At 63.1% G+C, this 228,733-nt stretch carries 202 protein-coding genes, 1 tRNA gene and 3 riboswitches; of the genes, 87 read left to right on the top strand and 116 right to left on the bottom strand.

Translation table 11 applies throughout. From position 1 onward, the window contains the following. Positions 1-312 precede the first annotated feature (312 nt). Complete coding sequence (locus tag ACNQOP_RS15550) at positions 313-1,242, bottom strand: endonuclease domain-containing protein (protein ID WP_416405017.1); 930 nt, start codon at positions 1,240-1,242, stop codon at positions 313-315. A 236-nt stretch (positions 1,243-1,478) separates the two neighbouring features. Between ACNQOP_RS15550 and ACNQOP_RS15555 the strand changes: the two genes are divergently transcribed. The 3 genes from ACNQOP_RS15555 to ACNQOP_RS15565 all read left to right on the top strand — a co-directional run bounded on the left by ACNQOP_RS15555 (position 1,479) and on the right by ACNQOP_RS15565 (position 4,762). Beyond that, on the top strand, positions 1,479-2,423 hold the full coding sequence (locus ACNQOP_RS15555; protein WP_416405018.1) for an N-acetylglucosamine kinase: 945 nt from the start codon (positions 1,479-1,481) through the stop codon (positions 2,421-2,423). Next, the gene (gene murQ, locus ACNQOP_RS15560; RefSeq protein WP_416405019.1) at positions 2,398-3,348 is read left to right on the top strand and encodes an N-acetylmuramic acid 6-phosphate etherase; all 951 of its coding nucleotides are present in this window, start codon (positions 2,398-2,400) and stop codon (positions 3,346-3,348) included. The genes ACNQOP_RS15555 and murQ overlap by 26 nt, the downstream gene beginning before the upstream one ends. Positions 3,349-3,409: 61 nt before the next feature. Then, positions 3,410-4,762 carry an MFS transporter gene (locus tag ACNQOP_RS15565; protein WP_284986066.1) on the top strand — a complete coding sequence of 451 codons (1,353 nt, stop codon included), beginning with the start codon at positions 3,410-3,412 and terminating at the stop codon, positions 4,760-4,762. Positions 4,763-4,799: 37 nt separating this feature from the next. Here ACNQOP_RS15565 and purN read toward each other — a convergent pair whose 3' ends face one another. Then, on the bottom strand, positions 4,800-5,363 hold the full coding sequence (purN, locus tag ACNQOP_RS15570) for a phosphoribosylglycinamide formyltransferase (protein WP_416405020.1): 564 nt from the start codon (positions 5,361-5,363) through the stop codon (positions 4,800-4,802). Between the two features lie 11 nt (positions 5,364-5,374). Here purN and ACNQOP_RS15575 point away from each other — a divergent pair, with 11 nt between their 5' ends. Then, positions 5,375-5,824 carry a hypothetical protein gene (locus tag ACNQOP_RS15575; protein WP_257368774.1) on the top strand — a complete coding sequence of 150 codons (450 nt, stop codon included), beginning with the start codon at positions 5,375-5,377 and terminating at the stop codon, positions 5,822-5,824. 30 nt (positions 5,825-5,854) lie between these two features. On the opposite strand, the gene ACNQOP_RS15580 is transcribed toward ACNQOP_RS15575, so the two are convergent. Then, on the bottom strand, positions 5,855-7,186 hold the full coding sequence (locus ACNQOP_RS15580; RefSeq protein ID WP_416405021.1) for a DUF6350 family protein: 1,332 nt from the start codon (positions 7,184-7,186) through the stop codon (positions 5,855-5,857). 604 nt (positions 7,187-7,790) lie between these two features. Here ACNQOP_RS15580 and ACNQOP_RS15585 point away from each other — a divergent pair. Both ACNQOP_RS15585 and ACNQOP_RS15590 read left to right on the top strand, forming a co-directional pair. Next, complete coding sequence (locus tag ACNQOP_RS15585) at positions 7,791-9,269, top strand: flotillin family protein (protein WP_416405022.1); 1,479 nt, start codon at positions 7,791-7,793, stop codon at positions 9,267-9,269. Further along, a complete protein-coding gene (locus ACNQOP_RS15590) occupies positions 9,262-9,498 on the top strand; it encodes a hypothetical protein (protein ID WP_416405023.1) in 237 nt (78 codons plus the stop codon). Before ACNQOP_RS15585 ends, ACNQOP_RS15590 begins: the two co-directional genes overlap by 8 nt. Before the next feature lie 21 nt (positions 9,499-9,519). On the opposite strand, the gene ACNQOP_RS15595 is transcribed toward ACNQOP_RS15590, so the two are convergent. From ACNQOP_RS15595 to ACNQOP_RS15605, 3 genes are all read right to left on the bottom strand, one after another. Further along, positions 9,520-9,897: a hypothetical protein gene (locus ACNQOP_RS15595; RefSeq protein ID WP_141283126.1), complete on the bottom strand. Its 378-nt coding sequence runs from the start codon at positions 9,895-9,897 to the stop codon at positions 9,520-9,522. Continuing rightward, complete coding sequence (locus ACNQOP_RS15600; RefSeq protein ID WP_416405024.1) at positions 9,894-10,295, bottom strand: J domain-containing protein; 402 nt, start codon at positions 10,293-10,295, stop codon at positions 9,894-9,896. The genes ACNQOP_RS15595 and ACNQOP_RS15600 overlap by 4 nt, the downstream gene beginning before the upstream one ends. A 226-nt stretch (positions 10,296-10,521) precedes the next feature. Then, positions 10,522-10,944, bottom strand: a complete 423-nt coding sequence (locus tag ACNQOP_RS15605; protein ID WP_235519155.1) for an Hsp20/alpha crystallin family protein — start codon at positions 10,942-10,944, stop codon at positions 10,522-10,524. Between the two features lie 143 nt (positions 10,945-11,087). Here ACNQOP_RS15605 and ACNQOP_RS15610 point away from each other — a divergent pair, with 143 nt between their 5' ends. Further along, positions 11,088-11,531 (top strand): MerR family transcriptional regulator, encoded by a 444-nt coding sequence (locus tag ACNQOP_RS15610; protein ID WP_416405025.1) that lies wholly within the window; start codon positions 11,088-11,090, stop codon positions 11,529-11,531. 151 nt (positions 11,532-11,682) lie between these two features. On the opposite strand, the gene ACNQOP_RS15615 is transcribed toward ACNQOP_RS15610, so the two are convergent. Then, complete coding sequence (locus ACNQOP_RS15615; protein WP_416405026.1) at positions 11,683-13,533, bottom strand: DUF262 domain-containing protein; 1,851 nt, start codon at positions 13,531-13,533, stop codon at positions 11,683-11,685. Between the two features lie 214 nt (positions 13,534-13,747). On the opposite strand from ACNQOP_RS15615, the gene ACNQOP_RS15620 reads away from it, so the two are divergent. Further along, entirely contained in the window at positions 13,748-13,915 is a 168-nt protein-coding gene (locus tag ACNQOP_RS15620; RefSeq protein ID WP_416405027.1) for an HNH endonuclease, read from the top strand. 731 nt (positions 13,916-14,646) lie between these two features. Here ACNQOP_RS15620 and ACNQOP_RS15625 read toward each other — a convergent pair. Then, positions 14,647-16,413 carry an FG-GAP-like repeat-containing protein gene (locus ACNQOP_RS15625; RefSeq protein ID WP_416405028.1) on the bottom strand — a complete coding sequence of 589 codons (1,767 nt, stop codon included), beginning with the start codon at positions 16,411-16,413 and terminating at the stop codon, positions 14,647-14,649. Positions 16,414-16,705: 292 nt separating this feature from the next. On the opposite strand from ACNQOP_RS15625, the gene ACNQOP_RS15630 reads away from it, so the two are divergent. The 3 genes from ACNQOP_RS15630 to ACNQOP_RS15640 all read left to right on the top strand — a co-directional run bounded on the left by ACNQOP_RS15630 (position 16,706) and on the right by ACNQOP_RS15640 (position 20,137). Beyond that, positions 16,706-17,872, top strand: coding sequence for a glycosyltransferase family 4 protein (locus tag ACNQOP_RS15630; RefSeq protein ID WP_416405029.1), 1,167 nt, complete (start codon positions 16,706-16,708; stop codon positions 17,870-17,872). Beyond that, a complete protein-coding gene (locus ACNQOP_RS15635; protein WP_416405030.1) occupies positions 17,869-19,260 on the top strand; it encodes a UDP-glucose dehydrogenase family protein in 1,392 nt (463 codons plus the stop codon). The genes ACNQOP_RS15630 and ACNQOP_RS15635 overlap by 4 nt, the downstream gene beginning before the upstream one ends. 298 nt (positions 19,261-19,558) lie before the next feature. Continuing rightward, positions 19,559-20,137, top strand: a complete 579-nt coding sequence (locus ACNQOP_RS15640) for a hypothetical protein (protein ID WP_416405031.1) — start codon at positions 19,559-19,561, stop codon at positions 20,135-20,137. A gap of 54 nt (positions 20,138-20,191) precedes the next feature. Here ACNQOP_RS15640 and ACNQOP_RS15645 read toward each other — a convergent pair whose 3' ends face one another. After that, positions 20,192-20,707, bottom strand: a complete 516-nt coding sequence (locus tag ACNQOP_RS15645; RefSeq protein ID WP_416405032.1) for a uridine kinase — start codon at positions 20,705-20,707, stop codon at positions 20,192-20,194. 588 nt (positions 20,708-21,295) lie between these two features. On the opposite strand from ACNQOP_RS15645, the gene ACNQOP_RS15650 reads away from it, so the two are divergent. Next, positions 21,296-21,709 carry a hypothetical protein gene (locus ACNQOP_RS15650; protein ID WP_416405033.1) on the top strand — a complete coding sequence of 138 codons (414 nt, stop codon included), beginning with the start codon at positions 21,296-21,298 and terminating at the stop codon, positions 21,707-21,709. A 33-nt stretch (positions 21,710-21,742) separates the two neighbouring features. Here ACNQOP_RS15650 and ACNQOP_RS15655 read toward each other — a convergent pair whose 3' ends face one another. Beyond that, positions 21,743-23,014, bottom strand: a complete 1,272-nt coding sequence (locus ACNQOP_RS15655; protein ID WP_416405034.1) for an APC family permease — start codon at positions 23,012-23,014, stop codon at positions 21,743-21,745. A gap of 78 nt (positions 23,015-23,092) precedes the next feature. Next, on the bottom strand, positions 23,093-25,648 hold the full coding sequence (locus ACNQOP_RS15660; RefSeq protein ID WP_416405035.1) for a LuxR C-terminal-related transcriptional regulator: 2,556 nt from the start codon (positions 25,646-25,648) through the stop codon (positions 23,093-23,095). Between the two features lie 1,358 nt (positions 25,649-27,006). Here ACNQOP_RS15660 and ACNQOP_RS15665 point away from each other — a divergent pair. Beyond that, on the top strand, positions 27,007-27,645 hold the full coding sequence (locus tag ACNQOP_RS15665; RefSeq protein WP_416405036.1) for an ABC transporter ATP-binding protein: 639 nt from the start codon (positions 27,007-27,009) through the stop codon (positions 27,643-27,645). Positions 27,646-27,775: 130 nt separating this feature from the next. Beyond that, positions 27,776-28,579 (top strand): hypothetical protein, encoded by an 804-nt coding sequence (locus tag ACNQOP_RS15670; protein ID WP_416405037.1) that lies wholly within the window; start codon positions 27,776-27,778, stop codon positions 28,577-28,579. 69 nt (positions 28,580-28,648) lie between these two features. Here the strand turns inward: ACNQOP_RS15670 and ACNQOP_RS15675 are convergent, their stop codons facing one another. Both ACNQOP_RS15675 and ACNQOP_RS15680 read right to left on the bottom strand, forming a co-directional pair. Beyond that, positions 28,649-28,852 carry a cold-shock protein gene (locus tag ACNQOP_RS15675; protein ID WP_011773907.1) on the bottom strand — a complete coding sequence of 68 codons (204 nt, stop codon included), beginning with the start codon at positions 28,850-28,852 and terminating at the stop codon, positions 28,649-28,651. Between the two features lie 232 nt (positions 28,853-29,084). Then, a complete protein-coding gene (locus ACNQOP_RS15680; protein ID WP_416405038.1) occupies positions 29,085-29,285 on the bottom strand; it encodes a hypothetical protein in 201 nt (66 codons plus the stop codon). 100 nt (positions 29,286-29,385) lie between these two features. On the opposite strand from ACNQOP_RS15680, the gene ACNQOP_RS15685 reads away from it, so the two are divergent. The 3 genes from ACNQOP_RS15685 to ACNQOP_RS15695 all read left to right on the top strand — a co-directional run bounded on the left by ACNQOP_RS15685 (position 29,386) and on the right by ACNQOP_RS15695 (position 31,979). Beyond that, positions 29,386-30,630, top strand: a complete 1,245-nt coding sequence (locus ACNQOP_RS15685) for a flavin-containing monooxygenase (RefSeq protein ID WP_416405039.1) — start codon at positions 29,386-29,388, stop codon at positions 30,628-30,630. A 44-nt stretch (positions 30,631-30,674) separates the two neighbouring features. Beyond that, positions 30,675-31,046, top strand: a complete 372-nt coding sequence (locus ACNQOP_RS15690) for a TfoX/Sxy family protein (RefSeq protein ID WP_416405040.1) — start codon at positions 30,675-30,677, stop codon at positions 31,044-31,046. A gap of 81 nt (positions 31,047-31,127) precedes the next feature. Further along, entirely contained in the window at positions 31,128-31,979 is an 852-nt protein-coding gene (locus ACNQOP_RS15695; protein WP_416405041.1) for an SDR family NAD(P)-dependent oxidoreductase, read from the top strand. A 17-nt stretch (positions 31,980-31,996) separates the two neighbouring features. Here ACNQOP_RS15695 and ACNQOP_RS15700 read toward each other — a convergent pair whose 3' ends face one another. Then, complete coding sequence (locus ACNQOP_RS15700) at positions 31,997-33,388, bottom strand: APC family permease (protein ID WP_416405042.1); 1,392 nt, start codon at positions 33,386-33,388, stop codon at positions 31,997-31,999. A gap of 365 nt (positions 33,389-33,753) precedes the next feature. On the opposite strand from ACNQOP_RS15700, the gene ACNQOP_RS15705 reads away from it, so the two are divergent. The 11 genes from ACNQOP_RS15705 to ACNQOP_RS15755 all read left to right on the top strand — a co-directional run bounded on the left by ACNQOP_RS15705 (position 33,754) and on the right by ACNQOP_RS15755 (position 51,752). Beyond that, complete coding sequence (locus ACNQOP_RS15705) at positions 33,754-34,947, top strand: DNA cytosine methyltransferase (protein WP_416405043.1); 1,194 nt, start codon at positions 33,754-33,756, stop codon at positions 34,945-34,947. A gap of 622 nt (positions 34,948-35,569) precedes the next feature. Continuing rightward, positions 35,570-40,291, top strand: coding sequence for a sacsin N-terminal ATP-binding-like domain-containing protein (locus tag ACNQOP_RS15710; RefSeq protein ID WP_416405044.1), 4,722 nt, complete (start codon positions 35,570-35,572; stop codon positions 40,289-40,291). Next, positions 40,288-41,898: an NERD domain-containing protein gene (locus ACNQOP_RS15715; protein ID WP_416405045.1), complete on the top strand. Its 1,611-nt coding sequence runs from the start codon at positions 40,288-40,290 to the stop codon at positions 41,896-41,898. The genes ACNQOP_RS15710 and ACNQOP_RS15715 overlap by 4 nt, the downstream gene beginning before the upstream one ends. Further along, a complete protein-coding gene (locus ACNQOP_RS15720) occupies positions 41,891-45,028 on the top strand; it encodes a helicase-related protein (protein WP_416405046.1) in 3,138 nt (1,045 codons plus the stop codon). The genes ACNQOP_RS15715 and ACNQOP_RS15720 overlap by 8 nt, the downstream gene beginning before the upstream one ends. A gap of 38 nt (positions 45,029-45,066) precedes the next feature. After that, positions 45,067-46,857 (top strand): DrmB family protein, encoded by a 1,791-nt coding sequence (gene drmB / locus ACNQOP_RS15725; protein ID WP_416405231.1) that lies wholly within the window; start codon positions 45,067-45,069, stop codon positions 46,855-46,857. Positions 46,858-47,207: 350 nt separating this feature from the next. Further along, positions 47,208-48,095 carry a NaeI family type II restriction endonuclease gene (locus tag ACNQOP_RS15730; RefSeq protein ID WP_416405047.1) on the top strand — a complete coding sequence of 296 codons (888 nt, stop codon included), beginning with the start codon at positions 47,208-47,210 and terminating at the stop codon, positions 48,093-48,095. A gap of 304 nt (positions 48,096-48,399) precedes the next feature. After that, a complete protein-coding gene (locus ACNQOP_RS15735) occupies positions 48,400-48,564 on the top strand; it encodes a MarR family winged helix-turn-helix transcriptional regulator (RefSeq protein WP_416405048.1) in 165 nt (54 codons plus the stop codon). Positions 48,565-48,804: 240 nt separating this feature from the next. Further along, a complete protein-coding gene (locus tag ACNQOP_RS15740) occupies positions 48,805-49,233 on the top strand; it encodes a hypothetical protein (RefSeq protein ID WP_416405049.1) in 429 nt (142 codons plus the stop codon). A gap of 629 nt (positions 49,234-49,862) precedes the next feature. Next, positions 49,863-50,180 (top strand): ArsR/SmtB family transcription factor, encoded by a 318-nt coding sequence (locus ACNQOP_RS15745; protein WP_416405050.1) that lies wholly within the window; start codon positions 49,863-49,865, stop codon positions 50,178-50,180. Beyond that, a complete protein-coding gene (locus ACNQOP_RS15750; protein ID WP_416405051.1) occupies positions 50,173-50,580 on the top strand; it encodes an SRPBCC family protein in 408 nt (135 codons plus the stop codon). The genes ACNQOP_RS15745 and ACNQOP_RS15750 overlap by 8 nt, the downstream gene beginning before the upstream one ends. A 104-nt stretch (positions 50,581-50,684) precedes the next feature. Then, positions 50,685-51,752: a hypothetical protein gene (locus ACNQOP_RS15755; RefSeq protein WP_416405052.1), complete on the top strand. Its 1,068-nt coding sequence runs from the start codon at positions 50,685-50,687 to the stop codon at positions 51,750-51,752. 9 nt (positions 51,753-51,761) lie between these two features. On the opposite strand, the gene ACNQOP_RS15760 is transcribed toward ACNQOP_RS15755, so the two are convergent. Further along, complete coding sequence (locus ACNQOP_RS15760; protein ID WP_416405053.1) at positions 51,762-52,067, bottom strand: winged helix-turn-helix domain-containing protein; 306 nt, start codon at positions 52,065-52,067, stop codon at positions 51,762-51,764. Next, positions 52,064-52,507, bottom strand: coding sequence for a hypothetical protein (locus ACNQOP_RS15765; protein WP_416405054.1), 444 nt, complete (start codon positions 52,505-52,507; stop codon positions 52,064-52,066). The genes ACNQOP_RS15760 and ACNQOP_RS15765 overlap by 4 nt, the downstream gene beginning before the upstream one ends. Positions 52,508-52,684: 177 nt before the next feature. Here ACNQOP_RS15765 and ACNQOP_RS15770 point away from each other — a divergent pair, with 177 nt between their 5' ends. After that, positions 52,685-53,872, top strand: coding sequence for a TerC/Alx family metal homeostasis membrane protein (locus ACNQOP_RS15770; protein WP_416405055.1), 1,188 nt, complete (start codon positions 52,685-52,687; stop codon positions 53,870-53,872). 2 nt (positions 53,873-53,874) lie between these two features. Here the strand turns inward: ACNQOP_RS15770 and ACNQOP_RS15775 are convergent, their stop codons facing one another. The 4 genes from ACNQOP_RS15775 to ACNQOP_RS15790 all read right to left on the bottom strand — a co-directional run bounded on the left by ACNQOP_RS15775 (position 53,875) and on the right by ACNQOP_RS15790 (position 57,963). After that, entirely contained in the window at positions 53,875-54,477 is a 603-nt protein-coding gene (locus tag ACNQOP_RS15775) for a TetR/AcrR family transcriptional regulator (protein WP_416405056.1), read from the bottom strand. A gap of 12 nt (positions 54,478-54,489) precedes the next feature. Further along, positions 54,490-55,335 (bottom strand): alpha/beta fold hydrolase, encoded by an 846-nt coding sequence (locus tag ACNQOP_RS15780; protein ID WP_416405057.1) that lies wholly within the window; start codon positions 55,333-55,335, stop codon positions 54,490-54,492. 45 nt (positions 55,336-55,380) lie between these two features. Further along, a complete protein-coding gene (locus ACNQOP_RS15785) occupies positions 55,381-56,376 on the bottom strand; it encodes an NADP-dependent oxidoreductase (protein ID WP_416405058.1) in 996 nt (331 codons plus the stop codon). A gap of 222 nt (positions 56,377-56,598) precedes the next feature. Further along, on the bottom strand, positions 56,599-57,963 hold the full coding sequence (locus tag ACNQOP_RS15790) for an MFS transporter (RefSeq protein ID WP_416405059.1): 1,365 nt from the start codon (positions 57,961-57,963) through the stop codon (positions 56,599-56,601). Positions 57,964-58,145: 182 nt separating this feature from the next. Between ACNQOP_RS15790 and phnD the strand changes: the two genes are divergently transcribed. Genes phnD through ACNQOP_RS15815 form a run of 5 tightly spaced genes read left to right on the top strand, consistent with a single transcriptional unit; the run spans position 58,146 to position 62,071 of the window. After that, on the top strand, positions 58,146-59,045 hold the full coding sequence (phnD, locus tag ACNQOP_RS15795) for a phosphate/phosphite/phosphonate ABC transporter substrate-binding protein (RefSeq protein WP_416405060.1): 900 nt from the start codon (positions 58,146-58,148) through the stop codon (positions 59,043-59,045). Next, positions 59,042-59,851 carry a phosphonate ABC transporter ATP-binding protein gene (phnC, locus tag ACNQOP_RS15800; RefSeq protein ID WP_416405061.1) on the top strand — a complete coding sequence of 270 codons (810 nt, stop codon included), beginning with the start codon at positions 59,042-59,044 and terminating at the stop codon, positions 59,849-59,851. Before phnD ends, phnC begins: the two co-directional genes overlap by 4 nt. Next, positions 59,820-60,683, top strand: a complete 864-nt coding sequence (gene phnE / locus ACNQOP_RS15805) for a phosphonate ABC transporter, permease protein PhnE (RefSeq protein WP_416405062.1) — start codon at positions 59,820-59,822, stop codon at positions 60,681-60,683. Before phnC ends, phnE begins: the two co-directional genes overlap by 32 nt. 10 nt (positions 60,684-60,693) lie before the next feature. Next, entirely contained in the window at positions 60,694-61,461 is a 768-nt protein-coding gene (locus ACNQOP_RS15810; protein WP_416405063.1) for a tyrosine-protein phosphatase, read from the top strand. Beyond that, complete coding sequence (locus tag ACNQOP_RS15815) at positions 61,454-62,071, top strand: TetR/AcrR family transcriptional regulator (RefSeq protein ID WP_416405064.1); 618 nt, start codon at positions 61,454-61,456, stop codon at positions 62,069-62,071. The genes ACNQOP_RS15810 and ACNQOP_RS15815 overlap by 8 nt, the downstream gene beginning before the upstream one ends. On the opposite strand, the gene ACNQOP_RS15820 is transcribed toward ACNQOP_RS15815, so the two are convergent. Next, complete coding sequence (locus tag ACNQOP_RS15820; protein WP_257368819.1) at positions 62,072-62,809, bottom strand: GAF and ANTAR domain-containing protein; 738 nt, start codon at positions 62,807-62,809, stop codon at positions 62,072-62,074. Between the two features lie 268 nt (positions 62,810-63,077). Between ACNQOP_RS15820 and ACNQOP_RS15825 the strand changes: the two genes are divergently transcribed. Then, positions 63,078-63,491, top strand: coding sequence for a hypothetical protein (locus tag ACNQOP_RS15825; RefSeq protein ID WP_284986026.1), 414 nt, complete (start codon positions 63,078-63,080; stop codon positions 63,489-63,491). A gap of 43 nt (positions 63,492-63,534) precedes the next feature. After that, complete coding sequence (locus ACNQOP_RS15830) at positions 63,535-64,035, top strand: GNAT family N-acetyltransferase (protein WP_416405065.1); 501 nt, start codon at positions 63,535-63,537, stop codon at positions 64,033-64,035. A 22-nt stretch (positions 64,036-64,057) separates the two neighbouring features. Here the strand turns inward: ACNQOP_RS15830 and ACNQOP_RS15835 are convergent, their stop codons facing one another. Further along, a complete protein-coding gene (locus ACNQOP_RS15835; protein ID WP_416405066.1) occupies positions 64,058-64,747 on the bottom strand; it encodes a hypothetical protein in 690 nt (229 codons plus the stop codon). A gap of 74 nt (positions 64,748-64,821) precedes the next feature. Here ACNQOP_RS15835 and ACNQOP_RS15840 point away from each other — a divergent pair, with 74 nt between their 5' ends. The 3 genes from ACNQOP_RS15840 to ACNQOP_RS15850 all read left to right on the top strand — a co-directional run bounded on the left by ACNQOP_RS15840 (position 64,822) and on the right by ACNQOP_RS15850 (position 66,562). Next, the gene (locus ACNQOP_RS15840; RefSeq protein ID WP_416405067.1) at positions 64,822-65,253 is read left to right on the top strand and encodes a VOC family protein; all 432 of its coding nucleotides are present in this window, start codon (positions 64,822-64,824) and stop codon (positions 65,251-65,253) included. Next, positions 65,250-65,747: a DinB family protein gene (locus ACNQOP_RS15845; protein ID WP_416405068.1), complete on the top strand. Its 498-nt coding sequence runs from the start codon at positions 65,250-65,252 to the stop codon at positions 65,745-65,747. Before ACNQOP_RS15840 ends, ACNQOP_RS15845 begins: the two co-directional genes overlap by 4 nt. Before the next feature lie 62 nt (positions 65,748-65,809). Beyond that, positions 65,810-66,562, top strand: a complete 753-nt coding sequence (locus tag ACNQOP_RS15850) for a metalloregulator ArsR/SmtB family transcription factor (protein ID WP_309990505.1) — start codon at positions 65,810-65,812, stop codon at positions 66,560-66,562. A 5-nt stretch (positions 66,563-66,567) separates the two neighbouring features. Here ACNQOP_RS15850 and ACNQOP_RS15855 read toward each other — a convergent pair whose 3' ends face one another. Then, the gene (locus ACNQOP_RS15855) at positions 66,568-67,548 is read right to left on the bottom strand and encodes a nucleoside hydrolase (RefSeq protein ID WP_416405069.1); all 981 of its coding nucleotides are present in this window, start codon (positions 67,546-67,548) and stop codon (positions 66,568-66,570) included. An 80-nt stretch (positions 67,549-67,628) separates the two neighbouring features. Beyond that, positions 67,629-69,089 carry an MFS transporter gene (locus ACNQOP_RS15860; RefSeq protein WP_416405070.1) on the bottom strand — a complete coding sequence of 487 codons (1,461 nt, stop codon included), beginning with the start codon at positions 69,087-69,089 and terminating at the stop codon, positions 67,629-67,631. A 134-nt stretch (positions 69,090-69,223) separates the two neighbouring features. On the opposite strand from ACNQOP_RS15860, the gene ACNQOP_RS15865 reads away from it, so the two are divergent. Then, positions 69,224-69,997: a GntR family transcriptional regulator gene (locus tag ACNQOP_RS15865; protein WP_416405071.1), complete on the top strand. Its 774-nt coding sequence runs from the start codon at positions 69,224-69,226 to the stop codon at positions 69,995-69,997. 23 nt (positions 69,998-70,020) lie between these two features. Next, positions 70,021-70,911, top strand: a complete 891-nt coding sequence (locus tag ACNQOP_RS15870; protein WP_416405072.1) for a ribokinase — start codon at positions 70,021-70,023, stop codon at positions 70,909-70,911. 52 nt (positions 70,912-70,963) lie between these two features. Here the strand turns inward: ACNQOP_RS15870 and ACNQOP_RS15875 are convergent, their stop codons facing one another. From ACNQOP_RS15875 to ACNQOP_RS15885, 3 genes are all read right to left on the bottom strand, one after another. Further along, a complete protein-coding gene (locus ACNQOP_RS15875; RefSeq protein WP_416405073.1) occupies positions 70,964-71,248 on the bottom strand; it encodes an acylphosphatase in 285 nt (94 codons plus the stop codon). A gap of 93 nt (positions 71,249-71,341) precedes the next feature. Continuing rightward, a complete protein-coding gene (locus ACNQOP_RS15880; protein WP_416405074.1) occupies positions 71,342-72,217 on the bottom strand; it encodes a glycosidase in 876 nt (291 codons plus the stop codon). A 145-nt stretch (positions 72,218-72,362) separates the two neighbouring features. Further along, a complete protein-coding gene (locus ACNQOP_RS15885) occupies positions 72,363-73,394 on the bottom strand; it encodes an adenosine deaminase (protein ID WP_416405075.1) in 1,032 nt (343 codons plus the stop codon). 82 nt (positions 73,395-73,476) lie between these two features. Between ACNQOP_RS15885 and ACNQOP_RS15890 the strand changes: the two genes are divergently transcribed. The 3 genes from ACNQOP_RS15890 to ACNQOP_RS15900 all read left to right on the top strand — a co-directional run bounded on the left by ACNQOP_RS15890 (position 73,477) and on the right by ACNQOP_RS15900 (position 75,900). Continuing rightward, positions 73,477-74,385, top strand: coding sequence for an MSMEG_6728 family protein (locus tag ACNQOP_RS15890; protein ID WP_416405076.1), 909 nt, complete (start codon positions 73,477-73,479; stop codon positions 74,383-74,385). A gap of 160 nt (positions 74,386-74,545) precedes the next feature. Next, the gene (locus ACNQOP_RS15895; protein ID WP_235519090.1) at positions 74,546-74,908 is read left to right on the top strand and encodes a DUF1622 domain-containing protein; all 363 of its coding nucleotides are present in this window, start codon (positions 74,546-74,548) and stop codon (positions 74,906-74,908) included. Next, positions 74,905-75,900 (top strand): alpha/beta hydrolase, encoded by a 996-nt coding sequence (locus tag ACNQOP_RS15900; RefSeq protein ID WP_416405077.1) that lies wholly within the window; start codon positions 74,905-74,907, stop codon positions 75,898-75,900. Before ACNQOP_RS15895 ends, ACNQOP_RS15900 begins: the two co-directional genes overlap by 4 nt. 103 nt (positions 75,901-76,003) lie before the next feature. Here the strand turns inward: ACNQOP_RS15900 and ACNQOP_RS15905 are convergent, their stop codons facing one another. The 3 genes from ACNQOP_RS15905 to ACNQOP_RS15915 form a co-directional block, all read right to left on the bottom strand. Further along, complete coding sequence (locus tag ACNQOP_RS15905; protein WP_416405078.1) at positions 76,004-78,439, bottom strand: Tex family protein; 2,436 nt, start codon at positions 78,437-78,439, stop codon at positions 76,004-76,006. A gap of 171 nt (positions 78,440-78,610) precedes the next feature. Continuing rightward, on the bottom strand, positions 78,611-79,045 hold the full coding sequence (locus ACNQOP_RS15910; protein WP_235519087.1) for a CBS domain-containing protein: 435 nt from the start codon (positions 79,043-79,045) through the stop codon (positions 78,611-78,613). Between the two features lie 79 nt (positions 79,046-79,124). Beyond that, positions 79,125-79,592 carry a nucleoside deaminase gene (locus ACNQOP_RS15915; protein ID WP_284986009.1) on the bottom strand — a complete coding sequence of 156 codons (468 nt, stop codon included), beginning with the start codon at positions 79,590-79,592 and terminating at the stop codon, positions 79,125-79,127. Between the two features lie 97 nt (positions 79,593-79,689). Between ACNQOP_RS15915 and ACNQOP_RS15920 the strand changes: the two genes are divergently transcribed. Next, positions 79,690-83,277 (top strand): TM0106 family RecB-like putative nuclease, encoded by a 3,588-nt coding sequence (locus ACNQOP_RS15920; RefSeq protein ID WP_416405079.1) that lies wholly within the window; start codon positions 79,690-79,692, stop codon positions 83,275-83,277. On the opposite strand, the gene ACNQOP_RS15925 is transcribed toward ACNQOP_RS15920, so the two are convergent. From ACNQOP_RS15925 to ACNQOP_RS15980, 12 genes are all read right to left on the bottom strand, one after another. Beyond that, on the bottom strand, positions 83,261-84,064 hold the full coding sequence (locus ACNQOP_RS15925; RefSeq protein WP_416405080.1) for a triose-phosphate isomerase family protein: 804 nt from the start codon (positions 84,062-84,064) through the stop codon (positions 83,261-83,263). The genes ACNQOP_RS15920 and ACNQOP_RS15925 overlap by 17 nt on opposite strands. Positions 84,065-84,067: 3 nt before the next feature. Continuing rightward, complete coding sequence (locus ACNQOP_RS15930; protein ID WP_284986004.1) at positions 84,068-85,417, bottom strand: MFS transporter; 1,350 nt, start codon at positions 85,415-85,417, stop codon at positions 84,068-84,070. A 145-nt stretch (positions 85,418-85,562) separates the two neighbouring features. Beyond that, positions 85,563-86,327, bottom strand: coding sequence for an SDR family NAD(P)-dependent oxidoreductase (locus ACNQOP_RS15935; RefSeq protein WP_416405081.1), 765 nt, complete (start codon positions 86,325-86,327; stop codon positions 85,563-85,565). 20 nt (positions 86,328-86,347) lie between these two features. Further along, complete coding sequence (locus tag ACNQOP_RS15940) at positions 86,348-87,337, bottom strand: 3-hydroxyacyl-CoA dehydrogenase family protein (RefSeq protein ID WP_416405082.1); 990 nt, start codon at positions 87,335-87,337, stop codon at positions 86,348-86,350. Positions 87,338-87,339: 2 nt separating this feature from the next. Continuing rightward, positions 87,340-87,822, bottom strand: a complete 483-nt coding sequence (locus ACNQOP_RS15945; RefSeq protein WP_416405083.1) for a ribose-5-phosphate isomerase — start codon at positions 87,820-87,822, stop codon at positions 87,340-87,342. Positions 87,823-87,824: 2 nt separating this feature from the next. Next, the gene (dhaL, locus tag ACNQOP_RS15950) at positions 87,825-89,573 is read right to left on the bottom strand and encodes a dihydroxyacetone kinase subunit DhaL (RefSeq protein ID WP_416405084.1); all 1,749 of its coding nucleotides are present in this window, start codon (positions 89,571-89,573) and stop codon (positions 87,825-87,827) included. Positions 89,574-89,576: 3 nt separating this feature from the next. Further along, complete coding sequence (locus ACNQOP_RS15955) at positions 89,577-90,578, bottom strand: sugar phosphate isomerase/epimerase family protein (protein ID WP_416405085.1); 1,002 nt, start codon at positions 90,576-90,578, stop codon at positions 89,577-89,579. A gap of 268 nt (positions 90,579-90,846) precedes the next feature. After that, positions 90,847-91,539, bottom strand: coding sequence for a GntR family transcriptional regulator (locus ACNQOP_RS15960; RefSeq protein ID WP_257368842.1), 693 nt, complete (start codon positions 91,537-91,539; stop codon positions 90,847-90,849). A gap of 142 nt (positions 91,540-91,681) precedes the next feature. Further along, the gene (locus ACNQOP_RS15965; protein WP_284985998.1) at positions 91,682-92,752 is read right to left on the bottom strand and encodes an alkene reductase; all 1,071 of its coding nucleotides are present in this window, start codon (positions 92,750-92,752) and stop codon (positions 91,682-91,684) included. A gap of 135 nt (positions 92,753-92,887) precedes the next feature. Next, entirely contained in the window at positions 92,888-93,511 is a 624-nt protein-coding gene (locus tag ACNQOP_RS15970) for a phosphoheptose isomerase (protein ID WP_416405086.1), read from the bottom strand. A gap of 27 nt (positions 93,512-93,538) precedes the next feature. Beyond that, complete coding sequence (locus ACNQOP_RS15975) at positions 93,539-94,021, bottom strand: hypothetical protein (protein WP_416405087.1); 483 nt, start codon at positions 94,019-94,021, stop codon at positions 93,539-93,541. A 109-nt stretch (positions 94,022-94,130) separates the two neighbouring features. Beyond that, positions 94,131-94,568, bottom strand: coding sequence for a hypothetical protein (locus ACNQOP_RS15980; protein ID WP_257368846.1), 438 nt, complete (start codon positions 94,566-94,568; stop codon positions 94,131-94,133). A gap of 194 nt (positions 94,569-94,762) precedes the next feature. Between ACNQOP_RS15980 and ACNQOP_RS15985 the strand changes: the two genes are divergently transcribed. Together ACNQOP_RS15985 and ACNQOP_RS15990 are read left to right on the top strand one after the other, a co-directional pair. Continuing rightward, a complete protein-coding gene (locus ACNQOP_RS15985; RefSeq protein ID WP_416405088.1) occupies positions 94,763-95,938 on the top strand; it encodes a zinc-dependent alcohol dehydrogenase in 1,176 nt (391 codons plus the stop codon). Between the two features lie 91 nt (positions 95,939-96,029). Then, the gene (locus tag ACNQOP_RS15990) at positions 96,030-96,215 is read left to right on the top strand and encodes a CsbD family protein (RefSeq protein WP_211712941.1); all 186 of its coding nucleotides are present in this window, start codon (positions 96,030-96,032) and stop codon (positions 96,213-96,215) included. Positions 96,216-96,293: 78 nt separating this feature from the next. On the opposite strand, the gene ACNQOP_RS15995 is transcribed toward ACNQOP_RS15990, so the two are convergent. Next, on the bottom strand, positions 96,294-98,021 hold the full coding sequence (locus ACNQOP_RS15995) for a purine-cytosine permease family protein (protein ID WP_416405089.1): 1,728 nt from the start codon (positions 98,019-98,021) through the stop codon (positions 96,294-96,296). Between the two features lie 193 nt (positions 98,022-98,214). On the opposite strand from ACNQOP_RS15995, the gene bioB reads away from it, so the two are divergent. Both bioB and ACNQOP_RS16005 read left to right on the top strand, forming a co-directional pair. Next, complete coding sequence (gene bioB / locus ACNQOP_RS16000) at positions 98,215-99,228, top strand: biotin synthase BioB (protein WP_416405090.1); 1,014 nt, start codon at positions 98,215-98,217, stop codon at positions 99,226-99,228. Between the two features lie 281 nt (positions 99,229-99,509). Then, positions 99,510-99,950 (top strand): very short patch repair endonuclease, encoded by a 441-nt coding sequence (locus tag ACNQOP_RS16005; protein ID WP_284985991.1) that lies wholly within the window; start codon positions 99,510-99,512, stop codon positions 99,948-99,950. On the opposite strand, the gene ACNQOP_RS16010 is transcribed toward ACNQOP_RS16005, so the two are convergent. Beyond that, positions 99,947-100,120, bottom strand: a complete 174-nt coding sequence (locus tag ACNQOP_RS16010) for a hypothetical protein (RefSeq protein ID WP_416405091.1) — start codon at positions 100,118-100,120, stop codon at positions 99,947-99,949. The two genes, ACNQOP_RS16005 and ACNQOP_RS16010, sit on opposite strands and share 4 nt — an antisense overlap. 203 nt (positions 100,121-100,323) lie before the next feature. Here ACNQOP_RS16010 and ACNQOP_RS16015 point away from each other — a divergent pair, with 203 nt between their 5' ends. After that, on the top strand, positions 100,324-100,704 hold the full coding sequence (locus ACNQOP_RS16015; RefSeq protein WP_284985990.1) for an Hpt domain-containing protein: 381 nt from the start codon (positions 100,324-100,326) through the stop codon (positions 100,702-100,704). A 27-nt stretch (positions 100,705-100,731) separates the two neighbouring features. On the opposite strand, the gene ACNQOP_RS16020 is transcribed toward ACNQOP_RS16015, so the two are convergent. Further along, complete coding sequence (locus ACNQOP_RS16020) at positions 100,732-101,475, bottom strand: response regulator transcription factor (protein ID WP_284985989.1); 744 nt, start codon at positions 101,473-101,475, stop codon at positions 100,732-100,734. Between the two features lie 99 nt (positions 101,476-101,574). Here ACNQOP_RS16020 and ACNQOP_RS16025 point away from each other — a divergent pair, with 99 nt between their 5' ends. Continuing rightward, positions 101,575-103,245 carry a sensor histidine kinase gene (locus ACNQOP_RS16025; protein WP_416405092.1) on the top strand — a complete coding sequence of 557 codons (1,671 nt, stop codon included), beginning with the start codon at positions 101,575-101,577 and terminating at the stop codon, positions 103,243-103,245. A gap of 3 nt (positions 103,246-103,248) precedes the next feature. On the opposite strand, the gene ACNQOP_RS16030 is transcribed toward ACNQOP_RS16025, so the two are convergent. The 13 genes from ACNQOP_RS16030 to speB form a co-directional block, all read right to left on the bottom strand. Beyond that, entirely contained in the window at positions 103,249-103,503 is a 255-nt protein-coding gene (locus ACNQOP_RS16030) for a hypothetical protein (RefSeq protein ID WP_257368854.1), read from the bottom strand. 36 nt (positions 103,504-103,539) lie between these two features. Continuing rightward, a complete protein-coding gene (locus ACNQOP_RS16035) occupies positions 103,540-104,748 on the bottom strand; it encodes a 5-methylcytosine restriction system specificity protein McrC (RefSeq protein ID WP_416405093.1) in 1,209 nt (402 codons plus the stop codon). Positions 104,749-104,821: 73 nt separating this feature from the next. Further along, positions 104,822-107,056: an McrB family protein gene (locus tag ACNQOP_RS16040; RefSeq protein ID WP_416405094.1), complete on the bottom strand. Its 2,235-nt coding sequence runs from the start codon at positions 107,054-107,056 to the stop codon at positions 104,822-104,824. Between the two features lie 72 nt (positions 107,057-107,128). Beyond that, a complete protein-coding gene (locus ACNQOP_RS16045; protein ID WP_416405095.1) occupies positions 107,129-109,066 on the bottom strand; it encodes a DUF5107 domain-containing protein in 1,938 nt (645 codons plus the stop codon). 1 nt (position 109,067) lies between these two features. Beyond that, positions 109,068-112,139, bottom strand: coding sequence for a glycoside hydrolase domain-containing protein (locus ACNQOP_RS16050; RefSeq protein WP_416405096.1), 3,072 nt, complete (start codon positions 112,137-112,139; stop codon positions 109,068-109,070). A gap of 148 nt (positions 112,140-112,287) precedes the next feature. Next, positions 112,288-113,049, bottom strand: coding sequence for a copper homeostasis protein CutC (locus tag ACNQOP_RS16055; protein WP_416405097.1), 762 nt, complete (start codon positions 113,047-113,049; stop codon positions 112,288-112,290). A gap of 82 nt (positions 113,050-113,131) precedes the next feature. After that, entirely contained in the window at positions 113,132-113,551 is a 420-nt protein-coding gene (locus ACNQOP_RS16060) for an acyl-CoA thioesterase (protein WP_235519731.1), read from the bottom strand. A gap of 62 nt (positions 113,552-113,613) precedes the next feature. Next, complete coding sequence (locus ACNQOP_RS16065) at positions 113,614-115,692, bottom strand: ABC transporter ATP-binding protein (protein WP_284985983.1); 2,079 nt, start codon at positions 115,690-115,692, stop codon at positions 113,614-113,616. Continuing rightward, on the bottom strand, positions 115,689-117,422 hold the full coding sequence (locus ACNQOP_RS16070; RefSeq protein WP_416405098.1) for an ABC transporter ATP-binding protein: 1,734 nt from the start codon (positions 117,420-117,422) through the stop codon (positions 115,689-115,691). The genes ACNQOP_RS16065 and ACNQOP_RS16070 overlap by 4 nt, the downstream gene beginning before the upstream one ends. Positions 117,423-117,734: 312 nt before the next feature. Beyond that, entirely contained in the window at positions 117,735-119,774 is a 2,040-nt protein-coding gene (locus tag ACNQOP_RS16075) for an MFS transporter (protein WP_416405099.1), read from the bottom strand. A gap of 9 nt (positions 119,775-119,783) precedes the next feature. Beyond that, positions 119,784-120,266, bottom strand: a complete 483-nt coding sequence (locus tag ACNQOP_RS16080) for a MarR family winged helix-turn-helix transcriptional regulator (RefSeq protein WP_284985981.1) — start codon at positions 120,264-120,266, stop codon at positions 119,784-119,786. A gap of 196 nt (positions 120,267-120,462) precedes the next feature. Further along, a complete protein-coding gene (locus ACNQOP_RS16085; RefSeq protein ID WP_416405101.1) occupies positions 120,463-122,166 on the bottom strand; it encodes a thiamine pyrophosphate-binding protein in 1,704 nt (567 codons plus the stop codon). Further along, the gene (gene speB / locus ACNQOP_RS16090) at positions 122,163-123,224 is read right to left on the bottom strand and encodes an agmatinase (RefSeq protein ID WP_257368863.1); all 1,062 of its coding nucleotides are present in this window, start codon (positions 123,222-123,224) and stop codon (positions 122,163-122,165) included. The genes ACNQOP_RS16085 and speB overlap by 4 nt, the downstream gene beginning before the upstream one ends. A 216-nt stretch (positions 123,225-123,440) precedes the next feature. On the opposite strand from speB, the gene ACNQOP_RS16095 reads away from it, so the two are divergent. Further along, a complete protein-coding gene (locus ACNQOP_RS16095) occupies positions 123,441-125,414 on the top strand; it encodes an amino acid transporter (RefSeq protein WP_416405102.1) in 1,974 nt (657 codons plus the stop codon). Between the two features lie 272 nt (positions 125,415-125,686). Continuing rightward, on the top strand, positions 125,687-126,529 hold the full coding sequence (locus ACNQOP_RS16100) for a DUF559 domain-containing protein (protein WP_416405104.1): 843 nt from the start codon (positions 125,687-125,689) through the stop codon (positions 126,527-126,529). 102 nt (positions 126,530-126,631) lie between these two features. On the opposite strand, the gene ACNQOP_RS16105 is transcribed toward ACNQOP_RS16100, so the two are convergent. Beyond that, on the bottom strand, positions 126,632-127,207 hold the full coding sequence (locus ACNQOP_RS16105; protein ID WP_235519052.1) for a helix-turn-helix domain-containing protein: 576 nt from the start codon (positions 127,205-127,207) through the stop codon (positions 126,632-126,634). A 268-nt stretch (positions 127,208-127,475) separates the two neighbouring features. On the opposite strand from ACNQOP_RS16105, the gene ACNQOP_RS16110 reads away from it, so the two are divergent. Together ACNQOP_RS16110 and ACNQOP_RS16115 are read left to right on the top strand one after the other, a co-directional pair. Continuing rightward, positions 127,476-129,017: a sodium:solute symporter gene (locus ACNQOP_RS16110; protein WP_416405106.1), complete on the top strand. Its 1,542-nt coding sequence runs from the start codon at positions 127,476-127,478 to the stop codon at positions 129,015-129,017. 224 nt (positions 129,018-129,241) lie between these two features. Then, positions 129,242-129,361, top strand: a riboswitch (SAM riboswitch). A 16-nt stretch (positions 129,362-129,377) separates the two neighbouring features. Next, a complete protein-coding gene (locus tag ACNQOP_RS16115) occupies positions 129,378-129,719 on the top strand; it encodes a hypothetical protein (protein ID WP_416405107.1) in 342 nt (113 codons plus the stop codon). Here ACNQOP_RS16115 and ACNQOP_RS16120 read toward each other — a convergent pair. Then, complete coding sequence (locus ACNQOP_RS16120) at positions 129,716-129,907, bottom strand: hypothetical protein (RefSeq protein ID WP_235519049.1); 192 nt, start codon at positions 129,905-129,907, stop codon at positions 129,716-129,718. The two genes, ACNQOP_RS16115 and ACNQOP_RS16120, sit on opposite strands and share 4 nt — an antisense overlap. A gap of 225 nt (positions 129,908-130,132) precedes the next feature. On the opposite strand from ACNQOP_RS16120, the gene ACNQOP_RS16125 reads away from it, so the two are divergent. The 3 genes from ACNQOP_RS16125 to ACNQOP_RS16135 all read left to right on the top strand — a co-directional run bounded on the left by ACNQOP_RS16125 (position 130,133) and on the right by ACNQOP_RS16135 (position 133,338). After that, the gene (locus tag ACNQOP_RS16125; protein WP_416405108.1) at positions 130,133-131,305 is read left to right on the top strand and encodes a VIT1/CCC1 transporter family protein; all 1,173 of its coding nucleotides are present in this window, start codon (positions 130,133-130,135) and stop codon (positions 131,303-131,305) included. Positions 131,306-131,389: 84 nt separating this feature from the next. Continuing rightward, positions 131,390-132,283 carry a matrixin family metalloprotease gene (locus ACNQOP_RS16130; RefSeq protein WP_416405110.1) on the top strand — a complete coding sequence of 298 codons (894 nt, stop codon included), beginning with the start codon at positions 131,390-131,392 and terminating at the stop codon, positions 132,281-132,283. A gap of 119 nt (positions 132,284-132,402) precedes the next feature. Continuing rightward, the gene (locus ACNQOP_RS16135; RefSeq protein WP_284985974.1) at positions 132,403-133,338 is read left to right on the top strand and encodes a matrixin family metalloprotease; all 936 of its coding nucleotides are present in this window, start codon (positions 132,403-132,405) and stop codon (positions 133,336-133,338) included. A 9-nt stretch (positions 133,339-133,347) separates the two neighbouring features. Here ACNQOP_RS16135 and ACNQOP_RS16140 read toward each other — a convergent pair whose 3' ends face one another. Continuing rightward, entirely contained in the window at positions 133,348-134,484 is a 1,137-nt protein-coding gene (locus tag ACNQOP_RS16140) for an LOG family protein (protein WP_416405112.1), read from the bottom strand. Positions 134,485-134,710: 226 nt separating this feature from the next. On the opposite strand from ACNQOP_RS16140, the gene ACNQOP_RS16145 reads away from it, so the two are divergent. Together ACNQOP_RS16145 and ACNQOP_RS16150 are read left to right on the top strand one after the other, a co-directional pair. Next, positions 134,711-137,596 (top strand): chitobiase/beta-hexosaminidase C-terminal domain-containing protein, encoded by a 2,886-nt coding sequence (locus ACNQOP_RS16145; RefSeq protein ID WP_416405113.1) that lies wholly within the window; start codon positions 134,711-134,713, stop codon positions 137,594-137,596. Positions 137,597-137,808: 212 nt separating this feature from the next. Next, on the top strand, positions 137,809-138,834 hold the full coding sequence (locus ACNQOP_RS16150; RefSeq protein WP_416405114.1) for a Gfo/Idh/MocA family oxidoreductase: 1,026 nt from the start codon (positions 137,809-137,811) through the stop codon (positions 138,832-138,834). A gap of 83 nt (positions 138,835-138,917) precedes the next feature. Here ACNQOP_RS16150 and ACNQOP_RS16155 read toward each other — a convergent pair whose 3' ends face one another. Further along, positions 138,918-139,937 (bottom strand): sugar phosphate isomerase/epimerase family protein, encoded by a 1,020-nt coding sequence (locus ACNQOP_RS16155; protein ID WP_416405115.1) that lies wholly within the window; start codon positions 139,935-139,937, stop codon positions 138,918-138,920. Then, a complete protein-coding gene (locus ACNQOP_RS16160) occupies positions 139,934-141,121 on the bottom strand; it encodes a Gfo/Idh/MocA family protein (protein ID WP_416405117.1) in 1,188 nt (395 codons plus the stop codon). The genes ACNQOP_RS16155 and ACNQOP_RS16160 overlap by 4 nt, the downstream gene beginning before the upstream one ends. A 157-nt stretch (positions 141,122-141,278) precedes the next feature. Here ACNQOP_RS16160 and ACNQOP_RS16165 point away from each other — a divergent pair, with 157 nt between their 5' ends. Next, positions 141,279-142,274, top strand: a complete 996-nt coding sequence (locus ACNQOP_RS16165; protein ID WP_416405118.1) for a LacI family DNA-binding transcriptional regulator — start codon at positions 141,279-141,281, stop codon at positions 142,272-142,274. A gap of 75 nt (positions 142,275-142,349) precedes the next feature. Here ACNQOP_RS16165 and ACNQOP_RS16170 read toward each other — a convergent pair whose 3' ends face one another. The 3 genes from ACNQOP_RS16170 to ACNQOP_RS16180 all read right to left on the bottom strand — a co-directional run bounded on the left by ACNQOP_RS16170 (position 142,350) and on the right by ACNQOP_RS16180 (position 145,408). Then, positions 142,350-143,276, bottom strand: coding sequence for an ATP-binding cassette domain-containing protein (locus ACNQOP_RS16170; RefSeq protein ID WP_211712911.1), 927 nt, complete (start codon positions 143,274-143,276; stop codon positions 142,350-142,352). 12 nt (positions 143,277-143,288) lie between these two features. Next, positions 143,289-144,347, bottom strand: a complete 1,059-nt coding sequence (locus ACNQOP_RS16175) for an ABC transporter permease (RefSeq protein WP_211712910.1) — start codon at positions 144,345-144,347, stop codon at positions 143,289-143,291. A 65-nt stretch (positions 144,348-144,412) separates the two neighbouring features. Further along, entirely contained in the window at positions 144,413-145,408 is a 996-nt protein-coding gene (locus ACNQOP_RS16180) for a substrate-binding domain-containing protein (RefSeq protein WP_416405120.1), read from the bottom strand. 307 nt (positions 145,409-145,715) lie between these two features. Here ACNQOP_RS16180 and ACNQOP_RS16185 point away from each other — a divergent pair, with 307 nt between their 5' ends. Both ACNQOP_RS16185 and iolB read left to right on the top strand, forming a co-directional pair. Beyond that, entirely contained in the window at positions 145,716-146,456 is a 741-nt protein-coding gene (locus ACNQOP_RS16185; RefSeq protein WP_235519041.1) for a GntR family transcriptional regulator, read from the top strand. A 14-nt stretch (positions 146,457-146,470) separates the two neighbouring features. Then, positions 146,471-147,364 (top strand): 5-deoxy-glucuronate isomerase, encoded by an 894-nt coding sequence (gene iolB, locus ACNQOP_RS16190; protein WP_416405122.1) that lies wholly within the window; start codon positions 146,471-146,473, stop codon positions 147,362-147,364. Between the two features lie 65 nt (positions 147,365-147,429). Here the strand turns inward: iolB and ACNQOP_RS16195 are convergent, their stop codons facing one another. The 15 genes from ACNQOP_RS16195 to ACNQOP_RS16265 all read right to left on the bottom strand — a co-directional run bounded on the left by ACNQOP_RS16195 (position 147,430) and on the right by ACNQOP_RS16265 (position 165,892). Beyond that, the gene (locus ACNQOP_RS16195) at positions 147,430-148,845 is read right to left on the bottom strand and encodes a sugar porter family MFS transporter (RefSeq protein WP_416405123.1); all 1,416 of its coding nucleotides are present in this window, start codon (positions 148,843-148,845) and stop codon (positions 147,430-147,432) included. Beyond that, a complete protein-coding gene (locus tag ACNQOP_RS16200; protein ID WP_416405127.1) occupies positions 148,842-149,714 on the bottom strand; it encodes a sugar phosphate isomerase/epimerase family protein in 873 nt (290 codons plus the stop codon). Before ACNQOP_RS16200 ends, ACNQOP_RS16195 begins: the two co-directional genes overlap by 4 nt. 10 nt (positions 149,715-149,724) lie before the next feature. Then, positions 149,725-150,738: a Gfo/Idh/MocA family protein gene (locus tag ACNQOP_RS16205; RefSeq protein ID WP_416405128.1), complete on the bottom strand. Its 1,014-nt coding sequence runs from the start codon at positions 150,736-150,738 to the stop codon at positions 149,725-149,727. 33 nt (positions 150,739-150,771) lie between these two features. Continuing rightward, positions 150,772-151,689: a sugar phosphate isomerase/epimerase family protein gene (locus ACNQOP_RS16210; protein WP_416405130.1), complete on the bottom strand. Its 918-nt coding sequence runs from the start codon at positions 151,687-151,689 to the stop codon at positions 150,772-150,774. 32 nt (positions 151,690-151,721) lie between these two features. Beyond that, positions 151,722-153,233 carry a CoA-acylating methylmalonate-semialdehyde dehydrogenase gene (locus ACNQOP_RS16215; RefSeq protein ID WP_416405131.1) on the bottom strand — a complete coding sequence of 504 codons (1,512 nt, stop codon included), beginning with the start codon at positions 153,231-153,233 and terminating at the stop codon, positions 151,722-151,724. A gap of 43 nt (positions 153,234-153,276) precedes the next feature. Continuing rightward, the gene (gene iolD, locus ACNQOP_RS16220) at positions 153,277-155,202 is read right to left on the bottom strand and encodes a 3D-(3,5/4)-trihydroxycyclohexane-1,2-dione acylhydrolase (decyclizing) (RefSeq protein WP_416405232.1); all 1,926 of its coding nucleotides are present in this window, start codon (positions 155,200-155,202) and stop codon (positions 153,277-153,279) included. Positions 155,203-155,228: 26 nt separating this feature from the next. Then, positions 155,229-156,194, bottom strand: a complete 966-nt coding sequence (locus ACNQOP_RS16225) for a deoxyribose-phosphate aldolase (RefSeq protein ID WP_416405132.1) — start codon at positions 156,192-156,194, stop codon at positions 155,229-155,231. Next, the gene (gene iolC, locus ACNQOP_RS16230) at positions 156,191-157,195 is read right to left on the bottom strand and encodes a 5-dehydro-2-deoxygluconokinase (protein WP_416405134.1); all 1,005 of its coding nucleotides are present in this window, start codon (positions 157,193-157,195) and stop codon (positions 156,191-156,193) included. The genes ACNQOP_RS16225 and iolC overlap by 4 nt, the downstream gene beginning before the upstream one ends. Positions 157,196-157,357: 162 nt before the next feature. Beyond that, a complete protein-coding gene (locus tag ACNQOP_RS16235; RefSeq protein WP_416405135.1) occupies positions 157,358-157,762 on the bottom strand; it encodes a tautomerase family protein in 405 nt (134 codons plus the stop codon). A 242-nt stretch (positions 157,763-158,004) separates the two neighbouring features. Beyond that, a complete protein-coding gene (sucD, locus tag ACNQOP_RS16240; RefSeq protein WP_284985957.1) occupies positions 158,005-158,907 on the bottom strand; it encodes a succinate--CoA ligase subunit alpha in 903 nt (300 codons plus the stop codon). A 12-nt stretch (positions 158,908-158,919) separates the two neighbouring features. Next, a complete protein-coding gene (sucC, locus tag ACNQOP_RS16245; protein WP_416405136.1) occupies positions 158,920-160,089 on the bottom strand; it encodes an ADP-forming succinate--CoA ligase subunit beta in 1,170 nt (389 codons plus the stop codon). Positions 160,090-160,342: 253 nt separating this feature from the next. Further along, positions 160,343-161,032, bottom strand: a complete 690-nt coding sequence (locus tag ACNQOP_RS16250) for a hypothetical protein (protein ID WP_416405137.1) — start codon at positions 161,030-161,032, stop codon at positions 160,343-160,345. Between the two features lie 17 nt (positions 161,033-161,049). Beyond that, positions 161,050-162,453 carry a putative Ig domain-containing protein gene (locus ACNQOP_RS16255; protein WP_416405139.1) on the bottom strand — a complete coding sequence of 468 codons (1,404 nt, stop codon included), beginning with the start codon at positions 162,451-162,453 and terminating at the stop codon, positions 161,050-161,052. Positions 162,454-162,601: 148 nt separating this feature from the next. Continuing rightward, a complete protein-coding gene (gene pcrA / locus ACNQOP_RS16260) occupies positions 162,602-165,145 on the bottom strand; it encodes a DNA helicase PcrA (RefSeq protein ID WP_416405140.1) in 2,544 nt (847 codons plus the stop codon). Positions 165,146-165,223: 78 nt separating this feature from the next. Continuing rightward, complete coding sequence (locus ACNQOP_RS16265) at positions 165,224-165,892, bottom strand: response regulator (protein ID WP_416405141.1); 669 nt, start codon at positions 165,890-165,892, stop codon at positions 165,224-165,226. Positions 165,893-165,964: 72 nt separating this feature from the next. On the opposite strand from ACNQOP_RS16265, the gene ACNQOP_RS16270 reads away from it, so the two are divergent. The 3 genes from ACNQOP_RS16270 to ACNQOP_RS16280 are packed head-to-tail and all read left to right on the top strand — an operon-like array spanning position 165,965 to position 169,022. Then, on the top strand, positions 165,965-167,194 hold the full coding sequence (locus ACNQOP_RS16270; RefSeq protein WP_416405142.1) for a sensor histidine kinase: 1,230 nt from the start codon (positions 165,965-165,967) through the stop codon (positions 167,192-167,194). Next, a complete protein-coding gene (locus ACNQOP_RS16275) occupies positions 167,191-168,387 on the top strand; it encodes a hypothetical protein (RefSeq protein WP_416405236.1) in 1,197 nt (398 codons plus the stop codon). The genes ACNQOP_RS16270 and ACNQOP_RS16275 overlap by 4 nt, the downstream gene beginning before the upstream one ends. Further along, a complete protein-coding gene (locus ACNQOP_RS16280) occupies positions 168,381-169,022 on the top strand; it encodes a hypothetical protein (protein ID WP_416405144.1) in 642 nt (213 codons plus the stop codon). The genes ACNQOP_RS16275 and ACNQOP_RS16280 overlap by 7 nt, the downstream gene beginning before the upstream one ends. Here ACNQOP_RS16280 and ACNQOP_RS16285 read toward each other — a convergent pair. The 7 genes from ACNQOP_RS16285 to ACNQOP_RS16315 form a co-directional block, all read right to left on the bottom strand. Then, positions 168,996-170,651 (bottom strand): hypothetical protein, encoded by a 1,656-nt coding sequence (locus ACNQOP_RS16285; RefSeq protein ID WP_416405145.1) that lies wholly within the window; start codon positions 170,649-170,651, stop codon positions 168,996-168,998. The genes ACNQOP_RS16280 and ACNQOP_RS16285 overlap by 27 nt on opposite strands. Further along, on the bottom strand, positions 170,644-171,525 hold the full coding sequence (locus tag ACNQOP_RS16290; protein ID WP_416405147.1) for a septum formation family protein: 882 nt from the start codon (positions 171,523-171,525) through the stop codon (positions 170,644-170,646). Before ACNQOP_RS16290 ends, ACNQOP_RS16285 begins: the two co-directional genes overlap by 8 nt. Further along, on the bottom strand, positions 171,515-172,111 hold the full coding sequence (gene xrtS / locus ACNQOP_RS16295; RefSeq protein WP_257368891.1) for an exosortase S: 597 nt from the start codon (positions 172,109-172,111) through the stop codon (positions 171,515-171,517). Before xrtS ends, ACNQOP_RS16290 begins: the two co-directional genes overlap by 11 nt. Continuing rightward, complete coding sequence (locus ACNQOP_RS16300) at positions 172,111-173,472, bottom strand: glycosyltransferase family 2 protein (protein ID WP_416405148.1); 1,362 nt, start codon at positions 173,470-173,472, stop codon at positions 172,111-172,113. The genes xrtS and ACNQOP_RS16300 overlap by 1 nt, the downstream gene beginning before the upstream one ends. Positions 173,473-173,562: 90 nt before the next feature. Next, a complete protein-coding gene (locus tag ACNQOP_RS16305; protein ID WP_235518994.1) occupies positions 173,563-173,745 on the bottom strand; it encodes a hypothetical protein in 183 nt (60 codons plus the stop codon). Between the two features lie 42 nt (positions 173,746-173,787). Beyond that, on the bottom strand, positions 173,788-175,104 hold the full coding sequence (locus tag ACNQOP_RS16310; protein ID WP_257368893.1) for a choice-of-anchor G family protein: 1,317 nt from the start codon (positions 175,102-175,104) through the stop codon (positions 173,788-173,790). Between the two features lie 142 nt (positions 175,105-175,246). Beyond that, positions 175,247-176,080 carry an inositol monophosphatase family protein gene (locus ACNQOP_RS16315; protein ID WP_257368894.1) on the bottom strand — a complete coding sequence of 278 codons (834 nt, stop codon included), beginning with the start codon at positions 176,078-176,080 and terminating at the stop codon, positions 175,247-175,249. Between the two features lie 33 nt (positions 176,081-176,113). Here ACNQOP_RS16315 and ACNQOP_RS16320 point away from each other — a divergent pair, with 33 nt between their 5' ends. Further along, complete coding sequence (locus ACNQOP_RS16320) at positions 176,114-176,740, top strand: hypothetical protein (protein ID WP_416405150.1); 627 nt, start codon at positions 176,114-176,116, stop codon at positions 176,738-176,740. An 88-nt stretch (positions 176,741-176,828) separates the two neighbouring features. Here ACNQOP_RS16320 and ACNQOP_RS16325 read toward each other — a convergent pair whose 3' ends face one another. Next, the gene (locus ACNQOP_RS16325; RefSeq protein WP_416405151.1) at positions 176,829-177,650 is read right to left on the bottom strand and encodes a hypothetical protein; all 822 of its coding nucleotides are present in this window, start codon (positions 177,648-177,650) and stop codon (positions 176,829-176,831) included. 104 nt (positions 177,651-177,754) lie between these two features. On the opposite strand from ACNQOP_RS16325, the gene ACNQOP_RS16330 reads away from it, so the two are divergent. From ACNQOP_RS16330 to ACNQOP_RS16340, 3 genes are all read left to right on the top strand, one after another. Continuing rightward, a tRNA-Arg gene (locus ACNQOP_RS16330) sits at positions 177,755-177,827 on the top strand. 1 nt (position 177,828) lies between these two features. After that, entirely contained in the window at positions 177,829-178,272 is a 444-nt protein-coding gene (locus ACNQOP_RS16335; protein ID WP_416405152.1) for a DUF6314 family protein, read from the top strand. Beyond that, positions 178,269-178,679 carry an NUDIX hydrolase gene (locus ACNQOP_RS16340; protein ID WP_416405153.1) on the top strand — a complete coding sequence of 137 codons (411 nt, stop codon included), beginning with the start codon at positions 178,269-178,271 and terminating at the stop codon, positions 178,677-178,679. The genes ACNQOP_RS16335 and ACNQOP_RS16340 overlap by 4 nt, the downstream gene beginning before the upstream one ends. 47 nt (positions 178,680-178,726) lie before the next feature. Here ACNQOP_RS16340 and ACNQOP_RS16345 read toward each other — a convergent pair whose 3' ends face one another. Both ACNQOP_RS16345 and ACNQOP_RS16350 read right to left on the bottom strand, forming a co-directional pair. Next, complete coding sequence (locus ACNQOP_RS16345) at positions 178,727-180,640, bottom strand: ABC transporter ATP-binding protein (protein WP_235518976.1); 1,914 nt, start codon at positions 180,638-180,640, stop codon at positions 178,727-178,729. Between the two features lie 2 nt (positions 180,641-180,642). Next, on the bottom strand, positions 180,643-182,304 hold the full coding sequence (locus ACNQOP_RS16350) for an ABC-F family ATP-binding cassette domain-containing protein (RefSeq protein ID WP_416405154.1): 1,662 nt from the start codon (positions 182,302-182,304) through the stop codon (positions 180,643-180,645). A gap of 221 nt (positions 182,305-182,525) precedes the next feature. Between ACNQOP_RS16350 and ACNQOP_RS16355 the strand changes: the two genes are divergently transcribed. From ACNQOP_RS16355 to ACNQOP_RS16375, 5 genes are all read left to right on the top strand, one after another. Continuing rightward, positions 182,526-183,248: a hypothetical protein gene (locus tag ACNQOP_RS16355; protein WP_235518969.1), complete on the top strand. Its 723-nt coding sequence runs from the start codon at positions 182,526-182,528 to the stop codon at positions 183,246-183,248. Next, positions 183,245-183,952: a hypothetical protein gene (locus ACNQOP_RS16360; RefSeq protein ID WP_416405156.1), complete on the top strand. Its 708-nt coding sequence runs from the start codon at positions 183,245-183,247 to the stop codon at positions 183,950-183,952. The genes ACNQOP_RS16355 and ACNQOP_RS16360 overlap by 4 nt, the downstream gene beginning before the upstream one ends. A 238-nt stretch (positions 183,953-184,190) precedes the next feature. Further along, the gene (locus ACNQOP_RS16365) at positions 184,191-185,006 is read left to right on the top strand and encodes an amino acid ABC transporter substrate-binding protein (protein ID WP_416405157.1); all 816 of its coding nucleotides are present in this window, start codon (positions 184,191-184,193) and stop codon (positions 185,004-185,006) included. Next, positions 185,007-185,666 (top strand): amino acid ABC transporter permease, encoded by a 660-nt coding sequence (locus ACNQOP_RS16370; protein WP_257368903.1) that lies wholly within the window; start codon positions 185,007-185,009, stop codon positions 185,664-185,666. Then, a complete protein-coding gene (locus ACNQOP_RS16375; RefSeq protein WP_257368904.1) occupies positions 185,653-186,453 on the top strand; it encodes an amino acid ABC transporter ATP-binding protein in 801 nt (266 codons plus the stop codon). Before ACNQOP_RS16370 ends, ACNQOP_RS16375 begins: the two co-directional genes overlap by 14 nt. Here ACNQOP_RS16375 and ACNQOP_RS16380 read toward each other — a convergent pair. The 10 genes from ACNQOP_RS16380 to ACNQOP_RS16425 all read right to left on the bottom strand — a co-directional run bounded on the left by ACNQOP_RS16380 (position 186,450) and on the right by ACNQOP_RS16425 (position 199,764). Continuing rightward, the gene (locus ACNQOP_RS16380; RefSeq protein ID WP_416405158.1) at positions 186,450-189,482 is read right to left on the bottom strand and encodes an alpha-mannosidase; all 3,033 of its coding nucleotides are present in this window, start codon (positions 189,480-189,482) and stop codon (positions 186,450-186,452) included. The two genes, ACNQOP_RS16375 and ACNQOP_RS16380, sit on opposite strands and share 4 nt — an antisense overlap. A gap of 161 nt (positions 189,483-189,643) precedes the next feature. Beyond that, positions 189,644-190,510: a formate dehydrogenase accessory sulfurtransferase FdhD gene (fdhD, locus tag ACNQOP_RS16385; protein WP_257368906.1), complete on the bottom strand. Its 867-nt coding sequence runs from the start codon at positions 190,508-190,510 to the stop codon at positions 189,644-189,646. A 1-nt stretch (position 190,511) separates the two neighbouring features. Then, on the bottom strand, positions 190,512-192,818 hold the full coding sequence (locus tag ACNQOP_RS16390; RefSeq protein WP_416405159.1) for an FdhF/YdeP family oxidoreductase: 2,307 nt from the start codon (positions 192,816-192,818) through the stop codon (positions 190,512-190,514). 52 nt (positions 192,819-192,870) lie between these two features. Further along, positions 192,871-194,214 carry a molybdopterin molybdotransferase MoeA gene (locus tag ACNQOP_RS16395; RefSeq protein WP_416405160.1) on the bottom strand — a complete coding sequence of 448 codons (1,344 nt, stop codon included), beginning with the start codon at positions 194,212-194,214 and terminating at the stop codon, positions 192,871-192,873. Then, complete coding sequence (locus tag ACNQOP_RS16400; RefSeq protein WP_416405161.1) at positions 194,211-195,113, bottom strand: NTP transferase domain-containing protein; 903 nt, start codon at positions 195,111-195,113, stop codon at positions 194,211-194,213. Before ACNQOP_RS16400 ends, ACNQOP_RS16395 begins: the two co-directional genes overlap by 4 nt. A gap of 42 nt (positions 195,114-195,155) precedes the next feature. Next, positions 195,156-195,656: an HNH endonuclease gene (locus ACNQOP_RS16405; protein WP_144662688.1), complete on the bottom strand. Its 501-nt coding sequence runs from the start codon at positions 195,654-195,656 to the stop codon at positions 195,156-195,158. 217 nt (positions 195,657-195,873) lie between these two features. After that, entirely contained in the window at positions 195,874-196,653 is a 780-nt protein-coding gene (locus ACNQOP_RS16410; RefSeq protein ID WP_284985932.1) for an NlpC/P60 family protein, read from the bottom strand. Positions 196,654-196,751: 98 nt separating this feature from the next. Then, positions 196,752-197,492 carry a C40 family peptidase gene (locus ACNQOP_RS16415; protein WP_257368910.1) on the bottom strand — a complete coding sequence of 247 codons (741 nt, stop codon included), beginning with the start codon at positions 197,490-197,492 and terminating at the stop codon, positions 196,752-196,754. A gap of 4 nt (positions 197,493-197,496) precedes the next feature. Beyond that, positions 197,497-197,665, bottom strand: a riboswitch (cyclic di-AMP (ydaO/yuaA leader). Between the two features lie 137 nt (positions 197,666-197,802). Next, positions 197,803-198,633 carry a M23 family metallopeptidase gene (locus ACNQOP_RS16420; protein ID WP_235518948.1) on the bottom strand — a complete coding sequence of 277 codons (831 nt, stop codon included), beginning with the start codon at positions 198,631-198,633 and terminating at the stop codon, positions 197,803-197,805. 4 nt (positions 198,634-198,637) lie between these two features. Continuing rightward, positions 198,638-198,879: riboswitch (cyclic di-AMP (ydaO/yuaA leader) on the bottom strand. 189 nt (positions 198,880-199,068) lie between these two features. Next, positions 199,069-199,764, bottom strand: coding sequence for a metal-dependent transcriptional regulator (locus tag ACNQOP_RS16425; RefSeq protein ID WP_235518947.1), 696 nt, complete (start codon positions 199,762-199,764; stop codon positions 199,069-199,071). Between the two features lie 294 nt (positions 199,765-200,058). On the opposite strand from ACNQOP_RS16425, the gene serC reads away from it, so the two are divergent. Continuing rightward, positions 200,059-201,189, top strand: a complete 1,131-nt coding sequence (gene serC, locus ACNQOP_RS16430; protein ID WP_235518946.1) for a phosphoserine transaminase — start codon at positions 200,059-200,061, stop codon at positions 201,187-201,189. Positions 201,190-201,258: 69 nt separating this feature from the next. Here serC and ACNQOP_RS16435 read toward each other — a convergent pair whose 3' ends face one another. The 3 genes from ACNQOP_RS16435 to ACNQOP_RS16445 are packed head-to-tail and all read right to left on the bottom strand — an operon-like array spanning position 201,259 to position 203,615. Continuing rightward, the gene (locus ACNQOP_RS16435; protein ID WP_257368911.1) at positions 201,259-202,563 is read right to left on the bottom strand and encodes an MFS transporter; all 1,305 of its coding nucleotides are present in this window, start codon (positions 202,561-202,563) and stop codon (positions 201,259-201,261) included. 43 nt (positions 202,564-202,606) lie between these two features. Then, positions 202,607-203,227 (bottom strand): DUF3027 domain-containing protein, encoded by a 621-nt coding sequence (locus ACNQOP_RS16440; RefSeq protein WP_416405162.1) that lies wholly within the window; start codon positions 203,225-203,227, stop codon positions 202,607-202,609. Positions 203,228-203,231: 4 nt separating this feature from the next. Continuing rightward, positions 203,232-203,615 carry a cold-shock protein gene (locus ACNQOP_RS16445; RefSeq protein ID WP_090820714.1) on the bottom strand — a complete coding sequence of 128 codons (384 nt, stop codon included), beginning with the start codon at positions 203,613-203,615 and terminating at the stop codon, positions 203,232-203,234. 227 nt (positions 203,616-203,842) lie between these two features. Between ACNQOP_RS16445 and ACNQOP_RS16450 the strand changes: the two genes are divergently transcribed. From ACNQOP_RS16450 to ACNQOP_RS16470, 5 genes are all read left to right on the top strand, one after another. Next, positions 203,843-204,058 (top strand): hypothetical protein, encoded by a 216-nt coding sequence (locus ACNQOP_RS16450; protein ID WP_416405163.1) that lies wholly within the window; start codon positions 203,843-203,845, stop codon positions 204,056-204,058. Between the two features lie 54 nt (positions 204,059-204,112). Then, positions 204,113-206,578: a helicase-associated domain-containing protein gene (locus ACNQOP_RS16455; RefSeq protein ID WP_416405164.1), complete on the top strand. Its 2,466-nt coding sequence runs from the start codon at positions 204,113-204,115 to the stop codon at positions 206,576-206,578. Between the two features lie 54 nt (positions 206,579-206,632). Continuing rightward, a complete protein-coding gene (locus ACNQOP_RS16460) occupies positions 206,633-208,291 on the top strand; it encodes a DNA repair helicase XPB (RefSeq protein ID WP_235518939.1) in 1,659 nt (552 codons plus the stop codon). Positions 208,292-208,501: 210 nt separating this feature from the next. Continuing rightward, positions 208,502-208,975: a hypothetical protein gene (locus ACNQOP_RS16465; RefSeq protein WP_235518938.1), complete on the top strand. Its 474-nt coding sequence runs from the start codon at positions 208,502-208,504 to the stop codon at positions 208,973-208,975. A 12-nt stretch (positions 208,976-208,987) separates the two neighbouring features. After that, on the top strand, positions 208,988-211,063 hold the full coding sequence (locus tag ACNQOP_RS16470; protein ID WP_416405165.1) for a multicopper oxidase family protein: 2,076 nt from the start codon (positions 208,988-208,990) through the stop codon (positions 211,061-211,063). A 6-nt stretch (positions 211,064-211,069) separates the two neighbouring features. On the opposite strand, the gene ACNQOP_RS16475 is transcribed toward ACNQOP_RS16470, so the two are convergent. Both ACNQOP_RS16475 and ACNQOP_RS16480 read right to left on the bottom strand, forming a co-directional pair. Next, complete coding sequence (locus ACNQOP_RS16475) at positions 211,070-211,309, bottom strand: hypothetical protein (RefSeq protein ID WP_235518934.1); 240 nt, start codon at positions 211,307-211,309, stop codon at positions 211,070-211,072. A 69-nt stretch (positions 211,310-211,378) separates the two neighbouring features. Beyond that, positions 211,379-212,296, bottom strand: a complete 918-nt coding sequence (locus tag ACNQOP_RS16480; protein ID WP_416405166.1) for a LysR family transcriptional regulator ArgP — start codon at positions 212,294-212,296, stop codon at positions 211,379-211,381. A gap of 68 nt (positions 212,297-212,364) precedes the next feature. On the opposite strand from ACNQOP_RS16480, the gene ACNQOP_RS16485 reads away from it, so the two are divergent. The 4 genes from ACNQOP_RS16485 (at position 212,365) to ACNQOP_RS16500 (ending at position 215,681) form a co-directional block, all read left to right on the top strand. Beyond that, entirely contained in the window at positions 212,365-212,994 is a 630-nt protein-coding gene (locus tag ACNQOP_RS16485) for a LysE/ArgO family amino acid transporter (protein ID WP_416405167.1), read from the top strand. A gap of 81 nt (positions 212,995-213,075) precedes the next feature. After that, entirely contained in the window at positions 213,076-213,786 is a 711-nt protein-coding gene (locus ACNQOP_RS16490; RefSeq protein ID WP_026543233.1) for a response regulator transcription factor, read from the top strand. Positions 213,787-213,788: 2 nt separating this feature from the next. Then, complete coding sequence (locus ACNQOP_RS16495) at positions 213,789-215,255, top strand: HAMP domain-containing sensor histidine kinase (protein WP_349469885.1); 1,467 nt, start codon at positions 213,789-213,791, stop codon at positions 215,253-215,255. Positions 215,256-215,390: 135 nt separating this feature from the next. Beyond that, the gene (locus ACNQOP_RS16500) at positions 215,391-215,681 is read left to right on the top strand and encodes a WXG100 family type VII secretion target (protein ID WP_349469886.1); all 291 of its coding nucleotides are present in this window, start codon (positions 215,391-215,393) and stop codon (positions 215,679-215,681) included. 119 nt (positions 215,682-215,800) lie between these two features. Here the strand turns inward: ACNQOP_RS16500 and ACNQOP_RS16505 are convergent, their stop codons facing one another. The 5 genes from ACNQOP_RS16505 to ACNQOP_RS16525 all read right to left on the bottom strand — a co-directional run bounded on the left by ACNQOP_RS16505 (position 215,801) and on the right by ACNQOP_RS16525 (position 220,300). Continuing rightward, positions 215,801-216,853: an RNase H family protein gene (locus ACNQOP_RS16505; RefSeq protein ID WP_416405168.1), complete on the bottom strand. Its 1,053-nt coding sequence runs from the start codon at positions 216,851-216,853 to the stop codon at positions 215,801-215,803. A 120-nt stretch (positions 216,854-216,973) separates the two neighbouring features. Beyond that, positions 216,974-218,599 (bottom strand): chaperonin GroEL, encoded by a 1,626-nt coding sequence (gene groL / locus ACNQOP_RS16510; RefSeq protein ID WP_172324129.1) that lies wholly within the window; start codon positions 218,597-218,599, stop codon positions 216,974-216,976. A gap of 324 nt (positions 218,600-218,923) precedes the next feature. Then, a complete protein-coding gene (locus ACNQOP_RS16515) occupies positions 218,924-219,127 on the bottom strand; it encodes a cold-shock protein (protein WP_011773737.1) in 204 nt (67 codons plus the stop codon). Between the two features lie 170 nt (positions 219,128-219,297). Then, positions 219,298-219,915, bottom strand: a complete 618-nt coding sequence (locus ACNQOP_RS16520; RefSeq protein WP_416405169.1) for a LytR C-terminal domain-containing protein — start codon at positions 219,913-219,915, stop codon at positions 219,298-219,300. A 49-nt stretch (positions 219,916-219,964) separates the two neighbouring features. After that, on the bottom strand, positions 219,965-220,300 hold the full coding sequence (locus tag ACNQOP_RS16525) for a DUF3263 domain-containing protein (protein WP_374111512.1): 336 nt from the start codon (positions 220,298-220,300) through the stop codon (positions 219,965-219,967). A gap of 107 nt (positions 220,301-220,407) precedes the next feature. Between ACNQOP_RS16525 and ACNQOP_RS16530 the strand changes: the two genes are divergently transcribed. Next, positions 220,408-221,175 (top strand): uracil-DNA glycosylase, encoded by a 768-nt coding sequence (locus ACNQOP_RS16530; protein ID WP_416405170.1) that lies wholly within the window; start codon positions 220,408-220,410, stop codon positions 221,173-221,175. Positions 221,176-221,407: 232 nt separating this feature from the next. Next, positions 221,408-222,247, top strand: coding sequence for a siderophore-interacting protein (locus tag ACNQOP_RS16535; RefSeq protein ID WP_416405171.1), 840 nt, complete (start codon positions 221,408-221,410; stop codon positions 222,245-222,247). Positions 222,248-222,324: 77 nt separating this feature from the next. On the opposite strand, the gene ACNQOP_RS16540 is transcribed toward ACNQOP_RS16535, so the two are convergent. From ACNQOP_RS16540 to ACNQOP_RS16560, 5 genes are all read right to left on the bottom strand, one after another. Beyond that, positions 222,325-223,812 carry a threonine/serine ThrE exporter family protein gene (locus ACNQOP_RS16540; protein ID WP_235518916.1) on the bottom strand — a complete coding sequence of 496 codons (1,488 nt, stop codon included), beginning with the start codon at positions 223,810-223,812 and terminating at the stop codon, positions 222,325-222,327. Between the two features lie 28 nt (positions 223,813-223,840). Next, positions 223,841-225,157, bottom strand: coding sequence for a peptidoglycan bridge formation glycyltransferase FemA/FemB family protein (locus ACNQOP_RS16545; RefSeq protein ID WP_416405172.1), 1,317 nt, complete (start codon positions 225,155-225,157; stop codon positions 223,841-223,843). 110 nt (positions 225,158-225,267) lie between these two features. Next, positions 225,268-226,356, bottom strand: coding sequence for a lipid II:glycine glycyltransferase FemX (locus ACNQOP_RS16550; protein ID WP_416405173.1), 1,089 nt, complete (start codon positions 226,354-226,356; stop codon positions 225,268-225,270). Positions 226,357-226,450: 94 nt separating this feature from the next. After that, positions 226,451-227,272 (bottom strand): DNA/RNA non-specific endonuclease, encoded by an 822-nt coding sequence (locus ACNQOP_RS16555; protein ID WP_416405174.1) that lies wholly within the window; start codon positions 227,270-227,272, stop codon positions 226,451-226,453. A gap of 38 nt (positions 227,273-227,310) precedes the next feature. Then, positions 227,311-228,711 (bottom strand): L-serine ammonia-lyase, encoded by a 1,401-nt coding sequence (locus ACNQOP_RS16560; RefSeq protein WP_416405175.1) that lies wholly within the window; start codon positions 228,709-228,711, stop codon positions 227,311-227,313. Positions 228,712-228,733: the final 22 nt, after the last annotated feature.

Here is a 228,733-nt window from a genome sequence, read left to right on the forward strand (position 1 = left end):
CCAACACTCGGACCTCACACGCACACCAGGCCCCACAAATCACGCCCCCGCGTTGCGAGGCCCGCTCCGCGCCCCAACACTCGGACCTCACACGCACACCAGGCCCCACAAGTGCGCCCCCGCGTTGCGAGGCCCGCTCCGCGCCCCAACTCCCGGACCTCACACGCACACCGGGCCCCACAAATCACGCCCCCGCGTTGCGAGGCCCGCTCTGCGTGCCACCCCGAGCACGAAATGCGCACACCAGGCCCCACAAATCGCTGCCTCACGTTGCGAGGCCCGTTCCGCGCCAAGTGCGCGCCCAGACGTGACTTACGACGACGGCCCTCGCCAACCGCGCGATGTCAACGCGTCACGTACTTTGCGTTCTGCGTTGGCCCACCCGGCCTTCATTTGGACCTCAGAAAATTTCAGAACAATCCATCCCATGGCCCGAAGCCGATCGTCGCGTTCAATGTCCCTGCCCCACTGCACAGGGTCGGAGCGGTGATGGTCCCCCTCATACTCCATGGCAATTTTGTACTCCTTGTATTGGAGGTCGGGCGTTGAGACATAACGGCCATGATCATCGAAGATTGCTTGGGTTACTGCTGGCTCCGGCAGCCCGGCGTCGACTATCTTCAGGCGCAGCCTTGACTCCTGCGGCGAGTCGACGCCCGACCGCAACAATGGCAAAATTTCCCGCGCCATACGGATCCCCTTGACCTTCGGGCGCCGATCAACAACTTCTTGGAGCGCTTCGATCGAGGACAAAGGATTCTTCCTGGCCAGCAGCGAATCCCCTGCCGCCACCAGAGATGACCTGCCCATATGCCTGGCCAAATCTACCCATGTCCATTCCGGCGACGTCAGTTGTACTCCGTTTAGCACCCGCACGTCCCGAGCGAGCAGAGGTGCCCTATGACCAATCACTCCGCGACGCTTGACCCTCCCAATTTCTTGCCGACGCGTCACGTGGATCAGCCCGCCCCTCCCCTCTTCCTCGAGGTAGATAGGAAGCGGAATAGACCACAAGAGTGCCGCCGTGACATGGCTCACTGCGCAGCGGGGTGTGACTGTGGTGTGCAGCCGTCCGAGCAGTTCGAGGTCGCGTTCGTTTGCCTCTGCAACACGAAGGCCCCGACTCGGCGTTAGGAGCCCTTTCGTCTGGAGCCGCCATCGCGGCACACCGGCGGCATATGCGTCTGCGACGAGAAAACCTCGGGGATCGACCTCCGGCGGCAAAGGGGTGAGATTTCGCATGGGTCCATAGTTGCCGGAAACGATGGCTCACATTCGGTTATCCACAGAAGACGCTGCCAGAGGCATCTCTGTCTACTCCTCCACAGCTGTTGTGAGGCCCACTCTGCGCCCCAAACACCCGAAGTGCCACGCACAGCGGGCCCCACAACGCGTGATCCCAGCACTGGGAGGCCCACTCTGCGCCCCAAACACCCGAAGTGCCACGCACAGCGGGCCCCGCAACATAGGGTTGTGCCATGGAAGACCCCCAGGATGTCGTTCTTGTTGCCGATGTAGGGAAGAGCCGTTGCCGCGTGGAGTTGCGCCGTGGTTCGGAGTTGCTGGGTGCCGCGGACCAGCACGGGTTCCCGGGAGTTCACGTGGACAACGGCCCCACCCTCGCGTTCGACCTCCTGCTTGAGACCGTTGCGCTGCTGCCGCCGGGCCTGCCCTTGACGACGGTAACGGGTATCGGCGCTGCTGTGGCCGGCGTCGAGGCTTCGGCGCAGAAGTCACAGGAGCTTGCCACCATGTTGTCCCTACGCTTCGGAGTTCCCGCGGCGGTTCTCTCCGATGCCACAGCCGCCCAACTCGGCGCACTCCAGGGCGCCCCCGGCACGACGTTGATCGTGGGCACAGGCGCCGTGGCTTTCCGCTTCGACGAGCTCGGGGTCCTGCACCGGGCCGACGGCTGGGGACCTTACCTGGGTGATCGCGGCAGCGGCCGTTGGATAGGCCAGCAGGGTCTGCAGGCAGTTCTTGAAGCGCACGACGGCGGCCCGGCCACATCGTTGTCCGCTGCGGCCGGCGCTTTGGTTGAGTCGCCGGAGATGCTCCCGGGGTGGCTGGCCGACCAGGAAAACCCCTACAGGGCGATGGCCCGTTTCGCACCGCTGGTTCTGCAGGCAGCGGAGGCGGGTGACGCCGTCGCACTTAACATCGTTGGTGAGGCGTGCCGCATCCTGACGGCGACGGTGCAACGAGCCTCCGGCGACGACACCTCGCAGCGCGTGGCATTGCTGGGCGGTGTCGTCGGGTCGGAGTTCTTCGCGTCGCTCTTGCGGAAGTTCCTCGCTTCGGCTGGGATTGAGGTGGTGGCCCCGCTGGGCGATGGCCTGGACGGCGCCGCCCTCGCTGCGACGCGCCGCGGGCTCATCCAGGAAAGGTACATCCACCGTGACGGAACAAACTGGCCCGACTGACGCCGACAAACTTGCGGGCCTGCGCACGGAACTCGCCGGATTGCAGACCGAAGCCACCGCGGAGGGCCTGGAGAACCTGGACATCCTTGGCACCGAAGAACTCGTGGCCGCAATGCTGGCCCACACGGCAGGCGTGCACGCTGCCGTTGAAGCGGCCAGTCCCGCGATTATCCAAGCGGTCGACGCCGTTGCGGCGCGCCTCCAGCGCGGCGGCCGCCTTTTGTACGTGGGCGCCGGGACGGCCGGGCGGCTGGGTGTGCTCGATGCGAGCGAGTGCCCGCCAACGTTCGGCACACCTCCGGGGCTGGTCGTCGGATTGATCGCCGGTGGCGCCAAAGCGATCCAGCACCCGGTGGAGTACGCCGAGGACAACGCAACGGCCGGCGCGCGGGACCTGCACGACATCAACGTGACGGAAGCGGACGCCGTCGTCGGTATCACCGCCTCCGGTAGGACGCCGTACGTGATCGGCGCGCTTGAGGAGGCCCGGAAGCACGGTGCCTTCACGGCGTCGCTGGCCTGCAATAAGGGATCGGCCGTGAGCCATGTGGCCGATGCTGCGATCGAGGTTGTTGTGGGTCCGGAGTTCATCGCCGGCTCAACCCGGCTGAACTCGGGCACCGCCCAGAAACTTGTCCTCAACATGATCAGCACCTTGGTGATGGTCAAGCTCGGCAAAACCTACGGGAACCTCATGGTTGACCTGCGTGCCACCAACGAGAAATTGCTGGCCCGGTCACAGCGGACCGTGCAGCACGCCACCGGTGTTTCCGCGGCGGAAGCGGCAGCGGCGTTGGACTCCGTGGGCGGCTCTGTTAAGGCGGCAATCCTGGTGCTCCTCACGGGAATCGAAGCCTCCGCAGCGAAGGGCGCGCTTGAGGAAGCGGGCGGTTTCCTGCGAAGGGCCATCGAGAACCAGAAGTAACGTCGGCCGCCAGGCCAAACGTGTTGCCCGGCAGGGCCTAAAGTTGCATGCAGGAGGCCCTATGAATACGTACACAACCGTGCCCAGCGGCGAACAAGTGGTGCAGGAACTGCCATGGCGCTGGAAGGTCCAAGGCAAGATCTTCGTCATCGGCGGCCTTGGATTCATGTTCGACGCCTGGGACGTGACGCTCAACGGCATCCTGATCCCCTTGCTGTCCAAGCACTGGTCCCTGCAACCCGCTGACGCGGCGTGGATCGGCACGGCCAACCTGATTGGCATGGCTGTAGGTGCGTTCGCATGGGGCACCATAGCCGACACCATCGGTCGCAAGAAGGCGTTCACTGCCACCCTCCTGATCTTCAGCATCTTTACGGTCCTTGGCGCGTTTTCGCCGGACATTGTGTGGTTCTGCATCTTCCGCTTCATGGCCGGCTTCGGCTTGGGCGGCTGCATCCCCGTGGACTACGCCCTGGTGGGTGAGTTCACGCCGCGCAAGCAAAGAGGCAAAGTCCTTACCGCCATGGATGGTTGGTGGCCGGTGGGGGCAGCACTGTGTGGTTTTCTGTCTGCGTGGCTGGTGGCGGCTTTCGGGGACTGGCGGCTCACCATGCTGATCATGGTGCTGCCCGCGTTGCTCGTGTTCTGGGTGCGCCGATCGGTCCCCGAATCGCCGTTGTTCCTGATCCGGAAGGGCCGTCGCGCTGAAGCTGCGGCTGTGATCGACGGCTTGGTCGACGCCACAGGGGCTGAACCCCGCGCCTACAGCCTGCCCGAGCCGGAGGCCGCACCCCGGCTCTCCGCCGGCAGTGCGTGGTCGCAGCTTCAGAAGATCTGGCAGTTCAACTGGAAGATCACCACCACGGCTTGGGCGTTGTTCTTCTCCGTGCTCCTGGTCTACTACCTGTCGCTGACGTGGATGCCGCGCATTCTCATCGGCGCCGGGTTCGAGGAGTACAAAGCGTTCGTAACGACGGCGGGTATGGCCGCCGTCGGGCTTTTGGGCGTGGTGGTTGCTGCGCTCCTGGTGGAGCGGGTGGGCCGCAAGTGGATCCTGGCCATCACCGGTCCCCTGTCCGCGGTGACGCTGGTGATCGTAGCGCTTGTGGTGGACGTTCCCTCGGCTGCGGTGTTCTGGCTGCTGGTGTTCGGGTTCGTGGTCCAGGTGGCCATCCCGGTGCTGTACGCCTACGTGTCCGAGCTGTATCCCACCGAGCTTCGCGGCTCCGGATTCGGGTGGGCTTCGACGTTCTCCCGCATCGGCGCGGGCTTTGGGCCCTTGGTGTTTGCGTCATTCTTCTGGCCGGAGTTCGGTTTGGCGACGTCCTTTGCCCTCGCCGGTGGCCTGGTGCTCCTGTCGGTGCTGTGGATGGCGTTCTTCGCCCCGGAGACCAAGCAGCGCGAGCTCTCCTGACGCGAGCTCTCCTGACCCGGGCAGGGGCGGGTGCGGGTTAGTGGGCCGCGAGGTCCCGCAGCGTCTGGACCAGCAGGCGGCGCTCCACGATCTTGATGCGCTCGTGGAGGGTTTCTTCGGTGTCATCCGGAAGCACAGAGACGGCCTCTTGGGCGATGATGGGGCCCGTGTCCACGCCGGCGTCGGCCCAGTGCACGGTGCAGCCGGTGACCTTAACGCCGTAGGCCATCGCATCGCGGACGCCGTGGGCGCCGGGGAAGGACGGGAGCAGCGCCGGGTGGGTGTTGACGTACTTGCCGTCGAAAGCGTTGATGAAGTCGGCGCTCACGATCCGCATGAAACCGGAGGAAACCACCACATCCGGGCTGTAGGAAAGCACCTTGTCGCGCAAGGCCGCGTCCCACTCGGCGCGTGTTTCGAAGGAGTTGAAGTTCACCACGAACGTCTCAATGCCCGCTTCGTCCGAACGCTCCACGCCGTAGGTATCGGGCCGGTCAGCGCCCACAGCGGCGATCTCGACATCCAGTTCACCTGACTTCACGGCGTCGATGACTGCCTGAAGATTGGAACCGGTACCGGAGACGAGGACAACAATGCGCATTGCACTAGCTTATGGGCGGCTCGCGTAGGCTGGAAAACATGAATCCCGACGTCGGTCCCAAGCCGAGCCAGCAATCCCGCTCCGAGGCCGAAAAGTCCGCGCTCGGCGTGACCCAGATCCTGTTCCGTGCCTTCCTTTTGTCGGCTTTGGGCGCGTTCTTCGTGTTCTCCCTGAACGTGGATTACGTCTGGCTGAGCGCCATCCTCACGCTCGCCGCCGGGGTGTTGGGCGTTGTGGTGCTGGTGCGGACAGTGAAGTTCAAGCAGCCCCGCCTGATCCTGTTCGGGACCATCTCCGGCTTGATCGTTACCGCCGTGATGTGCCTGCTCATCCTGACGTCCGTGCTTTTCTTCAAGCAGGTCAGCACTTACCAGGATTGCTCCCGCAGTGCGCTCACGGAAACCGCGAAGTCGCAGTGCCTGACCCAGCTGGAAAACTCCATGCCGGGGCCGTTGCGGTAGCCCGGCGTCCGCTTGGCGGCCGCTGACCGCTTAGGCGTGTTCGTCGTCGTACGCTGCTTCGTCGAGGTTCGCCTCGCGCTGCTTCTGGCTGCGTTCCAGCCAGGGCCCCACTGCGTACCCGATCACGACGCCGATCCCCACTTCGGCGGCAAGCCAGACTGCCGTCCACAGCGGGTGAGGTCCGATTTCCGTGAGCCGGCCAATGCCGGCAGAACCGCGGGCGATCCACGCCATCGCGCCGCCGAGCAGCCCTGCCACAGCGCCGATGAACGCGCCGAGGAACAGCGTTGACGCCGCGGCAGTGAACCAGCGGGCTTTGATCTTGATGGAGAGCCATTCGTCGAAGTGGTTTTCGCCTTCGCGCAGGAACCACCACCCTGCCAGTATCCCGGCGACTACCGGCAGTGCCAGGGCGGCGGAGCCGAAGTCGAGCTGCCCGGCCGGGAGACCACCCAGAATGGGGACTGCCGGGAGCGGTCCAACCGTGGTGCCCAGTGGACCTGCCGTGGAGCCGACACCCAGTGAGAACCCCGCGCCGGAGGACCACGAAAGCGCAAAGATCACCAGGTTCGGGAGGAAACCGAGCTGCGCAATGGTGAGCACGGCGCCGCCCAACGCGCCGGCCTGGATGCCCTCGTAGACGGCAATAATGTCAGTCCAGTGCCACACGATGGTGGCAGCCAGCAGTACCGCCGACAAGCTCACCGCGGCCATGATCGCCACAAAACCGGCCTTCAACCCGGAGCCGACATACGAGCCTGCCCACCGTGAATGCTGACTGGTTTTCGAAAGCCAGGCGACGGCGTCCACGCCAATCAGCCGGCTCCACGAACCAGCCTCACGCCGGGCACCGACGATCATGCCCAGGGCGAAGGAAATGAGCGGGATGGTCATGGCGTACCAAAGGTTGATGACCACTTCCGGGGTGCGGCACACGAACCCGGTAGCCATCCCGAACGCCGCGTACACAACGAAAGCGCCCAAGAACGCCTGCCACAGCTGGTCCGTGTACGAGGCACGGGCGAGTCGCCGGCCCGCACGCCAGGCAAGCAGGAACGGGATGAGCGTCAGCCCCAGCGGGTGCAAGGACAACAGGCCAGATCCCGGTTGCGCCGCCGTGCCCATGTCGACGTGTGCCAGTCCAAGCGGAACCCCGTGGATCAGCAGCCAGGCCTGGCCGGCCAGGCGGGCCAGGGTGTCGACGTTGCGGTCGTGAAAACCGTCGGTCGCCCACACCCCCACCAGCGGCAACACCACAACAATGGCCGAAATGAACGCCGACTGAGCCGCTTCCAAACCGCCCTGCAGCCAAAGGGGCATGGGGAGGCCACGGTTTCCGGTCTGATCAGCGCGCAGTTTCATCGTGATCTATCGTGCCACGGTGGGCAGCACCCGCCCGTCAGACTCCCCCGAAATACCGCGAATTCCTGCGCTTTTTCCTATGGGCAGCCGTAAGATGGGAGGTGTTCTCCCGGGGCGGATGACGGCCCCCAACTGATGTTGAAAGACCCGGAAACAAACGAAGCCGGGAACTAGGAGCGGCCAATGGATAGGTGTCACAACTTCTAAACGGAAAGTCGTACTAGCAGCTGGTGCAGCCACCTTCGGATCTTTTCCCAGGCTGCACCAGCCTTCTTTTGTTCCCTCCTTCCTTGCGCCGAGGGGCGACTTCTAACCCCTCCCGCCCCGCCGAGGGGCCGACGTCTCACCCCTATGAAGCCCTTCTAAGTCGCGAAAGCTCACCCCTCGCGAAGAAACGCACGACGGCGGCCGGCCCACCTAAGTGCCACTCCCGCCGAGGGGCGACATCTCGGCACTTTGGACCCGCCGGGTTGCCGCACAAATGACGCACAAATGTGCTGGACTCCCCGCTTCGGCGCAACGAGACTGTGTACACGAGCAACCATTTGGCCTATTGGGGGTCAACCAAAGTGTGTCGCTCACACCGTCTGAAGGGACAAGGTCAATGGACGACCTCGCAGCTTTCTTCCCGCTGATCGCCATCATTCTGGGCGTCGTACTCGTGATCGGCTTCATTTGGCTGGCCACGAAGGCGATGTGGAAGGTGGCGGAACCGAACGAGGCTCTCATCATCTCGGGCCTTACGCGCGGAACACTGGAAAATACAGACGGCATGGACTTCAAGATCGTCACCGGAAAGGGCGCCCTGGTGGTCCCGGGGTTGCAGACGGTCCGCAGCCTTGCCCTGACCCTGAATGAAACTGAACTCAAGGTCTCGTGCGTGACCTCGCAGGGCATCCAAGTGATCGTGGACGGTGTGGTGATCTACAAGATCGGCGACGCTCCCCCGTTCATCGCCAACGCTGCCCGGCGGTTCCTGGGCCAGCAGCCGAAGATGGAGAGCCAGGTCTACAACGTCTTCGAAGGGCACCTGCGTTCGATCATCGGCAGCATGACCGTGGAGGAAATCATCCGCGAGCGCGACAAGCTGGCTTCCTTGGTTCGCAGTGCCAGTGGCGTGGAGATGGAGAAACTGGGCCTGGTGGTGGATTCACTGCAGATCAAGGACCTTCAGGACCCCACCGGCTATATCCAGAATCTGGCGAAGCCGCACATTGCGCAGGTCAAGATGGAGGCCCGCATAGCGGAAGCCACCAGCAACCGGGAAGCTGCAGAGAAGGAAGCGGAAGCCGCGGCCCTGATCGCTGATGCGCAGAGCCTCTCCGCCATCAAGCAATCCGCAGCACAGGCCAACGCGGAGCAGGCACGCGCCCAGGCCGCGCAAGCCGGGCCGCTGGCCGACGCCACCGCCCGTCAGCAGGTGGTGGTTCAGGAGACCGAAGTGGCCAAGCTTGAGGCCGATCGCGAAGAGCAGAAACTTCAGACCACCATCCGTAAGCCCGCAGATGCCCGGGCATACGCCCAACGTACCGACGCCGAAGCCAAGAAGGCGGCTGACATCAGCGCCGCGGAAGCATTGGCCAAGCGCACCGAACTCGAGGCCCAAGCCAACGCCCGGCGGGTCGAACTCGAAGCCCAAGCCAACGCCGGGGCAGCCGCAGCCATGGCAGGCGCAACGCGCGTCACGGGTGAGGCCGAGGCAGCGGCGACGACGGCGCGCGGCAATGCGGCCGCCTCCGCTGTGAAGGCCAAGGCGTTGGCTGAAGCTGAAGGCATCAAGGCACGCGGTGAAGCGCTCGAAACCAACCAGGATGCCGTCATCTCCCAGCAGATCGCGGAGAACATGCCCGCGATCGTGTCGGCAGCCGCTGAGCCCTTCTCACGGATTGGGCAGCTGACAGTACTCAATGGTGGCGAGGGGCTGAACAGTATGGTGGGCGGAATCCTGTCCCAGGTGGGCAACTTCCTGCCGTCGCTGGCTTCGGCATTGCGGGGCAAGGAATCGCCTGCTCCTTCTCCCCGGCCGGCTCCGGTCAAGGCACCACCCGCTCAGTCCCCTTCCGGCAAGGCACCAGATGCCTAGAGCGGTGGATCGAAGTCTGACCGGAAAGATCGGCAGGGTCACAGGCACCGTCGCGCCTGGAACCATTGGCGAAGTCATGCTTCCCTTCCATGGCGGGACCAGCGCGTTCTTCGCCTACCCGTTCGACAAGACGAGTGTCTTTGCCGTGGGCGAGAAAGTTCTGGTGATCTACTTCGAACCGCCGCAATCGGTCTACGTGGACGAACTACCGGACGTCCTGCAGGAATAGCCGCCCTCGCGCGGCACGCCCTTACAACTGTGGCCCGTAGATGAACTCCTTGGCATGGTTGACCGCCTTCTTGAACGCGTCGTTCCGGAGTGTCACCTGCTCTCGACTCGCTCCCCCGCTGGGTTCCAGGAACGTGGTGGGTCCAGGCCGCAGCATCCAAATATCGCCGGCTGGCGGTAGGTAGAAGACGCCGAAGGATCTGTGCTCGGGGTCGTCGGTCCAGATAGGAACGACCGCCACGGCCGCGCCCGTATCGGGGTTGATCCACTGGGCACGGGGCATGGGCTGCTCATGGACCTCGGGATCGAGGAACGGCGCGGTCCCCCTCCCCCAGCGCTTCTCGAACCGTTCGTAGAAGGCCGGGATGATGTGGCCGTCGTAGGGACGCCATGCGCTCATGAATGTCTCCTTGGAAGTCGGGTGCTTCGGGGCAGGGGCTCCCATCGGGCCGGGCCAAACGACAGCGGTCCCTGCCCCGAGGTGGGACCGGGCGTAGCTTCCGGCGATCGATGGACTCGGACCTTCACAGGCGTCCCACGATCACCGGATGGAGCACTGGAGCGCCGCTCAAGGTCGTATGCCGCCCGCTTTCCTGGGTCCGACAAAACGACGTACGCCTGCATGATGGCGTGCAGTTCCTGGACGTCGCTCGCTGAGGGGGTGCCGCCGTCGTCGGCTGCTTGGCGCGTGTCCGGGTGGTGGGTGCGCAGCAGCGCCCGGTAGGCGCGTGCGATCTCGCGCGGGGTGGCGTCGGGTGTCACGTGCAGGGTGGCGTAGTGGTCTGGTTGGGTGTTCACTGCTGGTTCCGGGTGGGATGCGGTGGATGGGAGATGGCCCCCGGCCGAAGCCGAGGGCCATCCGATCGGGAGGCGACGTCAGGGGCCGCGTTTTCCTCTGCGCGTCAAGCGCTGTGGCGTGGCGCGAAGCCTGCGCCCATTTTCCGATGCTGCGGCCGATCCGAAGCTCCCGTCCTGCGCTCCGCTGAGGGCCACCCCCGGGCGAGCCCTCAGCGGAGAGGGTGGATTACGCGTTAATTTCTTGTCGTTGCTCGTTGGACGTGATTTCGATGCGCCGGGGCTTGGCCTTCTCGGCGACGGGGATGCGGAGTGTCAGCACACCTGCGTCGTAGCTGGCCTTGACGCCGTCGGTGTCCAGGGTGTCGCCCAGGATCAGTTGGCGGCTGAAAACGCCTTGGGGGCGTTCGGCGGCGATCAGTTCGGTGTTCTCGCCCGCTGGCGACTTCCGTTCTGCCTTAACGGTCAGGACGTTGCGCTCGACGTCGAGGTCCACCGATTCAGGATTCACACCAGGCAGATCGAAAGCGACCACAAACTCTTCGCCTTCCTGCCAGGCGTCCATCGGCATGCCGGCGGGGCGTGCTGTTGTGCCAAAAACCTGTTGGGCGAGCCTGTCGAATTCGCGGAACGGGTCAGTGCGCATCAGCATTTTGTTCTCACTCCTTAGATCTTGATGCTGACTCTTCTGTTGGTCCAGCCTTCCAGATCTGTGTTGGCTGGTATATATTTTTTATAGCACTGGTGAGAGAGTGGTGCAAGTAGGTTTTCGGAAGAATTTTGGAGAGGTTTCGGATGGGTACTACGGACAGTTCCGTAGAAGAGCACGACGGCGGACTGGGTGCCGCCGCTGCCGGCGGTGGCTCTGGTGGCGCTGATGATCGGGACGCCCGGGGCGTCTACGCGATCTCGGTGGCGGCGGAACTTGTTGGCACGGGCCAGCAAAACATCCGGCTGTACGAACGTAAAGGGCTACTCACCCCCGAGAGGACCGACGGCGGCACCCGCCGCTACAGCGAACGGAACCTGGCGACCCTGCGCCGGATCGGGGTGTTGCTGGATGAGGGGCTGAACCTGGCAGGCGTGAAGCTGGTGTTGGAACTGGAGGCCGAGAACCAAGGGCTGACGGAGGACAACCGGGGGCTGGCCCAGGACAACGAAGGGCTGCGGGAAGACAACCGGGGGCTGCGGAGGGATTTGAAGGCTGCGCGGGCGAGCAACACCGGCACTGGCGCATGAAATTGATTACATGCCGGGCAGGCCGGACTATGGCAAAACGCAATCCAGCAACGGTCACGTCACCTTCCCTGCCCCTGCGAGTTGCTACGAAGATTCAAAGGAGACTGATGGGACGGACACTACCTCCTCACGGCAGCGCCAGCCAGAGGCGTCACTCGGTCGTGGTTAGCATGGTTGGAACGGGCTCATCGCCTTCCATCAGATCTGAAAAGTAGGGCCAACGGTCGAGAGCCCAGACGGCAATGTTCTCGGACCTGGCTTCAATCGTCTCGGCGTTCCACTCGTCGTAATGGGTGTAGACGTGCTTCGTGGAAGAAAAGACTGTTTCCGTGCTCAACAGGCGTCGAGCGTCCTCCCAGTCCATTGCGCCCTTGGTCGAGTTAGCCCCCGGCGAAAGAGGCACAAGATTGCCCCAAGTATTGACTAGACGATCAAAATCTTCTTTGGACACCGTTTCGAGCCAGGCACCCTTTTGCGACTGCGGCATGACATGGTCAACGGTGATTACTGGAAGTTCTTTCATGACGTCCACGGTTGATACTGAGCGCTCATATTCTGCAAGCACGTACCGGCATATCTTCCGCTTGTAGAGGTTATCCGTGAGGATGGCCGTCCTGACTTCGTCGTCCTTGGGATATACAACCGTGGTCGAGACGATAGCCTTGCGCACTGCTTTAGGGTCGGCACCCGCAGTTCCCCACATTTTCTTGAAAATCGCATGCAGGCCCGTCGGCTCGATTCCCCTGAGACCTCGGCGGACCAGAAATGATTCGATAATTCGAAGACACATAGTGACGTCGTCCGTACCAGCGAGACCGCTGGAATGAGCTGTCAAGAGCTGCATGAGGTAAGGATAGGTGACGGTAGGACTGTTCAAATCCACAAGCCTGCCGACGCATTCTTGCAACTCTTCATCTACTTGCGACAGCCTGCCTGACGCGACGGCGTTGTAAGAAGATAGATGCGTTCGGAGATCGGCCATTATCTCCTTCAGCTCTCCCTTGAGCTCTTCTTTGGTCTTCGGCGAGGACATTGGTTCGTCCGACTTCTTGAGCATTGCATTCCAGCGCTTAGTCAGGGTTGAAAACGTCTTCGCCTTGGTAATTCCAGGATCTACCGTCAGGGCAAAGGGATAGAAATAGCCTGCCTTCGCCTCGTCAGTGTGGAACCCTTCTTCAAAAGGTTTCCACTCCTGAGAATAGAGTTGCATAGCAAGTTTCGCATCATCTCCCAAACGCTTCAGTACTTCATTTCGGACGAGGTCGATGATTCCGAGACGGACCCCTTCCTTGTTCAGACGATCGAAAACCTCGTTCGGGTCGTGTTCGTCGCCCAAGCGGATTTCCACAAATTCTAATTGATCCAGTAACACATCGCGCAAGATCGCTACCTGCTCCAGTGCCCACCCGTCATCGGCGGTCAACCCCGGCGTAGGCGAGGTCCGCGAACGCACGTGAGCCCTTAGGGTGCGGTACGCATCGGTCATGACTCCCCTTTCGTCGCCGGTCTCCTTCAACGGATCGAGGACTAACTCGAAAGCATCTTCGAAGGCGCTTCGAAGAATTCCATTGAACTGACGCGTGTCCGAAAGGGTTGGGGACAGCTTAGGCTGATTTTTTGTGTTGGCCTTCCGGCTCACGAGATACTGCTCGTAAAGATCCTTCGCGATCTGGATGCCTGCAGGTCCGAGGCCCATTGCACGCTCTGCAAGCGCGACAATCGTCAGCACCAGAGTGGTCAGTCTTTGCTGCCCGTCAATAACGAGGTACTTACCTGCACTGGACGCGGACGACGCCTGTTCGTCAGCGAATACCAGGGCTCCAAGGAAGCGACGCTCGTAGGACTCGTCCAGGACTGAGTCGATGTCATCCCAAAGTTGATCTATCTGGGCCGCTTTCCACACGTAACGGCGCTGAAAAAGCGGGCAGACCAACTGGAAGTCATCCCCCAAACGCTGACCGAGACTAATCGGGTCGGATGCCAATTCACCTTTTTTTGCCACTGCTTTCCCCTGGACTCCTTAGACTGTGGGTGTTGTCAAGGCCACAGTACCGGAGAAAGACGAGCTGGAGTCCGGGCAGGACTCCAATACAAGACGCGCCCATCGACGCTCTCCCGCTGGAAAGTAAGCACCGCCACAGTTACGCCATGGGTTTCTCCTTCGCGGCTGGCCACGGGCCGAAGAGCCATCCCGGATGATGTGAAAGGTGCACGTGATGAGGCGGGACGGAGGTTCGCGCCGCGCCTGCGGTTCCTGGTCGGAACTTCAGTTTGACCACATCATTCCGCTGGCAATGGGCGGGAGTAACAACGTCGAAATCCTGCAAATACTGTGCGGACCCTGTAAGCGATCCAAGTCGGCAGGGCCAACGGTTCGCCGCTAGTCCTGCCTTCAGTTAAGGCCCAAGGCCTTCCTCAGGGCTGCCGGGCTGGCAGATCCAGTCACCGCGGAACCGTGCACACGGTAGGAGACTTGCAGGCTTCCAGCCCATCCAAGATGGGGCGCAAGCGTCGAGGCTTGCACCTCCGAAAGGTAGCCGACTTTCCTAAAGTCGCCACGGATTACGGCAACCGCATTGCCGTCGGCCATGCGTTTGTCTCGGACCAGAAAGGCGAGATGCATTTCCAGTGCATCCCGCTCACGGTCGCTCAGGTAATAACGCGGGCTGACGCAGCGGCGTGGTGTCGTGCTTAACTCTGGGAAATGGCTGGCTTCCCATAGTTCACCTGTGCCGCTTAGTCGTCTCCATGGCTATTGGGATTCCTTCCGTCGGAGCATTCCCTTAGCGAGCCAACCAACAATCGTACTGGCAAGGAGCACTGCCGCCTGCGCCTCCTCGATTGTCACATCGGCATAGCCGCTACTGCCGTGGCGGTCGTTCTGTCCTTTCCAAAGGAGTTGCAGTATCCCTACAACGGCTAAAGAAGTGTCAGCTCTCTCTCCGTGCATGATCAAGGCCCAAGCCACAACGGCAACCGCTCATGGAGCCACTCCGCCGGGGCTTCGTGGCTCGCCGGTTCCACCTCCCAACCAAACACCCGTCATTGCCCCAAGGCTCGCGAGTCCTGACATGTGCACAACCCAAGGCTCAGACACCTTGTCGAGCAGCACGCGTCAGATTATCGCCGTCATCACATTCCACCCGGCACCAACCTGCTTCGCCGTGGGCCATGCCGATCCTCCTTGACCGGAGTACAACCACAGCCCACCGCTAGAGTCCCGGGCCAGCAGATCAGCCCGCCCGTCGCCGTCGAAATCGCCGGGTCCAACCAGTGAGTTCATCGCGTTCCAACCTTGACCGGTGACCTGGCGGGGCAGCCATCCGCTGGTTCCCTTGGGCGGGTACAACCACAAGGTCCCAGCGCTGTCGCGGGCCACGAGGTCGGTGACGCCGTCGCCGTTGAAGTCGTCGGCGCCAGTGATTTCAGACAGTGCCGACCAGCCCGAATCAACCCACATCCGGGGCAACCAGCCACCCTTTCCGTCGCCCCGGTACAGCCACAAGGCCCCGCCACGGTCGCGGGCCACGACGTCCCCAAAGCCGGCGCCAAAGAAGTTGATGGGCTCGATGGCGCTCATGTTTTCCCAGCCGCTGCCAACCAGCACCCGGGTTCCGAGCCCGCCTGCACCGTTGCCCGGGTAGAGCCACAGGAGACCCCCGCCGTCGCGCGCCAAAACGTCGGCAAAGGAGTCGCCGTTGAAGTCGCCCGGCGCGATCAAGGCCGTCATCACGTTCCAGCCTTGGCCGACTTGAACGCGCTGGAGCCAGCCGCCCGATCCGTTGCCCGGGTACAGCCACAGCGCGCCGGACACGTCGCGCGCCAACACGTCAGGATGCGAATCACCGTTGAAGTCGTTCTTCACGGGCGCTGCAGCAGAGCCGTCAATCACGGACACGGAGGCACTTCCGTTGTTGGAGACGTAGACCTTGCCGGTGTTCGGGTTGACCGCGGCGTCCAGGGGATCCTGTCCGGAGAACACGGCGGAGAAACGGTTGTCGCCATCCACCACGGTGACTCCCCTCCCTTGCAGGAGCGCGTAAGCCTTGTTGCCTCTGGAGTTGACCACGAGGTCGGTGATGCGAGACGGAGTTCGCAGTTTGGCGACCTGTGTCTTTGTGGCTGGGTCAATGACCTGCACGAACCCGTCGAGGCCCTCGCTGTCCCCAGCGACGTATACGGTGTTGGTCACCGGATTCACTGCCAGTTTGCCCACGTTGTTTGTGGTCGGAATCGTGTCAGTGACGGTGTCCGTCATGCCATCAACCACGCGCACCCCGGCTCCATACTTGCCCAGGGTGGTGAAGTAGATCTTGTTCGTGGTTTCGTTGATGGCCAGGTCCAAGATGCCGCCGGCGCCGATGCTGATGGTCGAGGTCACCACACCACCAGCGCCAATCACCTTGATGACTCCGCCACCCAAAATGTAGACCTTGCCGGTGGTCGAGTTCACCGCGATCTCCTGGGCGCCGGCTACCGGCAAAGCAGTGGCGGCGAGGGTGGCACCGTCGATCACCGTGACACCGTTCTGCCACCCGACGTAGGTCTTGTTCGTCACCGGGTTAACGGCAAGAACGCCGGGGTTTGCGCCCACGGGAACGGACGTCACCGCGCGGGTGGCACCGTCGACCACGGCCACGGCCCCACCGATTTCGCTGACGAAAACCTTGTTCGTCACGGGGTTCACCGCGACGTCTACCGGCATGTCCCCTGTATATAGGAGGCCACCGGAGAGCTCGCCGTCGACCACCTCAACCCCGTCGAACGTGGCCACATACGCCTTGTTGGTGGCCGGATTCACGGCGACGCTCGTGGGACGATCGCCTACGGGGACAACGCGGGTGAGGTCGTCAGCCACAGCCGGGGAACCCGAGGTTCCCATTAACAGCCCCAGCGCCAGTCCGACGGCGACAGTTCCCGCCGCTGCCCGGCGCCGCCGTCGTACGCCAATCCGCCGTCGTAAGCCAAGTCGCGAAACCTCAAAAGGCGCGCCCGAAACATCCCCAGCAGCAACCATGGCAGAACCCCCAGATCATCGACGCCCCAGTACGTCGTAGAACGCCAGCCTACAACCGCACACGGACAAAACAGAGAACCACCTGTTAACCCACTCTTCCTCCACAGGCAACCCGATCGAACCCGCACCGCCAACCGCCCCGACCACCGTTGAAGGCGTGAGGATCGCAATCGTCGCCGAATCATTCCTGCCATTGATGAATGGGGTAACCCACTCGATACTGCGGGTGCTGGAGCATCTGCAGGAGCGCGGGGATGAGGTGATGGTGATCGCGCCGTCGACGTCGGACACTGATGTTTCGAGCGTTGAGAAGGGTGCGTATGTGCACCGGCTTCCCTCGGTGCCGCTGGCCGGCTACACGAATGTGCGGGTTGCGTTGGGTGGTGTGAATCGGGTCAAGCGAATCCTTGCCGATTTCTCCCCCGATGTTGTTCATCTCGCCTCCCCGTTCGTCCTCGGCTGGCGCGCCGTGCAGGCCGCCCACCAACTCGGCATCCCGACCGTGGCGATCTACCAAACCGAGGTCCCCAGCTACGCCGCCCGCTACGGCGTGCCGTTCCTGGAGAACTGGGCATGGAACCGTGTGGACAACATCCACCTCCTGGCCACCCGAACCCTGGTGCCGTCCACATTCGCGCTGAACCAGTTGCGCGGACGCGGCATCCTGCGCGTGGATATGTGGCGTCGCGGTGTGGACACCGCGCGCTTCAACCCCGCTAAACGTTCGACGGCGTGGCGCAGCTCAGTAGCGCCCGACGGTCACCGGATCATCGGCTACGTCGGCCGGCTCGCCGTGGAGAAACAGGTTGAGGACCTCGCCGTGCTCGCTGATCTGCCGAACACCAAGATGGTGATTGTGGGCGATGGCCCGCAGCGCGCGGCCCTTGAGGCGCAGCTGCCGGACGCTGTGTTTACGGGATTCCTCGGTGGCGACGCGTTGGCCGAAGCTGTTGCCTCCTTTGACCTGTTCGTCCATCCCGGCGAGTTCGAAACCTTCTGCCAGACCATCCAGGAAGCCATGGCATCGGGCGTTCCCGTGGTGGCTACCGGCCGCGGCGGCCCCTTGGACCTCGTAGAGAACTCGCGCACCGGCTGGCTCTACGAGCCCGGAAACCTCACCCAGCTGCGTGATTACGCCCAAGACTTGATCGGCGACGACGCCAAGCGCCGTGCGTTCGCAACGGCAGCAACCGCCTCGGTCCAGGGCAGGACGTGGCCGGTGCTCAGCGCCGGCCTTGTCCGCCATTACAACGAAGTCATCGCCTCCTTCTCCCGGGAAAACGGCCCCACCGAATTGACCTCCAGCAAAGGACCCACCTCATGAAGATTTCCGTGATCGGCTGCGGCTACCTCGGCGCAGTGCACGCAGCGACGCTCGCTTCGATGGGCCATACCGTGGTGGGAATCGACGTCGACTCCTCCAAAGTTGAACAGCTCAACAAGGCGCTGGCCCCCTTCCACGAACCCGGTCTGGACGAACTCCTGCGCGATGGCCGCACCACCGGCCGGCTCGAGTTCACCACGGACTTCTCCCTCGCAGCGGACGCCCAAGTCCACTTCCTTTGCGTAGGCACTCCGCAGTCCAAGACCTCGGACACCGCAGACCTGTCCTACCTGATGGGCGCCACGAAGAGCCTCCTGCCGCACCTGGCCAAGGGGGCCGCCGTCGTCGGTAAATCAACAGTGCCGGTAGGCACGGTGGAGAAGCTGCGCGACCTGCTGGCACGACGCTCCGACGTGCTGCTCGGCTGGAACCCTGAGTTCCTGCGCCAAGGCACTGCCGTCAAGGATTCGCTGGTGCCCGATCGCCTGGTCTATGGCGTGCCGGGTGGCAAGGGCGCAGCTTCCGGTGCGCCGGTCACTGCCGTGCTGGATGCCGTGTACGAGCCGCTGATCTGCGCCGGCATCCCGCGTCTGGTCTGCAACTTTGCGACGGCGGAGCTGATCAAGTCCGCGTCGAACGCGTTCCTGGCTACGAAGGTCAGCTTCATTAACGCGATGGCCGAGCTCTGCGACGCGTCGGGCGCGGACGTCAGCGAGCTCAGCGAGGCGATGGGCCTGGATCCGCGCATCGGCAACCGGTACCTGCACGCCGGGTTGGGCTTCGGCGGCGGCTGCCTGCCCAAGGACATCCGGTCCTTCCGGGCCCAGGCGCGTGAGCTTGCGGTGCCATCGGTGGACGAGTGGATGGCGTTGGTTGATTCGGTCAACCTCGATCAGCGCTCCCGTGCCGTGGAGATCGCCCGCGAAATGTGCCGCGGGTTCCTGTCCGGCCGCACCGTGACTATCCTCGGCGCAGCCTTCAAGCCCGACACCGACGACATCCGCGACTCCCCCGCCCTGGACGTCGCCCAGCAACTCGCCTCCGCCGGCGCGCACGTCACCGTCACCGACCCCAAAGCCATCAACAACGCCTGGATCCGCTACCCGCAGATCCGCTTCGAAGCCTCCACCAAACGCGCCCTGGAGGGCGCCGAGCTGGTGCTGCTGCTCACGGAGTGGGACGAGTACGTCGCCTTATCGCCGTCTGAAGTTGGTGCGCTGGTACGACGCCGGATGGTGCTGGACGCTCGCAACGTACTGGACGCTGAGGCCTGGCGGAGCGCCGGGTGGACGGTCCGTGGTCTGGGGACGGGTGCGGGTGTGAGTGTCGGTGAGGAACGTGGGGCTGCGACGCCTGGCGCCACGCGACGGAAGCACGCGCGGGCTTAGAGCAAGGCTTGTGCGGAATGGCTGGTTCGTAACTTTCGCTCCATGCAAAGTCATAGATAACTTCCTCTCCCTTTGCTGTTCAGCCGGTGTTATGGTCGCAACACGCGCCATCGCATCGGCGCATCTAAAAGGGGGCATTACATTGAAAAAGGGTGCTATTCGCACGTCCAAAAATAGGCATTTCCGGCGCAAGTCTTCCTTGGCTCAAGGCACTAAATCGCTCGCGCTGATCGCCTTAGGCTCTGTCGTTGTCCTGCTGTCGGCCTGCGGACAGGGGTCCACAACCACGGCCAGCTCGGTGAGCACGTCCAAGTCCTCGCCGTCGTCGACGCCGACACCAACTCCGAGCAAGGTCGCCGGAACGTCCTGTACAACAGAGAAGGCTACGCAGGTAGGCGCCGGTGACACCTATGTCTGTGGCATGGATCAATCCGGGAAATTGGTGTGGTTGGACTCAGCAACCGCACGGAAACTTTCGGATCAGCGCGCTGCCGAAGCCGCAGCTAAGGCTGCGGCGGATAAAGCCGCGGCCGATAAAGCAGCTGCTGATAAGGCCGCGGCCGACAAAGTCGCTGCGGACAAGGCAGCAGCGGACAAGGCGGCTGCAGGGCAGGCCGCAGCTGCTCAAGCTGCGGCAGCTAAAGCGGCTGCTGATAAGGCAGCAGCCGCGGTAGTTCCAAAGGCGCAAGCCCCCGCACCACAGGCACAAAATGGCTGCGATCCGAACTACAGCGGCTGCGTTCCTATAGCTTCCGATGTTGACTGCGCCGGCGGAAAGGGCAATGGTCCCGCATACGTTCGGGGTCCGGTGACCGTCATTGGCTCGGATATCTACAAGCTCGACTCGGACGGCGACGGAATCGCCTGCGAAAAGTAGCTTCTTCTGTGGGGCGGTCGTGGCGTGAAGTGCCGTGGTCGCCCCACACTGCTATCAGCGTCGGCGCTTCGACGCTTCACCGAGGGATAGCAGCCTGGGCTCGTCCGGCTGAGTATTGTCAACAGCTCTGGTTGCGCGCGACCACGGTTCCGCGGCCTCGAAGTAGAGACGCTGGCCGCCGACATACCGGCGCATGGACGGGTGTTCGGGGTCTGGGTTGCCGCCGTCGCGCACGGACATACGTCGTGCGGTTTCGGTGAACGGGACATCGAGGAAGATCGAGTAGTCCCACCGCCCCATCAATTCGTCCCGGTGAAGGAACATCCCCTCGACCAGCACCAAAGATTCCTCCGGCGCTTCCCGTAGTGGTAACTCAAGTCTCTGGTTCTGACGGGCATCCGTGACAGCCGGGCGATACTTTCCGTCCCCGATCCTTCGCAGCGGAGTCAGAACGTTGTCCTGGAAGGCCGCGTAGTCGTAGGTGTCCAGCCAGAACCCTTCGGGCGATGCCCGTCCGCGCCGATGCCGGACTTCCTGCAGGTTGAGGAAATCGTCGAGGTGAATGGTCACGACCGGGCGGTCCCGAATCGATGCTGCGAGGCTAGCGGTAAACGTCGTTTTCCCACTTCCGTCGGCGCCATCAATGCCAATCAGGCGGCGGCCCTCACCGAGTTCCACAATTTCTCTCGCCAGGAACTGCAAGAGTTCCGCTCTGCCAGCCAGTAGGCTCTCCCCAATCATCGGACCATCGTGGCACAGGATGACCTCATCCCCCAGCACCTAGGGCCGCCGAATCTCCACTCATCTTGGGCCATGAACCACACAAACCGGGCGTGCTCAGCACCTAGTTTCCCCCTCCCAACACCTAGTCCCGAAATCCGGTCATAGTCTCTTCTTGTGCCTCTGGGGCGGGATCCCGGTGTCCGGCGGGAAACCCCACCCGCCCCGGCGTCGGAGGCATTACGGCAGGCTCCACCCGATTACCCCCAGGTGGAGTCGTGCCCAACCCTCAAGAGCCACGACCAACTTTGGTGGGTGCGAGCTCCCAATATCACTAACGGCTCTGAATGAGGACGAGTTGAACTTTAGAAACGTCGAATGGCTGTCCAAGTCCATCGGAATCTTCCCAGCACTGAACAACATCCGGAATACTGCCTCATGTTGACTCACGACCTTTCGCCTGCACTGCGCATCCTGGGCTTGGCAGCCGCGGCCTGCTCGGGCCTCTCAACGGTCATACTCGGGCTCAATTCACCACCCGTCGGCTTGTCAAAGCTCAACCCCAGTATCGTTCTCAACTCAGTAATGATCGGAGTGCTGATCCTTGGTGTCCTCGGACCAATCGCACTTCACTTCATGAATCCGGACCGGCTCCTTGTTCTCAGGGCAGGCATCTTCGCCAGCGCGGGTTTTGCAAATTCTGTAGCTCTGAGCCCGCACCTTGCCGTGCCGATTCAAGAGACCACAGGCCTTGTCGCTGTGGTCTGTGCCCTAACGGCGGCTGTTCTGAGCCTCTACAAGTACATGGCCAGAGGTGCCGACAGCGCGCAAGAATCCCTTCCCAACACCTAGTCCTGAAATCCGGTAATGGACGGCTCCACCCGATTACCCCCAGGTGGAGCCGTGCCCAGCCCGGCGAAGCCGCAGCAGCCGGAACACGATGCCAACCACGAACATGAGGACTCCAAGCCCCACAGACAGAGGCGGCAGCGTCGCCACAAGCACCACGCACGCCACCGCTCCAGCAACCTGCAGGGCCTTCGGATAGCGACGATCCTCGACTGGTTGCGTGAACGCGGCGATGTTGGCCACCAAGTAATAGAGCAGCACGCCGAAAGATGAGAAGCCGATGGCACCCCGCAGATCAGCCACCGCAACGATGACGCAGATGACCACCGCCAGCGTCATTTCGGCACGGTGGGGCACCTTGTACTTCGGGTGGACGGCGGCGAGCGCATGCGGAAGATCGTGCTCACGGGCCATCGCCAGGCTTGTCCTACCCAACCCGGCGATCAGAGCCAGCAGTGCGCCCAGCGAAGCGATCCCAGCTCCGACGCGAACCACGGGAGCAGCCCACGCAAAGGTTCCCTGTTCGACGGCGGCGGCGAGCGGCGTCGTATTCCCCGCGATTCCGTCGGAACCGAGCGTGGCGAGCAGCGTGACCGCGATGACCGCATAAACCAGGATCGTGATGCCAAGCGCGATGCTGATGGCCCTAGGGATGGTGCGACGCGGCTCCCGGACTTCCTCGCCCATCGTTGCAATCCGCGCATACCCGGCGAAGGCAAAGAACAGCAGCCCGGCCGACTGCAGAATCCCGTACCAGCCGTGGGCCAGTAGCCCCTCCCCCACCAGGTTGCCAAAGTCAGGCCCTGATCCACCCCACACCGCACCGACTGCGATGGCCAGCGCAATCAACACAGCAACCACCAGGATCCGGGTCAGGCCGGCTGTTCGGGTTACGCCGTGATAGTTCACTGCCGTCAGGAGTACGACGGCGGCAATCGCCACCGGGCGTTCCCAACCCTGCGGCGCGGCATAGGCTGCGAACGTCATTGCCATTGCAGCGGCGCTGGCTGTCTTGCCGATAACGAATCCCCACCCGGCCAAGAATCCATACCAGGGCCCAAGTCGTTCGCGGCCGTAGACATAGGTGCCGCCGGATGTCGGGTAGGCGGCGGCGAGTTGAGCGGACGACGTGGCGTTGCAGAAGGCCACGAAGGCTGCCACTACCAGGCCCACCAGCAACCCCGATCCTGCAGCTGCCGCAGCGGGGGTGAACGCAGCGAACACGCCGGCACCGATCATGGAGCCGAGGCCGATGAGTGAGGCATCGAAGGTGCCGAGCCTGCGGGCCAAGGCCGGGGAATTGCTCACGGAAACCCTTCACTCGTTGGGAGGCTGACAACGCCGCAAATGGGCGATGATCAGGAGGTACTCCGAGCGTATCCCGGGTCAGCGCGGTGGAAGTGAATTCCCCACGAGCATGAAGAGACTGTTCCGCGACGTTGCACCGGTTTTCCTGAGTGCGTTGGAGATGTGGTTCTCCACGGTCCTGGCGCTGATGCCTAGGTGTTCGCCGATTTCGACGTTTGAGCGGTGTCCCGCCAGTACAGCCACCTCGATCTCCCTTTCAGTAAGTGGCGTAGTCCTGAAGGTATTGAAGGACAGTTGTTCGTTGGCCGAGGGGAACCGAACCGCGAACATCGACGAGGCCTGGGCAAGGGCGTCGGCAGCGACACTGTCACCTTCGATGACGTGGCGTTTGAGTGCGCCGCGGAGCAGCATCCCTATTTGGTAAGTGTCGGGATCGGGTTCGTAGTGCTTCAGGAGGAGGCCCAGCAGCTGGTGGTCTCCCTCAACAACAGCGGCGGCAATGGCCAGGAGTTTGTCGTGGACGGCTATTCCGCACTCCCTGAGGATCTTCTGCAGCAACTCCAGAACAGGCCGCCCTGGACACAGGCATGTGCACAGCAACGCCGTCATCATGGCTTCCAGAACGTATCCACTCTTCAGCTGTCGTTTGACGAGCTTGGTTGCCTTGCGATCGAACGTTGCGGGTTGGGCGCTGCTGTGAGCGATGAGTTCGTAGGCGCCTTTACCAATGCCGGGAAGCGGTCCGATATCGTGCACGTCTTCCCGTGCCTGGGCGGCGATGGAGAAAGCCGGTGAGACCACGTTGGTTGCGTGCCTCAGCCCGGCAAGCCGCAGCATGGCATCGTACAAGGAGTCGACCACAAACCCGGGCCGGCCCATGGCGAAGACGCTGCTCATAAGGTATTCGGCCTCTTCGAAGTTGCCGCGGTAGAGCAGCCCGTGGGCAGCAATGTAGCTGCTGGTGACTATGCCGAACTGATCCAGGTTCTTGCGGGCCTCGGCACGCCACTCCAGGGCGAAGACTAGTGATTCATCCACCCGGCCGGCGGCGAACATCGCGAAACCCCGGATAAAGGGGCGAAGGTGTGTGAAGGCGTCTTCATCCCCGTCACCCTCGACTGCTTTGGCGGCAGCTTCGGGCCGCAGGCGGTATAGCTCCAGTAGCCCGCTCACCAGGTTCCGCATGCCGGGCTGCGGATCTGAACCCTCTGGATGGTGCCCGTCGGTGGGCTGAACACGACCATGGGATGCGCTGAGAAAGAGAACCGCGTTGGCGACTTCCGTTTCATGCTCGGGGTGGGCCGCCGACAAGGACCGCAGAATCTCGACGGCGGCACCTGGACCTAGGCCCGTATGGATAGCGAGCATCGCCTCGGTGATGGTGAGGAACAGCAGGTCTGATGGATCGGCGTCGGCGGTTGTTGTTTCCGCACAGACACGGACGGCGCGCTGAATGTTCACTGGAGCGCCCCAATACGTACGGAGGAGCGCCACCGCGTTCGCGGCGGTCTTGTTGCCTTCCCAGCGTTCGAACCGGGTGCGTTCACGTGCTGCGTTGTGGTCGTGGATGTGGCGAGCGGTCACGGCGTCGTCGTCGCCCTTCTCAAGGCGGAGTTCGGCGAGAAGCTGGGTGAGGCAATCGGTCGTCGAAGAATTTTCGCCAGCCACCTGGGGAGCGGTCTCGAGTATCCCCGCGATCTTGCTTCGCAGCAGATGCCGGTCGCGGAGCATCTTCGCTCCTCTGAAATAGTCGGCGATCACCGGTGGACTAATGGCGGCGATCGCCCCGCCGTGGTGATCGTTCATCACGGACAGAAATCCGCGGCGTTCCAGGTTCTCCAGGATTTCTGCGCTGATGACCTTCTGAAGGATATCGATACGCGCAGTGCCAAGTATCGCGATGATGTGGAGGGCCGTGAACTCCTCGGCGGTGAGTTCCGCCAGCAGCGCTTCCAACGTTCCCCGAAGGTGCTCGTTCCATAGGGTGTGGCTGGTCATGCGCCATTGTTTGTCCCGCAGAACAAGGAGGTCGCTCATTGAGGCCGTCTCTGCTATCCGGACGATGAGCCGGGGATTTCCCGCGGACTTGGTGAGTATACGGGCGGTTGCCTCCGCATCTGCAGGCGCACCAAGCACCTGGGCAATCAGCATGTGGACCTGCTCGTAGTGGAGAGGGTCCAGCTGCATATGAGCCTCGCGGCCCTGGTTGAGGACAGCGAGTTGGCCCTTTGAGAATGCCCACGTCTCCGGTGCGGTGGCCACCAAGGGGCAGTCAGAGCGGCGCCGGACTGCTTCCAGGACAGCCAGGGACTCGTTGTCCACCAGGTGGATGTCGTCAGCCACCATCAGGTGCTTTCCGGTTTTGGCCAACTGCGCGGCGAACACGTCCGCAAGATCGAAGACACCATTTCGACCCGGGCGCAGGTCCAGGCCGAGCCCCTTGATGGCCGAGTACGGAATACCGCGGTGCGTGCGCATGCCGCTGATGAAGTGGACGGAGACGCCCGTCTTCTCCAGGTTAGCGATCACGTTATTTACGACGGCGGTCTTGCCGCTTCCAGGGGCACCGACGACGCGCACTCCTATGCCGCGTGCAACGAAATCGAGGATTCGTTGAACCTCTGAATCGAACACTCGACCTGACCTTCTGTTTCTGTGGACGCCCGACATGCGGCTCACTTCGCAGGCTAGATCGACGAAACAGGACTAGGTGGCAAAACGGCCTTGCACAGGCCATTTTGGGGGCTTCTAGGTGGTGATTTCGGCCAAACTAGGTGCTTACGCGGCCGGTCTAGGTGGTGTGAGGCTAGGTGGGCAGTGCTCGCAGTCTTCATCTGGATCCCTCGCGTAGTGGGTGATTGAGTCCCACGCTACGGACGGCTGGAAGGGAATTACATGGGTGTAATTCACTATGTGGATATGTTTTCTAACCGCCGATTGCCTACTAGTACATATATCCGTTAGGGCAGACAAAAAGCAGGGCCGGTCAGCGACCGGCCCTGCTTCTCCGTCGAAGGAACCCTCCTGGTCTTCTTCGACGGAACGGGACGCCGAGGAGTTGATCGCAGAGTAGTGGGTACCACCACCTGGCCGCAGACGGGATGCACCCGCTCACCTCTGCGTAGTAGCCAGATCATCGAAGCTCGAGAATCATATTTCGCCCTCACGTGCTTTTATGAATCTACACACGCAGCTCTCTTAGACCGATAGAGCGAGAAAATTGAACTAGGTGGTAATTCGTCCTTGCACAGCCCGTTTTCGGGCCCTCTAGGTGGTGATTTAGCCAAAAGTAGGTGGTGGCGCGTCTCCTCTAGGTGGTGAACGCTTTGCTAACTCAGTGATCACACTGAAACAACCCTTGGATTGTTTGTGCTGCTCCCAATGTGAACGTTTGACAAATGCAGATCTGGGGTTGAGAGTATTGCTCAATCACTTGAACGGCTAGCGGAACAGCGACCGAAAAAGTGAAAGTGATTTCGCTAGCATCAACTTGTTAATGCACTCAAACCAAGCTCAATGCCCGAGAAGGTGTTGGGAAAATCTCAATCAAGTAGGCCTGTGTGGCACTTGAGATCATGTCCATATGGGGGACACAAGATCATGAAACTTCGCACTAGCATCACAGCAATATGTTTGTCAGTATTCATCGCAGCCCTGGCAACTCCGGCCCATGCAGCTGATGAGCCCCTGGAGCCGGGTGACGAGTAGCTACGGCTATCAACGCGTTGGTGCTTTCGGGTTCAACACGGTTCAGGCACTGGGCATCAATCGAAGTTATGTGAGCAACTGGCAGCACTCTTTCAGAGCATTGACCGACGCAGGCGTAGGCACCCCCACGCCTTGGGGAAATGTCAACATTTATCACTCAACCGTCATCCAGAGCGCAAACGTATACGGCGACGGCGCCTGGTATGCGTGGCAGGGCTAGTCAACGGACTTAGTGCCCAAAGGGGCCGGTCCTGAGCGGCCGGCCCCTTCATAAACGAGGACTCATGTTACGCATAACAGATCTTTCCAAACGGTACGGCCGAATAAACGTGTTGCACAACGTATCATTGACTATTCCCTCAAGCGGCATATACGTGCTTCGGGGTGAAAACGGGAGCGGCAAGACCACCTTGCTGAAGTGTTTGGCTGGGCTTGAACGATACCAAGGAAGCATTCTCTGGCATAGCGAATCATTGTTGAAGAACATTGCCGTAGCCTTTGATGATTCCACATTGCACGGGCGACTCACAGGTTTGCAGAATCTGCGGGCTCTTCTAGATGCATCTTCAGAAGCCATTGAGGAAACTCCTGCAGTTCGGATGTTCTTCAATAATGATCTTCTCAAGAAGAGGTCTGCGACCTACTCTCTCGGACGAAGAAAAAAGATCAAGATAGCAGCTGCCTTCGCGGCACGGAAACCATGCATCTTGTTGGATGAGCCGCTGTCTGGCCTGGACAAATCCGGTCGAGAGGGCCTGCTGCATTTGCTGGAATCCAGCGCCGACACCAACTGTGTACTGATCTCAGATCACGAATCCGCGTTCTACCGCAGCGTTTCCTCATCTGAGTTCACCATTCGACATGGCAAGGTTCATCGGGATCCAGGCAACGAGGCTTTCAAGAGTGATGATTTTGATGAATAGCCTGCTTCGTTCCATAAGAACAGAACTGAGATACCAGCACTGGAGCAGAATGCTCTGGCTTCCCTTCTGTGGCCTGGTTTTGGCTCTCGTATTCGCATTCACCGGGAGTGCCAGCAACGTCGGTGCCAGCATGACTCGTCTTGAGGCGACTGAAGCACAAGCAGCAGCCAACGGACTGTCCCTGGCTCAGGCCGTGGAACAGCCCATGAGCCTGGTGGTTCAGGACGGTCAGAAGTTGGTGGACAATCCACTTCGCTATGACTACGAAAGGGCCTACCTTGCGTACCAAGCCCTCGAAGGAGCGAATGGAGTCGGAACCGGACTTGAAATGATCACCTTCTTGGTCATCCCGCTACTCTTTTTCGTGTACGGGTGCGGCGTGGCGGCCGGCGACGCCCGCCGTCGTATTTTGAAGGATCGAGTGGTCATACAAGGCGCAACGTCATACGTCGTTGCCAAGGCGGCGACTGTCGTAGCCGTTTCCCTGGCTGCGATCCTGACCGCGGCGACGTTGAGCCTTGCTGCGGCGCCTATCGTCAGAGCCGCCTCTCTACCCGCTGTCGATCGCAGCTTTCCCTACCCTGTGGCAACAGTGGCTGTTGAAAGCCCCGCAGTCCAAATTGCGTTCAGTGCATCTACGGCAATGATGTTCGGGCTACTGGGTCTGTTTGTCGGACTCGTGGCCAGAAGCATGCTGATACCGAGCTTGGCCGCCGGCGGGCTGCTGATGGTGGCACCTTTCGCTGGGCCCTACGATCCACGAAATATTCTTACCGCCGCTGCAGAGGGCGTCTTCAACTACTGGGGTGGGTTCAGTCCACGCCCGCCATTCCCAGTGCAGCTCGAACTCGGCCTGGCCGCCATGGCCGGGGGCTTGCTCCTTGTTGCCCTGGTGTCCGTCTTTGTCTGGTCACGGATGACGAAATTTGTGTAAAGGCCCACTTGGGCAGACAAAAAAGCAGGGCCGGTCAGTGACCGGCCCTGCTTCTTAGTTATCCGAAGACTAGATAGCCTGGATGTTTACTGCCTGGGGACCCTTGGGGCCCTGCTCGACGTCGAAGGAAACCTTCTGGTTCTCTTCGAGGGAGCGGTAGCCCGAGGAGTTGATCGCAGAGTAGTGAGCGAAAACGTCCTGGCTGCCATCTTCAGGAGAGATGAAGCCGAAGCCCTTTTCGGAGTTGAACCATTTCACGGTACCTGTAGCCATTTTTTTCAGTCCTTACTGAAGGTGGAGATGCTCCCGACTTTCGGGTCTCCGGTGTGGGGTGTTCTCCACCGTTACTTCAGAAGGTCACGATCCAGAGGGACCGTGGGGACTGCCTGAACTACCAAATGCCAAACACAACAACACCGTCAAGTCTACAGAGTTTTGAGCAGATGGCTAGTGCTGGGAAATATTTATCCATCAGGTGTGTTGTGGAGGCAGTCCCCGTTCGGGGTTACTGCCCCTCGTCGCCTTTGCCTACACCCTGGAGCCTTTCCTTGATCACCCAGCTGGAAATCGCCGGAGCGGCAGTCGCTATCAGGCACGCCGTTGCCCAGAGGTTGTCCAATAGTCCGCTGAAGAGCAGAACCAGGCTAAGGGCCGCCACCACCCACGTTGCGATATCGAGAGCCCGGATCAAGCTTGTGGTCGACATGTGCAAATCATCCCCCCAGATTGTCTTCCGGAAAGCCTACGTCTTTTCAAAACTTCTTCGCCCATCCCCAAACGCCGCCCGCAAGCGTAACGTTCACCCCATGGGACCGACACCTGACACGGTCATCATCGGCGCAGGCCAAGCCGGCCTTACGACGAGCTACTGGCTCACGCAATTCGGCGTCGAGCATCAAATCCTCGAGCGGCGCGCCACTTTGGGCGGTGCCTTCCAGGATCGTTGGGACGGCTTCTATATGAACACTCCCAACCTTTCGCTGGACCTCCCTGGGATGCCGTACGACGGCGACGACCGGGACGCGTTCATCCCCCGCGATGCCGCGGTGAACCTCTTCAGGCGGTATGCGGAGCTGATCACAGCGCCGGTTCACACCGGCGTCGACGCGACCAAGTTATCCCCGACCTCGAACGGAGGCTTCCAGATTGAGACGTCTCTGGGCAGCTTGCAGGCGCGCAACGTTGTTCTTGCAACGGGCGCCTACCAAGTTCCCAAGATTCCGGCTCTCGCCGCGAAGCTCCCAAGCGGTGTAACCCAGCTGCACACTCACGACTACCGCAATCCCGAGCAACTACCCGACGGTGGCGTGCTCGTCGTCGGCACCGGACAATCAGGCGGCCAGATCGCCGAGGAACTCCACGCAGCCGGACGGGACGTCCACCTCGCGGTTTCGATCGTCCCCGAAGCGCCCCGCCGGTACCGGGGCCAGGACCTCATCTATTGGATGCTCGAAACGGGCAAGCACGGCCCCGACTTCGGCGTCAACGCCCTTACCGCCAAGACACTCCCCTCCCCCTCCCTGCGATTCGCACCCAACCCTCTACTCTCGGGCATCGACGGCGGCCACAGCATCCACCTCCGCGAACTCGGCCGCCGCGGCATGCACTTGCATGGCCATGTTGAAGCAATCGACGACGGCGGCATCACCTTCAGCGACGACCTCCCCGATCGCCTCGCCACCCTCGAGTCCGCGTTTGGACAGCGGTCACGAAAGGCGATTGATGCTTACATTGCGGCAGCGGGCATTGATGCGCCCTCGCAGCCACCTTTAGCCGCGGATGATTGGCTGCCTACGGAGCCGGCGCAGCTGAACCTGGCCGACGCCGACATCACGTCCGTCTTGTGGGCAACCGGGTACAAACTCGACTTCAGCTTCGTTGACATGCCGGTGGTTGATGAGTGGGGCTACCCGAAGCACGTGGGTGGGGTGATGGAGGCAGCTGGACTGTTCGTCGTCGGGCTGCCCTGGCTCACGCGGCACTATTCAGCGATAGTCGGTGGTGTGGGTTTAGACGCCAGATTTATCGCGGAGCGAATCTCCGGCCTTTGAACACTGTTCCCACTCAGTCAAAACGCTCCCAGGAGGACGATTCCATGCAAATGCCCAAGCCCTCAGAGGCGGACAAAGAACGCTTCCTCTCGGCCGTCCCCGAAAATCCGGAGGTGGAGGTGAAGCCGATGTTCGGGAACCTCGGCGCTTTCGTCAACGGCAACATGTTTGCCGGCCTGTTTGGCCCCACCATCGGCGTGAAGCTCTCCGAGGCCGACAAGCAGGAATTGGAGGCCAATCACCAAACCCAGCCCTTCGGTCCCGCAGAACGCCCCATGGGTGGATACGTCGGCCTTCCTGAGTCGTGGCAGGACGATGCCGAACAAACGGCTGAATGGGTGGCCAAGGCGTTTGAGAACGTGGCGAAATTGCCGCCCAAAGCACCGAAAGCACCCAAGGCGAAGCAGCCCAAGTAATAGGCAAACCTGCACCCAAAAGCCCTCGCCAAACTTGTCCGGAAGTGCTGTGATCCTGCTATGGCATCAATGAATGGGCGCGTGTCCCTCGTGTCGGGCGCTACGGGCGGCCTTGGCAAGGCCATCGCTACTGCGCTGGCCCGCGAAGGAGGGACCGTCGTCGTGCTTGGCCGTTCAGAAGCGCGGGCAGAAGACGCGATTCGCGACATCCAGGCAGTGGTCCCCAACGCGGCGCTGGAGCCGCTTGCGTGTGACCTTTCTATCCAGGCCTCAATCCGGTCGGCAGTTGAGGAGTTCCATTCCCGTCACCAAAAGCTCAACGTGCTGGTCAACGCTGCCGGCGTGTTTCGCAAGGAACGACAAGTGACCCCGGACGGCCTTGAAGTCACGTTCGCCACCAACGTAATGGGCTATTTCCTGCTCACCAACCTGCTCGTGGATTCGCTGAAACAAGGTGCGAGTGAAAACGATGCCCGGACGTCGCGGGTGGTCAATATCGCGTCGAAGTATTCGGGTGGCCCGTCGGTTACCAAGATAGATTTCGACGACCTTCAGACCACCAAGCGCAAGTACAGCTACATGCGCGCTACCCCACCAACGATGCTTGGCCGGGTTCTGTTAACGCAGGAGTTCGCGGAGCGTCTTCGGGGCTCAAACGTTGTGGTGAATGCCGTGCACCCGGGCCTCGTTAAGAACACAGGGCTGCTCCAGGACGTTGGCGGCCCATTCCGCTGGCTGACAAACACGTTGGGCAAGCCTGCCGAGGAAGCGGCGGATACGCCCGTTTGGCTGGCCACTTCGCCGGAGACTGCTGCGGTGTCCGGCAAGCTCTGGGCCAAGCGCAAGGAACTGCCGACGCCGGGCATGGGGTCGGACCCGGCGGCGCGGAAGAGGCTGTGGGAGGAATGCACCCGACTGGCGAAGATCCTCTGAGCTTCCGCTCCGGAAACCTACGACTCCTTCAGGTCCAGCTGCGGAGCGGGCTTCCGGAACCCTCGCGTCAGGAATGCCAGATAGGCCAATCCCACGCCAGCCCAAATCAGTCCGAACGTGAACGACAAACCACTCAGGCTCGTCCACAGCCAGATCGTGAGTACAAACCCAATGCCCGGAAGCACAAGGTTGTGGATCACGCCGTGAGCTCCTCGGGCCTTTTGGTCGAAGTAGTAGTGCTTGATGACGGCGAGGTTGACCACGGAGAACGCTACGAGCGCTCCGAAGCTGATCAGCGATGAGATGGTCAAAAGGTCCAATACGAACGCCAGTAGCGAGACAGCGGAGGTCAAAAGGATCGGCAGGACGGGTGTCCGGAATCGTTCGTGCAACCGCCCCAACGCTGCCGGGAACACTCCGCTGCGGCCCATGGAATGAATGATTCGTGAGACCGAGGCCTGTGAGGTCAACGCTGACCCGAGACTGCCGGCAATGTAGGCGGCCGTGAAGAAGGCCACGAGCAACTCGCCGCCAGCCGCGCCAATGACCTCGATGGCCGCCGAGTCCACGTCCTTGAAGGTGCTGACCGGGAGAACCAGGTGGCTGATGTACGCAAGCCCCAGGAAAATCATGCCGGCCAGGATGGTGGTGATCATGATGGCGCGGGGCAGATTCCGCTTCGGGTCCTTTGTTTCCTCCGCGAAGGTTGAGACGGCGTCGAACCCCAAGTAGGAGAGGCAGAGAATGGCGGAGCCGGCGAAGACGGGCGAAAGTCCCTCGGCACCTTCGGCCCCGGTGAAGGGCGCCAGAAGATCAACACTGCCGGTTTCCGTGATGGAGGAAAGCCCCAACGCCACAAACAACACGATGAAGAGCGCTTGGAGACCCACCACCACAAAGTTGGCCTTCGCAATCGCAGTAATGCCGAGGATGTTCAGCACGGTCACAGCCACAATCGAGACGATCATGAACACCCAGGCCGGGATAGCCGGGAAGGCGGCTTCCATGTAGATGCCAATCAGCAGGTAGTTGATCATCGGCAGCAGCAAATAGTCCAGCAGGAGCGACCACCCGGCCATGAAGCCAAGGCCCGGCCCGAAGGAACGGGTTGCATAGGTGTAAGCGGATCCCCCGAACGGGAACGCCTGCGACATCCGGCCATACGATCGAGCCGTGAACAGCATGACTACCAAGGTCACGGCATAGGCAGCCGAGAGCCGCCCGCCGGTCAGTTCCACGACGATGCCGTAGGTGCTGAAGATCGTCAGCGGCACCATGTAAACCAAGCCCAGCAGGACCAGGGATGGAACGCCTAGGACACGGCGCCAACCTTGGTTGGTTGGCTCCGTGGACGTGGGCCCCACAGGCTTCTCGCCTGCCGGTGTATCTGTTTCAAACGTGGGGGTCATTGGGAATCCTTGGTGGTCTTGCTGGTGTGTGCTGGGAAGCTGCGACGCCGCAGAACTTCGAAGCCGCGACCGGATCTACGGGGTCACCGGGATCCTGAAGTGCTGGGGGTTGGTACGTGAGCCTGAGTACGACACGGACCATGCGCTTCAAATGAATAGCGTTCATTTATTGTGACGGTGAGCCGAGTCACAGTCAATAAATGACGGTCGCCTGTGGCGGCAGCAGTAGCCAAGCTCGTCGTGCATGGTTTTGATCCTTATGAGGCCAGGACAACTTCACGACGGGCCCATCAGTGGCCAGTCGAAGGATAAGATCGTCTTCCATGACCTTCGTGCAATCCACCCTTCCTCAGTCAACTGCTCAAATGGTGGATCTATTCGCTGGCCCTGGTGGCTTGGATGTCGCTGCGCGCTGGATGGGATTGTCCGTAGCCGGTATTGAATGGGACGAAAATGCCTGCGCAACCAGAGGTGCCGCTGGGCTTGGAACCGTTCACGGTGATGTCCGGGAGCACGGTCCATCAGAATTTCCCCACGCGACGATCCTTACGGGTGGGCCTCCGTGCCAAACGTACACCGTTGCTGGAGCTGGTGCCGGGCGCAAGGCGTTGGACCAGGTTCTGTCCTTCATCGAGCGTATGGCAAGCGGGGACGATGTCACGACCGAGCTTGCCTCCTTGGACGATGAGCGAACGGGGCTGGTTCTGCAGCCGCTGAGATGGGCGCTGGAGGCCCACGAAGCGGGGAATGCCTATCAGGTGATCGTCCTAGAGCAGGTACCGGCGGTGCTGCCCGTGTGGAAGGCCATGGCGAAGGTCCTGGAATCACTCGGGTACAAGACAGTGACCGGCATACTCCATGCAGAAGAGTACGGGGTTCCACAAACCCGCCGCCGCGCCATACTAATCGCGAACCGATACCGCACGCCCGTGCTGCCCGCTCCAACGCACCAGAGGTTCAGGAAGATGGCCGTCAAGGTTTCCGCAGATCGACCTGCGCTACTGCCGTGCAAGAGCATAGGCCAGACTCTAGACCGCACGGAGCCCTTCGTACTGGTCTCCAATTACGGAACTGGTGGTGATCCGAAGGCCCGCGGTCGGCGCACCTCCAAGGAACCAGCTTTTACCGTTACCGGCAAGGTCTCCCGGAACCGACTCTTCTCCAACCAGGGCGAACTAGATCGCCTCAATGTTTCAGAGGCGGGCCGGCTCCAGACCTTTCCTGCTGACTACCCGTGGTCGGGCAAGGATGTGTCCCAACAGATCGGGAATGCCATACCTCCTCGTCTTGCGGCCCACGTATTGGCTGCAGCCCTCGGTCGCGATCTCGCCCCAGGTTTTCTCGACACCATGATCAGGACACGTTGGATTGGTACCAACTACGAGGCCCTACTCGCGTCCCAAGAGCGTGTGAATGCCCAGGGCCGTTCTGTGCAGAGGCCAACTGTCTTTGATCCAATCTCAGAGCATGGCAGTGACTCGGACGGGAGACGAAACTCTGGTAACGACCTCGGCATCCTCTCGCAAGCTTCTGTGGCGAATGCCCTTAGCGTCGTGTAGCAACGAATCCTCGCAAACAGCACCAGAGAATCCCTCGAATTCTATCTACTCGAGATCTCGCCCGTCGCTATGCAACAGGAGTAAAAAGCGGTGGTGGTAACCAAGTCCCGGGGGACTCCAGGAACGTACGACTACTCGATCAAGTGACGTTACATGCAGTGACAGACACTCACAGTAGTCCCGAAGGACCCGGTAGCGGGTCGTAATGCCATCGATGGTGTCCGATATCGCAGGTGCACGGTAACTGCACCAGAATTGCCGGAGAGGAAGTCACCGTCCCTAAAAGGGGCGGCCTCGCCGTCAGAAGCCAGCGGTAACTGATTAACAGCTGCCGCAGTATCTCGGCCAACTTCAAAAGGGACTGCTCAAGCCTTCCCTGGCTTGAGGGTGTCGGTTGTCGCAAAAAACGGTGCGCCAGACAGCCGCCGATCTGATCGCTGGTTGAGTGGGCAGCGTTCCTGCCTTCACCAGGACGGGAACAAGGCGGCAGTATCTGTCGAGTTGCACCCGCCCTCATGGACCTCGGCGGCGACACACACGGCGCGTCTATATGTGGCTGTGTGCCTAAAGTACCCTCGTCCTCATTAGGATCGAGGAGTCGGAATGGGGAAAAGGGAACAGCATGACACAGGACTTTTTTTGGAGCGCGCCGAACCAAGTGCTCCTGGACTTTCTCGAGCGATGGCAGGCGGTGGTCCCCCGGATCTACCGGGAGGATCCGAAACTGCTCGATGAGCACGCTGGCCAGGAGAACTCGTTCCGCACCAGCGGCTATTCAAGACGTCAAGTGACCGAACTGGTTCAGAACGCAGCCGATGCAATTTTCAGGTCTGGACGACCTGGAAAGATTAGGCTTATTCTCACCGATCGGTACCTTTACTGCGCAAATGACGGCCAGGAGTTCAACCAAGCGGGAATCGACGCGATTACCCATGCCTACCTCAGCGACAAAAGAGGCGAGGAGATCGGTCGGTATGGTCTGGGGTTCAAGTCAGTCCTTGCAGTGACCGACAATCCGCAGGTTTTTAGCCGTTCCATCAGCTTCCACTTTGGCGCACCAGAAGCTCGAGCAATCCTGACTTCGGTTGGTGCGCGCGAGAACGAACTCCCGTTACTACGCCTCCCCACGGCATTGAATGCGATGGAGGCAATCAAAGAAGATGCCACATTGAAAGAATTGACGGAATGGGCCAGCACGGTCGTGCGACTTCCGCTTCAACAGCACGTGGAGCTGGAGGAACAGTTGCTGGGCTTCCAGACCCAGTTCCTGATATTCACTCCGCACGTAGAGAAATTGTCCATAAGCGTACGGCGCAACGGCACCGAGCGCGAGATCGAGCACACATGCCAACCAATAGGACCATCGTCCTATGAATTGCAAGGGCCACGGCTGGACAGCCAAAAGTGGGCGATCTTCAAGCGTGAACACCACCCGTCACTAGCGGCACGTCAAGACGTAGACGCTGCCATAGCTCGGAAGTCGATCCTCGTCACCTGTGCAATGCCTTTGGACCGTCCGGGAAAAGAAGGCGAATTCTGGGCTAACTTTCCGCTATCCGACCGGACGTCCGCAGTAGGTATATTCAACGCACCTTGGGCGCTGAGTGAGGACCGTAGTCACATTCTGAGTGATAAGAAGTACAACGTCGAGATCTTCGACACTTTGGCGCAACTGTTCGTTGATTCCTTGCCGAACCTTCGAACCCGCGAGCAGCCTGCACGGCATCTCAGGTATCTCCCTAGCCGACCGCAGGAGTTCCACTCCCCAGCTGACAAGGCTCTGATCTCACACATCCATCGCAAGGCCGCGGAAGCGGCATTGATTCCCGATACCACCGGTCGGTTACGGCACGGAACTGAAATTATCGCTCTTCACTACGGCGCTGTCCTACCTGCCAGTGCCATGGCAACGTGGGCAGCTGCTCCACACACACCGGAGCACGTACCACACGTGTCGTGCTACGAAGACGACAGAAGCGGAACCATCAGAGTTCGCCTACGAGAGATTCACCGGAGAGCATTCGCTGACGCAAGAGCGCTGCTGCAACGAGATTTGCCCCCGTCGCAGAACGAGGTTAATCCCGCGGCCTGGTTGAGCATGCTGGGAGATGTGGATGATGTGAGTTATTCACAGGCTGCGCTGGAGATGATACCCAGCATTGAACCTGAGTCGGCCCGCGCAAGCTTGTCCTCGGCACGTATTGTCCCCACAAACAAAGGCCGCCGTGTCGCCCTCAACGAGTGCTCAAAGGTCCACCTGCCTCCCGAGGGCGGTCTTGAACTTGACGGCTATGAGCTCGTAGCAGACGACGTTGCAAGTAACATGTCTTGCCGCAGGGTTCTTGGGAAATTTGGGTTCAAGACGCTGGATGCCGATGTCATATTTACTTCTTTGCTGTCGACTATGGGGCCCGATTCCACGGATCGCCAGTGGGAGGACCTTTGGGACGAAGCTCTTAACCTGGAACCGCGTCGGTTACTTCTAATACTCAAGGACTGGCGAAGCGAGGGAAATGTCGTCAAGGTCAGCACCAAGGGGTCGACGTGGCGCGATTCTGAAGAGGTGTTCGACCTCCAGAACCCACCCACCCATCTTCCCTGGCCGGATCGTGTTTTGGCGCCGAACTTTCTCACCAGGGAATTGATTGAGGCCCTCGGCGTCATTACCGGATTTTCAGCCCGATACCCGGTTATTGAAGAATCAGCTTTTTCAGAATATCGCGCCTGGGCAGTCGAACTAGCCAAGACAGCGGGAACCGAAGATAGGGAGTCACCCCCGGAAGACTGGTACTTTGCGGAAGAACGAGGAGGCGGACCAATCGGCCTCCTCCGTGATTTGTCCCAGTTGAATCCGCAACCAATCGACGACCTACTCCAGTTGTCTGCGGCTCTACTCAAATCCCATACTGCCCGTGAATGGAATCTACACAGCCCGGATGGAGCTGAGACTCATCCGGTACCCGCTCCTCATCTTTGGGCCGTGATGACGTGGGGGGTCGCAAAAACATCCTTGGGGGTAATCCTTCCGGCCTCGCGCTTGGTGTCTCCTCTCCTGGAACAGTATTTTCCTTGGGTACCCCTACCGAGCGATTCGCACTTCGGTATACTGCCGCTGCCTGAGTCGCTCGAGGAGATAGACACCGACATTCTCCTCGAGGGTATGAGAGCAGGCCAGGGCATACAAGCCACTGCTGCGGTGACTACCTCCCTCACGAAATTTCTGTGCAAGGCTCTGCCACAAATTGGCGAAGAACAATACTGGACCGGCGAGATACCAGCTGTGATCAATTCGAAGATCGCCCTAGTCCCAGCTGGGCAGATCTTCATCGCTTCGCAGGAGGAGCAGGTCGAAGTTCTGAAAAGATCGATGAATCCTTATCTCCTCGTCGAGAGCGACGCCCTCCGCAGCATCCTCTTCGAGCACGCGGACTTCCAGGATGCCGCAAGCGCAATACGATTCGAGTTGATTCCGCAGCAGCCTTCTGAACCGGTGCTGCTCATTGACTGCATCCCGACCATATCAAGTCTGCTTGACCGGAAAGACCGGAGGATTACCATCACCGAATGCTCCGAGATCGTGGCACGTCAGTTGACTCCGACCGGTACCCAGGAGCAAACGCTAAAGCGTGCCTTCCACGATGGGACCGTCTATGTAACAAGTGATCCTTCTGCTCGGGGGGGCGCCCAGAACCTGCTTGCCTGGATCAATCAGGAGGTCGGTTTGAGATTGAATGCCGCGGATATTGATGATGCGGTCCAGGCTCTCTTCAGGGCAGATGCTAATGAGGTGAGACAACGGTGCCTTGCAGCTTCGTCCAATGAAGAACGATTGAGGGTGTTGGCGTCACCGGATCAGCTCGAAGCTAAGCTTCCTCGCGGCCTAACCGGAACCCTTCGAGCTATGGGCACCGTAATACGTGACGAGGACATGGCAAGGTTGTTCCTAGATTCTTATGGCACTGACAGCTTGAATCATCTTGCGGATGAGCTCAGAGGTCTGGGCTTGACGCCTCCCGACAAGTGGGGTGGCCTTGGGCCTGCCCGTAGGTTCGTCACGGAGTTGGGTTTCACACCCGAATTCGCCGGGACATCCAAGCCTATACGGCCGCCAGCCGAGATAGTCATGGGTAAACCTGGTCTCGGGGCACTACACGACTATCAGCAGGAAGCGCTTAGGGCACTACGGTTCTGCCTTCGTTCCAATCCCGGGAATGCTGACAAGGCTCTTTTAGAGTTGCCGACCGGTGCCGGAAAAACCCGCGTCGCTGTGGAGTCGTTGGTCATGGCGTTTTTGAGCAACGATTTCGCTGCCTCGGGCCCAGTCTTGTGGATCGCGCAGTCCGAAGAGTTGTGCGAACAGGCGATCACCACGTGGAGTGAGGTGTGGCGGGAGTTCTCCGACGAGAGATCTTTGAGTATCAACCGGTTTTTTGGTACGCATCGACCCCAGGCACCTGAGTTGGACTTGAGTGTGGTTGTGGCGACTGACGCGATGCTCTACGAGCATATCGATGATGATTCGTACGATTGGATCTATGCGCCCGTCGCCGTGATCGTCGACGAGGCCCATCGGGCGGCGGACAACAAGACCTACAGGCGGATCTTCCAGCGTCTCGGCGTCGACCTTGGGAACCGAGAACGCCCTTTGATCGGCCTTTCTGCTACTCCTTACCGCGGAAGGAATCCTGAGGCGACGAGTTTGTTGGCGAAGCGGTTCGGGAACAATCTTGTACAGACGTTAGGCCCGGACCCCATCAAGGAGCTACAGGATCGCGAGGTACTAGCTCGTATCGATCATCAGGTCCTTCCCGGTACACATCTGACCATCGATCAGTCGGAAATCGGATTCAACAACTTGTCACAGGACACATTGGATCGCGTGGGTGGTGACCAAGAGCGTACAAAGGGCATCGTCAATCACATCTTGGCCTTGCCTGAGGAATGGAAGGTTCTGGTCTTCATGCCTTCAGTGCTTTCGGCTCAGGTGCTGGCGACGATCCTAAAGGGTGAGGGCCTAAAAGCCGCCTCAGTAAGTGGGCGGAGTTCGCGGGGAGAACGATCAAAATTGATCTCCGACTTCAAACGCGGCTCCCTCCAGGTCCTGGTGAACTGCGATCTGTTGACTCAAGGGTTCGATGCGCCCCAGATCCGTGCCCTCTACGTTGCCCGGCCGACGATGAGCGAAAGCCAGTATGTGCAGATGGTCGGGCGTGGACTGCGAGGACCCAAGAACCGTGGTTCGGAGCGGTGTTTGGTAGTGAACCTCGAGGACACGATCGAGAACGTTGACGTCGATCTGGCGTACCGAGGGTTCACCCAGTATTGGGGGGTTGCGGGCTCGTGAGGCTAATCCCACCGGCGGACTACATCGACGCCCACAGTCATGCAGAGCGAAAGATTGCCGAACTCCTCACCGCCGTCCGTTCCGATGAAGGTGTCGCCTACCATTCGGTCCACCTCCCTCGGCACCGCAAACAGGTGATGGGTGAAGCGGACTTCGTCGTCCTGTGGAAGGGGGCGATCCTGGTTCTTGAGGTTAAAGGAGGGAGGATCGGTCGAACCGAGGACGGCATCTGGTTCTCCATGGATCGGCAAGGTATCCAACACCCTCTGCGGCGCAGCCCGTGGACGCAGGCCAAGGATGCTTCATTCGCATTACTGGACATCCTCACCAGACAAACCGGCGAGGACGGTTGGCCCTTCGCTTACGCCGTGGTGACCCCTGACCAAAATCTGGCCGGGGACGTGGAATGGATTCCCCAGCAACATATTGGTCTGAACCGGATGACTCCCGAGGGGTTGGAGCGGAGTCTAGACGCGTTGGCTCGGCTAGCTCGTACACCACCGGGCGACTCCGTCTACTCCCGTAGCCACGGTATTCGTCCGGCGGCCAGTCTCTCCACTGTCCTCACCTACCTGCGTCGCGAGGTGGACGCTATGCGGACACTGCCAGACACCGAGATGCTTATCGACCAGAACATCGTAACTATGACCGATCAACAGGTAGACGCGATGAGGGCCTTCGAGCGCAATCCACGAGTCCTGGTCTTGGGCGGGGCAGGAACGGGAAAGACCGTCGTAGCGATCGAAGCGGCGCGCCGCGCCGCCACCGTCGGCAGTTCCGTAGCATTCGTCTGCAGCTCTCCCGGTGTATTGAGGGTCGCGTCGGAATTGTTGATCGACAGCCCGGTACACTTGATGCCCTTTGATTCGATTCCCGACGAACCCGTCTTCGATGTGCTCGTCGTCGACGAGGCACAGGACCTGCTGAATCTGGAGGATATGAGCCGGCTGTCGGAGTCCGTCCGCGGTGGTTTGCAGAACGGAAAGTGGTGGATTTTCCTAGATCCCAACAACCAGACTCATCTGAGCGGGGTATTCGACGAGATCGTTTACCAAGAGGTTCACTCTAGTGCTACTATCGTCGACCTGACGAAAAACGTCAGAAACGCCCGCACGGTAGTGACCGCCGTGCAGTCCCATCTTGGAGCGGACCTAGGCAGCCCACGCATCGGCGAAGGGCCCGATGCCTCAATCGTGCAGGCCCGCACTCCGGAAGAAGCCCGCCGTCGTCTGGAGGGACGCCTCACAACCCTTCGGGATCAGGGCGTCAGTCGGAAGAAGATCACAATTATCAGTGCCGCCGCCAATCCCGAGGCGTCAATTCTTGCCGCCCCAGGCCAACCCCAGTCGAACTACGTCATGGCGAACGAATCATACGAGGTCGTCACGGCGGCGAACATTAAAGGTCTTGAGCGGGAGCACGTGATCGTCGTTGACGTCACCGACCTTGCCACCGCCGTCGGTCGAGCCGGATCCTACGTCGCGATGACTCGGCCTCGTTACTCGCTCTACGTCATATGCTCTCCTGAGGCCTACCAGGTCATGGGACGAAACGCGCTGCAGTACATACAGAGCCAGACAGGGAAGGCTGCTACAAACAATGAATGAAGCCGTCCAACGCCAACAACGCGTAGTCGAGCACCTCGAGCAGCAATACTTGGGCCCAATCGAGGGACCAGAGGAATTGCTCAGGAATCGACCCAACGCGACATACCTCGTCGGAGTCCTCTACCCGGTGGGGGTCGGGGTAGAAGACGACGAACCAGACCTCTCGACCGAAGAGCACACCAGCCAGGAAGAGATCGACGGTACCGCAGAGCCAGCTATCGACATGGCCAACGCGTATCAGCCCTCCTCCAGCGCCCTGTCGTTCATCCACGACGGTGAGGGAGTGGACGTTGACCTCAGTTACGCCACGTACAGCGAGGAGAAGACTGACACCCAGATCGCTTGGCGGCGTCAGGGCCACCAATTCTCCCACATCCTATGCGGCCCAGGAGCCGACACGGTGGCCCCCGGCGATGGGCGCGTAGTACTGGACGTACGGCGGCGTTCCTTCGGCCCGAACAGTTGGCTAATCACCATTGCCATCAGAAACACCCGTGTAGCCCCTAAAAATGAGGACGGAGAAGGGCAGTTACGCACCGAGGACTGCCTTTACCAAGTGGGCATGACGGTTCGGTCGATCGCAGGTCGGATCCTTCCCTACATGACGGTAGAGGACCTCCGACTGGATCCGGAGCAGGAAGAACTCGCGGTGCGTTACCGACACCGCAAGGTCTTCGCAGTGGGCCATGGGACATCTGTTCGCTGGGAGCATGATGGGGCCGGCGGGTGTTCCTCGGTGTCTCTGGCCCCTTTGCCTCACTTTACTGTGCCACCCATCCAGGCCAAGACAAGTGACGACGCCATTCTACGGTTGGACCGTCTTGCCCGAATTCAGGACAACACTGCTGACATTCTCGCCGAGCTCCGAACGTTCGTCGACGACTATCGATCCTGGACCCAAGAACAGCAAAACGAGGCACAAGGACTCAGCGAGCGCCATCGGGAGGCAGCAGGAAGGATCACCGAACGACAACGCGGCGCCGTCGAGCGTATGCACGAAGGAGTCAATCTACTTGAGAGCTCCTCAAGCGCCAGGGATGCCTTCCGCCTGGCTATGTCCGCCATGCATGAGCAGATGCTCCACTCAGATCACACAAAAGCCTCTGGGTCCGAAAGAAATAAGCCAAAACGCGCACCGACTTGGCGGCCGTTCCAGTTGGGATTCATTCTCGTCGCCCTCACCAGCACCGCGGACACCAACCACCCGGACCGCGACCTCGTAGATCTGATCTGGTTCCCTACTGGTGGAGGCAAGACAGAGGCATACCTCGGGCTGGCAGCGTTCGAGATATTTCGGCGCCGGCTCGAGCAAGGGATTAGGGGCGGCGGTACTGCTGTAATCACCCGCTATACCCTGCGGCTGTTGACGACACAGCAGTTCCAAAGGGCAGCGACCCTTGTTTGTGCCATGGAACGTCTTCGAGCGAGAGACTCACTCGCGAAGGGCATGGCTCCGTTCACCATTGGGCTCTGGGTTGGTAACGCGACAACTCCTGGGACGCAGGAAGAAGCCATAAAACGCTTGGAGCTCACCAGGAGACGGGAAATTCCCGACAATCCCTTCCAACTAACCGAGTGCCCTTGGTGCGGACACCGAATGATGCCAGAAACCAGATCCGATCAAGCCCGGGACTACGGAGCCGTGCATTCGGCCGGAGACATTTGGCTCCGCTGCCCGGATCGTTCCTGTCATTTCCACGACAGGCTTCCGGTAGAGGTTGTCGACGAGAGGATCTACAAATACCCACCCACTATCTTGTTGGCGACCGTAGACAAGTTCGCACGGCTGCCCTTCAAGCAGGAGGCAGGGGTCCTGCTTGGTGCGGGCCCTACGGCGAACGAACCACCATCGCTGATCCTCCAGGACGAGATGCATCTGTTGTCTGGCCCCCTGGGCACCACGGTCGCAATCTACGACGCCGCCATCCTGGGCATCATAGGGGAGGTAGGAGGACACCCCAAGATCGTCGCGTCCACCGCGACGATCCGCTCGGCTGAGGACCAGGTAAAAGGTCTCATGGCCCGGAATGTCCAACTGTTTCCGCCGTCGGGGCTCAACGAGGAGGACAGCTACTTCGCCCGTCCAACACAGGATCCCAATGCCCCAGGCAGAACCTACATTGGGCTCATGCCTCAGGCGTTCACCCAATCCACCTCTGTGGTGCGTGCCATGGGGGCCATGCTCGAAGCGCCATGGCGGGCCGCGCGGGGACGAGATGATCTCAAAGGAGTCGATGCTTACTGGACGGCGGTGGCCTATCACAACAGCCTGCGCGAACTGGGCCGCACCGTAACCCTGGTACGCGACGACGTTAACAGTCTGCTGGCCACAAGGCGTGGCGTGGAAGGCAGGACACGCCAAATCCGCGGAGACGGAATGGTGGAGCTGACTAGCCGCGTGGATGCTCAGGATCTTCCGAAAGCCCTGCAGCGGCTGGAACGTGGTCTCGACAAAGGCGATGCCGTGGACGTGGTCGCCTGCACGAACATGCTGTCGGTGGGAATCGATGTCCCCCGGCTAGCCCTGATGCTGATGAACGGTCAACCAAAGACCACCTCGGAGTACATCCAGGCCACCAGTCGGGTCGGACGAGGTGACGTCCCAGGCATCATCGTCACGATGTACCGAGCCTCTCGCCCTAGAGATCGTTCCCACTACGAATCATTCCTCGGCTACCACCAGTCGCTCTACCGCAGCGTTGAGCCCACAAGTGTCACACCTTGGTCCGCGGCTTCTAGACACCGGTCGTTGGCAGCAGTCCTGGTGACCATGGTCCGGCACCTGAGCCCATGGCGAGACGACTCTCAGGCGGTACTTTTCCGGGCCGATTCCAACGTTGTGCGAAACGTCCGTGAGACCATCCTGGACGTCGTGCAACGTTCGGACCCAGACGAGTACCAGGCCACGGAGGAGCATCTTGACCGGCTGATCGACCAGTGGCGCATCCGCACCTCGCCGGACCCAGACACCGGGGAGTCGGCACTGCTATATCAGCCCTCACGAGGGAAGTACGAAAAGCCTGCCCTAATGCGTAAATTTGACGAGGATCGAGAGGGCTGGGCCGTGATGAATTCCATGCGAAGCGTCGATTCGAATATCAACATGAAGATCATCGGGGAGAAGTCATGAGCTTTAAGGCCAAAGCAGAGCAGGACAAGATTCCTGGGATGCGTCAGCTCAGACTGCAGGAGACAATTTACCCATTTGGAGTCGGCGCCATCGTTGACATCAAAAGCGAATCATTTATCGGCATGGACACGGGGACGTGGAACGAAAAGACATGCGAGCCCCTATCCTGCCCACCTTTGGAACGGGCGCTGGGAGTCCTGCAGCTGCGCCGACCCCCGACCGCGGGAGAATACAGTAGCAATCCTAACTTCGCCTTGCCTTACCGTCGTTTCCCGAAATGGCGCTTTTGTCAGGACTGCAGCCTGATGTCAAACCGGATCCATCACAAGAACGGAGCTAGTGCCAATTGCTGCTCCAGATGTGCAGGACCGATGGTCCCAATGCGTTTCGTCGCCGTCTGCAAGGCTGGAGGCCACATTCAGGACCTCGACTGGCGACGATGGTCCCACTTTGAGTCATCGAACGACAACCAACGCCAGTGCAAAGATTCTGAGCATCTGGAACTGCGAACGACCCCAGGATCAGGAGAAGGCCTGCGTTCGTTGAGGGTCTTGTGCCGCTCCTGTGACGCCTCGAGGCACCTGGGCTCGCTAGGACGCAACACGTCGTTGTTCGAAGAGGGATACAAGTGCTGGGGCTTGCAGCCGTGGGAGCCTCAAGACACACCCAAGCAATGCCAAGAGGAACTGCGAGTTGTCCAACGAGGCTCCACCAGCGTCTACCAAGCAGAGACGGCTTCGGCGATCGACATCCCAGAGCTGGAATCGGCGACGGTAGCCCTGCGGGACAAAATCCTCCATAATGACATGTTCAAGGCCGTCTTCGGACAACACGCGGGACCATTGCTGGACCACGCAGTCCCAGTCGTCGCCGCCCAGACCGGAGCCCCGGAGAACCTGGTCCGTCACTTGTTGGCGACAGACCCCGCGACCGACACCACACAGCTGCAGAGCAACTTGCACTCAGGAGAATGGGCAGCGTTCGACCGGGTCCTGGCCGGAGACACAGAAGTGACGAACCCCGATTTCGACGTACATCCTTCTGACTACCCCCAAGATCCAGGCGCCCTAGCATCCTTGGCCGCATTGGTTGCGGACGTCGGTCTGGTGCGCCGGCTTCGGGAAGTGCGAGCCCTTCGGGGTTTTCGCCGCTACGAGCAGGAGGGCTTCACCCGGGTGGACCTAGGAAGCATAGATGGCCTCAAGTGGTACCCGGCGATTGAGCAGTTCGGGGAAGGCATCTTTGTCCGATTCAACGAGCAGGCGCTCTGCGCGTGGGAGGAGAATCCGGCGGTACAGCGACGAACTCAGCATTGGATCGATCGAGGAGTGAAGCTAGCGAACCGAAGAGGCGTCATCGCCGATCTCCACCCCCGCTATGTGCTCCTGCACACCTTGGCACACCTGTTGATGCGCAGATTGGAATTCCAGAGCGGGTATTCAGCGTCGTCCCTCTCCGAACGGATATATGCCTCAAACGACGGACCAGACCCCCAGGGGGGTCTATTGATCTACACCAGCAGCGGGGATGCCCAAGGCACCTTGGGTGGACTGGTCCGTCTGGGTGAGGCCCGGCATTTCTCCCGACTCCTCCTGGGCGCGGTCGAGGACGCTGACCGGTGCTCCAACAATCCTGTGTGCGCAGAGAGTCGGGGACAAGGTATGAACAGCCTCAACCTGGCCGCATGTCACGCATGCAGCCTGATCTCCGAAACCTCCTGCGAGCGAAACAACATCTATCTTGACCGAAAGCTCCTCGTGGGCGACAACTCTGTGCCGGGTTTCTTCCGGTCCATTTTGATGGATGCCCGCGCGAGCATCGAGGGGTGAACTTCAGAGAGGGTGGGGGAATGAGCCTCGGAGCAGGCGTGCGTTCGCGTACAACGCTACAAACTCAATCCACCTCGCCACGGCTTCCATGGTGTGAGTTTCAAGTAGACGTAAACTCATGAACAATGAATGCTAATGTCTCCGTCGACCCGATTACTCTTTTCGACCCACCGCGTCAGTGGGCGGCAAAACAACGAAATGCGAGAGACAGCGAGGGTTCCAAGAGGACAGGACGCGCCCGCCCGTGTCCGCCGGACCCAGACAAGCGACCCGAACCGGCTCTGAAGTCACGGCCCCGCAGGACTACAGCTGTTCCACCCGCTCCCGCCCAAGACCCTCAGATCCACCACATGAAGGGCTTGATTCAAGCAGCTGACCCCAGTGGCGCTCTTTGCGGGAATGCCATCCGAAACGCTCTGGACCAGGCCTACGACGGTCGACGGACGGGCCGGTGGGACTTAACCCAGCTGGCAAAAGCAGAAACAGCGCAAATCGGGGCACTCATCGAGGTCTGGCTACAAAGGGTGCTCGGTCTCGACGACGGCATCTCGACCTCGGTACAAATCGGTGGGTACGACATAGCGAGTACATGGAGTGAGCGGATCGACGGCTGGACGCTTGACCGTCCCGTGCCCGGAGAACGCGAAATACCCTACTTGGTGATATGGGCTAACGAGGAAACCTCACGATATAGCCTCGGGATTTTCCGGCCGGGCCCTGACTCGCGGGGAGTCTCATCGGTGGACCGTGGACGCCCCCGCTTCACTCAGATTGCGATAGACCAGATCCTCTGGGTTTTCGACGGTTGCGCCCTCCCGACCAACGTACTCATCAAACATCCCGAATCCGCGATGGCCGCAGTAGGCCAATCCTCGGGCCAGGCAGCTGTAAACGCGCTGTTTCGCCAAATACAAGGTGAGCTGGTCCACCACTCCGCTGTGGAGACTGTCGCTCAGCAGATCGATTCTTCGAAGCGAATCCGTGATGCTCGAAAACATCTTAGAAGAGAAGGAATCGTCATTCTCGGGCACTACCGGCCCCAACCTGAGATTGCTGCTTCGCTTGGGCTGCCCTCCCCACGAGTGGGAACCTTCGTGAGTCACCGTTTAGCCCCAATGGAAGCTGGGGAGCTGGGCACCGGAGCTGAGATTGACGGCGGCCGGTGGCGACTTGCCGTTTCTGACGATCCGGTCTCGTTGGCACCTGTGCTTCCTGTCCAGGGCAAAGATCGATCATGACCTTGTCAGCCCAACCCGGTCAAAGGCGCAGCGACTGGCACTGCGCCAGCGAATCCTTAATGTTCTTCGCACAGGCAGGCGCGGGAGCAGGCGCGAACCTATTTTCGGCAACACCCGACCCTGAAGAAGCATGCGGCATTACCTAGTAACAGGGTGTTCACTCTTACAAGATTTGACCGATCTCATGCCCACATGACAGTAGTCCGTTTGAATCAAGAGCCGGTTTTGTGAGACACCCCTCCTGTTTCTGTAAGGTTCGCCGCCGCTTCAGACTTGTTTGCTGACCAGAAACGTGGATCGGCGCGTGTCCCGCGGCCTGGTTCATCGCGAGGCCAACCCCGAGAACCGTCGGCAACTCCTCATTAGACTCACCCCCGAGGGACTCGCCTTGGTGGACGAGGTCCTGGCGCATCACGGGGCGAATCAGCAGAAGATGCGGGAGGGGCTCTCCAAAACTGAGCAGACCTAGCTCGCGAATCTCACCCGCAAGTTCCTTCTAACAAACGACGACGGCGAACCCACCTAAGTGGGCCGTGCGAGGATGAGGCGTGGACTCTTCCTCCGAAAACCTGGCCAGAGCAATCGGAAAAGCCTTGGGCGGAGGGCAAGCGAGCGCCTATGACGGTACCGTATTCTGCCAAGGCCTCAACCATAAGTTGAGTTACGCCGTCTCTGTGCACCCAGGGCCTTTACGTGGTCCGCGACGGAGTTGCCGGACGGACCTACGCGCACGTTCGACCCCCGACGACTGATCATCCAGACCGACGGCGTGGATGATCCCTACGGCCTTTCCATTGAGCGCATTCCGTTTGCTTTTCCCGAAGCCGTTCAACCTTCCTTTCCGCTGTCTCTGCCCATCTGGGGCAGGCACTTGGACGACTATCACCCGGTCGCCTCCGAAGTTCGTGGCTTGGACACGACACTCCTGCTCCGGCATCGCATGGACCCGACGATTTTTGGATCCTTCACTTTCGAAACCGAAAGCGGTATCGCCAAGAGCTTCTTCACTCCCTCCACCGCGATGAAGCTGGACCGTGAGACCGTGCCCGACCATGGAAGCTACGACTTCGGTTTCGTAGCCGGCTCCGGAGACGCTGACTTTCAGAATCGCTTTCGCCCGGATCAAAACACCCGCTAACAAGAGATGGCCCGCAGACGTCAGTCCTCAGGCCATCATCAAAGCCCGAGTCACTCAGTGCCTCGAGGCTCCGCACTGGACTCAGGTCGTTTGCTCCACCGCAACGCATAAACGCCGTAGCAACCGAACCCCAACATAAGAACCGCTCCCGCGGCCCGCCACCAAACAAACGGATGCCAGGTTGCGAAGACTACGGCCATTACGAAGAACGACACCACCTGCAGCGACGGAATCCTTTTCGTCGGGCTGCCCTCAATCATCACGGCACGCTACCAACCGGCGAAGCCCATGAGCGTCAGCCCAACACTCGACAACGTTCCCGCGAGCGCCCACCCGACGACGGCACCACCCAACGCCCAGCTCTAAGGGTGCCGTTACGGCCAGGACGATTGCTATCTTGCTGATGTACCTCCGGATCATTATTGCTCCTAGTGAAGAACGATCTTGCTTGACCCGCACAGCCTGCGCCGGGAACCATCGGCTAGGTGCCCAAAAGCACCGAACTAGGTGGCGGGCCAGCCAAAATAGGTGCTAAAAGGCCCAAAAATGAGTGGCATAGCAGACCCTCTAGGTGCCACCAATCAGCCCCGAACTTGTCCTGTCGGAAATTTCCGACATATGATCGAGCGGTGCCCATCGACGTCTTCGGAGCCCTCGCGAACTCTTCGCGGCGCACCATCCTCGAGAGCCTCCTCGGAGGCCCCCTGACTGCGGGCGAACTCACCGGCAAGCTGGAACTCAGCCGCTCCTCGGCGTCGGAACACCTCAGCGTCCTCAAGGAAGCCGGCCTGATCCGGGAGGAACGGCAAGGCAGGCACAGGATCTACCATCTCCAAGCCGCCGGGCTGCAGGAAGTCAGCGGCTGGCTGAAGCACTATGAGCAATATTGGAACCAGCGGCTCGACGCCCTGGCCGATCTACTGGATGAGGAAAACACCGATGACTGAGAACGCGATCCGCCTCGAACGCACTTTCCCACACCCCCAGGACGCCGTGTGGGCAGCCCTGACAAAGCCCGACCTCCTCGCCCGCTGGTGGGCACCCGGCGACATCGCACCCGTGGTCGGCCACCGATTCACCATGGACATGGGCGGCTGGGGCCAGCAGCCCTGCGAAGTCCTCACGGTCGAGCCCGGCACGTCCATCAGCTTCAGCTTCGCCGAAGGAACCTTGGACACCACCATCACGTGGAAACTGGAAACGGTCGACGCCGGGACCACCCTCTACTTCGAACACGCCGGCTTTAATTTGGACTCGCCCATGGGACGCCAGGCCATCGAGGGCATGGGCAACGGTTGGCCTGGCCTCCTCACCCGCATCGACCAGGTCCTGGTCAACGCCAGCTAGCATCGGCACCCAAGGCGAGTGCCGTCGTCGTACTTTCCTGCACGGTTCCGGACGTAGATCCAGCACCAACGGCGTGCGCCGCACGGGCATGGCAGGATGGGCTGATGTTGCCCGATGCCGAGTCCTTGCTTGCAGGTCCCCGCGGAAGACGACTGTGCCTGGAGCTTGCCATGGAAGCCGACGAGGAAATCCTCTGGGCCGCACGCCACCTCAGCTACAACCTCGATCCCGCGGCCGGTAGGTCGAGGGCCATGTACACGCTCAGCTCCTCGAAGGAGCCCGAGTCAGTTCCAGCTGCCCCGACCGTCGCCGAGCTGATTGACCGCATCAACGCATTGGACTTGGAAACCGTGAATTCCTTGGTGCCATACGCCCTGCAGCGAAGCGTGGACACCGCCAGGTATTGGCAGGAACCCGACGGTGAGGACGCTCTCGCCGCCACGGATGCGGTGACTGCTGCGTTGGCACACATCGCAGCGGGGGTTTTGGAATCGCCCGCGTCGCAATGGTGGTGGGACGGCTTCCGGCCGGGGCAGTGGGCGATCGACTGGCGTTCCGCAAACGACCCAGCTCCACTCCCTCGAAATCCCCAGCAAATCCTGTCCAAATGGGGCCGTAAGGAGCGCGCCGATGAGGCCCGGGCTGCGTGGGAACGCCCTGCAGACATCAGGGCCCAGGTGGGCGGAGAGTGGTGGTCCATCCCCCATGGGCTAGTGCAAACTGTCCCGCTCATCCCCGAAGGGCTCAGCCTCGTGGAGGATTCCCTCGGGTGGGAAAATGCGACCACCATCCCTGTGAGCGCCGCCGGCCGGATTCTGGAGATACGCACGGCCACGGATTGGACCGATCTTTGCCGGACCTACCCACTGGAGGTCACTGCATCCCGCCGCCATGACTGGTTCCGCTCTACCGGTCGCCACGGGCGCTGGCTCATCCCTGACTGGGAGCAGGCCGCCTCGGAATGGGACGCCGTGCACCTCACCGTCGCGGGCTACCTCAACGCGGCAGGTCGCGCGCTCCCCGTTGGCCCGGACACCGCAACAGTGATCGCGGGTTGGGACCCGGGCAGCACAATCTGGCTCACTCACGCGGCCCGCGAATCCGAGCAGCCACGGCAGTTCTGGCACCGGCCGGATAACCAGGACGAGTGGTTCCAAATCCGGGCGGATTAGGAGACCCGATCAACCGCCCGCGATCTCCCGCAACGTCTGCAGATGACCGGCCCACACCTCGCGGCCGGCAGCCGTCAGGCTCGCCGACGTCCGAGGCATTTTCCCGGCGAAGCCCTTCTTGATCTTCACGAACCCGGCCTTCTCCAGGATGGCAAGTTGCTTGCTCAGTACGGAGTCGCTGACCTGGATGGCGTCCCGCAAATCCTTGAAGTCAAGCGACTCGGCTTTGGCGAGCGCGGCCATGATCGAGAAGCGGACCGGCGAGTGGACGAGTTCGTTGAGCTTGTGGCGCGGGTGTTCCGCAGGGATGCTCATGCGCGCAGCTCCCGGAAGGCCGCGGCCAGGCCCACCACACCAAGCGCGACGCCCGCCGGGAGGTAGAACCATAGGTTTCCGTCCCGGAACAGGATGGCTCCTGCCGCCAAGGCCACCACATACAGGGCGAAATACGCCAACAGCGATGTCAGGAAGCGCTTGGTGTACCCAGCCTTCGTGGAACGCTGGAACATGGGCCAAATACTGGCCGTCACTGCGGCCCATGCACCAACGGAACAGGCCAGCAACGCAGCGCCGTAGCCGGTGACGAGCACTATGTGCATGCCGATCATGAGCAGCGACCCTATGATCGCGAGGCTGGTGAAGGTGACAGCAACCGGCCAAGCGGCGGCGTTGGTTGAGGCGGCGCCGATGGCCTCTGCCTTGGCCAGCAGTTCACGTGCTTCTGCAGCGGATGGGCTGCCGGTGGTCTCATTCATGCTTCCCCCAAGGATTCGAATCTGATGTCTCGACAGTAGGAAAGTACTTTCCATGTTGTCAAATACTTTCCAGTGATCACCGTTAACACCCGCCCCACCAGACCCGGTAAATTTGATTCCACGAGTTTGACCCTCGGTGAGCAACACCATTCGCGCGCCTCACGAAAGCAGGATCACATGACCGTCTCTCCCCTTATCTGGGGCATCACCATCGTCGTCATTCTGGCGCTCTTGGCCTTCGACTACTTCTTCCACATCCGCAAGGCCCACGTCCCATCGCTGAAGGAAGCGGCCATCTGGTCCTCCATCTATGTGGGCCTCGCGATCGTTTTTGGCATCCTGGTGCTGATCTTCGGTGGCGGCCAGATGGGGTCCGAGTACTTCGCCGGCTACATCACGGAGAAGGCCCTCTCGGTCGACAACCTATTCGTGTTCCTGATCATCATGGCCAGTTTCCGGGTGCCGCGTGAGGATCAGCAGAAGGTCCTGCTCTTCGGCATCGTCTTCTCGCTGATTGCACGCACCGGCTTCATTTTCCTGGGCGCCGCGCTGATCAACTCGTTCGCTTGGGTGTTCTACATCTTCGGCCTGATCCTGCTCCTCACGGCAGGCAACCTGCTCAAGCCCGGCGACCACGGGGACGATCAGGCTAACAACTTCATCATCCGCGTGGCCAAGAAGCTCTTCCACACCACGGATAAGTACGACGGCGACAAGCTCTTCACCATGGTCAACGGCAAGCGTGCCCTCACGCCGATGCTCTTGGTGATGGTCGCTATCGGCGGCACGGACATCCTTTTCGCGCTCGACTCCATCCCAGCCATCTTCGGCCTGACCCAGAACGTCTTCGTCGTGTTCACCGCCACCGCGTTCTCCCTGATGGGCCTGCGCCAGCTCTACTTCCTGATCGACGGGCTGCTGGACCGCCTCATCTACCTCTCCTACGGCCTCGCAGCGATCCTGGCGTTCATCGGCGTCAAGCTGATCCTGCACGCACTGCACGAGAACAACCTGCCGTTCATCAACGACGGCGAGCACGTCAACGTCGTCGAAATCACCACCGGCCTCTCGCTGAGTGTGATCATCGGTGTCCTGGTCATCACCGTGGTGCTCTCACTGATCAGCCCGGCGGGCAAGGCCCAGACGGCCATCAACAACGCCCGGCGTCACGCCGTCGACTACCTGGACCTGGACTACACCGCCGATGCCAACGAACGAGAGCGCATCTACCGCGCCCTGACCGCTGAGGAAGCGCAGATCGTGCAGATGCCACTCAAGTACCGCAACAAGGCCAAGGACGTGGAGAAGATCCGCGAGCAAGTGGCCGAGGCGCACCGCCAGCACGAGGCGTTCCTCAACCGCTAAAGCTAGCCGCCCAGCAGTACGCTGACCTGGGCACGGATATCGTCGCCAACCTGGGCATCGTTCAGGCCCAGGTTGGCTGCCGACGTCATGCTGATGAACATGATCGCGGAGATGATTCCGGCCAGCTTTTCAGCTCCCCGCGCCGCAAGCTTTGTGTCACGGTTAAGGACATCGACGACGGCGGCTTCCGTCCGTTGGGTGAGGGCCAGCGCCTCTGCGTGGTGCGGCTCAGCCGGATCACCAAAGACGATCTCCTTCAGATAGGTTCTGCCGTTCTCAATCTGGACCCGGTTGCAGGTGATGATCGGGTTGACGATGGCCATCACCGCGTCCAGGACCTCGGCTTCGGCGGCGGCCGCTTCGATTCCCACGTCCAGCGCCTCAGCGTATTTCACGTTGTGCACCAGAAGCAGCAGCTCCGCCTTGGTTTTCGCATACAAGAACAAGGTTCCCGATCCGACGTCGGCCTTTTCAGCCACTTGCTGGGTGGTGACCTCATCCACTCCGTACTGGGTGAAAAGCTCTCGGGCGGCCGCGGTGATGCGGTCAAGCTTTTCCTGCTTGTTCCGCTCACGTCGGCCAAGGGTCTGGGGCGCAGGCTGCATTCAGCTACCGTATCAGCGGCCCAAGAACTCGAGGGCTACAGGGACGAACCTGTCATGGAACTGGAAGATGCCGCCGTGTCCGGAATCAGGGTAGATGACCAGTTCGCTGCCCGGAATCCGGCGGTGCATGTCGCTTGAAAGCACCGAGGGCACCATGCGGTCGTTGTCTCCGTTGGCGATCAGGGTCGGCTGGGTGATGACGCCCAGATCGGCCGACGGCGACAGTCCCCACCGGCGGATGGCTTTCAGTTGCGTCTGGAAAGCGCTGAGCTTGATGGGTGCCTCGCGATTGGTGGTGCGTTCCTTGAGTCGGTTAATGAAGGCCCGGGCGGCAGGCTTACCGGTGGCATTCCTGTTGAAGAACAGGAACTCCTTGGGATCCTGCCGGGTGAGGCTGCCCCGGAGAACGTCGTAGTACGTGGTTCCCATAATCTTCTGAATGCCTTCTCCACCGGCAGGGCCGGTACCGGCGAGAACCAGCTTGCGCACCAAACCGGGGTGCTTGAGCACCAACGACTGCGCGATCATGCCCCCGAGTGAGAAGCCGAAGAGATCCACCTGCTGATATCCGAGAGCTTGGATGAAGGTGGCGGCGTCGTCGGCCATGCTCTCGATGCTGTCCGGAACGGTGCCAGTGGTCGCGCCTACTCCTCGGTTGCTGAAGGTGATGACGTGGTGCTTCGCGGCGATGGGGTCGATGATGCGCGGATCCCAGTTGTCCATGGTCCCGGCGAGGTGAATCAGGAAGACCACCGGAACCCCACCCTTGGGCCCCATCTCCCGGTACGCGTACGTGACTCCGCCTGCCGTCACGGTCTTAGCGGGTACTTGCAAATATGACTGTTGTTCACTGCTCATGATGTTCGTCCTGTCCTGTGGTTGTTGCTGGCTAAAGGTTTTTGGCTAAAGGTGGCTGACAACGGTCTTGCCGCGGACGCCGCCCTTTTCCATGGCAGCAAGGACATCGGCCGTCTGATCGAACGGCACTACTCGGCCAAGGACCGGCTTGATCTCCCCCGCATCGATAAGTCCCGCAATGCGGCGAAGCTGGTCTCCGTCGGCACGCATGAAAAGGAACTGGTAGCTAACGCCCAGGCGGCGGGCCTTGCGGCGGATACCCGAGCTCAGCAGGGTCGTTGCACCCAGCAGCACAGGGTTTCCGCCCAGCTGCCGGGCAAAGTCTGCGTCGGGCGGGCCCGCGATGCCGATGGCTTTGCCACCCTTTTTCAAGACCTTCAGGGACCGTTCCAGGTTCTCGCCGCCGAGGCTGTCCAGAACCAGGTCGTAGTCATGAAGGATCTCCACGAAGTCCTCGGCGCGGTAGTCAATCACTACATCAGCGCCCAGCTCACGGACAAAGTCTTTGTTCCCGGCGCTGACCGTCGTCGCTACGGTTGCGTCCAAGTACTTGGCCAGCTGGATGGCGATTGAGCCTACTCCCCCGGCACCGGCATGGATGAACACCTTCTGCCCAGGGCCAACGTTTCCGCGCTCCACCAGCGCCTGCCACGCGGTCAAGGCCACCAGCGGAAGCGAGCCCGCTTCTTCCATGCTGATGGTGGCCGGCTTGATGGCCAGGTCTTCTTCGGCCACCGCGATGCGCTCCGCGAACGTGCCGATCCGGTGGTCCCCTGCGCGAGCGAAGACCTCGTCGCCGGGCGTGAAGGACCGCACCTTTGGCCCCACCTGCAGGACCACGCCAGCGACGTCGTGACCAAGAACCTGCGGCAGTTTGTACGGGAGGATCTGCTTGAACTCCCCTTGCCGGATTTTCTCGTCCAGCTGGTTCAGGCCGGCCGCGTGAACCTCCACCAGCACATCGTGGTCGCCGAGCACCGGCTCGGGTACGTCAACCTGCTGCAGTGGTTCCTTGTACTGGTTGAGGACGAAGGCTTTCATAAGGGGTCTCCCGTGTTTGATTTCTGACTTAACTCAATTATGAGTTCACTCAGTAATTTAAGCAAGGGAGGCTGCGGACCTCCCCCGTCGGAGACGCCCGCACGCTACCCCGGGAGACGGCGCCGGTGGGACTGCTGAGCCCCGTTTAGACGACTCGCTGCGTATAAGACGGTAGGAAACGTCGAATACGCAGCGAAACATCGAAATGGCCAGCCTGAAGCGTTACGTCGAGGGCTTCCGCCACATCACTGCGAGCACCAGCACCACGGCACTGAGCCCCAGCATCACCAAGACCATCAGTCCCCAATTGGCCTGGTTCACTCCAGGGCCGTAGAACACGCCGATCAACACTGTCGCCGTGATCGCGCCAAGGTAGCGGCAGGTCTGGAAAATCCCGGCGGCCACTCCGCGCTCTTCGGGCCGGGCGGAAACGTAGAGACCCTGATTGGATGCTGTGCTGACCATCCCATATGGAACACCCATCAACGCGGTCAGCACGAACACCAGCGGCGCCCACAGCGTCAACGTCAACGCGCCCAACGTTCCTGCCGCAGCAGTAAGAATCAGAACGCCGGTGATCAATACAGGCCGGACACCGTACCGCTCGATGAACCGCACCGTCAGCGGCGTCACCACAACCGACAACGCCGCAAGGGGCAGCATCAGCAGGCCTACTACGCCGGCGTCGTAATGGCCAGCTTCCTGCAGCAACTGCGGAAGGCCGAAGAACGCGAAATAGTAGACGCCGCTGAAGACGATAAACAGCAAGTAAACCAGCAACAGCGGACGGTTCCGCCCCAGCAAACGCAGATCCAGGAATGGCGGACGGAAGCGCAGCTCACGCCAGGCGAAGAGCGCCCCGATCACGGTAGCTGCGGCCAGGAGGTGCCAGCGGTAGCCCGGCATGACGTTCAAGAGCGCCATCATCGCAAGCATGAGCGAGGTGACGAAGGCCAAGATGCCGGGGATGTCGGAATCGCGGAGCAGCGTCCCCAAGGAACCGGTCTCGCGATGAGCGTCCGCGGGCGCCGTCTGCCGAACCACGATCATGGCCAGCAAAGCGATAGGCACGTTGATCGCGAACAGCGCCTGCCACCCAACAAGGCTCACCAGCAGTCCACCCACTACTGGTCCGACAGCAGCGGCAGAGGTGTTGGCCATCTGGATCCGGCCCAACGGCCGCGTGGGCGGCAGCTTAGCCAGCCGGCTCAGCTCGGTGACCATCACGACGGCGGACGGGTACGCCGTCGCGGTCCCGACAGCCATCAGTGCGCGGGCCACGCAGACGAGCGCGAAGTTGGGCAGGAACGGGGCGATCGCGCAGGTGACTGCGACCAAAGCCATGCCGAACATGAACAGTCGGCGGGGGCCGAAGCGGTCCGCGAGCCTGCCCATCAACGGCTGCCCGGCGGCGGATGCGAGGTAGAACGACGTGATCACCCAGGTGACCGTGGCGACGTCCAGCGAGAAATGCTCCCGCAGCACCACCAACGCAACGGCGATCATGGATGAGTTCAGCGGGTTCAGCGCCGTCCCCAGGCTCAACGCAGCAATAGCTAATCCGGGGCGGGGGTTGTTGGCGGTCACCTACCCAAGTCTGCTCCATGGTTGCCTCGGGTCACGAAATGGGGACACAGGGCGGACTTCGCACGCCATCCCAAACAGTTAACCTTCCCGCCATTTGAAGTACGGCAGTCTCGTAATTCCGATTCAGATACTGCTGGTTTCGTAATTCCCGTCACCCCCCACACATGACGGAAGGCACCACCATGCACGCTCGTGCAGGCATCATCGCAACATCGCTCATCGGCCTCCTGGCCATCGGCGCCCTCGCCGGCTGTTCAGGCGACGCCACCGCGGCCGGAGCAAACAAGAGCAGGACCGAGCTGGTCTTCGCCACCCCTCCGGGCACCGACGATCCCGAAGAGCAAGCCATCATGGCCGACCTCGCCACCATGGTGGGCGACGCATCCGGCCGCACCGTGACCAACCAGCAGCCGGCCGACTACCTGGGCGTCGTGGAAGCCGTCCGGAACGGATCAGTGGACGTCGCCGTCCTCAGCCAGTTCTCCGCCGCCCTCGCGTACAAGACGGAAAGCGTTGATCCGCTGCTGGTCTGGCCTGCCAGCTCAGAGCCCGCCAGCTTCTGCCTCGCCAAGAAGGACAGTGGGATCAAGTCCCTCGCTGACGTCAAGGGCAAGCAGGTGGCGTTCATCGATCCCGGCTCCACCACCGGCTACTTCATGCCCAAGTCGCTCCTCGCCAAGGCCGGGCTCACCGACGGCACTGACTACAAGAGCACCTTCGCCGGCTCCCACGACTCCGCCGTCCTGGCCATGGCCAACGGGAACGTGGACGTCGCCTGCACCGCCCGCCAGCTCTACCCCACGTTCGTCCAGAAGGGCGTCATCAAGGAGGACCAGGTCACCATCATCGCCAAGTCCGACCCCATCCCCGTCGGCATCTCCATCGTGGTGCGTAAGGACCTGGACAACGAGGCCCGCGAAGCCCTTAAGGCCAAACTCCCCGCCCTCATGGCCGGGAACGAGAAGATCGCAAAGACGTTCGGCATCACCGGCCAACCCACTGCCGATCCGGACTTCAGCACCTACGCTCCCCTGGTGGACGTGGCCGAGTCTATCGGCGTGGACCTCCAGGACCTCCGATGAGCCTCTTGTCACCAGCAGAAAGCACGACGGCGGCAGTCACCTTGAGCGGTACGCCCACGGTCCGCGCACGCCGGTTGCGGGTCCAGTACGGCGAGCAGGTAGCGCTGGCAGGCGTCGACCTGGATGTCTACCCGGGCGAAGTCGTAGCACTGCTGGGCCACTCCGGTTCGGGCAAGTCGACCCTCATGAAAACCCTCACTGGCATTGCACCCTTTACTGCCGACGCATTGGAAGTGGCCGGCCGGGCAGTAGCCCGGCAAAACGCGGGCGGCCTGCGGGAGCTGCGATCCGACGTCGGATATGTTTTCCAGCACTTCAACTTGGTGCCGCGACTGACCGCCCTCACCAACGTGCTGTCCGGCGGCCTCCACTCGGCAGGGCCGTTGAACATGCTGGGCACGTTCAGCAGGGCGCAGCGGACCATGGCGTTGGAACTGCTGGACCGTGTGGGCCTGGCACACAAGGCCAAGCAGCCGTGCCGCAGCCTGAGCGGCGGTGAGCAGCAGCGCGTCGCGATCGCCCGGGCGCTCATGCAGCAGCCACGCCTCATCCTGGCCGACGAGCCCGTTGCGTCGTTGGATCCGCGGCTCGCCGGGAACATCCTTGGCCTGCTCCGCGACATCGCCCGCGAAGAACAGATCCCCGTGATCGTCAGCCTCCACGTCGTGGGCCTCGCCCGCCGCTATGCCGATCGGGTCCTCGGCCTCCACTCGGGTGAGCTCGTGTTCGCCGGACCCGCCACCAACATCACGGAAAAGGAGGTGCACCAGATTTATGGAACAGACACTGAGCTCCTCGAAAGCTGAAGCCCCCGCAGATGCATCCAAGACCATCAATACCACCCTCTCCGAGGCCGACCGCCTCCGGCTCTCCCGCCCCTTCGGCCTCCCCACACCACGAGGCGCTGCGCTCTGGGTGATTGTTGCCGTCGTGCTGGTCTGGGCCGGAATGGGAGCGGGGTTCAACCCCGACAAGCTGCTCAGCGGTATCCCCAACATGGGCAACTTCCTGGGCCGCCTGTTCCCTCCCACGTTCGACAAGTTCGGCATCATCATCAAGCTGCTGGTCGAAACGCTCCAGATGGCGTTGGTTGGTACCGTGCTTGGCGCGCTGGCATCCCTGCTGCTTAGCTTCGGGGCGGCCAGCAATGTCGCCCCGCGCTGGGTGTACACGTCCTGCCGTGCGGTGCTGAACGTTCTGCGCTCGATTCCGGAACTAATCTTCGCCCTGATGTTCGTCTCCGCTGTGGGCCTGGGACCGTTCGCCGGCATCCTGGCGATCGTGCTGGGCTCGGTCGGGTCCATCGGCAAGGTGTACGCCGAAGCCATGGAATCCGTGCAGACTGGACCAGTGGAAGCACTCACCGCCGTCGGCGCCAACAAGCGGCAGATCATCACCTACGCAGTGCTCCCCCAGGCCGCGCCCCTGCTGGTCAGCTACACATTGCTCCTGTTCGAAGGCAACGTGCGCGGTGCCACCATCCTCGGATTGGTGGGGGCTGGCGGCATCGGCCTGGAGCTGACCACCGCCATGCGCATGTACGACTACGGACACCTTTGCGCCATCATCATCAGCATCGTCGTGCTGGTGACCATCATCGACCGGGTCAGCGCCTTCATCCGCGCCAAGCTCAGCTAGGAAATCCCACTTGGAAACTCTGGACCTCGCCCCCGTCAACCTGCGCGACCTCGGCGGCCTGCCCGTAGAAGGCGGCACCACCCGCCCAGGTGTGCTGCTCCGCAGCGATGACGTTTCGGTCATGCCTGCCGCTTTCGCCCAGCAAATGATCGACGACGGCGTCACGTCCGTCATTGATCTCCGGTCCCCCGAAGAGGCGCTGTTCACCGGGCGTGGACCCCTCACTGTGCCCGGCGTGAGCTACCACCACCTCGCATTGACGGCTTCCGTTTCATCGCCAGAGGACATCAGCCACGAAATAATGTCCTCCACCACTACTCCTGAACATGTGGGTGCCTGGTACGCGAACCTCCTTGAAACCCAGGCCCGGCAGCTCGCCCTCGGCGTAACCCTCGTGGCCATGGCGGACGGCGCAACTGTCTTCCACTGCGCGGCAGGCAAGGATCGTACGGGAGTGTTCGCCGCCGTCGTGCTTTCGGCCTTGGGCGCCACTCCCGAAACCATTTCCGCGGACTACGCAGTCACGGCCACACGCTTGCCACAGCTGTTCCCGAGGCTCCGCGCCATCATGGGCGGACTCATGCCGGACCGGGTCCTGGACGAGAAAGCTATCAAAGGCATGGGTGCCATGATGGGCGCGCACGTGGAGTCGATGGAAGCCATGCAAAACGTGCTGATTGAGCGTCATGGGAGTGTGCTGGCGCCGATCCGCAAGGCCGGACTAACCGACGCGACTATTGCGCAGCTTCATGAGCGACTGGTGGTTGCGGATGCATGATTCCGTAGCAGTTGCTGAGCGGCGGCCCGGGCGGCCACGCGACACCGCGCTGGAGTCCACCGTCCTGTCCGCCACGGTGGAACTGTTGCTGGAACGGGACACTCGCGAAGTCACTGTCTCGGCGATCACCGAGCGCTCGGGCGTTAGCCGGGCAGCGCTCTACCGGCGCTGGAACAGCCGCGAGGAACTGCTGGCCGCGGCGTTGGATAGCGTCCGATCCGGTATTGGCCTGAAGCGCGCGACCACGACGCTGGAGACCATCCTCAACTCCTACGAGGAAGCCACGATCGACGTCGACGGCCGCGTCGGTGCGCTGGTGAAAAAGCGTGTGGCCATGGGCCTGGAGAACGACGATCTCCGCGCCCTCTCATGGGACCGGCATGTCTCCCGGCGGCGGGAACCCATCGCAGCGGAGATCCGGCGGGGCATCTCCACAGGAGAACTGGCGCCGGACGTGGACGTCGAGGCCATGATCGACCTCATCAACGGACTGTACTACTACCAGTTCGTGGTGCGGCCCCCGGGTTCCGACGCTGCCACTGTTGCTGAGACACGGGAACGCGTCCGCAACGCGGTGAAGCTCGTGTGGGAGGGCGCGCTGCGTCGGTGATTACTCCTCGAAGTGGGTAGTGATCTTACCCGAGGAAACGGCCGCGATGATGGACCGGGCCAGGTGCCGCAGCTTGATGTTGCGGTTGCTCGAGGCGGTGCGGAGGATGGTGAACGCCTCTTCCTGGCTGCAATGGTTTTGGGCCATGATGGCGCCCACCGCAAGGTCAATGACGGTGCGCGACTGCATCGCGGCGGCGAGGTCGTTCCGGGCATCGCTGAGCTGGGCGATCTTCAACGCAAGGCGAAGCGACTTGGCAGCGTGCGACGCGAAAACCTCTGCCCTCTCCACGTCGTCCGGGCCGAAAGCGTGGGTGCGTTCCGAGTAGAGGTTCAGTGCGGCACGGGTGTCGCCTTCAACCAAGAGCGGCACACTCAGGATGGATGCGAGGCCCTGCTGTGAAGCGGCTTCGACATAGTCCGGCCAGCGATGCTCGCTTGCGAGATCCGGGACCAGGACGGACGTGAGCTTATCCATGGCCGTCAAGCAGGGGCCGTCATACTCGCTCTGCAATTCATCCATGACGCGGGCGCGCTCATCGCTGCTGGCCGCCGTGGCTGATTTCTTTCGGCGCAACACCGTGATCCCGGAGAAAACGGGGTCGGTTCCGTGGGAGAGGCTCTCGGCGGAGAATGCCGCTAGATCTGTGAGGAACGCCTCGACATCTTCGCTGCCGAGGACCAGATCGAGGAAGTATCCGTTGCGGAGAGCTTCCTGCTCGGGGCGTGGGTTAGACATATGAGACGTTCCTACTGACTGAAATGCGTCCCCAGCAGACAGCAAAGGAGCGAAAATTGCCGCCCTCTGCAAAACGGTCTGGGAATACCTTATCGCCCAACGAACGACGGTACAAAGTTCAGCCCGTGACGGCTTGACCTGCACAGACACGACCCACTTACGGCCTTCCTGTCAAGTCAGTGCAGGGTGTCGCTTTGTGCAACAACTAAGTAGGCTTACTATGTGAGCCGGGTTCGATACCGGACCATTTCTGCAAAGGAGTCATCTCATGGGCGTCGAAGACAGCATCCGCAAGGCCACCGAAAATGCGATGGAAGATCTAGCGAACACCTCCAAGCCGGTGAACGACCAGCAGGTTCCCGAGCCGGGCGAGAAAGACGACGATATCCAGGTCCACTCCTCCATCAGCGAAGGTTCCAACGCCATGGACGAGGACCTTTCCCCCAAGCCCACGGGTCGCCGTCGCGCGCCGGGGGAACCCGACGGCGGGACTCGCGCCGCGTCATCGGATTCCGACGGCGGAACTCACCGGGGCGACGACGCCGCCTCTGACGCCACGTCCGAAGCCTCCTCGGGAGACGTCGCAGGCCCAGCCGGCTTGCCCAGCGGCGACCCCGACGACCTGCGAGCAGACCCCTCCGAGGGCAGCGGCGACCCCTCAACCAGCATGGGCCGGGGCTAAGCGTATTCTGGCCACGGCTGATCGCAGTCCGTAGGCTGTGGGCATGCTCCCCCACCCCACCGACCGGCTGCGCTTCCGCGAGATGACACCGGATGATCTCGACGCCATGAGCGCCATGCTGGGCGACCGCGACGTCATGACGTATTACCCGGCACCGAAATCCCGGGACGAAGCAGCGGCCTGGATCGAATGGAACCAGGCGAACTATGCGCAGCACGGCTATGGACTCTGGATCGTGGAAACGTACGCCGGCGACTTCGTCGGCGACTGTGGGCTGACGTGGCAGAAGGTCAAAGGCAGGTCCGAGCTTGAGGTTGGCTACCACGTCCGCTTGGACCTCCAAGGTCAGGGTTACGCCACGGAAGCAGCTACGGTCTGCCTTGAATATGCGCGGGACGTGGTCGGCGCGAGCTCACTTGTCGCCATCATTCATCCCGAAAATGCCGCCTCCCGCCGGGTCGCTGAACGGATCGGCATGCGCCACATCGAGGACGACACGGACGGGCCGGTAACCCGAACCGTGATGGGTGTGCAGCTGGGTTAGCTACCGCTTCCGGACTGCCCCATCAAGCGAACCGAGCGTCCGTGTCCGGGTCCTTCCGGGTGTCCAGCATCCCCGCGATCTTCCCTTCCAGCGCCGCGACCGTGGCCTCGGGGAGCACGATCAACCCGTCGAGTTCCTTGCGTGCACGCTTGTAGGCAGTCTGACGTTCGGCAGGGGTCGCTGCGGTGTCTTCGGCGATGCGCAGCAGCTTCCTTGCCGTGGCCAGCCGTTGGCGTTCGGGGCCGCTGAAGTTGCCGTCCTTGATACGTCGGGCTTCGCGCTCGGCGACATCGAAAGCCAGTTCAAAGTTGTGGACAGCTGCCCGGTACTCGGCGAGCCGGGCCGGCGTCGTGAGGTCCTCAGGCGCCGCGGGCCGCAAGCCGTCGGCTTCTTTCTTGGCTTTGAGGAAGGCCACTGTGAGGGGCTCGCGAACGTCGGTCATGAGGGGGAAGTCTATGAGGTTGCCGACGTCGAGTTCGTAGTCCAGCCAGCGGTGGTTTACCGAATCGTGGGCGGCTATCAGCGAGACCACTTCGGCTTGGTTGGCTTCCTCATGCACGGCGAGCTGGTTCTTCAGCTTGAGCAACTCCACCTTGCGGCGGTGGCGTTCTTCGCTGGCCTTGGACCACGACCGCGCCCAGCCTCCAGCCATGCCGCCGATGGGAAAGATAAGCCACCAGTAATGACCAAGGAAATCGAAGAGGGGTTCCACCGCTCCATCCTCCCACCGGCCACGACAGGCACTCAACAGGACAGGCCGCCGTACCCTCTCGCTACTATTCCCGTATGGACCAGCAACTGCACTTCATCACGTTTGCCACGCGGGACCTCGACGCCGCCCGCGCGTTCTACAAGGTTGGCCTCGGGTGGGACCCGCTCATGGACGTCCCTGGCGAGATCCTCTTCTTCCAGGTTGCGCCGGGGCTGATGCTCGGCCTGTTCGACGCCGAAAAGTTCGATCAGGACCTCAACAACGCCGCCGCCACCTCCGGAGTCAGCGGGGTCACGCTCTCCCACAATGTCGGGAGCGCGGCGGAGGTGTCCACCACCATCGATGCCTTGGTGGCGGCCGGCGCCACGCTGCTGAAACCCGCCCAGGCCGGCGCGTTCGGCGGTATCTTCCATGGCCATGTGAAGGACCCGAACGGCATCGTCTGGGAAATCGCGCACAACCCCGGTTGGAAAATCAACGACGACGGCACGGTGGTTTTCGGATGAGCACGCCAACGTCAACGGAGGACGTCATCAACAACAGCGAAAGGGTCCAGTTCGATACCTTCCTGGACGAACACCGTTGGGCGCTGAACGCCAGTCTTGAGGGGCTCACCGAAGAACAGGCACGACGGCGGCTGGTCCCGTCCCGGACTACGCTGCTGGGCCTGGTGAAGCACGCCACCTTCGTGGAAAAGGTGTGGTTCGACGAAGCCATCACGGGCCGGTCCCGTGCCGAAATAGGCATCCCGGCGTCGCCTGACGAGTCGTTCATCCTGGATGACCAGGACACCGTCGCCAGCATTCGGGCTGCCCATGTGGAGGCGTGCGAAGCATCCAGGAGAGCGGCGGCGCAGCTGGCCTTGGACGATCTTGTCCTCGGAAACCGCCGCGGCCCCCTCCCCCTGCGTTGGGTGTACCTCCACATGCTCCGGGAGCTGGCCCAGCATTGCGGGCACGCCGACATCCTGCGCGAACAGATCATCCACTCCGACGCGTAGGCCGAATCGAGTTCCACCCAAAACCGTTGACACGTGACCAAAAAGTCACCTATTCTGAAGCCATGGACACCGTGTTCAAAGCGCTGGCAGACCCCACCCGCAGGGAACTCCTGGACGAACTGTTCCGCGAGGATGGCCAGTCTGCCTCGGCGCTCGGAGCCCGCTTCGAGATGACCCGTTTCGGCATCGCCAAGCACCTCAAACTGTTGGAAGATGCAGGGCTGGTGGTTACCCGCCGTCGTGGTCGCGAAAAGCTGCATTTCCTTAACCCGGTTCCCATCCGCCTCATCCACGACCGCTGGGTGAGTAAATTCGCAGAACCATGGGCCGCTGCACTCAGCGACCTCAAATCCAGATTGGAAAGTCCCATGGAAAAGATCTTCGAGATTTACATCAAGACCACGCCGGAACGGTTGTGGGAGGCCATCACCAACAGCGAGATCCGCAGCAAGTACCAGTTCGGAAACACCTTGACCTCGGACTGGACTCCGGGGAGCCGCTTCGAGATGCGGAACCCCAAAGCCGATGCGCCGCTGGGCGAGGGCGAGAACATCGAGGTTGATCCTCCGCGCCGGCTCGTCCAGACCATGACCGCGCTGTGGGGCGAGGACGTGAAGGCCGAGGGCACGTCCCGCATCACCTGGGAGATAGAACCGGTCGGCGATTCGTGCCACCTCACCGTCACGCACGATCAACTCCGCGAGGGCGCCAACGATCAGCTCTACGGCGGCTGGCCCATGATCCTCTCGGGTTTGAAGACCTGGCTCGAAACCGGCGAGACACTCACCACGCCCGGCTCCCTCATGTACGCGTAGGCGGCCTAAGCGACCGTAGCTTCAGTAAGCCACGCCGCCTGCAGGGTGCCCAACAGGTGCGGAGCAAAGTCCTCCCCGATGGACAGCACCACCCGGCAACGGGCCCCGCGCTGCTCCGGGAAACCGGCGTACTGTCCACGGAGGTCGCACACCGTCTGACCGCGGCCGGGTCCGTCCGTGGTGTCCACCTGGACGCGAACGGTCGGAGCCGAGGCCAGTTCCACTCCCCTGACGGCGATGGCTGCGGCGAGGGGGTCGTGCATGGCCGAGCACGCACGGCCGAAGATGTCGATGTAGAAGCCGAAGTAGTACCCCAGCATTTCACCGAGGGCCTGCGAAACCGGGTGATCGGTTGCGAGCAGTTCTTGCCGGTGGTTTTCCTCCAGGACGTTGGTCATGGTGACGTCCAAGGGCACCATGGTGACGGTCCAGTCGGCGGCCAGGACTTCTGCCGCAGCTTCGGGATCGTTGGCGATGTTCGCTTCGGCCACGGGTGTGATGTTGCCCGGGGCCAGCGCGGCGCCGCCCATGATGGTGAGCTCCGCAACCAGTTCCGGCAGCCTGGGTTCCAGCCGCAGGGCCTCGGCGATGTTGGTCAGCGGACCGATGGCCACCACCCGCAACTCCCCTGCATACTGGTGTGCCAGTTGGACCAACAGCTCCGCAGCCGTGGCCGTCACAGGCTCCCGGTCTGAGTGCGCCAGGTCCACCCCACCGATGCCGTTGTCGCCGTGGACATGCGGGGCGCCACCGTGGAACGTGCCCACTTGGGGATCGTGCGCACCGATGGCAACGGGGATGTCCGGGTGGCCTGCCAGGTTCAGCAGGTCCAGGGTGTTCCGGGCCCCGCCGGCTGCACTGACGTTGCCACTCACGGTGCCGATACCCACGAGCTCCGCCAACGGGGAGGCGAGGAGGTACGCGAGGGCGAGGGCGTCGTCGATGCCGGTATCGCAGTCGAGGAAGAAGGGTGCGGGCTGGGTCATGATCTCTCGTTTCAGGTGTAGCGGACTGTAATGAATCGGCGGCGGGCCGGGATGCGGGAGGTGCTGCCCGGCGTCGTGCGTTAGATCTTTTCGCCCTTCGGCGCTGCGATGAACAGGCTAACAATGAACGCCAGCGCTGTGATGGACACCGAAATCCAGAGGGCCGTGGAGTATCCGGCCGCAGTGCCCAAGCCGGCGAACGGCGCAACAACCACGACGCCGAGGCTCGCCCCGATCCCGAAGGAGGCGCCGTTGATGCCCGGCAGTGCGGCGGGTGCTTCCTTGGGCGAGAGCAGGACGGACAGACCGTTGATCGCAGTGAGGAAGAAGCCGTTGTAGAAGATGCCCAGAGCGGCGATGGCGATGAGGACTGCGACTTGGTTGTGCGCGAACAGTGCGGCCACGATCGCGCAGGCGAGGCTGGTGGCGGTGCCAACGCGAACGGTCTTGATCCAGCCGCGACGGTCGGCGATCCAACCGGCCAGCGGTGCAGCGAACACACCGATCAACGCGGCGGGGGTGAGGAACAGGAGCGCCGCAACGGACGCGGAGAGGCCGAAGCCGTTTTCCTTATCCTGGCTCAGCAGCACCACGGTGAAGTTGATGATGGCGAAGATGCCGGCAAGCGTCAGCACGGTGGTGGCGATAACGGGCCACACTTGGCGCGAACGGAGGTGGTGGACTGCAACCAACGGGGTTTCGCGCTTCTTTTCGATGAGCCAGAAGGCCGCGAAGGACGCGATGCTGCCAGCCAGCAAGCCGAGGGCTGCCGGTGAGGTCCAGCCTGCGGAGGAACCCGTGGACACGAAGTACGTGATGAACACCAGGAACACGGACAGCGATCCCGCTCCCCACCAGTCCATCCGGCCCGGAGCGACGGCGGACTTGCCGCCCGGGACCACTTTGATGACGCAGACTACGGCGATCGCGGCCAATACCAGCACGGCGACGAAAATCGACTGGAAGCCCAAAGTCTCTGCCATGAGCCCGCCGAAGTAGCCATCCACACCACCCACGCCACCGTTGATGGCCGCGATGATGCCAATGGATGTGCCGAAGAGCCGGGCTGGCAGGTATTCGTTCAGGACGATGTAGGAAAGCGCGAAGATGGCGCTCGAAACACCCTGCATGAAGCGGCCGGCGACCAGCAATGGCAGGCTCGGTGCGAAGATGCAGAGCACCGTGCCCGCTCCCATGATCGCCAGGACCAGCAGGAGTGCGTTGCGCCGGCCGATGAAGTCACTCCAGCGCCCAATGACGGGACCGGAAATGGCACCGGCCAGGAAGAACATGGACTGCACTTGGGCCACAGCTTCCGGGGATTCGCCGAAGAAGGAGCCGATGTGGGGCAAGGCCGGGGTAATCATGCTGGCGTTGAGCTGGAAGGCCAGGACGGCGAGCACCAACGTGGTGATCAGGAGCGCAGCGGCCTTGCCCTGGACGCGACCCGCGTCAGTCTTTGTGCCGGCTGCTCCGGTGTCGGCTGAGGCTGGGGACTGCGGGTCTACAGCCTGCGTGCCTGTGGCGGTGGGGATGTTCACATCAAACTCCTTTGTCCGAGGGCGCGGGGCGCGCCACGAGATGTGAGTTGTTATACAAGCATGTATTACGAGCTTGTGCAACCTGTCACATCGATCCGGTACAGTATCCGTAACCCATCCCGAGTGAGGCACCCTTGACAGACAACGCCGTCAAATTCCTGTCCCGACCCATCGCCACCCAACCAGGGCAGCCCTTGCGCGTCGCGGCGTACTCCCGCATCGCCGAGGCCATCAGGACCAAAGTCCTGCCGCCGGGCTCGCTGCTTCCCACGGAGACGGAGCTGGGCACCATGATGGACGTCAGCCGTACCGTGATCCGCGAAGCGCTGATGCTGCTGGAGGAAGACGGCCTCACCCGTGCCCGCCGCGGAGTGGGCCGCTTTGTCGCAGATTCACTGCCCCGCATTGGCATCGAACACATTCGGCCCTTCGATCAACTTCTTGGTGGGCCGGACCAGGACATCCAAGTCAAGCGGGTAGCGGCCATCAAACAGCCGGCCTCGGAATTCGTGGCACCGGGTGTGGGCGTGGAGCCGGCCCAGGATGTCTGGTTCTGGGAAAGCGTGCTCATCCGCGACGGCGAACCCGTGGCCCACCTGCAGGAAAACGTGTCGCAGGAAATACCCGAAGCGGCTCCGCTGGCTGAGGCCGCCGAAGCACCAACACTTTCCGCCTCCACGCTGCTGGAGGTACTGAGCGAACTGCCCGGCGTGACCCTTGGCCCAGGCGAATGCGAAATCAGCCTCAGCACGGCTGGTCCAAGCCGAGCCAAGCTACTGGGACTCCGCCCGTCCGATCCCGTACTGGTCCTCACCCAATACGTGCGCCGGAACGGCTCCCCGTTCTACCTCGCCAAATGCCTCGTGGCCGCCAAGGCCGGGCACCTTTCCGTCATCCAGTCCTCCTGAAACCTCCCCGAAAAGGACCTCCCATGAGCACGCCCGTTCAGTCCTCTGCGCCCACACTCACTGTGGTGGGCAGCATCAACCTCGACATGACGGCCACCGCCAGCCGTCTCCCCTCGCCCGGCGAGACCGTGGGCGGGGCTGTCCTGCGGCAGCAACCCGGTGGCAAGGGCGCCAACCAGGCCGTCGCCGCAGCCCGGCTCGCAGGCAGCTCACGCATGGTGGGGGCAGTAGGGCAGGACGACGCCGGGCGGACACTTCTGGACGCAATGGCGGGTGCCGGCGTCGACGTTCGGGACATCGCCGCAGTGGACGAAGCTACCGGCACCGCGCTGGTGCTGGTGGACAGCGACGGCGAAAACCAGATTGTGGTGTGCCCCGGCGCCAACGCGTCCGTGAGCCTGGGCGACGTAAGTTTCGGCGATGGCGAGGCCGTGTTGTGCCAGCTCGAAGTGGACCAGGAAGTTGTCCTCGAGGCAGCACAGGCCACCAAAGGATTCTTTGTGCTGAACGCAGCCCCCGCGGCACCCATCCTTCCTGAACTGCTGGAGCGTTGCGACCTGGTGATCGTGAACGAGACCGAATATGAGTTGATCCCGGCCCTGAAGAACGCTCCGTTGGTCGCCGTCACGTACGGTGGCGACGGCTCGGCGATCTACGTCGACGGCGAAAGGGTGGCCGAAGCTCCTGCCGTGCGTGTCACGGACATAGCCAACACCATCGGGGCCGGCGACGCCTTCTACGCCGCACTGGTCCTGGCCCTGCAAACCGGGCTCGACTACGCTCACGCGCTGGCCGTTGCGAATGCCGTTGGCGCGGACGCAGTGCGTGATGCTTCGTCCCAGCCTGCACTGAAGTCACTGGAGCACTACATCGAAGCGACGCGCCAGCCCGCGTCAGGTTCCGCAGCCAGATAGCCTGCCACTTCGGTCGATGCCATCCGATTGCGTCACCGGGAAATTAGGGCTGCTACCCAACGATCCGGAAGTCGTCGAACTCCCCGGTGGCCTCGGAAACCTGGAAGTCGACGTTCTCCACCCGGCCCGGGGCGTTCGAGGAATGGAGCCAGCTCGTGAAACGCTCAACACGTTTCACGGACCCCTCGGCTACGAGTTCCACCGAACCATCTGAAGCGTTCCGCACGGTCCCTGTGAGCATCAGTGCGTCGGCTTTCCGGGCTGTCCAGTAGCGGAAACCCACACCTTGCACCACGCCGGAAATGCGCGCGGTAACCCGGATCGTGTCTGCTGCCATGGACCCACCTTAACGAGTCCCGCCCTTGTTGGTCACGCACCCCGTACAACGGGAGGCGCCACGAACAAGGGCGGAATCCAGCAAACGAAAGAACTAGCCGACCACGATGTCCCGGGTCACGTGGTTGTACGTGATGGTGACGGGACCGCCGTCGTGGTTCAACTCGTGGTTGGCACCGTCGCGGGCACCGAACGCACCGTAGTTCTCGTCCCACGAACGGTTCAGGGCGATCTTGTAGGTGTAGTGCCCGGCCGGAAGATCAGCCGTCAGCGTCCACACCTGCACCAAGGGGTTGAATTCCATCTGGGCTTCGTCGTACTGCGGCGCCCAGTCCTCGGGTGCGCCCAGGATGGTGTTGAAGTCGCCCGCAACCGCGACGGCATCGGGCTGCGGGACGGTCTCGACGGCGGGAGCCGCAGCTTTCGACGGCGCCTTGCGCGGTGACTTCTTCGCGGCCGGCTCCGCCTTGGCAGCAGCCGCCCTAGCTTTGGGGGCCGAGACCTTTGCAGCGGCAACCTTCGGCTCAGCCACTTCATCAGGAGCCGCCTTCTTGGCTGCAGCGCGTTTGGTTGCTGCCTTCTTCGCCGCAGGCTTCACAGGCGGGGCGGTCGGAACCGGAACGTCGGCTGGTACCGGAGTTCCGGCGTCGAGCGCTGCCGCGAACGCCGCCACATCAGGGAAAGCGACTGTGGCGCGCAAGCCGTCCTCGGGAATGGTCCACCCGGACCGGCCCTTGACCAGCCACCCGGCCTTGACCAGTTTCGCCGAAGCCGATGTCAGGGTCTTGTGGCCGCGGGGAATACCGCCGCTCAGGAGCTCGGCTTCGTGATCGTTGAACGGAACGCGGGCGATCGCCTCGGCCAACACCTCCCCGGCGTTCAGCGAAGTTCCGGCCCACACGCTCTCGGCGAGGATGTCCAGTACGGCCTTCAGACGAAGGTTGGTGTTCTCGGCGGTGTTCGCGCCCATGCTTCTCCTTCAACGGTGGTTACTCCACAGCAGTTTGCCAATGATTTGTTAATTCCCACGACTGCTGAAGGTAAACACCGTGTGTCGTGACCGAGTGTGACATCACATTCGCCGCAACTGATCTACGGGTCTCGGCTGCCGAGCCTCAGGGGTGCGGCACGGAGGCCTTGACCCACTCCGTGACCTCGTCCAACAGCGCCGCTTTGCGGGCGTCGCTGGCGAACGAGGACCTGATGGAGTTCGCGGCCAGGGTTGCCTGCTCCGGTACCGAGAATTCCAGGACCTTGACCAACTGCTCAAAGTTGTCATCCACGTATCCACCGAAGTAGGCGGGGTCGTCTGAATTCACGCAAACGTTCAAGCCGATGGCGAGCATTTCCGGGAGCGGATGGTCAGCCAGCTTGTCCACCGCGCGCAGGCGCACGTTGGACAGCGGGCAAACGGTCAGCGGCACCTGCTCGGCGACGAGCCGCTGCACGACGTCAGTATCTTCCATGCAGCGGATGCCGTGGTCGATCCGTTCGACGTGCAGGACGTCCAGCGCCTCGGTGATGTACGACGCCGGTCCTTCCTCGCCCGCGTGCGCGATCCTGCGCAGCCCGGCCTCGCCGGCGCGCTGGTACAGGCGTTCAAATTTCGACGGCGGATTGCCCACCTCTGCGGAGTCCAACCCGATGCCGGCGATGGGTGCGTGCATGGCCAGGAGCTGGTCCAGCACCTCAAGGGCCGAATCCTCGGACATATCCCGCAGGAAAGCTGCAATCAGGAGGGTCGAAACGCCGAAGTCCTCTTCCGAGGTCGCCAAGGCGTTGGCCACGCCGTTCACGCAGGTTTCCAGGGCAACGCCGCGGGAGACGTGGGCTTGGGGGTCCATCATGATTTCCGCATGGCGAACTCCCCCGGCTGCCGCCCGCTCCAGGTAGGCGCGGGTCATGTCGGTGAAGTCCTGCTCGGTCTGCAGGACTGCCATGTTGGCGTAGTAGAGGTCCAGGAAAGACTGCAGATCGGTGAACTCGTACTTTTCGCGGAGTTCCTCGATGTCTTCGTACGGCAGTTCGATGCCGTTTCGTTCGGCCAAAGCAAAGATGAGCTCTGGCTGGAGGGTCCCTTCGATGTGCAGGTGCAGTTCGGCAACCGGGGGCGCCGTGGTCGTCGTTTTCTCGCCAAAAGTTTCCACCCGACAACTCTAGGCCCCATCGGCGCACGTGTCCCGGAGCACTCAACTTGGTTCTCACGCCCGGCACCCTCAAACTGAAAGGATGCAGACTTTCCTCCCCTTCGCCGATTTCCGTGAGAGTGCCGCGGCGCTCGACACTTCAAGGCTCGGCAAACAGCGCGTCGAAGCACTCCAAGTCCTCCGCGCGTTGGTGATCCCGGAGTACGGTTGGCAGTCACACCCGGCCGTGCGCATGTGGATGGGCCACGTCCCGGCGCTCACCCTGTACGGCTTGGCGATGGCCGACGAATGGATGGAGCGGGGCCACCCGGACAACACGCGCACCAATATCGCGGAGTTCGCGCCCCAGGCCGCCCACCCGGACTACGCCTCCAGGATCATCATGCCGCCATGGCTCGGACACGAGGACCTGCACCTCAGCCACCGCTCCAAGCTGATCGGCAAGGACCCCAAGTTCTACACGCAGCTGTTCCCCGGTACCGACGAAAAGCTGGAATACGTGTGGCCGGAACCCAAGCACGAGTTCCACCCCGAGGAACCCGAAGAGGACAGCCTCTGGATCCTTCGCGCCCCGGTGGAGGAAATCCGTCCCGAGCAGCTCACCACGGTCAGCATGCCCCCGCACGGGAAGTCGAAGCCCGTTTCGGACACCGACGATTACGAGTTCGTGTACGCCGAGGAGAAGTCCCGCAGGCAGGTTGGTGGGCCCAAGAAGCGTCCCGCCGCGCCGAAGGAGAAGAAGCCCACCCGCAAGCGCCAGGCCCAGGATCAGGCGTTCAACACGCTTCCCGGCAAAACCGAGGTTGCTGTCCCGTTCGACGGCGGCCAGGTCTTCGCCGTCGGCCTCATCCAGGGACGCCCCATCTCCGTTGACGGACGCTTCGCCCGCAACTTCGAAGTCACCAACGTGATCAAGCGCTCCGATTTCGACTACCCGGCGCTCCTGCAGGATCCCCGCGTGTTCTTCCGGGTCCCGGCGCCCGCGCTGTAGCCAAAACTTGCCCTGGTTCGGCTGTCACACCGTTGTACGGCTCGGCAGGCGGACAAGCAAGGGTTCGACGGCGGCAGTCAGGTTCCGTAGCTATGGAACCTGACTGCCGCCGTCGTTGGTTTGTGAGACGGTGGAGGCACGCACCTAACCGGGGAGGGCCATGGATTTCCAACACATCATCGAAGCAGTCGGCCGGTACATGGACTTTGCCGGGGTGGCGGTGATGGTGATCGGCGCCTTGGTGTCCATCCCCATGGCCCTCCGTGGATACCAGCCCAAGCGCGCCAGCGGCCTGGAACCGTTCTCCCCGTACCGGGCCTACCGGCAGTTGTTGGGCCGGTCCATTTTGCTCGGCTTGGAACTGCTGGTGGCGGCCGACATCATCCGAACCGTCGCCGTCACCCCCACCTTCGAAAGCGTCGGGGTCCTGGCCATCATCGTGCTGATCCGGACGTTCCTGAGCTTCTCACTGGAACTCGAAATCACCGGCCGCTGGCCGTGGCAGAAGGAAAAGACGTCGTGACCGGGGCTTGGGTTCCGGACATACTTGGTGACGGTTTTGAGCAGGAGACCTTGGAGCTCGACGGCGGCGCTGTCGCCACTTTGGTGAGGTACGTCGGGGCGCCGCCTGAAGTGGGCGGGCTCGATGCGGATGTCCTGTACGTCCACGGCTGGTCCGACTACTTCTTCCAACGCCACGTGGCCGAGTTCTGGCACAGCGCCGGCGCGCAGTTCTTCGCCTTGGATCTGCACAACTATGGCCGCAGCCTCCGGCCCGGACTGGTTCCAGGGTTCGTTACCAGCCTGGGCGACTACGACGCGGACATTGATGCGGCGCTGGAGGCCATGGGCCGTTCAGGCGCTTCGGAGCGGCCACTCATTCTGTTGGGCCACTCCACCGGAGGACTCACCCTCAGTCTCTGGGCTGCCCGCCACCCTGGCATGGCTTCGGCACTGATCCTCAACAGTCCCTGGCTGGAGTTCCAAGCTACCGAACTCGGCAGACGCGCGATCGCGCCCTTGGTGGGACTCCACGCCCGGCTTCATCCGTTGACCCCACTGCCACCGGTAGACCCCGGAATTTATACCCGGGCTGTTTCCGCGGCGTTGGACGGCGAATGGGATTACAACCTTGAGTGGCGTCCGGACCGCGGATTCCCCCTCACACCCGCGTTCCTGGACGCGGTGTTCCGTGGACAGGCGACTGTCGCGGCCGGTCTGGGCATCGACGTTCCGGTGCTGGTGATGCTCTCGGACAAGAGCTACCTGCAGCCGAAATGGTCCACTGACGCCCTCACCGCCGACGTGGCCCTCAACGTCGACGCCGTGGCCCACCGCTCGCTGTCCCTGGCGGATACAGTGACCATCAGCCGACTGCCGAACGCGCTCCACGACATCTTCCTGTCCCCCGAACCCATCCGGCGGGAAGCCTTTGCGCGGATCGGTCGCTGGCTTCCCGCAGCCCTGCAGCCACACGAAGCACCCTCGGTGAACGCCAGGACCGCAGGCGCGTAGCCCACGAGTCCCCCGTCCAGACGGAACCCAGCCCTTGTTCGTCAGCCTCACCGTAGAACGGCAAGGCACACAAACAAGGGCGGGATTTGTGGGCGGGCGAGGCCTACTTCCCCAGTCCTGCCCGACGCAGCGCCTCGGCCATTGCCGTGTTGGCGGGCGCGGGTTGGGATTGCTGAGGCTTGCCCTGACGCTGCCCACCCTGCTGGGGGCGACCCTGGTTACCCCGGCGATCGCCCTGACCTCGCTGACCGGGCTGGCCGCCGCGTTGGCCCTGCTGTCCCCCAGGACGCTGGCCATCTCCCGAAGAACGCCCACCTGAGGTGCGGCCGCCCCCGGTGCCGGGTTCGTCGTCGAGCCTCAACGTCAGTGAGATGCGCTTGCGCTCGGGATCCGCCTCAAGGACCTTGACCCGGACAACCTGGCCGGACTTCACGATCTCGCGCGGATCCGACACGAACTTGTTGGACAGGGCCGAGACGTGGACCAAACCGTCCTGGTGCACTCCCACGTCCACGAACGCGCCAAACGCGGCAACGTTGGTAACAGTGCCCTCCAGGATCATGCCTGGCTTGAGGTCGGAGATCTTCTCGATGCCTTCGGAGAACGACGCCGCTTTGAACGCCGGCCGGGGATCACGGCCCGGCTTCTCGAGCTCCGACATGATGTCCTTGACCGTGGGAAGGCCAAAAGTGCCATCAACGAAGGCCTGCGGGTCCAAGGCCGTGGCGGGTCCTCCGCCGGCGGCGACCAGGATCTTTCGGGCCACCGAGTACGCCTCAGGGTGGACGCTGGAGGCATCCAGGGGCTCCGCTCCCCCGGTAATCCGAAGGAATCCTGCGCACTGTTCGAAGGCTTTCGCGCCCAGGCGCGGCACCTTCTTGAGGTCGCTTCGCTTAGCGAAAGGACCATTCTCGTTCCGGTAAGCCACGATATTTTCGCTGAGCAGCGGCCCGACGCCGGCCACCCGGCTGAGCAGCGCCGGGGAGGCAGTGTTGACGTCCACCCCCACGGCGTTCACACAGTCCTCCACCACGGCATCCAGGGAGCGATCAAGCTTGGCGGCGGTGACGTCGTGCTGGTATTGCCCCACACCGATGGACTTCGGCTCAATCTTGACCAGTTCCGCCAGCGGATCCTGCAGGCGGCGGGCAATGGACACGGCACCTCGGAGCGACACATCCATCCCCGGAAGCTCGGAAGCTGCGAGCGCGGATGCTGAGTACACGGATGCTCCAGCCTCGGAGACCACCAGCTTCTGGATTCCCTTGGACCCGGCTGCCTCAAGGGATTTGATGAGCTCGGTTGCCAGCTTGTCCGTCTCCCGGGAGGCCGTCCCGTTGCCGATCGCCACCAGTTCTACGTTGTACTGTTTGGCGAGCCGGCCGAGGGTGGCCAGTGCTTCGTCCCACTTCTTCGCGGGTGCGTGCGGGTAGATGGTGTCTGTAGTGACCACCTTGCCGGTTCCGTCTACCACCGCGACCTTGACCCCGGTCCGCAGTCCAGGATCCAGGCCCAGCGTCGCGCGGTTTCCCGCGGGGGCGGCCAGGAGGACGTCGCGCAGGTTGGCAGCGAAAACGCGCACGGCTTCATCTTCCGCGTCGGCGAACATTCGACCACGAAGGTCCGTTGTGAGACGGTCCAGGATACGTCCGCGCCAGGCAAGCTGAGCGGTCTGTGTCAGCCAGGTATCGGCGGGCCGGCCCTGGTTGGAAACACCCAGGCACTTGGCCACAGCGTTCTCATACTTACCGCGGGCGGCGGCCAGGGCGTCGTCGTCGGCGGGGTCGGCTTCGGCGAGGTCCAGTTCAAGGACGCCGTCCTTCTCACCACGCAGGAGTGCCAGCACGCGGTGCGACGGCATCCCCGACGGCACCTGGGTGAATTCGAAGTAGTCCTTGAACTTCTGGCCCTCGGCCTCCATGCCTTTCTTCACGCGGGACACCATCCGGCCCTGCTTCCAGAGCCGTTCGCGGAGGTCCTCAGCCAGGTCCGCATCCTGCCCGACGCGCTCCACCAGGATGGCTCGCGCACCCGCAAGCGCTGTGGTGGCGTCCTCGATGGAGTGCTCGGCATTCAGGTATTTGGCGGCCTCGGTGGTGGGATCCAGCTGCGGGTTGGCAAGCAGGGCGTCAGCGAGTGGTTCCAACCCGGCTTCGCGGGCGATCTGGGCTTTGGTGCGGCGCTTGGATTTGAAGGGAAGGTAGATGTCTTCCAGCCGCGCCTTGGTGTCAGCACCGACGACGGCGGCTTCCAGTTCCGGGGTCAGCTTGCCTTGGGCGGCAATCGCCTCGAGGACGGACTTGCGCCGTTCTTCCAGTTCCCGCAGGTACCTGAGGCGCTCCTCAAGGTCGCGGAGCTGGGTGTCATCGAGCGTCCCGGTGGCTTCCTTGCGGTAGCGGGCGATGAAGGGAACGGTGGATCCGGCGTCGAGCAGTTCCACCGCGGCTTTGACCTGCCAGGCTTTGACGCCGAGTTCCTCGGCGATCTGGGTGTGGATGGCGGAGTCGGCTGACTGGTGTTGGAGATTTGAAGTCACCATGACAGTTTGCCTCACCCGGCCGACAGTTTCAGGTCCGGCATCCTGCGGGCCTATCCCTGCGGCCCGGTTAGTGGTGTAGTTGGAGCAAAAGACGGGCCGCGAGGCGTTCCCCCGGAAGGGGTGCCTCGCGGCGGCTGGGGATGGTGACAGGCTGCCCGCGATAGGCGGGGCCTAGTGGGCCATGTGCTCCTTGGCGGAGATGTGCTCCACCATTTCACCGAGGCGATCTTCCGCGTAGTGGTGGCGGGCAATGTCGCCCTGGCTGATGATGCCCACGAGTTTGTGGTCGCTGATGACCGGCAGGCGCCGCACCTGATGTTCTTCCATCATGGCAATGGCGTCGTCGACGTTGGCATCCGCGTCAACCCAATGGGGCTTGCCTGTGGCGAGGTCCCCGGCACGGACTTCCCGGGCGTCCTTACCCTCAGCCAGGCACTTGACCACAATGTCGCGGTCGGTGATGAAACCAGTGAGCTTGCCGTCCCGGCCGCAGATGGGAAGTGAGCCGCAGTCCAGGTCCCTCATCAGCATGGCGGCATCCTGAAGAGTTTTATCCTCTTCGATGCACTGGCAATCCGTTGACATGAATTCACGTACGACACTCATGGATCCTCCTTCATCGATTGGACTACCGACGCGGGGCCTTGGGGATGAGTCTTTCGGCTCAGCGCCGATGAAGCCAAGCCTACGCTCGATCGGCCTCTTCAGCGATGTCCTCGGCCCACAGTTCCGGGTGCTTTTCCTGGAACGTCCGCATCATGTCCACGCACCGGGGATCGTCCAGAACCACCACCTCAACGCCGCGTGACCGGAGGAGGTCGAACTCGCCGGGAAAGGTCTCCGCTTCGCCGACTACCACCCGTGGAATCTTGAACTGGATGATGGTTCCCGTGCACATCGCGCATGGCGCCAAGGTGGTGTAAAGGGTGGTGTCGCGGTAGCTTTTCTGCCGTCCCGCGGCGCGCAGTGCGGACATCTCGCCGTGCGCAATCGGATCGCCGTGCTGCACGCGTTCATTGTGTCCGGTGGCAATAACCTCGCCGTCACGGGCCAAGGCAGCTCCGATGGGGATCCCACCTTCGCTGAGGCTCTTTTGCGCGGCCTGGAACGCGGCTTCAAAAGCCGGGTCAGCGCTGTGGGCTGTTTCAGTCATGCGTGAAGTCTAAATTGCTTCCACACTAAATTGTCGGGGCCCGCTGATAGCTTGGCTGCAAGGGTTTAACAATGGCATGGAAGGAAGGTGGGTCGCAGTGTTCTTTCTCGATTCCGAGACCGCAGGCGCCCCGCAGGACTTGGTCTTTTCCGCCAGCGACCTCGTCATCGCTGCAACCTGCGAGTACCAGTTGCTCCGGAAGCTCGATGAAAAGCTGGGCCGGACCCCCAAGCCGGACTTTCCGCCCGACGCCATGCTGGAGCGCACCGCAACGCTGGGCGACGTCCACGAGCACAAGGTGCTGGATGACTTCGTGGCGGAGTTCGGCCACTGGGACCCGGCGACAGGAAAAGGCGTTTACGACGTCGTCCCGGCCGACGCGATGGACCGCACCACCCTTTCGGCCAAGCATGCGGAATCCATCGACGCCCTCAAATCCGGCGCGGATGTCGTGTTCCAGGCTGCCTTCTTCGACGGTCAGTTCCATGGCCGCTCTGACTTTCTGGTGAAGCGTCCCGGTGGCATGTACGCAGTCTTTGACACCAAGCTGGCACGGCATGCGAAAGTCACGGCTTTGCTGCAATTGGCCGCGTACGGGGATCAAATGCTGCAGGCCGGCATCACGCCTGACCCCACGCTCATCCTGGTCCTGGGCAACCGTGTCCACAGCGACCACCCTTTGTCCCAGGTCCTGCCGGTGTTCAGGGAGCGCCGCGAACGATTCCTTGGCATGACCGCAGCGCACATTGCGGAGCCCGGGCCCATCGAATGGGGTGACGCCCGCTTCTCCGCATGCGGCCGCTGCGATTACTGTGCCGAGCAGGTCCAGCTCCACCGGGACCTCCTGATGGTTGCAGGGATGCGCATCAGCCGGCGGAAGAAACTGATCGAGGCCGGGATCACCACCATCGACCAACTGGCAGCCTCTCCTGCTGACGGCGACCCGATGTTCCTCAGGCTCCGGGAGCAAGCCCAGCTGCAGACCGGCACAGGCACACCTGATGGAACGGTCAACTACACGGACAAGTCCGGCGAAGCCAAGTCAGTGAGTTACACAGTGCTTCCCGACAACACTCTGGGCAGGCTCCCCGTGCCGGACCCGGGTGACATCTTCTTCGACTTCGAAGGCGACCCCCTCTGGCAGGACCCTGTCACCGGGAAGTGGGGGCTTGAGTACCTTTTCGGCGTCATCGAGAATCCAGCGGAACCTGGGGGCACCCCGGTCTTCAAGCCGTTCTGGGCGCACTCGCGTGCCGAGGAAGGCCACGCGTTCGTGGCTTTCCTGGACTACGTGGCCAAACGTCGCGCACAGTATCCGGGGATGCACATCTACCACTACGCGGCCTACGAAAAGACGGCCCTCAGGAACCTTTCCCTGACGCACGTGGTGGGCGAGTCCGCCGTCGACGATCTCCTGCGCGAGGGCGTCCTGGTGGACCTTTTCGACACCGTCCGGCACAGCATCCGGGTCTCCGAGAACTCGTACAGCATCAAGAAACTGGAACCGCTGTACATGGGCCAGCACCTGCGATCCGGGGACGTCACCGACGCCGGCGCCTCCGTGGTTGCCTACGCGGACTTCTGCACGGCGCGGGACACTGGCGAAGCAGACGCTGCGGCGGCAATCCTTGAGGGCATCCGGGACTACAACGAATACGACTGCCTCTCAACCCTGGAGCTTCGCAACTGGTTGCTGGAGCGAGCTGCCGAACGCTCCATCCAGCCGGTCGGCGGATCCGACGAAGCAGCTCCGACTGATACCGAACCCGAGAAGTACGAAGCAGCCCCGGAAGAAAAATCCCTGTTCGATTACCTGGCCGGCCTACCGGAGGATGGGAAATCCACCGCGGACGCGCGCGCCATTGGCATCGTCGCAGCTGGGGTGGGCTACCACCGCCGCGAGGACAAGCAGCATTGGTGGGGGCACTTCGACCGACTGGAAAAGCCCACCTCGCAGTGGCCGGATGAGCGTGATCTCTTTGTGGTGGATCACGCTGAGCTACTCCAGGACTGGGCTAAGCCGACACCCCGGAGCAACCCCGCGCGGACGGTGAAGCTCTATGGCCGCTCGGGGGACGGAGCAGGACTCGAGGCCGGCAAGAAGTACTTCAGAATGTATGGCTCGCCCCTTCCGGGCGGCTTGCAGGGGAAGGAATCGGCCGTGCTGGGCCGTGCCGGCTGGAACGGGACCCTGGTCACCGAGGTTGGCGAGGACCAGGACTTCGAAACGGTCACCATCACTGAAGGCCTTCGCAAGGACTCCAGTGCGTTCAGCCAACTGCCCATTGCCCTGACCCCCGATCCGCCCATTGCTACGAAAGGCCAGCGGGCAGCCCTCGCCGCGCTGGCAACACAGCTCAAGGACGCCCTGCCGGACTGGCCACAGGACCCGGCCTTGGACCTGGTGCGGAGAAGGCCGCCCAAGCTACGGAGCCTGGACGCTCTGCCTCGCGTGGAATCCGGGCCTGACGGATACATTGACGCCATCACTGCGGCCGTAACCGACCTGGACGATTCCTACCTTGCCGTGCAGGGACCTCCGGGGAGTGGGAAGACCCACGTGGGTGCCCACGTCCTGGCACGGCTCGTAGCCAAAGGCTGGAAGGTGGGCGTCGTGGCGCAGTCGCACGCCGTGGTGGAAAACATGCTGTGCGCCGCAGTGGAGAAAGCAGGGTTGGACCCCCGGCAGGTTGCCAAGGAAGTCAAGCACGATAACCCCGTGCCATGGATGCACTGCGGGAAAGGCAACGTCGAGGACTTGCTCGCCAAGCCGGGCGGAGCATTGATCGGCGGGACGGCCTGGACCATGGTTGGCAAGGAGGTCCCGGCCGGTTCCTTGGATTTGCTGGTCATCGACGAAGCAGGCCAGTTCTCCCTGGCTAACACCATGGCAGTAAGTCGTGCAGCCAAACGGCTCCTGCTCCTGGGCGATCCGCAGCAGCTGCCGCAGGTCACGCAGGGCAAACATCCCGAACCCGTCGACGAGTCGGCGCTTGGCTGGCTGTCCGATGGCTACAACACCTTGCCGCGGGAACTGGGCTATTTCCTGGCCCTGTCCTGGCGCATGCATCCCGAACTGTGCAGCGCAGTCTCAGAGCTCTCGTACGACAACCGGCTCGAGGCAGCGCCAGCCGCCAAGGAACGCCAGTTGGAAGGGGCGAGTCCGGGGATCTCCTGCGTCTATGTCCCGCACACCGGGAACTCGAGCAATTCGCCCGAAGAAGCCGCCGAAGTGGTCAGGCAAGTCCAAGCCCATTTGGGACTGGAATGGCTGGACCCCTCGCAAGCCCCGGAGCCGAAGCCACTGCAGGAATCCGACATCCTGGTAGTCGCGGCTTACAACGCCCAGGTCCAACTCATCAAGCATGAGCTCCGGGCCGCGGGCCTTCTCCACGTACGGGTAGGAACGGTGGACAAGTTCCAAGGGCAGGAAGCACCGGTGGTCATCGTGTCCATGGCCGCCTCGGCAGCCGCCGAGGTTTCCCGGGGCATGGAGTTCCTGCTCTTGCGCAACCGGATCAATGTGGCGGTGTCCCGCGGCAAGTGGCGGGCCGTCGTCGTGCGTTCGCCTGAACTGACCAACTATCTCCCCACCCATCCGGAGGGACTGGAGAATCTGGGCGGTTTCGTTGCCCTGTGCCAGCGGAGTGTGAGCACAGCTGACGACCCTACAGAGGCCCGTTAAGGACCTCTGCCGTACTCAAACGCAATGCTTCGTCCAGCACAAGGCCGAAGTTCGTGGCGTCGTGCGCAAAGCGGCCCAGGAAGAGCCCGGAAACCCCGGTAAGTTGAGGCAGCAGCCCCGGCTTGGCTGATCCCCCATAAATGATGGGTAGCCCGCCCAGTCCCTGCTGACCGAGCGAGTCCCGCAGGGCAGCCACCACGCGGGAAACATGGGTGGCGGACGCCGGCTCGGGGGCACCAATGGCCCAGACCGGTTCATACGCAATAACCAGCTTGGCGGCCACTGACCAGTCGGCGGACACCGCTGACGTGATCTGCCGAAACACTGTTTCTGCGGCCGTCTCCGGTTCCACCATGTCAGGCTCCCCCACGCACAACAGCGGAGTGAGGCCAGCATCGACGGCGGCAGTGACCTTGAGAGCCACCACACTGTCGTCTTCGGCGAAGTGCCGCCGCCGTTCAGCGTGGCCGATTTCTACGAGGCCCACACCGAGCTCGGCAAGCATCGAAGGGGAAACCTCCCCTGTCCATGGCCCGTCGGCCCATCCGCAATTCTGCGCGCCGAGCAGCAGAGGAGTACCTGCCGTCATCGCGGTCGCGGCGGGCAATACAGGAAACGACGGGATCACAAACGGGACCACCCGCCCGGCCGCAAGGGCCGGGCGGGCGTCCACTTCAGCCACCAACTGCTCCAACCACGCCAGGGAATGCGCGTAGCCCATGTACATCTTGGTGCTGACCCCTATGTAAAGGACGTCAGGCGAAGGTGAGGAGGCAGCTGGGCGCATTTTCTACTTGTCCAGCAGTTCGTCGGCTTTGTTGGTGAAGGCGCGGGTACCGAACATCATCAGTGCCGCCAGGAACGGCAGGACACCCAAGGCGTAGACACCCATGGTGCCGGTATCCGAAGCCGTGACCTCGTTGACGGTAGTCCGCAGGATTGGTGCGACGAATCCGCCCAGGTTTCCGAGCGAGTTGATCAGCCCGATACCGGCAGCGGCCGCGGTCCCGGTGAGGAACGCCGTCGGGTATGACCAGCAGATGGGGCCAGTCGCCAGGAAGCTGCACACCGCCAGAGTGATGAAGATGATGCCGATGGCCGGCAAGTGATTGGCACCAGCCCAGGCGGAGCCGAAGATGCACAGGCCAGTGGAGACAAACAGCGCGGTGCCCCAGCGGCGTCGGCGGGCAACAGTGTTGGCCGCTTTGCCAATGAAGTAGCAGGCGAAGATGCCAAAGAACCACGGAATGGCAGCCATCAGGCCAACAGCCAGGCCCACCTTCTGGCCGGTGAGCTGAGCCACCTGCTGCGGGAGGTAGAAGGTGACACCGTAGACGGCGATCTGAAGGCAGAAGTAGATGACGGTGAAGTACCAGACCTTGCCGTTGCGCATGGAAGCCAGCACGCCCTTGGGACCTGTTTCTTCCTTGACCGTGTCTTCCAATGCCATGACGTCTGACAAGGCCTTCTTTTCCTCTTTCGAGAGGAACTTGGCGTCCTGCGGGCTGTTGATGAGGAAGAAGTAGGCTGCCACACCGGCCAGGACGGCGAGCATGCCTTCAACGAAGAACATGACCTGCCAGCCTGCGACGCCGGGAACCTGGTCGCCGATGTTGATCAGCCAACCGGACAGCGGCGCACCCATCATCTGCGAGAACGGCTGGGCCAGGTAGAAGATGGCGAACATCTTCACACGGACCTTGTTCGGGAACCAGGCCGCGAGGAACATGATGACGCCGGGGAACAACCCTGCTTCGGTAACACCCAGCAGGAATCGAAGGATGATGAAGGACGTCTCGCCCTGCACGAACGCGAAGCAGGCCGACACGATGCCCCACGTGATCGCGATACGTGCCAGCCACACTTTGGCACCGAACTTGGTGAGCAGCAGGTTGCTGGGGATTTCAAACAGGGCGTATCCGATGAAGAAGATACCGGCACCCAGGGCGTATGCCCCTGCCGTGATGCCCTTGTCCACTTCCAGCGCAGCTTCGGCGAAGCCAACATTGGTACGGTCCAGGAAAGCCACCACGTACAGGATGACAAGCATCGGCATGAGCCGACGGGATGCTTTGGAGATCGCCGATTTGAGGACCGGCGTATCCAGCAACTCCTTGGTGGAATTGGCGGTTACTGACATTGAAACTCCTCTTTGAGTGACAGCAAATAGATGGGTGCGGCGCTATCAGCGCGGGAAGAAAATGAGCACCATGCCCACGGCGCAGGCGAGAATACCCACGGCAAGGTAGATCTTGCGTTCTCTGGTCCAGGTCCGCATGGCAGCCCTAGTGCATGTACAGTCCGCCGTCCACATTCAGCGTCTGGCCGGAGATGTATCCGGCGTCCTCGCTGATGAGGAAGGCGATGGCGGCTGCGATGTCCCGGGTGGAGCCCACGCGGTTCACTACGAGGTCCTTGGTGAGTTCATCCTTGCGCTCCTGGCTCAGCGTGCCGCCCATGATGTCGGTGTCGATGGGGCCGGGAGAGATGGCGTTGACGGTGATGTCGTACTCGCCCAGTTCGCGGGCTGTTGCCCGGGTCAGGCCGATGACGCCGGCTTTGGCTACCGAGTACGGGGTCTTGGAGAAGGTGCCGCCGCCGCGTTGCGCGGAAACGGAAGAGATGTTCACGATCCGGCCGATCCGGTTCTTGACCATGGATTCAGCCACGCGACGGGTTGCGTAGTGGACACCGTTGAGGTTGATGTTGAGGACCCGGTCCCACTCAGCCGGTTCAAGTTCAAGGTAGCCGATGGGCGAGCTGACGCCTGCAACATTGGCCAGAGCGACGATCTGGGGCAGTTCAGCTTCGAGTTCGTCAATGGCCGCCCGGACTTCGGCTTCGCTGGCCACGTTTGCGCCCACGCCGTGGGCCTGCACGCCGAATTCTGCGGCGATTTCCTTGGCAGCGAGCTTGCAGGCAGCGTCGTCAAGGTCGATGATGCCGATGTTCCAGCCCTGGGCCGCCAGGTAGTTGACGGTGGCCCTGCCGATGCCGCGCTCGGACACTGCGCCGGTGACAATTGCGGTGCGTGATTCGGGGAAAGTCATGGGTCTTCTCCTGTGAAGTGTTAGTTGATGGGGGCCGGGCCGAGCTCTTCAATGAGCTTCTGCATGGCGACGTAGGCCTTGTTGCGGTAGGCGATGAGTTCCGGCGCACGCTCGGCGGGTACGTTAAGGAAACCGGCGCCGGTCTTGGTGCCCAACTTGCCTGCCTCGACCAGGTCCGAGAGGATCTTCGGCGTCGCGAAGCGCTCCGGGAAGCCCGTTTGCAGCGACTTGTAGCAGAAGTTGTAGACATCCAAACCGGCCATGTCCGCAATGGCGAACGGTCCAAAGAAGGGCAAGCGGAAGCCGAACGTCGTACGCACCAGGGTGTCGACGTCGTCCGCTGTTGCGATCCCCTGCTCAACCAGCTGAGCCGCTTCGTGGAACAGCGCGTACTGCAACCGGTTCAGCACGAACCCGGTGACGTCCTTGACCACGGCGGTCTGCTTGCCGGCTGCGTGGACGAGGTCGCAGGACGCGGACACCGTCGCGGCAGAGGTACCTGCGTGCGGGATGACCTCGACGCCCGGGATGAACGGCGACGGGTTGGAGAAGTGCACACCCAGGAACCGCTCCGGATTGGTCACGGCTTCGGCCAGGTCCGCAATGGAGATCGTGGACGTGTTCGAGCCGATCAGGGCGTCCGGTCGGGCCGCAGCACTGATCCGCGCAAGGGTTTGGTGCTTGATCTCGAGGACCTCAGGGACGGCTTCTTCGATGAAGTCGGCATCGGCTACGGCTTCCTCAATGTCCTTGGCAGCCCACAGGTTCTGCTTGAGGATCTCCGTGGACCCGGCTGGGAAAAGTCCGTCGGCGATGAACTGCTCCGACTCCTCCAACAACCGGTCGTAGTTCTTCTGCGCCACTTCGGCCGAAACATCGGCCAGCGCCACGCGCGCTCCGCCGAGGGCCAGGACCTGGGCGATGCCGCCGCCCATGTAGCCGGAACCGACGACGGCGATCTTCCGGGCTGCGTTACTGGCCGGGCCTGCGTTTGCTTCAGAAATGGTCATGGTCAGACTGCCTTCGTGTAGTCGGGCTCATAGGAGCAGATGGCATCCACCTTCGCGGCGGAGGATGAGGTTTCGTCGAAGCGGTGGTCGAGCCACTCTCCTACAAGCTTTTTGGCCAGTTCCAAGCCAATCACCCGCTGGCCGAGCGTCAGGACCTGTGCGTTGTTGCTGAGGACCGAGCGCTCCACGGAGTAGCTGTCGTGGGCGGTGACTGCCCGGATGCCGGGAACCTTGTTGGCCGCGATGGCCACGCCGAGTCCCGTGCCGCAAATCAGCAGTGCCCGGTCGGCCTCGCCGGCTGCCACCTTGCGGGCGGCGTCGACGGCAACGTGCGGGTAGGCCGTGGAATCGTTGAAGCCCACTCCCACGTCTGCCACGGACGCCACCCGGGGGTCTGCCTCCAGGAGGGCCAGAAGTGCCTTCTTGTACTCAACGCCCGCTTCGTCATTGCCGACGACGATGCGCCAGCCTTGGTTGTTGCTCATGTTCAGGCTCCGTTTCCGGCCGGGGCCGCGGAAGTGGCGGCGGCCAGTAGTGAATCGATGTGGCTGGAGATTCTTGTGACGATCAGTCCGAAGGAGACCGCGCCAGGATCGGGATGGCCGAGGCTCTTTTCCGCGAGCGGACGGGCACGGCCCTTCAGCGGCCTCAGTTCAGCGGTCCCCGCGGCAGCGGACTCGGCCGCCGCCGCGGCGACTGCCAGTGCCCGGTCAACAGGGGCACCGCCGTCGAGCTCAGCCAGGAAAGTGTCCCGGAACGGCAGGAGCGCGTCCACCATGGTCTTGTCGCCGGGGTCGGCTTTGCCAAGTTCGGTGATCGCGCGGACGAACGCTTTCACGGCGGCGGCCGCGTCCTCGGCATTGTACGAATCGCGGTTGCCGAGCGACTGCCCGGCCGCGATCACAGCGGACCCCCACAGCGCGCCCGACGTCCCACCGGCCCGCTCGCTCCAGGCTTCACCGGCCATGGTCAGAACGCGGGCCACGGACGAACCAGTTGCCGCCTCCCCGGCCGAAGCGGCCGCGTCGACACCGCGGCGCATGCCGATCCCGTGGTCGCCGTCTCCGGCGATGGCGTCCAGCTTCCCGAGTTCCTCTTCGTGCTCCACCACGACATCCCGCACCTGCGCCAGGACGGCTACGGCTTGGCGCCCGAGTTCGGCGGCCGCCGCGGTGGGCTGTTCGACGTCGGCTATCCCGGCGTCGTCGACCACGGCCTCGGCACGGGGTGCGCGCGGGGCCATGCTTCCCTTACGGAACGCGGGGGTGTCGGCGGGCGCTGCCCAATACTGTTCCAGTTCCTCGTCCAACCACAGGAGCGTGAGCGAGAGGCCGGACATGTCCAGACTGGTCACCAGCTCACCGCATTCGGGTTCCACCACCGTGAGTCCCGCAGCGGTGAGGAGCTTCTCGACCTTGCCAAAGAGCAGGAAGAGTTCGTCGTACTTCACGGTGCCCAGTCCGTTGACTATGGCGACCACGCGGTCACCGGCGTCCTCGGGCTTGTCAGCGAGCAGCTTTGACACCAGGAGTTCGGCAAGCTCGGAAGCCGTGGGCATGGGGTGCTCGGAGATTCCTGGTTCGCCGTGGATACCGAGCCCCAAGGACATCTGCCCGGATGGCACATGGAACAGCGGATCCTTGGCACCGGGCAACGTGCACCCGTCGAAGGCCACGCCGAGCGAACGCGTGCGGTAGTTGGTCTTGATGGCCAAACGCTCGACGTCGTCAAGGTCCAGTCCCGCTTCGGCCGCAGCTCCTGCGATCTTGAAGACCGTGAGGTCTCCGGCGATACCGCGGCGCTTCTCGAGCTGGTCGATGGGAGCGCTGGCGATGTCGTCGGTGACGGTAACGGTGCGGGTTTCGATGCCCTCTGCGTTGAGCCGCAGCTGGGCTTGGCCGAAGTGGAGGACGTCGCCGGCGTAGTTGCCGTAGCTCAGGAGGACACCGCCTCCGGCGTTGGCTGCCTTGGCCACCCGGTACACCTGTCCCGCTGCCGGTGAAGCGAACATGTTGCCGCATGCGGAGCCAGTTGCCAGGCCGGGGCCGACCAGACCGGCGAAGGCCGGGTAGTGACCCGAACCGCCGCCGACCACCAATGCTACCTGGCCGGACGGAACTTCGGTGGAGCGCACCACGCCGCCGTCCACCCGGGCAACGTAGCCACGATTGGCGGCAACAAAGCCGTCCAGTGCTTCATCGGCGAAGTCCGCCGGGTTGTCGAAAATCTGTGTCATTTCCTAGACTCCTGCCAGCTGGGTGGCTGGTTCCTGGCGTCCCTGCGCCACCTGGCTGGTGCCCAGTGCATAGCCGTCGGACTTCGGCAGGACGTGCCGGCGGAGGTAGTCCTGGTTGCTGGCTGTGACGCTCAAGCCGTCGCCACCGTAGTGCTCGGTGCAGAGGATGCCCTGGAAACCAACCGACAGCGCGAATTTGAAAGCCTCGCGGTAGTTGATGAGCCCGCTCTCCATCGGAGCCGGCATGGTGATGTAGCTGTCCCGGGCCACGTCTTCGTCCCGGATGTAGTTCTTCATGTGCCAGTAGTTTGAGTAGGGCAGGGTCTTTTCCACCATTTCGCGCCAATCCTCGATGGGACGATGAAGGCGGATGAGGTTGCCCAGGTCCGGGTTGAGGCCCACGTTGTCCAAGCCGATGTCCTGGACCAGTTGGACCGAGGAGTCTGCAGTGCCGAGGTACGTGTCCTCGTACATTTCCAGCGAGAGGAGGATGCCTGCCTCTGCGGCGTGCTTGCCAAGTTCACGGAGGCGGGACACGGCGTTGCCCCAGGCTTCCTTGTCCCCCACCGGGTCTTTGTAGCCCTCGACGGTCCAGAACCAGAGCTGTTTCTGCTGCTCCGGCGTGATGGCCTGGTGCAGGCCGAAGGAGACTACTTCGCACCCGAGCTCCGCGGCGGCGTCGATGGTGCGGTGGCTATAGGCAAGGTTGTCTGCCCAGTCCGTGTGGTGGATGACGCTGCGCCGGATCGCGGAGATGACGGGCACGCCGATGCCCACGTCGGCAGCGGTCTGCTTGAACTCAGCCAGGCGCTCTTTGCTGAGGTCTCCGGGACGTACCCAACTGTCGGTGAGGTCTGCGTTCGCGAAACCTGCGTCCTTCACTTCCTGGAGGACGGAGGCCCACACTGAAGCGTCGGCATCGTTGACCTGTGTTCCCTCGGCGTCGGTGCCGGGGAATTGCAGGAGGGCCGCGGTGATGGGCCAATTCTCGGCGGTGTACGCCATGATGATCACTCCTTCGTGGAATCCTGTTTCCTATAGGATTTACGATACGAGCAATGCTGTCAACCCTTTTTGGAAACTTCCTAGATCCTATATGTCATACATATATATGTGAAGGGGTCACTGGCGGCTGGGTGTGCTTCGTGGGGGCACCCTTTTCCGCCCGGCGCACCCGTAACCACGGGCGCGCTCGGCGCGAAAGGGTGCGCCGCGAGCCACTAACGGGTGCCCAGGGCGGGAACAGGCGCGCAGCCCGAAAGGGAACGCGGACTTAGTCCTCGGGCGCGTCAGCCATCGCCCGGCCGCGCACCTTCTCCACGTGATCGACCATCATGTCCGCAGCCCTCTCCGGGTCCCCGCTCAGCATGGCGTCCAGCACGGCCTGGTGCTCGGCGATCGCCTGCTCGGCATCGGTGATGCCCACTCCCCCGAAAAGCCGGAACCGTTGGATCTGCCCGCCCAGGGTGTTGTAGGCCGCGAGCAGGAACTGGTTGTTGGCCTGCGCGGCAATGAGCTGGTGGAAGCGCTCGTCGGCCTCCAGGTAGCTGCGGTACTCGGCAAATGTTCCACCGCGGGGTGCCGTTTTCAGGTCCTCCACGGCCTGCTTAAGTGCGTCCAGGCCGTCGGGTGTCATGCGCGAGCAAGCCAAACGGGCATTGACCGGCTCGATGGACAGCCGCGCTTCCATGAGCTCAGCGAAATCCTCGCGGGTGAAGACCGGCGCCACCCGATAACCCTTCAAAGCGACGCGCCGGACCATTCCGGTGTGCTCCAGCCGGGCCAATGCCTCGCGGACCGGGGTGGGCGAAACGTCGAGTTCCCGCGCCATGCCGTCGATGCTGACGGCCGCGCCAGGCTCCAGCCTGCCGTCCATGAGCCATTCCAGGAGGGCTTCGTAGACGTGGTCGGCCAGCACTTGGCGGCTGACGGGGAAGCCGGCGCGGGCGACGGAAGGATCAGGCATGCCACAAATCCTATAGGAACGCGGGCGTCTGACAGGCCAGGCGCTCCCGTCACATTCCGCCGAAACCACGCGTTAAACCACGACGTCGGCACCCGGGTGGGGTGCCGACGTCGGGAAAAACTTCAGAGGTTGTGCTTGACGCTTAGTTCGCGTAGAACGGGTAGTCCGTGTATCCCTCGGCGCCATCAGCGTAGAAGGTGGACGCGTTCGGCTCGTTGAGCGGCAGGCTCTCGCGCCAGCGGCGGGCAAGGTCCGGGTTGGCGATGGCGGGGCGACCCACCACTACGGCATCGGCCAGGCCGTCCTCGATAATGGCCACGGCTTCCTCGCGGGTGGTGATCTCGCTGAAGCCCGTGTTCACCAGGAACGTTCCGTTGAAACGCTCGCGAAGGTCCTGGACCAAGGCGCCCTTGGGGTCGTGGTGCAGGATGCTCAGGTATGCCAGGTTCAGCGGGGCGATGGTGTCCACCAAGACTTCGTACGTGGCGCGTACGTCCGCGGCATCAACTTCGGCGATGCCTTGAACGTTGTGCTCCGGTGAAATCCGGATGCCGACGCGGTTAGCGCCGAGGGCTTCCACTACGGCATTGACGGTCTCGATCACGAAGCGGGCACGGTTCTCCGGGGAGCCACCGTAGCTGTCCGTGCGCACGTTCGAGTTCGGGGCGAGGAACTCATGCAGCAGGTAACCGTTGGCTGAGTGGAGTTCGACGCCGTCGAAACCGGCCTCAATCGCATTCCTGGAGGCAGTGACGATTTCCTGGATGACGCCCGGGAGCTCGTCCGTGCGAAGTTCGCGGGGCACCGGGTAGGCCTGCTTGCCGTTGGGCGTGCGGACTTCGCCGTCGATGGCTACGGCGCTGGGGCCGACGATCTCGACACCGCCGGTGATGTCGGCATGTGAAACGCGTCCACCGTGCATGATCTGGGCGAACATGTGGCCACCCTCGGCGTGCACAGCTTCGGTGACCTGCTTCCAGCCGGCGATCTGCTCTTCAGTCACGAGTCCCGGCTGGCCCGGGTAGGACCGGCCCGCGGGGGTTGGGTAGGTTCCTTCGCTGACGATCAAGCCGAGCGAGGCCCGCTGGCGGTAATGCTCAGCGATCAAAGAACCAGGAATGCCTTGGTCGCCCGCGCGAAGGCGCGTCAGGGGCGCCATCACCAGTCGGTTGGACAGTTCAAGTTCGCCGAGGGCCAGGGGGGAAAATAGCATGCGCGGATCCTTTCAGAATGAATCAGGTTCACTCTGGGCAACTGCATGGCGTCTGCAACTATTCCGCTTGAGGCGCAGATCACACAGTCGGGCTGGCATCCCGGGCGGAGCGCGCACCCAGAAACTCGCAGCGAGCTACTCCGGCTTGATGTTCTTCAGGGCGTCGTCAAAGCACTCGCAGAGGGCCAGGACCGCCACCAAGTGCGCTTCCTCGGCGTGGGGTGGATCGGTGTTGATGCAGATGGCTTCATTCACCGAGTCGGCGAGATCCTTGGACTCCCGGCCGCTGAGGGCCCAGACCCGGGCACCCCCTGCTTTGGCGGCGGCAGCAGCATCCCGCAGGTCGTCGGTGATGCCCTTCGCAGCCAGGAGGACAACGATGTCGCCCCGGCGGACCTGTTCTGAGATTTGGGCGCTGATACTTGCAGAAGCTCCATCAGATCCGCTGGAGCCCTTCGGAATGTAGATGGCTTTGAAACCGGAGCCACCCCCGGGGTCGTGGGCCGCGAGCTCCGAAGTGAACCTCTGGGCTTCATGCGATGAACCGTCGCTGCCGGCAGCGAACACGGTCCCACCCCGTCGCCGGACACGCGCCAGTTCTTCGCCCCATTCGGCGAGCCTGGAGGACTCCCGGCGCAGGGACGCAACCGCTGGACCGATTTCGCCCAAGTGCCCAAGAACCACATCCACGGCGTGCCGGCTCGCCTTGGACCCGGCCGCACGCACCTCCTGACCTGTTCGCCTCACCACGATGCTCACTTTCCCGCCTCCGTTTCCCGGTCGAAACTATAGGTTCCGATCGCCGTCGCGCGTTGAACCCTCCCGCACTGAACCGTTGCGATCAGACCGGTCCCTGGTCAGGCGCTCCCCCTCCGCCGCGTCGGTGCGATCGGTGGTGGATTCATCCAAGCGGTCCGAGCCGTTGGAAGGGTCGCGGTCGTTGGCATTCGGGTCGAGCTTGTCTGCGTGGCGAAGGTGCTCCTCAACGCGTCCGCGAGCCTCGTCGGCCTTCTCCGAGTGGCGTTCAGCTTCCTTGCGGAGCCGGTTGGCCTCCACTTCGGCCTGCAGGGCGTTGGCTTCGGCCTGCGCGGATTCGGCTTTGGCCTGATGCGCGCCGATGGCCTCCTCGGCGGCCTTCTCCCGCAGCTCTTCGGCGCGGTGACGGTTGACTTCAGCCTTCTTCCGGCGCCCGACGACGACCGCGATCACGACAGCGGCGATAACGACGACGGCGATGACGATGATCAGCACCAGTTGTCCTGTGTCCATCTGGATTACCTCCCTGGTGTGCGGCTTTTGGGGGCGCCGCCCGTTGCCCACGCTGTAGTTGCTACCGAGGATGTACCCCTGTGGGATCCTTCCAAACGATGTGCCTGGCCTATGCCGGGAGTTCCATTCGGAAACCACAGCGGCACTGGAGAACCCGGGTTTTCAGGTAAACGTCCATGAGGCCGTCATCGGTATCCTCGGTGGAAAGCGGTGCGTACACGCTGCGTGCGGAGTTCGTTGAGAATTGCATCGGTTCACCGCAGTGGAAGTACTGTCCGCCGAATTGCAACAGTCCGGAGACGGTTCCGTTGCGGTTCAGCACGGCAGCAACGTCATGGAACGCGGCGGTATGCGCATATGAGGACTCGCAGGCCAGGCAGGTGTAGGACACGGAGACCAGCAGTTCGCCGGAATGCGGCTCTATGGACTCGATCGTCTCAAGGTCCAGGTGGTCCGTGGAATTGCATTTGCCGCACAACAGCGCCTGTGCCTTAGGACGCGGCGTGGAGCCAGGAATCAACGGATTTCTCATCATCGACAATCTCATCTCTCCTTGGTCAACCCTGCCCGAGAACTCTCCCTGCCACTATCGTAACTAATGGTCAGCTTACTTACTAGTTTCTGGATGCAACCACATTGTCCGAGGTCGAGCGGCCTTGTGCCCGGGTATCAACTCTGATTCGCTGGGAAGGTCTCCTGCAGCGTGGGACAGCTCCAGCCGAACAGCAGGGAGAACCAGTTGTGAAAGCAGTGACATGGCAAGGCCGACGCTCTGTAAGCGTCATTGACGTCCCGGATCCCACCATTCAAGACCCCACGGATGCGATCGTGCGGATCACGTCGACGGCCATCTGCGGCTCAGACCTGCACCTTTACGAGGTCCTGGGCCCATACATGCATAAGGGCGACGTCATAGGCCACGAACCCATGGGAATCGTGGAAGAAGTCGGCTCCGAAGTCCACCGCCTGAAGAAGGGCGACCGCGTGGTGGTGCCCTTCAACATCTCCTGTGGGCGTTGCTATATGTGTAATCAAGGCCTGCAGTCACAGTGTGAAACCACCCAGGTCACTGCCAAGAACTCCGGAGCCGCCCTGTTCGGGTACTCCGAACTCTATGGCTCCGTGCCCGGCGGACAGGCCCAGTACTTGCGGGTCCCGTTCGCCGATTACGGTCCGGTCAAAATCGAATCCGATGCCCCCGACGAGCGCTACCTTTTCCTTTCGGACATCCTTCCCACCGCGTGGCAGGCAGTGGAGTACGCGAACGTTCCCGAAGGCGGCACGCTCGCGGTGCTCGGACTGGGGCCGGTGGGCCAGTTCGCTGCCAGGATCGGCGTCCATAAGGGATTCAGGGTGATCGGCGTCGACCCGGTGCGTGAGCGCAGGGCCCTGGCGGAACAGCACGGCGTGGAAACCATGGACTACAGCCCGGACGTTGCCGGCCAGATCCGGGAAGAGACTGTGGGACGCGGCCCGGACTCAGTGGTGGACGCCGTAGGAATGGAAGCCCACGGCTCACCCGTGGCGTCCTTCCTGCACAAGGCCGTGTCCTTGCTCCCGGACAAACCGGCACAGGCCGCCATGGAGACCATGAGCGTGGATCGGCTTGCCGCGTTGCATACTGCCATCGACATGGTCCGGCGCGGCGGGACGATTTCCCTGAGTGGTGTCTACGGCGGACAGGCGGACCCCATGCCGCTGATGACCATGTTCGACAAGCAGATCCAGCTGCGGATGGGCCAATGCAACGTTCGCAGCTGGACTGATCAGCTGCTCCCCCTGGTAGAAGACGACGCCGATCCGCTGGGCGTCATGCATCTGGTCACCCATACGGGTTCCTTGGATGAGGCACCTGAACTGTACGAGAAGTTCCAGAAGAAGCAGGACGGGTGCATCAAGGTGGTCCTCAAGCCATAGGCAGCCGGCACTTCACTGACCTTCAGGAAACACCCAGAATCGCTAGATAGCCTAGCGATTGTCAGAGTTGGATTACATCGAAGGAGGGCCCATGGGACTCGGAGACAAGATCAGCAACAAGGCACAGGAAGTCACCGGCAAGGCAAAGGAAGCCTTGGGCGACGCCACCAATAACGAGAAACTGCAGGCCGAAGGAGCCGCTGACCAGGCGGCCGCCAAGACCAAGCAGGCCGGAGAGAACGTCAAGGACGCCGCAAAGGACGTCTTCGACAAGTAATCCACCAGCAATAACCACACAGCGCAACGCCCGGCTTCCCCGATGGGGAGGCCGGGCGTTCGTGTTTGCCGGGAGGATCTACTTCTGGGCTGGCAGGACCAACTCGCCCGACTTGTCCGTGGACAAGGCGAGGGACGAGATAAACCGGGGTTCGCCGTCGGGCCCGTCCTGGCCGGAGCGAAGCATGTCCGGGCGTTCGAACTCGATGCCGGTGACGTGGCACAGGAGCTTGGCATCGCTCGGGTTGCCGTCGGCGTCAAACATGGGGAGGTCGATCCCGTCATCTGTGCGCCGGAGGTAATAGCGTCCCTTGGTCGCCAGTGCCAGGACCGGCGGCAACACCAGGGCCAAGCCCACCGCGAAAATCGGCGAGAACGGCTGCACGGCAGAACCGAAGGCCCCGAAGAAGACGGCGATCGAAACTCCCGCGGAGACCAGCATGGACATGAAGCCCACCGGGTTCACCGCATAAAGCATCCCGCGGCGGAACTCGGGAACCTTGGGCGAAATCTTCAGCAGGTACTTGTTGATGGCGATATCCGAGGCCACCGTGACCACCCAGGCCATGGCGCAGTTGGCGTAGAAGCCCAGGATGGTGTTGAGGAACTCGAACATGTTGGACTCCATGAGGATCAGCGCGATCACCAGGTTCACCACAACAAAGACCATCCGGCCCGGGTATGTCTTGGTGATGCGGGTGAAGGAGTTGGTCCAGGCCAGGGAGCCGGAGTACGCGTTGGTGACGTTGATCTTGATCTGCGAAATCACCACAAGCACGACGGCCAGGGTCATCGCGAGCCAGGCCGGCATCATTTCCTCGTAGACGCCCAGGAACTGGTGGACGGGTTCATTGGCGTGGACTGCTGCTGCTGGGTCGAGCTTGGCGATGAGGTAGATCGCAATGAACAGGCCGATGATCTGCTTGATGGCTCCGAAGATCACCCAACCCGGTCCGGCCAGGATCACTGCACGCCACCAAGCCCCCTTGTTCTCCGCGGTCTTGGGTGGCATGAAGCGGAGGTAGTCGATCTGCTCGGCAATCTGCGCCATCAGGGACAGGCAAACACCGGCCGCCAGCATGACGGAGGCCAGGTTGGGGCCGCCTTCGCCTGACGCGCCGGTGAAGGCGAAGAACTCATCGATGCTTTCCGGGTGTGAAAGGAGCAGATACCCCACGGGAACAACCATCAGCAGCAGCCACAAGGGTGTGGTCCACACCTGCAGGGTGGCCAGCGTCTTCATCCCGTAGATCACCAGCGGGATGATGATGATGGTGGACACCGCATAGCCGATCCACTGCGGGATGCCCAAGCCCAGCTGCAGGCCCTGGGCCATGATGGAGCCCTCGAGGGCAAAGAAAATGAAGGTGAACGTGGCGAAGATGATGTTGGTGACCACCGAGCCGTAGTAACCGAATCCCGAGCCGCGGGTGATCAGGTCCAGGTCGATGTTGTACCGGGCCGCGTAGTAGGCCAAGGGGAAGCCCGTGGCGAAGATGATGACGGCGGCCACGATGATGCCGAAAATCGCATTCACTGTTCCGTAGGCGATGCCGATGTTGGCGCCGATCGAGAAGTCGGCCAGGTAGGCAATGCCACCCAGAGCACTGGTGGCCACCACTCCAGCGCTCCACTTCCTGTAAGAGCGCGGGGCGAACCGGAGCGTGTAATCCTCCAGGCTCTCCTTCGCGGCACTCAATGCGTCGGCGTTGCCTTGCGTCGGTGTGCCGGCGGTGCCGATTCCGACGGCGGTGCTTGCCGCCGTCGTCGGCTCCAATATGGCGGTACTGGTCTTGTCGTCACTCATGCGTGGTCGCTTTCGTCCGGGGAGGGTGCCTCGCCCACGACGCTAGTAATGCAGCGCGTCAATTCCGTCACGTGCGTGTTTCGCATCTGTAACTTCTGTATCAGCGGCCCCGCGTGCCACCACCAAAATCCCCGATCAGGCTTTGTGCGCAACCCACAAAATCGACGATGACCTGCACGGATACCGTCAAGGCATGACCACCGAAGCCATCAGTTACGCCATCCTGGACACCGCCCGACAACAGGTTCTGGAACGCGGTGAGGGCCTGGACGAGGCGCAGCTCATCGAGATCCTCGAACTCCCCGACGACGCCATCCCGGCAGCCCTGCAACTGGCCCACGAGGTGCGGCTCAAACATTGCGGGGAGGATGTCGAGGTGGAAGGCATCATTTCCATCAAGACAGGCGGGTGCCCCGAGGACTGCCACTTCTGCAGCCAGTCCGGCCTGTTCGACTCCCCTGTCCGTGGCGTGTGGCTGGACATCCCCGAGCTCGTGAAGGCAGCCAAGGAAACCGCCGCCACCGGCGCCACCGAGTTCTGCATCGTCGCAGCCGTCCGTGGCCCGGACATCAAACTGATGAACCAGATCAAGTACGCGATCGACCGCATCAACGAAGAAGTGGACATCAACATCGCCTGTTCCCTGGGCATGCTCACGCAGCGCCAAGTGGACCAGCTGGCGGAGTGGGGCGTGCACCGCTACAACCACAACCTCGAAACGGCCCGCAGTTTCTTCCCGGAGGTGGTCACCACACACAGCTACGAGGAACGGCTGGAAACCTGCGCCATGGTCAAGGCAGCCGGCATGGAACTGTGCTGCGGTGCCCTGATCGGCATGGGTGAATCGGTGGCCCAGCGCGCCGAACTGGCCGCTCAACTGGCAGCCCTGGAACCGCACGAAGTCCCCCTCAACTTCCTCAACCCCCGCCCCGGAACACCCTTGGAAAACCAAGGAATCATGGACGGCAAGGATGCCCTCCGTGCCATCGCCGCCTTCCGGCTCGCCATGCCCCGCACCGTGCTCCGCTATGCCGGCGGCCGCGAGCTGACGCTCGGAGATCTTGGCACCCGCGATGGACTGCTCGGGGGCATCAACGCGGTGATCGTCGGCAACTACCTGACCACCTTGGGCCGCCCCGCCAACGCCGACCTGAACCTCCTGGTGGAGCTGAACATGCCCATCAAGGAATTCCAGAAGTCCCTGTGACAACCGGCTACTGCGGCCGTTGCGGCGGCGTCGCAGACGCGCCGGCAGGGCCCGGCGACATTCCGACGTCGGACCCCCACCACAGCTGCCGGCAGCAGTTGGCGATGGAACCGCCACGCTACTGCGGGGAGTGTCGAAGGAGGATGAAGGTCCAGGTGACTCCGACGGGCTGGACGGCGGAGTGTTCGCGGCATGGCCTCACGCGGTTTGGTGCAGATCCTGCCCCTCAAAGCGCTTCCTAAAACGGCATCCGTTCAAAACTCCCTGGGTAGGCTGGATCCATGGGCGAAAGCCGGGACCGTCTGACGCAGGAGCAGCGCAGCCGCAACATGTCCAAAATCCGTGGGAAGAACACCAAGCCCGAACTGCTGGTCCGCAGGCTGCTGCATGCCAAGGGCTACAGGTATCGGCTGCATGGACAGGCCGGGCCAACCAAGTTGCCCGGCCGCCCGGACCTTGTGTTCGCGGGCAAGCGAAAAGTCATTTTCGTCAACGGCTGCTTCTGGCATTTTCACGACTGCAAGGTTGGCTTGCATGCCCCGGCGGCCAACGCGGAGTTCTGGGAAGCCAAACGTTCCCGGACCCGGGAGCGCGACGCAAGGCAACGGGAGCTGTTGCTGGCTGCGGGTTGGGACGTACTGACCGTATGGGAATGCGAGCTCGGAAACCGGTCGATGCTCGAAGAGCGGCTGACCGGTTACCTCGACGCGGGCAGTGGCTAGCGGGCGGAGGTGGTTGTCGGGGCTGATTCACCAACGTGCTCAACACCGGCGCCATGAGAGCTCTGCTCCCAGAGGGCAAACGCGGCGGTACCGCCGATGCCCAGGAGGATGGTCATGCAAACGACAATCACAACCATGAGTGCCGGTGATATTCGAGCCCCACTGTCCATGCTGTTTCCGCTCCTTGGTTCAAGGCTGACATCCCCGGATCAGTGACCCCCAACCTGCTCCTCATCACTTTCCGGCCCGGCGATCAAGACTGCCTCTGAGTCCGCTCAAGATTGGATCAAGCTTTGGATTTCTGGCGCGTGGGTAGTTCTGCGGGTCCTACTGTTGAATCGTGAATCGATTGTTTGGAGGCGGGAGGGGTTTGGTGTCTGAGCACGGCGAATGCACCGAAGTCCTGGTGGATCGCACGGTCCTCATCGCTCTCCAGGCCGAGCTTGGCGGCGACCCGGGCATCATCAGCGCATTCGTCAGGAACTACGTATCCCTGCTGCCGTGGCGGGTTTCGCGGCTACATGCCGCCCTGGACAACCTGGACATGGAAGATGCCATGGACGCAGTGTTGAGCCTCAAGACCTCCAGCCACATGGTAGGCGCGATCTGCCTGGAGTCGTTGGCACAGGAACTGGAGATCAACCTCCGCCTCTTGCCCAACGAGAACCACCTCAAGGAGCTGAGGCCCCTGGTGACCCGGATCGAGCAATACGTGTTTGGCACCATCGCGGAGCTGGAATCTCCGGTTCTGTAACCAAGCGCGGTTCTGTGACGAAGCGCCTTAGTTGCTCTGCACCGGTGGTGCGAGCCGGTATCCCACGCCGCGGACCGTCTCCAGCCAACGCGGTGCCTGGATGCTGTCCCCGAGCTTCTTCCGCAGGTTGCCCATATGTACCTCAACGGCACGCTCGTCGGCGTCGCTGACGTAACTTCCGACGTCGTATGGTTCGTTCCTGAGGCGGCGCGCCAGATCGGCTTTGGTCCGCACAATCCGGCCTGTCTCCAGCAAGGCCAGCAAGAGGTCGAACTCGGTGCGAGTCAGTTTCAGTTCTTTGCCATTCAGCACGGCGCTGCGTGAGCCCGCGGAAACGGACAGGCCGTTATGGGCCATCTCGGGATCGGCTTCGTCCGGCGCGCTCCTGGTGTCCGACGACGCGCGGGGCCTCCGCATCATGGCCTCCACACGGGCGCGCAGCTCGCGGGGACGGAATGGCTTGGTCAGGTAGTCATCGCCGCCGGCTTCGAGGCCCATGAGGGTATCGAGTTCTTCGGCACGGGCGGTCAGCATAATGATGTAGGCGTCCGAGGACTTGCGGATTTGGCGCGCGACCTCAAAACCGTCGATGTCGGGAAGGCCGAGGTCCAAGGTGATGACGTCCGGATTCAGCTCGCGGGCCGACATGACGCCGGCAGATCCCGTGGACGCAGTGTGGACATCAAACCCCGCCTGGGATAGAACCACACGTACCAATTCGCGGATATCCTGGTCATCTTCAATGACCAACCCCACACGTACTTCACTCATCGCTGCCCCTCAGCCCCTTCGATAACCTCAGAAGTATATCCGTTATGGTTAGGCTGATCTCATGAACCAAATTTCTTCTGCATCCGTGGTGGATGTGCCATGACCGGCCCTTCTTTTTGGGATATTGGCGAAAAGAAGAAATTGTTGATCTTTCAGCGCTCCTTCCATGAACATACCCTGCGGATGCGGGTAGTCCTCAGCCAATTGCCGTTATCGGTATGTGTCTGCTTGTCGGCTGTATTGGTTTGGCTGTTTTTTCCGGCCACACTCGAAAATCCGTTGTTCCTGATCTTCCTGCTCAGCCAGGCTTTTTTGTTGGCATTGTGCATCATTGTGCCGTGGCACAGGCTTCCCTTTGCCAGCTTCCTGGCCATCCCCATCCTGGACATGGTGTCGATCGCGTTCGGCCGGGAGGGTGGGCAGGAAGCGCTCACCGGCCTCAGCGTCCTGGTGGTGCTGCCGGTCATTTGGCTGTGTGCGTCGGGCCTTTACCCGAAGCTGGCCATAGCCCTGTCTTTCATAGGCCCCTTGGCCATCGTGTGGTCCCCATTGTTCGCCCGGGGTGACCTCTCGGAACAGGCCCTGACCAAGCCGCTCCTGTTCCCCATTCTGATTCTCGGCATCGGCGTGTCGGTCAGCGTGCTGACCTTGAGCATGGTTCGCCAGCAGCGTGCATTGGAGCAAAAGGACGAAGCACTCAAGGAAGCCCTGGATGTGAGCACCAAGCAGGAACGCCTGCTGAACACCGTCATGGAGGCCCTCCCGCTGGGTGTGGTGGCGGTAGACGGGGACGGGCACGACATCCTCATGAACCGACGCCAACGGCAGACCCACACCCTGGCGACTCCCCCGGACATCGAAGACCCCAACGAGTCCCAGCTGCTCGTCTTCGACACCGACCGGACGACCCCCTTGCCGGCCGACCGGCGACCGGTGCGCCGTGCTGTGCTGGGCGAACGGTTCACCGACCAGCTCGTGTGGCTCGGCGACGGCAAGGACCAGCGCGCCTTCACCGCAAGCGCCCGCCCCATGGTGGACGATGCCGGGAAGTTCGCCGGCTCAGTGGTGGTGTTCAGCGATGTAACCGAGTTGGTGAACGCGTTGGCTGCCAAGGACGACTTTGTGGCCAACGTTTCCCATGAGTTCCGCACTCCCCTGACGTCCATCCTGGGCTACGTGGAACTGATCCTCGACGATCCTGATGTGTTGGATGCGAGCTCCCGGAAGCAGCTGGATATTGTCCGGCGCAACGCCGAACGGCTGCTCACCCTAGTCTCGGACCTCCTGGCTGTCCGCTCGGGCCAAATCGCCATCCAGCCACATGCCGTGGACGTCGCGGAGCTGGTGCGGGGCAGTGTTTCCTCCGCCGAACCCCGGGCAGCTAAGGCCGGGATCAGGCTATCCATGAACCTCCCGGACGCCTTGGAAGCGCACGTCGACTCGTCACGGATTGCGCAGGTGCTGGACAACCTGGTGTCCAATGCCATCAAGTACTCCCCCGACGGTGGAGACGTCGAGGTAGCTGCCTGGGAAGACCAGGACTTCGTTTTCTGCCGCGTCACCGACACCGGCATGGGCATGAACGAAGAAGAGCAGGCCGAGGCCTTCACCAAGTTCTTCCGTGCCGGCGGCGTCCGCAACAGCGCTATCCCTGGGGTGGGGCTGGGACTGCCCATCAGCAAGGCCATCGTCGAAGCGCACGGAGGCACCATTACCCTGGAAAGCGAACCGGGCCGCGGCACGACCTTCACGGTGAAGGTGCCTGCCTAAGGCTCAACGCTTGGCCGGTGATCCTCCCACCAAGGCCGAGTCACGACGCCGGCCGAACAGGAAGTAGCTGACGGGACCGAAGAAATTGATGAAGGATGCGGCCCGCCACAAGCCCTTCCTGCCCCGGATATTGGCGTCCGGGGTTTTGGCGATACTCCGCTGCGCAGCCACCAGTAATGCCATGTTCACCACGCCGCTGGCCACCACGGAGATCCGCTGGCCTTTGCTCATATCCCGCCACGATTTCTTGCGAGCCATGGTTTTTTCCTCCACTCCGGATAGGTTCCTTTCAGGCTAGTCCGACGGCGGTCCACCCGCCACAGCCTGGCGCACCACTTCTCCCCACGACTGTTCGGCGAGGTCAGCCACCGATGCCAGGATTTCCGCAGGAGGCCGGGAAAGGTCCAGCGGATACTCCACAATGTCGATGTCCGTGTTCAGGATCCTGCGCAGTTTCATTTCCCCCGAACCGGCATACACCAACCAGGCAGTGGGAACCCTGAGCGCCGTGCAGTACGCCAGCAACTGGTAGTGGTCGGCACTCAAGGAGGCACCGGCGTCGGAGGCGGCTTTGTACTTGGTGTCGTACACCACCACGGGACGGCCGCCCAGGAAGTGGACGGCGTCGGGCCGGACGGTGATGCGGTCGGAGTCACGGACGGCCTCGTTGAGCAGGGCTCCGTACTGGAGCCGCGTCTCTCCCGGATGCGCGCTCATGGCACTTCGCAGGGCTGCGCCAACGAACTCTTCGAAAACCTTGCCCATGTCCACCACGAAGGAGGCGCTCTGCTGTTTGCCCACACCGGCTTCGGCGGAGGCGTTGCGCAGGATCACCTCGGAGAGGCGCAGCACCGGGTGGTACCTGAGGTTCATCCGGCTGGCCCGCCACGGCGGAAGCGGAGCCCCGGACTGAAGGCGGGTGACGGCGTCAAGCTTTCCCTTAAGCTGGCGCAAGCGGCTCAGGACGTCGGGTCGGACACCGGGCACCTGTCCCATCCGCTCCAAGGCGGCCCGAAGAATCCGGTTCTCGGCAATGTCCTCCGTGAATTCGTCGTAGGACACCTCCAACGGAACCATCATTCCGGGGCGGCGGGAGATTTGGTCCGAGATGCGGATGCGGCCCTTGACCGTCCGGAGCGATTCGTCCATTGTCAGGTAGCCCTGGAGGACGCCCCGGCTCAGTGCCTTGTCCGCGAGCTGGGCCAGCGACTCAGCCAGCGCGCTCCACAGGTCCGGGTGCTCCACGGCGTCCACTGACTGGTCGCGGAAGCCTTGCTCGCCGGCGTAGCTCAGCAGGAAGAGCAGGCGGCTGAGGCCCAGCCGGTCCTTCGGGCGGACCTCCAACTGCACCGTGGCCGTGCGCACGGAGCCCACCTTGCCCACCGGTTCTATCCGGTAGAGGCCCATGCCCATGGGCGATGCCTTCGCCAGTCCGCTGGCGTTGATAAACGCCGCCGATTCGGGGTCGAGCTTGTCCACTACTCCGCCGGAGAGCTCATCCATGACAATGTGCCGCGGACCCGCTGGTCCACGGCGGGCACTCGCAGGAGCCCGGCCGGGCTTCGGCGGGACGGCGTTAGCGGGCTGCAAGACGTCCCAGCAACTGTTCCAGGCCGAAGCGTTCTTCCAACTGTGCCCGGTTCAGCTGCCCGTGGTAGTGCTCCTCCAGCAACGGCATGAGCTCGTACTTCCAGATGCGGCGCAGGCCCGTGGGATTCTGGGCCGCGTTCTTCATGAAATACGACGGCCCGATCATGAGGTCACGGTCCCAGTCGTCTATCGCGTCATTCAGCGCATCGAGGAGGTCGGCGTTGAGCGTATCCAGGCCGCGCGCTTCCAGGAACCGGCGCAACGTGCCACGGATCGGCTCCTCTTTGGGGTGCAGTTCGATGAACGCAAAACGACGGCGGATGGCAGCATCCATCATGGCGATTGAACGGTCCGCGGTGTTCATGGTGCCGATGATGTAGAGGTTGTCGGGCAAGCTGAAGGGCTCGTTGGGGCTGTACTGCAGGTAGATGCGGTCGTCCCTGTACTCCAGCAGGAAGTAGAGCTCGCCGAACACCTTGGCCAGGTTGGCACGGTTCATCTCATCGATGATCAGGAAGTACGGCTTGTGCGCGTTTTCTGGCTTGGCCGCTTCCTCAGCGAGGCGCCGCAGGGGTCCGGCGACGAGCTTGAAGGAAACCTGGCCGTCGTCGGTCTTGTCTGGCCGGTAGCCCTCAAAGAAGTCCTCATAGGCGTATGAAGGGTGGAACTGGACCAGCTTCACGCGCTCGTCCGTGTGGTCTCCTGCGAGTTCGGCGGCGAGGTGCTTGGCCAGGTACGTCTTGCCTGTTCCCGGGGGGCCGTAAAGGACCAGTTGCCGATTCTCCTCCAGCAGTTCAGCGATCTCCTGGAGGGGTTCCAGGTCCATGTGCAGGGACGCCGCGAACTCTTCAGTCAAGGGACGGAAACCCTGCTGGACAACCTCGACGACGGCGGTTGGCGGCGCTTCGTCCTCGCCGTCGGTCTCGGCCTCCACCGGAAGCAGTTCCTGCAGCGCCTGGATGACCCGGGTGACGTCCACCAGGATGCCGGGGGTGGAGAGCTGCCGCTGGGCGTGGCGCGGAAGTTCCGGAATGGCATAGCTGTCATCGAACCAGCGGACCTTGCGGCGGATGCGCCGGTTGTCCTCGTGGTGCTCCGGTTCACCGAGAACCACACCGACCCGCACCCGGCCGGCGTGCTGGTACAGGGTGAGGTCGCCCGGTTTCATGACGGTCAGGAACGCAAAGACGGCCGTCTTGGTGTCTTCCCGTTCAACATAGCCAAGATGCTTGTAGTCCTCGTCCACGGCATGCTGGACCACCCCCGCGGTCACTCCCGCAGTGAGGGTGCGCAGGTGCTCAACATCCAGGGTGGCCTTTTCTTCGGCAACCCATGAAGCCAGGAGATCGGCGTTGTCGTGGTGCGTGCGCAGGAGCCAGGAACGACGACCCGGGTCCCCCACCTTCCGCCACTGGCTCACCAATTGGCGCGCGTACCAGTCGATGCGCTGCCCGGCCTGCTCGTCCAGGTGCAAGCGGATGCGGTGGATGTCCGCGGTAATGTCCTCGTCCGTGTCGCCCTTGGCCCCGCCCACCAGCGACGCGAAAGCGTCCCTGATTTCTTGCCGTTCGACGTCCGCCACCACAGGCTCGAAGTAGCTTGGCCACACCAGGTACTCGATGCTTCGGCGCAGGGCGGGCTGGTCCCCAGGTGTGCCGGCCGCAAGTTCGTGGAAGGCCAAGGGGTCCGCGAGCGCCTGGCTGATGGTTGCTGTGCTTTGGCTGTCCACGTGGGCCACAAAACGGCACAGCCATTTGAGGTGATCCCAGATAGTCCAGTTGAATTCCGCGGTCCGGTCACGGATCACGCCGTGGTCCGTCATGCCCTCGTAGAGTTCCTCCGGGAGCTCGATGGGCGGCTCAACCCACGATGCTGCCTCGGCAACCCGGGCACGCTTCACCCGCAGGGACTTGACCTCGTGGGCGAGCGGGAGGGACTGCAGGAACAGCAGTTCAACGGCCAGGAGTTTGGCCTCCCGCGAGGCACCGTCAAGGTTGTGGCGCAGGTTGGTCATCATGGGCGCCTTGGAGTCTTCCACCCCGCGCTCGAGCCGTTCAAGCAGCTCCGCGGCAGCGTCCGATGTCCATGTCAGCGTCCGTCCGTCCAGCGCCGACGGTCTCCCTTTCAGCGCCGGACCGAGCACATACCAGGCCGCGTCCTCGATCTCCTTGGAGACTCCGGGGGCGCGGTCAAGGGCAGGTTCTACGGAGGGAATCACCATGCCAACTTACCCTGTTTGGCTTAAGCAAGCATCTGGATATCCACAGGTTCGCGGCCCGGGCCGGCGCTCCCGTCAGTGCATGCCGAACTGGTACGCCGCCGGCACGGGTTCACCTGGGCACACTTCCTCCCACAGCGCCGAAATCGCGTCTTCGCCCTCCCGGAGGTCCGGAATTTCGACGCCATTGCGCAGTATCGCGGCGGCCTCGGCTGCGTGGCCACCCCTTGCGAGCGCGAGCGCCTTGAGGAACGTCAAGCGCCCGACGGCGGCCCCCTCCTTCGGTGCCGACTCCGCCAGGTCCAGGGCCATGGTGGGGTCGCCGTGCCTGATGGCCAAGGTCACGGCCTCCGACAGGAAAGCAACGCTGGAGGAATCGGTTTCCACCCCGTCCCGCAGCTCAGAGAGCCCCTCCTCATCGCGCCCCGCCGCGAGCAACGCCAGGCCGAGCCCACGGTGCGCAAGCGCCTTGGTGCGCCTCCGCACCCCCTTGGCCTGAAGGACCTTCCGGTAGCCTTCCTTTGCGCCTTCGAGGTCCTGCCGTGCGTGCCTCATCGTGGCCAGATGGAACGTGGCTTCAGGATTGTCCTGCGCGGCAAGCAACTCTTCCCAATCCGCCCCGGCAACGTAACTGGGTGCGCCGTCGAACGCTTTTCCGTGAAGAAGCCCAAGCCAGGGTTCCTGCTCCTCCGTCACGCTCTCGTCCACGAAGGGTGTCCCGCTTTCGTCGATCCAGCGCCTGCCTGCCTTGAGCCGCCGGGCGCGTTCCACCACACCCCAGCCACTGCCGTACAGGAGCATTTTCGACGGCGGGACGTCGGCATTCGTGATGGCGGCCGGAAGCATGGCCTCGAGATCATCGTGGGGCAGCAGCTCTTCCAGGCGCGCGCCTGCATCGGCCACTGCAGCACCCCAGTCCGCACCGTGCGAGGCCTCCGGGTCCAGATGCCCGTTGCCGTATGCCTCCACCCAGGCCCACTCCGCGCCGGCGGGCATCACCAGGTGTTCGAACTGGGTCTGCGCCAGGCCCGCTTGGATCTCCGCGTAGGGCCCTGCTCCGGGGCTGAGCCACTCCTGCCACCGTTTGCCACCTTGGCCCTGGCCCCAGACGAACAGCTTCTTCCCGCGCAGGAGGCCCGTGGACAGCATCGCCAGCCCGTCGCCGTCGTCGTCTGCCGCTACCACCCAGCGCCGCTCGCCGGGGTCGATGTCGAAGAAGAAGTCAGCTGCGTGCGGGCTGTTGACCAGCCAGGTTCCGTCGTAGCCTTCGTGGCTGGTGGGCGTGACGCGGGTGATGTCCGTGGTGTAGTCGCTGCCAAAGGCCTCGTCGGCCGGGGCAATGACTCGGGTTCGCTCGGTTTCCGGGATGGCTGCGTTGCTCCACCAGTACATGGGGACGTCGTGGTCGTTGGGGTTTCGCAGCCGGACGGCCGCGAACACCACGGCCGAATCCTCGGGAAGCCAGATGTCCACTTGGAACACCACTTCGCGCAGCCGTTCGCACTCCCACATCCGAAGGATGTGCTTGCCGTCAGGCGTGTGGACGATCGCCGTATGCAGCGGATCGCAGCTGGTGGGCGAGTGGCCACGGGTGCCGATGTTCCACTCCAGTCCGCCCGCGAACCACGCCTTGCGCAGCGCGATGTTGGCCAATTGCGGGGCGTCGTGGGTGTGGAGCAACTGTTTGCCGGTGGCTTTGTCGAACAGTTCCCAGATGCGGCCGCCCAGCGACGGAAGGACCGTCACCCTCAGTTTGCTGTTTTCAAGAACGACGGCGGGCACCTCCTTGGGTGCTGCCTCCCGGCTGTAGCCGTCCTGCATCAGGTACGGGTAGACGTTGGGCACCAGACCGTACCGGGCCGAGGCCTGGAGTTCCTCAGGGATGCCCTCGCCCACGGTGTAGGGCTGGTCCAGTTCGGCTGCGACCACAGGCAGGGGATTCAGGGGGCCTAGCTCGGCCATGGTCAGCGGGATGGTGGTGACGGTCAGGTTGGAAGTTGCTGTGTGTGCCACGTCAGAATCCGATCCAGAGAAGGAGGCCGCGCTGCGGCTCGATGGCTATTGATTGGCCGGGGGCGTACTCCGCGGCTGGCTGGTATCCGCGGATTGGCGGCGCTTCGATGTGGCGGCCGGTGGCGGCAGCGCCGGAGGCTCCGGCGGTGAGGGCGTCGTCGTCGAATATCAACGTCACGTCCTCAGTTTGCCCGGCCCATGATGCGAGCGCCACAACCATTCCGCGCTCCGTGAGCCAAGTGGTGGCCAGAACATCCGGATGGCTTGTGCGGACGGGTGATTGCGGGTCCCAGAAGCCCCGCATCTGCGCGCCCTCCAGGCCGGTGGCTGCCCAGAACTCCCAGAGTGGGCGGTTATCGACGGCGGGGGCCCGGCCGGTCATGCCGAACACCATGCCACGCCATGGGTTGCCGCCGCCTTCCAGCATTTCGCCCATGAGGCCAAAGGGAATGCCGGACAGTTCCACCAACCAGTAGTCAGGGTCGGTGTTGTCGTAGTCGAAGTACTCCCCCAGCCATAGCCTGTCCACATAGGGCAGCTGCTCCATGTACAGATTGGCCGAGGACGCGTACCCGTCATGCGCTGTGAACTGGTTGGCCGAGTGGAGGTCGATCTCCGGTCCAACCACACCCCGCGTCGCGCAGGCCCTCTCGAGGACCTTGCGCACGCGCAACATTGCATGCCGGTCGTAGGCGATGTCATCCAGGTAGATACCGTCGATCCCGTCATCTCCCATGGCCAGTTCCTGCAAGCTGCGCACGTAGAAGTTCTCCCACCGCGACTCGCCTGTGGTCACCACTGCGATGTCCTCGACGTTCGGCGCGAACCACGCGGACACGTAGCCGCTGCCGGCGTGTTCCTGTAGCCAGATGTGGCCTGCCCCGGGGCCGTCGCTGAAGATCTCATGGTCGAGCTGCAGCAACGGCAGCAGCTCCGGGCTGTGGAAGGTGAGCTCCCGGACGGTGTTGTAGATTTTGGCTTTGAGCCCTTTCTGATGGCAAGCAGCCACATACTTCCTCAGCCGTTCGGCGCTGAGAAGGGGGTCGTTGATGTAGGGCGCCGGTGCTGTTGCGTGATGGATGTTGACCACCGTGGCCCCGGCGGCTTTGATCTCGGACGGGTTGGCCGGTTCGTGGAAGTAGCGTTTGCCCAGGTGCTTTCCGGGCTGGATCGGCTTGAATGGTGTCAGCAGGAGCCGGAAGTCGAAGTCCAGTGGCTTGCCCGCTTCCAACGTCCGGGCGCCACTTGATGCGCGGACCATGACATCGTCTCCAACGGTCCGCAGCGTGACCCCGCCCCCAACTGTGCTGCCCTGCCGGTTGGCCCACGACGCCGGTTCCACCAACGGTTTTTCGCGGTAGAAATTGGTGTTGAGCGGACGCTCGTAGCTGCCGTCCCGCAAAGCCAGTTGGAGTCCGGCGTTCACCCCACCCAACCACAGCGAATCCTGGTTCCTCGTTGCGACGTCCCACGTCCAGTTAAGGGTTTCAGGCCGCCGTCCGCCCGGCACGCCCAAACCCATTGCGAACGGAACCGCGGCCCGATGGAGCGCCAACTGCAGGCCGACGTCGTCCGCTGCGAACGTCGACCCGGGCGTGAGGCGCAGGCCGTACGTCACTGTTCCGTCGGCGTCGAGAACGCCCTTCAACTCGAGCGACATGGCAGTACTTTGACCTGCCCGGCCGGTCCACCGGGAACGCCACGAGATTCGGGCCGGGCCCTCCCTCTTGAACTCAAGCGGCGAATGTGTCCACTTCACGCCGTCCACGTCCAACCGGATGGGCGCACTGAGAAGCTCGACGGCGGGACCTTCAGTTGACGTCACAGCGGCGGTGAACGTGGAGGTGATCTGGGCCGGAAGTCCCGATTCCGTCAGCTGCAGCGTCCTGCCCAGGATTCCGAGGGTCCTGGCGGATTCGTCGAGCGTTACTGCGGTGAACGGCGCCACGAGCTCCGAGTCCTGTGCCACTGCCGAATCCAGCCAAGCGAGGCGTCGGAGGTAGCGGGGCTCGCCGAAACCGCCCGCACTGACCACCGGGTCCGCCTCTTCCTCTGGGAGGACATCAAGCGCGACCTCGACATTCCGCGCTGGGTTTCCCGTCGCGCTGACCGTGATCGACGCATAGTGAGTGGTCCCGGCAGCGTGCTTCGGGATGGGGAGGATAACGAACAAGGCCAGTACCGTCCCCGCTGGAACGTCCAGGGTCCTATGCCACGGCCGGCCCAGTCGGTCCACACCGTCGGTGTTGATGCAGTGTCCGCCCGATGCTGACGCGACCTCAACGGAGAGCCCTGCCAGGTCTCGCTGCGCATACAACCCGAGCTGGACCACGTAGTCCTCGCCTGGTTCTGCTGCGGCCCGGAACGTGTCCGATGGGCCGTTGATCACCCAGTGCGCGGGCAGGTCCGCCCGCATGGAAACAGGGTTCAGGCGGTCCTCGGGGAACACCAGGAAGGCCTCTCCGGGGTGCCGCGCGTGGAGTGATTCCAGTTCGATGGCGCTCGCCGTGAAGTTCATCGGCGCGAACGAGTCCCGCTCACTGGCGGCCTCGTAGCGCAGGACCTCAGCGCGCGGAAGCCCGCGTTCCGGCGCCCACGCAGAACCCCCGACGGCGGCCGCCCACGCCGGATCCGCGGCCGGCCGCCGCGGGAGGTACTGCGCCTGCGGATAATGGGGTTTCCCGAGCATTGCGTAGGGCAGGTAGTAGACGAAGTAGATGCCGGCACCGTCGATGGCTTCGAACACCAGGGTTCCCGACTCCCTCGTAGCCTGCTCCACCGTGAGGTTCCTGACCCTGCCTCCGGAGCGCGCCGAGACAACAATGACCTCCACCGTTGCCGGCTCGGGGTCCTGCCGGCGCCACGGCAGAACCACGCGGTGTGCCCTGCCTGCTGCTTCGGCTCCTTCGGTGTGGGTGTGCGTTGTACCGACTTCGATGACGAAGCGATGGTTTCCGTACAGCAGCTTGTCCCAGTCCCCGATGCCGCACTCCACCTCCGGATGTCCGGGGCTGCTGCTGGTAGATGGAAGGGGATGGGCGGGGGCCGATGAAACCGGCGAGGGCAGCGGCATCGCTGGGGACTCCTGAAGGTAGCTTCCGGGGCTTTCACCGAGTTGGTGAATCCTTCAATCATTGGCGTTGCGGCACCCTCTGTAAAGGGTCATTACGATGCGTACTCACTGGAATTCGCCCGCACTGGGCTGGACGGCGGCGGCCTGGTTAAGCTGCGGCGCCGTTCAATGCGTTGACCTTCGCTTTGGCGGCCCGAACGGTTTCGCGGTCGGTGACGGTGTAGGCCGTGGGATCGTTGCCATCCTGGGCGCCTAGGGAAATCGTTCCCTCGCCGAGGGTGGAGACAGTCCTCTTGGCTGACAAGTGAACAGCCGAAAGGCCTGCCTTGTGCATGGCAGGGATGTCCTCCAGCGCCAATCCCCCACCGGCCATGATCTGCAGGTCAGCTCCGGCCCGTTCTGCCATGGCGGCCAAAGTAGGCAGGCCCGCTCCTGCCGTGGCTTCGTGCCCGGAGGTGAGGACCCGCGTGAATCCCAGTTCGAGGAGCTGCTCCAAGGCGGCCAGCGGGTCCTTGGACTGGTCGATGGCCCGGTGGAACGTCAATTCGGCGTCCTGGTTGGCGTCCCGGGCGGCGTCCGCCAGGCGTTGCAGGATGCGGACATCCAACTCGCCGGCCCCCGTGAGCGCTCCCACCACAACCCCGTGCGCACCTTGGGCCAGCAAGTGCCGGATCTCATGCACCATGGTGTCCACGTCCGAGGCGGAATACCGGAAATCGCCGGGCCTGCATCGAATCAGCGGGTGGATTTCCAAACGGCCGTCGACGTGTTCCAGGCTGGCTTCCATGAGGCCCTGGCTGGGCGTGATGCCACCAAGTTCCAGGCTGCTGCACAGTTCGATGCGGTCCGCGCCTTCCGAGGCGGCGATCCCTGCTCCGGCAGCACTCACTACGGCTATTTCAAGTTTCATGCTGAAACTCTACGTGCCCGTGGGTTCGCCTACGCGAACGGCCCCCGGGAACGTATCCCGGGGGCCGCACGCGTGCTCGACGTCAGGGAGCCTGGTAGCGTCCCAGCTGCTCCTTTTGTTCAGGAGTGAGCCGGAGGACGCGGCCGCTGGCCTCAGCGACGAAGGCCAGGTGCGTGCTGGCTTTGACGCACTCCTCCCCGGTGACCGGGTCCTTGATGACGTAGTGCAGATCGAAGCTGGCCCCTTTGATGGCGCCCACCCAAATCTCCACGACGGCCGGAACATTGCGGTATTCCAGCGTCCGGACGTAGCGGACCTTGTGTTCAACAACCAGGGTCATGGTGCCCTCGTCAACATCGTTGAAAAGAGCTGCCGGTGGCTCAACCCCAGGGAGTCCCGCACCACGGGGAGGCCCGAAGGCTGCGATACGGGCTTCCTCGAGCATGCGCACGATCTGGACGTTGTTGATGTGGCCGTAGGCGTCCATGTCGCCCCAACGCATGGGCACGAGGACCTCAATGCGCTGGGGCGTGGCGGATGCTCCGGTAGCCGGCAATTCCGTGCTCAGCTGTGCACCGCCGTCGAATCGTCCACCGCGGTCTCTTGCTCACCCGCGAACTGCGACATGTACAACCGGTAGTACGCGCCCTGCAGGGTGAGCAGATGTGCGTGGTTGCCTTGCTCCACGATCTTGCCGTTCTCCATGACCAGGATGGTATCGGCGTCGCGGATAGTGGAGAGCCGGTGGGCAATAACGAAGCTGGTCCGGTCAGTGCGCAGTGCCGCCATGGCTTTCTGCAGCAACAGCTCGGTCCGGGTATCCACAGAGCTTGTCGCCTCGTCCAGGATCAACAGGGACGGGTCGGACACGAACGCGCGCGCGATGGTGATGAGCTGCTTTTCACCTGCGCTGACGTTGCTGCCTTCTTCGTCGATGATGGTTTGGTAACCGTCCGGCAGGGCACGTACGAAACGGTCCACGTAGGTAGCCTTGGCCGCCTCCATGATCTGCTCTTCCGTGGCGTCCAACTTGCCGTACTTGATGTTGTCGTAAATCGTTCCACCGAACAGCCAGGCATCCTGCAGCACCATGCCCACCTTGGAGCGCAGCTCGGCACGGCTGAGGTCCTTGATGTCCACGCCGTCCAGTGTGATGCGGCCGGCGTTGAGCTCGTAGAAACGCATGACCAGGTTGACCAGTGTGGTTTTACCCGCCCCGGTTGGTCCGACGATGGCTACCGTGTGCCCGGGCTCAGCGCTGAAGGAGAGGTCCTCGATCAACGGCTTGTCCTCCACGTAGCTGAAGGAAACGTGCTCGAATTCAACGTGGCCGTCGGTCTTGGCCGGCAGGTGGCGCGTGCCGGTCTCTTCGATCTCTTCATCGGCATCGAGGAACTCGAAGACCCGCTCGGCAGAGGCAACGCCGGACTGCAGCATGTTGGCCATGCCGGCGATCTGGCCCAGGGGCTGGGTGAATTCACGCGAGTACTGGATGAAGGCCGTGGCGTCACCCAGGCTCATTGAGCCCGACGCGACCCGCAGGCCACCCACGACGGCAATGCCAACGTAGGACAGGTAGGACACGAAGTTCATCGCCGGGAAGATCACGCCCGAGACGAACTGGGCACCGAACGATGCTTTGTAGAGTTCGTTGTTCTTCTCATCGAAGCGCTCCAGCATGTCGGCGTCGCGGCCGAACACCTTCACAAGATCGTGGCCGGAGAACGCTTCCTCGATCTGGCCATTCAAAGCGCCGGTGTTCTTCCACTGTGCCGCGAACAGTTTCTGGCTGCGGGCACCGATGACGCCTGCCAGGATGCCGGAGAGCGGCAGGGCGATCAACGCGATCAGCGCCAATTCCCAGGACACGATGAACATCATGACCGTAATGCCCAGCACCGTCAGCACGGAGCTGACCAACTGGGAGAATGCCTGCTGCAGGCCTTGCTGGACGTTGTCGACGTCGTTGGTCACGCGGGACAGGATGTCTCCACGCTGGCGGGTGTCGAAGTAGTTCAGCGGGAGCCTGTTGAGCTTCGCCTGGACATCGTTGCGGAGCTTCTTGATGACCCGCATGACGATCCTGTTGAGCAACCACCCTTGTGCCCAGAGGAAGATGTTGGCCACAAAATACATCAGCAGCACGATCGAAATCAGGAACGTCAGCTTGGGGAAGTTGATCCCGTTGGTGAGCTCCATCTTGGAGACCATGTCCGCAAAGTTGCCTTGGCCCTGCTGGCGCATAAGCTCGACGAACTGTTCCTGGGAGACGCCCTGCGGGATTTGCTTCCCCACGACGCCGCCGAAGATGACGTCCATGGCACTACCGAGGACCTTGGGGGCAATGACGTTCAGGACCACCGAGACGACCACCAGGCCGATCACGATGTACACGCCGACGCTTTCGGGTTTCAGCAGGCCCATGAGCCGCTTCGCCGACGGCCAGAACGCTTTGGCCTTCTTGGCCGGAACGTCGCCGAACATGCCGCCATCAGCCTCTGTGGGGACGTATTCCTCTTCTACGAAGTCTTCGTCCTCAAGCACTTCGGTTGCGACCTGGGCCTCGGCTGTCGCCTTGGCATTCTTGGCGGCTTCTGCCTTGGCAGCCCAGCCGCGCTTCTTCTGCTGGTTCTGCCCGCTCATGCCACTTCCTCCACGCTCAACTGTGATTCAACGATTTCCTGGTACGTGGGCGACGTTTCCAGCAGTTCGTCGTGCGTTCCACGGTCCACGATCCGGCCGTTGTCCAGGACCAGGATTTCGTCGGCGTCGGCGATGGTGGAGACACGCTGGGCCACGATGATGACCGTGGCGTCCCTCGTCTTGGCCTTCAGCGCCTTCCGGAGCCTGGCATCGGTGGCAACGTCCAAGGCCGAGAAGGAATCGTCGAACAGGTAGACATTGGGTTTGGTGACCAGGGCCCTGGCAATGGACAGACGCTGGCGCTGCCCGCCGGAGACGTTGGTTCCGCCCTGGGCGATGCGTCGGTTCAAGCCGGACGACTTCTCCTCCACAAAGCCCTTGGCCTGCGCGGTTTCAAGCGCATCCCACAGTTCCTCGTCAGTTGCATCCGGCTTCCCGAAACGAAGGTTGTGCTCGATCGTGCCCGAGAACAGATACGGCTTCTGCGGAACAGCCGAGACGCGGCTGGTGATCTCCGAGGCGTCCATCTTGGTGACAGGTACGCCGTCGAGCAGTACATCACCTGAACCGACGTCGTAGAGTCGCGGCAGCAGCGAAACCAGGGTGGTCTTGCCGGCACCCGTTGAACCGATAATGGCCAGGGTCTTGCCCGGCTCTGCCGTGAAGGAGATGTTGCTCAGTACGGGTGCCTCGGCACCGGGGTACTTGAAGGTGACGTCGCGGAATTCGACACGTCCCTTCTTCTCAGCGGGCACCACCGGTGAGGTTGGGTTATGGATGGAAGGCTCGACGTCGAGCACCTCACCAATACGGTCGGCGCAGACGGAGGCACGCGGAATCATCATGGCCATGAACGTACCCATCATGACGGCCATGAGGATCTGGAGCAGGTACTGCAGGAACGCCGTGAGCGCGCCAACCTGCATGTCGCCGGAGTCCACGCGCTGGCCACCGAACCACAGCACAGCCGCGGTGGAGAGGTGCAGGATCATGCCAATGGCCGGGAACATCAGGACGAACAGGTTACCGATCTTCACGGACACCGCAGTCAGCTCGTCATTGGCATCACCGAAACGTTTGGCTTCATGGGGCTCACGCACGAAAGCACGCACCACGCGGATGCCGATGATCTGCTCACGGAGCACGCCATTGATGGCGTCGATCTTGGTCTGCATGGAGCGGAACAAGGGCATCAAGCGGACCACGAGGTAACCAACTACTGCGACGAGGACCGGGACCGAGACCCAGACAAGCCAGGAGAGGCTGAGGTCCTCGCGGAGTGCCATGATGATGCCACCGACACACATGATGGGTGTCGAAACCATGAAGTTCAGGCCCATCAGCACCAGCATCTGTACCTGCTGGACGTCGTTGGTGCCGCGGGTGATCAACGTAGGGGCACCGAAACGGTTGACGTCCTGCGCCGAGAAACCGCTGACCTGGCGGTAAACGCTGCGCCGAAGATCGCGGCCGATGGCCATGGCCACCCGGGCCCCGAAGTAGACGGCGATGATGGCGGAGAGCACCTGTCCCAGGGCCACCGCGAGCATGAGGGCACCGGTCTGCCAGATGAAGTCGGTGTCCCCGCGGGAGACACCCTCATCGATGATCTTGGCGTTGAGGCTGGGGAGGTAGAGCGTGGCAATGGTAGAGGCCAGCTGAAAGAACAGCACGGCCGCTATCTGCGGCAAATACGGCTTGGAATAGCGCCGTATAAGGGTGACAAGCATGCCCACGGGTCCTTAGAAAGAGTGCGTGAATGAGACAGGAAGAAGTTTGGCAGCAAGGGCTGACAGTATTAGCCTCCCCACTGTACGAAATACTTTGCTGTGGCGAAACGACCCAGGGAAAAGATCATCCCAGCGGAGTATCTCCCGTGTCCCGGGTGCTCCCGCCGGTGCATCTGGCCCAGCGACAGGCAGGTTGGAACGCAGCAAAGCGCCGGCCGGGTTACCCAGCCGACGCTTACTGTCCCGCCCTTGTTCGTCACGGCCCACGTACTACGCCGGGTGTTTCACACAAGGACGGGATCCGTGGTCGGATTAGCCGGCGTGCTTACCGTGGTCGGCACGGGCTTCGGCTCCCTGAAGAAGCAGCAATGCCATACGCTCCTGTTGCCTGCGTTCGCGCTTGAGCTCCTTGCGGATGGCTGCCAACTCTTCGGCAGTGGCGGCCTGCTGCTCTGCGATGGCCTGCTGCTCCCGCAGGCGTGCCTGCAGTTCAACATTGGCTCGGCTGAGCTGCAGTTGCTGTTCGGCCAGGACGTACTGCGTCCGGGACAGCTGCTCCTGGACTTCCTTGACGTCACCAGTGGCATGGGGACGTTCCTGGGTGAGGATCCGGGCAAATTCCAGGTCCAGGTCGGATCCGGAATCCTGCTTCGGAATCTGGCGGTCCGCCCCACCGGCGGGGCGTTCGGCACCCAGGCCGCTGCCGCCGTCGTCGGTCTTTACGGCGTCCAGGGACGACGTGTCCAGGGACATTCCAGCATCGCCGGAGGCCGTGGCAATCAGTTCCTTTTCGGGAGCGGCATCAACCGTGCGGCGCAGTGGACGTTCCTTGATGAACAGAACGGCCAGGAGGGCAACCACGCTGATGATGGCGGAAATAAGGAAGATCTGTGCAGTTGCGTCGCCGTATGCAGCCCGCATGATGTCGGCGATGGGCGCAGGCATGTCGGCCAGGTCCATGCTGGCCCCGGAGCCGCCACCCTGGACCGGAATGCCCGCAGCGGCCATTCCTTCCACGGCAAGGTCCTTCACGTGGTTGGACATGATGGCACCGAGGACGGAGACACCGATCGCGCCGCCCACCGACCGGAAGAATGCCACCGAAGCACTTGCCGTTCCGATGTCCTTGGCCTGGACGGTGTTCTGTACGGCCAGCACCAGGTTCTGCATCAGCATGCCCAGGCCGAGGCCGAACACGCCGGTGTAGATGGCAACGATCCAGAGTTCCGTGGTGTGGTCCATGGTGCCGGCGAAGGCCAGGCCACCGATGAGCAGCACCGAACCTGCGATCAGGAACCTCTTCCACTTACCAAAGCGGCTGATCAGCACACCCGATGCCACGGAACCAATGAGGTTGCCGGCAATCATGGGCAGCGTCAGCAGGCCGGCCTCGGTAGGCGTAGCGCCACGGGCCACCTGGAAGTACTGGCCCAGGAAGGTGGAGGAACCGAACATGGCGATACCGACGGCGATCGAAGCAACGATGGCCAGTGCAGTGGTGCGCTCGGAGATGATCTTCAAGGGGATGATCGGCTGGGCAACCTTGGTTTCCACGAACACCAGGAGGGCAAGCAACGCTACGCCGCCTCCGACCATGAGCGCGGACTGCCAGGAGAACCAGTCGTAGTAGTCAGGGTTACCGGCGAAGGAAACCCAGATCAGCAGCAGGCTGACGCCCGAGGTCAGGAGGATGGAACCAAGCCAGTCGATCTTGGCGGGGCGCTTGATGTGCTCAATCTTGAGGGTGATCTGGAGAAGGATCAGCGCCACAACGGCCAAGGGAACACAGACGAAGAATGTCCAGCGCCAGCCGAGCGGGCTGTCAACAATGAAGCCACCCAGCAGCGGGCCGCCGGCGGTTCCGACCGCCATGACAGCGCCCATGTAACCCGAGTACTTTCCGCGGTCGCGCGGCGGGATCATGGATCCGATGATCGCCTGCGCCAGGGCGGTCAGGCCACCCATCGCGATGCCCTGGATAACGCGTGCGGTCAGCAGAAGCGGGATGGTCTCGGACAGGCCGGCCATGACCGAGCCCGCCACGAAGATGATGATGCTCAGCTGGACCAGGAGCTTCTTGTCGAAGAGGTCAGCAAGTTTGCCCCAGATGGGCGTGGTGGCGGCGTTCGCCAGGAGCGCTGCCGTAATGACCCACGCGAAGTCCGTTTGGGTGCCCTTGAGCTCGGACATGATGGTGGGCAGTGCGTTGGCGACGATGGTGCTGCTGAGGATCGCCGTGAAGAATGCCGCGAGGAGGCCGGTCAAGGCTTCCATGATCTGCCGGTGCGTCATGGGCGCGGCAGCAGTTGCTGGTGCGCCCACCGCCGTCGGGGTTTGTGTTGGTTTAGCCATTCCGGGCTCCTAAGCTGTCTGGTTTGTTGTGATGGAGCCGGCCGCCGTTGCCCGGATTGAGTCCTTGAGGGACTCTGTGAGTTTGTTGAGCACCTGGGAGGCCTCGAGGGCGTCAGCCTCGCTCCAATCCGCCAGGTAATCCCGCAGTCTCACGCTGCGTTGTTCTTCGAATTCGTGCAGTTTCGCCGCACCCTTTTCCGTGAGGGCGAGCAGTTGCGCCCTGCCGTCTGCCGGATCGGGCCGCCGGACTACGAAGCCGAGCTCTTCGAGCTCCGCGATATGCCGGCTCAGGACCGGAGCGCTGACACCCAGGCGCGAAGCGAGGTGCGTCGCGCGGGCCTCCCCCTCGCCGATGAACCGCATGACACCTTGGAGCGCCATTCCGACGTCGGGAACGCGGGCCATGTGGGCAGTCACCACGCAACGCAGAGTTCGTTGGAGATCGAAGATTTGATGAACAAGATCGGTTGCGGTGGCAGAACCGACGGACATGTAGACACACCCCTTTTTTGTTTGCCTAAAGCAACTATAACTCATATTGATTGCTTTGGGAAACTAATGATGGGATTCGTGGAGGCGTTGCGGGGCCCGCTTTGCGCCCCAAAGAACGAATTTGGGGAGCAGGGCGGGCCCACAACGCAGAAAACCCCCGCAAGGTGTTCCGTGCGGGGGTTGCCTGTTGGCGCTTTTAGTCGTCCAGGTGCGTGGGGCCGAACATCTTCAGCAGCGTTTCAACCACGACGACGTTGGGTCCGTCCGCTTCGAAGGACGCCTTGAGCGCGTCCCCCACTTCCTCCGGGGCAACCCGGCGGGCCGGGACACCGAAGGACTCGGCAAGCTTGACGAAGTCCGGGCGGGCGAGTTCCGTGGCGGTGGCCTGGCCGAAGGCCCCCACCATGTACTCGCGCAGGATCCCATAGCCACCGTCGTCCACGATCAGCCACGTGACCGGGACGTTGTGCTGCTTGGCCGTGGCGAGTTCGGAGATGGAGTACATCGAGGAACCGTCACCAGACACAGCGAGCACACGGCTCGGTTTGCCGGTGGTTTCCAAGCCCACAGCCCCGCCGATCGCCGCGGGGAAACCGTAGCCGAGGCCGCCAGCGCCCTGGGCCGAGTGGAACTGGCCCTGCCGGGCGTCCCAGCAGCTCCAGCCCCAGTACGCGGAGATGGTCATGTCCCAAAACGTCTGCATGTCCGCCGGAACAGCCTCACGGATGTCCGACATGAACTTCAGTTCCTTGGCCAGGTCCTGGGATTCCAGCCGTGCCTTGACCTTGGCCAGGGACTCCTTGACCACGTCTTCCGGGCTGCTTCCGTGCCAGTCCCGCTTGTTCGCTGTTCCGGCGCCTGCCTCTGAGAGCGCTTCGTCCAGGGCCGCGAGTGCCTGTCCGGCGTCGGCGCGGATGCCCAGGCCGGGACGGTTGGACTCGAGGACGCGTGGTTCGGCGTCGATCTGGATGATCCGGCCTCGCGGTTCGAACGTGAAGTAGTTGGAAGTGACCTCGCCCAAGGATGAGCCGATGACGATCAGGACGTCGGCGTCTTCGAGGACATCGGTCATGTACCGGTCCTCGATCCACGACTGTAGGGACAACTCGTGGGTCCACGGGAACGCACCGTTGCCGCCGGGTGTGCAGATGACCGGGGCCCGCAGCTGCTCTGCGATCGAGAGCAGCGACTTCTCGGCCCGGCCACGGCGGGTACCGCCGCCGGCGATGATCGCCGGACGTTCCGCCGTCGAAAGCCACTTCACGGCCTCCCGCACGAGCTCAACGCGGGGCGGATTGTCGAAGGCCTCGGCCAATGCGTCTTCCACCGGCGGGACCATGATCGGGTCCAGCAGGACGTTCTGCGGGATCTCGATCCACACCGGACCCTGCGGCGAGGAAATCGCCTCGGTCCACGCATCCTGGATAGCCGACGGAATGCCTGAAGCGTGCTGGATCAGGCGCTGGCTCTTGGTGACGTTCGCAGCCGAGGCCTTCTGGTCATCAAGCTGGTGCAGCATGCCCTTGCGGCGTGCGCCCAAACCATCGAGCGGGATCTGGCTGGCAACAACCACCATCGGAACACCGGTGGCGTAGGCCTCCTGGAGACCGGCCAAGGACGTCAGCGCGCCGGGACCCGTCGACAGGAACAGCACACCCACCTCCCCTGTGGCACGGGAATAGCCGTCAGCGGCGAACGCCGAGTTGTTCTCCACCCGGGAGGATACGAAATGCAGGTTGCCGCGGCCCATGGCGTCAAAGAGGCCCAGGGCGTGCTGGCCGGGGATACCGAACACGGTCTTCGCGCCCAGCGCCTCCAGGGTCTCGACGACGAGGTCCCCGCCATTGCGCTGGTTGGTGCCCTTGGTGGGGGCTGCTGTACCCGGATCGAAATCGATCATCGCTGCTCTCCCGAGGCCTTCGCGAGCTCCTCGATGCGAGCGCCCAGGGCCTGCTGGGCGTAGCCGTTGGGGGCACCCAGTCGATCACCCTCGACGGCGTTGTCTGCCATCAGGGTGACGAGCTCGTAGGCAACATGGCTTCCGGCAACACCGGTAATCTCCGCATGGTCGTAGGCGGGAGCAACCTCGACGATGTCCGCGCCAACGAGGTTCATTCCACGGAAACCGCGAATGATTTCAAGGAGTTCACGGCTGCTGATGCCGCCGGCCTCGGGGGTACCGGTGCCGGGTGCGTGCGCCGGATCCAGGACGTCGATGTCCACGGAGATGTACAGCGGGCGGTTGCCGATGCGGTCCCGGATCTTCGCGACCGTCTCCAGAACGCCCTGGTAGTAGACGTCCGCGGAGGTGACGATTCCGAACCCGAAGCGGTGGTCGTCGTCGAGGTCCTTCTTGCCGTACAGCGGACCGCGGGTTCCAACGTGGCTAATGGCTTCGGTGTCCAGGATGCCTTCTTCCACGGCACGGCGGAACGGGGTGCCGTGGGTGTACTCGGCACCGAAGTAGGTGTCCCAGGTATCCAGGTGCGCGTCGAAGTGGAGCATGGCGATGGGTTCGCCGGCGCGCTCGGCGGCGGCACGGAGCAAAGGCAGGGCGATGGTGTGGTCGCCACCGAGGGTAACCAGCTTGCTGCCGTTGGCGGTGAGGTCCAGGGCGTTCTGCTGGATGGTCTCGATGGCCTCGTTGATGTTAAAGGGGTTCACAGCCATGTCGCCTGCATCGGCGACCTGGATGTTTTCAAAGGGGCTGACATCCCAGGCGGGGTTGTAGGGGCGCAGCAGGCGGCTGGCTTCACGCACATGGTTGGCGCCGAAGCGCGCGCCCGGGCGGTACGAGACGCCTGAGTCGAACGGAACGCCAACAACTGTGACGTCAGCCTTTGCTACCTGGTCAAGGCGGGGCAGGCGGGCGTAGGTGGCGGCACCGGCATAGCGCGGGATGCGGGACGAATCGATGGGACCAAGGTTGCCGTTGGCCTCAATACGGAGCTCTTCCAAAATGCGCCACTCCTTAGTGGATCGGGGGTGAATCTGTGACTGTGACACCCATCATACACTCGAAGTTGCCTAATAAGCATCATCTGTTTACAACTTTGCCTCAGCTTGAGACGCCCATCACAGCAGGCGTAAAGATTCCATAAAAACCGGGGTTTCGGCGTCGACGGCGGTCCTACGCTCGACCGGGAGCAGCACCGTGCTGCGCGAAAGGACACCGTGACCACCCTGTCGAGGCCTCCGGCCGATCCGGCCAACCGGCAAAAAGACTCCTTCAAGCTCAAGCCCTGGCTGCTGGAAGGAATGCCGGACACCTCAGGCAAACGGCAAGGCCCCCACGGCCAACCCTCGGAGTCGCACAAGCCGCAGGCGTGGTGGAAGGTCATGTGCCTCACCGGGCTGGACTACTTCTCCACGCTCGGCTACCAGCCCGCCATCGCGGCGTTGGCGGCTGGCCTGCTCTCTCCCTTGGCAACGTTGCTCCTGGTGGTGGCAACCCTGGCCGGCGCGTTGCCCGTATACCGCAGGGTGGCCAAGGAAAGCCCCCGAGGCGAAGGCTCCATTGCCATGCTGGAGCGCCTCCTCCCCCGCTGGAGCGGCAAGCTCTTCGTCCTGGCACTCCTGGGCTTCGCTGCCACCGACTTCATGATCACCATCACCTTGTCGGCCGCAGACGCCACAGCCCACCTCATTGAAAACCCCTTCGCCCCGGACTTCCTTGAAGGGCAGCATGTCGTCATCACCCTGGCGCTGATTGCTGGTTTGGGAGTGGTCTTCCTTCGCGGCTTTAAAGAGGCTATCAACGTTGCCGTCGTCCTGGTGGCTGCGTTCCTGGCCCTGAACCTGGTGGTGATTTCGGTTTCCATCGGACATCTCTTCACCGAAGCGCACGTCATCACCAACTGGTGGACAGCCCTGACGACCTCGCATGGCGACCCCATCATGATGGTTGCCCTGGCGCTCCTGGTATTCCCGCGGCTTGCCCTGGGCCTGTCCGGATTCGAGACCGGCGTGGCCGTCATGCCGCAGATCAAGGGCTACCCGTCCGACACTGAAACTAACCCAGTGGGACGCATCAAGGGTGCCCATCGGCTCCTGACGACAGCAGCCATCATCATGAGCTCGTTCCTCATCACCTCCAGTTTCACCACGGTGATGCTTATTCCGGCGGTCGAATTCGAATCCGGGGGCAAAGCCGAAGGCCGCGCGCTTGCCTACCTCGCCCACAAGTTCCTTGGTGACGGCTTCGGAACGGTCTACGACGTCAGCACCATCGCGATTCTCTGGTTCGCCGGCGCATCAGCCATGGCAGGTTTGCTCAACCTCGTGCCGCGCTACCTTCCCCGCTACGGAATGGCTCCCGCCTGGGCCCGCGCCCTGCGCCCGCTGGTCCTGGTCTTCACGGTCATCGCCTTCATCGTGACCATCATTTTCCAGGCCGACGTCAACGCCCAGGGCGGCGCCTATGCTACCGGCGTCCTTGTCCTGATCACCTCCGCTTCCATCGCGGTGACCCTTTCCGCACGGCGCAAGAAGCAGCGGGCCCAGTTCATCGGCTTCGGCATCATCTCCCTGGTTTTCGTCTACACCACGGTGGTCAACTCGATCGAACGCCCGGATGGCCTGAAGATCGCGGCCCTCTTCATCCTTGGCATCATGGTGGTCAGTTTCATCTCCCGCATGCGCCGGGCGTTCGAACTGCGGGCCACGCACATCAAGCTGGACGAGAAGGCGTTGCAGTTCACGGCCAACCATGCCGAGGGGCCGGTCCGGATCATCGCCCACGAACCCAAGCACGTAAGCGCGGGCCGTTACAGGGAAAAGCTCCAGCACGCCCAACAGGCAAACCACCTTCCCGTCGACTGCGACGCAGTATTCATCGAGATCATCGTGGACGACAGCTCCGACTTTGAGCAGGAACTGCAGGTGGTGGGCAAGGAGAGGCACGGCTTCAAGATCCTGGAAGTGCACAGCAACAACGTGCCCAATACCCTGGCCGCTGTCTTGCTGCACATCCGCGACGTCACCGGCCTGATGCCGCACATCTACTTCCGCTGGACCGAGGGCAACCCGATCTCCAACCTGAGCAAGTTCCTGTTCTTCGGCGAGGGCGAAATCGCGCCCGTAACGCGCGAAGTGTTGCGGGAAGCGGAGCCGGACATCACCCGCCGGCCCTGGGTCCACGTGGGCTAGCTCCTCCTCCGCCGAGCTCCTCCCCAGTTGCCGGCCGCCTCCGCCGCGCTCCTCCCCAGTTGCCGGCGGGAAGGGCACGCATGGATCCCGGGTTTCCGCGCTCGCCCTGGGGCCTTGGGCCTCCTGGGTCAAAGCAAACGGGGAGGAACGCAGCTGCGGATTGGTCCAAACGGGGAGGAACGCCGGCACAACCATCCGGACAGCCGCCCACGTTTCCCACATGCGGCGATTCCCGCATTCCCAATGCCCCTCGAGCCCACTGGACTGGCTGGATGGACGCCATCCAGTACTTACAGAAAATCGGAGGGGTTGCCCGCACCAGGCAACTTCTGGCCGCAGGCTACTCACGCACGGAAATTTCCCGGCTGCCAGAACAGGGAGCCAAGCAACCTCGGCGCGGCGTCTTCATGCTCAAGGGTTGCAAACCGGAATTTGCCACGGCAATCCGGAACAACGCCAAAGTTACGTGCGCCAGCGCAGCCAGCTATTACGGCCTGTGGCTCAGGAACCCGCCCGAACAACACCATTTGGCTTGCGATCACGGCCACGGCTCAGGTTTCGTGCGGCACCGGACCATAAGGTTCGACGCCGATCCAGCACTTCCGCTCGCAAGCGTCGAGGATGCGGTGATTCACTCACTGGGGTGCCTCCAACCGAATGCGGCAGCAGCGATGGCAGTTTCAGCTGTCCGGCTCCGCGGAGTCCCTTTGGCCTTGCTGCGGGGCGAACTCAGCGCCCACAAATCCCGCCCATCACTGCTGATACTTCAAGAACTCGACGTACGGGCCGAGTCCATCGTGGAAGTCAATACCCAACACCTCCTAAAAAGCCATGGCATTGCCTACGATGCCCAAGTGCAACTCCCGGGCATCGGCCGCGTGGATTTCCTGATCGAAGGAGTGCTCATTGTCGAGGTGGATGGCTTCGCTTTCCATGCGGACCGGTCAGCTCTGCGTCGCGATCTGTACCGCAACAACGCGTCCACGCTTAAGGGATTCTCCGTCCTCCGCTACCCGCCGGAGGCCATCTGGTACGAACCGGGCCGGGTCATAGCGGAAATCCGGGCAGTGCTGGAACGGCGGCGCAACGCTCCTCCCCGGTTGGTCAGCAAGTAAGTCCAAGCAAACCCCGGAATTACAGGGCAAAGGATCACCGAGAGCCCCCGGAAGCGAGGCAACCGGGAAGGAGCGCAGAGGCTCCGCGCGAAGAGGAAAGAACTACCGGCTCGCAGCGGGCACAAGGACCCAGAGCACTTCGACGGTTTCGTCCGTGGGGTTGATCCAGGTGTGAGGCTCCCGGCCCGGGAAGGAGAGGGTATCGCCTTCTGCGAGGTCGTATTCCTCGTTGGTCAGGATGAGCTTGATCCGGCCCTTGACTACATGCAGGACATCCACGTCGCAATCCACTGCGTACAGCTCGTTCTCACCGCGGCCGCGGGGTTCGATGGTGGCCTGCAGGATCTGCAGGCGACGCTCGGAGCGCGCAGTCAGCAGGCGTTCCACGATCCCTTGGCCACCCAGGGAGATGCGGGGACCGTCGTCGCGCTTGGTCAGGTGGGTTTCCGGTGCGGCGAACAAGTCCCCCACGGAGACGGACAGAACCTGGCACAGGGTGACAAGTGAGGCGACCGACGGCGATGTCAGGTCCCGTTCCACGCGGCTGAGGAACCCTTTGGTCAGACCAGTAGCGTCTGCCACCTGCTCGATGGTGAGTCGTTGCGCCTGCCGGGCAGCGCGGATTCTGGAACCGATGGCAACTGGAACGTTGCTTGGTTCAACGGGGAGAGCCTTCATTCACGAACCTTTCAGGCCTGTCACGTGGCCCTGTCATTGGAGCAATAGTAGCCGGAGCGCGCAAAAGGAGGACCAGAAACGGCCGAAGCATGACTTAAGCATCTTGACTGTTACTCCCATCACAACATATCCTCTGAGGCAACAAGTGTTGTCTGTGAGGCATACGACACCCTCCCCAATCTCCAATCGTCAGCACGGAGACTTCGACCCTTCGCAGGAGTATCGTCGAAATCCCCAAACCTCCGTGCATCAGCTCCAAGGACCGTTCATGGAATCTTCGGCTATAAACATCGCAATCGTGGTGGTGTACCTGCTCGCCATGCTGGCGTTCGGCTGGTGGGGCAAGTCCCGCACCAAGAACAACAGCGACTTCCTGGTGGCAGGCCGCCGCCTTGGCCCCTTCCTTTACACAGGCACCATGGCCGCGGTGGTCCTCGGTGGCGCATCCACCGTCGGCGGCGTCGGCCTGGGCTACAAGTTCGGCATTTCCGGTATGTGGCTCGTGGTGGCCATCGGCGCCGGTGTGCTGCTGCTGAGCCTGCTCTTCGCCGGCACCATCCAGCGCCTGAAGATCTACACCGTCTCCCAGATGCTCAGCCTCCGCTACGGCAGCAAGGCCACGCAGACATCCGGAATCGTGATGCTCGCGTACACCCTGATGCTGTGCGCCACGTCCACTGGCGCCTACGCCACCATCTTCGTGGTGCTCTTCGATTGGGAACGCTGGCTGGCAATCGCCGTTGGCGGGGCAATCGTACTGGTCTACTCAACCATTGGCGGCATGTGGTCCATCACCCTGGCTGACCAGGTGCAGTTCATCATCAAGACCGTGGGCATCTTCTTCCTGATGCTGCCGTTCGTCATGAACGCTGCCGGCGGCATGGACGGCATCCGTGGGCGCCTCAAGGACAGCTTCTTCCAGATCGACGGCATCGGTACCCAGACGATCATCACGTACTTCGTCGTTTACACGCTGGGCCTCCTGATCGGCCAGGACATCTGGCAGCGCGTCTTCACCGCCAAGACCCCCACCGTTGCCCGCTGGGGCGGCGCCACGGCTGGTGTCTACTGCATCCTCTACGGCATCGCAGGTGCCTTGATCGGTCTGGCAGCCCGCGTGGCCTTGCCGGATATCGACGTCGCAAACCTCGGCAAGGACGTTGTGTACGCGGAGGTAGCAACCCACATCCTCCCCGTCGGCATTGGTGGCCTGGTGATGGCCGCGGCTGTCGCCGCTATGATGTCCACCGCCTCCGGTGCCCTCATCGCGGCCGCTACGGTTGCCCGCGCCGACGTCGTCCCGTTCGTGGCCAGTTGGTTCGGCAAGACCATCAACACAGACGACACCGAAAACCCCGAGCACGACGTCAAGGCCAACCGTTACTGGGTCCTTGGCCTGGGCATCGTTGCGGTCCTGATCTCCATGGCCGCGCAAGACGTGGTGGTAGCCCTCACCATCGCCTACGACATCCTGGTGGGCGGCCTCCTGGTCGCGATCCTCGGCGGCCTGGTGTGGAAGCGCGGCACAGGCATCGCGGCTGCATGGTCCATGGCAGTTGGCTCGGTGCTGACACTGGCCTTGCTGATCATGTTCGCAACCGGAGTCATTCCCAGCGAAGACGGCGTCTACGCGAACGAACCCATCTATTACGGCCTCGCGGCCTCGTTCGTCGCTTACGTGGTCATCTCGCTCCTCACCCCGCGCACCGATCCCGCAGTCCGGGCCGCCTGGGACAAGCGAGTGGCTGGCGCGATCTCCGACGAACTGCCGATCGAAGCACACCCGGTCAGCTCCAGCAGGGCTAACTAACCCAAACACGCAGGACAAGCGAAACAAAGCAACGCCCGACGGCGGCGCTCCCCTTATCGGGGAGCGTCGCCGTTGTTGTGTCCCCGGCAGGTACACGTTGTGGGGCCTGCTCTGCGCGCTCAAACTCCATCCAACCCTGCAGAACGGGCCCCACAACGCGAGGAGGCCCCACAACGAGAGGAGGCCCACAACTGGAGCGCGCGCGTGCGGTAGTGTTGTGCCAGCTTCAAGAGATGTGGTGCCAAGCTCCGACTGGCCACACACCAACCCCATGTTCACGGGTGGTTCGGATGAGGAAGCGGCCCGCCCCGGACCCAAGACAACCGAGCGGGCAAGAGCACTCCCCTTAGGAGAAGTACCTTGCCGTACCAGGCCGACAGCAGCCAAGCCCCCACGTCGCCGGCATCCGGCGCCCAAACACCTGGCGCCCAAACACCCGGCACCCCCGCCGAACCCGCAGCCAGCAAGGTTACGGTGATCCCCGCCGTCGACCTCTTCCTGGGGACCGTCACCATAGCGACCGGAGCGAAGAGCGTGACGCTGCGGCACCCCGATCCGCGGTTGATCGCCCGGGCGCTTGCGCAGGCCGTGCGCCCCACCCAATGGTGCGCTGCGTCAGGGACGCTGACCGTGACCGTCGCCGCCGTCGGAAAGCCCATGGGGCTGCCGAGGCACTTTTATTTCCCGGAGCCAGCTGCCTAATCCTCTTCGTCTTCCTCCCGGAAGTCGTCCGTTTCATCGATCGGGACCACCCGTTCGTCATCCTCCGGTGCGTCCACTTCCTCCACCCAGGGCTCGTCCACTTCCTGGTCCTCTGCGTAGTCGTAGGCCGGGTCGGACTCCACAGTTGCCCGCTCCGGGTAATTGGCGTGTGATTCGGTGGTGTTCATGATGCAACCTCCGTCCCTTGGGCCGCGAACGGCCCGATGACCTTGCGCGGGAGACCCCGCCCTGTCATTCCATCTGAGCACCGGCCCACGGACCGGTCAAGGGGCCGAAATTACGGCGCACCGAACATTCCGGTTGAGGAATACCAGCCAAAAATCCCCGAGAATAACCGGTAGTGTTGGGCATGCAATGGGGCCGTAACTACCCCACCCAGCACAGGAGAAAAAGTGCAACAGCACCAGGAATCCCACGGTCCGTCGAGCCCCGTTCCGGACCCCATCAACGAAACCGAAGCCCCGCAAGAGGCCGAAGCACCACAAACCGCGCCGACGTCCTCGGACATCAGGCGCTGGCGTCAGTACCTGGCGGACGAGCGGGCCGAAGCCGCCGTATACCGGGAACTCGCCCAACGCCGGGACGGCGAAGAACGCCAGATCCTGCTGGCCTTGGCCGAGGCCGAAGGCAGGCACGAAGCCCACTGGCTCAAGCTCCTCGGGGAGCACGCAGGAATGCCCAAGGCGGCGTCCGGTCGCAGCCAGTTCCTGGGCTTCCTTGCCCGCAACTTCGGATCGGTGTTCGTGCTCGCTTTGGCGCAGCGGGCCGAAGGCCGCTCCCCCTACGGCACCGAGCCGGCCGCAACGCCAGCCATGGTGGCGGATGAGCAAATCCATGAAGAAGTGGTCCGCGGGCTCGCAACCCGTGGCCGGAACAGGTTGTCCGGCACCTTCCGCGCCGCAGTCTTTGGCGCGAACGACGGCCTGGTCAGCAACCTTTCCCTTGTCATGGGCATGGCCGCCACCGGGGTGCCCAGCCCGGTGGTGTTGATGAGCGGCGTGGCGGGTTTGCTGGCAGGAGCCCTTTCCATGGGCGCAGGAGAATACGTCTCCGTGCGCTCGCAACGGGAACTGCTCAACGCCACCCTCCCCACGCAGGCCACGCTCACCGCTGCGCCATCCCTGGACATTGAGCACAACGAACTGGTCCTGGTGTATATGGCCCGCGGCATGACCCAGGAAGCGGCCGAGCACCGGGCCGCCGAACGCATGGGATTGTTCAGCTGCGATTGCGATCCCAGCCTTTCCCTGCAACCCGAGAAGCCCGCCGAGGACGAGCACGAATCCGTGGGCTCAGCCTGGGGCGCAGCGTTGTCCAGCTTCTGCTTCTTCGCCTCGGGAGCCATCATCCCCATCCTGCCGTTCCTGTTCGGCATGACCGGTGTCGCAGCCCTCATGGTGGCTGGTGTCCTGGTGGGCATCGCGCTGTTGGCGACCGGCGCCGTCGTCGGCCTGCTTTCCGGTACGTCGCCGCTCAGCCGCGGCCTGCGGCAGCTTGCGATCGGCCTCGGAGCGGCAGCCGCCACCTACGGACTGGGATTGCTCTTCGGCGCAGCGATCGTCTGAGTTGGACGGCTCCGGCCGCAGCCCGTACTGTTGGTTCGTCCTCCGCGCTGCCCCGCGTGACCAGGGCGTGAGGAATGGAGAGCCGTGGACCCGGAGCGGGAAGAAGTGCGTGTGCCCAGGCACCGGCGCACGGGAACTGCTTTGCGTGTTCTCCGCGGTGTCCTCCTGGCCGCCGTCGCGGCGGTCATTGCCGTCGTGGTCAGCGGATTCCTCCACGGCGACCCCCGCATCACAGCGCTCTTTCCCGGGGCGGGCGTGCCAGGCACACCGCAGCCAGGAAGCCAGGGGCAGGGGAAGGCCGCCCGACCGGTCGACGCGCCGCCACCGGGACTTGAGGAAGCAGACGCCCCGCTGGCCTCACCGCCGGCGCCCGGAACCACCAACGATTCGTACAAGTTCCTGGCAACCAACGACGACGGCACTCCCGTTGGGTACTCGCCCTGCCGGCCACTGCATTACGTCGTCAACAACGCCACCGCACCGGAAGGATCCGACGCACTGCTGGCCACCGCGATTGCGAACATCTCCGCAGCGTCGGGCATCCAGTTCGTCAACGACGGCACCACCGACGAACTGCCAGTTGAGCGCCGTGAGCCCTACCAACCTGCCAAATATGGAGACCGGTGGGCTCCGCTCCTGATTTCCTGGACGACGCCGGAGGTTGCGCCGGCCCTGGCCGACAAAGTGATCGGTACTGGCGGCAGCACCATGTACTCCCTCAACAACGGCCCCAAAAGCTACATCACCGGCAGCTTGGAGCTGGACACCCCACAGGTGACAGAGCTGATGTCCAGCGGAGGCGCGGACTACGTCCTGGCGGTCATGCAACACGAGCTGGGACATGTCATGGGCTTGGACCACGTGGACGATCCCATCCAGCTCATGTACCCGGAAATCGGAGCACCGGACGGACTTGCCGCCGGCGACCTGACCGGCTTGCACCTGCTGGCATCGGCACCCTGCCGCAAGGACATCTGACAAGCTTCGCTTTCCAGCAGTCGCGCCATGGACTCGCGGCGTCGCCGGACTTATGCTGACGGTTACGGTCGACGGCGGCGCCCCCACCACCCGTCGCGGCCGCTACGTCAGGGGGTTCCATGGAACCTTTTGGGTCGTCCAAGTGGCCAGACCATGATCCTCCCCGGCCGAATTTCCTCCCAGTGGTTGCGCGTCCGCCCGAAGATCCGCCTGTCAGGCCGCCCATCAAGCACAGCAGCATCGCCGCCATCCTGTTCTTCTTCGGCATCCTCGGACTCGTCTGCGCGGGCGCCTACTTCAGCGGCGAACTCCAACAACTCGTCACCGGCTCGCCCCTTGTCCAAGGCCAACCACCACGGCCCGGGGTGGTGCCCTTTGGGCAGCGCCAGGATCCTCCACCCGGACTCGAGGAAGCCGACGCACCCCTTGGCAAACCTGCGCCGTTGAAGAAGACCAGCTCCGCGTACAAGTTCCTGGCCGTCAAGGAGGACGGGACCCCGCTGGCCTATTCGCCCTGCCGGCCCATCCACTACGTGGTCAACTCCGATCTGGCGCCGGCTTCCTGGCAGGCCATGGTGGAGGAAGCCATCCGGCAGGTGAGCCTCGCTACTGGACTGAAATTTATCTACGACGGCCCCAGCTCCGAGGTTCCTTCCACCAACAGGTCCGGGTACCAGCCCGCGAGGTACGGAGACCGTTGGGCGCCGGTGCTGATCGCGTGGAGCACACCGGAGCAGGTCCCCCGCCTGGCCGGACAGACCGTGGGCCTTGGCGGAAGCTCCTCCATTGGCCTGAGCAACGGCTACAAGGCTTACGTCACCGGCACGCTCTCCCTGGACGCTCCCCAGTTCGCCGGCATCATCGACACTCCCCACGGCCAGGAAATAGGCGTGGCCGTCATCATGCACGAACTGGGGCATCTTGTGGGATTGGACCACGTCAGCGACCCGCGCCAACTCATGTTCGACGAAGCATCCTGGGTTCGGGAGTACGCTGCGGGCGACCTCACTGGGCTGGCCCAACTTGGCTCTGGCCCCTGCAGCAAGGACTTCTGAGCAACTTCCTCAGTGCCCGGTCACAACCGCGAGCGCTTCCTCCACGCTGTCCACCAGGAAGATCCGGCCTTCCATGGGCTTTCCGGCGGCCAGGCTTTGGAGCATTGGCCAGGCCGGGAAGGTCCGCTCCCAGTGGTCGCGTCCCACCAGCACCATGGGCGTGATGGTTTCGGGCGCACCGTAGTAGTTTTCGCAGGCATCCTGGAAGATCTCCTGCACAGTTCCCGCCGCCCCCGGCAGGAAGACGATCCCGCCATTGCACAGTTCCAGCAGGATGGCTTCGCGGACGGCGTTGGCGAAGTATTTGGCGATGTGGGTGGCGAACAGGTTGGGAGGTTCGTGTCCGTAGAACCACGTGGGGATGCCAAGCGTCGGAGTGCCTTGCGGATGCTGTTGGACCACGGCTGCTGCCTGGCGCGCCCACGCTGTCACGGATGGCCTGAACCCGGGTACCAGGGCGAGCGTGTCGAGCGCGGCTGCGGTATCGGCTTCGGGCAGTCCGCTCAAGTAGGCGCCCATGTTGGCCGCTTCCATGGCACCGGGCCCACCGCCGGTGGCGACGGCGAAGCCGGCTTGGGCCAGGAGCCGCCCCAGCCGGGCGGCGTCGGCGAATTCGCGGGTCCCGCGCTGGGCGGCATGCCCACCCATGACTCCCACCAGTTTGCGGCCTGACAGTGCGCCTTGATCCAACAGTTCGTCCAAGGCATCACCGATCGCATGGTCGTGCAGGGCCGCAGCAAGGGTGGCATCGAGACTCTTCCGCTGCCCGGGCAGGATGCTCCATTGGTAAATTCTGGCATCCAGGGTGGCTTCGTACTCTGTGGCTGAAATGTCGTGGTAGAGCTCGTCGGCCGAGTAGAGGCTCCCCCGGTAGGGGTCGAACGGGATTCCCTGCATCTTGGGAAAGATGAGCGCCCCGCGGCGTCGGAGGCTCTCTTCCACGCCGTCGTCGAAAGTGCAGCCAAGGAAGATCGCGCCCTGGGGGTCCAGGGCCTTAAGCTCACGCGAATGTCCACGGAGGTCCAAAGACTGCGCGTGCCAACCGTGCATCGACCCGGCCCCTGCGGCCACCAGCCGGTCGAAGTGGACCACACTTTCGACGTCGAGTGTCCGCGGACTCGGGTTCAAAGCTCCGGTGCGATTCATGGTTTCAGCGTAGTGGCCTGAACCCTACCCATGCCCGGACCGAAGGAGTACAGTAACTCGCATTACGACGCCCATGGCTCTCTCGAGAGCGGGCCGAGTACATAACTTCATTCAGATGACGCTCTGGGGGCGTCGTAAAGTTCGCCGGCTGGGGGGCCCAACATCTGCTCGAAGGAGCATGGTTGTGGACCGTCCAAAACACTTTCGCCGTCCCCGTTTCCGTGTCATGACCCCACTTTTTTCCGCAAGCCATCGATTACTGACATGGCTTGCCGCTTTTTCCGTTGCCGTTTCAGGCCTGATGCTTGGCGTCACCGCGCCGGCTTCTGCGGCCGTTCCGCCCTGCCCGGGTACCGGTGGCGCCATGCAGATCGTGGCCCATACTGACGACGACCTGATCTTTATCAGCCCGGACTTCATGCGCGATATCCAAGCCAAGCGTTGCGTCCAGACCGTCTACACAACCGCCGGGGAAGCGGGCGAGGGGCCTGCATACTGGAACAGCCTGGAAGACGGCATCCGGGCAACGTACGCAATGATGGCGGGGGTGGCCAATTCGTGGACGACCTCCGACGCCGGCGTTCCCGGCCGAGCCATCAGCGTCTATACCCTCAGGGATGCCCCCACCATTTCCGTGGTGTACCTGCGGCTCCCTGACGGCTTTCCCAACGGTAAAGGAAGCTCACGGTACGGGGGCCAAAGCATCCTTAAACTGTGGGACGGCCGGTTGTCCTCCATCCGTCCCGTGGATGGCTCTGCCACTTACACCAAAGAGCAGTTTCAAACCACGCTGAACACGCTGGTCAAGAATTTCCGGCCCACCACCTTCCGTACCCAGGATTGGACCGGGAACTTCAACGATCCCTATGACCACAGCGACCACTGGGCAACAGCGAAGTTCGCCCAGCTGGCAACCCGCTCGTACACGGGGCCGCATACTTCCTCCGCCTACGACGCCTACGTCATCGACGAGTACGCGCAGAACGTGACCGGTGCCGAGCTCACGGCGAAGGTGAACGCGTTTGTCCGTTTCGCCGACTTCGACAAATACCTCTGCGATACGCCATGCCCTGCCCCGCCTTACAGCGATTGGCTCAAACGGCAGTACATCACCGCCATCGAGTGGACCGGCAACGCAGCCAAGTCCCCCGGCACCACCGTGTCTGCGTCCTCGCAGAAAGCCTCGGCACAGAGCCCGGAGAAGGCGCGCGACGGCTACGCCTGGGGATCCCCGATGGACGCAAGCCGGGAATGGGTAACCAACGGTGGGAAGGCCGGAAGCTGGATCCAATACAACTTCTCCCCGGCACGCACCATCAACGCCGTGACGCTCTTCGACAGGCCGGTAGCCAGCGACCAGGTGACGGGCGGCAACCTGCAGTTCTCTGACGGCAGCACCGTCCCGGTTCCGGCACTGCCCAACAACGGCTCGGGCCTGACCGTCAACTTTCCGGCCCGGACGGTAAGCTCCCTGCGGTTCAACATCACCGCCGTCAGCAGTTCCACCACCAACGTGGGCCTGGCCGAATTCGAGGCGTACATCACCGCTGACACCGTCGCCCCCATAGTCACAGCCACACCTGAAGGCGGAACCTATGACATTGGGCAGAAGGTCACCCTCTCAACCAATGAGCCCGGGACCATCTACTACACCACCGATGGGTCCACGCCCACGACGTCGACTCCAACGAAGGTGAGCTACCCGAACACGGCAAGCATCACCATTGACGGCCCGCTGACCCTGAAGTACTTCGCAGTGGACAGCTCCAACAACGCGTCCGCGGTGGCCACGCAGACCTACTCCACGGGGCCGGACACGACCAAACCCATAGTGACCGCCAACCCGGCGGGAGGAGCGTACGCTGCCGGCACGTCGATCACTTTGACAGCCAATGAACCGAATTCGGTGATCAAATACACCACGGACGGCACGGATCCGTTGACCGCCGGGTTGGTGTACTCCACTCCGATCACGTTCTCGGGCACCGGCCCGATGACGCTGAAGTACTTCGCTACCGACCCTGCCGGCAATGCCTCAGATGTTGCCTCGCAGACCTACACAGTCCCGGCAGACACCACGGCTCCCACAGTGACGGCCAATCCCACCAGCCGTCCGTTGGCCAGTGGAGCCACCATTTCCCTGTCCGCCAATGAGGCTGGGACAACCATCTACTACACCACCGATGGCAGCACACCGACGGCAACGGAGAGCGCCACCAACTTCAAGTACGCGGCTCCAATCGTGATGGGCAATTCCGCACTGGTGCTCAAATACATCGGAGTGGACCCCGCCGGCAACACCTCCGCCGTGGCCACCCAGACCTACAGCGTTCCCGCAGCCGGTCCGCCGTCGGCCCATGATTTCGACGGTGACGGCAAAGCCGACGTCCTGGCCTCCGATGCGACGGGAAACCTGTACCTGTACCCGGGTGACGGCGCTGGCGGCCTCCAGGCCAGGAAGCTTGCCATACCGGCCTCGGACTGGTCGACGGTGACTGACGCCATCACCCCCGGTGACTTCAACCGGGACGGCAAGGCCGACGTCGTTGCCCGCGCGGGAGATGTCCTGTGGCTGTACCCAGGGGACGGGGCCGGTGGCTTTGGTGCCCGCTCGCAGATCAGTACCGGCTGGAGTGCCATGACCCAACTGTTCTCCCCCGGGGACTTCAGCGGTGACGGCATTCCCGACATCATGGCCCGGCGCAGCACCGGGGACCTGCGCCTCTACGCAGGAAACGGCAGCGGTGGCCTCCGGACGCCCACCACGGTGGGAACGGGCTGGAATGTCATGAATGCAATCTTCAGCACCGGGGACTTTAATGGAGATGGTAAAGCAGACGTGCTGGCCCGGCGTGCGGATACCGGCGCACTCTGGCTCTATCCCGGTGACGGAGCCAGCGATTGGTTGCCGTGGAAGCAGATCTCCGCGGGTTGGGACAACAGAACATCGATGGCAGGGCCCCGGGACTTGGACGGTGACGCCAAGAATGACGTCCTCGGCCGCATCGGAGACACCCTGTGGCTGTATCCGGGCTCGGGCAGCGGAACGTTCAGAAACGTTCCCCCCACCAGCCTGGGCACCGGTTGGCAGGCGATGAAGATCATCGCCTGACCGGCCCCTTGGACCTGGCGCGGGTCGGAGTTTTCCCCCAGACTCTTCGGCCCGCGTCAGCCATGTCCACCCCTCACTCACATCCCACCCCCTTCAGCCAGACCCTCACTCACATCACCACATATGTTTGACAGGACAATCTGACAACCTCTAGTCTCACTTCAGGAATCTCTCTCAGGAGATGACCTTCTGCTGCACCGACGGAGACAGAAATGACCAAGAACGTGACCCTCGGCCTCGTAGGCGTAGGCCGGATCGGCGTGATGCATGCCAAGAACATCAGCGCCCTCAACGAGTCCCTCAACCCTGATGGCATCCATGTGAGCCTCAAACTGACGGATGTGGCCGAGGACCATGCCCGTGCAGTGGCCGAGAGTGTGGGCGCCGAATTCCTGGGATCAGCGGAGGAGCTCATCGGGTCCGGAGTGGACGGCCTGGTCATCGCAACAGGCACAGCCACTCATCCCGGTCTCATCCGTGCGGGTGTGAACGCAGGCATCCCGGTGTTCTGCGAAAAACCCGTGGCCGTCAATGTGGCGGAGTCCCAACCCGTCCTCGACTACATCAGCGAGAAATCGGGCACCGTCCAAATCGGTCACCAGCGTCGATTCGATGCCGGGTACTTGGAGGCCAAACGGGCCTACGAGGCCGGGGAGCTTGGTTGGATCCACTCACTTCGGGCTGTCACCTGCGACATGACCCCGCCGCCGGTGGAGTTCCTTGCAACATCGGGCGGCCTATTCCGCGACTGTTCAGTCCACGACTTCGACATCCTCCGATGGCTCACGGGCAGGGAAATCGTGGAAGTCTACGCCAAGGGCTCCAACAACGGCGACCCGGCCATCGGTGAGGTGGGCGACGTCGACACCGCCCTGGCTCTGGTGACGTTCGACGACGGCACGGTGGGTACGGTATCGGCCAGCCGCTACAACGGAGCCGGGCATGACGTCCGCTTGGAACTTCAAGGTTCAGAGCAATCCGTGCTGGTGGGAATGGACCAGCAGATGGCGATGAGGTCGGCCGAGCCCGCAGTGACCTTCCCGAATGGCACTGCGCACACCACGTTCGCCGAGCGGTTTGACCAGGCCTACCGGGCCGAGATGGCGGCCTTCGTAGAGGTTGTGCTCGGCAAACGTAAGAATCCTTGCACTCCCGAAGACGCCGTGGCGGCGTCAAAGGTAGCCGACGCAGCACAACTGTCCCTGGAGACCGGCGTCCCCGTCAGGGTCCAGGCCTAGCATCAGCGTGCAGCGCACGGAACGGTGAATGGCGCGTCCGGGGCGGGGGCCGTAGCCGCCGCCCCGGACGCAGCACGGGACCCTTATGCAGGGACGTTGAACGATGCCTCAAGGGCTGCGTCGGCATCGCGAAGCACCTGTGCCGCGACCTCGAGCCCCTCGATCCGACCCAGCGAGACGTCCTCGTGCTCGATATTGACCAGCATGTTCGGATCGACGTCGTGCAGGGCCCGGAGGAACTCGGTCCAGAACGCGGTGTCGTGACCACGGCCCAGGGCCACGAAGTCCCAGGCAGAGTTCTTGGGCCATTCGTTGGCCCATTCGTCGCCACCAAGGTTGGTCCGGTTTTCCGTTTCCGAGAGCCGCCGGAAGCTGTTGTCCAACACACCGTAGAGCGCAGCGTTGTCCTTGTTCACACGGACGTCCTTGGCTGCCGCCTGGAAGACCAGTGGCCCAAGTTCCCGGACCACCGCCACCGGATCCATCTGCTGCCAGAACAAGTGGGATGCGTCCAGTTCGACGCCAACGTGGGTGGCACCGGTGAGCTCGACCAGCTTGTAGACGTCCGCGGTATTGAAAACAATGTTCTGCGGGTGCAGCTCCAACGCCACCTTGACACCATGGTCTGCGGCGAGCCGGTCCGTTTCCTTCCAGAAGGCTGCCGCTACTCCCCATTGGTAGTCCAGGACATCCAGCGCCGCGGAGTTCCAGGCGTTGACCACCCAGTTCACCGTGGTGGCGCCGGGCTCTCCCCCGGGCAGCCCGGACATGGTGACCACGCGGTCCTGGCCCAGCCGGTTGGCCAAGCGGATGGAACGACGGATGCCCTCGGCGTGCTTTTCGCCAATTTCCGGCTTGGGATGCAGGGGGTTTCCGTTGCAATTCAGGCCAGCGATTGAAACCCCGGTGCCCTCAAAGATCCCAAGGTAGTCGTCGCGGGCGGCGTCGCTTTCCAGGATCTGGTCGAACGTGGGGACATGCACGGCGGGAAGGAATCCGCCGGTGTTGATCTCGATGCCGGTCAGGCCAAGGTCGGCGATGACTTTGAGCGCTTCAGGAAGCGGACGGTCGTGGAGGATCGCGTTGTAGACCCCGAGCTTCATAGCGTGATCTTCTTTCCGTTATCCAGGGCGGACTCAGTGACCGCGCCGAGGAGTTCCATGTTGCGGACACCTTCGTCGAACGTTGCGCAACGGGGCAGGGAGTCCGCTTCGGCCAAGCCCGCGACCTCTTCGAGGAAGGCCCGTGCCTGGTATCCGAAGGCGTCGTTCTGGCCGAAGCCGACTTCCGGGGCGTCCATGGCCAGGCCGCCGGCAATGTAGGGGTGTCCTGGGCCCAGGATCACTTGGCGGTACCCGCCTTGCAGGCCGGAGCCATCGTTGAGGAAGAGCTGGATTTCGTTGGGGCGGCGCTGGTCGAACTTGGCTCCGCCGTTCTCGCAGAAGACCTCGAATTGGAGGCTGTTGGCGTGTCCTGCTGCAACGCGGGACACTTCGAAGCTGCCGGCACCGTTGGTGAACTCGGCGTTGAAGGCGGCGTAGTCATCGTTCTCCACGGCTTCGAACGTGTCGCTGACGGCAACGTGGTCGTGGCCCATGACTGCGCTGAGCGGGAGCGGGCGCTTGTCGATCGCGGTGGACAACCTGCCACCACTGATGGAGGTGATGTTGCCGCAGAGGAATTCGGCGACATAGGTCAGGTGGCTTCCGACGTCGGCCAGCGCACCCGAGCCCGGGCCGCCTTTGTAGCGCCAGCTCATGGGAGCCTGGGGGCTGAATCCGTAGTCGGTCCAGTATCGGCCACTGAAATGCAGGACGTTTCCCAGCACGCCGTTCCGGACCAGGTCCCGGATGTAGGCGATGCCTGGGGTGCGGCGGAAGGTGAATCCGATGCGTGCCAGGTTTCCATGGGCCTCGGCGGCGCGTGCTGCGTCCGCCATGGCACGGGCGTCGTCCAGGGTGTCACTGAGTGGCTTTTCGCAGAGGACATGTTTGCCGGCCGCGAGCAGGCCTTCGACCACCTCGCGGTGCAGCGAGTTGGCGATCACTACGCTGACGACGTCGATGTCATCAGCTTCCGCAATGGCCTGCCATGAGGTGTCATTGCGTTCGTAGCCGAATCGGCGTGCAGCCAGGGAACCGAACTCAGCATTGACGTCGCCAATGGAGACGAGGCGGACCTGGGGAAGCACGGGGCTATAAAGGGCAGATGCCGTGCGGTACGCGGCGGCGTGGGCCTTGCCTGCCATGCCTGCTCCGATGACGGCTACGCCGAGGCTTTCAGCCATTGATTTCTCCTTCGAAATTCTGCCGTCGCATGAGGATCGTCCGGCATTTTGTAGCGCTACAATTTTTACGCTGGATTTGAGCGTAACCATGTCTATATGTCCTGTCAATCCTTAACGGGCTATCCTCGGGGGAGGACACGAAAGGCAGCCAAATACGTTGAACAACAACCGACGCCCCACGCTCTACGACGTCGCCACACAAGCCGGCGTTTCGCCGTCGTTGGTTTCGCTGTTCCTCAAAGACCCCGAAAGAATCAGCGAAAAGCGCCGTAACGCCGTCCGGGACGCCATCACTGAACTGGGCTACCGGCCGAGCCGTGCCGCCACCACCCTGGCAAGCAGCAGCACAAAAAGCATCGGCCTGGTCATCGATGACTACCGGAACCCCTGGTTCGTTGACCTGCTCCGTGGAATGGAATCCGTCCTTTCAAACCTTGGGTACCAGGTGATGCTTGCGGACTCCAGACCGGGCGAAAACCGGATCAAGGAAGCCACAGACGGACTGCTCGCCATGCACGTCGATGCGCTGGTGATAGCCGCCGAACCGAGCGAGGCCATGCTCGCAAAGACCTGGGTACCCACCGTGGTGGCCGGCTGGCGCAAAGGCGTGCCCTTGGGCGCTGACCTCATCACCAACGATGACGACGGCGGCGGAAGCCTGGCAGCCAACCACCTGTTGGGTTTGGGCCACGTCCGCATCGGCCACGTCTCAGGGTCCGACGGCGCCTCCGCACACCGGCGCGCCGGTTACCGTCGCGCCGTGGAAGCTGCCGGCGTCGAGCCTTTCATCAGCGAGTCCACCGGAACGTCGGAGGAAGACGGCTACGCGACAGCAAGCCGGCTCCTGGAGCGCCATCCGGACACCACTGCGATTTTCGCAGCGAACGACTCCATGGCCCTTGGCGCTTTCGCGGCCATCAAAGCGCGCGGCCTCGCAGTACCTGCCGACGTTTCGGTGATCGGCTACGACAACTCCCCCTTGGCCAAGTCGCGTTTCCTGGACCTGACGTCCATCGACAACCGCAGCGACATCGTTGGGGCGGACTCCGCCCGCAGGCTACTGGCCCGCATAGCGGATCCGACGCTGGCACCGGAGCGCACGCTCATTGAGCCGAAACTGGCGCTGCGCGGCACTACAGCGCCGCCTCGCTAGGGTTGGCTCCTTGCCGGAAACAGTCCTGCCCGGAGCCAACATGCGCTCCGGGCAGGACTTTCAGCAGCTATCGCGTCAGTGCCGCTTAGTGGCGTTTTCCGGAACGGATTCCTCCACACCGGCCACCTCGGCCTTGACTTCCTCAAGGGCGTCGGAGTGGCCACCGAGCTGCTCCAACTCGTGGGCCAGCTCTGCGAGTTCTGCACCGCCGGCCATCTGGGCCGTCAGCTCATCCAGGGTGATGTCCTTCTTGTCGTAATACCCAATCGACTTGCCCCGCTTGAGCAACAGGAACCGGTCGCCCACGGGGAAAGCGTGGTGCGGGTTGTGGGTGATGAAGATGACGCCCAGGCCACGGTCGCGGGCCTGCAGGATGTAGCGGAGCACCACGCCGGACTGCTTCACGCCAAGTGCCGCAGTGGGCTCGTCAAGGATCAGGACCTTGGCCCCGAAGTACACGGCGCGCGCGATCGCCACGCACTGGCGCTCACCGCCGGACAGCTGACCGATGGGCTGCTCCACATCGCGGAGGTCGATGCCCATCTGGGCCAGTTCGCTGAGCGTGATCTCCTTCATTTTCTGGACATCCATGCTCTTGAACGGTCCAAATCCCTTGGTCAGTTCAGAGCCGAGGAAGAAGTTGCGCCAGATGGGCATCAGCGGAACAACTGCCAGGTCCTGGTACACCGTGGCAATACCGGCGTCGAGAGCGTCCCTTGGTGAGTTGAACTTCCTGGCATCGCCCATCACGTGCAGGGTGCCTTCGTCGTGCTGGTGCAGGCCGGCGATGATCTTGATCAGGGTTGACTTGCCTGCACCGTTATCACCCAGGACACAGGTGACACGGCCGTTGTCCACGGCCATGGTGACATCCCGCAACGCGATGATGTTGCCGTAGTGCTTGCCCACTCCATCGAGGGACAGCAGGTGGACCGGTGTGTGTGTCAAGGGATCCTTCTCGCCTTTCAGCAGGGTTTGCTGATCGATCTGTTGTGCGTTCATTGTTCCGGCCCCTTACTTGAGCTCTGCCCGGCGCTTGACGATGAGGTTGACGATGGTGGCCAGCAGCAGCATCAAGCCCAGGAAGAACTTGAACCAGTCCGGATTCCATTGTGCGTACACGATGCCCTTGTTGGCCATGCCAAAGATAAAGGCGCCGATAGCACCACCCACTGCGGAGCCGTAGCCGCCGGTCAGGAGGCAGCCACCGATGACGGCCGCGATGATGTAAAGGAATTCGTTGCCCACTCCTTCGCCGGACTGCACGGCATCGAAGGCGAACAGGTTGTGCATACCCAGAATCCAGCCGCAGAAACCCACGGCCATGAAGAGGCCGATCTTGGTCTTTGTTACCGGAACACCCACGGCGCGGGCGGCGTTTGCGTCGCCGCCTACTGCAAAGATCCAGTTCCCGATCCGGGTGCGCAGCAGGATCCACGAGGCCACGGCCACCAGGACGATCCAGAAGAAGACCGTGATCTTGACCTCCACCCCGCCGATGCTGACGGAGGACGCGAAGACCGCACGTGCTGATTCGAAGCCGTCCAGCTTGGAGATCGACGGCGAGGATACGCTGCCGCCGATGAGGCGGGTGAGTGCCAGGTTGAGGCCGGTAAGCATCAGGAATGTGGCCAGGGTGACGATGAAGCTGGGCAGTTTGGTTTTGACGAGGATCCAGCCGTTGATGAAACCGATGCCCAGGGAGACCACCAGGGCCAGCCCCACGCCGACCCAGGCGTTCAGGGAGAAGTTCCAGCTGAACAGCGACGCGGTGAGTGCGGAGGAGATCACGGCAACACCGGTGGAGAGGTCGAACTCCCCACCGATCATCAGCAGGGACACACCTACCGCCATGATTCCGATGGTCGATGAGCCGTAGAGCACGGTAGCAAGTGCGTTGGGTTGGGTGAACGTCTGCGAAACGGACGCGAAGAAAATGAAGAGGACCACCGCGCCCACCAACGCTCCAACTTCGGGCCTTGCGAGGAACTTCTGGAGGGGGCTGCGCCGCCCGATCCGTTCATCGCCGGGGGCCGTAGCCGGCGCCGGCGGCAGGGTTGCTGTGTTTGCCATAGGGGAGGACTCCTTGTTGGTCAGGCTGCGCGGCAGGGAGCCGCCGCGCAGCCTGGTTCCTGGATCTAGCGGACGCCCTGCTGGGCGAACTTGAGGACATCGGATGCGTTGGTCTTGTCCACGATGGTTGGGCCGGTGAGGACGGGCTGGCCGCCACCGATCTTGAAGCCACCGCGCTTGGCCTGCCACAGGGAGTCAACGGACATGTAGCCCTGGAGCCACGGCTGCTGATCGACCGTGAAGATCACGGCGCCGTCCACGATCTTCTGGGCAAGGTCGGCGTTGAGGTCAAAGCTGGCAACCTTCGACGAGCTGCCGGCGTCAGTGACGGACTTCAGCAGGGTCAGGGTGATCGGAGCGCCGAGGCCGATGATGACGTCGGCGTCCTTGGCGGCCTGGAGCTTTGCCGTGGCGGTGGACTGGACCGCAGTCATGTCCTTGCCGTCCACGTACAGGATTTCGGTTTCGGGCACCTTGGCCTTCACACCGGCGCAACGGGCTTCGAGGCCGACGTGGCCCTGCTGCTGGATCACGCAGACGGGGTGCTTGTACCCCTCGGAGGCGAGCCTGGTGCCGACTGCTTCGCCGGCAAGTTGCTCGTTGGAACCGAAGTGGGTGAAGGCACCCAACTGCTTGGAGACTGATTCGCCGGCGTTGAGGCTGACCACCGGGATGCCCGCGTCGGTGGCCTTCTTGAGGACATCCTTCAGCGCGTCCGGGGTTGCCAGGGTGACGGCGATGCCATCCACCTTCTGGTCAATGGCCTGCTGGACCAGCTGCGCCTGGCGACCGGCCTCAGGGTCGCTGGTGTAGAGGAGTTCAACGTTGTCTTTCGCCGATGCTTCCTCGGCACCCTTGCGGACGATGTCCCAGAACGTGTCGCCGGCAGCGGCGTGCGTAATCAGCGCTACCTTGATCCGGTCAGTGGATGCCACCTGGCCAGCGGCTGCGGCGCCGCCGTTATCGGCCGGCTTGCCGCCCTGGCTTGAACAGGCGCTCAGTGCCACCAGGGGAACCACTGCTGCGACGACCGCCGCTTTGCGCCATGAGAATTTTGCCACCGTTATCTCCTTTGATGTCAGCTTCAGGTTTCCAGGACTCGTATCCGGAACACCTGCTACTCAGATCATGGTGACTGACCTCACACTTTGTCAATAGTTTGTCCTGACATTAGGATGTTTTAACGTAATATGGCTGTTGTGAAGGCCGAGCCCGCCCCTTCCTTGACGGCCCTGCCGCGGCTGCTATCATCAGAAAAAGGCAGTATGTCCTATCAAGAGAACATGAGCGGACATACGCTACCATCCGGCAGAGGAGCCGCAGACCCGCTCCCCCGGCCGGCCTTCAGCAGGCGTCTAGGAGAATCCAGTGGCGAACCAACTCAGTCTCAGCATCGATCGTTCGTCCCCCGTGCCGCTTTACCATCAGGTGGTCCAAGGAATCGAGGCCGCCATCCACAGCGGCATCCTGGAACCCGGCAGCCGCCTGGACAACGAAATCGACCTCGCGGCACAGCTGAACCTATCCCGCCCCACCATGCGCAAAGCCATGGATGAACTGGTCCGGGCCGGGCTCCTGGTCCGGAAGCGTGGCGTAGGAACGCAGGTGGTTTCAAGCCAGGTCCGCCGGCCCCTGGAACTCTCCAGCCTCTATGACGACCTCAGTAACAACGGCAAAAAGCCCACCACGGACGTCCTGAGCTTCTCGCACATCGAAGCCGACGCGGCAACGCTGACCGCCCTGCAACTGCCGGCCGGTTCCAAGGTCTACCACTTCACCCGCCTGCGCAAAGTAGGTGGCAAGCCCCTGGCGCTCATGGAGAACTGGGTCCGCGACGACATCACCAGCATGGACGAGGCACAGCTTGCCAAGGAAGGCCTTTACGCGATCCTGCGCCGCGGCGGGGTCAACTTCCGGCTGGCCTCGCAACGGATCGGCGCGATGATCGCCAACGACTACCAGGCTCCCCTCCTCGAAGCCGAGGTGGGATCGGCGCTGGTCACCATGGAACGCACCGCGGTGGATGACACCGGACGCATGGTGGAAACCGGCCACCACGTCTACCGCGCAGACTCCTACAGCTTTGAAATGACACTCGTACAGCGCTAAACAAGGACACACACATGACCAACTGGGTATACCCGCTGGGAACAGCCACTGACGGTAAATGGGACATCTCCCTGGGAACCTCCGATTCCACGCTCGCCTTAGACGGCTGGGCCCACACGGGACTGAAGGTTGCGACGCTCGCCGCAGGTGCCGCCGTCGAGCTTCCCGCCGCTCCGGAGGAGCGCATCGTGGTGCCGTTGAGCGGATCCTTCACCGTAACGGTCGACGACGGCGTGTACAGCCTCGCGGGACGGCAGTCGGTTTTCGACGGGCCAAGTGACGTCCTGTACACGGGGATCGACAAGGCCGTCAGCATCAGCTCGAACGACGGCGGCCGGGTGGCCATTGCGACGGCGCCCGCCAAGGCTGGGTATCCCACCCGCCTGATCACGGCCAAGGAAACCCCGGTGGAGCTCCGCGGAGCAGGCAACTGCTCACGCCAGGTCCACAACTTCGGCACGCCGGCTGCGCTGGAAGCCGACCGGTTCATCGTGTGCGAGGTCATCACCCCTGCCGGTAACTGGTCCTCCTACCCTCCCCACAAACACGATGAGGAGAAGGACGGCGAGACCAGCCTTGAGGAGATCTACTACTTTGAGACCCGCGTTGCCCCGGGGTCCCCTGCACCAGAGGACACGGATCCGATCGGCTACGCGCGCGTCTACGCCTCCGACGAGCGTCCCATCGACGTCTCTGCCGAGGTGCGCACCGGCGACGTCGTGCTGGTCCCCTACGGTTGGCACGGACCGGCTATGGCCGCCCCGGGCTACGACCTGTATTACCTGAACGTCATGGCCGGCCCCGGCCGCGTGCGTGACTGGCTCATCAGCGACGACCCCCACCACGGCTGGATCCGCCAAACGTGGGAAGGCCAGGACACCGATCCGCGGCTCCCGTTCGGCGCGTAACCCACACAGCGAAGGCCGCCTGGATGTTCCAGGCGGCCTTCGCTGTATGCTTCTGAAGCCTTGCGCTAGGGTCGTGAACCGGCCTTGAAGAACTCTTCCAGCTCTTCGAGGCTCTTCCCCTTGGTTTCGGGCATGGCGCGTTTCACCCAGCCGATGGCCACCAGCTGGAGCGCAACGAAAACCAGGAACGTTGCCGAGACGCCCATCCAGGCGACCATTTGTGGGAAGAAGAAGCCCACCAGGAAGTTGAACATCCAGAGCACGAAGACGCAGATACCCATTCCCACCCCACGCACGTGCAGCGGGAAGATCTCTGCCAGGGTCAACCAGGTGACCGTACCAATGCACGACTGCATGGAGGCCAGGAAAGTTACCATGAACAGCAGGACAAGGTACCCGCGCAGGGTTCCCTCCGGAACCGCGACGGAGATGATCGAAATGGCTGTGAGCGACACAGCGGTACCGGATAGCCCGGCAATGAGCATCGCCTTCCGGGGAAGCCTGGTCATCAACGACATACCCACGATCACGGCAACCACGGAAGTCACACCGTTGACCACGTTTGCCAGGAGCGCGCCCTGGTCGCCGAAACCGGAGGACGACAGGATGGACGTGCCGTAGTACATGATGGCGTTGACGCCGCTGATCTGGTTGATGATGGCAAGGCCCAGTCCCACCACGAAGATCCTGCGTATCCACGGCACGGTGAGGTCCTTGAAGGTGCCCATCCGGGACTGGTAATCCTCGCGCGCGGCGCGCCGGACGTCGTCGAACTCCGCAGAGACGTCGTCGGCGGCGCGGGTCCGCCGCAGGACATCCATCACCTCGCCGAACCGGCCCGAGGACGCCAACCAGCGGGGACTCTCGGGCAGTATGAGCATGCCGAACCACAGAATGACGGCGGGCAGGGTGGCAATAACCAGCATCCAGCGCCACACGTGCATCTCTTCAGGGAACAGGTTTCCGAGCACCGCGTTGAACGTGAAAGCGAGGAACTGGCCCGTCACAATCATGAATTCGTTTTGGGTGACGATCCTGCCGCGCTGCGCGGCAGGCGACATTTCAGCCAGGTACACCGGGACGATCACCGAGGCACCGCCGACGGCGAGGCCCAGGACAGTGCGGGCCAGCACCAGCAGCTCCGTGGTTGGTGCAAGGGAGCAGGCCACGGTGGCCACGGCGAAGATGACGGCCAGGCCCATGATGGTCCTGCGGCGGCCGAAGCGGTCGGACAAACGTCCGGCGCTGATGGCACCGAACGCCGCACCGAAGAGCAACATCGAAGTGACGAGGCCCTCGGTCAACGGCGTCAGGCCCAGGTCTTTCTGCATGAACGGCAAGGCACCGTTGATCACGCCGGTGTCATAGCCGAACAGCAGGCCGCCGAACGTGGAGAACAGCGCCACCTTGCGAAGGAATTTCCTGGGGTTGGCCGGCTGGCCGGTTTTCCCTGCGGTTACGGGGAGCGAACCAACCGTCATTTTGTCCGGGCGACGTAGTCGACCATTGTCTTGAGCTGGTACCGGGAGACGTCCTCGGCATTCTCGTCCTCCGCGAACACGGAAGAGACCATGACGGTGTTCTCCTTGTCCAGGAAGCCGATTTCCTTCAGCCCGCCAAAGAACTCGTCCCAGTTCACGTCGCCGTCGCCGATCTTCAGGTGCTGGTGGACGCGGACGGCGTTGCCCGGCGGGTTGGTGATGTACCGCAAGCCGTGGGACGCATGGTGGTCCATGGTGTCGGATACGTGCACCAGCCGCAGCTTGTCGCCGGCAGCCCGCATGATCTCCAGGGGCTTGTTGCCCATGTGGAAGGTGTGCGATGCCACGTACACCATGCCGATGTTCGGCGAGTTGACCCCACGGATGACCCGCAAAGCTGCCAGTCCGTCTTCCACGAAGTCGTCCGGGTGCGGATCGATCAGGACGTCCATGCCCTCGCGCTCGATGATCGGCAGCAGTTCCTCCATGGAACGGTAGAACGCACGCTCGGACTCTTCTGCCTTCTCAGGGCGGCCGCTGAACTCTGTGTTCATGGTCTGGACGCCGAGGTCCACTGCGATCTGGATAGCCCGCTTCCAGTAGCGGACGGCTGCCTCGCGTGCGTCTTCGTCCGGGCCGGACCAGCGCAGGACCGGCAGGACAGAGGCGATCTCGACGCCGGCATCCTTGCACGCAGCTTTCAGCTTGCCTACCAGCTCGTCGTCGGCCTTGGGATGGTTGTAGAACGGGATGAGGTCCGCATGCGGGGTCATCTGCAGGTACTTGTAACCAAGGTCTGCCGCAACCCGGGGGAATTCGAGCAGGCCGTGGCTGTGGTGGAACGGTGTGGGGTCAAGGGCGATTTTCATGCTCAGTCCCCTACTTGTACAGGTCCGGTTTGGTGTTCAACTGGACCTTGACCTTTTCGCCCGACTTCTGCGCTTCGACACCAGCCTCGCAGCACGCTGCAGTGGCGTACCCGTCCCAAGCCGTGGGTCCACCGATTTCCCCGCGAAGGGCGGCATCCACCCAAGCCTGCACCTCGACGTCGTACGCTGCTCCGAAACGTTCCTCAAAGCCCGGGGTGACATTGCCGCCCCACTTACCGGCTGCCTGGACGTAGGGGCCGTTGTCCCCGCCGATGCTCACGATGCCATCCTCGAAGGACGCCTGCGTGGCCACCTGGTAGCCGAACTTGGCGTTGACGTAGATTTCGACGTCGGCCAGCACACCGGACTCGGTTTCGAGCAGCACGTGCTGCGGGTCGTGCTGGCCGTTGGGTGCGCTGCGGGTCGGCTTGCCCAGGCGGACCTGGACGGAGGTGATTTCCTCACCCGTGAAGTAGCGGATGGCGTCGAACTCATGCACGACGGAGTCGTTGATCAGCATCTCGTTGGTGAAGCCCTCAGGCGTGCTCGGGTTGCGGTGCTGGTGGTGCAGCATCAACAACTCCCCCAATTCGCTGTTGCGGATGATGGCGCCCAGTGCCGAGTACTCGGCGTCGAAGCGGCGCATGAAGCCCACCTGGATGCGCTTGTGCCCCAGGGCCTGCTCAGCCTGGACAACTTTCCAGGCGCTTTCGGCGTCGGGGGTCAGTGGCTTCTCGCACAGGATCGGGAAATCCTTCTCCAATGCCTTGTACAGAATTTCCTCGTGGAGAAAGCCCGGAGTGGCGATCAGCACGGCATTCACGTCGCCATTGTTGAGCGCTTCGTCTGCGCTGGCGAGTGCCACGGCGCCGTCGATACCCTCGATGGCGGCCTGGGCCCTGGCGAGGTCAACGTCGACGACGGCGGCCACTTCAGCGCCGTGGATGCGGGTGCTGAGGCGCTTGATGTGGTCCGCACCCATGCGGCCTGCGCCGATGACGGCAACGCGGAGAGTCTTAGTCACTGTATCTGTCCTTCGTGAAGTTCTTCTGGGGTGCTACTGGACGCGGGTACGGGAACCGCAGGAAAGCAGGTAGTTGCGGGTGCGCTTGGCGATGGGCATCGGCACATCGAACGCTACCGGGTACATGTCCTGCTCCACGATGCCGAAGATGGGCCGGTTGAGCGCTTCGACTGCTTCGATGACTGCGCGCAGGTCCGGGAGGCCGTTCGGCGGCTCGGTCATGACGCCGGCCAGGTTGGCAGCCGCCCAGGTCATGTTCTTCTCGTTGACTTCGGCCAGGACCTGAGGGTTGATCTGCTTGAGGTGCAGGTAGCCGATGCGGTCCGGGTAGTTCTTGATAAGTTCCAGGCTGGAAGCTCCGCAGTACTCTGCGTGTCCTGTGTCCAGGCAGAGGTTCAAGTACTGCGGATCCGTGGCGGCAAGCAGGGTTTCGATGTCCTTTTGCGCGCCCACATGTGAATCCGCGTGGGAGTGGAACTGCTGGTGCAGGCCGAAGTCCTCCAGGAGGACCTTGCCCATCCGGTTGTGGCCGGCGAAGAGGTCCGCCCACTGCTCGTCCGTGAGTTCGCCGTTCTCCACAGCTTCGCCGGTGACGTCGTCGCGCCACATGGCGGGGATGACCACGATATGCTCGCCGCCCATGGCCGCGGTCAGCTCGGCAACCTTGCGGGCAGGCTCCCAGGCTTCCTCATACTGCCGGGCGCCGCGGTGGAACGCCGTGAAAACCGTGCCTGCGGTGACCTTCAGATCGCGTTGCTTCAGTTCCTCCGCCAGGCGGGTGGGGTCGTTGGGCAGGTACCCGTAAGGGCCAAGTTCGATCCACTTGTAGCCGGACTCCGCAACCTCATCCAGGAATCGCTCCCACGGAGTCTGCTGGGGATCATCCGGGAACCAGACACCCCAGGAGTCCGGGGCGGTGCCGATGATCAGTTTGTTCTCGACGTCAGTCATGACAGCGTTGTCTTCCTTTGCGGCGGGGGGACTTAGTTGGAGGGGAAGTTGTAGGAAGCGCCGGAGGCGTGGGTGGGCTCGGGCCAGCGGGACGTGATGACCTTGCCGCGGGTGTAGAAGGAAACGCCTTCGGGGCCGTAGATGTGCTTGTCGCCGAAGAGGGAATTCTTCCAGCCGCCGAAGGAGTGGTAGGCCACCGGCACGGGCAACGGGACGTTGATGCCGACCATGCCCACGGTGACGGAGCGCTGGAACTTCCGCGCTGCTGCGCCGTTGGAGGTGAAGATGGCGGTGCCGTTGCCGTACGGGTTGGAGTTGATCAGGTTGATGCCGTCCTCGAGGGTATCGACGCGTACTACCACCAGGACGGGTCCGAAGATTTCTTCGGTATAGGCGGTCATCTCGGTTTTGACGTGGTCGATCACGGTGGGACCTACCCAGAAGCCGTCTTCGTGGCCGGGGACCACCAGGTCACGGCCGTCCACCACCATCGCTGCACCGGCCTGCTCGGCTTCGGTGACGATCTTGACGATGCGTTCCTTGGAGGCCGGGGTGATGACCGGGCCCATTTCGGCGTCGGGCTCGGTGCCGTTGTTGACCTTCACGGCCAGGGCCCGTTCTTCGACCTTTTTCACGATCAGGTCCGCGGCGTCCCCGACGGCGACGGCCACCGAGATGGCCATGCAGCGTTCCCCGGCGGAGCCGAACGCGGCGGCGGCGAGGTGATCGGCGGCGTTGTCCAGGTCAGCGTCCGGGAGCACGATTGCGTGGTTCTTTGCCCCACCCAATGCCTGGACACGTTTGCCGTGCTTGGTGGCGGTTTCGTGGACGTACTGGGCGATCGGGGTGGAACCAACGAAGCTGATGCCATCCACGTCCGGGTGCGTCAACAGGCCGTCGACGGTCTCCTTGCCACCGTGCAGGACCTGGAACACGCCATCGGGCAGGCCGGCCTGCTTCCAGAGCTTGGCCAGGAGCATCGAAGCGGACGGGTCGCGCTCGGACGGCTTGAGGATAAAGGCGTTGCCGGTGGCGATGGCCATCGGCGCCATCCACAACGGAACCATGACCGGGAAGTTGAACGGCGTGATGCCGGCAACGACGCCCAGGGGTTCGCGGAAAGAGAAGACGTCGATCCCGGTGGAGACCTGGTCTGAGTAGTCGCCCTTGAGCAGCTGCGGGATGCCGCAGGCGAACTCGATGACTTCCAGGCCACGGCCGATCTCACCCTTCGCGTCGGAAAGGACCTTGCCATGCTCAGCGGTGATTAGCTCGGCCAGCTCGTCCACGTGGGCTGCAACGAGTTCACGGAACTTGAACAAGACGGCGGTGCGCTTGGCCAGGGAAATGTCACCCCAGGTATCGGCTGCCTTGCGGGCCGCTGCGACCGTGGTGTTCAGGTCCGCCTCGTTGGCCAGGCGCAATTCAGCGGTGACCTGGCCGGTGGCCGGGTTGTACACCGGCTGGGTACGGTCGCCCTCGCCCGTGGTTTCAGCGCCGTTGATGAAGTGGTGGATGGTGGTCAGTGTGGTCGTCGTCGACATGTGCGGACTTCCTTGTGGTCTGTGGGATCTGTGTGTCTGGGATTCAGCCGAGCAGCTTGCGCTGGCGGCTCTTGTGGTCTGTGTACGTCTTGTAGGCCTGCTGGGTGGATTCCAGCTCGGAGACTGCCGAGACGGGGACGTCCCACCAGGACTCGGAGCTCGGGGCGTCCAACAAGGGATCGGACTCGACGTGGATCACGATCGGACCGGTCTCCGGAGCTGCCTTGGCTTCCTTGATCGCCGCACCGAGGGCTTCGATGACGTTGTCGCCCGGTTCGATCCGGATGACCTTGGCGCCCAGGGACTCGGCATTGGTGGCCAAATCGATGGGAAGGTTCTCGCCGGCGTCAAAGCTGTGCTGCTCCTTGTCCAGAACCCGGTACTGGGTACCAAAGCGCTGGGAACCGAGGGACTCGGACAGCGACCCGATGGACGCGTAGCCGTGGTTCTGGATGAGGACCACGATCAGTTTGATGCGTTCGGCGACGGCGGTAACCAGTTCGGTGTGCATCATCAGGTAGGAGCCGTCCCCCACCATGACCACCACATCCCTGTCAGGGCCGCCGGCTGCGGCTTCGGCCAGTGCTGCTCGTTTGACGCCGAGGCCGCCGGGGATTTCGTAGCCCATGCAGGAGTACGCGTATTCCACGTGGTAGCCGAACGGGTCCCGGACGCGCCACATCTTATGCAGGTCACCGGGCAGCGACCCCGCGGCACAGATGACAACGTCGTGGTCGTCCATGGCCTTGTTGGTGGCGCCGATGATTTCGTTCTGGGCAGGCAACGGGGTGTAACGGGTCTCGAAGGCCTCGTCCACAATGGCGTTCCACCGCTTCTTCTCGGCGGCGATCTTCTCTTCGAGGTCCGCGCCCACTCGATAGCCACCCAGCGCCTGGTTCAACTTCACCAATGCCTTGCGGGCATCGGCGACGATCGGCAGCGTCGTGCCGTGCTTGTAGGCATCGATCGGCGCGACGTTGATGTTCACGAACTTCACGTCCGGGTTCTGGAACGCCGTACGGGACGCTGTGGTGAAGTCCTCGTAGCGCGTGCCGATCCCGATGATCAGGTCCGCTTCGGCAGCGATGGCGTTGGCCGCCGTCGTACCGGTTGAGCCGATGGCACCGAGCGACAACTTGTGGTCCCAAGGCAGGACGCCGACGCCGGCCTGGGTGTTGCCCACCGGGATTCCGGTCAGCTCAGCGAACTTGGAAAGTTCGTCATTTGCGTAGGCGTACAGGACACCGCCGCCGGCAATGATCAGAGGACGTTTCGCGGCGCGGATGGCCTCCACGGCACGGCGGATGTCATCGTCCTCCGCCTCAGGGCGGCGGATCCGCCACTCACGCTCAGCCAGGAACTCCTCGGGCACATCGAAGGCCTCGGCCTGGACGTCCTGTGGCAGGGAAATCGTCACTGCGCCCGTTTCGGCCGGATCAGTCAGGACCCGGAGGCCGTGGTGGAACGCGGAGAACAGCTGCTCCGGCCGGGAGACCCGGTCAAAGAACTTCGACAGCGGCCGGAACGCGTCGTTCACCGTGATGTCGTAGGCGTACGGCAACTCCAATTGCTGCAGGACGGGGTCCGCCGCCCGTGTTGCAAAGGTGTCGCTGGGCAGCAACAGCACAGGCAAACGGTTGGTGGTGGCCAGCGCCGCGCCGGTCAGCAGGTTCGATGAGCCAGGACCAATGGAGGTGCTGATCGCGAACGTCTGGCGACGACGGGTGTGACGGGCGTAGCCCACGGCCTGGTGGACCTGGGCTTGCTCGTTGCGGCCCTGGTAGTAGGGCATGATCGCGGGATCCGCGGCCTGGTACTGCTTCAGGGCCTGGCCCACGCCGGCCACATTGCCGTGGCCGAAGATACCGAACGTCCCCGGAATCAAGCGCTCACGGAACTGAACGCCATCAACAGAGTCAACGGTGTACTGCTTGGACAGGAACTCCACCACGGCTTGCGCCACGGTCATCCGACGGGTTGCTGTTCCCACTGGTCTTACTCCGATACTTTCACTGGAATGCGGTCTGAGGAGGCATGGCCGTTTGCGTTGGCAGCGGCAGCGGGCGCCGGGGCGTTCAGCAGCGAGGCGGCCGTGGCTACGGCACCTGCAACATCGCCGTCGTGCGGGTACAACAGCGTTCGCCCCACAGTGAGGCCCTGGACTCCGGGCAGTGCAAGGGCCGCCTGCCAGGAAGCGAAAACTTCATCCTGGCTGCCGTCCGGGTCCCCGCCCAAAAGAACGGTGGGCAAGGTGGTGGAGGCCATGACGCGCTCCATGTCCTTCACCACCGGAAGCTTCATCCAGGTGTAGGCGCTGGTGGATCCGAGGCCTTCGGCGATGCCTACCGACTTGATCACGGCGTCCGCGCGGAGGTCGTTGCGGACCTTGCCGTTGGCGTCGCGGATGGACAGGAACGGCTCCACCATGGCGATGAGTTTGCGCTCGGCCAGCGAATCAATGGCTTTGGCGGTGGCCTCAAGGGTGGCAACCGTATCCGGGTCGCCCAGGCAGATGCGGGTGAGCATCTTGCCGCCGTCAGCGCCCAGCGCCTCCAAGGCAGCTGCCGTGTGGCCGGTGAAGCGGTCGTCGAACTCGTTGACCAGGCCGGCCAGGCCGCCGCGGTTCATGGAACCGAACACCAGCTTCCCTTCCAGTGCACCCAGGAGAAGGAGGTCATCCATGATGTCCGGTGACGCGAGGATCCCGTCCACGGCCGGGTTGGCCAGGGCGATCTGCAGGCGGTCAAGCAGGTCGCGCCGGTCAGCCATGGCCATCGGCTCGGAACCTACTGACAGGGCTCCCCGGGCGGGGTGGTCCGCCGCGACGATGAAGCTCTGCTGGCCGTACTTCAGGCCCGGATGCCGACGGCGGGTGGCAGCTGCGCGGGCGACGGCGTCCGGATCTTCGAGCCGGACCCGGCTCAGGTGCTCATAGCGGCGGGGGTCATCGTTGGGGCTCAACGCACGGCTCCTTCGGTAAGGGTGGCACCGGGAATGGGGCGGCCGCGTTCGGCGAGCAGCGAGGTAACCTCGTCCGGCGTCGGCATGGCATCCGCGCACGAAACGCGGGAGGCGACGATCGCGCCCGAGGCGTTTGCGTAGTCCAGGACTTCGGACAAGGGCCAGCCGGACAGCAGGCCGTGGCAGAACGCGCCCCCAAAGGAGTCGCCGGCACCCAGGCCGTTGACGGTTTCCACCGGGACCGGCGCTGAGACCACACGCTCGGTGCGGGTCTTGGCCATCACGCCTTCAGCGCCAAGCTTCACGACGGCGATCTCGACACCGGCCGCCAACAGACGGTCCGCCTGCTCGTCGGGCGTCCCCTCGCCAACGGCTACGGCACATTCCTTGTCGTTGCCGATTGCCACCGTGGCGTACGGGAGGATCTTGGCGACCTCGGCACGCGCCTCTTCCTCGGAGTTCCAGAACATCGGCCGGTAGTCCAGGTCCAGGATGGTGAACTGGCCTTCCTTCAGGCTGGTCCGGGGGCGGGCCTGGTGTGCTGCGAGGTGTGCACCGCGGCTGGGCTCCTGGCACAGGCCGGTCACCGTGGACCAGAAGATCCTGGCTTCGCGGATCGCGTCCAGGTCGAGCTCTTCGGCCTGGATCTGCAGGTCCGGGGCCGTGGGAAAGCGGCCGTAGAAGTAGAGCGGGAATTCGTCTGTTGCGGGCTTGATGGCGCAGAACGTCACCGCCGTGGGGTATTGGGTCACGGGTGAAACGAACGAGTCATCCACGTTGAATTTGCGCAGTTCCCGGTGGAGGTATGTGCCGAATGCGTCGTCGCCGGTCCGCGTGATCACGCCAGTGCGACGTCCGTGCCGGGCAGCCGCCACAGCCACGTTGGAGGGCGAACCTCCGAGGTACTTGCCGAAGGACGTCACGTCCTCCAGGTCCACTCCGATGTCGTTCGGGTAGATATCAACGCTGATGCGCCCGATTGTGAGCAGTTCGTGGGTCACGATAATCGTTGACCTTTCTCTTGTGAACTCTGAACCTCTGAGCGCTGGGCCCCGATGCCTTGCCACCCCTCAGTGAGCGGGGCCACATGACTACTTTGCACCAGATTTCATGTCCTGTCAAAGGTTTGTACTGACATATTTACAACATGACACAGACTGCTTTTACTTGCTCGGAACAGCCAGTTCTCCGGTGACATACTGGCTGCGCCCGAAGCCGAAGGACCAGTCCCCCGCAGTGTTTTCGACGTAGCCCACAAAGACGTCCTCGCCACGGACCCCCACTGCCGCCAAACGGCTCGCGATGGCTTCAAAGAGGGAGCTCTTGGCCATCTGGCTCCGACCTTCCTGGGTAAAGATCTGGATCATCACCACACCGGCAGTCCGCTCAAAACCAAGCCCTGCGTCCTGCGCCACGATCTGTCCCTGCGGATGCTCGGTGAGGATGTGGAAGTAGTCCCGCTCCGGGATTCCATACTCAGCCAGAATGGCGTCGTGGATGGCGCGGCTGATTGCCGTCAGCTCCTCTGGCGCGCGGCCCTGGTTCACGTCGATTCGCACAAGTGGCATGGCATTCCCTTCGAATAGTTTGTCCTAACATACTAACAAACACCATCCATTATGGATACAGCAAAGGCCCGCCCGGATCTTCCGGACAGGCCTTTGTTCCTGCGTTGCGGGGCCCGCTCTGCGCCCCTCGAGCCGCGCATGCCGCGCAGAGCGGGCCCCCCAACGAGGGTTGGAGTACGACGACGGCCCGTCACCTTCCGTGGGGAAGGTGCCGGGCCGCCGTCGTGAGTTAGCTGTAAAAGCTAGAGCGTAGCGAAAACTTCGCGCAGCAGCTTGGCGGTCTCGGACGGCGTCTTGCCGACCTTCACGCCAGCAGCTTCGAGGGCTTCCTTCTTTGCCTGGGCGGTGCCTGCAGAGCCGGAAACGATGGCGCCTGCGTGGCCCATGGTCTTGCCCTCAGGGGCCGTGAAGCCAGCCACGTAGCCGACAACCGGCTTGGTGACGTTGGCCTTGATGAAGTCGGCTGCGCGCTCTTCAGCGTCGCCACCGATTTCACCGATCATGACGATTGCCTTGGTCTCGGGGTCAGCCTCGAACGCAGCCAGGGCGTCGATGTGCGTGGTGCCGATGATGGGGTCGCCACCGATGCCGATAGCGGTGGAGAAGCCGAGGTCGCGGAGTTCGTACATCATCTGGTAGGTCAAGGTACCGGACTTGGAGACCAAGCCGATGGGGCCCTTGCCCGTGATGTTCGCCGGGGTGATGCCAACCAGTGCTTCACCAGGGGTGATGATGCCGGGGCAGTTCGGTCCGATGATGCGGGTAACCTGCTTGCCGTCAGCGTCCACCTTGGACTGGGCCAGGGCCCAGAATTCGGCGGAGTCCTGGACCGGAACACCTTCGGTGATGACAACAACGAGGCCGATGCCGGCTTCGATGGCTTCAACCACTGCATCCTTGGTGAATGCCGGCGGTACGAAGACGATGGAAACGTCCGCGCCGGTTTCAGCCATGGCTTCCTTGACGGTGCCGAAGACGGTGATTTCCTTGTCGCCGTGCAGGACCGTCGTGCCGGCCTTGCGGGCGTTGACGCCACCAACAATGTTGGTGCCGGCTTTGAGCATCAGTGCGGTGTGCTTGGTGCCTTCGCCACCGGTGATGCCCTGAACGATGACCTTGGAGTCTTTGTTGAGGTAGATAGACATTCTCGGGTCCCTTTACTTAGCTGTGTTGGCGAGCTCGGCGGCCTTGTCGGCGCCCTCGTCCATGGTGGCGGCCAGGGTAACCAGCGGGTGGTTGGCCTCGGTCAGGATGCGGCGGCCTTCCTCGACGTTGTTGCCGTCGAGGCGAACTACCAGCGGCTTGTTCGCGGAGGTACCGAGCTCGGCCAGTGCACCAACGATGCCCTTGGCAACAGCGTCACAAGCGGTGATGCCGCCGAAGACGTTCACGAACACGCTCTTGACCTGGGAGTCGCCCAGGATGACGTCCAGGCCATTGGCCATGACCTCGGCAGAAGCTCCACCGCCGATGTCCAGGAAGTTTGCCGGCTTCACGTTGCCGTGGTTTTCGCCTGCGTAAGCAACGACGTCCAGGGTGGACATCACAAGACCGGCGCCGTTGCCGATGATGCCTACTTCGCCGTCGAGCTTGACGTAGTTGAGGTCCTGCGCCTTGGCCTTGGCCTCGAGCGGATCAGCTGCGTCCTTGTCCTCCAGCGTGGAGTGGTGCACGTGGCGGAAGTCAGCGTTCTCGTCCAGGGAAACCTTGCCGTCGAGGGCAACGATGTCGCCTGCGCCGGTGCGGACGAGGGGGTTGACCTCAACCAGGGTTGCGTCTTCCTTCTTGAAGACGTCCCAGAGCTTCAGAATGACATCGGCCACTTTGCCGCGCAGTTCTTCAGCGAACCCTGCTTCGGCGACGATTTCGTCGGCCTTTGCCTGGTCGATGCCTACAGCGGGGTCGATCGCGATCTTGGCAAGTGCCTCGGGACGCTCGACAGCAAGCTGCTCGATTTCCATGCCGCCCTCAACCGAGCACATGGCCAGGTAGTTGCGGTTGGCCCGGTCCAGGAGGACCGAGAAGTAGAATTCCTCGGCGATGTCAGCACCCTGCGCGATCATCACCTTGTTGACGGTGTGGCCCTTGATGTCCATGCCCAGGATGTTGGTGGCGTGCTCAAGCGCCTCTTCGGCAGTCTTGGCAACCTTGACGCCGCCAGCCTTGCCGCGGCCACCAACCTTAACCTGTGCCTTGACGACAGTTACGCCGCCGATCTTCTCGGCAGCTGCCTTTGCTTCTTCAGGAGTGTGCGCCACGATGCCGGCGAGCACGGGTACACCGTGCGCTTCGAACATATCGCGCGCCTGATATTCAAACAGGTCCACGGTTTAGTGTCCTTCTACGTCGAAGTAGTTTTCTGTTCAGCCGGGAACCGCGATGACCGCGATAGCCAGCTGCGGAGAGTACGCGGTCAACAACCGGATTGAAGCCGGTCACATTGCGTAAGGTCCTCTCGGAACTTTAGCCCTTTAGGGAGTCCCGCCAGCTACACACTACCCGTTAAGTGAGTAACCTTACACTTCTATCGGATGTAGAAAAACCGCATAAAGCCGGGGTTTTTGGGCTGGCCGAGGCCAGCTACGGCGTGTGTTTCAGGGTCCCGCGGACCGTTTTGCCGCCGTCGGAAATCAGCTGGTACCCATCCCTGGTTACGAAGAACGCCACGCCTCCGGAGACGTTTCCGCAGGCGACCCCGCTGTTGTAGGCCGAGCACCGAAGACCGTTGCGCTCGATATTTTGCCCGTCAGCCAGTTCACGCAGCTTGGAAATGGGTCCGTTGCGGCTTCCTTTGGGACCGAACTCGGACTCCATTTGTGTTACGCCGGAACGGCACGCGCCATAGACCGCCTTGTCCGGGGACAGCAGCACTGTCCCGCCGAGGTAGCCCAGGCCGGTGCCGGCGCAGTCGTCGGTGATGTCCGCAACATCAGGCTTGCCGTATTTGGCCAACTCACAGTGCACCACCGGGACTACGGCGAACTTGTTGTTCGCCGCGTCCGAGTAGGTATTGGGCTCATAGGGCAGGTTGAGGTGCCCGCCGCGGGAGGATGTCATGGCACAGACGATGTTCCGGTCAGCGGTGACGAAGGCGGTCACGTCCTCGCCCGCGGACAAGGTGGTCTGCTCCGTAACCGGGACCTGCTGGAGCTGCTCCAGCGGCGGCAACGGAGCCGGCGGAACGTAGTCCGGATCCTTGGTGGCAAAGGAACAGCCCGAGGCCAGAACCACCATCAAAGCGGCAAGAATCCCCCATACAGTCCGTCGCATGCCACCTATTATGCCCGTCAGGCGCCGCTCTGCCGGCCGCGAAACCGGAGCCGGCCCGCTGCAGACAACGCCGCACCAAGGATCAGGAGGCCTGCAACGGCCCACATCGTGGTGGGAAGGCTTCCCGACGCCAGGCCGGTCGCGGCGAGTTCAGCACCGGACGTCGACGCCACGGACCCTGCCGGAACCACGGACGACGGCGGCGGTGAAGGGTCGACCGCTGCGGGCGGCACCACCACCGCAGGTGGCTGCTCGACCACGGGCGGGCGGGTGGCAAGAACCGTAACGACGGTGGAGAAGATTCCCTGGTTGTAGAGTCCGGAGTCACTGAAGTTCACCCAGATCTGGAAAGTTCCCACACGGGTTGGAGTACCTTGCAACACCCCGTTGGCATCGATAGTGAGCCCGTCCGGTCCCGGATCGTGCCACGACAGGCTGCCGGCCATATGGCGGGGGGTCGACCACCAGAAGTAATACGGAGCCACGCCTCCTGTAACGGAGGCGATCTTCGCCGAATACGGTTCACCCAGGACCGCGTCCGGCACGGTGAAACCGGTGGACTGTGGCGCCGACGCCCGAACAGTCAACGTGAACTCCCCGTCGGCCGATTCAAAAAGATCCGTGGCCCGCACCGTGAATTTGTAAGTGCCCGCTGCAGTTGGAGTACCGGATGCGCCGTTCTTTTCCCATGTCATCCCCGGCGGAAGTGCACCGGAAACCACGGCCGTGGTGAAGGGCATGGCCCCCGCCGTACCGACCCAAATGTCCTCTTTGTACCAGGCGCCCACCACCCCGTCAGTGAACTTTTCCGTGCGCGTCACGGTTTGGAATCGGGGCAATTCATAGTCAAAGAAATCGATCGCGACCTCCCGTGCCAGAGATTGCGCGGGCTGCGACGAGTCAATCACCGTGACCAGCATCCGGAAGTACCCCTCCCCCGTAGGCGTGCCGGTAAACCTGAGAGTTGCAGGGTCAAACGTCAGCCCCGGCGGGACGTCACTGACGGTCACGGTGTACGGAGCAGTTCCGCCGGAAATCACCAACGGCGCATCGTACGCCTTGGTGAGGTACCCCCTGTCCATGTAGGACCGCACTGCCAATGGATCAACAGCTTCGACGCTCGCGAGCGGTTCAGTTACAGGTGGTTCGACGGCGGGCGGCTGCGTTGCCGCTGCGCTGGCACTCGGCGTCGGGCGTGCCGTGGGCATCGGGGAAGTACTCGGAGTGGCAATGGCCGGCGCCGCGCTGGCGTTCGGAGTGGCAATGGCCGTTGCTGCCTGGCCGCCCGGCGGCACGTATGGCTCCGCTTCCGCTAGGCCAGGCGGCGCGAACTGGAGCGTCAAGGCACTCGCCAACGCCGCAGCCAACACCATCCTCGCAGCCTTGACCACAATTCCACGTTCCCCAGCCATGGTGCCCATGCGCGTCCTTCCCCGACAGGATTGCAACTATTCAGCGTCGCACGGAGAGGGACAGAGACAGCATTGGCCCCCAGACAACGCCCGGTCAGTCTAGGGTTGTGTTGCGCCCGTGGCAATGGCTGGCGGCGAGGGGCGGAGCTGCGAAAGTCTAGGCGTCGATTTTGGTCAGGGGCGCGTAACGCAACAGCAGGCGCTTCTCGCCGACGTCGAACTTCACCTTGGCAACGGTCTTGTCCCCCGCGCCCTCAACACCGAGAACCACGCCGTTGCCGAAGCTTGTGTGGTTGACCTTGTCCCCCACCACCACGGAAATGACTTCCTTCTGTGGCTGCACCCTGTTGCGTGCGACGGCGGCAGGGACGTCGGCGTCGAAACCTGCGGTGGGGCTGGCGGCGGCTCCCCGGGAGGTACCCGCACCCCAGAACGAACCACCGTAACGGTTGGAGCCGATAGGGGCGCTTCCCCAGCCACCGGCCTGGCGGCTCATGCCTTCACGCTTCCACTCCACCAGCTCGGAGGGAATTTCCTCGAGAAACTGGCTGGCAGGGTTGTACTGGCTCTGGCCCCACATGCTCCGGACCTCGGAGCGCGTGACGTAGAGCCGCTTGCGGGCACGCGTCAATCCGACGTATGCCAGGCGCCGTTCTTCAGCCAGTTCCTTGGGATCGGTGGCCGAGCGCTGGTGCGGGAAGATCCCGTGTTCCATGCCTGTAAGGAACACCACCGGGAACTCCAGGCCTTTGGCCGTGTGCAACGTCATCAGGGTCACCACGCCCATGCGCTTGGCCTCTGCCACTGCGGCGTCGATGTCTGCGCCCGGTGCGTCCGGAATCTGGTCGGCATCGGCCACCAGGGAGACCTGTTCGAGGAACTCGCCGAGTGTGCCTTCGGGGTTGTCGCGTTCGTATTCACGGACCACGGCCACCAGCTCAGCAAGGTTTTCCACCCGCGACTCATCCTGGGGGTCGTTGCTTGCTCGCAGGCCGGCGAGGTAACCGGTCTGTTCCAGCACCGCTTCCAGGGCTGCCGCAGCACCCGAGCCCGAGGCAACTTCGGCGAGGTCATCCAGCAGTTTCACGAATCCGAGCACCGCGTTCACCGAGCGCGTGGCCATTCCCGGAGCTTGGTCCGCCCGGCGTGCGGCCGCCATGAAGGACGTCCGTTCCCGCTCCGCCAAAGCCGCAACAGCGCCCTCCGCACGGTCACCGATCCCCCGCTTGGGTTCGTTCAGTACGCGGCGGAGGTTGACGTCGTCGTCCGGGTTCACCAGGACGCGCAGGTAAGCCAGGGCGTCCTTGATTTCCTTGCGCTCATAGAAGCGCGTGCCGCCCACAACCTTGTACGGCAGGCCCACTCTGACCAGGACGTCTTCGATGGACCGTGACTGTGCGTTGGTCCGGTAGAAGATGGCGACGTCGCCCGGGCGCAGCCCGTCCTCGTCCTGCAGGCGGTCGATTTCCTTGGCTATGAACTGGGCTTCGTCGTGCTCGTTCTCGCCCACGTAGCCAACGATCTTTTCGCCGTCGCCCTCCGCAGTCCACAAGCGCTTCTCCTGGCGGTTGGGGTTGCGTGAGATCACCGAGTTGGCGGCGCTGAGGATGTTCTGGGTGGAGCGGTAGTTCTGTTCAAGCTTGATGGTCCGGGCGTTGGGGTAGTCCGCTTCGAATTCCACGATGTTGCGGATGTCGGCGCCACGGAAGGCGTAGATGGACTGATCGGAATCGCCCACGACCGTGAGTTCGCTCGGTTCGACCCCGGTCTCGGAGCCCAGGCCCACGATCTCCCGGACCAGCGCGTACTGGGCATGGTTGGTGTCCTGGTACTCGTCCACCAGTACGTGCCGGAAACGCCGCCGGTAGGACTCTGCGAGCGCCGGGAACGCGCGGAACATGTAGACGGTCTCGGCAATGAGGTCGTCGAAGTCCATGGCGTTGGCCTGGCGCAGCCTTTGGGCGTAACCCTTGAAGACCTCTGCCACGGCCTGCTCGAAGGGGTCGTTGTGGTTGGCCGAGGAAATGTAGGAGTCGGCGTCGATCAGCTCATTTTTCAGGGCGGAGATCTTGTGCTGGATGGCCTTGGGCGGGAACTTCTTGGGATCCAGGTCCAGGTTCTTGGACACCAGGGTGATCAGGCGCAGCGAATCCGCGGAGTCGTAGATGGAGAAGTTCGAGTTGAGGCCAACGTTCGCGGCTTCCCTGCGCAGGATGCGCACGCAGGAGGAGTGGAACGTGGAGATCCACATGGCCTTGGCACGGGCACCTACCAACGCCTCGATGCGTTCCCGCATTTCTGCTGCGGCTTTGTTGGTGAACGTGATGGCCAGGATCTCGCCGTGGTGGGCGCGCTTAGTGGCGATGAGGTAGGCGATGCGGTTACTCAGGACGCGGGTCTTGCCCGAACCGGCGCCGGCGACGATCAGCAAGGGGCTCCCGGCGTGCTTGACCGCTTCTTCCTGCTGCGGGTTCAACCCTTGAAGGAGCGCATCCGCGGAGGGTAGGCCGGTCGCACCGTTGTTGCTCCACCCTCCCGAGGCAGGCCCGTCGGAAGGGCCCGATGAGCCGCCGTTGCCCTCCTGCAGTCGGGCGCCACCCAGGCCTCCACCGGAGCCGGAAAGCTCCGGGGCAGCCTTGGCTGGGGCTTTGGTGCCTGCTTTGAAGGGGCCGTCTGCGTAGGGGTCGAACAACATATCCATGGTGCCTACCAGTCTAGGCGGTGCCCCTGACAGTCAGCGGCGCGTTGTCCACAGACCCTGGTTCCAGGCCTTCGAACACTAGTGGTCCGGGTCCTCCACCAGCCAGCCTCCTGCAACCAGCCTGTCCCTGAGTGCGGGCCTCGTCAGTGGGTCGGGACCGTCCTGGAACTTTCGCCGCACCGACGCCAGGTGCTTCTTCACCCCATCGACGGAGATCCCCAGGACGTTGGCCGTCTCGGCGAGGGTTCCGGCGGTCCCGCCGAGGTAAAGGGACACCACCTGGTGTTCCCGGGCCGACAACACCGGCCCGGACCGCTCGGCAGCCAGTGCGGCCGCGACTTCCGCCGTAACATATGGCTTTCCCAGCGCTGCGTTGCGGATCGCATTTTCCACCACGCCAGCCGAAACGGTCTTGGGGAGGTACGCCAGGGCGCCCGCCGCAATAGCCTGCCTCATGACGGCCGGATCGAGGACTGAGCTGCAGACCACTACTTGGGGTCCGGCGGAGAGGATTGCCTGGATTTTTGCACGCAGCGGCACATGGTCGCCCAGCAGGACGTCCAGGACCACGACATCCGAGAGGGCTCCGATGTGGGCGGCAGCTTCGGCCCAGGAAGCGAACTTTCCCACAACCCGGATCCCTGGTGCATTGGCTTGGATCCACTGGGCGAGGCCCTCCCGCAGGACCGCGTGGTCTTCGACGATGTCCACTTCGATGGTGGGTCGGGATAGTGGGTAGCGCAGCATTTCAGACCTCCCCACATATGATTCTGCCTATGTCGTCACCATATTAGGTGACACGTTTCGGGGGAGACATTCATGGGGGCATGGATCGACCGACCGGTGGCCAGCCGGGAGGCTCTGGGTAGTTCGGATTTATTGGCCCGTGGCGGGGCCGTGGTCAGCTTCGTTTTCGTCGCGGCCACATGGATCTACGCCGGGCCGGTCAGCGACGGGCCCGCTTGGCGAAGCCCCGCCACCACCGCTGTTGTGGTTGTCCTCGTCGCCTGCCTTGCTGCGATGCTCCGCACCGATGCCTGGCCCGTCCGGCTTGTCACCGTCCTGGCCCTGATCACCTTGTCCGAGCTTCTGACCGGGGTCACGTTCCGGCAGGACTCCGACTCCCTGCTCCTGGCACATTCGGTTCTGCTGGCTACAAGCTCTGTCCTGGTCCTGGCGTTACGGAACACGTGGCGCTCCGTTCTGTTTACCGCGTTCCTCGGTCTGTTGGTATTCGGGCACAGCTACGCAGTCTCCGTGGTCGATCATCTGGGCCCCACCACCGTGCTCACGGTCCTGGGCGCCTGGTTCGTCATGCTCGTCATCCGCCACTCAGGACCAAGGGCGGTCGCCATCCACTGCGATGACCAGGCGATCCGGCAGGAATCCGCTGCGGCCCAGGCCTTGGCGCGCGATGCGGCCGACGCCGCGATCGCCCACGCCCGGCTCCTTCATGACACGACCCTCAGGACGCTGACGGTGCTGGCACGCAACGGCGCCGGTGCCGACCCTGACGAGTTACGTGCCCTGCTGGCCTCCGCCACGCACGACGCCGGCGGACCGGTTACCGGGCCAACCGCACCTAAAGCCGCAGTCGTCCCAGCAGTGCGGGGCGACGGCGGGCCGCGCACCCAGGCGGGGGTGGCCGTCGTCGAACCTTCCCGTGTTCCTGAACTTGCCGAGGTGCTGAGGGACCGGGCCGCCCGCCAAAGCGGCAAGCTTTTCACGGTCGAGGTCTATGGTGAGGCCGGCGCGTTGCCGGAGAACCTGCAGAGCGCTCTCGTTGACGCGGCAGAAGAGTGCATGGTCAACGCTGCCCGGCATGCCGGCACCGACCACGTCGATGTCCTCGTCTCCCGGTCCGGTTCATCGGTGTCGGTACTGATCAGCGATGCGGGCTCCGGATTCAACGCAGAAGCCGTGCCGGCGGAGCGTTTTGGCCTACGGCAGTCGGTGCTCCAGCGCATGAACGACGTCGGCGGCCACGCCAGGGTGTTGTCCGCCCCCGGCCGCGGCACCACCGTGGTCCTGGACGTGGACGCACCATGAAACGCGGACCCGGCATGAAGGCGGAACATCCGTACATTTCGGGCAAAGCCGGTCCCTTGTTCCTGTCCCGCAGCATTCTCTTGGCCGGGACCCTGACCGTTTGGTCGATCTCCTTTATCACCTCCGCAAACTCCCTGGACGGAAGCGACCGGGACATCATGAGACTGGGCGCACAAGCCTTCGACCTGCTGGGATTCACTCTTGCGATGTTCGCTTCGGATCCAAAGACCAGGGCATCGCGTTTGCCCTGGCTGCGCTTGGGCTGGCTCGGCACGTCGATCGCCTCCGGTCTTGCCACGGCGAGTACGGTCACCGCGGACTCAGGCTACGCCGCGTTGGCGTTCAACGTCCTCATGGGGGCGGCCCTGGTTTTTCTGTTGAGCATGCGATGGGACCTGATGGGTTTCCTGTTCCTGGTGGGAGTCAACGCGGTCCTCAGCGCCGTCTATTACGCTACGACGCCCCGTTTTGGGTCCGGTGAAGGGCTCCTCATCTTCTTTATCACCCTCATTCCGGGCCTTCTGGGAGCCTTGGCGGTCATCGGTATCCAAAGCCGGATGGAACTGGCCGTGTCCCGGCAACGCGAGGCATTACCCGCTCCGCAGGAACCACCCGCTGATCCAATCGTCGACTCGCCGTCCGATGTGTTCTCGCCGTCCGATCTGCTGGCACAGACGCACCACCAAATTCACGAGCTGTTCGCCAAGGTGGCCAGGAACCAGCAGCTTGCCCTGGATCCAACAGTGGCCGAAGAAGCACAGGCATTGGCCTCACAACTCAGGGGGCAGTTGATGCTGCTGCAATCGGGCACGTGGCTCGTCGCCGCGTTGCGCCTTGCCCGAATGGAATCCACGGTGGCTGTGGCGGCCCAGCCGGACCTTGCGGAGCGCATCCCCCACGCGCAGCGTTCGGCGGTCCTGGCAGTGACCATGCTCCTGGCTACCCCGGTCGGGGGCGCGGACGGCGGTGGCACCCGGGCAGCGGGCGCGGACGGCGCTGGCAAGCTCCAGGTCTTTCTTGAACCCGACGTGGAAGACCGCATCCTCATCACGTGGAGGGTGCGCAACCTCAATCCCGGCCGCTGCACCCCGGCTCTGTGGAGCGAATTGGAAACCCTGGGAGACCCCCGGGTCCAGAGGGATCCTGGCGGTGCCAGCATCCTTGTCCACATGAAAGCGCCCCGGCTGTGGTGACGCGGGTGCTGGTGGTGGACCGCCACCAATTGATGATCGACACACTGGATGCCTGGCTCCGTTGCAACGCGCCGGACCTGGTGATCAAGGCAAGTTCCACCGCCCTGCTGCCCGTCGAGCAGGGCAGTGGCTGGTCCGCGGAAGAGATCGAGGTTGCCGTGCTTGGCACCTTGGACAGCCACGAGGAGCTGGTACCGGCCGTGCGCCATTTGGTACGGGCGGGCCTTCGCGTCGTCGTCCTTGCCACCGCGCTGGATGGATGGGACGCCGGGGCGGCCTGTACCGCTGGGGCCCTTGGGTATGTCCCAAAGGCCGCGGGGCCCCAGCATATAGAGCACGCCATCCGTGCCGTGGCCGCCGGGAAGCTTTATGTGCCCCCGGAAGTCGCGGCGGTCATGGTGGACACGGCACCGGAACGGATCAAGCTGTCGCTTCGTGAACAACGCCTCGCCGAACTCTACCTGGGCAGCGACGCCTTGCCTGTGCGTGGGGTGGCTGATGCCATGGGCATCAGCGAACAAACCGTCAAGGCCCACCTGCATCGGATCAGGCAGCGGTATGCGGCCGCCGGGATCAGGCTCAGCAACGTGATCAGCCTGCGGAATCAGCTAAGCGCTGACGGCTGGATCACGTAATCCGGGCGTGGCCTGGGAAGCCGTTTGCTGCTGTCCCCGCTCCGGCCCGGATGCGAGGATGCTGATCAGTGCAACCAGCAACGGGACACACAAAGCCGCGTGGAAACCTGAGAGCAGTAGCTGCCGATAGATCTCGGGCTGCCCGGACCACAGCACCACCACCCAGAACTGCAGCCACCCTGCCACGACCACCACCACCGCCAGGCGTCCTACGGCGGCCTTCTTGCGGAAGGCCACGGCGAGTCCAAGGAGCAGCGTCAGCAGCTGCATTGCCACCAAAGCAACGGGCGCCGCCTTCAGTGCCGTCAACAGGCCCAAGACAACCGGGAAGCGGTGGTCCTTCGCGAACGGCTCGCGGCCCTGTCCCTCCATGAACGAACCGACGTAGCCCAGTTCAGGCGTCAGCATGGCGGTAATCCCGCGTTCGCCCATCCCAATCAGCCGCTCAGGGTGGGTGAGGTAGAAACCTGCAAGTTTGCCGGCGCCCATCTCTTCCTGGAACTCGTGGAATTTCGGGTTCAAGGCAGCCGACCTCGGTGACGCGACGGTAGTGCCACTCGCAGCAACAAATCCCTGATCCAGCCCCAACCAGGTCAGGTCCTCCTCCGGGGTGGGGCTGTGCGGTAGAAGTTCAGCAAAAACCGCGTTGTAGAGGTTCAGCTCGGCGGTGCGCTTCGGTTGCACGGCCATGAAAGCCACCGCGAAAGCCGCAATGACCGCTAAAGCCACCACCGGCAGGGCAAAGCGATGCCAAGTGCCGCCTTCCGGTGCCCGGCGGCTTGCGCGTCGAGCGGTCCGCTGCGGCAACCACAGCAAGGCCAGGACCAGCACTGGCAGCCACGACACCATCTCCGGCTTGGCCGCGATGGTGAAGATGCCAGCACCTGCCACCGGCAGGATGGTCACCCAGCGGCTCCGGGTCCCGTTCCAGTAGTTCAAGAGGGCCACCAACAAACCCAGCGTTCCCAGGAAGGCTGCGGGCTCCGGGTAGGGAGAGATGAAAAAATCAGCGAAGACGCCATCCGCCATTACCGCAGTCACCAAAGCGGCGATGAGGATCCGGAAGCTCGCACGGCCCGGGAGCACAACAACGAGCCCGGCGATCAAAAAGCCGAAAACCAGGCAGCAGATGATGCCCACTGCGCGCATATCCAGCCCCTCACCCCAGCCAAAGAGCGGGGTAACCAGCTTCCCCAACCACAGGAAGGCAAGCTGGGACGAGTACACCGGCTCACCGGATCCGGCAGCACCGCACGCCTCACCCACCAGCGGGTGGGGTGTCCAGCTGGGGTAAATGAACCGCGTGAAATCGGCGTAGTCCCAAGGCCGGACGTTACTGACGCCCAGCGAGCAGACCAAGCCGTTGCCATCGCCCTGGTCGGCCACACCAACCGGGCCCGGCACAAACAACCGCACCAGCATCGCCAGGGCGGACACCAATCCAGCAACGATGGCCGGGGTACGGACCCCGCCCAGTAACAACTCTCCGGGACCGAACGTCCGTGCGAGGAACCTCCCTGCCAGACGCAGGGCACCCTGCCGTGGGCCCGCGCCGGACCGCACGGGAACAGGAGCGAACTCCCCAGCGTCCTCGATCGTGGCTGATTTCCCAACCGTCGTCTCAACCATTCGCGGCCTCCGCACTCACAGAGCCGGCACCAGGGGCAAGGGTCCCGATCCAGGGCTCCGGCCCCGATCCCTGCAACGGTGCCACGCCACAGCGGACAGCCCGGGCCCCGCCGTCGATACGGACTATCGGCCGGACTTCCACATCCGCCGGGAGAACCCGCGCCTTCAGGAAGTCGAGCACAAAGGGAAGGCAGCGTTCCTGCTGCGCCGCCAAAGGCACCAGCGAAGCGTCCTGCCCGAACCAAGCACTGACATCCTCGGTAGTGTGCGGCTCGGAACAGGGGGTGTCAGTGCCTTCGGAACCCAGCACGCCGTCTGTGATCTCCTGGGTGTAGCAAAGCCGGATCGGGGCGGATTCCGGCCTCGCCAGGGCGTCCTTGAGATCGGCCCTGGTCTCCCTGGGCGCCAGGTCAGCCGTGGTGGTCAGGACGTCGCAGCGGACGGTCCGGCTCCCGGCCGACCAGGCGGCGCGGGTGGGATAGTACCCGGTGATGGCCATGCCGGTGGTGGCGTCGCGCTCGGCGCCACCCAGGTACTTGCGCAGTTCCGTAGCCGGGCATAAACGGGCAGTGAGGTTTTGGAGTTGCTCGTGGAGCGGACGCTCCGCTTGCCCGGACAGCGGCTGAGGCACCGTAGCCACCAGGAATGTCTGGGTGGTGTGCGGCTCGGAACAGGCAACCGCCGGACCCGTATGGCTGCTGGCACCATACTCTTCCGGTGTTGAAATGAGGTAGCACTGGCCCACGCGGACTGCGTTGTCCCCGGAGACCGCACCAACCTCCGCATCGGTAGCGGGACCGGCACCGCAGCCGGTCAGGATCAAAGCCGCAGCGATGGCGAGCGCCGGGAGCACGGCCGGCAGTTCAGGACGCACGCCGGCCCCTCCGCTTGGCAACGGATCGGTCCTTGCGGACGACGGCGGCGCGCACCAGGACGATGATGGCGGCCACGAAGCCGAAGATCACCACGAACGAACCCAGGAAGTGGTGCATGAGGTCAAAGCCCTGCTGTCCCCAGCTCTGTTGGGCTGCGGCGATCATGAAATACCGGGTTGCGTTGCTCAGGCAGACGATAGCCAGGGCGATCAGGGTGGCAGGCATGAGCCGCGACACAGGAATCCGCCCCATCAGGAACAGGACCCCCGCCAACGCGGCGATAGGTGTGAGGAGGACCGCGCTGGAGCACAGTCCGGTGACCATGAGGGCGTAGGGCTGGCCTGCCCCCACGTTGTGGAAGATGATGTCGTCCACGCTGTAGGACGCCCCGCCCAGGATCCCATCGAAAACCGCAGCCATCAGCCATGCTTCCGCTGCCCTGATGTGTTCCTGCTGCAGCATGGCCACCGTGGCGGCGGCCAGGAACAGCAACCCGAGCACACCTCCGCCACGGGCCTTCTGCACGGGGATGGCCCGCGGCCCCCGGGGAACGTTGATGTCGCTGAGGTTGGCGCTCGCAGCCACTAGGCTTCCTTCGCTAGTAGTTTGACGTCGGCTTCATGGTTGCGGCGTGTTTTCGCCCACCCTTGGCGGCCGGTGATGAGCCGGTACGTGGCCCTCAGCACGGTGACGTAGTTCTGGTACATATAAAGCCAATAGCCAAGGCCCCACGCGATACCGGTCATGAAGTTCTTCTCCGGAGCGACGTGCCGCCTGTACACGAGCCCCCAGAGGGCGAAAGGCAGGACGCCCGTCGCGATGATCAAGGGAATGATGAACCACGCTGCCGAGATCCAAGCAACAAAGCTGCCCATGGTCAGTGCGCCCTGCGCCACCATGGTGACGAACAGCGTGGGCCAGAGCACCAGCCCGATGATCTGGATGAAGGGCTGAATGAGGAAGTAGCTGGATTCGATGGCGCCAACGTTGCTGAAGTACGGCGACTCGAAAATCCGTTTCAGGTAGGTGCTGCACTGCATGCCGCCGTGGCACCAGCGCGTCCGTTGCGTCAGGAGCCGGCGCAGGTCCGGCAGCGCTTCCTGGGCAACGTGGGTGTCATGCATGTAGACCGTCTTATAGCCGCCCAGCATGATGTGGATGGCCAGTTCGTAGTCCTCCAGCAATGCCCCGTGCCACGGTTGGCCCGAGGTCCTGGCGATCGCGTCGAGAGCAGACAGCCGGGTGAATTGGCCGTTGCCACCCAGGCCAACCGTCAGCGTGTGCCGCCTCAGGGACTGCATCGCCGCGATGGTGGTCCTGAATTCCATGTCCTGCATCAGGACCAGGTAGCGGCCAAACGTGCGCCTGATCCGTTCCCGGCCTGCGCCGCCCTGAAGATCGGGATCGTCCAGGTTGGACATCCAGACCGCTGTCTGTGCGGCACCTACTTCGGGGTCGCCGAAGGCGAGCGTACCGGCCGCCTGCCGGAAGGCGTTGTCAGCAAGGTGGCCATCGGCGTCGACCACCAGGACGATCACCGAAGAACGGTCGACGCCGGCGGGCAGCCAGGAATCCAGGGTGCGGTATGCGGCGTTGAGGGCGTCGCCCTTGCCGGTGCGGGCAAGCGGACGCCGGCGGCGGACCAGGTGGATCATGTCGTCGTGGCGGGAGGCCGCGCTGACGAGTTCCGCGGTCGCGTCGTCGCTGTCGTCGTCGACAACCCAGACGTGGGCTTGCGGGAATTGCGCCCTGAGCAGTTCAAGGGTCTTGCCGATCACCACTTCCTCGTCACGGCAAGGAATGAAGACGTGCCAGGAGAAGGTGCCGGGATCGCCTTCGGGATCAGTCTTTCGCCGCAGGAACGGGACCAGGATCACCAGGATGTACGACAGAAAAACCACCAGCAGCACAAAAGCCAATGCTTGGGCGGATTCGAGTACCGACATGAATTTCCGATGCTTAGGGCTTGGCCGATCGGCCAGATGGGAGGAAAGGGTGGCGGGACGGCCCTTGCAGGAGCCGTCCCGCCGGTAGTGCTACGGGTTGGGGCCCGTATCCCGCTTCGCAGCCTTGAGCCTGCTGTTACGCAGGACCACGAAGCCGGTAATCAGCAGTGCGACACCCACCAGGATGACCCAGCCGAGGGTTGGGGCACCGGTAGCAGCGAGGGCGGTGCCCCCGGCTGCCGTGCCGCCTGCAGTCCAGTTATGGCCGTACATAAGGCGTTCTCCTTTCGCTGGTGCTTGATGCGCTCACAGCGATCAGGCAGCAGCTACCGCAGTCTGGCGGCGCGAGCGAACGAACAGCCAGGTGAGCAGTGCCAGGAGTGCCACGCCACCGCTGATGGCCATGGTGTCGGTGTTGACCAGCGGGATGGCCGCTGCGTCCAGGTTCGGACCAACTGTGGCGCTGGCGAGGTTGACTGTGGCGATGGAGCCACCGGCAATTCCAACCTGCAAGGCGCGCTGGGTGAAGGCACCCGAGGGTGCTGTTTCCTGGATGTTGACCTTGGCCGAAACCAAAGCCGTCAACGCGTTGCCCAACGGAGTAACCAGGCTGGTGCTCAGGCCACCTACCAACCCGTTGACTGCCGTTTCCAGGGTGGTGACTGCCAGCAAGGCAGTGGTCTTGGCGACGTTCGGCAATCCGAGGGGCGGAAGTGTGTCGGGCAGTGCCTGAACAGCCGCGCGGGTGCTGGACAAGGTGGTTGCCAGGATGCTCTGGATCTTGGTGGACACTGCCGCGGGCAGGAAGGAGACCAGATCGGTACCCGCCGGCAGCGAGTTCAGGTCTGCGACACCCGCCGCGGCCAGCAGGTCAGCCTCGGTGATCTGGATGACGCCGCTGGCGAGCGGGTTGGTGATGGGCAGGCCAACAGCAGACAAGGCCACGTTGGCGGTGTTCAGCAACGGAGTGAGTGCTGTGGAGACGCCCCCCACCAGCGTGCCGCCAACGTTGGCCGAAACGCCCGCGACGGCGTAGGCGCCCTGCGGTGAAGCGCCCTGGTCCTTCTTGGCTGCTGCGGCAAGGGTGGAGATGTCCATGGTGAGGTCCACCAGGTTTGTGCCACCCAGGATGGCGGCAGTTCCGGCTGTGATGCGGGCTGCCGGGATGGCCGGGTCACCGGAGGTCGGGAGGCCCGCAGGAAGCGTGACCAGTCCCGGAGCACCACTGACGGTGCCGGAAAAAGCTTCCGAGGAGCCATCGTTGACGGCCTTGCCGTACTGGCTGACCGCACCAACCTGGATGATGCCGTTGTTCTGCAGCAGCGGAATGTTGCCCGCACCGACGTTGACGACGCCGAAGACGGCGCTGAGGTCCAGCGGGTCGGTGGCTTCGATGACCGCAGGACCGGTAGGCGGTGTGCCTACCTGCTGGGCGGTTGCGGCGCCGTTGGCGGCGAGGTTGGCGAAGTTCGGGATGGCCAGGACGGAACCATCGATGATCTGTCCACTGCCGAGCGAAATCACGTCAGTGGGTGCTGCATTTGCCGCGGGTGCGGCGACGAGGCCGATGGCCAAAGCCGAGACGGCAGTAACGCCGACGGCTGTGGGCCACAGCTTGCTCTTGCTGTTCAAGTACTTCCCCCTTGCGAACGCTGCAGGACAGGGCTGTTCTGCAGCTGAGACCGTGGGGGCAGTCGCCCCCGGTGCAAAGTAACAAGGGCAAACGGTGGCGGTTCGCAGGGGTACCCGAAGGGGTTAACGCCCTATAGGGCTCCTAGGCAAACTGGGGAACTGAGGTGAGGGCCGCGCTTAAGTCGCGGACCGCCGTCGGGCCTCCCGCGACGAACCAGTTCATTCCGTTGACTGTCACGACGGCGGTGTCCCCGCCGGCCGCACGGACGATCGCCTTGCCGGGGAGCCAGTCCCATTCCGGGCAACTGTGCTGGAACCAGCATCCGAGTTCGCCATCCGCGACACGGCCGAGATCGCAGGAACCCGAACCGAACATGCGCAGGGACGCGGCGGTGATGGCAGCGGCGTGCCAGGGCATGGCCGTGCGGGGGTCTGCCAGCCAGGTGGGGTGGATGTAGGTTGCCGCGCAGATCTCGCCGACAAGTCGGTCCCCGGAACCGGAAATCGGCTCCCCGTTCAGGGTTGCCGGGTGTTCCTGGCCACCCACCCAGAGCTTGTCCAGTTCCGGCTGGAAGATGGCACCCAAGAGAACCTCGGGATCCACGGTGGTGTCCCCCGAGTCGCGCTTCAACGCAATCGCCGAGCACCAGTATGTGGAGCCGTGCAGGAAGTTGTACGTTCCGTCCACGGGGTCGATCACCCAGGTGCGGCCGCTGGTGCCGGCCACTGATGCGCCTTCCTCGCCGAGGATGCCGTCATCCGGGCGGCAGCGCCGCAGTTGTTCCAGGACGTAGGCCTCGGCCGCGTGGTCTGCTGCGGTGACGACGTCGGACACCGACGTCTTCCGTTCACCCTGCAGGCCGCCCATCCGCATGAGCAGCGCCAGTTGGCCTGCTTCGCGGACCAGGGCGCTGGCCAGTTGGTAATCGTCGAGTGCGGGATCGAGTTCAGTTGCGGTGTGCCTGCCGGTGGTCATGGGTCCAGCTTATGTGGCGGGATAATGAATGACATGGCCAAGACACCAGCGCAGCGCATCAGGAAGCACGGAGCAAAGGCGGCGGTCCCGGACCACTCATTGCCGCCAGTGATCAACACCACCACCCAGCGCACCCCGCAGAAGGCCCAGAGCAACTCCAAGCTCATTGTGATCGCAGGCGTCGTGGCCAGCCTGTTCCTGTTCTGGTACCTGCACCTGCTGACCCTGAACCAGATGACGCAGCTCTCCGGTGGCCTTGCCATGCCGGATTCGCTGATCGGCGGGTTCTCGCAGGACTACGTGTCGCAGCTTCGCGCCGCGATGGACGACTCCGCGCGGGGCCAGTTGAACTATGTCCACAAGACCGCCGGCACGCTGTTCCCGCTGATTTTCGGCTTCAGTTGGCTGTTGCTGATCGGCACCAACGTGGCCCGCAAGTCCTTGCGCTGGGCCATGTGGGCCGCTCCGCTGCTGTTCGCGGTGGCCCACCTGTGGTCGAACGTGGCCATCGATTCCATGCTGGCCGCCGAAACGCCCGACGCCGGTGCGGTGGCTTTGGCTTCCGCAGTGACGGTCGCGTCGTGGGTGCTTTTCCTGGTGAGCCTCGTCTGCGGCGTGGCTGCGGTGTTCCTCGGGCGAAAGAACGCCAAGCCCTCCTGATTTTCCGCGCTCCTGCCCGCCCAGCGCACCACCTGTTCGCCGGCGGCGCACCACTACCCGCCACGCGCACCAGGGATGACGGGTGCGATCAGCGGGACAGGGTGCGAGGCCCGGCGCCCAGCACACCTCGCGCCTTGAGCTCCCTTCGGTGCCGCCGCACGCGCTGGGCGATCACCAGGCCCGCCGCCGCCAACCCAATCGTGACGGGATAGCCCATCAGCCGCTCCAGGGTTCCGGGCTGGGGCACATGCATACGGGTGATCCCCCCAGCAATGAGCGCCCCCAGGCAGACCAGCCCGCAGGCGCCGAGGAACCAACTCACCGGAGTCTGCCGGAACCACAGGACGGCAAGCAGGATCAGGGTGAACCCGCCGCCGATGAAGAACATCAGTGCCCCCGCGAAATGCCACGGAGAACCCAGGTCCTCGGGTACCAGGCCGACAACCACCGTTCCCACTCCGGCCACCCCTGTCAGGACCCGGACCGCGACCGATAACAGCCACGGTACAGTCAGCACGCGGACGGGAGCCGGGGTGTTCGGTGCGTCCCGGAATCGCCGGGCAGGCATTCCCGGACGCGCAGCGACGTACAGGAGCCCGGCAGTCAGGAACAGTGCACCTAGGACCAGCCCCAGGCCTTGCACCACAAAGGATGCGTTCATCAGCAGATGCAACGGCGAGCACACCGCCCTGTCCTCGTAGACACCGCAGGACACCGCCCCGAGGTCGCTGATGTACCCGGTTGCCCTGCTGTAGGGCTCCGGACCAGCCCAGGCCTGGATCACCGCGGTCTCCGCCACGAAGTACTGGACGACGCTCAGCTGCGCCCAGCCTCCAATGGTCGCGCGGACGCTTCGCACATCGGGTAGGAACGATCCGGCGGGAGCCGCCGTGGTCAGGTGCCCTTTCATGGTCGCCAGCCTAGCCGTGTTCAGGCACTGCCCCGGCAGCTTGTATGCTTGTAGTCGTGTCCGGGCCCTGAGCTCCAGCAATGGGTTTCATGCCATGGACGCAGGCCCTCGTAGCTCAGTGGATAGAGCACGGCTCTCCTAAAGCCGGTGTCGTTGGTTCGATTCCAATCGAGGGCACTTGAACCACCAGCAGCCCACCCCGGACCTGCAGGCCTACCTGGCCGGCAGCTGGCACGTGGAGCGGACCCTCCTGGACCGGGCTTCCGGCACCCGCGGTACCTTTACCGGCGTCGTGCGTTACACGGAGAACCCCGACGGCGGCCTGGACTACCGTGAAGACGGAACCATGCATTGGCCCACCCATTCGGGCGCGGCATTCCGCGAATACCTCCTGAAGCCTGGCACCTCGCCCGAGCGGATGGATGTCTTTTTCCCGGACGGCAGGGCCTTCCACACCATGAGCTTCACCGAGCAGGGCCATGAGGACGAGCACTGGTGCGATCCCGACGACTACCGCGTCAGTTACAGCTACGAGGGGCCGGATTCGTTCAGTTTCGCCTGGGATGTCCGTGGTCCTGCAAAGGATCTGCTGCTCGAATCGCATTTGAAGAGGCAAAAATGAACCTGATCATTGTCAGCGCCGTCTGCGTCTACAACGAAGCCGGGCACCTCCTTACCGTCCGGAAGCGCGGAACAGACAAGTTCATGCACCCCGGAGGCAAGCCCGAGCCCGGCGAAACCGCAGCCCAGGCCGCTTCCCGCGAGCTGATGGAGGAAGTCGGCATCGACGTGCCGGCCGAAGAGCTCCAACCCATGGGCGCTTGGCTCGCTGCGGCCGCCAACGAGGCAGCGACCAACATCCAAGCCACCGTCTTCACGGCACCCGGAACCTGGCGTGCCCACCCCTCAGCGGAGATCGCCGAGGTCCGCTGGCTGGACCTCCATGCGCCGCTGCCCGGGGACCTTGCGCCGCTTCTGACCGACCATGTGCTCCCCGCCCTTGCCGCAGCCCAAGCAGGTCGCAGCTAAGCAGGTCGCAGCTAAGCAAGTCGCAGCTAAGCAAGGCGCGGGAGGCGTTACAACTCCGGGACGGCTTCCTGGGCAACCGCCGTGGCTTCGGCGAACTGGGTTTGGTACAGCTCGGCGTAGCGGCCATCGGCGGCCAGCAACTCGGCATGCGTGCCACGCTCCACGATCCTGCCGTCCTCCACCACCAAGATGGCGTCGGCTGCCCGGATGGTGGACAGACGGTGCGCAATAACGACGGCGGTACGCCCCTCGAGCGCCTCGCCCAAGGCCGCCTGGACGGCGGCTTCGTTGGTGGAGTCCAGCGCGGCCGTTGCCTCATCGAGGATGACGACGCGCGGCTGCTTGATGAGCAGCCGGGCAATCGTGAGCCGCTGCCGCTCGCCGCCGGAGAGCCGGTAGCCCCGCTCCCCTACCACTGTTTCCAAGCCGTCGGGCAGTGATCGGATCATCGGTTCCAGGCGGGCCCGCCTGAGCACATCCCACATGTCGTCCTCGGTGGCGTCGGGACGGGCAAGGCGAAGGTTGGATGCAATGGTTTCGTGGAACAGGTGACCGTCCTGGGTGACCATGCCCAGCGTGTCACGCAGTGAATCGAAGCGGATGTCACGGACGTCCACGCCTGTCCCGGGAGCCTGGCCGCCAAGCCGAACAGCACCGGAATCGACGTCGTACAACCGGGACAACAACTGTGCCACCGTGGACTTGCCTGCGCCTGAGGAACCCACCAACGCCACCGTCTGGCCGGGCTCGACACGGAAACTGACACCGTGCAGGACTTCCTCGCCACCGCGGGTGTCCAACGTGGAAACCTCTTCGAGGGAGGCCAGGGAGACCTTGTCTGCGGACGGGTAGGAGAAGCGCACGTTGTCGAACTCCACCGCAACCGGACCAGCCGGCACCGAAACCGCGTCCGGCTTCTCGGTGATAAGGGGCTTCAGGTCCAGGATTTCGAAGACGCGTTCAAAGCTGACCAAAGCACTCATGATTTCCACGCGGGCATTGGACAAGGCCGTCAGCGGAGCGTACAGCCGGGTCAGCAGGAGCGCCAGGACCACAACATCGCCTGGAGCCAACTGGCCTCCCAACGCCAGCCAGCCGCCCAGGCCATAGACCAAGGCCAGGGCCAACGCCGAGACCAGCGTCAGAGCTGTGACGAACGTGAACTGCAGCATCGCGGTGCGGATACCGATGTCCCGGACGCGTCCGGCACGTGCGGCGAACTCACGGGACTCTTCATCCGGGCGGCCAAAGAGCTTCACCAAAGTGGCTCCGGGCGCGGAGAACCTCTCCGTCATCTGGGTTCCCATGGCGGCGTTGTGGGCGGCAGCTTCACGGCGGAGATCCGCCAGCCTGGAGCCCATCCGGCGTGCGGGAATCAGGAAGATCGGCAGCAGCACCATGGCCAGCACAGTGACCAGCCAGGAGGTGTTGAGCATGACCGCCAATGTCAGGGCCAACGCCACCACGTTGCTGACCACGCCGGACAAGGTGCCCGCAAAGGCAGACTGGGCCCCGATGACGTCGTTGTTCAGGCGGCTCACCAGCGCACCCGTCCGGGTCCGGGTGAAGAAGGCGATGGGCATCCGCTGCACGTGGTCAAAGACCCGGGTGCGCAGGTCCACGATGACGCCCTCGCCAATGATCGACGACAACCAGCGCGTCAGCAGACCTACGCCTGCTTCGCCAACGGCCACGATCGCAATCAGGACAGCCAACCAGATGACGGTTCCCACCCCGGCGTTGGCGATGATCGCGTCAACCACCTGGCCGGCAAGGACCGGGGTGGCGACAGCCAGGAACGCTCCGGCGATCGAAGCGATGACGAAGGCAATGAGCTTGCCCTTATGCGGGGCGGCAAAAGCCATCACCCGCTTCAGTGTTTCCTTCGAGAACGGCTTGGAGCCGGACTTGGCAGTGGTGATGTTGTACAGCGAGCTCCAGGCCACGCGGTCCATGCTCATGGTTACTTCTCCTGGCTTGGGGTGTGATGGAGCTCCTGCACGTGGCCATTGTCCACGTGCCAACGCGAATCGAGCCGTACGTTTTCGAGCAAGCGGCGGTCGTGGGTGACCAGCAGGAGCGCCCCTTCGTAGTTTTCCAGTGCCTCTTCAAGCTGCTCGATCGCAGGAAGGTCCAAATGGTTGGTGGGCTCGTCCAGCACCAGCAGGTTTACTCCGCGGGCCTGCAGCAATGCGAGCGCGGCACGGGTCCGCTCCCCCGGTGACAAGGAATCCACAGTCCGGGACGTGTGATCCGCCTTCAGGCCGAACTTGGCCAACAGCGTCCGGACGTCCGCGGCAGTCCAATCCACCAGCACGGCTTCAACCGCGTCGCCAAGGTTGCTGCCGCCGTCGAGCAGTCCGCGGGCCTGGTCAATCTCGCCAACGGCCACCGAGGCACCCATGGAAGCGTCGCCGTCGTCCGGTTCCTGTGTCCCCAGCAGCAGCCGGAGCAGAGTGGACTTACCGGCACCGTTGGGGCCGGTGATGCCGATCCGCTCACCGCCGTTGAGCTGGAGGCTCACCGGCCCGAGCGTGAAGTCGCCTTGGCGCGCGACGACGTTGCGCAGGGTGGCGACGACGGCACTTGAGCGGGGCGCCTGGCCGATGCTGAACTGCAGCTGCCACTCCTTGCGGGGCTCTTCCACCTCGGTGAGGCGGGCGATCCGGGACTCCATCTGGCGGACTTTCTGGGCCTGCTTCTCGGAGGATTCGGTGCTGGCGGCACGACGGATCTTGTCGTTGTCCGGGTTCTTCTTCATGGCGTTCCGGACGCCCTGGGAGCTCCATTCACGCTGGGTGCGGGCACGGGAAACGAGGTCCGCCTTGGTGTTTGCGTAGTCCTCGTAACGTTCGCGGGCATGGCGTTTGGCGATGGCGCGTTCTTCAAGGAAAGACTCGTACCCGCCGTCGTAGACGGCAACGGAGTTCTGTGCCAGGTCCAGTTCCACGACGGCGGTGACGCACCGGGCCAGGAACTCGCGGTCGTGCGAGACCAGCACCACGCCGCCGCGCAGGCCTTGGACAAACGACTCAAGCCGGGCCAGGCCGTCCAGGTCGAGGTCGTTGGTGGGTTCGTCCAGCAAGACCACATCGAAACGGCTGAGCAGCAGCGCGGCCAATGCCACGTGGGCCGCCTGCCCGCCGGAGAGCCCCGTCATGAGCGCGTCGGTGCCCAGTTCCAGGCCGAGGTCGGCCAGGACTGCCGGGATGCGGTCTTCAAGGTCAGCGGCACCGGATGCCATCCACCGGTCGAACGCAAGGGAGTAGGCGTCGTCGGCCCCGGGAGCACCGGATCCGAGCGCTTCGGCGGTGGATTCCATCTCGGTTGTGGCCTTGGCGCAGCCTGTCCTGCGGGCAATGTACGCGGCGATGGTTTCGCCGTCCGTACGTTCATGTTCCTGCGGCAGCCAGCCCACGAAAGCGTCCGACGGCGCGAGGCTGACGGTCCCCTCCTGCGGCTGGTCGACCCCGGCCAGGATACGCAGCAGCGTCGATTTACCCGCGCCGTTCGCGCCCACAACACCAACGACGTCGCCTGGCGCCACGGTGAGGGAAAGCTTCGAAAAAAGGGTGCGGTGGCCGTGACCACCGGCAAGATCCTTGGCTACCAAGGTTGCAGTCATTGTGTCTATCCTCCAGCAAGGAAACGCAGGGAATCAGGCTGCGATTCCCGCAGGCATGGAAAAACCCGTTGGTCCGGACTTGGGGGGTGTACGGACCAACGGGTTCAATCATCAAGCATAATTCAATGTGGCGTCAGCGTAAAATCGTTTCGTACTCCCACTTCCGGTTTCCCGCTGAGCGAAACCGGGCCGCCCCTGCGACACATTCCTGAAAGTTCCACATGCCATTACAGTCCAAGGCGTTCCAGCGCTGGCTTCACGGCGTTGCGCCCGATGCCAGCACGGCTGACGTCTGCAGGATCGCCGGCATCAAGAGGACCACCCTTGCCCAGCAGCTGGTTCGCGGCAAGGTGGCCGAATCCACCTTGGTCAGCATCAGTCGCGGTTTCCATATCAACCCGGTACAGGCGCTCTCGACTTTCGACCTCTACTCCGATCTTCGTGGCGACCCCGTCCCACCGACGCCCTGCGAACTGGTGAGCCAGGTGGCCACCATCGACTTGTTGCGGGCCGTGGTGGAGCGAAGCGAGCCAGGTTCCGCCCCCGCCCCGCACCTTTCGGAGCCACCGCACCCCACGTCCGTGCGGAACTGGGTGGACGCGATCGACGACGGCGAGTTGCGGCACCGCGTCAGTGTCGCCACCGGGATCGCTCCCCAGAATTTTTCGGCGCACCTGACAGCCAACAGGCTTCCGCCCGAACTCGCTGTCGCAACCTCCCGCGCTGCCGGGGTGGGGCCCGCGGGAGGACTGGTGGCCGGCGGACTCATCACCGAAGCGGAGGCCGGGTGGCCACCGGATGCCCGGCGGAAAGCCTTGGACGCCATGACCCAGAGTTCACTGGTGACCCTGGCCGGCGACCGGCTGCTGGCACTCGGTAAGACACTGCGCCGACAAGAACAAGACCACGAACGTACTGAAAGAATTTGGGAGAACCTCGGATGACGGCTGTCCTGCCCTGGGTCACGCTGGTTGTTTGCCTCGCGATTACCCTCGCACGAATCCCCAGCGCCCTGCGCGGCGAGAACCGGGATGTCTTCTACATCTTCTCGCTGATCACCCTGAGCATTTTCGTCAGCATCGAAGCGCCGTATCTGGTCATTGATGGCTGGCTTGGCGGGATGAACATCGGCAACCTGGTGCTGCGGTTCCTCCTGTATGCCACGTTCTACTTCATGGGGGTCAAGATCGCCATGGCGTTCGGATCAGAATCGGCCGTACGTGCAATCCGCGGACCCATCGGCATCACTGCGGCCATACTGGTGGGTGCCTTGACCATCTACTTCTTCGCCATCACGGACACGAGGGGTTCCTCGGCCGGAATGAGCGGCCTCACCTGGGGGCCCTCCCTGGACGGCTATGCGGCCATGGGACGGCTGTATCCCGGGTTTGTTGCAGCCTGCCTGGTTCCTGCGATCTGGCGGACCGTGGCCAGCACGGCTCCCGTGCTGCTGCGCGTGGCTTCGGGGTTCCTGCTCCTGGGCCTTTGCTTGCTGCTGCTCTCCCAGTTCTTCCCGTTGATCCCTTTTTCAGAGGCCTGGCTGCGGGTGCTCATCAACTACTCAGCTGCCATGTCCACGTGCATCGGATTGGCCGGAATCTGGTTTTCCAAGGCCTACGCCCGTCGAAAGCGACGACTCTTGGCGTAAGACTTTCACAAAAGCATTAGATCATGGCACAATCATGAATGTGTGAAAGCGGCTGCAGCCTGACACCGGAATCAGAGAACGGGTTTCCGGTGGATGTGGCGCCCGCCGGATCACAATTGGGGGGATGAGTGGTGGCGGGCTGTTGGGGACCGCCCCCACTCAGCCTTTTTAACGGCAAAATTGTTTCCTCGTCGGGCAAGAGCAAATGCGGCGCACACACCGTGACTAAGATGGCTCCATGAACAGCCTTCGCACCCGACGCTCAATCCTCGCTGCCACCCTGGCCTCGGCCGCCCTTGCGCTTGCTGCCTGCGGCGGCGGCTCCGCTCCTGCCCAGTCCGGCGCGGATACGTCCCTTTCCGATGTGAAGTCCAAAGGCGAACTGGTCATTGCCACCGAAGGAACCTACCGCCCCTTCACCTTCCATGCTGAGGGCGCCGGCGACCTGACAGGGTACGACGTCGAGATTGCACGGGCAGTGGCAGACAAGCTTGGCGTGAAGGCAACTTTCCAGGAGACCCAGTTCGATGGCATCTTCGCGGGCCTGGAAGCCAAGCGTTTCGACACCATCGCGAACCAGATCTCCATCAATGACGAACGCAAAGCCAAGTACGAGTTCTCCACGCCCTACACCGTCTCCACGGGCGTTGTGGTCACCAAGTCCGATAACAACAGCATCAACAGCTTCGCCGACCTCAAGGGCAAAACGACTGCCCAGTCGCTGACCAGCAACTTCTACAAGATGGCTGTCGAAGCCGGCGCGAACGTCCAGGCTGTGGAGGGGTGGGCCCAGTCCGCCACCCTGGTCCAGCAAGGACGCGTCGATGCCACCGTCAACGACAAGCTCACCTACCTCGACTACGCGAAGACCACCCCCGACTCGGGTTTGAAGGTTGCAGCTGAGGCGCCGGACAAGACCGAGAGTGCGTTCGTTTTCCGCAAGGGATCCACGGAACTCAGCAAGGCCGTCAGTAAAGCCCTCGCCGATCTCCAGTCCGACGGAACGCTGGCGAAGATCTCCACCAAGTACTTCGGCGCGGACGTCACGAAATAGATGAACTGGGACCTCATCTGGAGCTCCTTCGGCCCCCTGATTACTGGGGCCGTGACGGGGACCATTCCCCTCACGCTTGCGTCCTTCGCATTTGGCCTGGTGCTGGCGCTGCTGGTTGCCCTGCTGCGGCTGAGCCCCAACGTGGTCCTTTCGGGGATCGGCCGTTTCTACGTTTCAGTCATTCGCGGCACTCCGTTGCTGGTGCAGCTCTTCGTGATCTTCTACGGGCTGCCCAGCATCGGTGTGAAGCTGGACCCCTGGCCGAGCGCGATCATCGCCTTCTCCCTTAACGTTGGCGGCTACGCGGCTGAGATCATCCGTGCCGCCATCCTGTCCGTGCCGAAGGGCCAGTGGGAAGCCGGCCACACCATCGGCATGTCCCGGCCGCAGACCCTGCTACGCATCATCCTGCCGCAAGCGGCCCGGGTGTCTGTCCCACCGTTGTCCAACACCTTCATCTCCCTGGTCAAGGACACGTCCCTCGCATCCTTGATCCTGGTCACCGAACTGTTCCGCAATGCCCAGCAGATTGCTGCCTTCAGCCAGGAGTTCATGGCCCTGTACCTGCAGGCCGCCCTGGTCTACTGGGTCATTTGCCTGGTCCTTTCCACCGCGCAGTCCGCCGTGGAGAGGAGATTGGACCGCTATGTCGCCCACTGATACCCCGGAACCGCGGGTCGCCCCGGTACTGGAGGCCAGGAACCTCGCCAAGGCCTTTGGCAGCAACCAGGTGCTGCGCGACATCGACATCGATATCCGCCGTGGCCAGGTAGTGGCCCTGATCGGGCCCTCGGGCTCGGGTAAGACCACGGTCCTGCGCTCGCTCAACGGACTGGAAATTCCCGACGGCGGCACCGTTACCTTCGGCCGCGGTGATGCCTCAGGTGAGCTGGCCATCGATTTTGGGGCCAAGGTGGGCAAGAAGGAAGTAGCCGCCCTCCGCGACCGCAGCGCCATGGTCTTCCAGCACTACAACCTGTTCCCGCACATGACCGTGTTGAAGAACATCATTGAGGGGCCGGTGCAGGTCCAGAAGCGTCCCAAGGCCGAGGCCATTGCCGAAGCCGAACGGCTCCTGGAACGCGTGGGCCTGGCCGACAAGCGCGACGCCTATCCCTTTGAGCTTTCCGGAGGCCAGCAACAGCGCGTCGGCATCGTGCGCGCGCTGGCCCTGAAACCCCAGCTCCTCCTGTTCGACGAACCCACCTCCGCCCTCGATCCCGAGCTCGTAGGCGACGTTCTGGGCGTCATCAAGGAACTCGCCGAAGAGGGCTGGACCATGGTGATCGTCACCCATGAGCTGGCCTTCGCGCAGCACGTGGCGGACGAAGTCATCTTCATGGATGGCGGCGTCGTGGTGGAACGGGGCCCTGCTGCCGAGGTGCTGCGCGCACCCCGGCAGGAACGGACCAAGCTCTTTGTGAAACGGCTACAGCACGATCTCTAGCCCCGGCTGAAGCGCAACGTCACCAATTGGAACGGACGGAGCACCAGGTCCACCACGCAGTCTTCCCCCACAGCAACCCCGGGGGCATCGACGGGCCGTTCCAACAGGTCCGTGGCCGCGACACCCTGGGCCTGGAATCCGGGCGCTACCTTGCCGGTTGAGCGCTCCCCCAAGGATTCGTAAAGCCGGACCACAACATCGCCCGATCCGTCCTCGGCCAGCTTGACGGCTTCCACTACGATCGCAGGATTGGTCACTGAAACCAGCGGCTCCACGGCGTGCCCGCCGGTAACGTACCGCGGTGCCAGGTTGGTGCGGTAGCCCTCTTCCACGGCGTCGGCTATCGCCGCGCCAGGCCTGATGGACAGTTCCAGGGTGTGTTCGCCCCGGTCCGCCTCCGGGTCCGGGAAACGGGCGGAACGCAGCAGCGAGGTGCGCACCGTCGTCGTGGTTCCGCCGTCCCCGCGGACCGCCCTGGTGACGTCATGGCCGTAGCTGGAGGAGTTGCTGACCGCCACCCCGTATCCGGGTTCGGCCACGTGGATCCAGCGGTGCGCGCAGATTTCGAACTTAGCGGTTTCCCAGGACGTGTTGGTATGGGTGGCCCGGAAGACGTGGCCAAACTGTGTTTCGGAGGCCGAGCGGTCAGCTCGGACGTCCAGCGGGAACGCAATCTTCAGCATCTTTTCGCGTTCCTGCCAGTCCACGGTGGTGGCGATGCCCAGGGACTTCGCGCCGGCGTCGAGCGTGATGCGTTGCGTAATGGTGGAGGCGTTCACCTTGCGTTTGACCACCACGACGGCGCCCGCTGCGGTGCGCTCGAGGTCGCAGCTGTCCGCACGGGTCAGCGGAGTGACATTCCGACGATAGAACTCCTCGATGTCCCAGGCATCCCACTCGTTCGGGGTATCCCTGAAGAGCTCCAGCAGGTTGCCTGCCTGGCCCGGAGCGATCGCCTCACGGCCGCTGGCGTGGTCCACAAGCGAGCTCAGGAGACCATCAGCGTTCAGGACCGCACGGATGACCCCGTTGTCCAGGACGTAGCCGCCGGCATCCACCTGGACGTCAACGGCGGAACCGGGGGTGGTCGCTGCGCCGGCGCCTAGAGCGGGCACTCCGGCACGCATGTGCGGGGCGGCGTTGAGCAGGTACTCGTTGCCACCTGGTCCCACCAGGGCCGTCGCGGCGGCACTGATGATTGCTTCGAGGTCGCGTGCGATGGCCTCGTAATTGCGTTCGGCATCCTGGTGGACCCACGCGATGGAGCTGCCGGGCAGGATGTCGTGGAACTGCTGCAGCAGGACCAGCTGCCAGAGGCGCTTGAGTTCCTGGTAGGGGTACTCGTAATCCGCGCCGAGCCGCACTGCGGCGGTGGAGCACCACAGTTCTGCTTCGCGGAGAAGGTGCTCGCTGCGGCGGTTACCCCGTTTGGTCTTGGCCTGGCTCGTGTACGTGCCACGGTGCATCTCCAGGTACATCTCCCCCACCCACACCGGAAGGTTCGCGTACTCGGCCTCCGCTTTGGTGAAGAAGTCCCGGGCCGTGCCCATGCGGACCTTTGGCGATCCCTCGAGGTCTGCGGTGCGGTGCGCGGCAGCAACCATTTCGCGCGTTGGTCCGCCACCGCCGTCGCCATAGCCGAACGGCACCAGCGACATGGTGCCACGGCCGTGGTCGCGGTAGTTGCGCTCGGCGTGGGCCAACTCCCGGCCGTGCAGCTCCGCGTTGTACGTGTCAACGGGAGGGAAGTGCGTAAACAGCCGGGTCCCGTCAATCCCTTCCCAGGAAAACGTGTGATGCGGCATCCTGTTGACCTTGTTCCAGGAAATCTTTTGCGTCAGGAACCAACGCGATCCCGCGGCCTTGACGATTTGGGGGATCGCTCCGGAGTAGCCAAAGGAGTCGGGCAGCCATGCTTCCTGGCATTCGATGTCGAACTCCTTCAGGAAGAAGCTCTTGCCCTCCACGAACTGGCGGGCCATGGCCTCCCCGCCGGGCATGTTCGTGTCGGACTCCACCCACATGCCGCCCACGGGAACGAACTGTCCGGCTTTGACCTTTTCCCTGATCCGGACGAACAGCTCAGGGAAGTACTCCTTCATCCAGGCCATCTGCTGGGCGGAGGAACAGGAGAAGACGAAGTCCGGGTCCTCGTCCATCAGGGCCACCACGTTGGAGAAAGTCCGTGCACATTTGCGGATGGTCTCCCGGACCGGCCACAGCCACGCCGAGTCGATATGTGCGTGGCCCGTGGCCAGGAGTTCGTGCGCCGACGCATACGCCGGCCTGCTCAGGACCTCCCTGAGCGCTTCACGGCCGGCGGCTGCCGTGCCGGCGACGTCGTCGGGGTCCATGATGTCCAGCATGCGTTCCAGTGCCCGCAGGATCTCGTTGCGCCGGGGCAATTCGATGGGCAGCTCATGCATCAGGCCACTGAGGGTCCAAATGTCCTGGTTGAGTTCCCACACAGTTTCATTCAGCTCTGCCATGACGATCCGGCCAAAGCGGTATCGGGGTTCATCACCGGAGGTCGCCTTGTCTCCCAGCGGAGTGGGCGCGAAGGACCAGCCTTGTGCAACGTCAGGGTTGGCCGCGGCCTCCACGTAGAAGTCCACGGAGTGTCCGCCGCCAAGAAGTTTCAGGGGTACGTGGTAGTTCCTGGGCGAGATTGCCTTGATGATGCTGCCGTCCGCACGCCAGGCGGTGCCTTCGCACTGGAAACCGGGGACGTCACTGTTGAACCCAAGGTCCACGATGATCTCCACCCCAGTGGAATCCGCCATGCCCCAGTCCTGGGGCACCTCGCCCTGCAGGCGCAACCATTTTGTGCTCCAGGCCTTGCCCCATGCAGCGCCCGGCTCCTGTGGGGTGAAGAGCTGGCGCATGGCCTCGGCGGCGGGCACCGGCTCACCGGGAGCATCCCAGCTGCTGAGCTCCAGCGGTAAGGCCCTGCCATAAATGGCCGGAAGAATGCGTTCCCGAACAAATCGATCGAGACGCTGTTCAGTGATCCGGCGGTCGTCGTGCAATTAATTCCCCTTTGGGCGTCGGGTTAAGGACAGCGTGATGGCAGGTTCCCCACAGGCTGTTTTTCAACGCCTGTTCCTGATACCCGCGGTTCCATTCGATGGATAAAATCTACGTTGTTCCAGCCCAATAGCCAAGTGACGGGGCCCCCACCGGGGTGTCCCTAGGAGCCCTGTTCTCCCGTGATCCTGTCCCGACCAGCGTACACATTGAGGCTGGAACCCCGGCTGAAGCCCGCCAGTGTGATGCCCGATTCCACGGCCAGCTCCACGGCAAGGCTGGACGGAGCACTGACTGCGGCCAGGACTGGTATGCCGGCCATCGCGGCCTTCTGGACGAGCTCGAAAGACGCCCTGCCGGAAACCTGCAGCACCGTCCCCCGCAACGGGAGCATTCCGGCGCGCAAAGCCCAGCCCACCACTTTGTCCACCGCGTTGTGGCGCCCCACATCCTCCCGGAGGCAGAGCAGCTCGGAAGTGCCGTCGTCGTGAATCCTGAACAGCCCGGCGGCATGGACGCCGCCTGTCTTGTCGAAAACCGCCTGTGCCTCGCGGAGACGGTCCGGCAGGGCCGCAAGGACGCTCACGGGGACGGTGACGTCGTCCTCGTACGGCGTGTGGTGCGAGGATTTGCGGACCGCCTCGATGGAGTCCGTGCCACAGATGCCGCACGAGCTTGAGGTGTACACATTGCGTCCGGTGTCCGGGCGTTCCACGTCGGGGCGCAACTGGGCGTCCACAACGTTGAAGGTCTGCACGCCGTTCTCGTCCTCCCCCGAGCAGAACCGCTCGGAGATCAACTGGGAGGGCTCCCAGATGATGCCCTCGGACACCAGGAAGCCGGCAACGAGGTCGAAGTCGTCTCCCGGGGTCCGCATGGTCACCGAGAACGACATGTCGCCAAGCCGGATCTCCAAGGGTTCCTCCACGGCAAGGACATCCTCCTTGAACCGGACTGGGTGCTCCAGTGCCTGGGGAGAGCCATCCAGGACGAACTTATGCACCTTGCGGCGCTGGGTTACGCGTCCCACGCTAAGCCACCTCACTTTCATGCCGGACGAAGCGCACTGTCATGGCCTTGTAACCGGGCGTGTTGGACTCCCTGGCCACCAACTCGCGATGTACCAGTGCATTGGCTTCCGGGAAGTAGGCGGCAGCGCAGCCCTTCGCTGTGGGGTAATCCACCAGCCGGAACTTGTTGGCCCGCCTCTCCGAGCCGGCGAACGTCGAGATGACGTCCACCAAATCACGGTCCTGGAAGCCAAGTTCCTCGAGGTCATCGGAGTGGACGAGAATCACGCGGCGGCCCTCCGAGACTCCACGGTAACGGTCATCCAGCCCATAGAAGGTGGTGTTGTACTGATCGTGGCTTCGCACCGTCTGCAGGATCAGGTGGCCTGCAGGGGCTTCGAGGTACTCCAATGGGCGCACGCTGAAGCGACCCTTCCCGATGTCCGTGGCAAAGGTACGGGTATCACGGGGCGGGTTGGGCAACACGAAACCATTCTTGGTACGGACCCGGGCGTTGAAGTCTTCGAATCCGGGGATGACACGGGAGATATGGTCGCGGATCACGTCATAGTCCTCAGCCATGGACCGCCAGTCCACGCCGTGGTCATCGCCAAGGGTCGCCTGCGCCATACGGGCTACGATCACCGGTTCGCTGAGCAGGTGTTCGGAGACCGGTTCCAGCCGTCCCTGCGTTTTGTGGATGACCGACATCGAGTCCTCCACGGAAAGGAACTGCTTGCCCTTGGGGTGTTTGTCATCGGTGTCTGTCCGGCCCAGCGTGGGCAGGATCAGGGATGTCTTGCCATGGACCACATGGGCCCGGTTGGGCTTGGTGGAAATGTGGACCGTCAGCCCGGCACGTTTCAGGCCTTCTTCCAGTGCTGCCGTGTCCGAACCCGCCGCGGCGAAGTTGCCGCCCATGGACACGAAGACATCCACCTCACCCTTCTCGAGGGCGTGCTGGGTTTCCACGGAGTCGTAGCCATGGTCGCGCGGCATCCGGAAGCCGAACTCCTTGTCCAAGGCCGCCAGGAACGACTCCTTGGGCTTCTCCCAAATACCCATGGTGCGGTCACCTTGCACGTTGGAGTGGCCGCGGACCGGGCAGGCTCCCGCTCCCCGCTTGCCGAAGTTCCCTTGGAGCAGCAGGAGGTTGATGATTTCGCGCAAGGTATCCACCGAGTGGGGCTGCTGGGTCAATCCCAGCGCCCAGCAAATGATGGTGGCCTTGGAGGCAGCCATCATTTTCGCCACCTTGGTGATCTCCGCACGGCCCAGGCCGGTGGCGCGCTCTGTTTCATACCAGTCCACCGTAGACCGGGCCTCCGCGTAGGCGGCGAAACCGTCGGTCTGCTGCGAAATAAAGGAATGGTCGACGACGGTCCCCGGCTTGAGCTTCTCCTCCTCCAGGAGCAGGTGGCCGAGGGCCTGGAACAAGGCGAGGTCTCCGCCGACCTTGATCTGCAGGAACTCATCGGCGATGGTGGTGCCGCCACCGATCACTCCGTTAAGGGACTGCGGGTCCTTGAAGTTCAACAGGCCCGCCTCCGGAAGCGGGTTCACGGCAACGACTTTTCCACCGTTGTTCTTGCAGTCCCGCAGTGCTGAGAGCATCCGGGGATGGTTGGTTCCGGGGTTCTGGCCGACCACCAGCACCAGCTCCGCATGGTGGATGTCCTCCAGGGACACCGTGCCCTTTCCGATTCCGATGGTGGGGTTCAGTGCGCTGCCGGAGGATTCATGGCACATGTTCGAACAGTCCGGGAGGTTGTTGGTGCCGAGGCTTCGAGCGAACAACTGGTACATGAAGGCGGTCTCGTTGGCCGTGCGGCCGGAGGTGTAGAACACGCATTTGTCCGGCGTGGTGGCGTTGATGTGCTCCCCGATGAGAGCGAAAGCGTCCGTCCAGCTGATGGGCGAATAGTGGGTGTCACCGGGCCTGATGACCACAGGCTCGGAAATCCGGCCCTGGCTCCCCAGCCAGTACTCGGTCTTGCCTTCGAGGTCCTTGATGGAGTGCTCGGCCCAGAAAGGCGCGCCCACCGTCCTGGTGGTGCTTTCTTCGGCGATTGCCTTGGCGCCGTTCTCGCAAAACTCTGCCGGGCTTCGCCGGCCGGTGATCGATTCGGGCCACGCACATCCCGGGCAGTCGAACCCGCCGTGTTGGTTGACCCGCAGCATGGAGCGGACCGTACGGGTGACCCCCGCTTGCGAATAGCCGCGTTCAAGCGCCACCGTGACGGCTTTGACGCCTGCTGCGGCTCGTTTGGGCGGGTGGATCTGCAGGTCATCTTCGTTGATGTCCTGTTCGGGAGCATGCCTGTTCATGAGTCCATCATTGCATCTTGGCCGGACTGTCCGTCCAAGGCGAGCGCACCGCTCAAGCGTCCAGGGCACTCCGGTCCACCGGGCCGGCCGGAGCCTTCTTCGCCGGCCTGCCCGGCGCCTTGCGTGGCTTGTCATCCGCCGGCTTGGGTGCGGGCAGCGGCTTGCCCCAAGGCAGGGCGAACGCAGGGACCAATTCCCCCATCTGCACTCCGTGCGGCGGGACCACCATGACCCCATCCGCAGCTGCGAGGCCGCGCATCATCCCGGGAGCCGCATGCTGGGCCGGCGACGCCAGGCCATACATCAGCCTGAAGGGCATCAGGCGGGTCCGGCCGGGGTCCGCGTCAATCATCGCGCCGCAGGGCACCTCGGCGACGTCTTCAAGTTTGCCGTGTCCCAAGGCCGCCAACAGGGGCCCACCCACCGTGAACAAGGCCATCATCGCCGCGAGCGGATTCCCGGGCAGGCCCAGCACGAACCGGCCGTCGGGAAGCTCGGCCAGCACCGCGGGATGGCCCGGACGCATGGCGATGCCATCAATCAGCAGCTCGCCTCCGAGCTCGGCCACCGCCTTCCGGAAGTGGTCCGTCCCCGAGAGCCCGGTGCCCCCGGTGGTAATAACGACGTCGGCCGGCGGTTCGGCGTCCGCGTCAGGTCGGCCAAGCAGCGGCTCAGTATCCTGGAGGGCGGCCAGCCACTCTTCATAGCTGTCACCAACCCTGAGCTGCTCACCGGCAATGCCGCCCAAAAGTTCCACGACAGAACCCAACTGCGGACCGAACGTGTCCCGGACCTGCCCCGGACCTGGCACCCCCTGCACTACTACCTCCGAGCCTGTCAGGAGGAAGCGGACCAAAGGCTTGCCCTGAACGTTCAGATGGTCCAGTCCGGCCAGCGCCGCCAAAGCTATGTGCGCCGGGTTCAGTACCGTCCCCGCTTTGAGCAGGACCTCCCCCTCCACGGCTTCTTCGGCGGCTTTACGGATATGTTGGCCGTTGCGTGGCTCCCCCGGTTTCGCTGTGCCGCCAAGCGCAAGGATCGGCAGACCGTCGTCGTCCGTCGTAATCTCGCCGCTCTCGCTGCGCAACACAGCTTTGGCACCGGGCGGAATCAGGCCACCAGTGACAATGGGGCTCGCCTGGTGTGGTGCCAGCCGCTGCCCGGGCTCGCTAAGGATCCACGGACCACTGCCGTTGACGGCCCATCCGTCCATGGCCGACGACGCGTAGTGGGGCATGTCCTGCACGGCCAGGACATCCGAGGCCAATGTGCGGCCAATGGCGGAACTGATCGGGACCGGACCGGGCGGGATAGGCGCAGCAACCTCGAATGCCCGGCTGCGGGCCTCCTGCCACGTGTGTGCCGCGTGATGGCCCTCCCTGGGGGCCTCGGTCATTCGGCGTCTGTCCCGGTCTCCGCGTACTCCTTGGCCACCTTGCGTGCCAGGTCCAAGGCCGCCTTCATGGAGGCATCGTCGCTGGCCTGGCCGATCCCGCGGGCCATGCCGGCGGCGTACCCGGCGATGAACGTGGTCAAGGGAGCAGCGGGACGCACCACCGCATGCGCAGCTACTCCGGCGACGGCGAGGACCTCATTGACGTCAACTTCGACGCCTTCCAGCTCGAAGGCCTGCAGCAGTGCGCGGCACCATTCCTCGAGCGTCTCTTCCTGGCTCTTCACGTCGGCCTCCAAGTCGTAGTCAATGCCCAACGCCGTGGCGTCATCCCAGGTATCCACATCATCCGTGGCACCGGCGGGGACGGCGACATCCAGCAGGTTCAGCCTAGCAAGCAGCCGGAAGACCGAAGAGTCCGTTAAGCCGGAATTGCCCTCGGCTTCCGCCACTTTCCGTTCCAGGGCCGCCGTGCTGTAAACACCCAGCAGCGGCTGCTTACGACCGTCTGCAGACACCGCCATGGCACCGTCCACGTCCGGATGATTCCTGAGCGCGTTCCAGAGGGCATCGACTCCGCGGGCAGCGTGGGGCATGTCGCACGCCAAAACCAGCGTCCACTGACACGGCAGGGCCCGGGTCCTCAGCGCCGCCAGCCCGGCAGCGATCGCCGCAGCAGGGCCCGCAAACGGCGGCTCTTCCCGCGCCCTCAGGATGCCTTCGTACAGGGCCGCGTCGTTGCCCGGAACCTCAGGGCCTACAACCACGACGGCGGCTGCACCTCCCGATGCCTGCAGGGCATGCGAAAGGAGGGTGGCGCCGTCGTACGTTAAGGACGGCTTGGGCACGCCACCGAGGCGGGTGGCCCTGCCACCCGCCAGGACGACGGCGTTGAACTCCATCCGCCCAGATTACCCGGGGCGGGCGGAGTCGTCAGAAATCGATCAGGCAGCGGATTCCGGCAACAGGAACGGGTCCCAGTCCGGCGCAGGTTTCTCGAGTTCCTTGATCTGCCACATGGTTCCCTGGGGCACGCCGGGTTTGAAACGAAGTTTCCAACCCATCTCAGCCAGCGTGTGGTCGCTCTTGGCGTTGTTGCATTTCAAGCACGCCGCAACCAGGTTTTCCCAGGAATCCGCGCCGCCCCTGGATTTGGGGTGGACGTGGTCTATGGTGTGCGCTGTCTTCCCGCAGTAGGCGCAGCGGTGACCGTCGCGGCGAAGGACGCCCCGGCGGCTCACAGCGGTGATCCTGTTGTACTTGGGACGGATGTAGCGGTTGAGGAGGATCACGGATGGTCGTCCGAGAATCTCCTGTGGCCCGACGACAGGCTCGTCGCCTTCGGCCACTACGCTCGCTTTCCCAGTCAGCACAAGGACCAGCGCCCGGCGGAATGTTATTACCGCCAGCGGTTCATATCCAGCATTCAGAACGAGTGTGCGCATGCACGTACCTCTTCACGGCCGCACCCGTCAGGGGCACGAGGGCCGGCTGCCCTCTGCATGTACGGGCTGTGGATCGACAAGATAAGGGTAAGCACTTATATGCCGTATCAACGAATCTTTCTGTCGTTTCCCGTGCAGTGTCGGCAAATGTTCATGCGTGGTTAAAGCAGAACACCCCGCGGGCCGAAGCCTGCGGGGTGTTCCAAAAGGTGCGATATTAGCCGTTGACGCGGATGAAAACCGGCCCGGAGCCGACGTTTACGCTGAACAATGCCGTGGTGGATCCGTTCCATCCACCGTGCACTGCCATGCCGTTGCCGACGTAGACAGCGATGTGGGCCTGTCCGGCCAAACCGCCGTTGGCGTAGTAGGCGAGGTCGCCCGGCTGGGCTTCTGCAGCACTGACGGTACGGCCCAAGGAGAGGTACCCGGCCGGCCAGTCATGGAAGTGAATGCCCACGGCTGCCAGGGAGTTGGTCACCAGCATGGTGCAGTCCTGGGTCACGCCGAGCTGGGCGTAAGCTGCGGCGGCGATAGCTGCACCGAGGCCGCTGGACGCTGCCGGAGCCTTGGCAGATGTAGCCGAGCTGTTGACGGCAAGCGTCGCGTTGCCGGTGGAAGCAGCCGTGTTGGCGCCCTCCGTGGCCTTGGCTTCTGCCTTGGCGGGGGCCTTCTTCTCCACGGGAGCCGGAGCTTCAACCGTGGTGACGACGGGCCGTTCGTAGGAAATGGCTACCGTGGAGTCCGCAGCGATGGTCGACTGGACCACTGCCTGGACATCGAGGGTGGACGTCGCGGTGGATTCACGGTCAACGTTGGTTTCGGCGGCGTTGGCCGCGACACCGCTGGTCAGGACCAGACCGGAAGCCGCTGCGATGACGGCGGCCTGGCGGCCCACAGTACCGGCGTTGCCGCCGACAGCCTTAGCGATGATGGCAAGCGAGCTGGTCTTGGGGGCCTCAGCGCGATGCCGTGCAACCTTGTTTGCACTGGTCATGATTTTCTCTTTTCGTATCCGCGTGCAGTGGGGTGACACGCGGGTAATGGGCGGCCAGCACTTGGGGGCATGCTGGCCGGCCACGAACCGGATGTTTTCTAGCGAAGGGTGAAGAAGGAAGAGGTGCCCGTGGAGGCTGCCGAGTGCAGGAGAGTGCCCTGGCTCGGGTTCAGTGCGCTGATCATCATGCCGTTGCCGACGTAGATGCCGACGTGGGCTCCGCCGTTCTGCATGACGAGGTCACCGGGCTGCGGGTTGCTGGTGGGCTTCATGGCCGTCCAGGCGTTGACGCGGGGAATGCTGATGCCGGCCTGCGCGTAGACCCACTGGGTGAAGCCGGAGCAGTCCCAGCCGTTGGGGGTGGTGCCGCCCCATACGTAGGGGTGGCCGATACCGGTGTAGGCAATGGCGGCGAGGCCCGAAGCAGCAGCGCTTGCAGCACCGTCCGTAACCTCGGAGGACTTTGCGGTGACTGCTGCTGCGGCGTCCTGGCTACCAGCGGCGCGCTGGGTGACCTGCGATGCACGCTGGACAACCTTGGGGGCTTCCTTGGTGGCCACGACCGGGCTCTCGAAGGCCACGGTGGCGGTCGGCTCTGCGGTGACGACGGCGGTTGCCACCATCTGCTGGGTGCTGGAGGCTTCCGACTTGGAGACGTCCGTATCAGCTGCCGTAGCCGGAAGACCGGCGGTCAGGACAAGGCCCGAAGCTGCTGCCAGGACGACGGCCTGACGGCCAACCGAACCGGCGTTGGACGAAACAGCCTTGGAAAGAGTGTTCAAGGGGTTCGTACGAACCGTTTCAGCGCGGTGGCGCGCAGGGGTAGTGCGTGATGACACGTAGGTAGCCTCTCCCAATGCCTGCGAGGTGAGCTGTCGGATTCGGATGGGAGTCATCCGGCCGCGTTGCTTCAAGGAAGCTTTTGCGACTTAACCCCAAGGCCTTCTATCGAAGACCAAAAGTGGTTCCCCCGCCCCTGCCAGACGATTTATGCGAACGGACCTTGAGTGGTGGCAGAGCTAGGCAATCCACTCAAGTGCATCGGCCCCCTAAAAAGCCGATGCGCTTTGTACGGTACAACAGTTGAACGCGAATGTCACATTCAGGTCACGGGGTGTCGCAAAATGCGAGAGGCGACCATCAACTGGCTTAGAGCCAGCCCATGGGGTCTACAACTTCTCCGTTGACCTGGACCTCGAAGTGGAGGTGGCAGCCCGTGGAAGCGCCCGTGGTGCCGCTCAACGCGACGGTATCGCCACGGGTGACGGTCTGCCCGACCTTGACGTTGAAGGACGACAGGTGGTTATAGGTGGTCTCGAGGCCGTTGCCGTGGTCCACTACCACGCGGTTGCCTCCGCCATACTCGTGCCATCCGGCGAAAGTGACCTTGCCCGTGGCAGCCGCATGCACTGCGGTGCCGCACTGGGCAACGAAGTCCTGGCCCCGGTGGAAGTCGCCCGTGCCGCCCGTGAGGGGGCTGACCCGGTAGCCGAACGGCGAGGCCGTGACCAGGCTGTCCAAGGGGCTGGCAAGCGTGCCAACGGACGAGGCGCGCTGGATGCTGCCGACCGACTGGGCGCTGAGCAATTGCTTCAGCTTGCCGTCGGGGTCAGCTGCGGTTGCGACGGCGGCGCGGCTGAAGTCGATTTTTGCCGATGCGGCCGCGGAAACCTCTGGCTGGCTGCCGCCGGAAACGGCGAGGGCGGACTCGGTCTGGCCCGACTCCGACGTTGCCATCACGGGGCTTGTGGCCGGCAGTCCGACAGTCAGCGCCAAGCCGGTGGCAGCGAGGGCTACTCCGGCTTTCTGGCCGACACCACTGGCTGCGGCGAAATCGGCAACCTGGCGCAATGGGCTCTTACGGCGGCGGACTTGGCGCTCAGTGTCACGGGGCCGGACCTCCATTGTTGCGCGGGCTGGCCGCAGCTCAACAGCGGGGCCGGTGGCGCGGCGACGACCCCTGACGTTCTGCGATGTCAAACTCTGTTCCTCTCTGGAAAGCCTGCGAAGTTAGCTGTCGGATTCGGGTCAGAGAGTTCAAAGACCCGGTCCGCACGAAGCGCTCATGGCACACAGGTATCCCAGGAGGGACTTGCGTAAATGGGCACTTCTGCTGCGGACTTCACCCCAAGGCTGCTTCTTTAGACAGCCGCTTGTGGTTCCCCCGCCTCTGCCAGTGGTGGATGGCACACCTGATCCGCTGGCAGAGCTCGGCTCCGGATCAGGTAACGCTTTGGTATCGGCGCTAGTAGATAACTATAGGCGATTAAAGCCTGCAGTAATAAATTCGTTATCAACAGGACGACGCACTCCCTTATCATCAATCCCGGAAAACCGCAGGTCACATTGTCCCGCGGGGCACAAAAGTGAGGTTTGACACGGCATACCCGAGGATGCGGCGCCCCCGAAGGGAGGTCAGCCCAGGGAGACGAACACGTGGGCCGCAACTTCCGGTGGAAGCTCAAGCGCTCCCTCGATGCCGGGAACCCGGACAGAAATGTACTCGCCGACGCGTTCCAATGACACCGCTGCCCCGGGACGGATTCCGCCTTCGTCCAGTTGGGTGAGGAGTTCGGGCTCCACCTGGATGGGCTCGGCAAGCCGGCTGACCACCACGCGGGAATCGGCGGCGTAGCCATCCATGGCCTGCAGCAGGTTGATGTCGAGCCGCGGGATGGTCTGCGTCGGCAGGCCGCCCAGGGCTTCGAGTCCTGGAATCGGATTGCCGTAAGGCGACTCGGTGGGGTGTTCAAGGAGTTCGTAGAGCCGGCGTTCAACCCGCTCACTCATCACGTGTTCCCAACGGCACGCTTCGTCATGGACGTACGCCCAGTCGAGGCCAATGACATCGGCAAGGAGCCGCTCCGCGAGACGGTGCTTTCGCATGACCTCGGTGGCGCGCTTGCGGCCCATCTGGGTCAGTTCAAGGTGACGGTCGTTGGATACGATCACCAGGCCATCGCGCTCCATGCGGCCGATGGTTTGTGAAACCGTGGGGCCGGAGTGCCGCAGGCGCTCGGCGATGCGGGCCCTGAGCGCCACAATGTTCTCTTCTTCAAGCTCCAAAATGGTCCGAAGATACATCTCAGTGGTATCGATCAGATCCGTCATCCAGCTCAGCTCTCCTCGAACGCAGTTTCCTTGCGTAATCTCCACCGTACCGCGTCCTTGGCCAGGGCAGCCGGTGTGTACCGCTGGCCCTTGAACGCCGACACCCAGCCTAGCTTATTTGGAATTACTCTGGATAATTCCGGTCGCATCCTGTTGCTTCGCATTCCACGTGGCGGACTATGACGGATGCAGGTTACAGCCCCCGGGCCGAGTCAGGCAGAATTGGGGAGTCGAAGGGGCAGCGGATGCCACCTGCCACGACCCATCTCTAGCCGATACCCATTGGAGCCACACGTGAGCGACAACAGCATCACCATTCCCGCCGATCTGCTGCCCAAGGACGGACGCTTCGGCGCAGGACCGTCCAAGGTCCGCCCGGAACAGATCGAGGCGTTGTCTGCCGCATCGGCCACCATCCTGGGCACCTCCCACCGGCAGGCCCCGGTCAAGAACCTCGTGGGATCGGTACGGGAAGGACTCAGCCAGTTCTTCCGCGCACCCGAGGGATACGAGGTTGTCCTCGGCGTCGGCGGATCAACCGCCTTCTGGGACGTCGCCGCATTCGGCCTAGTGGAGAAGAAAGCACAGCACCTGTCCTTTGGCGAGTTCGGTTCGAAGTTCGCCGCCGCCACCAACAAAGCCCCGTTCCTTGATGCTTCCTCCATCATCAAGTCCGAGCCCGGCACCCGCCCCGTGGCGCAAGCCGAAGCCGGCGTCGATGTCTACGCGTGGCCCCAGAACGAGACGTCCACGGGTGTGGCAGCTCCCGTCAAGCGGGTCCAGGGCGCCGACGAAGGATCACTGGTCCTGGTGGACGCCACCTCCGCTGCCGGCGGCCTGGACGTCGACGTCTCGGAGTCCGACGTCTACTACTTCGCCCCGCAGAAGAACTTCGCATCAGATGGCGGGCTGTGGCTCGGCCTCTTCTCCCCCGCAGCCCTGGAACGCGCTGCCCGCATCAAGGCATCCGGGCGCTGGATCCCGGATTTCCTGGACCTGCAGACCGCCATCGACAACTCCAAGCTCAACCAGACGTACAACACGCCGTCGTTGTCCACCCTGGTGACCCTGGACGCCCAGGTTCAGTGGTTGAACAGCAACGGCGGCCTGGACTTTGCCAGCAAGCGCACGGCGGACTCCGCCAACCGGATCTACTCCTGGGCCGAAGCCTCCGAGTACGCCACCCCGTTTGTGGCCAAGGCAGAGGACCGCTCCAACGTCATTGCCACCATCGACTTCGACGACTCCATTGACGCGGCCGCGATCGCCAAGGTCCTCCGCGCCAACGGCGTGGTGGACACGGAGCCGTACCGCAAGCTGGGCCGCAACCAGTTGCGTATTGCCACGTTCGTCGCCATTGAGCCGGACGATGTCTCAGCGCTCCTTGCCAGCATCGACTACGTCGTGGGTGAACTGAAGAAGTAACCCTCGGCGGTAGCCAGCCGGACCCGAGGGTCGGCGTCGTTCGGTCAGCCCGGACGGCGCCGTCGCCGCTTAACGGGCGGTGCCGCCGTCGCCCTCTTCGGTACCCGGAGGGGCAAGCAGCGACTCCACCCGGAAATGTTTCAGGCCACGCGCCCGCCGGTCAAAGCGGAGCCTCAGCTGTTTGGCCCGGATGATCCAGACCAAACCCACGACGGCGGTGCTGATGCCGGCTATTGCGGCTACGCCCACCGCCCAGCGCGGACCGCCGACGTTGGCCACCCAACCCACCAGCGGGGCACCAATGGGTGTCCCGCCCATGAAGATCGCCATGTACAAGGACATCACCCTGCCCCGCATAACGGCCTCCGTGGTCGATTGCACGTATCCGTTGGCACTGGTGATGAGGGTCAGCGCGAACAGGCCACAGGGAACCAGCGCCAGACCGAAAAGGGTTGCGTTGGGCGCCAGGGCAGCGAGCGTGCTGGAGACCCCGAAGCCTCCTGCCGCCAGGAAGATCAGCCTGAGGCGGGGCCGGCCGCGTCGGGCCGCGAGCAATGCCCCGGTTACCGAGCCGATGGCCATGATGGAACTCAAGGCCCCAAAGGCGCCGGCGTCCATGCCGAACTGGGTGCCCACCATCGCGGCGATGAACAGCGGAAAGTTGAGTCCGAAGGTGCCCACGATGAAGATGGCCACCAGGACCACTTGGATATCAGGCCTTCCCCGGACGTACCGCAGGCCTTCGCGGATGCGACCTTTACCTGGTGCCGCGCGTGGTTGTGCCCGCAGTGACGACGCCGGAATCAGTTTGAGCGCCCAGAGCATCGCGGCGAAGGACACCGTGTTGATGAGGAAGACCCATCCCGGCCCCACCACCACAGTCAGGACACCGGACACTGCCGGACCGATCATCCGGGCTACGTTGAAGGATGCGCTGTTAAGTGCCACCGCGTTGGGCAGGTAATCATCGGTGACGAGTTCCGAGACGAACGTTTGGCGGACCGGAGCGTCCAACGCCGTCACGATGCCCAGCAGCAGGGCAAAGATGTACACGTGCCACAGCTCCGCGACTCCCAACAACACCAGGATGCCCAGTCCCGTGCTGAGCAGGGCCATTGCCACCAGGGTGAGGAGGAGCAGCTTCCGCCTGCTGTAGCGGTCGGCAAGCAGGCCGGCCCACGGGGCAAGGAAAAGTTGCGGACCCAGCTGGAGGGCCAGGGTGATGCCCATCGCGCCGGCATCGTGCGCGGTCAGGTGGTCGAACACCAGCCAGTCCTGCGCAGTGCGCTGCATCCAGGTGCCGATATTGGAGATCAGGGCACCGAAGAACCAGATGCGGTAGTTGGGAATCCCCAGCGACTTAAAGGTGGACATCAGTGTCCACCATCGCTTGGTTCACCCCGGGTTTCCGCAATGCCTATTCAGCCCCGGCTTCGTCGGCGTCGTCCTCTTCGCCGTCCGCTTCGGCGTCGTCAGCCTCGTCGTCGTCCGCTTCGGCGGGTCCCGTAGCGTCGTCCTCGTCGGCCTGGACGGATTCCTCCGTGACATCGCCGACAGTCTCCTCCACCAGCGGAGTCTCGTCCTCGGGGCGGACCCGCTTGGCCCACGGAACCCATTCCGGGGCGAGGATGGAATCCTCGGAGGGCAGCAGGCCGAGCTCGCTGACGGTCACGATCTTGGAACGGGAGTTACGCGTCACCACCGCGTACCACTGCCAGCCGCCGTAACCCGCGAGCTTGGATTCGAACAAGTGGGTGACCACGCGGTCGCCCTCCGACTTTGCGCCGAGGTGCGCACCCACTTCGCCCGGGTTGGCTATGCCCTGAACTGCCTCACGCGCAATATCGACGGCGGCAGCCAGGAAGGCGTCAGGCTTGCCGGTTCGCCACACAGGCAAACCGGCCCGCGGCTTCTCCGCCGCAGGCTTCCGCGCGGGGGCTTCCCCGTTTCCAGGAGCCTGGGCAGCGTCGGGGGCTGAATCAGGGCTTCCCTGCGCGCCCTTTCCGCCCTTCGTGTCCTGTGCGGATTCCGATGCCATGAGCCTAGGCTTCCAGCTCGTCGGCAACCTTGCGCAGCGCCATGCTGATGGCCTTGGCCTTGTTGCCGTCCGGGTACTTGCCGGACGAGAGAGAGCCGGAGAGGTTGTCCAGCACCGTCACGAGGTCCTGCACCATCGGTGCAAGATCCTTGGCGTTCATGCGCTTGGCCTTGGCAATGGAAGGCGTCTTCTCCAGGACACGAAGTCCCAGTGCCTGTGCGCCGCGGCGGCCGTCAGCTACACCGAACTCCACACGCGTGCCGGCTTTGAGTTCCGTTACGCCCGCGGGCAGGGACGTCTTGGGCAGGAATACTTCCTGGCCGTCTTCTGCCGCGAGGAATCCGAAGCCTTTTTCCTTGTCATACCATTTGACCTTGCCGGTAGGCACGTAATCAACCTTCTTCGTTTTCTTGCTCTGGGAGACACGTCGGGCCGTTACCGCATCCGCAGGGTCCTGCGGGATCGAGGGTGACAGCCCGGTCCGTGTTGGTCTGTTCCTTCAAGGTTATCCTGCCGGACCCCCTAATCCCGCTTTGGGACGCCCGCGTGCATGCCCGCGGGCGCCATGACGTGCAGCAACGGTCACGGCGGACTGCTCCTGCTAGCGTTGATGGCATGAATTCCCCGGGTTACCGCCGCCCCCTCGTGATTGCTGCCGCCGTCATTGCCGTGTTGTCATTGGCGGCCGTCGCCGCCGTCATCGCCATCGCTTCCACGGGCAGCGCAGCCCCCGTGTGGATCACTTCCATTGCCCTTTACGGGCTGCCCGCGGCGTTCATGCTGGCGGCTGTCCTGGTGGTGGACGCCATCCGTCTTCGTCGCCGCCAGTAACCGGTCCCTCCCTCCGGCGGGCATGAGCGGCCCAAGGGCGGTACCGTTGGATTGATGTCCCTTATTCGCGCGCTCAGCAAGGAACTGGAAGCGCGCAGCGACGATTCGCTGCGGGCTTTGTTTGCCGCGCGGCCGGACCTTATCTCCCCCATGGCGCCGGACTTCGCCGCCTTGGCAGCCAGGGCGAGTGCCCGCGTGAGTGTCCAGCGGGCCTTGGAACACTTGAACAAGCCGGAGATGCAGGTGCTCGAAACGCTCCACCTCTGCACCAATACCGATACCGGGCACAGTGTTTCGGCGGCCGGATTGAAGAAAGTCATTGCCGGTTCCACCCTCTCTGCCCTGGATCCCATCCTCGCCAAACTGCAGGAACTGGCCTTGATCCATCGGGCGGATCCACCCGCCGGTTCCCCTGCGACCACCTCACGGCAGCGCTTCTACCTCCCGGTGGGCAGCCTCAAGGACGTCATCGGCATCTACCCGGCAGGACTGGGACGGAGCTACACCGAGCTGGTCCGGCACCAACCCGCCTTTGCCCAACGGGCAGTCCAGTTGGTGGCCGAACTGCACCAAAGCGGGCTCGGCATCCATCCAGCGAGCACGCCCATGGACGCGGCCCTTGCGCTGCAGCGTTGGACCTCCAGTCCCGCGGAGCTGCGGGCCATCCTGGCCACAGCTCCGGAACGCACTGTGGCACTCCTGGAGAAATTCGGGAGCTGGGCCATGGGTGCTGTACCGCAGGCCCAGCGGCGGGCGTCGGTCACCCATGAAAGCCGCGACGTCGGGCCCATCGACTGGCTGTTGGCGCGCGGATTGCTGGTCCCCTTGGACGCCGGCCACGTGGAACTCCCCCACAGCGTGGGGCTTGCACTGCGGGGTGGCGCGATCGTGGACGACTTCACGCTTGCCCCGCCCGTTCCAGAGCTTGGCCACACCAGTGCCGCCCTGCGCCGTAATGCCGCCATGGGCGCCATCGCCGAGACCCTGCGGCTGACCGGTGAGCTGTTGTTTGCCGTCCGCGAGCAACCGCTGGCCACACTGCGGAGCGGCGGCGTGGGCGTACGCGAACTCCGCCGCCTGGCCGAGTCCGTCCGGAACGGGGTGCACGAGACTGCGATCCTCCTGGAACTGGCTGCGTTGGCGGGACTCCTGCGCCTGGACGTGGACAGCTCCACCTGGGTGCAGCCACCGTCGTTGGAGTGGCTGAACCTGCCCCGCCAGGAGCAATGGCTCTGGTTGGTCAATGCCTGGTTGGCCAGCGAGCGCGCGCCATCACTGGTGGGACAGCCGCTCACGGGTTCGGCATCCTCTCCCACGCATCAGGGCGCTGCAGGCACCACCATCAACGCCTTGTCCGCGGAAGCCCAACGGCCCGATGCTCCGGTGGTCCGGCGGCGTGTCCTGGAAATCCTGAATGAGCTGACAGTGGAAGCAGCCGCGCCGGACGGCAAAGCGCCCGTCCTCGATGCCCGGGCCGTCCTGCAGCGGGCCGAGTGGGCACAGCCGCGGATGTCGAGGCGTTTCAGTTCACTGGTCCGCGGCATCCTGGAGGAGGCAACGCTCCTGGGCCTGATGGGTTCGGGCGCCCTGACCCAGCTGGGATCCGCGATTGCGGAAGCACAGCCGGAACAAGCCATGACCATCCTTGGCGAGCATTTGCCCGCCGCGGTGAACCACATCCTGTTGCAGGCCGACCTGACGGCTGTCGCGCCCGGTTACCTCGCGCCGGAACTCAGCGAAACCCTGCTGTTGATGGCCGACGCCGAGGGCCAGGGTCCGGCGTCGATCTACCGGTTTTCTGCCGCCACCATCCGCAGGGCGCTCGACGCCGGACAGGATGCGGAATCGCTGTTGGCGTTCCTTCGTGAGCATTCAGCAACCGACGTGCCCCAGCCCTTGGCCTATTTGGTCCAGGACACCGCGTCCCGGCATGGCCGATTGCGGATTGGTTCCAGCGCCAGCTTTATCCAGAGCGACGACGAAACCGCCATCACCGATCTCCTCCACGAGGCAAGAACGTCCGTGTTGAGCCTGGTACGCATCGCACCGACCGTTCTGACGTCGTCCGCGAGTCCGCGGGAAACGGCACGTGTGCTGCGCGAACTGGGACTGTCGCCTGCAGTGCAGGAGGCCGAACCCGCCGTCGTGCGTTTCAAACGGACAACGGCGGTGCCCGGGAGCGCGCGTCCCGTCTACACGGCGCCCCGAACGGCTCCGCCTGACGAGGATGTCGAGGCCCAGCTTTCGGTGCTGCGCCAGCACCGCGGAGTTCCGGCGGAAACTGCCGGGGAAGCCTCAACGCAGATTGGGCTGGAGACCCTGCAAACGGCTATCCGGCTGAAGCAGGCAGTCATCATGAACGTGGTGGACAGCCTGGGGAATGCCAACACCGAAACCGTTGTTCCTGTATCCGTCTCCGGCGGACGCGTCAGGGTGTTCGATCCCGCCAAGGAAACCGAGCGGGTGTTGTCCATCCACCGGATCATCGACGTGGAACCCGCCAAGGAATTGCGTTCGTGAAACGCATAGTTCGTGAAAACCGCGCCGTGAAGCTGCGCAAGTGAGGATTCAACAGTGACCGACGGTCCGCTGATCGTTCAAAGCGACAAAACCATCCTGCTGGAAGTCGACCACGAACTCGCCACCGAAGCCCGGCATGCCATCGCCGCGTTCGCTGAACTGGAACGCGCCCCGGAACATATGCACAGTTACCGGCTGACGCCCTTGGGCCTTTGGAATGCCCGTGCTGCGGGGTTGGACGCGGAGCAGGTGCTGGATACCTTGCTGAAGTACTCGCGCTTTCCCGTGCCGCACGCTTTGCTGATCGACATCGAAGAGACCATGTCGCGCTATGGCAGGCTCCGGTTGGAAAAGGACGCCCAGCACGGCCTGGTGATGCGGACCGATGACTACCCCGTGCTTGAGGAAGTCATCCGGGCAAAGAAAATCGCACCCCTGCTGGGGCCACGGATCGATGGCGAAACAGTGGTGGTCCATTCATCCCAGCGCGGCCAGTTGAAGCAGCTGCTCCTCAAGTTGGGTTGGCCCGCAGAGGATCTTGCCGGCTACGTGGACGGGCAGCCGCACCTGATCATGCTGGACGAGAGCGGCTGGCAGCTTCGCCCGTACCAGAAGCTGGCCACGGAGAACTTCTGGGCCGGCGGCAGCGGCGTCGTCGTGCTTCCCTGTGGTGCCGGTAAGACGCTGGTGGGTGCGGCAGCCATGGCGACGTCTTCCACCACCACCCTCATCCTTGTCACCAACACGGTTTCCGCCCGGCAGTGGAAGGACGAGCTCCTGAAACGGACGTCCCTGACCGAAGACGAGATCGGCGAGTACTCGGGCGCGGTGAAGGAAGTCCGGCCGGTCACCATTGCCACGTACCAGGTCCTGACCACCAAACGTGGTGGGCTGTATCCCCATCTGGAATTGGTGGACGGCCACGACTGGGGACTCATCATCTACGACGAAGTCCACCTGCTTCCCGCTCCGATCTTCCGGATGACCGCGGACCTGCAGGCCCGGCGCCGGCTGGGCCTGACGGCAACCCTGGTACGGGAGGACGGACGGGAAGGTGAGGTTTTCAGCCTGATCGGGCCCAAGCGCTACGACGCTCCCTGGAAGGACATTGAAGCCCAGGGCTACATCGCTCCTGCGGACTGTGTGGAAGTCCGGGTGGACCTGCCCCGCGATGAGCGCGTCGCTTACGCCATGGCTGACGACGCCGATAAGTACCGGCTATGCGCGACGTCGGAAACCAAGACCCAGCTGGTGGAGCAACTGGTGGAGGTCCACAAAGGTGAGCAGTTGCTGGTGATCGGCCAGTACATCGATCAGCTGGATGAGATTTCCGAACGGTTGGATGCCCCTTTGATCAAGGGCGAAACCAGCGTCAAGGCGAGGCAAAAACTCTTCGACGCCTTCCGCAAGGGCGAAATCCACACCCTGGTGGTGTCCAAAGTGGCGAACTTCTCGATCGACCTTCCCGAGGCTTCGGTAGCCATCCAGGTGTCAGGCTCGTTCGGGTCGCGCCAGGAAGAAGCTCAACGGCTGGGACGCCTCCTGCGCCCCAAGCAGGACGGCCGTGCCGCCAGGTTCTACTCCCTGGTGGCCCGCGACACCCTGGACCAGGACTTCGCTGCCAAGCGCCAACGGTTCCTGGCCGAGCAGGGCTACGCCTACCGCATCATGGACGCCAAGGACATCGGCAAGGACGTCGGACAGGAACAGTAGGGCGGCCGCAAGTAGTTTTTAAGGTCAGGGCCCTTGCGGTTAATGTCCAGCAACTTTACGATTCCTAGTGAAGCTCTCCGCCCTTAAGGTTTGCCCCTGGTCCAGGCAATCCGGCGGCCAGCCGTCGGCAGTGGGGGTAATCCCGCAGCCAGGGAGCCGGCGGTTCGAAGGCCTAGAAAAATCTGAGCATTTTCATCCAGAGGATTCCCCATGCGTAAAGCCCTCTTGGTCCTTTCCGCGATCGTCCTGCTGTCAGCACTCGCACAGTTACTGTTCGCCGGTTACTTCCATTTTCAAAACACCATCGAAGCCCAGCATGAAGCGGGCGTCTACCACGTGATGAACGGCCAATACGTGCTGCGTTACGGCGCGCTCCTGGCCGCCATCGTCGCCGCCATCGCCCGGGCCGGATCCCGGACCATCTGGCTGGCCGCAGGGATCTTCCTGCTCAGCTGGGTACAGTTGTTCATCTTCATCATCGGCGGCATGCTGACTGGTTCGTCCGAAGATTTCATCACCCCGGCCGGCTCGTGGGTGGCCGCCATCCACCCATTGACCGGCGTCCTGATAATTTTCATGTCGTACTGGCTCTTCAGGCGTGCCCGCGCGGTGGCCTTGAACCCCCAGCCGCTTCCGCCCAAGGCTGCAGCCCCGGATGCTTCAGCCTCTCCCAGCACTGCCTGACCAGCGGCAGCTGTGAATACTTCGCAGCTGCTGGCCGTGGACCTGGTGTTGTCCATCCTCGCGGCCGGCGCCTGGGTCGCCGCCGCGTGGATGACAGGTGCCGCGACCACTGATCGGAAGCAAGCACCACCCCACGCGACCGATCTGGCCCTCTTGCTCCTGGGCGTGGCCGCCGCTGCGACGGTGGCCCGCTATGCCTTGCTACCCGCTTTGGTGGCCGGCAGTTGGTGGTTTGCCAGTGAGCGCATAACCATCAACTTGCCCCTGACCGCCATCCCCGCGGCTTGGGCCGCGATGGCCGGTGTTCCGTATTTGCTGAGGAAGCGGAACACCGGCTCCACCACTTCCCGGAGGCCCGGCTGGTCGCGGTCCCGTGAAGGAGTTGTCCTGGCCCTGGTGGCTGCGGCTGCGGCGTCCGTCGCATCGCTGGCCTTGTCGCTCGTAGTGGGTCCGTTCCCGGCCCCATGGACTGTGATTATCCTCCTGTTCATGGTGGGCGGCACGGTGGTTCTCGCCAGGCTTGCACTCCGGGAAGCTGGCCGTCCCGGGCGCAGTTTCCCAGGAACGGTCCGGCGCGCCCACAAGCGTCCGACGGCGGCTGCAGCAGTTGCCGCCCTCATGGCCTGTACCGCCTTGGGCTCGGGAGCTTTTGCCTGGCTGGGGAGCCGGTCCGCCGACGGCGCGGCGATCGTTGCCGCCGTCGGACATCACGGCAGCCCGGACAGGTACGTGGCGGCAAAGCCCACCCAAGTGACGGATCTGCTGGGCACCGTGCCGGCGGACGCCGTGGTCCGGCATTATGAGCTGACAGCACGCGTGGAACAGGTGACGCTGCCCTCGGGCGAGAGGGTGGAAGCCTGGACCTTCGGGAGCGTCCCGGGGCCATCGCTGGAAGCCCAGTTGGGCGAGGTCATGGAGGTGGAACTCAAGAACCGTGACATCGCCGCGGGCGTGACCCTGCATTGGCACGGCTACGACGTTCCCAATGCCATGGACGGAGTAGCCGGGGCCACCCAGGACGCCGTCATGCCGGGACATTCCATGACATACCGCTTCCAGGCCAAACAGGTCGGCACGTACTGGTACCACACGCACCAGGATTCAGCCGAGGGAGTCCGTAAGGGCCTCTACGGCACATTCGTCGTGCACAACCCCGCAACGCCCCGTGCCGGGACGGACCTTGTGGTGGCTGCGCACGACCTCGGCGGTCTGGGGTTGCTGGGCTCCTCAGACCGCATCAGTGCCCACCCGGCCACACCCGGCTCCGCGGTGCGGGTGAGGCTGGTGAACACTGATTCGCTGCCGCAGCGTTTCTGGGTGGACGGCGCCCCATTCCGGGTAGTCGCCGTGGACGGAACGGAGGTGAACCAGCCGGGGGAAGTGACCGGCAAACTCCTCAGGCTTGGTGCCGGAGGCAGGATGGACGTCGCTTTCACCATGCCGGCGTCACCGGTAACCGTGCGTTCGGACTCCGCAGCAGGAGCCGCCGTCATCATTGCCCCACCCGGTTCCGCAGCGCTGGCTGAAGCTTCGGCCGCTGCTTTGAGTGCGGCCCCGGACAAAGCGCCGACGGGCATCTTCGCCACCGTTCCTGCGCTGGATCTCCTGGCCTATGGCAAACCCGTAGCCGGTTCCGGTTCGGTGCGGCCGACGATTACCCGGGAAGAAGTAATGGTCCTGGACCGGCAATTCCGTTTTGTCGATGGAATTCCGCGTTTTGCCTTCACCGTCAACGGTGCGGCCTACCCCTTGGTCCCCTCCATTGACGTGTCTCTCGGCGACACCGTGAAGGTGACGGTGGTGAACCGCACCGCCGAACCACATCCGATGCATCCGCACGGGCACCATGTGCAGGTCCTGAGCCGGAACGGCGTGGCCCCCACGGGCTCGCCGCTGCTGCTGGACACCGTGGACGTTCAGCCTGGCGAGGTCTGGGAACTGCTGCTGCACGCCGACAACCCGGGCATCTGGATGGACCACTGCCACAACCTGGATCACGCGGCGGAAGGGATGATGATGCTCCTGAAGTATCAGGGGGTGTCATCGCCTTTCATGCACGGGGGCCACGCCCACAACAGGCCCGAGTGACGGGGGTCAGGCGACCATGCGGCTGGTGGCCGAGATGCTGACGTGGTCCACCACGGCCCAGCACTCTTCATCGCGGAGCTGCGCACTGGCGAAGCGTTCGGCTGCGGCGAGGTCCTGGAAATCCTCGCGGCGGACATGACCGGTGTCGGTGTCCAGGTATGTCACATGGAACTCGACGTCGTCCCTGTCGCGGAGCTGGTGGACGGTGTTGGAAGCTGCTGTGGTGGGAGCTGCTGTGTTTGCCATGTTTTAAGTGTGGAACGGGGCACTGACATTATTGGAAGCATCAGCGGGCGTGTCCGGTTTCAGGGACATTTACGGCCTCCTCAGATACTGGGCAGAAACGTCCCGTACCGTCTCGCTGAGGACGTCCAGGACCCTGGATGCCGTGCGCCACCGTTGCCAGTAAAGCGGAACATCGAACGGCTTGTCCGGTGCCAGCTCGACCAGCCGGCCGTCCGCTATGTCCGGCCCGCACTGCACTTCGGGGATCAGCCCCCAGCCAAGGCCCAGGCGGATGGCGTCGCCAAAATCGTGCGAGGCCGGAACGAAATGGCGGGGACCCCGGCGCTCGGGCACGCTCCCGGCCTCAGCCCACGACTGGACGAAAGCCCACTGATAGGTGTCCTTGCGATCGAAGTCGACCGTGGGGGCAGCGTTCAGCGACATCCCGTTGATGCCCTTCGGGAAATCAGGGAACCATCGCGCCAGATACTGCGGCGCAGCAACGGGAAGGTATCGCATGACCCCAAGGCTCTCGACGCGGCATCCTTGCACTGGTTCAGGGGTGGCCGTGACTGCTGCCATGACTGTTCCGGACCGCAACAGCGACGTTGAATGCTGTTCGTCATCCCGATGGAGGTCGAACGTCACCTTCAGCTCCTGCGGAACCTTTACCAGCGCCTGCAGGAACCACACGGCCAGCGAATCCGCGTTGACGACGATCGGCACGGCGAGTTCCGCTCCCTCCGAGCCCAAGCCAAGTTCCCTGCCCGCGTCGGCCTCGAGCTGCGCCACCTGGCGTGCCAGCCGCAAGACCACCTCTCCGGCTTCCGTTGCCTGCACGGGGTTGCTTCTCCGTAGCAGCACCCGGCCCGCCGCCTGCTCGAGCGCCTTGAGCCGCTGGGACACTGCCGACGGCGTGACATGGAGTTGGCGCGCGGCCGCGTCCAGCGTTCCCTCCGAGAGGACGGTGGCGAATGTGAGCAGCTGTTCGGACGGAAACTGGAACATTAGAACAGCTTACGCTGCATCAAAATACTTAGCTTGTCTAATGCTTGGCGCATCCGTAATTTCGAAGCGTGACTATTACTGACATCTCCCACTCCGCGGGCCTTGGGCTCGCCACAGGCCTGGCCCTCATCGTCGCGATCGGGGCACAGAATGCGTTCGTGCTTCGTCAGGGGATCCGTGGCGAACACATAGGTCCGATCGTCGCGGTATGTGCCCTCTCCGACGCCGTCCTTATCGCTGCCGGCGTTCTGGGCATCGGCGCCCTGGTCACTGCCGCACCGGCCGCCGTCGTCGTCCTTCGCTATGTGGGCGCAGCGTTCCTGGTGACCTATGGCCTGATGGCCGCACGGCGGGCCTTCCGCCCCCAGTCGCTGACCAGCGGCGGCCCGGACGACGGCGGCGCGAGGCGCGGCCTGGCGGGCGCCGTCGCCACCGTCCTGGCCCTGACCTGGCTCAACCCGCACGTCTATCTGGATATTGCCTTGATCGGCTCCCTGGCCACCGCGCAAGGAACTCCCCTGCAATGGTGGTTCGGCGCCGGGGCCATGCTGGGCAGTATTCTTTGGTTCTGCTCGCTGGGATTCGGTGCGCGGTACCTTCGTGGCTTCTTTTCGAGGCCCCGCTCCTGGCGGATCCTGGACGGCGGCATCGCCGTGACCATGGTGGCCCTGGGTGCGGGCCTGGTCCTCGGCGCATGATGCCGCCCGTGGACTTCGCGCGCAGTTTGCTCACATGCAGCATTCAGAAAACTCCCAGTTACTGGGAGGATCATGGGTGGCATGAAAAAGAACGGTCCCGAAGCCAAGCTTCTTGTGGTTGATGACGAACCCAACATTCGTGAGCTGCTGTCCACGTCGCTGCGTTTCGCAGGGTTCGAGGTAGTGGCCGCTTCCAACGGTCGCGAAGCTCTTGCTGCGGCCGATCTCCACGCCCCGGACCTCGCCGTCCTGGATGTCATGCTGCCGGATATGGACGGTTTTACCGTGACCCGGCGCCTCCGCGCGGCCGGCAAGCATTTCCCCGTCCTGTTCCTCACAGCGAAGGACGACACCGAGGACAAAGTCACGGGCCTCACCGTGGGCGGGGATGACTATGTCACCAAGCCTTTCAGCCTCGACGAGGTTGTAGCCCGTATCCGGGCCGTCCTCCGCCGTACCCAGCCGCTCGAAGACGATGACGCCGTCATCCGCGTCGACGACCTCGAACTCGACGACGACGCCCACGAGGTCCGTCGCGGCGGAACCGTCATCGAGCTGTCCCCCACGGAGTTCAAGCTCCTGCGCTACCTCATGCTCAATCCCAACCGGGTCCTTTCCAAGGCGCAGATCCTGGACCACGTGTGGGAGTACGACTTCAACGGCGATGCCTCAATTGTTGAGTCGTACATTTCGTACCTGCGCCGCAAGGTGGACATCGATCCCGACGCCGCCGCCCTCATCCAGACCAAGCGCGGCGTGGGCTACGTGCTGCGGACGGCTGAGAAGCGCTGACCTTGCTGCAACGCTGGAAGTCGGCCTCACTGAGGTCGCAGCTCGTCGCCATCATCATGGGTCTGCTCCTGCTGGCCCTGGCAGCGACGGGCGCGGGAACCCTGACCCTGGTCAAGAGCTACCTGCAGGGCCAGGTGGACGACAAGCTCAAGGCTGCAGTTGCCTTGGCGCAGGAGCAAGAGGGCTTCAACAAGCTGGCACAGCCCAACACGGCGACCCCTACTGACGCCGCCGTTCCCACGGACTACTCGCTGACGTTGTACATACCTGGCCTGGAACCGTATCCCTTCGGCGGCAGCCAAAGCGACCGCCCCGCGATCGCTAACATCACCCCCGCTGAAGCCAAGCTTCGCGGCAACACGCCCTATCAGGTCAAGGGCACTGCAGGCAGCAACTGGCGGGTGGTGGCGATAGCAGTCAACACCTCCGATGGCCGCAACGGCGTCATGATCATCGGCCTGCCGCTGACCCCGGTGGACAAAGTGATGGAGCACGCCGTCCTTGTGGTGGTCGGCGTCGGCCTTTTGACGCTGGTACTGGCCTTCTTCATTGCCACGTGGACCGTGGCCCGGTCCTTCAGGCCCCTGGCCAAAGTGGAAAAGACGGCTGCGGCCATCGCGGCCGGCGACCTGTCCCGCCGTGTTGAAATCGATAATCCACATACAGAAGTGGGCCGCCTCGGCGGATCACTGAACGCCATGCTGGCGCACATTGAGGCGTCGTTCGCAGCCCGGGCTGCTTCTGAGGGGCGGATGCGGCGCTTTGCGGCCGACGCCTCCCACGAACTCCGCACGCCCTTGGTCACCATCCGGGGCTTCTCGGAGCTCTACAGGCATGGCGCCCTGACCACGGAAGAAGATGTGGCCATGGCCATGGGCCGGATCGAAAGCGAAGCCAAACGGATGGGCTCCATGGTCGAAGACCTGTTGCTGCTGGCCAGGCTGGACGAGCAGCGGCCGCTGCAGCTCAAGCCCGTGGACCTGCACCTCCTGGCCCACGACGCCATGGTGGACACCAAAGCTTCCTCGGGCGACCGGACCATCACCCTGACAGGACTCGACGGCGGCTCCCCCGCCCCTGCCCCCGTGCAAGGTGACGAGGCCAAGCTCCGGCAGGTCATTGGGAACCTGGTGGGCAATGCCCTGCGATATACGCCGGAAGGCAGCCCGATCGAGCTTGCCGTTGGTGTCCGGAACACGCCCGCTGGCGCCGAGTCGGTCATCGAGATCCGTGATCATGGACCGGGAATTCCGGAAGACGAGACCAACAAGATCTTCGAACGCTTCTACCGCGCTGACACCTCGCGCACCCGCGAGACGGGTGGCAGCGGCCTTGGCCTGGCGATTGTGGCTGCCATCGTGGGCTCGCACGGCGGAAGCGTCCGTGTTTCAGAGACCGACGGCGGCGGCGCCACTCTGGTGGTCAGCCTCCCCTTCCACGAGGAACCCGCCGAGCTTCTCTCCACGTAGTACCGCACTTTCGACGCCGTTTTCCACATAGCGGCAGACGTTCGTTCCGCGGTTGAAGCCTGCTGCCTAGGCTCGATGGTGTGGCCCACACTTACCGCCGCACCATGCGGAACACCTTCGTCGAAAGGCACAACCATGTCCGTCATCTCCGTCGATACCGAGATGCTCCAGCTCAAGTCCGACAATGTCCGGGGAACTATTGACCGCATCAGTTCGGACGTTCACACCATGAAGCGCGGGCTTGAGGAACTTCAGGCAACATGGAAAGGAACTGCGGCCGCGAACTTTCATTCCCTGGTCCTGGAATGGTCCCTGACGCAAAGCAAGGTGGAGGCATCGTTGGCTTCCATCACCGTGGCGTTGTCCACTGCGGCCTCAAACTACGCCGAAGTCGAGCAGGGCAACACCCAGCGGTTCACCTACTAGGAACCGCCAGCCCGCCTGCACAGTCCCGCGCACTCCTGCGGGGCCGGATGTCTTCCCCTGAACTATCCGGCCCCGCAGGTCACGCCGCACCTGTTTGTCCTGGGTTGGCGTCGCTGTCTCTATGGCTCCAAGGTGCCCTGGTGGAACCTCAGCCGCCATTGGCCGCGGTCCAACATCCAGATCGAGCTGCGAAGCGCAGAGCCCGCGTGGGCGTAACTCCGGTAGTTCAGCAAAATGGTGGTTTCACTAAGGCGGTCGGCGCTCAGGAGCTCCAGCTCTCCCGGTTCGCCCGGGTCCTCTTCCAGCGCCATCATCATGGCATCCCGCGTCCAAAACCGGCCGGAACTGCCAATCTCCGCGAAGTCCGGGTGGAGCAGCACTCCGATCCTGCCAATGTCCGCCCTCACATCCGGCCTCAACAACTCCCGTTCCAGGGCAAGAACCGTTTCTTCCGGCGAAAGCTCCTGGGCCGATGCGTCACCTTCCAGCTCACTGAAAAGGTCCGCTTGGCCGAAGATGCCTGACTCGCCGAAGAGCGTCGGCTCAAAGTGCGGCCGGGAACTCCTGGGCGGCGCGGCAACGGCATTCGCAGAAATAGCCGTCGCGGTGGCGGCCCTGCCGGCGGTGACCGTCGCGGAGCTTGCTGCTGTCCCAACCGAGGTGGTTCCGGAGGACCCGGAACCCTCGGCCACCGAGTCATGCTTGGCGCCCGGGAAACCTGGTCCAACCCGCGGTGCGACGCCCTGTTGATACGCCACGGCGACAGCCCGGGCACGCTCATCCGCGGCTTCGTTCAGATCGTGTCCTGCGTGGCCCTTGACCCATTCGAAAGTGTATTTGCGGCCAACGATCGCCTGATCGATGTCCTTGAGGAGATCGACGTTGAGCACCGCCTTGCCGTCCGCCTTACGCCATCCTTTGCGCTTCCAGCCCGGCATCCATTTGGTGATGCAGTTGATGACATACTGGCTATCGCACAGGATCAGCAGTTCCTCGTGGGCAACATGGGCCGTGGAGCGGAAAAGATCCAGGACTGCCATCAGTTCGCCCTGGTTGTTGGTGCCATGTGGCCAACCTCCTGCATGCCAACAGGAGTCGTCAACGTACCAGGCCCAACCGGCCGGCCCAGGATTACCGAGGGCGGACCCGTCGGCGGCAGCAATAATCGTCATACCGTTAATCCTGCCAGAACCCACGGACACTAAAACCGTGGTAGGCAGCAAAACGGCGGCCCCCTCCAGTTGGTGGGGACCGCCGTCGTTAGCTCTGAAACGAAATGTTCAGCGAGGGGGCTAGAAGCCGCCCATGCCGCCCATGTCGTCGCCGCCCGGAGCCGGAGCGTTCTTCTCGGGCTTGTCAGCCACTACAGCCTCGGTGGTCAGGAACAGACCAGCGATGGAAGCAGCGTTCTGGAGAGCCGAGCGGGTGACCTTTACGGGGTCGTTGACGCCGGCAGCCAGGAGGTCTTCGTAGACGCCCGTGGCAGCGTTCAGGCCGTGGCCGGAAGGCAGGCCGCGAACCTTGTCGACGACAACGCCCGGCTCGAGGCCAGCGTTGAACGCGATCTGCTTCAGCGGAGCGTCGATGGCAACCTTGACGATGTTGGCACCGGTTGCCTCGTCACCCTGCAGGGTGAGGTTGGCGAATGCCTTGGCGCCTGCCTGGATGAGGGCTACGCCACCACCGGCAACGATGCCTTCTTCAACAGCAGCCTTGGCGTTGCGGACTGCGTCCTCAATGCGGTGCTTACGTTCCTTGAGCTCAACTTCGGTTGCGGCACCGGCCTTGATGACTGCAACGCCACCGGCCAGCTTGGCCAGGCGCTCCTGCAGCTTCTCGCGGTCGTAGTCGGAGTCGGAGTTTTCGATCTCGGCACGGATCTGGGCCACGCGGCCTGCGATCTGCTCGGCGTCGCCGGCACCTTCAACGATGGTGGTCTCGTCCTTGGTGACAACAACCTTGCGGGCGGTGCCGAGGAGTTCCAGGCCAGCGTTTTCGAGCTTGAGGCCAACTTCTTCGGAGATGACCTGGCCGCCGGTGAGGATGGCGATGTCGGCCAGCTGGGCCTTGCGGCGGTCACCGAAGCCCGGGGCCTTGACGGCGACGGACTTGAAGGTGCCACGGATCTTGTTGACGATCAGGGTGGCCAGGGCCTCGCCCTCGATGTCTTCGGCGATGATCAGCAGCGGCTTGTTGGACTGCATGACCTTCTCCAGAACCGTGACGAGTTCCTTCACGTTGGAGATCTTGGAGTTGACGATCAGGATGTACGGGTCTTCGAGGACCGTTTCCTGGCGCTCTGCGTCGGTGACGAAGTAAGCGGAGATGTAGCCCTTGTCGAAGCGCATGCCCTCGGTGAGCTCGAGCTCCAAGCCGAAGGTGTTGGATTCCTCGACCGTGATGACGCCTTCCTTGCCCACCTTGTCCAGGGCTTCGGCGATCAGGCTGCCGATTTCCGGGTCACCGGCGGAGATGGAAGCCGTGGCTGCGATCTCTTCCTTGGTTTCGATTTCCTTGGCAGAGGCCAGCAGTTCGTTGATGACTGCTTCAACAGCCTTCTCGATGCCGCGCTTGAGGGACAGCGGGTCGGCGCCGGCGGCAACGTTGCGCAGGCCTTCCTTCACCAGTGCCTGGGCGAGGACGGTTGCAGTGGTCGTACCATCGCCAGCGACGTCATCCGTCTTCTTGGCAACTTCCTTGACCAGTTCTGCACCGATCTTCTCGTAAGGGTCGTCCAGCTCGATCTCCTTGGCGATGGAAACGCCATCGTTGGTGATCGTGGGGGCGCCCCACTTCTTTTCGAGGACGACGTTGCGTCCACGCGGGCCGAGGGTGACCTTAACGGCGTCAGCGAGGATGTTCAGGCCCCGCTCGAGGCCGCGGCGTGCCTCTTCATCAAATGCAATGATCTTGGCCATAACGGCGGTAGTCCTTTCGGGACAGTCGTTAAGAAGGTACCTGTCAGATGCGGTGCCCGCGACGGACGGTCCTTTGCTTGCGGCCTATGTATGCCCCGCGCTCCGAACCTCACCACACCAAGGTTTTTCTTGATCCTCCAGCGATCCGGCAGCCGATCGGGACCGGCGTAAGCCGGGCCATACTTAGCAGTCGAACCGTAGGAGTGCTAAATCAATAATTAGCACTCGACCGGGGAGAGTGCAAGCAGGAATGCGTCTTTGCGACGGAAATCAAGGGGGTTTCAGCCATGAGCTGAGCCGGTCAGGCGTTGGCCTGCCCCAGAGCTAGGCGACGCGCACGCCTTCTGCCTGCGGCCCCTTCTGTCCTTCCCCCAATTCGAACTCCACCCGCTGGCCCTCCTCGAGGGCCCGGAAGCCATCCATCTGGATGGCGGACCAGTGCACAAAAACGTCGTCGCCGGACTCATCCACAGTGATGAATCCGTAGCCCTTTTCGGCGTTGAACCATTTGACGGTTCCCAATGCCATGATGCCCACACTTTCGCAGTAGCCAAGACCGGTTGCCGGGATCTCCGTACCGGAATCAATCCACTGTAACCACAGTCACTCCTGCGGCGCTGCCGGTGGGCGGCAGTGCTTCGGTTTTGTTATTGATGCTTAACCGAGTTGGGGCTCAAAGGTGCTCCTACAGCGGTCCGCTACTGGTATCCGGGACCGGCAACAACCACCAGGGGCTGCTGGATTTCCGGGGACTCAACGATCGACTGAATGCGCAGCAGGGTTCCCAACGCTTCAGCGTTGGCCTTCTGCGCAGGGGTGTTGTAGAAGATCACGGAGGTCTGCTGCGGCAGGCCACCCCAGTTCCCAACTGTGCTCAGCGTCCAGCCATCGCCCTGTACCAGACCGGCCACCCGGCCTGCCAGGCCAGCCGTGCCAGCGCCGTTGTAGACAGCCACGGGAATGGTCTTGTCTACCGGAGCCGAGGACGGAGTAGCGGACGGAACGTTGGACGGTGACGCCTCAGGGCTCGGTTCACCCGAAGCCGTGGGAGCCGGTTCGCTGGGCGCCGCAGAAGGCGAGGTATCAGTACTCTGCTGGGGTGCCGGCGTCGAGACATTCGAGGAGGCGCTGGGGCCCACCACGCCGAGGTTTGGAAGGATCAGGAAGGCCACCAGGCCCAGCACCAGAGCGACAGCTCCGACTGTGAGGACCGGCCACAAGGCAGGGCGGGCAGTCTCCTGGGCGTCGCGGTGGACGCCCTGGCGATTGGTGTTTTGCGGAACCTGGTCGAATTCATCCCTGGCAAATTTGGTCATGGTGAAGCGTTGTCCTTGCTGGTTGCTGCTGACAGATCAGCCTGGCGATTTACGCGTCGGACCCCAAGCGACGTGCCGTCCGCGCACGTTGGCGGGACGTACGTAGTCTACGCAATCTCTTGACGAGCATGGGATCGTGGGCCAACGCGTCCTCGGTATCGATCAGCGCGTTCAGGATCTGGTAGTAATGCGTAGCGGAGAGATCGAACAGCTCACGGATAGCCTGTTCCTTGGCGCCTGCGTACTTCCACCACTGCCGTTCAAGTGCCAGCATTTGCTGGTCGCGTTCACTGAGGGGCGATTCGCTGCGGGTTTCAGCCGCGAGGTCCTCGAGGGAAAAACCTGTCGCCTGCTGCGCCATCGGTTCCGGTGCTGGTTCCGCCACGGCATACTCCTTCGACGCTTGATGGGAAATTGTCCTACCCCTATGTTACGGGTGAATAACAACGCTGTCATTCGCCCCGCCTGGCAGGCGCGGGGGACAATGGCGTGATGACTGGCGAGGATGCACTGTTTGAACTTGAACCGGCTGGCGTGGCGGATAGCGACTTCGCGGAACTGATCGACCGTCCGCTGGAAGAGCTGATGGCGCCCGACTGGGCGGACGCCCTGTTGCCCGTGGAAGACCAACTCCGCGCCGCCCTCGCGTTCGTTGCCGGCCAGGCCGCCAAAGGGCGCCAGGTCCTGCCGGCAGCCGACAATCTCCTGCGCGCGTTCAAACAGCCGCTGGCTGACGTCAAAGTACTCATCCTCGGGCAGGACCCCTACCCAACCCCGGGACACGCCGTCGGCCTTTCCTTCGCTGTTTCAGGGACCACCCGACCCATCCCGCGGAGCCTCGCCAATATCTACCGCGAACTTCATGACGACCTCGGCCTGCCACCTCGGGTCCATGGCGACTTAAGCGAATGGACCCGCCAGGGCGTCCTCCTGCTGAATCGTGTCCTCAGCGTCGAAGCGGGAAATGCCGGCTCGCACCGCGGCAAAGGCTGGGAGGACATTACGACGGCGGCTGTCACCGCCGTCGCCGACCGAACCACCAGTACCGGGCAGCAACAGCCACTCGTCGCCATCCTGTGGGGGAAGGACGCTGAGGGTGTCGTGCCGCTGCTCAAGGGAGCGCCGTCGCTCGTGTCGGCCCATCCCAGTCCGTTGTCGGCGTCACGGGGCTTCTTTGGCTCCAAGCCGTTCAGCCGGGCCAACGAGCTTCTGGCCCAGCAGGGCGCCGGGCCGATCGACTGGGAGTTGCCGGTCCTCTAGCGCTCAGCCGCCAAAGGCCGCGAAGCGTACGGAACGTGAGCGAGCGTCCGCCCCAAGCGTACGGAACGTGAGCGAGCGTTTGCCCCAAGCGTACGGAACGTGAGCGAGGGTTTGCGCGAAGCGTACGGAACGTGAGCGAGCGTCCGCCCCAAGCGGACGGAACGTGAGCGAGGGTTTGTAACGTTCGGCCCTATCCAGCAGACGTCCAGCGCACTAGCTTAGGCTTGCCTATATGGCCGCTCTCCCCGTCACCTCGTCCGCTACCCGCAATACCCGCCCACAGGTCTCCCTGACCGTGCTCAGGAAAGAACTCCTTTCCCCACACATGGTGCGGATCGTGGCCGGCGGGCCGGGGTTCAGCGATTACGCAAACAACGACTACGTGGACCGCTACGTCAAAATCGTTTTTCCCCAGCCGGGCGTCGACTACGACTTCCCGCTGGACCTCTGGACCATCCGCGAGACCATGCCGCGCGAGCAATGGCCGCACACCCGGACCTACACCATCCGCTGGGTGGACATGGCTGCGCAGGAGCTGGCGATCGACTTTGTTGTCCATGGTGACGAGGGACTTGCCGGACCGTGGGCTGCAGCAGCCGAACCAGGTGAAACGCTGGTCTTTACGGGCCCCGGCGGTGGCTACAATCCCGACCCCGACGCCGACTGGTACCTTTTCGCCGGCGACGACGCCGCCATCCCAGCGGTTGCCGCTTGCGTGGAGGCACTGGCTGCTGACGCACGCGGCGTTGCTTACCTGGAGGTGGACAGTGAGGCGGACATCTTGCCTATCGCGGCACCTGCCGGCCTGGAACTGCGCTGGCTGCTGCGCGGCGGCGTGCCTGCCGGCTCCAGTGACCTCCTGCTCGAAGCCCTAAGGACCACCGAGTGGCTGCCCGGCAAAGTGGACGTCTTCGCCCACGGCGAGCGGGGCTACATGAAGGGTCTTCGGGAGATTTTCTTCGTCCAGCGGGGCTTGGAACGTTCGCAGGTTTCCCTGTCGGGGTACTGGGCACAGGGGCGCGTCGAAGAGGTCTTCCAAGCTGAGAAGAAGCTCCCCGTAGGGAAGATCTAGCAACTCGGGTTTGCAAACAAGTAATGCCCCTAAGAAACCTTCTTAAGGGCATTACCTGTACACAAACTTTTGGGAGGTTAGCGCCGACGCACCCTGCGGCGTTCGTTGCTGGACAGGCCCTTCGTCAGCGGCCTGGCCAGGTTGTCGCCGAGCACGATACCCGCGGCCACTCCCAGGACAATCGCTCCGGCGTTAAGCATCCCGCCGGCACCGGCCAGGAAGTCGCCCCCTTCAACGGTGAGGGCATACATCGAACGGAAGATCGTCAGGCCGGGCAGCAGGATCAAAGCCGCGGGCACAGCGACAACCAGCTGGGGAGCACCCAACTTCAGGGCAACCACACGGGCCAGCAAACCGATGACCACCGCTGCGACAGCGGGCGACAAACGATCGCCGAGACCGGCTTGGCCGACCCCCCACAAAACGAAGAAGCCCACTATGCCGACTGCCGCCGTCGGAATCAGCAACCGCATCTGGGTTTGTTCCGTGACGCCGATGGCAACCACCGCGACGGCGATGAGGACGGCGCGCCCCCACAACGGATACGCGTCGGGGAATGTTTGCGTGACATCCAGTACAGCGCTGCCCATGAGGGTGCCCACCACGACGGCGACACCGATCCCTGCCACGATCGCCCCGAAGGTGAGCAGCGTGGAGAGGAACCGACCCGCGGCGGTGACCGGGAAGCCGTTGATCGCATCCTGTACCGACGACACGAGTCTGCCCGTTGGGAGCAGCAGCAGGATTCCGCCCGCCACCACTATGGAGGGAGCGATGTCCACACCTGCCCAGCGGAGCATCAAGGCAATGAAGGTGACCAGGAACGCGCACGCCATGGTGTTGAAGAAGTCCGCCGTCCTCCACCTGGCCAGTTGGCGGGAAAGCAGGCTGATCAGGATGTTGGAGCAGAAGGCCACCGCTGATGCGCCGAGCCCACCGCCCAAGACGCCAACGAAGACAGCTGCGAAGATACCGAACGCTATGGTCACCATCCATCGAGGGAAGGGCTTGGCGCTGCGGATAATTTCGTTCAACCGGCGCACGGCTTCGTCGCGGCCCACTCCCCCGGCCACAATGTCTGTGACCAGTTGGTGCACCTGCGCCAAGCCTGCGTAGTTGTTTGTCCAGGAGCGCACCACACGGAGGAGCGTGATGGGCGTCTGGTCCTTGGGCGCATAGTTGATGGCCACCGACTGGTTGGTGATGTCCACTTCAACGTTCTTCAGGCCCAAGGCAGCCGTAACGGCAATCATGCTCGTCTCGACTTCCAAGGCGCCGGCACCGTATCGGAACATGACTTCAGCCAGGTGCAAGGCAAAGTCGATGGTCTTGCGGGCGGATGCATCCACACCAACCACCTGGATGGTGGGGTTGGCGTACGGGCTGCCCGCCAGCCGGTCCACAATGTTCATGGGAGCCGTCGGTGGGCTATCGCCTTGCACCAGGCGCATCAGCATGCGTTTGGCGTTGACGTTCTGCCGGACCTGCGACGGCCTAAGCGGCTGGGTCTTGGGCAAACCGTCCGTGTGCGGCCTGCTCGCTGACCCCTCGGGGCGTTCAGTCACGCGGTGATCCTCCCCTGCGCTTGTGTGATTAGTGGTTCCTCCGGAGCTTTCCTACAACCGGCAATTTCTCAAGTGGCAATCGTCCCAGAACTGTCTGGGCGGCCCCTGCAAGCTTCCTGGCCACGCGGTAGGCGTTGAACGTGAGCGGGTTCACCGGAGCCACGAAGTCGCCAATCAGCTGGACCACCTCGCCGCCAAACCCCTTTTTGAATTCATACCCACCGTGACCGGTGTCGTCCTGGCCTTGGATGCCGAACGTGCCGTAGAAGTTGTACCGCGAGTACCCGTTGTTCAGGGCGTGGAGCATCATGCCCCAGTACAGGGACGTGGCGCCGTTGAAGTAGATGTAGTCCTGCACCGTGCCACCGATAACGCAGGTCAGTTCGTCGCCGGAGCACGCGAAGTGGATGGCCGCCACCGTGGCAACCCCCACGGAATCGGGGAAACGCTCGATGTCCTTGAGGCTGCGCTCGTAGCTGTCCACGAGGTCCTGGACCACCTTGACGCGGTTGGCCTTCTTCTTGCTGCCGGTCTCCTCGACTTCACGTTTCAGTTCGGCCAGTGTCTTGGATTCAGCTTCGAGCCGCTCCGTGATGGACGCGCGGTACTCGGGGATGTTGATCTTGGCCATCATGAGCTTGGTGAACTCATCGGAGGTGTTCCGGAGCAGCTGCTCGTAGTACTCCCGCTCGCGGTACGTGAAGCCCTTCTCGTCGCCTGCGGTGCTCAGCGCGGTGTAGAAGTCGTCCAGCGTCTCCAGCGTGGCCTGTTCAAGGTAGACGCCGTTCTTCTCAGCCTTCCGGATCGCCTTGCGGGTGCGGTAGTTCATGCCCATGATGAGCTCTTCGGAGTCCGCGAAACCATCGAGCTGCTTGATGAACATCCAGTTGATATTGGCGAAGTTCATGTCGAAGCCCTGGTGCTTGAAACCGAGGCCCTCGAGTTCCTTCAACAGCGGCCGGTTGTCTTCGATCTCCGGGTGCTCGGCGCCGTCCTCATCACGGGCGATGTAACGGACGTTCGGCGAGATGCGCAGTTCCGCCGCTTTCTTTGAAGCGGCATGCTTCTTCAACTGCTCGACGACGAAGCGAACCACTGCCGGGTCGTTGTAGTCCATCAGTGGTCCCTTGGCACAGTCCGCGGTTTTGTAGCCAAAACGGTTGGACGTGTAGACGAGCTTTCCCGCAGCAATGAGGCTGCCGGCGCGGGTTACGCCAAAGAGCTCGACCTCCTGGCCACGGGCGCGTTGGAAGCGCGTCAGGTCCATGGACTGGATGAAGCTCCCCTGTGGGTGTCCCTTGGCGAACGTCTCGAAATCAGCGTCACTGAGAATCGCGAATTCCATGTCGGTTCCAGCCTCGATCGGAGTCAAAGAAATTACCTCACCTAGATTAGATTTGCGCCCGTTGGTGGCCGGGGCGGGCCTGTGGGTTGGCTTGCTGGCTTGGGTGTCCGTCAGTAGAACTGACCGCCGGTGCGCATGGTTTCGAGCCTTCTGAACACCTTCTCTGCACCCTTGAGCCACAGCTTGTACCGGACAGGGCCCAGCACGAGGTCGTAGCAGCCCACGAAGTCCGTAACGGTCTTGGTGAAGCTCGTCTTGAACGATCCCAGGCCGTAGAGCGGGTGGCTCTTGTCCTTGATCCTGGCAGCTGGGGGTGTGCCGCAGAAGTCGTATTCCACGCAGCCGAGCTCCTGCATGCGCTGGATGGCTGCCCATTGGACCAAGTGCGAGTCGCCATACTGTTTACGGTTCTGCGTGGAACCGCCGTCCTTGTAAGTTGCCTTGGAACCGTAGTTGATGACGAAAGCGCCAACGCTCGGGGCACCGTCCTCGTAGACGAAGAAGAAGTGTCCCTGGCCCCGACTGCAAAACTCTTCCCAGAAGGTGGCGTAGTACTCGTAGCTTCGCAGCGGCATGGCGCCCTTGGCGTTCATGGTGTTCTGCATCAAGGCGTAGAGCTTCTTGTAGCTGTCCTGGCCCGGCTCTGCTTCCACAACTTCGCAGCCTTCGCGCTCCGCCCTTCGGACCGCATTGCGGGCCCGGGACGAAATACTCCGCAGGACTTCGTTCGCCGGGGCGGAGATGTCCAACAACGCCGTGGAATCGTTGGACTGGATATTCGGAGCCTTGACCAGGCCAGACGCCTTCAGCTTCGCGACCACCTCAGGTGACTCCACGACGTCGGGCTCGATCTTAATGGTGAAGACGTTCATCTTCTGTTCCCGCGCCAACGCCGCCACCGCCCTGAGCATGGGCTCGATCTCGTCCGCCGAGGCAGCATCTGGTCCCTTGATCAGGTACCAGAGCCGGCCGAGAACGGGGAACTTCTTCTCCAGCAGCAGGTTGTAGCTGGCGTACCCGGCGGTTTCCACCACCACGCGGCGGACCAGCCAGCCGTTGCCATCCTTGACTGCGGCGTAGGCGTCCGACTGCAGCATGTTGCCGCCGTTCGGATTGGCCGTGACGTGCTTGTCCCAGTTATCGGTTTCCTCGGCGGTGGCAAAGCGGGCAGTAAATTCTCGCAAGGTGGCCGTGTCCAATCTCAGGGTTTTGGTGCAGTGTTCAAAAGCGTGATGCGCATGCGGACATGCAGCCCCAAGTCTATCGGGCTGAGAAAAATCGTCAGGTTCCGCGCTACAACCGGATCTGATCCGCGCTTTCCAACCTGATGGCCTTCGGCGCCTTTCCAAGTTCCCGCTGGCCGCTGGCCAGACGATCTGCGTTCACCAACCGGCTGAGGCTGAGCCCGGTCAGATCCGCAATCTCCCCAATGGGCACCTGGAACGTCCGGAACGGCCCCAGCGGCGGCGGTTCGCCTTCCAGGAGCCGCTGGTCGATGGCCCGTTTCAGCTCTACTTTGCCCAGGAGCGGCGACTGGTCCAGGACGAATCCCGCGGCCGCCAGTTTGGCATCACTGGTCCACGCAGCGATCTTCCAGAATTTCCGTGGAACCTGCACGCCCCTGTACGGGGGGTCGTCGTCGAGAAGAACCGGCCCCGTGAAGACGCTGAGCTTGGCATCGTAGGCATCAGCGTGTTCCAGGACATGGTCCTCCAGCCCCACCCACAGTTCCTTGCCTTGGTTGAAGTCATCAACCTGCGGCGCAGCATTGGTGAACACGAAGGTGTCCTGGTTGGCCTTTTTGGCGGTGGCAGGATCTCCCCACACCGGGTCCAGACGCCGCACCAGATGCCCGCGGTCAAACGCGTTGTTCTTGTAGACGTCCGGACCGGCCTGCTGCTCCCGGGGAATCCGGTCATCGAAATGCCAGGTACCTTCACGGGCCAGCGGGTTCAGCTCCTTGCCGTTGATATTGACCCCCACGATCGCCGCGAGCTTCCGGGAAACCCGGAAACGCACGGAGAAGTGGATGTAGTCCAAAAGAGTCGTCGTCGCCGACGGACTGGGCAGCTCAAGGCGTGCCCGCAAAAAATCCCTGTCGTATCCCCCGCTCATGGATACAGCATGGCACTAGGCACCGACAGTAAACAGACTCAGCATTCGACGACGTTGACGGCGAGGCCGCCCATCGCTGTTTCTTTGTATTTGTGGGACATGTCCTTGCCCGTTTCACGCATGGTCACGATCACCTCGTCCAACGAGACCCGGTGCGTCCCGTCACCCCACAACGCCATCTTCGCCGCGTTGATCGCCTTCGCCGCAGCGATCGCGTTCCGCTCGATACACGGGATCTGCACCAACCCGCCGATCGGATCACACGTCAGCCCCAGGTTATGTTCCATCGCGATCTCCGCCGCGTTCTCCACCTGACCCGGGGAACCACCCATCACCTCAGCCAAACCCGCAGCAGCCATCGACGACGCCGACCCGACCTCACCCTGACAACCCACCTCAGCACCCGAAATAGACGCCTGCTCCTTGTACAACACACCCACCGCACCGGCAGCGAGCAGGAACTTCACCACCACATCGTCCTTATCAGCCTGGGTCGCTTTATCCATGCCCGGGGCGTAATTCAACGCGTAATACAACACCGCCGGAATGATCCCCGCAGCACCATTGGTCGGAGCCGTGACCACCCGCCCACCGGAGGCGTTCTCCTCATTGACCGCCAACGCGATCAGGTTCACCCACTCCTGCCAGTACTTCGGATCGTTCCGGTCCTTGTCCTCCTTCAGGAGCCGCTCCAACCAATCCGGCGCACGACGACGGACTTTCAACCCACCCGGCAACACACCCTCACGCTGCAAGCTGGTTTCAACACAAGCCTCCATCACAGCCCAAATATGCAGCAGACCCTCCCGGATCTCCTCCTCCGACCGGGACGCCCGCTCATTGATGAACATGATGTCGCTGATCCCCAAACCCTTGGACGCGCACCGGCCCAACAACTCCGCCGCCGTCCGGAACGGCAACGGCAACTCCTTCTTGGACTCCTCCAACTCCGCCTGCGCCGCGGACTCCTCACCCTCCCGGACAATGAACCCACCACCGACCGAAAAGAACGTCGCTTCCTTCAGCACATTGCCCCCGGCATCGGAGACAGCAAACTTCATCCCATTCGTATGCCGCGGCAACACCGTCAACGGATGCAAAACCATGTCCTCCACCGCATACGGCAACAGAACCTCACCAGCCAGGTTGAGCTTCCCCGTCTCCGCAATCGACGCCAACCGTGCCTCCACCTCATCGGGAAGGATCAACTCCGGCTCAAAACCCTCAAGCCCCAACAGGGTCGCAGTGAACGTCCCATGCCCACGACCGGTCGCCGCCAACGACCCATACAGGTCCACCCGCAACGACGCCACCGAATCAAGGACGCCAGCGTCCTTCAACTCAGAAGCGAACACCGCCCCGGCACGCATCGGGCCCACCGTATGCGAACTCGACGGACCAATGCCTACAGAGAACAGATCGAAAACACCAACAGCCATAGCCGTGATTCCTTCATAAAAA

This window comes from Arthrobacter sp. LFS091 (genome assembly GCF_047977885.1).
Taxonomy (GTDB): domain Bacteria; phylum Actinomycetota; class Actinomycetes; order Actinomycetales; family Micrococcaceae; genus Arthrobacter.

What these genes read in the sequence shown, in the direction of transcription:
- ACNQOP_RS16070 (WP_416405098.1), bottom strand. Translation starts at nt 117,422, where the DNA reads ATGCTTGTCACCCTTATACGGCGCTATTCCAAGCCGTATTTGCCGCAG.
- ACNQOP_RS15700 (WP_416405042.1), bottom strand. Translation starts at nt 33,388, where the DNA reads ATGACCCCCACGTTTGAAACAGATACACCGGCAGGCGAGAAGCCTGTG.
- ACNQOP_RS15940 (WP_416405082.1), bottom strand. Translation starts at nt 87,337, where the DNA reads ATGACCATTTCTGAAGCAAACGCAGGCCCGGCCAGTAACGCAGCCCGG.
- ACNQOP_RS15870 (WP_416405072.1), top strand. Translation starts at nt 70,021, where the DNA reads ATGAGCACGCCCGTTCAGTCCTCTGCGCCCACACTCACTGTGGTGGGC.
- ACNQOP_RS16215 (WP_416405131.1), bottom strand. Translation starts at nt 153,233, where the DNA reads ATGTCGACGACGACCACACTGACCACCATCCACCACTTCATCAACGGC.
- ACNQOP_RS15690 (WP_416405040.1), top strand. Translation starts at nt 30,675, where the DNA reads ATGCAAATGCCCAAGCCCTCAGAGGCGGACAAAGAACGCTTCCTCTCG.
- ACNQOP_RS16440 (WP_416405162.1), bottom strand. Translation starts at nt 203,227, where the DNA reads ATGGCATCGGAATCCGCACAGGACACGAAGGGCGGAAAGGGCGCGCAG.
- ACNQOP_RS16075 (WP_416405099.1), bottom strand. Translation starts at nt 119,774, where the DNA reads ATGGCTAAACCAACACAAACCCCGACGGCGGTGGGCGCACCAGCAACT.
- ACNQOP_RS16080 (WP_284985981.1), bottom strand. Translation starts at nt 120,266, where the DNA reads ATGTCCGTCGGTTCTGCCACCGCAACCGATCTTGTTCATCAAATCTTC.
- ACNQOP_RS16035 (WP_416405093.1), bottom strand. Translation starts at nt 104,748, where the DNA reads ATGGATGAGCTCTCCGGCGGAGTAGTGGACAAGCTCGACCCCGAATCG.
- ACNQOP_RS15635 (WP_416405030.1), top strand. Translation starts at nt 17,869, where the DNA reads ATGAAGATTTCCGTGATCGGCTGCGGCTACCTCGGCGCAGTGCACGCA.
- ACNQOP_RS15680 (WP_416405038.1), bottom strand. Translation starts at nt 29,285, where the DNA reads ATGTCGACCACAAGCTTGATCCGGGCTCTCGATATCGCAACGTGGGTG.
- ACNQOP_RS16020 (WP_284985989.1), bottom strand. Translation starts at nt 101,475, where the DNA reads ATGAGTGAAGTACGTGTGGGGTTGGTCATTGAAGATGACCAGGATATC.
- ACNQOP_RS16175 (WP_211712910.1), bottom strand. Translation starts at nt 144,347, where the DNA reads ATGGCAAACACAGCAACCCTGCCGCCGGCGCCGGCTACGGCCCCCGGC.
- bioB (WP_416405090.1), top strand. Translation starts at nt 98,215, where the DNA reads ATGACCACCGAAGCCATCAGTTACGCCATCCTGGACACCGCCCGACAA.
- ACNQOP_RS16250 (WP_416405137.1), bottom strand. Translation starts at nt 161,032, where the DNA reads ATGCGACGGACTGTATGGGGGATTCTTGCCGCTTTGATGGTGGTTCTG.
- ACNQOP_RS16390 (WP_416405159.1), bottom strand. Translation starts at nt 192,818, where the DNA reads ATGAACAGGCATGCTCCCGAACAGGACATCAACGAAGATGACCTGCAG.
- ACNQOP_RS15855 (WP_416405069.1), bottom strand. Translation starts at nt 67,548, where the DNA reads ATGACCCAGCCCGCACCCTTCTTCCTCGACTGCGATACCGGCATCGAC.
- ACNQOP_RS16145 (WP_416405113.1), top strand. Translation starts at nt 134,711, where the DNA reads ATGACCCCACTTTTTTCCGCAAGCCATCGATTACTGACATGGCTTGCC.
- ACNQOP_RS15895 (WP_235519090.1), top strand. Translation starts at nt 74,546, where the DNA reads ATGGATTTCCAACACATCATCGAAGCAGTCGGCCGGTACATGGACTTT.
- ACNQOP_RS15935 (WP_416405081.1), bottom strand. Translation starts at nt 86,327, where the DNA reads ATGACTTTCCCCGAATCACGCACCGCAATTGTCACCGGCGCAGTGTCC.
- ACNQOP_RS16435 (WP_257368911.1), bottom strand. Translation starts at nt 202,563, where the DNA reads ATGTCCACCTTTAAGTCGCTGGGGATTCCCAACTACCGCATCTGGTTC.
- ACNQOP_RS16395 (WP_416405160.1), bottom strand. Translation starts at nt 194,214, where the DNA reads ATGACCGAGGCCCCCAGGGAGGGCCATCACGCGGCACACACGTGGCAG.
- ACNQOP_RS15875 (WP_416405073.1), bottom strand. Translation starts at nt 71,248, where the DNA reads ATGGCAGCAGACACGATCCGGGTTACCGCGCGCATTTCCGGCGTGGTG.
- ACNQOP_RS15845 (WP_416405068.1), top strand. Translation starts at nt 65,250, where the DNA reads ATGAGCACGCCAACGTCAACGGAGGACGTCATCAACAACAGCGAAAGG.
- ACNQOP_RS15550 (WP_416405017.1), bottom strand. Translation starts at nt 1,242, where the DNA reads ATGCGAAATCTCACCCCTTTGCCGCCGGAGGTCGATCCCCGAGGTTTT.
- iolD (WP_416405232.1), bottom strand. Translation starts at nt 155,202, where the DNA reads ATGACCGTGGCGCAAGCCGTGGTGGAGTTCCTGTCCAAGCAGTACACC.
- ACNQOP_RS15730 (WP_416405047.1), top strand. Translation starts at nt 47,208, where the DNA reads ATGAAGGGCTTGATTCAAGCAGCTGACCCCAGTGGCGCTCTTTGCGGG.
- ACNQOP_RS16405 (WP_144662688.1), bottom strand. Translation starts at nt 195,656, where the DNA reads ATGCGCACACTCGTTCTGAATGCTGGATATGAACCGCTGGCGGTAATA.
- ACNQOP_RS15785 (WP_416405058.1), bottom strand. Translation starts at nt 56,376, where the DNA reads ATGAAAGCCTTCGTCCTCAACCAGTACAAGGAACCACTGCAGCAGGTT.
- ACNQOP_RS15625 (WP_416405028.1), bottom strand. Translation starts at nt 16,413, where the DNA reads ATGGGAACCTCGGGTTCCCCGGCTGTGGCTGACGACCTCACCCGCGTT.
- ACNQOP_RS15880 (WP_416405074.1), bottom strand. Translation starts at nt 72,217, where the DNA reads ATGGGCGCGAACACCGCCGAGAACACCAACCTTCGTCTGAAGGCCGTA.
- ACNQOP_RS16545 (WP_416405172.1), bottom strand. Translation starts at nt 225,157, where the DNA reads ATGGAATTCGCGATTCTCAGTGACGCTGATTTCGAGACGTTCGCCAAG.
- ACNQOP_RS15760 (WP_416405053.1), bottom strand. Translation starts at nt 52,067, where the DNA reads ATGAGCATCCCTGCGGAACACCCGCGCCACAAGCTCAACGAACTCGTC.
- ACNQOP_RS15670 (WP_416405037.1), top strand. Translation starts at nt 27,776, where the DNA reads ATGACTCGTCTTGAGGCGACTGAAGCACAAGCAGCAGCCAACGGACTG.
- ACNQOP_RS16030 (WP_257368854.1), bottom strand. Translation starts at nt 103,503, where the DNA reads ATGGCTCGCAAGAAATCGTGGCGGGATATGAGCAAAGGCCAGCGGATC.
- ACNQOP_RS16365 (WP_416405157.1), top strand. Translation starts at nt 184,191, where the DNA reads ATGAACAGCCTTCGCACCCGACGCTCAATCCTCGCTGCCACCCTGGCC.
- phnE (WP_416405062.1), top strand. Translation starts at nt 59,820, where the DNA reads ATGGAACAGACACTGAGCTCCTCGAAAGCTGAAGCCCCCGCAGATGCA.
- ACNQOP_RS15965 (WP_284985998.1), bottom strand. Translation starts at nt 92,752, where the DNA reads ATGCTATTTTCCCCCCTGGCCCTCGGCGAACTTGAACTGTCCAACCGA.
- ACNQOP_RS15945 (WP_416405083.1), bottom strand. Translation starts at nt 87,822, where the DNA reads ATGAGCAACAACCAAGGCTGGCGCATCGTCGTCGGCAATGACGAAGCG.
- ACNQOP_RS15925 (WP_416405080.1), bottom strand. Translation starts at nt 84,064, where the DNA reads ATGCGCCCAGCTGCCTCCTCACCTTCGCCTGACGTCCTTTACATAGGG.
- ACNQOP_RS16340 (WP_416405153.1), top strand. Translation starts at nt 178,269, where the DNA reads ATGAACCTGATCATTGTCAGCGCCGTCTGCGTCTACAACGAAGCCGGG.
- ACNQOP_RS15975 (WP_416405087.1), bottom strand. Translation starts at nt 94,021, where the DNA reads ATGGACACAGGACAACTGGTGCTGATCATCGTCATCGCCGTCGTCGTT.
- ACNQOP_RS15910 (WP_235519087.1), bottom strand. Translation starts at nt 79,045, where the DNA reads ATGAGTGTCGTACGTGAATTCATGTCAACGGATTGCCAGTGCATCGAA.
- ACNQOP_RS15815 (WP_416405064.1), top strand. Translation starts at nt 61,454, where the DNA reads ATGCATGATTCCGTAGCAGTTGCTGAGCGGCGGCCCGGGCGGCCACGC.
- ACNQOP_RS15930 (WP_284986004.1), bottom strand. Translation starts at nt 85,417, where the DNA reads ATGTCAGTAACCGCCAATTCCACCAAGGAGTTGCTGGATACGCCGGTC.
- ACNQOP_RS15840 (WP_416405067.1), top strand. Translation starts at nt 64,822, where the DNA reads ATGGACCAGCAACTGCACTTCATCACGTTTGCCACGCGGGACCTCGAC.
- ACNQOP_RS16325 (WP_416405151.1), bottom strand. Translation starts at nt 177,650, where the DNA reads ATGAAAGGGCACCTGACCACGGCGGCTCCCGCCGGATCGTTCCTACCC.
- ACNQOP_RS16265 (WP_416405141.1), bottom strand. Translation starts at nt 165,892, where the DNA reads ATGCTGCGCTACCCACTATCCCGACCCACCATCGAAGTGGACATCGTC.
- ACNQOP_RS15710 (WP_416405044.1), top strand. Translation starts at nt 35,570, where the DNA reads ATGACACAGGACTTTTTTTGGAGCGCGCCGAACCAAGTGCTCCTGGAC.
- ACNQOP_RS15955 (WP_416405085.1), bottom strand. Translation starts at nt 90,578, where the DNA reads ATGGCGTACACCGCCGAGAATTGGCCCATCACCGCGGCCCTCCTGCAA.
- ACNQOP_RS16300 (WP_416405148.1), bottom strand. Translation starts at nt 173,472, where the DNA reads ATGTCGGTACTCGAATCCGCCCAAGCATTGGCTTTTGTGCTGCTGGTG.
- ACNQOP_RS16255 (WP_416405139.1), bottom strand. Translation starts at nt 162,453, where the DNA reads ATGGGCACCATGGCTGGGGAACGTGGAATTGTGGTCAAGGCTGCGAGG.
- phnD (WP_416405060.1), top strand. Translation starts at nt 58,146, where the DNA reads ATGCACGCTCGTGCAGGCATCATCGCAACATCGCTCATCGGCCTCCTG.
- ACNQOP_RS15595 (WP_141283126.1), bottom strand. Translation starts at nt 9,897, where the DNA reads ATGAGCGCATGGCGTCCCTACGACGGCCACATCATCCCGGCCTTCTAC.
- ACNQOP_RS15770 (WP_416405055.1), top strand. Translation starts at nt 52,685, where the DNA reads ATGACCGTCTCTCCCCTTATCTGGGGCATCACCATCGTCGTCATTCTG.
- ACNQOP_RS15850 (WP_309990505.1), top strand. Translation starts at nt 65,810, where the DNA reads ATGGACACCGTGTTCAAAGCGCTGGCAGACCCCACCCGCAGGGAACTC.
- ACNQOP_RS15775 (WP_416405056.1), bottom strand. Translation starts at nt 54,477, where the DNA reads ATGCAGCCTGCGCCCCAGACCCTTGGCCGACGTGAGCGGAACAAGCAG.
- ACNQOP_RS16370 (WP_257368903.1), top strand. Translation starts at nt 185,007, where the DNA reads ATGAACTGGGACCTCATCTGGAGCTCCTTCGGCCCCCTGATTACTGGG.
- ACNQOP_RS16505 (WP_416405168.1), bottom strand. Translation starts at nt 216,853, where the DNA reads ATGACGATTATTGCTGCCGCCGACGGGTCCGCCCTCGGTAATCCTGGG.
- ACNQOP_RS16305 (WP_235518994.1), bottom strand. Translation starts at nt 173,745, where the DNA reads ATGTACGGCCATAACTGGACTGCAGGCGGCACGGCAGCCGGGGGCACC.
- ACNQOP_RS15720 (WP_416405046.1), top strand. Translation starts at nt 41,891, where the DNA reads ATGAATGAAGCCGTCCAACGCCAACAACGCGTAGTCGAGCACCTCGAG.
- ACNQOP_RS16450 (WP_416405163.1), top strand. Translation starts at nt 203,843, where the DNA reads ATGAATTCCCCGGGTTACCGCCGCCCCCTCGTGATTGCTGCCGCCGTC.
- ACNQOP_RS16120 (WP_235519049.1), bottom strand. Translation starts at nt 129,907, where the DNA reads ATGAACACCACCGAATCACACGCCAATTACCCGGAGCGGGCAACTGTG.
- sucD (WP_284985957.1), bottom strand. Translation starts at nt 158,907, where the DNA reads ATGTCTATCTACCTCAACAAAGACTCCAAGGTCATCGTTCAGGGCATC.
- ACNQOP_RS16150 (WP_416405114.1), top strand. Translation starts at nt 137,809, where the DNA reads ATGACCAAGAACGTGACCCTCGGCCTCGTAGGCGTAGGCCGGATCGGC.
- ACNQOP_RS15705 (WP_416405043.1), top strand. Translation starts at nt 33,754, where the DNA reads ATGGTGGATCTATTCGCTGGCCCTGGTGGCTTGGATGTCGCTGCGCGC.
- ACNQOP_RS16360 (WP_416405156.1), top strand. Translation starts at nt 183,245, where the DNA reads ATGACGGCTGTCCTGCCCTGGGTCACGCTGGTTGTTTGCCTCGCGATT.
- ACNQOP_RS16160 (WP_416405117.1), bottom strand. Translation starts at nt 141,121, where the DNA reads ATGGCTGAAAGCCTCGGCGTAGCCGTCATCGGAGCAGGCATGGCAGGC.
- ACNQOP_RS16275 (WP_416405236.1), top strand. Translation starts at nt 167,191, where the DNA reads ATGAAACGCGGACCCGGCATGAAGGCGGAACATCCGTACATTTCGGGC.
- ACNQOP_RS15590 (WP_416405023.1), top strand. Translation starts at nt 9,262, where the DNA reads ATGCCTAGAGCGGTGGATCGAAGTCTGACCGGAAAGATCGGCAGGGTC.
- ACNQOP_RS16475 (WP_235518934.1), bottom strand. Translation starts at nt 211,309, where the DNA reads ATGGCAAACACAGCAGCTCCCACCACAGCAGCTTCCAACACCGTCCAC.
- ACNQOP_RS15890 (WP_416405076.1), top strand. Translation starts at nt 73,477, where the DNA reads ATGCAGACTTTCCTCCCCTTCGCCGATTTCCGTGAGAGTGCCGCGGCG.
- ACNQOP_RS16085 (WP_416405101.1), bottom strand. Translation starts at nt 122,166, where the DNA reads ATGATCGATTTCGATCCGGGTACAGCAGCCCCCACCAAGGGCACCAAC.
- ACNQOP_RS15995 (WP_416405089.1), bottom strand. Translation starts at nt 98,021, where the DNA reads ATGAGTGACGACAAGACCAGTACCGCCATATTGGAGCCGACGACGGCG.
- ACNQOP_RS16060 (WP_235519731.1), bottom strand. Translation starts at nt 113,551, where the DNA reads ATGCGTTGGGGCGACATGGACGCCTACGGCCACATCAACAACGTCCAG.
- ACNQOP_RS15825 (WP_284986026.1), top strand. Translation starts at nt 63,078, where the DNA reads ATGGGCGTCGAAGACAGCATCCGCAAGGCCACCGAAAATGCGATGGAA.
- ACNQOP_RS16010 (WP_416405091.1), bottom strand. Translation starts at nt 100,120, where the DNA reads ATGGACAGTGGGGCTCGAATATCACCGGCACTCATGGTTGTGATTGTC.
- ACNQOP_RS16375 (WP_257368904.1), top strand. Translation starts at nt 185,653, where the DNA reads ATGTCGCCCACTGATACCCCGGAACCGCGGGTCGCCCCGGTACTGGAG.
- ACNQOP_RS15580 (WP_416405021.1), bottom strand. Translation starts at nt 7,186, where the DNA reads ATGAAACTGCGCGCTGATCAGACCGGAAACCGTGGCCTCCCCATGCCC.
- ACNQOP_RS15620 (WP_416405027.1), top strand. Translation starts at nt 13,748, where the DNA reads ATGAGGCGGGACGGAGGTTCGCGCCGCGCCTGCGGTTCCTGGTCGGAA.
- iolB (WP_416405122.1), top strand. Translation starts at nt 146,471, where the DNA reads ATGACCAACTGGGTATACCCGCTGGGAACAGCCACTGACGGTAAATGG.
- ACNQOP_RS16410 (WP_284985932.1), bottom strand. Translation starts at nt 196,653, where the DNA reads ATGACCAGTGCAAACAAGGTTGCACGGCATCGCGCTGAGGCCCCCAAG.
- ACNQOP_RS16005 (WP_284985991.1), top strand. Translation starts at nt 99,510, where the DNA reads ATGGGCGAAAGCCGGGACCGTCTGACGCAGGAGCAGCGCAGCCGCAAC.
- ACNQOP_RS16105 (WP_235519052.1), bottom strand. Translation starts at nt 127,207, where the DNA reads ATGAAGGCTCTCCCCGTTGAACCAAGCAACGTTCCAGTTGCCATCGGT.
- ACNQOP_RS16155 (WP_416405115.1), bottom strand. Translation starts at nt 139,937, where the DNA reads ATGAAGCTCGGGGTCTACAACGCGATCCTCCACGACCGTCCGCTTCCT.
- drmB (WP_416405231.1), top strand. Translation starts at nt 45,067, where the DNA reads ATGCGTCAGCTCAGACTGCAGGAGACAATTTACCCATTTGGAGTCGGC.
- ACNQOP_RS15555 (WP_416405018.1), top strand. Translation starts at nt 1,479, where the DNA reads ATGGAAGACCCCCAGGATGTCGTTCTTGTTGCCGATGTAGGGAAGAGC.
- ACNQOP_RS16320 (WP_416405150.1), top strand. Translation starts at nt 176,114, where the DNA reads ATGGCCAAGACACCAGCGCAGCGCATCAGGAAGCACGGAGCAAAGGCG.
- ACNQOP_RS16500 (WP_349469886.1), top strand. Translation starts at nt 215,391, where the DNA reads ATGTCCGTCATCTCCGTCGATACCGAGATGCTCCAGCTCAAGTCCGAC.
- ACNQOP_RS16480 (WP_416405166.1), bottom strand. Translation starts at nt 212,296, where the DNA reads ATGTTCCAGTTTCCGTCCGAACAGCTGCTCACATTCGCCACCGTCCTC.
- ACNQOP_RS16425 (WP_235518947.1), bottom strand. Translation starts at nt 199,764, where the DNA reads ATGACGGATCTGATCGATACCACTGAGATGTATCTTCGGACCATTTTG.
- ACNQOP_RS16055 (WP_416405097.1), bottom strand. Translation starts at nt 113,049, where the DNA reads ATGAAACTTGAAATAGCCGTAGTGAGTGCTGCCGGAGCAGGGATCGCC.
- ACNQOP_RS15605 (WP_235519155.1), bottom strand. Translation starts at nt 10,944, where the DNA reads ATGCTGATGCGCACTGACCCGTTCCGCGAATTCGACAGGCTCGCCCAA.
- ACNQOP_RS16200 (WP_416405127.1), bottom strand. Translation starts at nt 149,714, where the DNA reads ATGAAAATCGCCCTTGACCCCACACCGTTCCACCACAGCCACGGCCTG.
- ACNQOP_RS16285 (WP_416405145.1), bottom strand. Translation starts at nt 170,651, where the DNA reads ATGGTTGAGACGACGGTTGGGAAATCAGCCACGATCGAGGACGCTGGG.
- ACNQOP_RS16315 (WP_257368894.1), bottom strand. Translation starts at nt 176,080, where the DNA reads ATGACCACCGGCAGGCACACCGCAACTGAACTCGATCCCGCACTCGAC.
- ACNQOP_RS16110 (WP_416405106.1), top strand. Translation starts at nt 127,476, where the DNA reads ATGGAATCTTCGGCTATAAACATCGCAATCGTGGTGGTGTACCTGCTC.
- ACNQOP_RS15685 (WP_416405039.1), top strand. Translation starts at nt 29,386, where the DNA reads ATGGGACCGACACCTGACACGGTCATCATCGGCGCAGGCCAAGCCGGC.
- ACNQOP_RS16195 (WP_416405123.1), bottom strand. Translation starts at nt 148,845, where the DNA reads ATGACGGTTGGTTCGCTCCCCGTAACCGCAGGGAAAACCGGCCAGCCG.
- ACNQOP_RS15990 (WP_211712941.1), top strand. Translation starts at nt 96,030, where the DNA reads ATGGGACTCGGAGACAAGATCAGCAACAAGGCACAGGAAGTCACCGGC.
- ACNQOP_RS16210 (WP_416405130.1), bottom strand. Translation starts at nt 151,689, where the DNA reads ATGACTGACGTCGAGAACAAACTGATCATCGGCACCGCCCCGGACTCC.
- ACNQOP_RS16235 (WP_416405135.1), bottom strand. Translation starts at nt 157,762, where the DNA reads ATGCCACTTGTGCGAATCGACGTGAACCAGGGCCGCGCGCCAGAGGAG.
- dhaL (WP_416405084.1), bottom strand. Translation starts at nt 89,573, where the DNA reads ATGACACAGATTTTCGACAACCCGGCGGACTTCGCCGATGAAGCACTG.
- ACNQOP_RS15610 (WP_416405025.1), top strand. Translation starts at nt 11,088, where the DNA reads ATGGGTACTACGGACAGTTCCGTAGAAGAGCACGACGGCGGACTGGGT.
- ACNQOP_RS16065 (WP_284985983.1), bottom strand. Translation starts at nt 115,692, where the DNA reads ATGAGCGGGCAGAACCAGCAGAAGAAGCGCGGCTGGGCTGCCAAGGCA.
- ACNQOP_RS16555 (WP_416405174.1), bottom strand. Translation starts at nt 227,272, where the DNA reads ATGAGCGGGGGATACGACAGGGATTTTTTGCGGGCACGCCTTGAGCTG.
- ACNQOP_RS16455 (WP_416405164.1), top strand. Translation starts at nt 204,113, where the DNA reads ATGTCCCTTATTCGCGCGCTCAGCAAGGAACTGGAAGCGCGCAGCGAC.
- ACNQOP_RS15830 (WP_416405065.1), top strand. Translation starts at nt 63,535, where the DNA reads ATGCTCCCCCACCCCACCGACCGGCTGCGCTTCCGCGAGATGACACCG.
- ACNQOP_RS15960 (WP_257368842.1), bottom strand. Translation starts at nt 91,539, where the DNA reads ATGCCTGATCCTTCCGTCGCCCGCGCCGGCTTCCCCGTCAGCCGCCAA.
- ACNQOP_RS16515 (WP_011773737.1), bottom strand. Translation starts at nt 219,127, where the DNA reads ATGGCATTGGGAACCGTCAAATGGTTCAACGCCGAAAAGGGCTACGGA.
- ACNQOP_RS16355 (WP_235518969.1), top strand. Translation starts at nt 182,526, where the DNA reads ATGCCATTACAGTCCAAGGCGTTCCAGCGCTGGCTTCACGGCGTTGCG.
- ACNQOP_RS16050 (WP_416405096.1), bottom strand. Translation starts at nt 112,139, where the DNA reads ATGCCGCTGCCCTCGCCGGTTTCATCGGCCCCCGCCCATCCCCTTCCA.
- ACNQOP_RS16025 (WP_416405092.1), top strand. Translation starts at nt 101,575, where the DNA reads ATGACCGGCCCTTCTTTTTGGGATATTGGCGAAAAGAAGAAATTGTTG.
- groL (WP_172324129.1), bottom strand. Translation starts at nt 218,599, where the DNA reads ATGGCCAAGATCATTGCATTTGATGAAGAGGCACGCCGCGGCCTCGAG.
- ACNQOP_RS15675 (WP_011773907.1), bottom strand. Translation starts at nt 28,852, where the DNA reads ATGGCTACAGGTACCGTGAAATGGTTCAACTCCGAAAAGGGCTTCGGC.
- ACNQOP_RS16520 (WP_416405169.1), bottom strand. Translation starts at nt 219,915, where the DNA reads ATGACCAAATTTGCCAGGGATGAATTCGACCAGGTTCCGCAAAACACC.
- ACNQOP_RS15650 (WP_416405033.1), top strand. Translation starts at nt 21,296, where the DNA reads ATGTTGACTCACGACCTTTCGCCTGCACTGCGCATCCTGGGCTTGGCA.
- ACNQOP_RS15565 (WP_284986066.1), top strand. Translation starts at nt 3,410, where the DNA reads ATGAATACGTACACAACCGTGCCCAGCGGCGAACAAGTGGTGCAGGAA.
- ACNQOP_RS15665 (WP_416405036.1), top strand. Translation starts at nt 27,007, where the DNA reads ATGTTACGCATAACAGATCTTTCCAAACGGTACGGCCGAATAAACGTG.
- purN (WP_416405020.1), bottom strand. Translation starts at nt 5,363, where the DNA reads ATGCGCATTGTTGTCCTCGTCTCCGGTACCGGTTCCAATCTTCAGGCA.
- ACNQOP_RS16140 (WP_416405112.1), bottom strand. Translation starts at nt 134,484, where the DNA reads ATGAATCGCACCGGAGCTTTGAACCCGAGTCCGCGGACACTCGACGTC.
- ACNQOP_RS15750 (WP_416405051.1), top strand. Translation starts at nt 50,173, where the DNA reads ATGACTGAGAACGCGATCCGCCTCGAACGCACTTTCCCACACCCCCAG.
- ACNQOP_RS16270 (WP_416405142.1), top strand. Translation starts at nt 165,965, where the DNA reads ATGGGGGCATGGATCGACCGACCGGTGGCCAGCCGGGAGGCTCTGGGT.
- ACNQOP_RS15905 (WP_416405078.1), bottom strand. Translation starts at nt 78,439, where the DNA reads ATGGTGACTTCAAATCTCCAACACCAGTCAGCCGACTCCGCCATCCAC.
- ACNQOP_RS15780 (WP_416405057.1), bottom strand. Translation starts at nt 55,335, where the DNA reads ATGAGCAGTGAACAACAGTCATATTTGCAAGTACCCGCTAAGACCGTG.
- ACNQOP_RS16560 (WP_416405175.1), bottom strand. Translation starts at nt 228,711, where the DNA reads ATGGCTGTTGGTGTTTTCGATCTGTTCTCTGTAGGCATTGGTCCGTCG.
- ACNQOP_RS15755 (WP_416405052.1), top strand. Translation starts at nt 50,685, where the DNA reads ATGTTGCCCGATGCCGAGTCCTTGCTTGCAGGTCCCCGCGGAAGACGA.
- ACNQOP_RS15820 (WP_257368819.1), bottom strand. Translation starts at nt 62,809, where the DNA reads ATGTCTAACCCACGCCCCGAGCAGGAAGCTCTCCGCAACGGATACTTC.
- phnC (WP_416405061.1), top strand. Translation starts at nt 59,042, where the DNA reads ATGAGCCTCTTGTCACCAGCAGAAAGCACGACGGCGGCAGTCACCTTG.
- ACNQOP_RS15980 (WP_257368846.1), bottom strand. Translation starts at nt 94,568, where the DNA reads ATGAGATTGTCGATGATGAGAAATCCGTTGATTCCTGGCTCCACGCCG.
- ACNQOP_RS16100 (WP_416405104.1), top strand. Translation starts at nt 125,687, where the DNA reads ATGGACGCCATCCAGTACTTACAGAAAATCGGAGGGGTTGCCCGCACC.
- ACNQOP_RS15575 (WP_257368774.1), top strand. Translation starts at nt 5,375, where the DNA reads ATGGGCGGCTCGCGTAGGCTGGAAAACATGAATCCCGACGTCGGTCCC.
- ACNQOP_RS15915 (WP_284986009.1), bottom strand. Translation starts at nt 79,592, where the DNA reads ATGACTGAAACAGCCCACAGCGCTGACCCGGCTTTTGAAGCCGCGTTC.
- ACNQOP_RS15585 (WP_416405022.1), top strand. Translation starts at nt 7,791, where the DNA reads ATGGACGACCTCGCAGCTTTCTTCCCGCTGATCGCCATCATTCTGGGC.
- ACNQOP_RS16345 (WP_235518976.1), bottom strand. Translation starts at nt 180,640, where the DNA reads ATGAGCATGGACCGCGTGGCCTGGAGCTCGCTGTACAACATCACCACT.
- ACNQOP_RS16530 (WP_416405170.1), top strand. Translation starts at nt 220,408, where the DNA reads ATGACTGGCGAGGATGCACTGTTTGAACTTGAACCGGCTGGCGTGGCG.
- ACNQOP_RS16490 (WP_026543233.1), top strand. Translation starts at nt 213,076, where the DNA reads ATGAAAAAGAACGGTCCCGAAGCCAAGCTTCTTGTGGTTGATGACGAA.
- ACNQOP_RS16400 (WP_416405161.1), bottom strand. Translation starts at nt 195,113, where the DNA reads ATGGAGTTCAACGCCGTCGTCCTGGCGGGTGGCAGGGCCACCCGCCTC.
- ACNQOP_RS16040 (WP_416405094.1), bottom strand. Translation starts at nt 107,056, where the DNA reads ATGGTGATTCCCTCCGTAGAACCTGCCCTTGACCGCGCCCCCGGAGTC.
- ACNQOP_RS16170 (WP_211712911.1), bottom strand. Translation starts at nt 143,276, where the DNA reads ATGAACGCACAACAGATCGATCAGCAAACCCTGCTGAAAGGCGAGAAG.
- ACNQOP_RS15765 (WP_416405054.1), bottom strand. Translation starts at nt 52,507, where the DNA reads ATGAATGAGACCACCGGCAGCCCATCCGCTGCAGAAGCACGTGAACTG.
- ACNQOP_RS16350 (WP_416405154.1), bottom strand. Translation starts at nt 182,304, where the DNA reads ATGACTGCAACCTTGGTAGCCAAGGATCTTGCCGGTGGTCACGGCCAC.
- ACNQOP_RS16135 (WP_284985974.1), top strand. Translation starts at nt 132,403, where the DNA reads ATGGAACCTTTTGGGTCGTCCAAGTGGCCAGACCATGATCCTCCCCGG.
- pcrA (WP_416405140.1), bottom strand. Translation starts at nt 165,145, where the DNA reads ATGGATATGTTGTTCGACCCCTACGCAGACGGCCCCTTCAAAGCAGGC.
- ACNQOP_RS16465 (WP_235518938.1), top strand. Translation starts at nt 208,502, where the DNA reads ATGCGTAAAGCCCTCTTGGTCCTTTCCGCGATCGTCCTGCTGTCAGCA.
- ACNQOP_RS16535 (WP_416405171.1), top strand. Translation starts at nt 221,408, where the DNA reads ATGGCCGCTCTCCCCGTCACCTCGTCCGCTACCCGCAATACCCGCCCA.